166 protein-coding genes, 8 tRNA genes and 9 pseudogenes (1 of these 183 cut by a window edge) are annotated in these 174,903 nt (G+C 72.3%); 104 read left to right on the top strand and 79 right to left on the bottom strand.

The genetic code is table 11. The features are described from left to right. Window positions 1-684 precede the first annotated feature (684 nt). The 3 genes from DRB89_RS23555 (at window position 685) to DRB89_RS23545 (ending at window position 6,396) form a co-directional block, all read left to right on the top strand. Window positions 685-948, top strand: coding sequence for a WhiB family transcriptional regulator (locus DRB89_RS23555; protein WP_112450237.1), 264 nt, complete (start codon window positions 685-687; stop codon window positions 946-948). 277 nt (window positions 949-1,225) lie between these two features. Then, a complete protein-coding gene (locus DRB89_RS23550; protein ID WP_112450238.1) occupies window positions 1,226-4,909 on the top strand; it encodes a glycosyltransferase family 2 protein in 3,684 nt (1,227 codons plus the stop codon). Further along, window positions 4,906-6,396, top strand: a complete 1,491-nt coding sequence (locus DRB89_RS23545) for a DUF5719 family protein (RefSeq protein WP_112450239.1) — start codon at window positions 4,906-4,908, stop codon at window positions 6,394-6,396. The genes DRB89_RS23550 and DRB89_RS23545 overlap by 4 nt, the downstream gene beginning before the upstream one ends. A 33-nt stretch (window positions 6,397-6,429) precedes the next feature. Here DRB89_RS23545 and DRB89_RS23540 read toward each other — a convergent pair whose 3' ends face one another. Continuing rightward, window positions 6,430-6,813: a metallopeptidase family protein gene (locus tag DRB89_RS23540; protein WP_112463405.1), complete on the bottom strand. Its 384-nt coding sequence runs from the start codon at window positions 6,811-6,813 to the stop codon at window positions 6,430-6,432. A gap of 223 nt (window positions 6,814-7,036) precedes the next feature. On the opposite strand from DRB89_RS23540, the gene DRB89_RS23535 reads away from it, so the two are divergent. The 6 genes from DRB89_RS23535 (at window position 7,037) to DRB89_RS23510 (ending at window position 12,671) form a co-directional block, all read left to right on the top strand. Then, window positions 7,037-7,414: a DUF3499 domain-containing protein gene (locus DRB89_RS23535; protein WP_112450241.1), complete on the top strand. Its 378-nt coding sequence runs from the start codon at window positions 7,037-7,039 to the stop codon at window positions 7,412-7,414. Between the two features lie 78 nt (window positions 7,415-7,492). Continuing rightward, complete coding sequence (locus tag DRB89_RS23530) at window positions 7,493-8,863, top strand: phosphomannomutase/phosphoglucomutase (protein WP_112450242.1); 1,371 nt, start codon at window positions 7,493-7,495, stop codon at window positions 8,861-8,863. A gap of 122 nt (window positions 8,864-8,985) precedes the next feature. Then, window positions 8,986-9,174 (top strand): Trm112 family protein, encoded by a 189-nt coding sequence (locus DRB89_RS23525; RefSeq protein WP_112450243.1) that lies wholly within the window; start codon window positions 8,986-8,988, stop codon window positions 9,172-9,174. 92 nt (window positions 9,175-9,266) lie between these two features. Further along, window positions 9,267-10,400: an SIS domain-containing protein gene (locus tag DRB89_RS23520; protein WP_112450244.1), complete on the top strand. Its 1,134-nt coding sequence runs from the start codon at window positions 9,267-9,269 to the stop codon at window positions 10,398-10,400. 39 nt (window positions 10,401-10,439) lie between these two features. Next, window positions 10,440-11,612 (top strand): mannose-6-phosphate isomerase, class I, encoded by a 1,173-nt coding sequence (gene manA, locus DRB89_RS23515; protein ID WP_112450245.1) that lies wholly within the window; start codon window positions 10,440-10,442, stop codon window positions 11,610-11,612. A gap of 93 nt (window positions 11,613-11,705) precedes the next feature. Further along, window positions 11,706-12,671 (top strand): cation transporter, encoded by a 966-nt coding sequence (locus tag DRB89_RS23510; protein ID WP_112450246.1) that lies wholly within the window; start codon window positions 11,706-11,708, stop codon window positions 12,669-12,671. A gap of 77 nt (window positions 12,672-12,748) precedes the next feature. Here the strand turns inward: DRB89_RS23510 and lepB are convergent, their stop codons facing one another. Together lepB and DRB89_RS23500 are read right to left on the bottom strand one after the other, a co-directional pair. Then, window positions 12,749-13,444: a signal peptidase I gene (gene lepB / locus DRB89_RS44810; protein WP_239516298.1), complete on the bottom strand. Its 696-nt coding sequence runs from the start codon at window positions 13,442-13,444 to the stop codon at window positions 12,749-12,751. A gap of 120 nt (window positions 13,445-13,564) precedes the next feature. After that, window positions 13,565-15,655, bottom strand: a complete 2,091-nt coding sequence (locus DRB89_RS23500; protein WP_112450247.1) for a fructose-specific PTS transporter subunit EIIC — start codon at window positions 15,653-15,655, stop codon at window positions 13,565-13,567. Between the two features lie 351 nt (window positions 15,656-16,006). Here DRB89_RS23500 and ahcY point away from each other — a divergent pair, with 351 nt between their 5' ends. Both ahcY and DRB89_RS23490 read left to right on the top strand, forming a co-directional pair. Then, complete coding sequence (gene ahcY, locus DRB89_RS23495) at window positions 16,007-17,458, top strand: adenosylhomocysteinase (RefSeq protein ID WP_112450248.1); 1,452 nt, start codon at window positions 16,007-16,009, stop codon at window positions 17,456-17,458. A 104-nt stretch (window positions 17,459-17,562) separates the two neighbouring features. Further along, window positions 17,563-18,186, top strand: coding sequence for a hypothetical protein (locus DRB89_RS23490; protein ID WP_112450249.1), 624 nt, complete (start codon window positions 17,563-17,565; stop codon window positions 18,184-18,186). Here DRB89_RS23490 and DRB89_RS23485 read toward each other — a convergent pair. Further along, window positions 18,183-19,106, bottom strand: a complete 924-nt coding sequence (locus DRB89_RS23485) for an RDD family protein (protein WP_112450250.1) — start codon at window positions 19,104-19,106, stop codon at window positions 18,183-18,185. The two genes, DRB89_RS23490 and DRB89_RS23485, sit on opposite strands and share 4 nt — an antisense overlap. Before the next feature lie 125 nt (window positions 19,107-19,231). On the opposite strand from DRB89_RS23485, the gene DRB89_RS23480 reads away from it, so the two are divergent. The 4 genes from DRB89_RS23480 to DRB89_RS23460 all read left to right on the top strand — a co-directional run bounded on the left by DRB89_RS23480 (window position 19,232) and on the right by DRB89_RS23460 (window position 23,939). Continuing rightward, on the top strand, window positions 19,232-20,239 hold the full coding sequence (locus DRB89_RS23480) for a stage II sporulation protein M (protein WP_112450251.1): 1,008 nt from the start codon (window positions 19,232-19,234) through the stop codon (window positions 20,237-20,239). 522 nt (window positions 20,240-20,761) lie between these two features. Then, window positions 20,762-21,814 carry an alpha/beta hydrolase-fold protein gene (locus DRB89_RS23470; RefSeq protein WP_112463404.1) on the top strand — a complete coding sequence of 351 codons (1,053 nt, stop codon included), beginning with the start codon at window positions 20,762-20,764 and terminating at the stop codon, window positions 21,812-21,814. 173 nt (window positions 21,815-21,987) lie between these two features. Next, window positions 21,988-23,145: an alpha/beta hydrolase-fold protein gene (locus DRB89_RS23465; protein ID WP_112446866.1), complete on the top strand. Its 1,158-nt coding sequence runs from the start codon at window positions 21,988-21,990 to the stop codon at window positions 23,143-23,145. Beyond that, window positions 23,142-23,939, top strand: coding sequence for a trypsin-like peptidase domain-containing protein (locus DRB89_RS23460; RefSeq protein WP_112446868.1), 798 nt, complete (start codon window positions 23,142-23,144; stop codon window positions 23,937-23,939). The genes DRB89_RS23465 and DRB89_RS23460 overlap by 4 nt, the downstream gene beginning before the upstream one ends. A gap of 63 nt (window positions 23,940-24,002) precedes the next feature. Here DRB89_RS23460 and DRB89_RS23455 read toward each other — a convergent pair whose 3' ends face one another. Together DRB89_RS23455 and DRB89_RS23450 are read right to left on the bottom strand one after the other, a co-directional pair. Further along, window positions 24,003-24,896 carry an EamA family transporter gene (locus tag DRB89_RS23455; RefSeq protein WP_112446871.1) on the bottom strand — a complete coding sequence of 298 codons (894 nt, stop codon included), beginning with the start codon at window positions 24,894-24,896 and terminating at the stop codon, window positions 24,003-24,005. Window positions 24,897-25,004: 108 nt separating this feature from the next. Continuing rightward, window positions 25,005-26,126 (bottom strand): pyridoxal-phosphate dependent enzyme, encoded by a 1,122-nt coding sequence (locus DRB89_RS23450; RefSeq protein WP_112446879.1) that lies wholly within the window; start codon window positions 26,124-26,126, stop codon window positions 25,005-25,007. Between the two features lie 232 nt (window positions 26,127-26,358). Here DRB89_RS23450 and DRB89_RS23445 point away from each other — a divergent pair, with 232 nt between their 5' ends. The 9 genes and pseudogenes from DRB89_RS23445 (at window position 26,359) to DRB89_RS23405 (ending at window position 36,223) form a co-directional block, all read left to right on the top strand. Continuing rightward, window positions 26,359-27,933, top strand: coding sequence for a S8 family peptidase (locus tag DRB89_RS23445; RefSeq protein WP_112446881.1), 1,575 nt, complete (start codon window positions 26,359-26,361; stop codon window positions 27,931-27,933). A gap of 147 nt (window positions 27,934-28,080) precedes the next feature. After that, a complete protein-coding gene (locus DRB89_RS23440; RefSeq protein ID WP_112463403.1) occupies window positions 28,081-29,274 on the top strand; it encodes a DUF4190 domain-containing protein in 1,194 nt (397 codons plus the stop codon). 163 nt (window positions 29,275-29,437) lie between these two features. Then, window positions 29,438-30,190 carry a GntR family transcriptional regulator gene (locus DRB89_RS23435; RefSeq protein WP_112446886.1) on the top strand — a complete coding sequence of 251 codons (753 nt, stop codon included), beginning with the start codon at window positions 29,438-29,440 and terminating at the stop codon, window positions 30,188-30,190. A gap of 79 nt (window positions 30,191-30,269) precedes the next feature. After that, window positions 30,270-31,427 carry an RNA-guided endonuclease TnpB family protein gene (locus DRB89_RS23430; RefSeq protein ID WP_112446888.1) on the top strand — a complete coding sequence of 386 codons (1,158 nt, stop codon included), beginning with the start codon at window positions 30,270-30,272 and terminating at the stop codon, window positions 31,425-31,427. An 80-nt stretch (window positions 31,428-31,507) separates the two neighbouring features. Continuing rightward, window positions 31,508-31,933: pseudogene (locus DRB89_RS23425) on the top strand (hypothetical protein); the annotation flags it as partial. Between the two features lie 160 nt (window positions 31,934-32,093). Then, window positions 32,094-32,297 carry an SPOR domain-containing protein gene (locus tag DRB89_RS23420; RefSeq protein ID WP_112446890.1) on the top strand — a complete coding sequence of 68 codons (204 nt, stop codon included), beginning with the start codon at window positions 32,094-32,096 and terminating at the stop codon, window positions 32,295-32,297. 41 nt (window positions 32,298-32,338) lie between these two features. Then, the gene (locus DRB89_RS23415) at window positions 32,339-32,836 is read left to right on the top strand and encodes a (deoxy)nucleoside triphosphate pyrophosphohydrolase (protein ID WP_239516297.1); all 498 of its coding nucleotides are present in this window, start codon (window positions 32,339-32,341) and stop codon (window positions 32,834-32,836) included. A 166-nt stretch (window positions 32,837-33,002) separates the two neighbouring features. Further along, entirely contained in the window at window positions 33,003-33,431 is a 429-nt protein-coding gene (locus DRB89_RS23410) for an ATP-binding protein (protein ID WP_112446892.1), read from the top strand. A 194-nt stretch (window positions 33,432-33,625) separates the two neighbouring features. Continuing rightward, window positions 33,626-36,223, top strand: coding sequence for a SpoIIE family protein phosphatase (locus DRB89_RS23405; protein WP_239516296.1), 2,598 nt, complete (start codon window positions 33,626-33,628; stop codon window positions 36,221-36,223). Between the two features lie 67 nt (window positions 36,224-36,290). Here the strand turns inward: DRB89_RS23405 and DRB89_RS23400 are convergent, their stop codons facing one another. From DRB89_RS23400 to DRB89_RS23390, 3 genes are all read right to left on the bottom strand, one after another. Then, the gene (locus DRB89_RS23400; protein WP_112446896.1) at window positions 36,291-37,019 is read right to left on the bottom strand and encodes a PspA/IM30 family protein; all 729 of its coding nucleotides are present in this window, start codon (window positions 37,017-37,019) and stop codon (window positions 36,291-36,293) included. Between the two features lie 45 nt (window positions 37,020-37,064). Then, window positions 37,065-39,074: a TPM domain-containing protein gene (locus DRB89_RS23395; protein WP_239516841.1), complete on the bottom strand. Its 2,010-nt coding sequence runs from the start codon at window positions 39,072-39,074 to the stop codon at window positions 37,065-37,067. Window positions 39,075-39,252: 178 nt separating this feature from the next. Then, window positions 39,253-41,511 (bottom strand): PQQ-binding-like beta-propeller repeat protein, encoded by a 2,259-nt coding sequence (locus tag DRB89_RS23390; protein WP_162688694.1) that lies wholly within the window; start codon window positions 41,509-41,511, stop codon window positions 39,253-39,255. Between the two features lie 61 nt (window positions 41,512-41,572). Here DRB89_RS23390 and DRB89_RS23385 point away from each other — a divergent pair, with 61 nt between their 5' ends. Continuing rightward, the gene (locus tag DRB89_RS23385; protein WP_112450221.1) at window positions 41,573-42,535 is read left to right on the top strand and encodes a GlxA family transcriptional regulator; all 963 of its coding nucleotides are present in this window, start codon (window positions 41,573-41,575) and stop codon (window positions 42,533-42,535) included. 38 nt (window positions 42,536-42,573) lie between these two features. After that, window positions 42,574-43,212: a DJ-1/PfpI family protein gene (locus DRB89_RS23380; protein WP_112450222.1), complete on the top strand. Its 639-nt coding sequence runs from the start codon at window positions 42,574-42,576 to the stop codon at window positions 43,210-43,212. On the opposite strand, the gene DRB89_RS23375 is transcribed toward DRB89_RS23380, so the two are convergent. Further along, window positions 43,187-43,936 (bottom strand): enoyl-CoA hydratase-related protein, encoded by a 750-nt coding sequence (locus DRB89_RS23375; protein WP_112450223.1) that lies wholly within the window; start codon window positions 43,934-43,936, stop codon window positions 43,187-43,189. The genes DRB89_RS23380 and DRB89_RS23375 overlap by 26 nt on opposite strands. Before the next feature lie 234 nt (window positions 43,937-44,170). Between DRB89_RS23375 and DRB89_RS23370 the strand changes: the two genes are divergently transcribed. Beyond that, window positions 44,171-44,782, top strand: a complete 612-nt coding sequence (locus DRB89_RS23370) for a DUF308 domain-containing protein (protein WP_239516840.1) — start codon at window positions 44,171-44,173, stop codon at window positions 44,780-44,782. Between the two features lie 130 nt (window positions 44,783-44,912). Beyond that, complete coding sequence (locus tag DRB89_RS23365; protein WP_112453658.1) at window positions 44,913-45,431, top strand: ATP-binding protein; 519 nt, start codon at window positions 44,913-44,915, stop codon at window positions 45,429-45,431. A gap of 97 nt (window positions 45,432-45,528) precedes the next feature. On the opposite strand, the gene idi is transcribed toward DRB89_RS23365, so the two are convergent. Both idi and DRB89_RS23355 read right to left on the bottom strand, forming a co-directional pair. After that, a complete protein-coding gene (gene idi / locus DRB89_RS23360; protein WP_112450225.1) occupies window positions 45,529-46,128 on the bottom strand; it encodes an isopentenyl-diphosphate Delta-isomerase in 600 nt (199 codons plus the stop codon). A gap of 157 nt (window positions 46,129-46,285) precedes the next feature. Next, window positions 46,286-47,518 carry a bifunctional class I SAM-dependent methyltransferase/N-acetyltransferase gene (locus DRB89_RS23355; protein WP_239516839.1) on the bottom strand — a complete coding sequence of 411 codons (1,233 nt, stop codon included), beginning with the start codon at window positions 47,516-47,518 and terminating at the stop codon, window positions 46,286-46,288. A 496-nt stretch (window positions 47,519-48,014) separates the two neighbouring features. On the opposite strand from DRB89_RS23355, the gene DRB89_RS23350 reads away from it, so the two are divergent. The 14 genes and pseudogenes from DRB89_RS23350 (at window position 48,015) to rpmB (ending at window position 62,816) form a co-directional block, all read left to right on the top strand. Then, window positions 48,015-49,802, top strand: a complete 1,788-nt coding sequence (locus tag DRB89_RS23350) for a DUF5941 domain-containing protein (protein WP_112450227.1) — start codon at window positions 48,015-48,017, stop codon at window positions 49,800-49,802. After that, entirely contained in the window at window positions 49,799-50,551 is a 753-nt protein-coding gene (locus tag DRB89_RS23345) for a phosphocholine cytidylyltransferase family protein (RefSeq protein WP_112450228.1), read from the top strand. Before DRB89_RS23350 ends, DRB89_RS23345 begins: the two co-directional genes overlap by 4 nt. Then, window positions 50,539-51,600, top strand: coding sequence for an iron-containing alcohol dehydrogenase family protein (locus DRB89_RS23340; RefSeq protein ID WP_112450229.1), 1,062 nt, complete (start codon window positions 50,539-50,541; stop codon window positions 51,598-51,600). The genes DRB89_RS23345 and DRB89_RS23340 overlap by 13 nt, the downstream gene beginning before the upstream one ends. Then, window positions 51,578-52,357 (top strand): CDP-alcohol phosphatidyltransferase family protein, encoded by a 780-nt coding sequence (locus DRB89_RS23335; protein WP_112450230.1) that lies wholly within the window; start codon window positions 51,578-51,580, stop codon window positions 52,355-52,357. The genes DRB89_RS23340 and DRB89_RS23335 overlap by 23 nt, the downstream gene beginning before the upstream one ends. Then, window positions 52,354-53,247, top strand: coding sequence for a glycosyltransferase (locus tag DRB89_RS23330; RefSeq protein WP_112450231.1), 894 nt, complete (start codon window positions 52,354-52,356; stop codon window positions 53,245-53,247). Before DRB89_RS23335 ends, DRB89_RS23330 begins: the two co-directional genes overlap by 4 nt. A gap of 96 nt (window positions 53,248-53,343) precedes the next feature. Beyond that, window positions 53,344-54,273 (top strand): ABC transporter permease, encoded by a 930-nt coding sequence (locus DRB89_RS23325; RefSeq protein ID WP_112450232.1) that lies wholly within the window; start codon window positions 53,344-53,346, stop codon window positions 54,271-54,273. Further along, complete coding sequence (locus tag DRB89_RS23320; protein WP_112450233.1) at window positions 54,266-55,045, top strand: ABC transporter ATP-binding protein; 780 nt, start codon at window positions 54,266-54,268, stop codon at window positions 55,043-55,045. Before DRB89_RS23325 ends, DRB89_RS23320 begins: the two co-directional genes overlap by 8 nt. Window positions 55,046-55,385: 340 nt before the next feature. Next, a complete protein-coding gene (hpnC, locus tag DRB89_RS23315; RefSeq protein ID WP_275432015.1) occupies window positions 55,386-56,366 on the top strand; it encodes a squalene synthase HpnC in 981 nt (326 codons plus the stop codon). A gap of 62 nt (window positions 56,367-56,428) precedes the next feature. Further along, window positions 56,429-57,352 carry a presqualene diphosphate synthase HpnD gene (hpnD, locus tag DRB89_RS23310; RefSeq protein WP_112453660.1) on the top strand — a complete coding sequence of 308 codons (924 nt, stop codon included), beginning with the start codon at window positions 56,429-56,431 and terminating at the stop codon, window positions 57,350-57,352. 91 nt (window positions 57,353-57,443) lie between these two features. Further along, window positions 57,444-58,817, top strand: coding sequence for a hydroxysqualene dehydroxylase HpnE (gene hpnE / locus DRB89_RS23305; RefSeq protein WP_112450234.1), 1,374 nt, complete (start codon window positions 57,444-57,446; stop codon window positions 58,815-58,817). 185 nt (window positions 58,818-59,002) lie between these two features. Further along, complete coding sequence (locus DRB89_RS23300) at window positions 59,003-60,013, top strand: polyprenyl synthetase family protein (RefSeq protein ID WP_112453661.1); 1,011 nt, start codon at window positions 59,003-59,005, stop codon at window positions 60,011-60,013. 115 nt (window positions 60,014-60,128) lie between these two features. Continuing rightward, entirely contained in the window at window positions 60,129-62,210 is a 2,082-nt protein-coding gene (gene shc, locus DRB89_RS23295; protein ID WP_112450235.1) for a squalene--hopene cyclase, read from the top strand. A gap of 24 nt (window positions 62,211-62,234) precedes the next feature. Next, window positions 62,235-62,426, top strand: a pseudogene (locus DRB89_RS44805) (alpha/beta hydrolase); the annotation flags it as partial. A 204-nt stretch (window positions 62,427-62,630) separates the two neighbouring features. Continuing rightward, on the top strand, window positions 62,631-62,816 hold the full coding sequence (gene rpmB / locus DRB89_RS23285) for a 50S ribosomal protein L28 (protein ID WP_073911113.1): 186 nt from the start codon (window positions 62,631-62,633) through the stop codon (window positions 62,814-62,816). 143 nt (window positions 62,817-62,959) lie between these two features. Here the strand turns inward: rpmB and thiD are convergent, their stop codons facing one another. Both thiD and DRB89_RS23275 read right to left on the bottom strand, forming a co-directional pair. Further along, window positions 62,960-63,778, bottom strand: a complete 819-nt coding sequence (thiD, locus tag DRB89_RS23280) for a bifunctional hydroxymethylpyrimidine kinase/phosphomethylpyrimidine kinase (protein ID WP_112450220.1) — start codon at window positions 63,776-63,778, stop codon at window positions 62,960-62,962. Beyond that, complete coding sequence (locus DRB89_RS23275) at window positions 63,775-64,758, bottom strand: thiamine-phosphate kinase (protein ID WP_112450219.1); 984 nt, start codon at window positions 64,756-64,758, stop codon at window positions 63,775-63,777. The genes thiD and DRB89_RS23275 overlap by 4 nt, the downstream gene beginning before the upstream one ends. Window positions 64,759-65,003: 245 nt before the next feature. Between DRB89_RS23275 and DRB89_RS23270 the strand changes: the two genes are divergently transcribed. Together DRB89_RS23270 and DRB89_RS23265 are read left to right on the top strand one after the other, a co-directional pair. Continuing rightward, window positions 65,004-65,237 carry an Lrp/AsnC ligand binding domain-containing protein gene (locus DRB89_RS23270; RefSeq protein WP_112450218.1) on the top strand — a complete coding sequence of 78 codons (234 nt, stop codon included), beginning with the start codon at window positions 65,004-65,006 and terminating at the stop codon, window positions 65,235-65,237. A 23-nt stretch (window positions 65,238-65,260) separates the two neighbouring features. Next, window positions 65,261-65,755, top strand: a complete 495-nt coding sequence (locus DRB89_RS23265) for a DUF3515 domain-containing protein (protein WP_112450217.1) — start codon at window positions 65,261-65,263, stop codon at window positions 65,753-65,755. A gap of 115 nt (window positions 65,756-65,870) precedes the next feature. Here the strand turns inward: DRB89_RS23265 and DRB89_RS23260 are convergent, their stop codons facing one another. The 3 genes from DRB89_RS23260 to DRB89_RS23250 are packed head-to-tail and all read right to left on the bottom strand — an operon-like array spanning window position 65,871 to window position 68,827. Further along, complete coding sequence (locus DRB89_RS23260; RefSeq protein ID WP_112450216.1) at window positions 65,871-67,028, bottom strand: D-alanine--D-alanine ligase family protein; 1,158 nt, start codon at window positions 67,026-67,028, stop codon at window positions 65,871-65,873. A 39-nt stretch (window positions 67,029-67,067) separates the two neighbouring features. Continuing rightward, window positions 67,068-68,078 (bottom strand): NAD(P)H-dependent glycerol-3-phosphate dehydrogenase, encoded by a 1,011-nt coding sequence (locus DRB89_RS23255; protein ID WP_112450215.1) that lies wholly within the window; start codon window positions 68,076-68,078, stop codon window positions 67,068-67,070. Then, window positions 68,075-68,827, bottom strand: a complete 753-nt coding sequence (locus DRB89_RS23250; protein ID WP_112450214.1) for a lysophospholipid acyltransferase family protein — start codon at window positions 68,825-68,827, stop codon at window positions 68,075-68,077. Before DRB89_RS23250 ends, DRB89_RS23255 begins: the two co-directional genes overlap by 4 nt. A 241-nt stretch (window positions 68,828-69,068) precedes the next feature. Here DRB89_RS23250 and cofC point away from each other — a divergent pair. Continuing rightward, window positions 69,069-69,668: pseudogene (gene cofC / locus DRB89_RS23245) on the top strand (2-phospho-L-lactate guanylyltransferase); the annotation flags it as partial. Window positions 69,669-69,975: 307 nt separating this feature from the next. On the opposite strand, the gene DRB89_RS23240 reads toward cofC, so the two are convergent. From DRB89_RS23240 to leuC, 4 genes are all read right to left on the bottom strand, one after another. Continuing rightward, window positions 69,976-70,659, bottom strand: a complete 684-nt coding sequence (locus DRB89_RS23240) for an HU family DNA-binding protein (protein ID WP_112450212.1) — start codon at window positions 70,657-70,659, stop codon at window positions 69,976-69,978. A gap of 145 nt (window positions 70,660-70,804) precedes the next feature. Beyond that, window positions 70,805-71,032 carry a hypothetical protein gene (locus DRB89_RS23235; RefSeq protein WP_112450211.1) on the bottom strand — a complete coding sequence of 76 codons (228 nt, stop codon included), beginning with the start codon at window positions 71,030-71,032 and terminating at the stop codon, window positions 70,805-70,807. Between the two features lie 137 nt (window positions 71,033-71,169). Further along, the gene (gene leuD, locus DRB89_RS23230; protein WP_112450210.1) at window positions 71,170-71,763 is read right to left on the bottom strand and encodes a 3-isopropylmalate dehydratase small subunit; all 594 of its coding nucleotides are present in this window, start codon (window positions 71,761-71,763) and stop codon (window positions 71,170-71,172) included. A 5-nt stretch (window positions 71,764-71,768) separates the two neighbouring features. Beyond that, window positions 71,769-73,202 (bottom strand): 3-isopropylmalate dehydratase large subunit, encoded by a 1,434-nt coding sequence (gene leuC / locus DRB89_RS23225; RefSeq protein ID WP_112450209.1) that lies wholly within the window; start codon window positions 73,200-73,202, stop codon window positions 71,769-71,771. A 184-nt stretch (window positions 73,203-73,386) separates the two neighbouring features. On the opposite strand from leuC, the gene ndgR reads away from it, so the two are divergent. Continuing rightward, entirely contained in the window at window positions 73,387-74,103 is a 717-nt protein-coding gene (gene ndgR / locus DRB89_RS23220; RefSeq protein ID WP_112450208.1) for an IclR family transcriptional regulator NdgR, read from the top strand. Window positions 74,104-74,253: 150 nt separating this feature from the next. Here the strand turns inward: ndgR and DRB89_RS23215 are convergent. The 9 genes from DRB89_RS23215 to DRB89_RS23175 form a co-directional block, all read right to left on the bottom strand. Next, window positions 74,254-74,326 (bottom strand) — tRNA-Glu (locus DRB89_RS23215). Between the two features lie 22 nt (window positions 74,327-74,348). Then, window positions 74,349-74,420 (bottom strand) — tRNA-Gln (locus DRB89_RS23210). 24 nt (window positions 74,421-74,444) lie between these two features. Beyond that, window positions 74,445-74,517, bottom strand: a tRNA-Glu gene (locus DRB89_RS23205). Window positions 74,518-74,578: 61 nt separating this feature from the next. Next, window positions 74,579-74,651, bottom strand: a tRNA-Glu gene (locus DRB89_RS23200). Between the two features lie 27 nt (window positions 74,652-74,678). After that, window positions 74,679-74,750 (bottom strand) — tRNA-Gln (locus tag DRB89_RS23195). 86 nt (window positions 74,751-74,836) lie between these two features. Beyond that, a complete protein-coding gene (locus DRB89_RS23190; RefSeq protein WP_112450207.1) occupies window positions 74,837-75,565 on the bottom strand; it encodes an HAD family hydrolase in 729 nt (242 codons plus the stop codon). A 128-nt stretch (window positions 75,566-75,693) separates the two neighbouring features. Then, complete coding sequence (gltX, locus tag DRB89_RS23185; protein ID WP_112450206.1) at window positions 75,694-77,169, bottom strand: glutamate--tRNA ligase; 1,476 nt, start codon at window positions 77,167-77,169, stop codon at window positions 75,694-75,696. Then, window positions 77,162-77,968 carry a fumarylacetoacetate hydrolase family protein gene (locus tag DRB89_RS23180; RefSeq protein WP_112450205.1) on the bottom strand — a complete coding sequence of 269 codons (807 nt, stop codon included), beginning with the start codon at window positions 77,966-77,968 and terminating at the stop codon, window positions 77,162-77,164. The genes gltX and DRB89_RS23180 overlap by 8 nt, the downstream gene beginning before the upstream one ends. A gap of 103 nt (window positions 77,969-78,071) precedes the next feature. Next, window positions 78,072-78,257, bottom strand: a complete 186-nt coding sequence (locus DRB89_RS23175) for a hypothetical protein (protein ID WP_112450204.1) — start codon at window positions 78,255-78,257, stop codon at window positions 78,072-78,074. Between the two features lie 602 nt (window positions 78,258-78,859). On the opposite strand from DRB89_RS23175, the gene DRB89_RS23170 reads away from it, so the two are divergent. The 5 genes from DRB89_RS23170 to DRB89_RS23150 all read left to right on the top strand — a co-directional run bounded on the left by DRB89_RS23170 (window position 78,860) and on the right by DRB89_RS23150 (window position 84,913). Next, the gene (locus DRB89_RS23170; RefSeq protein WP_112450203.1) at window positions 78,860-82,627 is read left to right on the top strand and encodes a nitrate- and nitrite sensing domain-containing protein; all 3,768 of its coding nucleotides are present in this window, start codon (window positions 78,860-78,862) and stop codon (window positions 82,625-82,627) included. 9 nt (window positions 82,628-82,636) lie between these two features. After that, window positions 82,637-83,050: a roadblock/LC7 domain-containing protein gene (locus DRB89_RS23165; RefSeq protein WP_008739864.1), complete on the top strand. Its 414-nt coding sequence runs from the start codon at window positions 82,637-82,639 to the stop codon at window positions 83,048-83,050. Between the two features lie 201 nt (window positions 83,051-83,251). Then, window positions 83,252-83,755, top strand: a complete 504-nt coding sequence (locus DRB89_RS23160) for a hypothetical protein (RefSeq protein WP_112450183.1) — start codon at window positions 83,252-83,254, stop codon at window positions 83,753-83,755. An 80-nt stretch (window positions 83,756-83,835) separates the two neighbouring features. Then, window positions 83,836-84,183: a S26 family signal peptidase gene (locus DRB89_RS23155; protein WP_112450184.1), complete on the top strand. Its 348-nt coding sequence runs from the start codon at window positions 83,836-83,838 to the stop codon at window positions 84,181-84,183. 112 nt (window positions 84,184-84,295) lie between these two features. After that, entirely contained in the window at window positions 84,296-84,913 is a 618-nt protein-coding gene (locus DRB89_RS23150; RefSeq protein ID WP_112450185.1) for a hypothetical protein, read from the top strand. A gap of 73 nt (window positions 84,914-84,986) precedes the next feature. Here the strand turns inward: DRB89_RS23150 and DRB89_RS23145 are convergent, their stop codons facing one another. The 3 genes from DRB89_RS23145 to DRB89_RS23135 all read right to left on the bottom strand — a co-directional run bounded on the left by DRB89_RS23145 (window position 84,987) and on the right by DRB89_RS23135 (window position 87,660). Continuing rightward, the gene (locus DRB89_RS23145; RefSeq protein ID WP_204357799.1) at window positions 84,987-86,210 is read right to left on the bottom strand and encodes a helix-turn-helix transcriptional regulator; all 1,224 of its coding nucleotides are present in this window, start codon (window positions 86,208-86,210) and stop codon (window positions 84,987-84,989) included. Continuing rightward, entirely contained in the window at window positions 86,203-86,421 is a 219-nt protein-coding gene (locus DRB89_RS23140; RefSeq protein WP_112450186.1) for a hypothetical protein, read from the bottom strand. The genes DRB89_RS23145 and DRB89_RS23140 overlap by 8 nt, the downstream gene beginning before the upstream one ends. Window positions 86,422-86,604: 183 nt before the next feature. Then, window positions 86,605-87,660 carry a WYL domain-containing protein gene (locus tag DRB89_RS23135; protein ID WP_112450187.1) on the bottom strand — a complete coding sequence of 352 codons (1,056 nt, stop codon included), beginning with the start codon at window positions 87,658-87,660 and terminating at the stop codon, window positions 86,605-86,607. 147 nt (window positions 87,661-87,807) lie between these two features. Here DRB89_RS23135 and DRB89_RS23130 point away from each other — a divergent pair, with 147 nt between their 5' ends. After that, window positions 87,808-88,239 carry a DUF3224 domain-containing protein gene (locus DRB89_RS23130; protein ID WP_112450188.1) on the top strand — a complete coding sequence of 144 codons (432 nt, stop codon included), beginning with the start codon at window positions 87,808-87,810 and terminating at the stop codon, window positions 88,237-88,239. Between the two features lie 18 nt (window positions 88,240-88,257). Here DRB89_RS23130 and DRB89_RS23125 read toward each other — a convergent pair whose 3' ends face one another. Continuing rightward, window positions 88,258-88,761 carry an HAD-IC family P-type ATPase gene (locus tag DRB89_RS23125; RefSeq protein ID WP_239516837.1) on the bottom strand — a complete coding sequence of 168 codons (504 nt, stop codon included), beginning with the start codon at window positions 88,759-88,761 and terminating at the stop codon, window positions 88,258-88,260. A 7-nt stretch (window positions 88,762-88,768) separates the two neighbouring features. Here DRB89_RS23125 and DRB89_RS23120 point away from each other — a divergent pair, with 7 nt between their 5' ends. Further along, the gene (locus DRB89_RS23120) at window positions 88,769-88,927 is read left to right on the top strand and encodes a hypothetical protein (protein ID WP_204357800.1); all 159 of its coding nucleotides are present in this window, start codon (window positions 88,769-88,771) and stop codon (window positions 88,925-88,927) included. A gap of 13 nt (window positions 88,928-88,940) precedes the next feature. Here the strand turns inward: DRB89_RS23120 and DRB89_RS23115 are convergent, their stop codons facing one another. Next, window positions 88,941-91,673, bottom strand: coding sequence for a DNRLRE domain-containing protein (locus tag DRB89_RS23115; RefSeq protein ID WP_112450189.1), 2,733 nt, complete (start codon window positions 91,671-91,673; stop codon window positions 88,941-88,943). Between the two features lie 356 nt (window positions 91,674-92,029). On the opposite strand from DRB89_RS23115, the gene DRB89_RS23110 reads away from it, so the two are divergent. The 3 genes from DRB89_RS23110 (at window position 92,030) to DRB89_RS23100 (ending at window position 93,593) form a co-directional block, all read left to right on the top strand. Beyond that, on the top strand, window positions 92,030-92,332 hold the full coding sequence (locus DRB89_RS23110; protein ID WP_112450190.1) for a hypothetical protein: 303 nt from the start codon (window positions 92,030-92,032) through the stop codon (window positions 92,330-92,332). Between the two features lie 161 nt (window positions 92,333-92,493). After that, entirely contained in the window at window positions 92,494-92,952 is a 459-nt protein-coding gene (locus DRB89_RS23105; RefSeq protein ID WP_204357801.1) for a cyclic nucleotide-binding domain-containing protein, read from the top strand. Window positions 92,953-93,137: 185 nt separating this feature from the next. Next, on the top strand, window positions 93,138-93,593 hold the full coding sequence (locus tag DRB89_RS23100; RefSeq protein WP_112450192.1) for a subtilase-type protease inhibitor: 456 nt from the start codon (window positions 93,138-93,140) through the stop codon (window positions 93,591-93,593). 172 nt (window positions 93,594-93,765) lie between these two features. Here DRB89_RS23100 and DRB89_RS23095 read toward each other — a convergent pair whose 3' ends face one another. Beyond that, window positions 93,766-94,638 (bottom strand): GNAT family N-acetyltransferase, encoded by an 873-nt coding sequence (locus DRB89_RS23095; protein ID WP_112450193.1) that lies wholly within the window; start codon window positions 94,636-94,638, stop codon window positions 93,766-93,768. A gap of 80 nt (window positions 94,639-94,718) precedes the next feature. Between DRB89_RS23095 and DRB89_RS23090 the strand changes: the two genes are divergently transcribed. Then, window positions 94,719-95,447 (top strand): Sir2 family NAD-dependent protein deacetylase, encoded by a 729-nt coding sequence (locus DRB89_RS23090; protein ID WP_112450194.1) that lies wholly within the window; start codon window positions 94,719-94,721, stop codon window positions 95,445-95,447. Between the two features lie 63 nt (window positions 95,448-95,510). Here the strand turns inward: DRB89_RS23090 and DRB89_RS23085 are convergent, their stop codons facing one another. The 10 genes and pseudogenes from DRB89_RS23085 to DRB89_RS23040 form a co-directional block, all read right to left on the bottom strand. After that, a complete protein-coding gene (locus DRB89_RS23085; RefSeq protein ID WP_112463402.1) occupies window positions 95,511-95,993 on the bottom strand; it encodes a VOC family protein in 483 nt (160 codons plus the stop codon). Window positions 95,994-96,123: 130 nt separating this feature from the next. Beyond that, entirely contained in the window at window positions 96,124-99,681 is a 3,558-nt protein-coding gene (locus DRB89_RS46030) for a bifunctional glycosyltransferase family 2 protein/CDP-glycerol:glycerophosphate glycerophosphotransferase (RefSeq protein ID WP_112450196.1), read from the bottom strand. A gap of 163 nt (window positions 99,682-99,844) precedes the next feature. After that, window positions 99,845-100,219, bottom strand: a complete 375-nt coding sequence (locus DRB89_RS23075; RefSeq protein ID WP_112450197.1) for a hypothetical protein — start codon at window positions 100,217-100,219, stop codon at window positions 99,845-99,847. Between the two features lie 110 nt (window positions 100,220-100,329). Further along, window positions 100,330-100,746 carry a roadblock/LC7 domain-containing protein gene (locus DRB89_RS23070; protein ID WP_112450198.1) on the bottom strand — a complete coding sequence of 139 codons (417 nt, stop codon included), beginning with the start codon at window positions 100,744-100,746 and terminating at the stop codon, window positions 100,330-100,332. A 71-nt stretch (window positions 100,747-100,817) separates the two neighbouring features. Continuing rightward, window positions 100,818-101,594 (bottom strand): transcriptional regulator, encoded by a 777-nt coding sequence (locus tag DRB89_RS23065; RefSeq protein WP_112450199.1) that lies wholly within the window; start codon window positions 101,592-101,594, stop codon window positions 100,818-100,820. Then, window positions 101,591-101,989 carry a hypothetical protein gene (locus DRB89_RS23060; RefSeq protein WP_112450200.1) on the bottom strand — a complete coding sequence of 133 codons (399 nt, stop codon included), beginning with the start codon at window positions 101,987-101,989 and terminating at the stop codon, window positions 101,591-101,593. Before DRB89_RS23060 ends, DRB89_RS23065 begins: the two co-directional genes overlap by 4 nt. 243 nt (window positions 101,990-102,232) lie before the next feature. Further along, window positions 102,233-102,475, bottom strand: a pseudogene (locus tag DRB89_RS23055) (helix-turn-helix domain-containing protein); the annotation flags it as partial. Between the two features lie 121 nt (window positions 102,476-102,596). Then, window positions 102,597-103,286: a hypothetical protein gene (locus tag DRB89_RS23050; protein ID WP_239516295.1), complete on the bottom strand. Its 690-nt coding sequence runs from the start codon at window positions 103,284-103,286 to the stop codon at window positions 102,597-102,599. 11 nt (window positions 103,287-103,297) lie between these two features. Then, window positions 103,298-103,861: a TetR/AcrR family transcriptional regulator gene (locus tag DRB89_RS23045; protein WP_112450202.1), complete on the bottom strand. Its 564-nt coding sequence runs from the start codon at window positions 103,859-103,861 to the stop codon at window positions 103,298-103,300. Window positions 103,862-104,113: 252 nt separating this feature from the next. Further along, window positions 104,114-104,689: a CGNR zinc finger domain-containing protein gene (locus tag DRB89_RS23040; RefSeq protein WP_112450162.1), complete on the bottom strand. Its 576-nt coding sequence runs from the start codon at window positions 104,687-104,689 to the stop codon at window positions 104,114-104,116. Window positions 104,690-104,767: 78 nt separating this feature from the next. On the opposite strand from DRB89_RS23040, the gene DRB89_RS23035 reads away from it, so the two are divergent. Then, window positions 104,768-106,039, top strand: coding sequence for an MFS transporter (locus tag DRB89_RS23035; RefSeq protein ID WP_112463401.1), 1,272 nt, complete (start codon window positions 104,768-104,770; stop codon window positions 106,037-106,039). Here the strand turns inward: DRB89_RS23035 and DRB89_RS23030 are convergent. The 5 genes from DRB89_RS23030 to DRB89_RS23010 form a co-directional block, all read right to left on the bottom strand. Next, entirely contained in the window at window positions 105,975-106,574 is a 600-nt protein-coding gene (locus DRB89_RS23030; protein ID WP_112450160.1) for a transglutaminase family protein, read from the bottom strand. The genes DRB89_RS23035 and DRB89_RS23030 overlap by 65 nt on opposite strands. Window positions 106,575-106,639: 65 nt before the next feature. Next, window positions 106,640-107,728, bottom strand: coding sequence for a low specificity L-threonine aldolase (locus tag DRB89_RS23025; protein ID WP_239516294.1), 1,089 nt, complete (start codon window positions 107,726-107,728; stop codon window positions 106,640-106,642). Between the two features lie 11 nt (window positions 107,729-107,739). After that, window positions 107,740-108,501, bottom strand: coding sequence for an SDR family oxidoreductase (locus DRB89_RS23020; protein ID WP_112450159.1), 762 nt, complete (start codon window positions 108,499-108,501; stop codon window positions 107,740-107,742). Between the two features lie 26 nt (window positions 108,502-108,527). Further along, window positions 108,528-109,934 carry a DUF6421 family protein gene (locus tag DRB89_RS23015; protein WP_112450158.1) on the bottom strand — a complete coding sequence of 469 codons (1,407 nt, stop codon included), beginning with the start codon at window positions 109,932-109,934 and terminating at the stop codon, window positions 108,528-108,530. A 203-nt stretch (window positions 109,935-110,137) separates the two neighbouring features. Further along, entirely contained in the window at window positions 110,138-111,274 is a 1,137-nt protein-coding gene (locus tag DRB89_RS23010; RefSeq protein ID WP_112450157.1) for an LLM class flavin-dependent oxidoreductase, read from the bottom strand. A gap of 50 nt (window positions 111,275-111,324) precedes the next feature. On the opposite strand from DRB89_RS23010, the gene DRB89_RS23005 reads away from it, so the two are divergent. Further along, complete coding sequence (locus DRB89_RS23005; RefSeq protein ID WP_204357798.1) at window positions 111,325-111,972, top strand: PadR family transcriptional regulator; 648 nt, start codon at window positions 111,325-111,327, stop codon at window positions 111,970-111,972. Between the two features lie 190 nt (window positions 111,973-112,162). Next, window positions 112,163-112,855, top strand: a complete 693-nt coding sequence (locus tag DRB89_RS23000) for a glycerophosphodiester phosphodiesterase family protein (protein WP_112450155.1) — start codon at window positions 112,163-112,165, stop codon at window positions 112,853-112,855. A gap of 70 nt (window positions 112,856-112,925) precedes the next feature. Here DRB89_RS23000 and DRB89_RS22995 read toward each other — a convergent pair whose 3' ends face one another. Next, window positions 112,926-113,465: a GNAT family N-acetyltransferase gene (locus DRB89_RS22995; protein WP_112450154.1), complete on the bottom strand. Its 540-nt coding sequence runs from the start codon at window positions 113,463-113,465 to the stop codon at window positions 112,926-112,928. 170 nt (window positions 113,466-113,635) lie between these two features. Between DRB89_RS22995 and DRB89_RS22990 the strand changes: the two genes are divergently transcribed. Then, window positions 113,636-114,190 (top strand): DUF5134 domain-containing protein, encoded by a 555-nt coding sequence (locus tag DRB89_RS22990; protein WP_112450153.1) that lies wholly within the window; start codon window positions 113,636-113,638, stop codon window positions 114,188-114,190. A 95-nt stretch (window positions 114,191-114,285) separates the two neighbouring features. After that, on the top strand, window positions 114,286-115,224 hold the full coding sequence (locus DRB89_RS22985; RefSeq protein WP_112450152.1) for a M56 family metallopeptidase: 939 nt from the start codon (window positions 114,286-114,288) through the stop codon (window positions 115,222-115,224). A 161-nt stretch (window positions 115,225-115,385) separates the two neighbouring features. On the opposite strand, the gene DRB89_RS43110 is transcribed toward DRB89_RS22985, so the two are convergent. Then, window positions 115,386-115,562 carry a hypothetical protein gene (locus DRB89_RS43110; RefSeq protein ID WP_162688693.1) on the bottom strand — a complete coding sequence of 59 codons (177 nt, stop codon included), beginning with the start codon at window positions 115,560-115,562 and terminating at the stop codon, window positions 115,386-115,388. A gap of 58 nt (window positions 115,563-115,620) precedes the next feature. On the opposite strand from DRB89_RS43110, the gene DRB89_RS22980 reads away from it, so the two are divergent. Next, window positions 115,621-116,313, top strand: a complete 693-nt coding sequence (locus DRB89_RS22980) for a phosphatase PAP2 family protein (RefSeq protein ID WP_112450151.1) — start codon at window positions 115,621-115,623, stop codon at window positions 116,311-116,313. Between the two features lie 37 nt (window positions 116,314-116,350). Beyond that, the gene (locus DRB89_RS22975; protein ID WP_112450150.1) at window positions 116,351-116,995 is read left to right on the top strand and encodes a TetR/AcrR family transcriptional regulator; all 645 of its coding nucleotides are present in this window, start codon (window positions 116,351-116,353) and stop codon (window positions 116,993-116,995) included. Here the strand turns inward: DRB89_RS22975 and DRB89_RS22970 are convergent. Further along, window positions 116,986-118,476 carry a hypothetical protein gene (locus DRB89_RS22970; RefSeq protein ID WP_112450149.1) on the bottom strand — a complete coding sequence of 497 codons (1,491 nt, stop codon included), beginning with the start codon at window positions 118,474-118,476 and terminating at the stop codon, window positions 116,986-116,988. The two genes, DRB89_RS22975 and DRB89_RS22970, sit on opposite strands and share 10 nt — an antisense overlap. An 85-nt stretch (window positions 118,477-118,561) precedes the next feature. Between DRB89_RS22970 and DRB89_RS22965 the strand changes: the two genes are divergently transcribed. Both DRB89_RS22965 and DRB89_RS22960 read left to right on the top strand, forming a co-directional pair. After that, entirely contained in the window at window positions 118,562-119,227 is a 666-nt protein-coding gene (locus DRB89_RS22965; RefSeq protein WP_204357797.1) for a DUF305 domain-containing protein, read from the top strand. A 53-nt stretch (window positions 119,228-119,280) separates the two neighbouring features. Beyond that, window positions 119,281-120,657, top strand: coding sequence for an FAD-dependent oxidoreductase (locus DRB89_RS22960; RefSeq protein WP_112450148.1), 1,377 nt, complete (start codon window positions 119,281-119,283; stop codon window positions 120,655-120,657). Here DRB89_RS22960 and DRB89_RS22955 read toward each other — a convergent pair. Then, entirely contained in the window at window positions 120,654-121,001 is a 348-nt protein-coding gene (locus DRB89_RS22955) for a helix-turn-helix domain-containing protein (protein WP_112450147.1), read from the bottom strand. The genes DRB89_RS22960 and DRB89_RS22955 overlap by 4 nt on opposite strands. Before the next feature lie 143 nt (window positions 121,002-121,144). Continuing rightward, window positions 121,145-122,254, bottom strand: coding sequence for an NADH:flavin oxidoreductase/NADH oxidase (locus tag DRB89_RS22950; protein WP_112450146.1), 1,110 nt, complete (start codon window positions 122,252-122,254; stop codon window positions 121,145-121,147). Window positions 122,255-122,491: 237 nt separating this feature from the next. Between DRB89_RS22950 and DRB89_RS22945 the strand changes: the two genes are divergently transcribed. Beyond that, window positions 122,492-123,580, top strand: coding sequence for a sialidase family protein (locus tag DRB89_RS22945; protein ID WP_112450145.1), 1,089 nt, complete (start codon window positions 122,492-122,494; stop codon window positions 123,578-123,580). 33 nt (window positions 123,581-123,613) lie between these two features. Here DRB89_RS22945 and DRB89_RS22940 read toward each other — a convergent pair. The 3 genes and pseudogenes from DRB89_RS22940 to DRB89_RS22930 form a co-directional block, all read right to left on the bottom strand. Beyond that, window positions 123,614-124,966, bottom strand: a pseudogene (locus DRB89_RS22940) (von Willebrand factor type A domain-containing protein); the annotation flags it as partial. A 130-nt stretch (window positions 124,967-125,096) separates the two neighbouring features. Beyond that, a complete protein-coding gene (locus DRB89_RS22935) occupies window positions 125,097-125,492 on the bottom strand; it encodes a DUF2267 domain-containing protein (RefSeq protein ID WP_112450182.1) in 396 nt (131 codons plus the stop codon). Between the two features lie 110 nt (window positions 125,493-125,602). Further along, entirely contained in the window at window positions 125,603-126,037 is a 435-nt protein-coding gene (locus DRB89_RS22930; RefSeq protein WP_112450181.1) for an Hsp20/alpha crystallin family protein, read from the bottom strand. A 130-nt stretch (window positions 126,038-126,167) separates the two neighbouring features. On the opposite strand from DRB89_RS22930, the gene DRB89_RS22925 reads away from it, so the two are divergent. Continuing rightward, entirely contained in the window at window positions 126,168-126,845 is a 678-nt protein-coding gene (locus DRB89_RS22925) for an HSP18 transcriptional regulator (protein ID WP_112450180.1), read from the top strand. Window positions 126,846-126,923: 78 nt separating this feature from the next. On the opposite strand, the gene DRB89_RS22920 is transcribed toward DRB89_RS22925, so the two are convergent. The 4 genes from DRB89_RS22920 to DRB89_RS22905 all read right to left on the bottom strand — a co-directional run bounded on the left by DRB89_RS22920 (window position 126,924) and on the right by DRB89_RS22905 (window position 129,288). Next, window positions 126,924-127,145 carry a hypothetical protein gene (locus DRB89_RS22920; RefSeq protein ID WP_112450179.1) on the bottom strand — a complete coding sequence of 74 codons (222 nt, stop codon included), beginning with the start codon at window positions 127,143-127,145 and terminating at the stop codon, window positions 126,924-126,926. Between the two features lie 184 nt (window positions 127,146-127,329). After that, complete coding sequence (locus DRB89_RS22915) at window positions 127,330-128,361, bottom strand: iron-containing redox enzyme family protein (protein ID WP_112450178.1); 1,032 nt, start codon at window positions 128,359-128,361, stop codon at window positions 127,330-127,332. Further along, window positions 128,358-128,618, bottom strand: a complete 261-nt coding sequence (locus DRB89_RS22910; RefSeq protein ID WP_239516293.1) for a CDGSH iron-sulfur domain-containing protein — start codon at window positions 128,616-128,618, stop codon at window positions 128,358-128,360. The genes DRB89_RS22915 and DRB89_RS22910 overlap by 4 nt, the downstream gene beginning before the upstream one ends. Continuing rightward, window positions 128,602-129,288: a HemK2/MTQ2 family protein methyltransferase gene (locus DRB89_RS22905; RefSeq protein ID WP_239516292.1), complete on the bottom strand. Its 687-nt coding sequence runs from the start codon at window positions 129,286-129,288 to the stop codon at window positions 128,602-128,604. Before DRB89_RS22905 ends, DRB89_RS22910 begins: the two co-directional genes overlap by 17 nt. A gap of 429 nt (window positions 129,289-129,717) precedes the next feature. On the opposite strand from DRB89_RS22905, the gene DRB89_RS22900 reads away from it, so the two are divergent. The 7 genes and pseudogenes from DRB89_RS22900 (at window position 129,718) to DRB89_RS43105 (ending at window position 134,457) form a co-directional block, all read left to right on the top strand. Further along, window positions 129,718-130,446 carry a VOC family protein gene (locus DRB89_RS22900; RefSeq protein WP_112450177.1) on the top strand — a complete coding sequence of 243 codons (729 nt, stop codon included), beginning with the start codon at window positions 129,718-129,720 and terminating at the stop codon, window positions 130,444-130,446. Window positions 130,447-130,593: 147 nt separating this feature from the next. Then, the gene (locus DRB89_RS22895; RefSeq protein WP_239516291.1) at window positions 130,594-131,793 is read left to right on the top strand and encodes an aromatic acid exporter family protein; all 1,200 of its coding nucleotides are present in this window, start codon (window positions 130,594-130,596) and stop codon (window positions 131,791-131,793) included. A gap of 128 nt (window positions 131,794-131,921) precedes the next feature. Continuing rightward, window positions 131,922-132,545 (top strand): NAD(P)H-dependent oxidoreductase, encoded by a 624-nt coding sequence (locus tag DRB89_RS22890; RefSeq protein ID WP_112450175.1) that lies wholly within the window; start codon window positions 131,922-131,924, stop codon window positions 132,543-132,545. A gap of 396 nt (window positions 132,546-132,941) precedes the next feature. Beyond that, entirely contained in the window at window positions 132,942-133,286 is a 345-nt protein-coding gene (locus DRB89_RS22885; RefSeq protein WP_162688691.1) for a hypothetical protein, read from the top strand. An 87-nt stretch (window positions 133,287-133,373) separates the two neighbouring features. Then, window positions 133,374-133,817, top strand: a pseudogene (locus DRB89_RS22880) (SDR family oxidoreductase); the annotation flags it as partial. A 199-nt stretch (window positions 133,818-134,016) separates the two neighbouring features. Then, the gene (locus DRB89_RS22875) at window positions 134,017-134,250 is read left to right on the top strand and encodes a DUF6479 family protein (protein WP_112450173.1); all 234 of its coding nucleotides are present in this window, start codon (window positions 134,017-134,019) and stop codon (window positions 134,248-134,250) included. A gap of 42 nt (window positions 134,251-134,292) precedes the next feature. Then, window positions 134,293-134,457, top strand: a complete 165-nt coding sequence (locus DRB89_RS43105) for a hypothetical protein (protein WP_162688690.1) — start codon at window positions 134,293-134,295, stop codon at window positions 134,455-134,457. Between the two features lie 193 nt (window positions 134,458-134,650). Here the strand turns inward: DRB89_RS43105 and DRB89_RS46365 are convergent. The 3 genes and pseudogenes from DRB89_RS46365 to DRB89_RS22865 all read right to left on the bottom strand — a co-directional run. After that, a pseudogene (locus DRB89_RS46365) lies at window positions 134,651-134,755 on the bottom strand (DUF4235 domain-containing protein); the annotation flags it as partial. 8 nt (window positions 134,756-134,763) lie between these two features. After that, on the bottom strand, window positions 134,764-135,243 hold the full coding sequence (locus tag DRB89_RS22870; protein WP_112450172.1) for a DUF3618 domain-containing protein: 480 nt from the start codon (window positions 135,241-135,243) through the stop codon (window positions 134,764-134,766). After that, complete coding sequence (locus DRB89_RS22865; RefSeq protein WP_112450171.1) at window positions 135,240-135,653, bottom strand: phage holin family protein; 414 nt, start codon at window positions 135,651-135,653, stop codon at window positions 135,240-135,242. The genes DRB89_RS22870 and DRB89_RS22865 overlap by 4 nt, the downstream gene beginning before the upstream one ends. Before the next feature lie 286 nt (window positions 135,654-135,939). On the opposite strand from DRB89_RS22865, the gene DRB89_RS22860 reads away from it, so the two are divergent. Next, a complete protein-coding gene (locus tag DRB89_RS22860; protein ID WP_112450170.1) occupies window positions 135,940-136,521 on the top strand; it encodes a DUF2231 domain-containing protein in 582 nt (193 codons plus the stop codon). On the opposite strand, the gene DRB89_RS22855 is transcribed toward DRB89_RS22860, so the two are convergent. Beyond that, the gene (locus DRB89_RS22855) at window positions 136,485-136,640 is read right to left on the bottom strand and encodes a hypothetical protein (protein WP_162688408.1); all 156 of its coding nucleotides are present in this window, start codon (window positions 136,638-136,640) and stop codon (window positions 136,485-136,487) included. The genes DRB89_RS22860 and DRB89_RS22855 overlap by 37 nt on opposite strands. Before the next feature lie 92 nt (window positions 136,641-136,732). Between DRB89_RS22855 and DRB89_RS22850 the strand changes: the two genes are divergently transcribed. Further along, window positions 136,733-136,894, top strand: coding sequence for a hydrophobic protein (locus DRB89_RS22850; protein WP_112453653.1), 162 nt, complete (start codon window positions 136,733-136,735; stop codon window positions 136,892-136,894). Window positions 136,895-137,262: 368 nt separating this feature from the next. Continuing rightward, a complete protein-coding gene (locus DRB89_RS22845; RefSeq protein ID WP_112450168.1) occupies window positions 137,263-137,631 on the top strand; it encodes a PRC-barrel domain-containing protein in 369 nt (122 codons plus the stop codon). A 69-nt stretch (window positions 137,632-137,700) separates the two neighbouring features. On the opposite strand, the gene DRB89_RS22840 is transcribed toward DRB89_RS22845, so the two are convergent. The 5 genes from DRB89_RS22840 to DRB89_RS22815 form a co-directional block, all read right to left on the bottom strand. Next, window positions 137,701-138,546 carry a peptide ligase PGM1-related protein gene (locus tag DRB89_RS22840; protein WP_112450167.1) on the bottom strand — a complete coding sequence of 282 codons (846 nt, stop codon included), beginning with the start codon at window positions 138,544-138,546 and terminating at the stop codon, window positions 137,701-137,703. Window positions 138,547-138,990: 444 nt separating this feature from the next. Beyond that, entirely contained in the window at window positions 138,991-140,655 is a 1,665-nt protein-coding gene (tal, locus tag DRB89_RS22830; protein ID WP_112450166.1) for a transaldolase, read from the bottom strand. Between the two features lie 239 nt (window positions 140,656-140,894). Further along, window positions 140,895-141,179: a hypothetical protein gene (locus DRB89_RS44785; RefSeq protein WP_112450165.1), complete on the bottom strand. Its 285-nt coding sequence runs from the start codon at window positions 141,177-141,179 to the stop codon at window positions 140,895-140,897. A gap of 109 nt (window positions 141,180-141,288) precedes the next feature. Then, complete coding sequence (locus DRB89_RS22820; protein WP_112450164.1) at window positions 141,289-142,446, bottom strand: cellulose binding domain-containing protein; 1,158 nt, start codon at window positions 142,444-142,446, stop codon at window positions 141,289-141,291. Between the two features lie 97 nt (window positions 142,447-142,543). Continuing rightward, complete coding sequence (locus DRB89_RS22815; protein WP_112450163.1) at window positions 142,544-145,465, bottom strand: glycoside hydrolase family 48 protein; 2,922 nt, start codon at window positions 145,463-145,465, stop codon at window positions 142,544-142,546. A 705-nt stretch (window positions 145,466-146,170) separates the two neighbouring features. Between DRB89_RS22815 and DRB89_RS46025 the strand changes: the two genes are divergently transcribed. From DRB89_RS46025 to DRB89_RS22765, 10 genes are all read left to right on the top strand, one after another. After that, on the top strand, window positions 146,171-146,305 hold the full coding sequence (locus tag DRB89_RS46025) for a hypothetical protein (RefSeq protein WP_275435584.1): 135 nt from the start codon (window positions 146,171-146,173) through the stop codon (window positions 146,303-146,305). Then, window positions 146,302-146,889, top strand: coding sequence for an NADH-quinone oxidoreductase subunit J (locus DRB89_RS22805; RefSeq protein ID WP_112452131.1), 588 nt, complete (start codon window positions 146,302-146,304; stop codon window positions 146,887-146,889). The genes DRB89_RS46025 and DRB89_RS22805 overlap by 4 nt, the downstream gene beginning before the upstream one ends. After that, window positions 146,889-147,239: an NADH-quinone oxidoreductase subunit NuoK gene (gene nuoK, locus DRB89_RS22800; protein ID WP_112452130.1), complete on the top strand. Its 351-nt coding sequence runs from the start codon at window positions 146,889-146,891 to the stop codon at window positions 147,237-147,239. The genes DRB89_RS22805 and nuoK overlap by 1 nt, the downstream gene beginning before the upstream one ends. Then, complete coding sequence (locus tag DRB89_RS22795) at window positions 147,236-149,254, top strand: NADH-quinone oxidoreductase subunit L (RefSeq protein ID WP_112452129.1); 2,019 nt, start codon at window positions 147,236-147,238, stop codon at window positions 149,252-149,254. The genes nuoK and DRB89_RS22795 overlap by 4 nt, the downstream gene beginning before the upstream one ends. Before the next feature lie 38 nt (window positions 149,255-149,292). Next, the gene (locus tag DRB89_RS22790; RefSeq protein WP_112452128.1) at window positions 149,293-150,861 is read left to right on the top strand and encodes an NADH-quinone oxidoreductase subunit M; all 1,569 of its coding nucleotides are present in this window, start codon (window positions 149,293-149,295) and stop codon (window positions 150,859-150,861) included. Further along, complete coding sequence (locus DRB89_RS22785; RefSeq protein WP_112452127.1) at window positions 150,858-152,471, top strand: NADH-quinone oxidoreductase subunit N; 1,614 nt, start codon at window positions 150,858-150,860, stop codon at window positions 152,469-152,471. The genes DRB89_RS22790 and DRB89_RS22785 overlap by 4 nt, the downstream gene beginning before the upstream one ends. A gap of 259 nt (window positions 152,472-152,730) precedes the next feature. Beyond that, complete coding sequence (gene htpX, locus DRB89_RS22780) at window positions 152,731-153,594, top strand: zinc metalloprotease HtpX (RefSeq protein WP_112451066.1); 864 nt, start codon at window positions 152,731-152,733, stop codon at window positions 153,592-153,594. Continuing rightward, window positions 153,591-153,983 (top strand): YccF domain-containing protein, encoded by a 393-nt coding sequence (locus DRB89_RS22775; RefSeq protein WP_112451067.1) that lies wholly within the window; start codon window positions 153,591-153,593, stop codon window positions 153,981-153,983. The genes htpX and DRB89_RS22775 overlap by 4 nt, the downstream gene beginning before the upstream one ends. Before the next feature lie 112 nt (window positions 153,984-154,095). After that, complete coding sequence (locus DRB89_RS22770) at window positions 154,096-155,145, top strand: glycosyltransferase family 2 protein (protein ID WP_112451068.1); 1,050 nt, start codon at window positions 154,096-154,098, stop codon at window positions 155,143-155,145. A 47-nt stretch (window positions 155,146-155,192) separates the two neighbouring features. Next, the gene (locus DRB89_RS22765; protein WP_112451069.1) at window positions 155,193-155,738 is read left to right on the top strand and encodes an SMI1/KNR4 family protein; all 546 of its coding nucleotides are present in this window, start codon (window positions 155,193-155,195) and stop codon (window positions 155,736-155,738) included. Window positions 155,739-155,982: 244 nt separating this feature from the next. Here DRB89_RS22765 and DRB89_RS22760 read toward each other — a convergent pair whose 3' ends face one another. Continuing rightward, the gene (locus tag DRB89_RS22760) at window positions 155,983-157,410 is read right to left on the bottom strand and encodes a SulP family inorganic anion transporter (RefSeq protein ID WP_112451070.1); all 1,428 of its coding nucleotides are present in this window, start codon (window positions 157,408-157,410) and stop codon (window positions 155,983-155,985) included. 297 nt (window positions 157,411-157,707) lie between these two features. Between DRB89_RS22760 and DRB89_RS22755 the strand changes: the two genes are divergently transcribed. Then, the gene (locus tag DRB89_RS22755) at window positions 157,708-158,469 is read left to right on the top strand and encodes a DUF6585 family protein (RefSeq protein ID WP_112451071.1); all 762 of its coding nucleotides are present in this window, start codon (window positions 157,708-157,710) and stop codon (window positions 158,467-158,469) included. 100 nt (window positions 158,470-158,569) lie between these two features. On the opposite strand, the gene DRB89_RS22750 is transcribed toward DRB89_RS22755, so the two are convergent. After that, a complete protein-coding gene (locus tag DRB89_RS22750; RefSeq protein WP_112451072.1) occupies window positions 158,570-159,058 on the bottom strand; it encodes a YajQ family cyclic di-GMP-binding protein in 489 nt (162 codons plus the stop codon). A 199-nt stretch (window positions 159,059-159,257) separates the two neighbouring features. Between DRB89_RS22750 and DRB89_RS22745 the strand changes: the two genes are divergently transcribed. The 3 genes from DRB89_RS22745 to DRB89_RS22735 all read left to right on the top strand — a co-directional run bounded on the left by DRB89_RS22745 (window position 159,258) and on the right by DRB89_RS22735 (window position 160,427). After that, window positions 159,258-159,339, top strand: a tRNA-Tyr gene (locus DRB89_RS22745). 238 nt (window positions 159,340-159,577) lie between these two features. Beyond that, window positions 159,578-159,928: a hypothetical protein gene (locus DRB89_RS22740; protein WP_112451073.1), complete on the top strand. Its 351-nt coding sequence runs from the start codon at window positions 159,578-159,580 to the stop codon at window positions 159,926-159,928. A gap of 61 nt (window positions 159,929-159,989) precedes the next feature. Continuing rightward, complete coding sequence (locus DRB89_RS22735) at window positions 159,990-160,427, top strand: DUF3574 domain-containing protein (RefSeq protein WP_239516290.1); 438 nt, start codon at window positions 159,990-159,992, stop codon at window positions 160,425-160,427. 78 nt (window positions 160,428-160,505) lie between these two features. Here DRB89_RS22735 and DRB89_RS22730 read toward each other — a convergent pair whose 3' ends face one another. Together DRB89_RS22730 and DRB89_RS22725 are read right to left on the bottom strand one after the other, a co-directional pair. Beyond that, a complete protein-coding gene (locus DRB89_RS22730) occupies window positions 160,506-161,162 on the bottom strand; it encodes an SDR family oxidoreductase (protein ID WP_112451075.1) in 657 nt (218 codons plus the stop codon). A gap of 54 nt (window positions 161,163-161,216) precedes the next feature. After that, window positions 161,217-162,701: an amidohydrolase family protein gene (locus DRB89_RS22725; RefSeq protein ID WP_239516289.1), complete on the bottom strand. Its 1,485-nt coding sequence runs from the start codon at window positions 162,699-162,701 to the stop codon at window positions 161,217-161,219. Window positions 162,702-162,987: 286 nt separating this feature from the next. On the opposite strand from DRB89_RS22725, the gene DRB89_RS22720 reads away from it, so the two are divergent. From DRB89_RS22720 to DRB89_RS22675, 10 genes and pseudogenes are all read left to right on the top strand, one after another. Then, a tRNA-Thr gene (locus tag DRB89_RS22720) sits at window positions 162,988-163,060 on the top strand. Window positions 163,061-163,108: 48 nt separating this feature from the next. Beyond that, a tRNA-Met gene (locus DRB89_RS22715) sits at window positions 163,109-163,181 on the top strand. Window positions 163,182-163,269: 88 nt separating this feature from the next. After that, window positions 163,270-163,434, top strand: a complete 165-nt coding sequence (rpmG, locus tag DRB89_RS22710) for a 50S ribosomal protein L33 (protein ID WP_003956487.1) — start codon at window positions 163,270-163,272, stop codon at window positions 163,432-163,434. Between the two features lie 159 nt (window positions 163,435-163,593). Beyond that, complete coding sequence (locus DRB89_RS22705) at window positions 163,594-164,118, top strand: MaoC family dehydratase N-terminal domain-containing protein (protein WP_239516288.1); 525 nt, start codon at window positions 163,594-163,596, stop codon at window positions 164,116-164,118. A gap of 1 nt (window position 164,119) precedes the next feature. Then, window positions 164,120-164,548, top strand: a complete 429-nt coding sequence (locus tag DRB89_RS22700; protein ID WP_112451076.1) for a MaoC family dehydratase — start codon at window positions 164,120-164,122, stop codon at window positions 164,546-164,548. A gap of 122 nt (window positions 164,549-164,670) precedes the next feature. Continuing rightward, window positions 164,671-165,219: pseudogene (locus DRB89_RS22695) on the top strand (helix-turn-helix domain-containing protein); the annotation flags it as partial. Between the two features lie 260 nt (window positions 165,220-165,479). Further along, the gene (locus DRB89_RS22690; RefSeq protein ID WP_112451078.1) at window positions 165,480-167,015 is read left to right on the top strand and encodes a DHA2 family efflux MFS transporter permease subunit; all 1,536 of its coding nucleotides are present in this window, start codon (window positions 165,480-165,482) and stop codon (window positions 167,013-167,015) included. Window positions 167,016-167,153: 138 nt separating this feature from the next. Then, window positions 167,154-167,357, top strand: a pseudogene (locus DRB89_RS22685) (ABC transporter ATP-binding protein); the annotation flags it as partial. Window positions 167,358-167,640: 283 nt separating this feature from the next. Beyond that, a complete protein-coding gene (locus DRB89_RS22680) occupies window positions 167,641-168,912 on the top strand; it encodes a streptophobe family protein (protein WP_112449803.1) in 1,272 nt (423 codons plus the stop codon). 92 nt (window positions 168,913-169,004) lie between these two features. Further along, a complete protein-coding gene (locus tag DRB89_RS22675; RefSeq protein ID WP_162688689.1) occupies window positions 169,005-169,391 on the top strand; it encodes a hypothetical protein in 387 nt (128 codons plus the stop codon). Window positions 169,392-169,446: 55 nt separating this feature from the next. Here DRB89_RS22675 and DRB89_RS22670 read toward each other — a convergent pair whose 3' ends face one another. The 3 genes from DRB89_RS22670 to DRB89_RS22660 are packed head-to-tail and all read right to left on the bottom strand — an operon-like array spanning window position 169,447 to window position 173,413. Further along, complete coding sequence (locus DRB89_RS22670) at window positions 169,447-170,421, bottom strand: serine/threonine-protein kinase (protein ID WP_239516287.1); 975 nt, start codon at window positions 170,419-170,421, stop codon at window positions 169,447-169,449. Then, entirely contained in the window at window positions 170,418-171,056 is a 639-nt protein-coding gene (locus tag DRB89_RS22665) for a hypothetical protein (RefSeq protein ID WP_112449801.1), read from the bottom strand. The genes DRB89_RS22670 and DRB89_RS22665 overlap by 4 nt, the downstream gene beginning before the upstream one ends. A 5-nt stretch (window positions 171,057-171,061) precedes the next feature. Further along, window positions 171,062-173,413, bottom strand: coding sequence for an FHA domain-containing protein (locus DRB89_RS22660; protein ID WP_112449800.1), 2,352 nt, complete (start codon window positions 173,411-173,413; stop codon window positions 171,062-171,064). Between the two features lie 182 nt (window positions 173,414-173,595). Here DRB89_RS22660 and DRB89_RS22655 point away from each other — a divergent pair, with 182 nt between their 5' ends. Next, entirely contained in the window at window positions 173,596-174,639 is a 1,044-nt protein-coding gene (locus tag DRB89_RS22655) for a cation diffusion facilitator family transporter (protein ID WP_112449799.1), read from the top strand. 30 nt (window positions 174,640-174,669) lie between these two features. Beyond that, on the top strand, window positions 174,670-174,903 hold the 5' end (the start) of the coding sequence (locus DRB89_RS22650; protein WP_112453595.1) for an NUDIX domain-containing protein. Its footprint extends 243 nt past the window's final position; the window shows 234 of its 477 coding nt (coding positions 1-234); it begins with the start codon at window positions 174,670-174,672; its stop codon lies off the right edge, out of view.

Raw genomic sequence — 174,903 nt, 5'->3', positions numbered from 1 at the left:
GTGGTGTTCAGGGTGCTGGTGCTGTTCATCGGGGGGTTCCTCGACGGATGTCAGTCGTGCAGGCGGTCGCTGTGGGGGCTGGAGCTCAGCGGAGCCGAAGCTCCGGGGGCATCAACAGCTGCAACAGCAACAGCGAACCTGGGCAGCGCGCAGGAACCCACGAATGGGGGTCCAGGTGGCGGCTGCGGGCGCTGACATGGCAACTAGGAGACCGGTTGGGGGGCCGGACTGTCAACCCAATGTCCGTTTTGGTGGAAAAGTTTCACCTCATCCGGTTACCGTGCCCGGAGAAAGGTTTGTGCAGTCGGTACCAGGGGATGTGGCGCTGCAAGTCGCGCCGCACTCCTCGTGGCCGCTCTCAAACCCGGCAAGCCGCCCGATGTCACCCTGTGGCCGAAATGTGATCTGCGCCGCTTCTCCGGCCGGATCGGAACCCCACCACAGAGTGACGCGTCGACTACGGGGGAGGGAGTGTCCTGTGAGGTACCTGTGGCATGTGTCACGATTTTTGGCGATATGAACACTTTCTGCATAGGCTTGGTTCCGCAGAGTGAATAAGGGGCCCAATAGCAGATCTCGGCTTGACTGCGCCGGAGCCCCGCACTTGTAATTTCACTCGTGTCGTTACGTAGCGATGAGTAACGGCATCACCACGGGGACGCACAGACAGAGCGAGGGGCGCACATGACCGAGCTGGTTCAGGAACTGCTGGTCGAGGAGGCGGACGAAGAGCTCGGATGGCAGGAGCGAGCTCTCTGCGCCCAGACCGACCCCGAATCCTTCTTTCCCGAGAAGGGCGGCTCGACCCGCGAGGCCAAGAAGGTCTGCCTCGCCTGCGAAGTCCGCTCCGAATGCCTTGAGTACGCCCTCGCCAACGACGAGCGATTCGGCATCTGGGGCGGCCTGTCCGAACGCGAGCGCCGACGCCTGAAGAAGGCCGCCGTCTGAAGCGCCTCCGGCGCGCACCGACCGGCGCCCGCGGCACGACCCACGACATATCGAGCGGCATAGCCGACGGCATACCCGCCCGTGCACCCCGCAGTGCACACAGCGGTACAAATCGCAGTACAACGAACAGCACGACGAGCAGAGCAAACGGTCCGCCTCCCGCACCTTCCCCGCAGGAGGCGGACCGCTGTGTTCCCAGCCGTTAGTGTGGGGCGCTGTCCAGCAGCCTCCGAGGGCACACCACCCCCGGACCCCCGGCCGGAGGGCCCGTACCGCGATGTCCCTGCACAGCCAGTCGAGCGCCTCCCACCAGGCTGCCGCCGCACCAGAGTTCCCCCGGCACGTCGTCACCGCGGTCCTCGTCGCCCATGACGGCTCCCGCTGGCTGCCCCGGACCCTCGCCGGTCTCCTCGGCCAGGAACGCCCCGCCCAGAGCCACATCGCCGCCGACACCGGCAGCGCCGACGACTCCGCGCGCCTGCTCGGCGAAGCCCTGGGCGAAGACCGGGTCCTGCACCTGGCCCGCCGCACCGGCTTCGGCGCCGCCGTCGAGGAGGCCGCCCGCACCGCCGGCACCCTGACCCCCGAAGAACTCCCGTACCTCAAGCGCCCCTCCGGCTGGGACCCCGTCAGCCGCACCTGGCGCGACGACACGTACGACCTCCCCGACCTGCCCCACGGCGAACCCGTCCAGTGGCTCTGGCTGCTCCACGACGACTGCGCCCCCGAGCCCGACGCCCTCGCCGAACTGCTGCGCGTCGCCGACGAGAACCCCGACGCCGCCGTCATCGGCCCCAAGCTGCGCGGCTGGTACGACAAGAAGCAGCTCCTCGAGGTCGGCGTCACCATCGCCCGCAGCGGCCGCCGCTGGACCGGCCTCGACCGCCGCGAACAGGACCAGGGCCAGCACGACCAGGTCCAGCCCGTCCTGTCCGTCTCCACCGCCGGCATGCTGATCCGCCGCGACGTCTACGACGCCCTCGGCGGCTTCGACCGGCGCCTTCCCCTCATGCGCGACGACGTCGACCTGTGCTGGCGCGCCCAGAGCGCCGGCCACGCCGTCCTCATCGCCCCCGACGCCGTCCTGCGGCACGCCGAGGCCTCCGCCCGCGAACGCCGCACCGTCGACTGCGCCGGCCGGACGAGCGCCAGCCCGCACCGCGTCGACAAGGCCGCGGCCGTCTACACGATGCTGGCCAACAGCTCCGGCCGCGCCCTGCCCTACGTCCTGCTGCGCGTCCTCGTCGGCACCGTCCTGCGCGCCCTCGCCTACCTCGTCGGCAAGGCCCCCGGACAAGCCGTCGACGAGGTCACCGGCCTCCTCGCCACCCTGCTCCGCCCCGGCCGCCTCCTCGCCGCCCGCAAGGCGCGGCGCCGCCCGGCCGTCCCCGCCAAGGAGCTGCGCCCGCTCTTCCCGCCGTCCGGCGCCACCCTGCGCGCCAACGCCGAACACCTCGCCGGCTACTTCGGCTCCGCGGGCGACACCGAGAACGCCAACGCGGGCCGGCACGGCGGAGCCGTCGAATCGGGCCCCGGCGGAGACGACGCCGAATACCTGCACGTCGAGCAGTTCGCGCGGATCAAGCGGATCGCCCGCAAGCCCGCGCCCGTCCTGTTCGCCCTCCTCCTGCTCGTCTCCGTCATCGCCTGCCGCTCCCTGCTCGGCGGCGGCTCCCTCATGGGCGGCGCCCTGCTGCCCGCCCCCGACGGCGGACTCGACCTCTGGCGCTCCTACACCGGCGACTGGCAGCCCGTCGGCACCGGCTCCACCGCCGGCGCACCGCCCTACCTCGCCGTCCTCGGAGCCCTCTCCACCCTGCTCCTCGGCTCCACCAACGCCGCCCTGACCCTGCTGCTCGTCTGCTCGGTCCCGCTCGCCGGACTCACCGCCTACTTCGCCTCCCGGCCGCTGGTCAGGTCCCGGCTGCTGCGCGCCTGGGCCGCCGTCGCCTACGCCTTCCTCCCCGCCGTCACCGGAGCCCTCGCCGGCGGCCGCCTCGGCACCGCCGTCCTCGCGGTCCTGCTCCCGCTCATCGCCCGCTCCGCGGTCGCCGCCTTCGGCTTCGGCGGCCAGAGCGGCCAGGGCAGCCCGGCAGGCACCGAGGGCAGCTGGCGCGCCACCTGGACCCACACCCTCCTGCTCACCCTGGCCACCGCCTTCACCCCCGTCGTCTGGCCGCTCGCCGCCGTCCTCGGAGCCGCCGCGCTCGCCTGGCGCCGCGCGCACTGGAAGACGTACGGCCCCCGGCTCCTCGCGACGCTCGCCGTCCCCCTCCTCGTCCTCGCCCCCTGGTCGCTCGGACTGCTCACGCACCCCGGCCGCTTCCTGCGCGAGGCCGGACTGGACTACGGAGCCGGCTCGGCCACCGCCCTGGACCTGCTCGGCATCAGCCCCGGCGGACCCCGGACCGCGGGCGGCCTGATCCTCATCGGCATCGTCCTCGCCGCCCTGGCCGCGCTGCTGCGCACCGACCGGACGTTCGCCGTCCGCACCGCCTGGGCCGCCGCGCTCGCCGCGCTCGTCCTCGCCGTCCTCGTCAACCGCACCGCCTGGGCCGGCCCCGCCACCCTCGTCTACGGAATCGCCCTGCTGGCCGCCGCCGCCATCGGCGCCGACGGGGCCAAGGAACGCGTCGCCGCCCGCAGCTTCGGCTGGCGCCAGCCGCTCGCCGCCCTGATCGCGCTCGCCGCGGCCATCGGCCCGGTCATCGGCGCCGTCGCCTGGATGCTCACCGGAGCCGCCGGCCCGCTGGAGCGCCGCGACCCCGTCCAGGTCCCCGCCTTCGTCGCCGAGGAGAGCGGCACCCGCGACCAGGCCCGCACCCTCGTCATCGGCGCCACCACACCGGCCGCCCTCTCGTACAGCCTCGTACGCGGCTCCGGCGGCCGCCTGGGCGACGCCGAACTCGCCGCCCAGGCCGGCAGCGACACCCGCCTCGACAAGGTCGTCTCCAGCCTCGTCGCCGGCTCCGGCGCCGACCAGACCGACCAGCTCGGCGGCTTCGCCATCCGCTACGTCCTGGTCCGCGACGGGGCCCCCGCGGAGATCGGCCGCGTCCTCGACGCCACCCCGGGCCTCAGCCGCCTCAGCAAGCTCGAAGGCAGCGCCCTGTGGCGCGTCGACCGGCAGGTCGCCCGCGCCGTCATCGTCCCCGCCAAGCCCGGCGAGGCCCCCATCCCCGTCGCCTCCGGCCCCGTCGAGGCCCACACCAAGATCCCGGCGGGCGAAGCGGGCCGCGTGCTGCGCATCGCGGACCAGACCTCCCCCGGCTGGCAGGCCACCCTCGACGGCAAGCCCCTCAAGGCCAAGACGCTGGACGGCTGGGCCCAGGGCTTCGAGCTCCCCGCCGACGGCGGCCGCCTCGACCTCGTCCACCAGGACGCCCTCACCCGGACCGCCTGGCACTGGGCGCAGGGCCTGCTCGCGCTGGTCCTGCTCGTGATGGCCCTGCCGGGCCGCCGCACCAGCCTCGACGACGACCTCCCCGAGGAGGAGGCCGCGCCCGCCGAGGAGGCCGGGGAGGGCCGCCGCGCCCGCCGGCTGCGCGACCAGGCCGAGGCGGAGGCCGCGGCCCCCGCCGAGGCGGCCGTCGCCGCCGACCCGTACGCCCAGATCCCGGCGCAGCAGCCGTACGGGCAGGACGCCTACGGCGAGGACGCCTACGCCTACCAGCAGGCCTACGGGGACCAGGGCGGCTACGCCTACGGGCAGCAGGAAGCCCAGCCCCAGCAGCCCCAGCAGCCCGGCTACCCGTACGAGCAGCCGCAGCAGTACGACCGGCAGCCGTACCAGGAGCAGCAGCAGTACCCCTACCCGTACCCGCCGTACGAGGCGCAGCCGCAGCCGCATCCGTCGCACGAGCCGTACGAGTCCTACGAGCCATACGACCCCTACGGACAGCACGACGGACAGCAGGACGGGCAGCACGCCCCGCGTCCGGACGGGAGCCCCCAGCAGTGAAGCAGCGCGTACCCCTGACGCTCGCCGCCGTCACGGCGGCGCTGGCCGCCGTCACCGGCCTCGCCGCGCTCACCGCGCCCGCCGCGGGCCGGGCGGCCGCGGCCGCCCCGGCCGGCGGGGAAGCGGCCCGGATGCCGGTCGAGCGGTCCCTGCTGGTGTGCCCCGCGCCCAGCACCTCCGACATCGCCGAGACCGTGTACACGGCGTTCACCCCGGGCGCGGCCGCCGCCGGCGGCAAGGGCTCCGCCCGGCTGCTCGGCGCGACCAAGGACGCCAAGCCCGTACTGGAGCTCAAGGAGCCCGGGAAGCCGCTGGGCGCCAAGGCCTCGGGCGCCGAAGCCCCCGCGCTCACCGGCACCGCCGACGGATTCCTCGCTCCCGGCTGGAGCGCGCAGCAGACCACGGTCGTCTCCGTCGGCCGCACCCGCGGCGTGCTCGGCGTCGGCTGCACCGCGCCCGGCACCGACTTCTGGTTCCCCGGCGTGAGCACCGCCAAGGGGCGCGAGGACTACGTCCACGTCACCAACCCCGACGACACGGCCGCCGTGGTCGACATCAAGCTGTTCGGCCCCGACGGCGCGGTCAAGACCGAAGCGGGCACCAGCGAGAACATCCGGATCGACCCCAAGTCCAGCAAGGCGATCGCCCTGTCCTCCCTGGCCCCCGGCGCCCAGATCGCGGACGTCACGGCCCACGTGACGACCCGCGCGGGCCGGGTCGGAGCCACCGCCCAGGCGGGCGAGGAGGGCGTCGGCGCCGACTGGCTGCCCGCCTCCGTCGACCCGTCGGGCACGCTCGTCCTGCCCGGCATCCCGGCGGACGCCACCTCCGTACGGCTGGTCGCCTTCGCGCCCGGCGAGGAGGACGCGGACCTGAAGGTCAGGCTGGCCGGGCCGGGCGGCTCGATCAGCCCGGCGGGCAACGAGCAGCTGCACGTCAAGGCGGGCATGACCGCCAGCGCCGACCTCAAGGACGTCACCCGGGGCGAGGCGGGCTCGCTCGTGCTGTCCCCGGCCGACGGCAAGCAGGCCGTGCCGGTGGTCGCGGCGGTACGGATCGTCCGCGGCAGCGGAGCCAAGCAGGACATCGGCTTCGTCCAGGCGGCCGCCCCGGTGGGCACCCGGGCGACCGTCCCCGACAACCGCGCCGACGAGAACGCGACGGTGCTCTCGCTGACGGCCGCGTCCGGAGCCGACGCCAAGGTCAAGGTGACGGCCTCACCGGGCACGGAGGGCGGCGAGCCGGCCTCCCAGGAGGTCACGGTCAAGGCGGGCACCACGCAGAACATCACCCTCGCCCCGGCGGGCGGCAAGGGCGCCTACGCCCTGACGGTGGAGACCCTCTCCGGCGGCCCGGTCCACGCGGCCCGCACCCTGACCCTGCCGCGCGACGGCATCCCGATGTTCACGGTCCAGACCCTCTCGGACGACCGCTCGACGGTCTCGGTCCCCCGTGCCACCCAGGACCTCTCGGTCCTGACGGACTGAACCGGCGGGATCCGAGAGAGCGGCCGGTCCGGCCTAGTCCTGTCCGTACCGCGGATCCACCGTCTCGGGTGACAGCCCCAGCAGCTCCGCCACCTGCTCCACCACGATCTCGTGGACGAGCAGCGCCTTCTCGTCCCGCGACTTCGTCCGGATCTCCACCGGCCGGCGGAACACCACGATCCGGGCCGCCCGCCCGCCCGCCGCCTCGACCAGCGCGCCCAGCGGCACCGCCTCGTCGTTCCACCCCGCGTCCGCCCCGCCCGGCGGACCGGGCACGTCGCCGACCAGGAACTCCACCTCCGCCAGCTGCGGCCAGCGCCGCTCCAGGCGCTCCACGGAGTCCCGTACGAGGTCGCCGAAGAGCTCCGACCGGCTCGCGGACAGCGGCACCTGCGGCGGGGCCACGGGCCCGCGCATCCCCCGTCCGTGGCGGTCGCGCCGGCGCGCCCGCGGTTCACCGCCCCCGGAGCCGCCGGGCAGCGAAGGGGAAGGCAGGGAAGGGGGAGGCAGGGTGCTGTCCGTCACCCCCGCAGCGTAGCCCGCACGTCCCCCACCGGGCGGGGGCGATCGGCCGACACGGGAGAGTGCCCGGCGGGGGAGTCGTCGCGGCCCGGTCAAGAGTGCGGTAGCGTCCAACGTCGTGAGCCTTGTACGTCGCTGTTCGCGCACCGCGTGCGGCCGCCCTGCCGTCGCGACACTGACGTACGTCTACGCCGATTCGACCGCAGTTCTCGGCCCGCTCGCCACCTACGCCGAACCCCACTGCTACGACCTGTGCGCCGAGCACTCGGAGCGCCTGACCGCCCCGCGCGGCTGGGACGTCGTACGCCTCACCGACGGGTCCGCACCCTCCCGGCCCACCGGCGACGACCTCGAAGCCCTCGCCAACGCCGTACGGGAGGCCGCCAGGCCCCCGGAACGCGCGGCCGGCGCGGGAGGCGGCGCAGGTCAGGGCGGTCACACCGGCGGAGAGACACGCCGCGGACACCTGCGCGTCCTGCGCTCGCCGGACTCCTGACACTCAGATCGTCCGAAAAGAGACTCGGCGCCCACGGTAGGTTTGCCCCACCGCACATCACCTTCAGGAGGGCAGGCAGTGGCCACCGATCTTTCGAACATCGTCAAGGCTTACGACGTACGAGGTGTCGTACCGGACGAGTGGGACGAGCCGCTGGCCGAACTGTTCGGTGCCGCGTTCGTCGAGGTGACCGGAGCGACCGCGATCGTCATCGGTCACGACATGCGCCCCTCCTCGCCCGGCCTGTCCACCGCCTTCGCCCGCGGCGCGGCCGCCCGCGGCGTCGACGTCACCCTGATCGGGCTGTGCTCCACCGACCAGCTCTACTACGCCTCCGGCAAGCTGGACCTGCCCGGCGCCATGTTCACGGCCTCGCACAACCCGGCCCGGTACAACGGCATCAAGCTCTGCCGGGCCGGCGCCGCCCCCGTGGGCCAGGACACCGGCCTCTCCGCCGTCCGCGAGCTCGTCGAGCGCTGGAGCGACGAGGGCGCCCCCGAGATCCCCGCCGGCACCGTCCCGGGCACCGTCACCGAGCAGGACAGCCTCCCCGGCTACGCCGCCCACCTCAAGGGCCTGGTGGACCTCGCCGCCATCCGCCCCCTCAAGGTCGTCGTCGACGCGGGCAACGGCATGGGCGGCCACACCGTCCCCACCGTCTTCGAGGGCCTCCCGCTCGACCTCGTCTCCATGTACTTCGAACTGGACGGGACCTTCCCCAACCACGAGGCCAACCCCCTCGACCCGAAGAACATCGTCGACCTCCAGGCCCGCGTGAAGGCCGAGGGCGCCGACCTCGGCATCGCCTTCGACGGCGACGCCGACCGCTGCTTCATCGTGGACGAGCGCGGCGAGGGCGTCTCCCCGTCCGCCATCACCGCCCTCGTCGCCGCCCGCGAGCTGGCCCGCAACGGCGGCACCGGCACCGTGATCCACAACCTGATCACCTCCTGGTCCGTACCCGAGGTCGTCCGCGAGAACGGCGGCACCCCCGTCCGCACCCGCGTCGGTCACTCCTTCATCAAGGAGGAGATGGCCAAGTCCGGCGCCATCTTCGGCGGCGAGCACTCGGCGCACTACTACTTCAAGGACTTCTGGAACGCGGACACCGGCATGCTCGCCGCGCTCCACGTCCTCGCGGCCCTCGGCGGCCAGGACGGCCCCCTCTCCGAGCTGGTCTCCTCCTACGACCGCTACGCGGGCTCGGGCGAGATCAACTCCACGGTCGCCGACCAGGCCGGCCGCCTGGCCGCCGTCAAGGCCGCATACGGCTCCGCCCCCGGCGTCACCCTCGACGAGCTCGACGGCCTGACCGCCACGGCCGCCGACTGGTGGTTCAACCTGCGCGCCTCCAACACCGAGCCGCTCCTGCGCCTCAACGTCGAGGCCCGCGACACCGCGACCCTCGAAAAGGTCCGCGACGAGGTCCTCGCGCTCGTCCGCGCCTAGTGCTGTGACCAGACCCGCACCGTCCGAGATCCCGGGCCCAAGATGATCCGCCGGGCCGCGTACAGCGCGGCCCGGCGGTACGCTGACCTGGCCCAATCCGCATGTTCGAAGGGAAGCCCCCCATGCCGCTCGAAGCCGGCCTTCTGGAGATCCTCGCCTGCCCCGCCTGCCACTCGCCCCTCGAGGACAAGTCGGCCGACGAGCAGACCCCCGAGCTGATCTGCACCGGAGGCAAGGACTGCGGTCTCGCCTACCCGGTCCGCGACGGCATCCCGGTGCTCCTCGTCGACGAGGCGCGCCGTCCCGCCTGAGCTGCCACCGCCACCCCGCGCAAAGGCTGAGACTGGTACCGACACAGGTTCCGACACCACTGGACACGTCACAGACATAGCCGGAGGCCGCCATGCTCGACGAGTCGCTCCTCGACGCACCTGACGATCTGGCCCGCGCCGACCGGCGCGGCCTGCTCCGCGGCGCCGCCGAGGCCGGGGCCCGGGTGCGCACCGCGGCCCGGCACGCGCTCGAGGCGGGCCTCGGGGACCTGCGCCCCGACGGCCGCCCCCGCGCCGTCCTCATCGCCGGGCCCGGCACCGCCGCCACCGGAGTCGCCGACCTGCTCGGAGCGCTCGCCGGAGCCTCCGCGCCCGTCATCCGGCTGCACCCCACCGGCGTCGCACACGCCTCCGGCGCGCTGCGCTGGACCCTGCCCGGCTGGGCCGGCCCCGTCGACCTGCTGCTCATCGCCACCACCGACGGCACCGAGCCCGGCCTCGCCCTGCTCGCCGAGCAGGCCTACCGGCGCGGCTCCACCGTCGTCGCCGTCGCCCCCGAACGCTCACCGCTGAGCGAGGCGATCGAAGGCGCGCACGGGCTCCTCGTACCGATGGCCAAGGCCCCGTACCAGGAGTACGACGAATCCGCCGCGGCCGGACCCGGCGCCCTGTGGGCCCTGCTCACCCCGCTGCTGGTGCTCCTCGACAAGGTCGGCCTGATCACCGCCGCCCCCGACACCCTCCAGCTCGTCGCCGACCGGCTCGACCGCACCGCCGCGCGCTGCGGCCCCGCCATCGCCACCTACTCCAACCCGGCCAAGACCCTCGCCTCCGAGCTCGCCGACTCCCTCCCGCTCATCTGGAGCGAGGGAGCCGCCGCCGGACCCGCCGGCCGCCGCTTCGCCGCCACCCTCGCTGAGCTCGCCGGCCGGCCCGCACTGGCCGCCGACCTCCCCGAGGCACTCCCGGCCCACGGAGTCCTGCTCGCCGGCGCCTTCGCCGCCGGCGCCGACCCCGACGACTTCTTCCGCGACCGAGTGGAAGAACCGCAGGCCCTCCGCGCACGCGTCGTACTGCTGCGCGACCGGCCCGCAGGCGGACTGACAGCCGCCCCTGCCGCACGCGAGCTCGCCCACAGCCACGACACGGCCATCAGCGAACTCGAACCTGAGGAGGGAACCGAGCTGGAACAGCTCGCCGAACTCCTCGCCGTCACGGATTTCGCCACCGCCTACCTGGCGCTGGCCTCCGGGGGACACAGCTGAGACGCATACCCGCATCTCTCTCACCCAGGAAGACCACCGATGGACCGCCTCTCTAACACGATCCGCCCCTACGCCTGGGGATCCACCACCGCGATCCCCGAGCTCCTCGGAGTCGCCCCCACCGGTGAGCCCCAGGCCGAGATGTGGATGGGCGCCCACCCCGGCGCCCCCTCCCGGCTCGATCGCGGGGCCGGCGAGACCGCCCTGTCGGACGTCATCGACGCCGATCCCGAGGCCGAACTCGGCCTCGCCGTCGTCGCCAAGTTCGGCCCCAGGCTCCCCTTCCTCTTCAAGGTCCTCGCCGCCGGCGCCCCGCTCTCCCTCCAGGTCCACCCCGACCTCACCCAGGCCAAAGCCGGGTTCGAGGACGAGGAGCGGCGCGGCGTCCCGATCGACGCACCGCAGCGCAACTACAAGGACGCCAACCACAAGCCCGAACTGGTCTGCGCCCTGACCCCCTTCGACGGCCTGTGCGGATTCCGTCCGCCGCTGGAGGCCGCCGAACTCCTCGAAGGCCTCGGCGTCGACTCCCTCAAGCCCTACGCGGACCTCCTGCGGGCCCACCCCGAGGAGGAGGCCCTGCGCGAGGTGCTCACCGCCGTCCTGACCGCCGACCGCGCCGAGATGGCCCGTACGGTCACCGAGGCCGCGGCGGCCGCCCAGCGGCTCGGGGGCCCGTACGCCCCGTACGCCGGGCTCGTCCACCACTACCCGGGCGACCCGGGCGTCATCGCCGCCATGCTCCTCAACCACGTGCGGCTCCAGCCCGGCGAGGCCATGTTCCTGGGAGCGGGCATCCCGCACGCCTACATCGACGGGCTCGGCGTCGAGCTCATGGCCAACTCCGACAACGTCCTGCGCTGCGGGCTCACCCCCAAGCACGTGGATGTCCCGGAGCTGTTGAAGGTCACCCTCTTCGAGCCGGCCGACCCGGGCGTCCTGCGCCCCGAGGGCAACGGCGAGGAGGTCTACGAGACCCCCATCGACGAATTCCGGCTCTCCCGCTTCGTCCTGGCCCCCGGCGCCACCCCCCGGGTCCTGCCGGACACCACCCCGCAGATCCTGCTGTGCACGGCCGGCTCCCCGCGGGCGTCCTCCCCGAAGTCCGGCGAACTGGCCCTGGCCCCCGGAGAGTCGGTGTTCGTCCCGGCCGGCGAGAAGGCCGAACTGTCCGGTACCGGCACCGTCTTCCGTGCCACCGTGGTGGTCTGACGTACCGTCCCTACCGGTGGCTGTGAGAATCTGCGGCCGTAGAGCGGCGCCCCGGACAGGGGCGCCGCACCGAGGAAGGGACACATCGCAACCATGAGCGCGTCGGGCGGTACCAAGGCGATCGTGGCGGCACTCGCCGCCAATCTGGCCATCGCGGTGGCCAAGTTCGTGGCCTTCGTCTTCAGCGGATCCTCGTCGATGCTCGCGGAAAGCGTCCACTCGCTGGCCGACTCGGGCAACCAGGGCCTGCTGCTGCTCGGCGGCAAGAAGGCCCAGCGCGAGGCGACCCCGCAACACCCCTTCGGGTACGGGCGCGAGCGCTACATCTACGCGTTCCTCGTCTCCATCGTGCTCTTCACCGTCGGCGGCATGTTCGCCATCTACGAGGGCTTCGAGAAGATCCAGCACCCGCACGCCATCGAGCACTGGTACTGGCCGATCGGCGTGCTCATCTTCGCGATCATCGCGGAGTCCTTCTCCTTCCGCACCGCGATCAAGGAGTCGAACGAGATCCGCGGGAACCTCTCGTGGGGCCAGTTCATCAAGCGGGCCAAGGCCCCCGAACTCCCCGTGGTCCTCCTGGAGGACCTGGGCGCCCTCATCGGCCTGGTCCTCGCCCTCGCGGGCGTCGGCATCGCGCTGGCGACCGGCAACGGCATCTGGGACGGCATCGGCACCCTGTGCATCGGCATCCTGCTGATCATCATCGCCATCGTGCTCGCCGCCGAGACCAAGTCCCTGCTGCTCGGCGAGGCCGCCGGCACCGAGGACGTCGAGAAGATCAAGGCCGCCGTCGTCGACGGCGACGTCGTGACCGGCGTCATCCACATGCGGACCCTGCACCTGGGCCCCGAGGAACTGCTGGTCGCCGCGAAGATCTCCGTCCAGAGCGACGACACGGCGAGCGAGGTGGCGGCCGCCATCAACGCCGCCGAGGCCCGCATCCGCGCGGCCGTCCCGATCGCCCGGGTGATCTACCTGGAGCCGGACATCTACAACGCCGCGGCCGCGGCCGCGGGCACCAACCCGGCCAAGTCCCCGGGCGGCGACGGCCACTGACCGCGCCGTGAGGTGAGGAGGCCCCCGCTCAGCCGCTCCCACGGCCGTACGGGGGCCTTCGCCGTACCCGGACTCCCTCAGACGCCCGGCGGCACGTGCCATGCGTGCACGGACGCCGCGGCGGAGGCCGCCGCCCGGCGGCGCTGCCGCGCGGCGACCACTCCGCACCACACGCCCGCGAGCAGCACGGGGATCCCGCAGAGCACCAGGGACCGCAGGCCGACGAGCAGCGGATCGCCGTCGTCGATCACCGCACCCTTCACGTCCGACTCGGGAACCGTCCCGTGCGGCGCCGTCTGGTACCGGTAGCGGGAGTCCGCCGAGTTGCCGCGGGTGTCGCCCATCAGGAACATCCGGCCCTCGGGCACCGTCACGCTGAACGCGCCGGGCGTGCCCGCCACGGGGTCGCCGTCCAGGACGTACGGCTCGGCCAGGGGCTTCCCGTTGAGCGTGAAGGTCCGGTCACCGGGCGCGTAGGCGAGGTGGTCGCCGCCCACGGCCACCACCCGTTCCACGGACAGGTGCCGCTCACCCCAGGCCGCGGCGTCGAAGAGCACGACGTCGCCGCGCTCCACCTTGGTGATCAGCAGGTTGAAGACCATCGAGGAGCCCGCCGGGTGGGACGGCCCCATGTGGCCCGACGTCATGACCTTCGTGGGCATGAAGAAGTACCCGCCGATGCCGCCGGCGCAGCTCAGCACCGCGCCCAGCACCAGCAGCACCACCGCTGCCACCCCGGTCCGGCGCCCCGGCGCCCCGCCCCGCACGTCCACGATCCCGCCCCTTGTGTTCTCCGCGATCAGACTCGCGGCCGCACTGTACGGGCCGGTCGCGGCGCGAACGCGCCCGGCCCCCCACCAGCAGGTGGGGGGCCGGGCGAGGGAGCCGCGCGGCTACTGGATCTCGCGCAGCACTTCCAGGATCGAGGCCTTGTCCGGCGCGGCCTGCAGCCGCTCCCGGAAGCCGGCGTCCATCAGCTTGCGCGACAGCAGCGCCAGGATCCGCAGGTGCTCGTCCCCGGCCGCGGCCTCGGGTACGGAGATCATGAAGACCAGCCGGGCCTTCGTGCCGTCCAGCGCGCCCCACTCGATGCCCTCGTCGGACCGGGCGAAGCCCACCGTCGGGCGGGTCACGGCGTCCGTCTTGGCGTGCGGGATCGCGATGGACTCGCCGAGACCCGTCGTGCCCTGCGCCTCCCGGGCCAGGGCGACCCGTACGAGCTCGTCCACGTCGCGGACGTTGCCGGTGGTGGCCAGCATCTGCGCCATCTCGCGGATCGCGGCCTCCTTGGAGTCCGAGGCCAGCTCGGTCTTCACGGTCTGCTCGGTCAGGTACCCCGACAGCACCTCGGGCCGGTCGCCCGAGTCGCCCTCGCCGCCCGCACCGCCCGCACCGCCCGCGCCGCCGGGAGCCGTGGCCTGCGCCCGTACGGCCGTCCCGCCACCCGCACCCGCACCCGCACCCACACCGGCCCCGACCAGGACCGGCTCCGGCGAGAGCACCGGCGACCCGGGGCTCACGCCGTCGCGGCGCAGCTTGAACTCGATCAGCGCGTTCGTCGTCAGCGCCGTCACGACCGCACCGGCCGCGATGGCCACGAAGAACATCGCGACACCGCTGATGGCGCCGAACAGCGAGACGATCGGACCGCCGTGCGGCACCGAGTCCTGGACCCCGGCCACACCGGCGATCGCACCGGCCACCGCGCCGCCGAGCATGTTCGCGGGGATGACCTGCGCGGGCCTGGCGGCGGCGAAGGGGATCGCTCCCTCGGAGATGCCGAAGAAGCCCATGAACAGGGCGGCGAGGCCCGTCTCCTTCTCCTCGTCGCTGTAGAGCTTGCGGCGCAGCAGGGTGGCCAGGCCCTGGCCGAGCGGCATGACCGGGATGGCCGCGGCGGCCATGCCCATGACGTGGTTGTTGGTGCCGATGAGGCCGACGGCGACGAGGAACGCGGTCTTGTTGACCGGACCGCCCATGTCGAAGGCGATCATCAGGCCGATGATGGTGCCCAGCACGATCGCGCTGGAGCCGGTCATCCCGTTCAGCCAGCTGGTCAGGTTCGTGAAGACCCAGGAGATGGGCTTCCCGATCACGTAGATGTAGAAGAGCCCCAGGGCCACCGTCGACACGATCGGGATCACGATGATCGGCATGATCGGCTGGATGACCTTGGGGACCTTGACCTTCTTGATCCACACGACCAGATAGCCCGCGATGAAGCCCGTCGCGATGGCGCCCAGGAAGCCTGCGTTCGCGTCGGCCCCGTAGATGTGCACGGCGTCGGCGGCGAGGAAACCGCCGATCATGCCGGGTACGAGGGCCGGCCGGTCACCGAGGGCGTAGGCGATGTAGCCGGAGAAGATCGGCAGCATCAGGCTGAAGCCGGTCACGCCGAGCTTGTTGACGTAGAACCAGAAGGTCCCGTCGGGAATGACCAGCCCGCCCTTGGCGTCCGCGTGACCGCCCAGGGACAGCGACACGGCGAGCAGCAGACCGCCCACGACCACGAACGGGATCATGTGCGAGACGCCGTTCATCAGCGCCTTGTACGCCTGACTGCGCTGATGGCCGCCGCCGGCCGCGCCGGCCCCGCCGGCGCCCGGTCCCGCGGCCGTTCCGGACTGCACCGGCGCGCTCTGCGCGCGCTGGATCAGCTCCTCCGGCCGGTGGATGCCGTCCGCGACGCCGGTGGACAGCACCTTCTTGCCGGCGAAGCGCTCGAGGTCCACCTCCTTGTCGGCGGCGATGATGACGGCGTCCGCGTCTCTGACATCGTTGTCAGAGAGTACGTTCTCCGCTCCGATCGAGCCTTGGGTCTCCACCTTCATCTGCACACCGAGCCGGTCGGCGGCCTGCTGGAGCTTCTCCGCGGCCATGTAGGTGTGCGCGATACCCGTCGGGCACGCGGTGACGGCCACCAATTTCACGGGCTTCCGCCCGCTCGTGCCTCCGCTGCCAGGAGGGACTGCCGGACTGGTCACTGGAATCTCCTCACGCCTTCGTCCTGCGGGATCGCGCAAAAGACCCGACCCACCGGCATCCTCCAACATGTAGGGGGTGCATCAAAAGTCCGAAAGGCCCTGAACTGTTCCGCCGGATGGCCCGAACCCGAGGCGTGACTTGCCCCGCAGCCGTCCGAGCCGCGCTCCGCCGATCGGTGTAGATTCGTCATCAGTGTCAGGCGTCGCTGCTGATGGCGGTCGGGCGGTCCCCAGGACCGGCCGAGGGGAGAGAGGACCCCCGACGGACTGAGCGCCATGTGCGCCACCCCCGCGGGCGGTGCGCGGCTCAGCCGTACCCAACCTCTCGATCCCACGAGGAGCAGCATCCACATGACTGCCGCATTCACCGACTTCAAGGTCGCGGACCTTTCGCTGGCCGCCTTCGGGCGCAAGGAGATCACCCTCGCCGAGCACGAGATGCCCGGCCTGATGTCGATCCGCCGCGAGTACGCCGCCACCCAGCCGCTGGCCGGCGCCCGCGTCACCGGCTCCCTGCACATGACCGTGCAGACCGCCGTCCTCATCGAGACGCTCGTCGCCCTCGGTGCCGACGTCCGCTGGGCCTCCTGCAACATCTTCTCCACGCAGGACCACGCGGCCGCCGCCATCGCGGTCGGCCCGACCGGCACCCCGGAAGACCCGCAGGGCGTCCCCGTCTTCGCCTGGAAGGGCGAGACGCTGGAAGAGTACTGGTGGTGCACCGAGCAGGCGCTGACCTGGCCGAACACCCCCACCGGCGGCCCGAACATGATCCTCGACGACGGTGGCGACGCCACCCTCCTCGTCCACAAGGGCGTCGAGTTCGAGAAGGCCGGCGCGGCCCCGGACCCGTCGACGGCGGACTCCGAGGAGTACGCGTACATCCTCACTCTGCTCAACCGCACCCTGGGCGAGGCCCCGCAGAAGTGGACGCAGCTCGCGTCCGAGATCCGCGGCGTCACCGAGGAGACCACCACCGGCGTCCACCGCCTCTACGAGATGATGGCCGAGGGCACCCTGCTCTTCCCGGCGATCAACGTGAACGACGCCGTCACCAAGTCGAAGTTCGACAACAAGTACGGCTGCCGGCACTCCCTGATCGACGGCATCAACCGCGCCACCGACGTGCTCATCGGCGGCAAGGTCGCGGTCGTCTGCGGTTACGGCGACGTCGGCAAGGGCTGCGCCGAGTCCCTGCGCGGCCAGGGCGCCCGCGTCATCGTCACCGAGATCGACCCGATCTGCGCGCTCCAGGCGGCCATGGACGGCTACCAGGTCGCCACCCTCGACGACGTCGTGGAGATCGCCGACATCTTCATCACGACCACGGGCAACAAGGACATCATCATGGCCGCCGACATGGCCAAGATGAAGCACCAGGCGATCGTGGGCAACATCGGCCACTTCGACAACGAGATCGACATGGCCGGCCTCGCGAAGATCGAGGGCATCGTCAAGGACGAGGTCAAGCCCCAGGTCCACACCTGGAAGTTCCCCGACGGCAAGGTCCTCATCGTCCTGTCCGAGGGCCGCCTCCTGAACCTGGGCAACGCGACCGGCCACCCCTCGTTCGTCATGTCCAACTCCTTCGCGGACCAGACCCTGGCCCAGATCGAGCTGTTCACGAAGCCGTCCGAGTACCCCACCGACGTCTACGTCCTGCCGAAGGCCCTGGACGAGAAGGTGGCCCGCCTGCACCTCGACGCCCTCGGCGTCCGGCTGACCACCCTCCGCAAGGAGCAGGCCGACTACATCGGCGTCAAGGTCGAGGGCCCGTACAAGCCGGACCACTACCGCTACTGATCCCCGAGGATCCGCGGCACCCACGAGAGCACCCACGCGTCAGGCCCCCGGCATCCGTGCCGGGGGCCTGCCCCGTACCCGCCAGAGACCCAGGAAGACGCCCCATGCCCCGCGGCCGCTACTCGCTCCACGACCCGCACGACCACACCGCCCTCGGCGAGGAGCACTTCCACTGCGCCCCGGGCCCCTCGGGCTGGCGCTACGTCTCCCAGCTCACCGCCCCCGACGGCGGGCACCGCGGCTCCGTCGACCTGGCCGTCGACGAGCTGGGCCGCCCCATCCGCCTCGAGGTCAACGCCTCCAGCTGGCAGGTCCGCGGCGCCGCCATCGACGGCGTCACCTGGGTCCGCACCGACCCGGCCGGAGCCGAGGCGACCGAGGGCAACGTCCCGGGGGCGTCCGGCTTCACCGGCACCTCCCCGGCCTTCCTCGTCGCCACCGCCCGGCTGCTCCGCCTGACCCCCGGCGCCCCCGCGACCCGCGTCCGCCTCGTCGCCCTGACCGACCCCGTCCTGGCGGCCCGTACGGTCGACCAGGCCTGGGCCCTCCTGCGCCGCGCCGAGCACCCCACCGACAGCGGCCCGCTCCTGGTCGACGAATACCAGGTCAGCGCCCTGGACACCGGCGAGGTCCACACGGTCCACCTCGCCGGCGACGTGGTCCTCGCGGCCCCCGGCATCGAACTCGAACACCTGGAAACCCCGCCGTCGTCCTTCGAGACGGCCTAGGCCGGCGGCGCGAACCCGGTCGTACGAGGCGGCCGGTCCGCCACGGGCGCCGGTACGGGCACGTGCGCCACGGGCGCGGGTGCCGCCGGTGCGAGGGCCGGCATCACCACGGGAGCGGGCTGCCCGTACGGCACGGGAACGGGTACGGGCACGGGCACCGCTCCGGGAGCGGGCTGCCGGAAGGCCCGGGCGGCGTCCCGCGACTGGCGCTCGTGCACCACGGCCATCAGGAACGCGGCGGCCGGCACCCCGACCGGCGGCGGAGCACCGGTCCGCGCCACCAGATCGTCCGCGAGCCGCACCGCCATCGAGGCGCCCACCTGCGGATCCAGCTGGTCCATCCGGGTCAGGTACTGCCGTATCGCGAGCCACAGTCCGTCCGGCACCGCCGACAGGTCCAGCCCCCCGAACCGCCCGGCCAGCCACGGCGGCGGCGGAGGCACCGGCATCACCCGCGCCCCCGGCACCCGCTCCCGGATGACGAGCGTCCCCGCGAACACGTCGCCGAGGCGCCGCCCCCGCTCCGAGAACAGCGAGGCGATGCACGCGATGGACCCGAAGAGCATCAGCAGCTCGAACACCCCGAAGGCCCCGCGCACCATCGCGTGCCGGAAGCGGATCGGACCGCCGTCATCGCGGACCACCCGCAGCCCGCAGGCGAGCTTGCCCAGCGACCGCCCGTGCGTCAGCGTCTCCACCGCGATCGGCACGCCGACCATGATCAGGACGAACGACGCCACCGACACGGCCGCCTGCGCCGCCCCGTCCATCGAGGCGATGGCGAAGGTCAGCCCGAGGGTGATGAGCAGATACCCGACGATGTACACGAGATAGTCCAGCAGGATCGCCAGCGCCCGGCTCGGCAGCCTCGCCGGCCGCAGCCCCAAGACGACCGCGTCCCCCGTCACCAGATCGCTCACCGCTGCACTCACCCTTCACGTGACCTGCCCCGCCCCTTTGGCAACCAGTCTGCCAAGCTGACCACAGAAGAAGCAGAAAAAATCAGGGGACCAGCAGGAACCAGGGGCAGGGGAGCGCCAACCACATGGATCTCGACGTCTTCGTGGCAGCCCACCAGGCGGAGTGGGCCCGCCTGGAACAGCTCCTGGGCCGGGGCCGGCGCCTCACGGGAGCGGAGGCCGACGAGCTCGTCGCGCTCTACCAGCGCACGGCCACCCACCTCTCGCTGATCCAGTCCACCACCCCCGACCCGATGCTCACGGGCCGCCTGACCCAGCTCGTCGCCCGGGCCCGCGCCACGGTGACGGGAGCCCGCAAGGGCGGCTGGCGCGACGCGGTCCGGTTCTTCACGACCGGCTTCCCGGCCGCTGTCTACGTCAGCCGCCGCTGGTGGATACCGACGGCGCTGCTCTCCACCGCCGTCGGCGTGCTCGTCGGCTGGTGGATAGCGACCCATCCCGAGATCCAGGGCGCCATCGGGGCGCCGGCGGACCTCAAGGAGATGACGAAGCCGGGCGGCGGGTACGAGGCGTACTACTCCAGCCACCCCGCGGCCTCCTTCGCGGCCCAGGTCTGGACGAACAACGCCCAGGCGGCCGCGATCTGCCTGGTCCTGGGCGCCTTCCTGGGCCTGCCGGTGCTCTACATCCTGTGGCAGAACATGCTGAACCTCGGAGTCGGCATCGGCCTGATGTCCTCCGCCGACCGACTCGACGTCTTCCTCGGCCTGATCCTCCCGCACGGCCTGCTCGAACTGACGGCGGTCTTCGTCGCCGCCGGCACGGGCCTGCGCCTGGGCTGGACGGTCATCGACCCCGGCCCGCGCACCCGCCGGGTGGCCCTGGCCGAACAGGGCCGCGCGGCCATCGGCATGGCCATCGGCCTGGCCGTGGTCCTCTTCATCTCGGGCCTGATCGAAGGCTTCGTCACCCCCTCCGGCCTGCCCACTTGGGCCCGCATCACCATCGGCGTGGCCGCCGAGGCCCTCTTCCTGGTCTACGTCTACGTCCTCGGCGGCCGTGCCGCCCGCGCGGGCGAGGTCGGCGACGTGGAGGTCGCGGACCGCACGGCGACGCTCCCCACCGCGGCCTGATGTGCGTGCGGGCACGCTGAGCTGCTAGTCTCCTCGTCGTCCCGCAAACACCGTTGACACGGTGGCTGTGGGGAGGTAGATTCGAACGGTTGCCTCGAACTGGACAAGTTCGGCAGCGATGGTTTAAAGTCTTTCTCGCCCCCCGGAATTGAATTCCAAGTGGGCACTCGACTCTTCATTCAGGAAACTGAAGCCGGGAAATCCGGTGGAAATCTTCTGATAGAGTCGGAATCGCCGGAAAGGGAAACGCGAAAGCGAAGAACCGGAAGGCGGAAAACAAGCGAGACTGACTCTGATAGAGTCGGAAACGCAAGAACGAAGGAAGCGCCCGGAGGAAAGCCCGAGAGGGTGAGTACAAAGGAAGCGTCCGTTCCTTGAGAACTCAACAGCGTGCCAAAAATCAACGCCAAAAAGTTGATACCCCGTCCATTTCGGTGGATGAGGTTCCTTTGAAAAAGACCTGCGAGGTCGCGGTTCTGCCCCCCGCAGCCGCCCCGCCGCTCCGGGCGCTCCCGCCGTACGGTGTGGACCGCCGCGGCCGTCGCCTTCGCGCTCCTCCTCGGCGGCGGCTCCTTCGCCGCCTGGAAGCTGGACTGGTTCTCCGGCAACGGCTCCGCGGTGAGCTTCGGCAAGACCCCGCCGCCCGCCGACGCGGGCACCGGGAAGAAGACCCCGGACGAGGCCCCGAAGACCGCGCCCACGCCGAGCGGCGACCCCGACGTACAGCAGGCGACGGGCCCGGCGGCCGCCTTCAAGCAGACCGCCAAGCTCGACGACGGCACGATCATCGCCAAGACCCGCCTCGTCGGCGCCAAGTCCGGCTTCGAGGGTGACGTCTGGGTGTGGACGCCCAAGGAGTACGAGGACCCGAAGTACGCCAAGAGCGGCTTCCCGGTCCTCATCGCGCTCCCCGGCGGCAACGGCTACCCGGCCAACTACTGGTCCGACCGCAGCCTCGGCCTCCAGAAGGCCATCAGCGAGGGCGTCCAGGCCGGTACGAGCCTGCCGTTCATCGTGATCATGCCCGTGCTGAACCCGGACGCGAAGTACTACTACGACGGCTCCGACATCCCCGGCCAGCCCAAGATGGGCACCTGGATCGCCGAGGACATCCCGGACTTCACCCGCGCCAACTTCCGTACGTACAAGTCCCGCGACGGCTGGGCCTTCATGGGCTCCTCCTCCGGTGCCTTCGTCGGGATGAAGCAGCTCCTCCAGCACCCGGACAAGTTCAAGGCCGTGATCGCCAGCGGCGGCGAGATCGTTCCCGACTCCCCGCTCTGGAAGGGCCACCAGGCGGAGATGGACGCGAACAACCCCGAGACGCTGGCGCAGAAGCTGATCGACGCGGGCGGCCCCGAGGTCCACATCAACTTCCAGATCGGGACCAAGGAGAGCGGCAAGCAGCGGATGACGCAGTTCCAGGAGAAGTACGGCAAGGGCCCGGTCAAGATGACCATCCGCGACATCCAGAACGGCGAGCACAACGGCTGGCACTACGTGCGCGGCATGAAGGAAGGCTCGCTGGAGTGGATCAGCAAGGTCCTGAAGGGCCCGAAGCCCGAAGCCGGCTGACCGGGGTCCCGCTCCCGGAGCGCTCCGGGGCGTTCACCCGCGTGGCCCTCGCCACGTCCGTCCGTCCCAGGCAACCCGGCCGGTCGTTCATACCTCTGTTAAGGATGTAAGGGCGACCAATCGGTCGGCCCCGCGCTTCCGCGGGGGCGCCGGAGAGGGAACGGGAACATTCCGTGCACCAAGACCAGCAGGGTGACGGCAGCGCCACGACCGGCGGCGGCACGACCGACGGCGCCAGTGCCACGACCGGCGCCGGCCGCCGTCCCGCGCGCCGCCGGCGCCGGATCCTGATCAGCGGCGGGCTCGGCCTCGTCCTCGTGGCCGGCGGCGGGGCGGCCGGCTACCACTACGGCCTCTTCTCGGACATAGGCGATCCCGTCTCCTTCGGGAAGTCCCGGACCGCGGCCTCCACCGCCTCCGACGCCCGGTCCGGCGTGAGCATGCCGACCGGGCCGAAGGCCGAGTTCGTCCGCACCTCCCGGCTGCCGGACGGCACGCAGATCGCCAGGACGACCCTGACCGGCGCGAAGTCCGGCTTCACGGGTGACGTGTGGGTGTGGGTGCCGAAGGAGTACGACGACCCGGCGTACGCCGACAGCGCCTTCCCCGTCCTGATCTCGCTGCCCGGCGGCCGCGGCTACCCCACGAACTACTGGGGGACGGGCCCCGGCCTCGGCCTCCAGCAGGCGGTGAGCGACGGGGCGAAGGCCGGTACGAGCCTGCCCTTCATCCTGGTCATGCCCGTGCACAACGCCGACACCAAGCACCACTTCGACGCCTCCGACATCCCCGGAGAGCCCAAGATGGGCACCTGGATGGTCGAAGACGTCCCGGATTTCACGAAGGCCAATTTCCGGACCTTCACCTCCCGCGACGGCTGGGCCTTCATGGGCTCCTCGGCGGGCGGATTCGGCGCCTTCAAGCACGTCCTGAAGTACCCCGACCGCTTCAAGGCGGCCATCGCGAGCGGGGTCGACATCGTCCCCGATTCCCCGCTGTGGAAGGGGAACACGCAGGCCATGGACGAGAACAACCCCGAGAAGCTCGCCGCGAAGCTGATCAAGGCGGGCGGCCCGGACGTCTACGTCAATTTCCAGATCGGCACCGCGGAGACCGGCCGGGAGAAGGCCGAGCAGTTCATCAAGGACTACGGCAAGGGTCCCGTGCACACCACGCTGCAAGTGATCCAGGATGGTGAGCACAACGGGAAGTCGTACGTACGCGGGATGCGGGAGGGCGCATTGGAGTGGATCAGCAAGGTGATGTCCGCACCCACCCCCAAGCCGCGGCCGGCCGGAAGCGGCAGCGCAAGCGGCGCCGCCCCCCGATGAGCCCCGGGGCCAAGGCGATCGCCTCGGCGGCCGTCGCCGGCCTCGCCGCGGTGCTCGCCGTGGTGTTCGTCGACACCGCCGGCGGCTACGAGGACCGCAACGTGCTGCCCTTCCCCACCGTCGGGGTGCTCATGGCGGGCGGCGAGCACTGGTGCACCGCCAGCGTCGTCGACAGCCCGCAGGGCAACGTCGTCGCCACGGCCGCGCACTGCGTGGCCCCCGCCGGGGAGGACGGGCAGCCGGGCGAGGTCGCGCACGACGGGCTGGCCATCGGCGAGCTCGCCTTCGCCCCCGCCTTCTCCGGCGAGGGCTCCGGGAAGCAGCCGCTCGGCGTGTGGAAGGTGCGCTCCGTCCAGGTCGACGAGCGCTGGACGAAGTGGGGCGAGGACACCGCCGACTTCGCCTTCCTCTCCGTCGAACCGGACGGGGACGGGCGGAGCCTGCAGGAGGTCGTCGGGCACGACGAGGCCGCCAAGCCCGTCTGGACCTCCGGCTACGACCGGGAGGTGACCGTCGTCGGCTACCCGGAATCGCAGCACAACCCCGAGAACAAGCCCGTCGCCTGTACGACGCAGAGCCGGCACGACGAGGACGACCCCGCCATGCTCTACATCAACTGCTCCGGCTTCTGGACGGGGACCAGCGGCAGCCCGTGGATCGCCGACCGGGGCGGGCCCGGGCACCCGGGGCAGCTGATCGGGGTGCTGAGCGGCGGGGACACGGACGTGGACTCGACGGCCGCGCTGTTCGACGGCCGGGCGAAGGCGCTGTACGAACGGGCCGCGAACAGCTGACGGCCACCCACGGCCGGCGCCGGTCAGACGGTCAGACGGCCGGATGGTCAGACGGCCGGATGGTCAGACGGTACGGCGTTCCGTGCTCACGATCACGCACACCGCCGCCACGACGATCGCGCCACCGAGCAGGATCGGCCAGGTCAGGGCCTCGTCGAGGATGAGCCAGCCCAGGGCGACGGCCACGACCGGATTCACGTAGGCGTACGTGGCCACCAGCGAGAGCGGTGCCGCCCGCAGGAGCCACACGTACGCGGTGAAACCGACGAGCGAGCCGAACAGCACGAGGTAGCCGAGGGCCAGCCAGGACGCGGTGGAGTACGAGGCCGGGTCCAGCCCGTGCTGCTCGCCGCGGCACAGGCCCACGAGGATCCCGGCGGCCCCGCCCGCGAGCATCTGGTACGCGCTGCCGGCGAAGGGGTCGGCGGGCAGGGTCAGCCTGGCCGCCGAGAACGAGCCGAGCGCCCAGAGCACCGAGGCGGTGAGCACCAGGAGCACCCCGCCGAGCCCGATCTCGCCGCCGAAGCCGGGGCTGGTCAGGACGGCGAGCCCGCCCAGGCCCAGCAGCACCCCGGCCAGGGTGCGGGGCGAGGGGCGGTCGCCGGAGCCGGCGCGCAGGACGACCAGCCACATCGGTACGGCGGCCACCAGGAGGGCGGCGAGCCCGGAGGGGACCGTGGTCTCGGCGAGGACGACGAGGCCGTTGCCGCCGAGGACCAGGAGCAGGCCGACGAGGACGGCGGAGCCCGCCTGGGCGCGGGTGGCCTTGAGGGCGGCCGGGCCGCGGCGCCAGGCGACGATGCCGGCGAGGAGGGCGCCCGCGGTGAGGAAGCGGGCGCCGGCGGAGAGGAAGGGCGGCATGGTCTCGACGACGATCCGGATGCCGAGGTAGGTCGAACCCCAGACCACGTAGACGAGGGCGAGGGCGATCCAGACGCGGGTCGTTGAGGTGCGCATGACCCGGAGCCTATGTCGTTGGGCAGTGCACCCATCGGGCGCCTCAGCGGGTGCCTCAGCGGGTGGATCGCCCGTGGGGGCGGCCCGCTCGCGAAGCCGATCCGCCCGTCAGGCCCGCGCCGGGGCCAGGCCCGACTTCGCGCCCGCGCCGCAGAGGGGGACCACGGCGGTGCGCTCGTGGAGGGGGTTGCCGGGCGCGCCGGGGCCGACCGCGGCCCAGCAGGCGGCGGCGGTCGGTTCCACGAAGAGCCCGCGCCCGGCCAGGTCGAGCTGGGCCGCGCGGACGCGGTCGTCCGGGACGGTCAGGAAGGTGCCGCCGGACTTACGGACGGCCGCCAGGATCTGGCGGGCCCGGGGCGGGGCCGGGATCGCGATGCCCTCGGCCACCGTGGGGAGCTGCGGGACCGGTTCGGCGTCCTCGGCGCCCGCGTGGAAGGCCGAGGCCAGCGGGGCGACCGCCGCCGACTGGACGGCGATCAACACCGGCGGGCGGACCCCGCGGCGGCCCAGCTCCTCGATCGCCAGCGCGGCCCCGAGCAGCAGCGTGCCGTTGCCGACGGGGACCACCAGCACCTCGGGGAGGTGGCCGCCGAGCGCCTCCCACACCTCGTAGACGTAGGTCTTGGTGCCGTGCAGGAAGTAGGGGTTGAAGACGTGGCTGGCGTAGAAGACCCCGGGGAGGTCGGCCGCCTCGCGCGCCGCCACCGCCGCCGCCTCGCGGCCGCCCGGCACCACCCGGACCGTCGCGCCGTGCGCGCGCATCTGCTCCGTCTTCTTCGCCGAGGTGCCCTCCGGCACGAAGACCTCACAGGCGAGCCCGGCCCGCGCGCAGTACGCCGCGAACGCCGTCCCGGCGTTGCCGCTGCTGTCCGCGACCACCCGCTCGGGGCCCAGCCGGCGCGCGAGCTCCGCGAGCATCACGGCGCCCCGGTCCTTGAACGACAGCGTGGGCATCAGGAAGTCGAGCTTGGCGTGCACCCGTTCCGCCAGCGGCACCAGCGGGGTGTTCCCCTCCGCCAGGGTCACGCCGTACGCCCCGGTCAGCGGCAGTGCGGGGCCGTACCGCCAGAGCGAGCCGGGGCCCGCCGCCGGGTCCAGCGGGACGCCGGGATCGGGGGTGAAGTCGAGGTCCCACGGCCCGCCGCAGAGGGGGCAGCACCAGGGCGCGGTCCGGGCGTCCGCCCGCGCGCCGTCTTCGGGGCAGACGTAGCCGGGGAGTGCGTGCGTCATGTGCGGAGCGCCTTTGCTCGTTCATGGCTTGCGTATGGCACGGATGTTACGCGTCCGTTGTCCTCTTGTGGGGAGCCGAGTCGGTGGGTCAACCTTTCAGGAGCGGCGGCCCGTTGGGCCGAATGCCGCATGGTCGAACCTGCCATGCGCATTGTCATGGCCATGCCCAAACCCGGGGCCGGGACAGCCGCGCACCCCCCGCAGCGCACCACCTATGAGGAGGAACCCTCACATGTCCGTGATGCGTCACACCCGCCGGAAGATCGCCGGCATCGGCGCGACCGCCACCTTGGCCCTCGCGCTCGGCGCCGCCGGCGCCTTACCCGCCTTCGCGGCCTCGGACGCCCCGCAGGGCGTCATCGAGAACGCCGGTGCCGAGGGCACCGTCTCCGGCAGCTACATCGTGACCCTGAACGACTCCGCCGCCCGCTCCACCGCCGACAGCGGGAAGGCCGTCGCCAAGCGGTACGGCGCGAGGATCGACCGGACCTACAGCGCCGCCCTCAACGGCTACTCCGTCGAGGTCTCCGAGGCGCAGGCCAGGGAGCTCGCCGCCGACCCCGCCGTCAAGTCGGTCGTGCAGAACCGGGTGTTCACCGTCGACACCACCCAGCCGAACCCGCCCTCCTGGGGCCTGGACCGGATCGACCAGGCGGCGCTCCCGCTGAACCAGAGCTACACCTACCCGGACAAGGCCGGCGAGGGCGTCACGGCCTACATCATCGACACCGGCGTCCGCAAGACGCACCAGGACTTCGGCGGCCGCGCCTCCGACGGCTACGACGCCATCGACAACGACAACACCGCGCAGGACGGCCACGGCCACGGCACGCACGTGGCCGGCACCGTCGCGGGCACCTCGTACGGCGTGGCCAAGAAGGCCAAGATCGTCGGCGTCCGTGTGCTCGACAACAACGGCTCCGGTACGACCGCCCAGGTCGTCGCCGGCATCGACTGGGTGACCCGGAACGCCGTCAAGCCGGCCGTGGCGAACATGTCGCTCGGCGGCGGCGCGGACTCCGCGCTCGACACCGCCGTACGCAACTCCATAGCCTCCGGCATCACCTACGCCGTCGCGGCGGGCAACGAGACGGCCAACGCCTCCACCAAGTCCCCGGCGCGCGTCGCCGAGGCGATCACGGTCGGCGCCACCACCAACACGGACGCCAAGGCCAGCTACTCCAACTTCGGCGCGGTCCTGGACCTCTTCGCGCCGGGCTCCTCGATCACCTCCACGTGGGGCACGGGCGACACGGCCACCAACACCATCTCGGGCACGTCGATGGCCTCTCCGCACGTCGCGGGCGCGGCCGCCCTCTACCTCGCGGACAACCCGGGCAGCACCCCGGCCCAGATCTCCGCGGGCCTCGTCGCCGCCGCGACCCCGAACGTCGTGACCAGCCCCGGCACCGGCTCCCCGAACCGCCTGCTCCGCGTCGGCACCGGTACCACCCCGCCCAACCCGGGCACCCGCTTCGAGAACCTGAACGACTACGCGATCGCCGACAACTCCACCGTCGACTCGCCGGTCACCGTCAGCGGGATCTCCGGCAACGCCCCGGCCACGCTGAGCGTCTCGGTCGACATCAAGCACACGTACATCGGTGACCTGAAGGTCGACCTGGTCGCCCCCGACGGCACCCTGTACAACCTGCACAACCGCACCGGTGGCAGCGCGGACAACATCATCAAGTCCGTGACGGTCAACGCCTCCTCCGAGGTCGCCAACGGAGTGTGGAAGCTCCGGGTCAACGACAACGCGAACATCGACACCGGCAAGATCGACTCCTGGGCGCTCCAGTTCTGAGCGGAGCGTGAGCGGGTGACGCGGTGAAGTGCGGGGGCGACCGTTCAGGCGGTCGCCCCCGCTGCGTACGATTCGCGCATTCGTTCGCACGCGGATCCGGGCGGACGCTCCCCGTCGCCGCCATGCCCTGATGGAGCACCCCACCCCGTGAGCAGCCAGCCCCCGCACCAGTGGCCCGCACCGCCTCCGTCCCCGACGCCGCCGCCGTACGGAGGCCCGTACGGAGGCCCGTACGGGCCTGCGGACCGGCAGCCGCCCGCGCTCAACGGCTTCGCGCTCGCCTCGCTGCTCGTGGGGCTGCTGTGCTTCCCGCCGCTGGGCATCGTCTTCGCGGTCGTGGCCCTCGTACAGATCGCGAAGAAGGGCGAGCGGGGCAAGGCGCTCGCCGTGGTCGGGCTGGTGGTGTCCGTGGTGATGAGCGCGGCCGTCGTCCTCGCGGTCCCCGTCGTGGAGCGGGCCGCGGACGAGCTCGGCGAACGGGCGCGCGCGGCGCGGCCGTCCGGGGACGTCGCGGGCGTGCTCACGGACGCCGCCGAACTGCGCGTCGGGCACTGCTTCAACGTTCCCGGCGGGGACCTGTACGCCGCCGCGCCGCTGGTGTACCGGATCGACTGCGCCGAGATCCACGACGCGGAGGTCACCTCCGCGACGTCGCTGGGCGGGCGGCGGTTCCCGGGCGCGGAGGAGCTGAGGGACACCGCGGCGCGCGACTGCCTGAGCGCGCAGGACGCGTACGCGATGGACACGTGGGCGCTGCCCGCGTACGCGGAGTCGTTCTACTTCGCCCCCACGCGCGGGAGCTGGAGCGACGGCGACCGGCGGATCGTCTGCGTGATCGGGACGGCGGAGCAGGACCACCGGGGCAGCCTGCGCAAGGACGCCGGCACGCTGACGCCCGACCAGGTGGCCTTCCTGCGGACGATGAACGGGGTCGACGCGGTGCTGAGCCGCGCGCCGGAGGGGGACGTGGACGACGAGCTGCCGGCGTACCGGGACTGGGCGCGGGAGGTGGACCTGGCGCTGGGGGACGAGGCCCGGCTGCTCGACGGGGCGAAGGCGCGGCCGGAGCTGTCCGGGCCGGCGGGCGTGCAGCGGGAGCGGCTGGACGTCGCGCGGCGCGAGTGGCAGCGGGCGGCGCTGGCGAAGACCCCGGACGGGTTCCTGGACGCGTGGGACCGGGCGGCCGCCGCGCTGCCCGTCGAGGTGGAGAAGGTGCTGCGCGGGGCCTACGGGCTGTCCACGACGGTTCCGCCGTGGCTGGAGGAGCCCGCGGGGGACGGACCGGGTGCGCCCGGCACGCCGCCGGGGCCGGGCCGCAGCCCGTCCGTGGAGTCCGCGTGACCGTAACGAGGGGTAACGCGCGGTAACGTGCGGCGGTGTCCGTGAACGCGCGGGTTTGAGTGACCTGGCTTCATCACTTCGGGTGAAACTCTGGCCCTTGCTTGCGATGTACAACCGTCGGTTGCCAGGGTGTAGCTGTCTGTCAACCTGATGGGAGTGGCCAGTGACATTCGGCGAGCAGCCGGCCTATCTGCGGGTCGCCGGGGATCTGCGACGGAAGATCGTCGACGGGTCCCTGCCACCGCACGCCCGGCTGCCTTCACAGGCCCGGATCCGCGAGGAGTACGGGGTCTCCGACACCGTGGCCCTGGAGGCGCGCAAGGTCCTCATGGCGGAGGGGCTGGTCGAGGGCCGCTCCGGATCCGGGACGTACGTGCGCGAGCAGCCCGTGCCGCGGCGCGTCGCCCGCTCCGGCTACCGCACGGGCGGGGTGTCGACGCCCTTCCGCCAGGAGCAGGCGGAGGCGGGCGCCCGCGGCACGTGGGACTCCAACAGCGAACAGGTCGAGGCCCCGGCGGACATCGCCGAGCGGCTCGGCATCGAGGCGGGCGCCCGCGTGATGCGCACGCGGTACGTCTACCGCGACGCGGGGGAGGCGATGATGCTGTCGACCTCGTGGGAGCCGCTGGCCGTGACCGGCCGGAGTCCGGTGATGCTTCCGGAGGAGGGGCCGCTGGGCGGGTCCGGTGTGGTGGACCGGATGGCCGCGATCGACGTGGTCGTGGACAACGTGGTGGAGGAGGTCGGCGCGCGGCCGGGCCTGGCGGCGGAGAGCCTGCTCCTCGGCGGGGTGCCGGGGCACGTGGTGCTGGTGATCGGGCGCACGTACTTCGCGTCCGGCCGGGCCGTGGAGACCGCGGACGTCGTGGTCCCGGCGGACCGCTACCGCCTGGCCTACCACCTGCCGGTGCGGTAGCCGGTGGTCTGCGGGGCGGTCGCTCGTGCGTGGGATCGTCGGAGAATCTGAGCGGGGAAGCGAAAGGTGCGGCGCTGCGGTGAAGATCGTCGTGCAGGTGAAGCTCATGCCTACGCCCGAGGTGGCGTCGGCACTTGAGTGCACCCTGCGCACGGCGAACGAGGCGGCGAACTGGCTCTCCGCGCAGGCATACGAGCGGGGCGAGACCTCGCGTAGGGCGTTGCAGGGCTTCGCCTATCACGATCTGAAGGCCCGGGGCTTGTCGGCGCAGCCCGCGCTGCATGTGCTGCGGAAGGTTGCCGACGCCTACACCACCCTGCGCGCGAACATCCGTGCCGGGAACCTGGGCAAGCCCGGATCCAAGCGTCGGGCCAAGGCCGAGTCGAAGCCGATCGTCTTCCGGGAGGATGCGGCGCAGCCGTACGACGACCGTTGCCTGTCTTGGCAGGTGGACGAGCAGATCGTCTCCATCTGGACGACCACCGGTCGCCTGCGCGGGGTGCAGTTCGTCTGCTCCGAGCAGGCCCGCAAGCTGCTGGTCGAACACCGCAAGGGCGAATCGGACCTGGTACACCGTGACGGAATGTGGTTCCTGATCGCCACGTGCGAGGTTCCCGAGGCCGAGCCCATCGAGCCGACCGATTTCCTCGGCGTGGACCTGGGCATCGTCAACATCGCCACCACCTCGGACGGGAAGATCCACGCCGGACACAGGCTGAACCGATACCGCAAGTGTCAGCTTGCCCTGCGGGCCAAGCTCCAGAAGAAGGGCACGAAGTCCGCCAAGCGCGTACTCAAGCGGCAGTCCCGCAAGGAGCAGCGCAAGGCGACCGAGGCCAACCACATCATCTCGAAAAACATCGTGACCGAGGCTGAACGCACCGGACGCGGGATCGGCATGGAAGACCTTGCCGGTATCCGCCAGCGGGTACGGCTTCGCAAGCCCCAACGGGTCGCGCTGCACTCCTGGGCCTTCGCCCAGCTCGGCCAGTTCGTGGAATACAAGGCGCGTCGTGCCGGTGTCCCCGTGCTGTTCGTCGACCCCGCCTACACCTCCCGCATGTGCGCGGAGTGCGGGCACACAGACAAGCTGAACCGTGTCTCTCAGGGACGGTTCGCGTGCCGGTCGTGCGGATTCGTTGATCACGCAGACCGCAATGCCTCCCGCAACATCCGCGCACGTGCGTGGGATTTGTGGCGAAGCGGGGCGGAGTCACACGCCCCTGCGCCCGCTTAGGGTGCTGGACGGAGGGGACTACCCAGCAGCCAGTTGGGCTCTACCTCCAAGCCCGGCCCTTTAGGGCCGGGTAGCTGATGCGCGCCTACCTGTACTCGGTCAATCCGGCCGGTTTCGGCGCGATGGTGATCGCCTCCACGGTCTCGATCCTCGCCTTCTTCGGCCTTTTCGGGACATACGCCGAGGCCTTCTCCACCTTCATCGCGGCCGGACTCGCGCTCGTCCTCTGCCCGTTGATCGCGTGGGCGACGAAGGGGAAGTACTACCTGGCCAGGACGAACACCGTCAACGGCCCCGGGGTCGAGATCGCGGACGTCACCGCGACGCACCTCTGTTCCGTCTGCGAGACCGCGTACGAACTCCCCGACATCGCCGACTGCCCAGTACAGTCCGGCCCGATCTGCTCGCTCTGTTGTTCACTCGACGCGACCTGCGGGGACGTCTGCCGCACGGCCTCCCCGGGCGGGGCGGTGATTCTGCCGCTGCCGACCGTGCGCGGGGTCTGAACCGGCGCGCACGGCCCACTCGTACGCATGGCCGGATGCGTACGCCCGGGAGGTACCTCTTCGTGAAAAACCGTATCCGCTGAGTAAAGGTCGGGCGTAGGCTCGGGCATATGCGCAATGCGGTTTCCCGGGCAGGTACGTCGGCGGAGGGTGAAACGCGATGAACGACAGCGGTGCCCTGCTCCCGTGGCTGGTCATACGGCAGGACGACAACGGCAACCGCTACCGGGTGGGCCGGTACTCCACCCGGGCCGAGGCCCAGAAGGTCGCCGACAGCCTCGAGGACAGAGGGCACAAGCAGCTCTACTGGATCGAGCGGCTCGTCCAGGGCAGCACCGCCGGCCGGACCGCCACGACGAACTGAGCGGGTCGCCGCTCCCGCCGCCGCTGCCATAGGCTCCGCCCATGACTGTACGAGTGGTCGTGGGCGGAGCCCTTTGTCATGAGGGCCGCCTGCTGGCGGCCCGCCGCAGCGCGCCCCCGGAGCTCGCCGGCCGCTGGGAGCTGCCGGGCGGCAAGACCGAGCCCGGCGAGTCGGTGCCCGAGGCGCTCGTACGGGAACTGCGCGAGGAACTCGGAGTCGAGACCGAGGCGCTGGAGCGGATCCCGGGGGAGTGGCCGCTGAAGCCCGGCCTCGTCCTGCACGTGTGGACGGCCCGGCTGCTCTCCGGCGACCCGGTCGCGCTGGAGGACCACGACGAGCTGCGCTGGCTCGCGCCCGGCGAGCTGGACTCGGTGGACTGGCTCGACCAGGACCGGCCGGCGGTCGCCGAGGCCGGCCGCAGACTGGCGGCGGAGGCCGGGTCGCGAGCGGACCCGGACGCCGGGGCGGGGTCTCCAGCGGACCCGGACGCCGGGGCGCGGGCCGCCGGCGCCGCGGGGGTGGCTCGCGGGGGCGCGTGACGCGCACGCGGCTAGGCCGTCTGCGCCACAGTGCGCCGGTCCGTGGGGGAGCGAGTGGTACGACGCCGCGAATATCGGGTATGTCGCTATTAATCCCTATCTCGTACTTGTCCCCCGTGGTTCTGTCCCTGTCGAACCGGACTGGGGTCGCCAGCCGGCCCGGGAAGTGATCGGCGTGATCGACACAGACGGTGAATGCGCCGAGTGGGCCTTCCCCGCCGAACCGGGTGCCGTCCGCACCGCGCGCCACGCGGTGCGCGGCACCCTTCGCGACTGGGGTCTGGACTCCGTCGGCGATGTCACCGTCCTGCTGGTCAGCGAGCTGGTCACCAATTCCCTGCGCTACGCCTCCGGCCCCATCGGGGTGCGCCTGGTACGGCGCAATCCGGCCGCCGCGGGGGTGCCCGCGGGTCCGGCACTTCTCGTGGAGGTTTCGGATCCGCTTCCGGATCCGCCCCGCGAACGGATCGCCAAGCCCGATGACGAGGGGGGTCGCGGGCTGCATCTGGTGGCGGTCTCGGCACAGCGCTGGGGGACCCGGCACGGGAAGTCGGGCAAGACCGTGTGGTTCGAGTTGGCTCTTCCTGGTGAGTAACAAGGTGAAGGGCAGCCGACGATCACACGGCTTGGCTGAAAAACAACGGGATCCTTTTGTGATCGCGAAGGCCGTGTCGTACGGGGCCATGGTGCTGAATACTTCGGTCATGGCCGGTCCGGTTGCGGTGAGCTGGAGGGGACGGTCGCGTGAGCGAGATACCTGTACAGGCACATCAGGCGCGTGAGGCCCGTGTGTCCCGTGAGGTTGTGCCCGGGGAGACCTGGCACGACTCCCTGTGGCACAGCAGCCCGCCTGGCTCGATATATGACTACATAAAGGTCGCCTCGTTCTCGATCGGGCCCGATGGCCTGATCGACCAGTGGAGTCTGCGCGCGGAGGAGCTCTTCGGGCTGACCCCGGCGCAGGCCGTCGGCCAGGACCCGGTCGACGCCTTCATGCCGCCCGAGCTCCGCGCCGACGGGCACCGCCGGGTCGCCGGAATTCTCGATGGCAAGGAATGGACGGGTCTGATCCCCTTCCGGATCCCCGGCGGCGACGGCAGGCACGGCGTGGCCGAGATCTACGTGATGCCCACCCGGACCGAATCCGACGAGCGGGCCGCGCTCTGCGTGGTGGTCGACGTACGGGCGCTGCGCCGGATCGAATCCGATCTGGCCGCCTCACAGGCGATATTCGGCCAATCTCCTTTCGGTTTCCTGCTCTTCGGTACGGACCTCACCGTGCAGCGCGCCAACCGCCGCTTCGCGACCGTCTTCGGCGGTGCCGCCGAGGAGCACCGCGGCCGCACCGTCCACGACTACCTGCCCCCGCACGAGGCCGACCGGATGGCCGAGGCCCTGCGCAGGGTCCTGGAGACCGGCGACTCCGTCACCGACCTCCAGATCACCGGCGCGGCCCCCGGCAGCCGCGAGCACCGCCACTGGTCCATCAACCTCTACCGCGTCCACGGCGGCACCGGCCGCCCCATCGGCGTCGCCGGCCTCGGCACCGACGTCACCCGCCGCCACCTCGCCGCCCGCGAGGCCGCCGGGGTCCGGCGCAACCTGGCCCTCCTGAACGAGGCCGGACACCGCATCGGCAACTCCCTCGACCTGGAGACCACCGCCCGCGAGCTCCTCGACGTCACCGTCCCCGGCTTCTGCGACCTGGCCGCCGTCGACCTCTACCAGGGGCTGCTGCTCGGCGACGACGACCGCCCCGCCCGCCCGCAGGGGCCCGGCGTACCCAGCCTGCCCGGTCCCGGCCGGGCGCCCTCGGCGCCGCTGCGGCGGGTCGCCTTCGCCTCGGCGGTCTCCGACGCGCCGCTGTCGGGTCCGGGCGCGCTGGTCTCCGTAGGGGAGATCCACCGCTACCCGGCCGGGTCGCCCGGCGCGCTCGCGCTGCGGACGGCGCGGCCGCGGCTGGTCGAGGGCGGCGGACCGGAATCGGGGGACCTCGTCCAGTCCACGCTCGTCGTGCCGCTCGTCGCGCACGACACGGTGGTCGGGCTCGCCCAGTTCTCCCGCACCAAGGGCAGCGAGCCCTTCGGCGAACGCGACCGGGCGGTCGCCGTCGAGCTCGCCGCACGGGCCGCCGTCTGCATCGACAACGCGCGGCTCTACCGCCGCGAGCACGAGCGCGCGCTCATGCTGCAGCGAAGCCTGCTGCCCCCCGGCGACCCGGAGGCGGCCGGACTCGACATCGCCTGCCGCTACCTGCCCGGAAACGCGGCCACCGAGGTCGGCGGCGACTGGTTCGACGTCATCGAGCTGCCCGGGCACCGCACCGCGCTGGTCGTCGGCGACGTCATGGGCCGCGGGCTGCGGGCGGCCGTCGCGATGGGTGAACTGCGCACCGCGGTCCGCACGCTCGCGCTGCTCGACCTGGAACCGGCGGAGGTGCTGACCGCGCTGGACGAGGTCGCGCGCGGGCTCGGCGCGCCCGGCGGCTCCCAGCAGGCGTCCCGGGCGGCACTGCACTCGCGCGACGCCGACCGCTCGGAGGTCTACCTCGCGACGTGCGTCTACGCCGTCTACGACCCGGTGACGCGGCGCTGCACGATCGCCAACGCGGGCCACATGCCGCCCGTGCTGGTGGAACCGGTGGAGGAGGGCGGCGAGCCGCGGCCCGGCCTGCTGCTGGAGATCCCGCCGGGCATGCCGCTGGGCGTGGGCGGGGAGCCGTTCGAGGAGGTCGAGGTCGAACTGCCCGAGGGCGCGCTGCTCGCGCTGTACACGGACGGCCTGGTCGAATCGCGCGACCACCCGCTCGAGGAGGGCCTGCGGGGCCTGCGGGACGCGCTGGCCGACCCCGCGCGACCGCTGGAGGAGGTCTGCGACCACGTCCTCAACACCCTGGACACCCGGCACGGGGAGGACGACATCGCGCTGCTGATGGCCCGCGTCCAGGGCCTGCCGGTGGACGCGGTCGGGGACTGGCAGCTGCCGCGCGAGGCGCGCTCGGTGGGCCGGGCCCGCGAACTTGCCCGGGCCAAGCTGCCGGCGTGGGGCCTGGAAGGCCTGCTCGACACCACGGAACTGCTGGTGAGCGAGCTCGTCACGAACGCCCTGCGGTACGGCGAGGGTGAGATCCGCCTGCGCCTCCTGCTGGACCGGACCCTCGTGTGCGAGGTCTGGGACGCGAACCTGGCCCAGCCCCGGCGGCGCCGGGCGCGCGACACGGACGAGGGCGGCCGCGGCCTCCAGCTGGTGGGCCTGCTCTCGGCGGGCTGGGGCACCCGCCGCACCCACCGGGGCAAGACGGTCTGGTTCGAACTCCCGCTCCCGGGCGCGGTGGCGGAGTCCGTGACGGAGCTCTCGGCGGAGCAGCTGCTGAGCATGTACGGGTGAGCGCGGCCGGGTAGTGCGCCACCCGGGCCTGGCCGCGGCCAGGCCCGGGAAGGTGCGGGGGAAGGCTCTAGTAGGGCTTGTTCAGGCTGCCGGTCTTCAGGGCGGCCAGCCGGGCTTCGATCTCCGAGGTCTTGCCGAGGTCGTCCAGGGACTCGAACTGGGCGTCCAGCGAGGAGGCGGCCAGCTCCTGCTTGCCCAGGGCCATGGCCTCCTCGCGGCGGACCTTCTCCTCGAAGCGGTTGAGGTCGCTCGTCGGGTCCAGCACGTCGATGTTCTTGACCGCGTCCATCATCGTGTTCTGGGCCTGTGCGGTCTTGGCCCGCGACACCAGTTCGTCGCGCTTCGCCGCCAGTTCCGTCAGCTTGGTCCTCATCGAGTCCAGGCCGGACTTCAGCTTGTCGACCACCTCGGTCTGGGCGGCGATCGTCGGCTCGGCCGTCTTCGCCTCCTTCTCCGACTGCATCTGGCGGCCGAGGGCGACCTTCGCGAGGTTGTCGAACTTGTCCGCGTCCGCGGCCGCCCCGGACATCCGCAGCTCGTCGGCCTTCTTGCTCGCCGCCAGGGCCTTGCCGCCCCACTCCGCGGCCGCCTCCACGTCCTCCGTGTGGTCCGCCTCCAGCATCCGCAGGTTGCCGATGGTGGTGGCGACGGCCTGCTCCGCCTCGGAGATGTTGTTCGTGTAGTCGCGGATCAGCTGGTCGAGCAGCTTCTGCGGGTCCTCCGCCTGGTCCAGCAGGGAGTTGATGTTGGCCTTGGCGAGCTGGGTGACGCGGCCGAGGATGGTCTGCTTGCTCATGTGCTCTGTCTCCTTGGGAACGAGGGTGAAAGGGAAGTGCCTGCGTTAGAAGCGGCCGCCGCCGCCCATGCGGCCGCGGGTCCCGCCGCCGCCGAAGGAGCCGGGGCCGCGGCCGCCGCCCAGGATCTCGCCGAGGATGATCCCGCCGAGCACCGCGCCGCCCATGCCGCCGCCCTGCCGCCGGCCACCGCCGCCACCACCGCCACCGCCGTACGGGTCCTGGTAGCCCCGTACGTCCTGCTCTGCCAGCTGCTGCGCCTGGCGCGCGAGCGAGTCCGCCTGCTGGGCCTCGGCCAGCGCGCCCGCCGGATCCGACCCCGCCAGGGACGTGGACCGCTCCAGGTGGCGCTGCGCCTCCGCCAGCCGGGTGCGGGCCTGGCTGCCGACCGCGCCCCGGCTGGTGGTGATGTAGTCCGCGGCCGCGCCGATCGCGCTGCGGGCCGTGAGCAGGGCCTGGTCGAGCAGGGCCGCCGCCCGCTGTCGGCCCGACTCGCGCTCGCGCGCCCCGGCCAGCGCCTCGTCGAGGGCCGCGTCGGCCTCCTCCACGCGGCGCAGGGCGTCCAACGGGTCGTACCGGCCCGCGGCCTGCTCCTGGCGTACGCCGGCCAGTACGGCCTCCGCCCGGCCGATCCGGCCGCGCAGATCGGCGGTCGAGGTGCCCTCGGCGGTGCCGGTCAGCAGCCCGCGCGCGTCGGCGAGGTCCGTGTCCGTCTCGCCCAGGGCGCCCGGCAGCTTCCCGGCGGCCTCCGCCAGCTCCTGCGCGCGCCGCTCCACGGCGTCGACGAGGGTCGTGGCCTGGTCGACGGCGCCCTCGGCGGCGCGGACGTGCACGGCGGCCTTGCCGTTGTCGCCCGCGACGATCGCGGCGCGCGCCTCGCCCAGGCTGGTCGTCGCGAACAGCAGCCGGTCCTTGGCCTGTTCGGGGTTGGACGACACGGGGGCGGCCGCCGAGTCCGCGTACTGCCGGCCGAGCGCGACGAGGGTCGCCTCCGCCGTCGTGGTGCGGCCCGTCAGCGTGCGGAAGTGGACCTCCACGGTGGCGAGGGCCTCCGGGGCGTTCTTCTCCAGATCCCGCAGCCGGTCGAAGTCCGCGGTCTCGGCGTCCAGCCGGCGGCTCGCCTCGGTGCAGCGCGCCACGATCTCGTCCAGCATCCGGCGCCGGGTGGCGTCGTCCTCCGGGTAGGCGTCGTCGAGCTGCTGGCGCAGCCGGAACGCGGCGGTCAGCTCGCCCTTCCCGTACTCCACGGCCTCGGTGAAGGCCGATACGGCCTCCTCGCCGAACTGGGCCGTCGCGAAGCCGAGTTCCTCGGTGCTGGTGCGGATCGCGTCATCGGTCTCCACCAGCAGGGCCTTGGCCTTCGCGTCCAGCTCGGGGAGGGGGAGCGGGGCCGGCGGGGTGTCCTGCCCGGACCAGCCGGTGGTCTTCGGGCCACCGCCTCCACCGGCGTTCCGGCGCTTGCGGCGGGAGTACGCGTACGCCCCGAGGGCGCCGGCCGCGCCGACCGCGACCACCGGGAGGACGAAGTCCCCGGTGCCGCTCTCGCCGCTCGCGGCGGAGCCGCCCGGGTCGGCCACGCCGGGGGTGATCGCGGGCACCGGTACGGGCTTCCCGGCCAGGACCGCGCCGTAGCCGTTCGCGGCGCCGATCGCGGCTCCCGCCCAGTCGTTCTCGCGCAGGGCGGGCTCGATCGCGGTCCGCGCGACGGCCGCGAGCTGCTCCTCGGTGAAACCGGATGCGGCATCGGCCGAATAGGCGTACTGCCGGGCCCCGGTGCCGACGGCCAGCAGGACGTCGTTCTGGCCGAGGCCGTTCTTCTCGGCGGTGGCGTCGGCCCAGCTCTGCGCGGAGCGGCCGGAGAAATCGCGCACGTACGTGACGAACAGCTGGACCCTCTGGTCGGCGTACAGCTTGTCCAGCGCGGCCGTGACGGCGGCCTTGCGGTCGCCCAGGGCGCCCACGCGGTCGGTGATCTGGCCCTGCGCGGACAGGGTGACCGGGTCGTCGGCCCGGGCGGGCGGCGCGGCGGCCGCCGCCCAGCCGGAGAGCGCGAGCAGCGCGGCGGCGAGGGCGAGGCCGGTCCGGACGGGTATGCCGGCGGTGGGGCGTCTCTTCGTCCTGCTTCTCGGCGGAGTCACATTTGGGAGAGTATGGGCCGTTCCACACCCCCGCACCCGGAGCCGGCCACACCCCCGCACCCGGAGCCGGCCGAGCCCCGGCCGGCCCCCGCGGTGGTTACGGCAGCCCGTACGCCGCGAGCTCCGGCCGGGACAGGACGAGGTGGCCGCCGACGAGCACGGCGTCCCCCTCGGCGAGCGCCGGGTGCACCCACTGGCGCAACTGCCGGCCCGTCGCCGGGTCCAGGACGGCGACGAAGGGACCCGCCTCCCGGCCCAGCAGTCCGCGCCGGCCGCCGGACCGGGCCCGCACGTACAGGCCGCCCGGCCGCAGGCCCAGCAGTTCGAGCGTGCACTCGGCGGCGTCGTGCCGGACCACGGTCCGCTGCCAGCGCAGCGCCCCGGTCTCCGCGTCCAGCGCGAAGACCAGGTCACCGCCCTGCGCGCGGTGCGCGGCCGCGTACACCGTGCCGCGCTCGACGAGCGGCCCCCGCGCCCGGACCCCCAGGGCGAACTGCCACAGCTCCCGGCCGGTCCCGCCGTCCAGGGCGCGCAGGACCTCGCCGTCCAGCACGTGCACGGGCCGCTGGGCGTGCGTGCGCTCGAAGGCCTCCCGGCCCCGCAGCTGCGACCAGGTCCGGCGCCCGCTCATCAGGTCCAGCGCCTGGAACTGTCTCTCGTCGCCGAGGAGCAGGCAGTCGCCGACCGCCGCGGCGGAGCGGGTGGACGGGTCGGTCACCGCGCGCCGCCACAGGATCTCGCCCGTCGCCGAGTGCAGGGCGGTCAGATCGCCCGGCGCCCCGTGGAGCAGCACCGGACCGATGCTGCGCAGCGCCCCCGCCGACGGCAGGTCCCGCCACCACCGCACCCGCCCGTCGCGCGGCTCCCGCGCGAGCAGCCGCACCCCTTCCTCGCCGCCGCGCCCCACTTCGACGTACACCGTGGCGGCGTCCGCCGCGCTCCGCGCCCACACCTGCCCGGTTCCGGGCAGCGCCGGCGCGGCCGCGCCCGCGTCGGCGTGGGCCGTCCACCGGGTCGTGCCCGCCTCGGCCCGTACGCAGCCCACCTCGGTGCCCGCCCGCCACACCACGTGGGCTCCGGCCGCGTGCAGTTCGTCCGGGCGGGCGTCGCCGCGCCACGCCTGCTTCCCGGGGGCCGCGGTCGGGGTCCCGGAGCGCCGCCCCGCGTCCGGGCCGCCCAGGTCCGTCCTCTCGGCCGGTGCGCTCCCCGCGGCGGCGGCCTCCGCCGGCCAGGGGGCCCGGCCCGCCGCCACGCACTCCCGCGCGGTACGGGCCAGCGCGCGGGCCCGGTCGGCCGCTTCGGGCAGGTTGCGGGCCCGGCCCGCGCGCTCCCGCGCGGCCGCCGGGTCCAGCGGCGGCCGTGCACCCCGCTCGACGCTCTCGCGGGCGCGGGCCAGCGAGTCCAGGCCGTGGCCGGCCTTCTCGTCGGCGGCCTCCTCGGGGTGGCGGCGCAGCAGGCCTGCGGCCTGGTTGCGCAGCCGCTCCGCCCGGACGAGCCGCCCCTGCTCGGCGTGGTGCGCGGCCTCCTCGCGCAGCCAGGCCGCCCGCTCCTCCAGGAACAGCGGCAGCTCCTGTTCGGCCTGCTCCAACGCCCGGGCCCCGCCCGCCGGGTCCCCGGCTTCGGCCAGATCGCGCGCCACCTGGCACAGCGCCAGCAGCCGGCCCCCGGCGGAGCCGATCCGCTCGCTCAGGCGCAGGGCCGCCGACAGGTCGCGCGGGGCGACGGCCAGCACCATGTCGTAGGTGGCGGCCCCGCGCAGCCCGGCGTCCGCGATCGACGCCAGCCGGAGCTCGGCCTCCCCGGGGTCGGCCGCGTTGACGGCGGTGCCGATGCGGGCGCGGAGCCGGTTGTCGGCCGGGCTGCCCTCGAAGTGGTACTCGGCGATCAGGGCGGCCTGCTCGGGGGCGACCCGGGCCAGCTCCTCCGCCACCGCGCGCAGCGGGCCCCGCCGCTCCGCGCCGGACACCGTGAACAGTGCCTGCTGGGCATCGGTCAGCAGCCGCCGGGCCCGCGCCGGGGCGTGCGCCGCGGTGGCCTTGGCCAGAGCCGTCAGCAGCCGGGCCACCCGCGCCCCGTCGCCATCGCCGCCGGTCCACGCCGCGCTCTCGGCGTCGGCCAGCAGCCGGGCCGCGAGCTCCGCGTCGAAGCGGGCCGCGGCGTCGGCGCCGACCGCCAGCACCTCGATCCGCGTCACGCTGTCCGCCGGCAGCGCGCGCAGCGCGTCCTCGGCCTCCAGCAGCAGCTCCCGTACGAACTCCCGCACCCCGACGGGCACCACCCCGGCCCCGGCCCCGGTCCCGGCCCCGGTCGGGGGAAGGGGGAAGGGGGGCGCGGTACGACGAAAGGATCGCACCATGGCCGGATAGGTGGGATCCACGTCATTGCGGCCATGGGACGCGGTGTCACACCATGAGGTCATGTCGCTCCGAAACGTGCTCGTCGTCCTCTACGACGGTGTGCAGAGCCTGGACGTCACCGGGCCGGTCGAGGTCTTCGCCGGCGCCGACCGGCACCCCGGCCCGGCCCGCTATGCCCTGCGGACCGTCTCGCTCGGCGGCGCCCCCGTCCGGACGGGCAGCGGGCTGACCCTCGTCCCCGACGGGGAGCTGGAGGGCGAGTGCCCGGCCGCCGGAACCACGCTGCTCGTGCCGGGCGGGCGGTACACCGGGGACTTCGAACCCCGGCTCACCGACTGGCTGCGCGCGCACGGGAGGCACGCCGAGCGGCTGGTGTCCGTGTGCACCGGGGGACTGCTGCTGGCCGAGGCCGGGCTGCTGGACGGCCGGCGCGCGACGACCCACTGGTACGTGTGCGAGCAGATGGCCCGGGACTACCCCGCCGTGGCCGTCGAACGGGACCCGATCTACGTCCGGGACGGGCCGGTGGCCACCTCGGCCGGGGTGACGGCGGGCATCGACCTGGCGCTGGCCCTCGTGGAGGAGGACCACGGGCCGGAGCTGGCCCTCTCGATCGCCCGGCACCTGGTGGTCTTCCTGCGGCGGCCCGGGAACCAGGCGCAGTTCAGCGCGCAGCTCGCGGCGCAGACGGCCCGGCGGGAGCCGCTGAAGGAGGTGCAGCACTGGATCACGGAGCACCCGGGGGAGGACCTCAGCGTGGAGGCGCTCGCGGCGCGCGCCGCGCTGTCGCCCCGGCACTTCGCGCGGGCCTTCCAGGCGGAGACGGGGGTGCCGCCGGGGCGGTACGTGGAGCGCGTACGGGTGGAGCACGCCCGGCGGCTCCTCGAAGAGGGCGGCGAGGGCGTCGCCCAGATCTCCCGGGCCTGCGGCTACGGCACCCCCGAAGCCCTCCGCCGCGCCTTCGTGAAGACCCTGGGCCAGTCCCCGGCCGAGTACCGCCGGCGCTTCGGCACACCCGGCTGATCCCGACCCGTCCGTCCGACAACCGCTCCGGAGGAGCCATGCAGATCGCCGTACTGCTCTACGACCAGTTCACCGCCCTCGACGCCGTCGGGCCCTTCGACACCCTCGGCCGCCTCCAGGGCGCGGAGACCGTCTTCGTCTCCGAGCACCCCGGGCCCGTGCGGACCGACAACGGCTCGCTCGAGCTCGTCGCGGACAAGGGGCTCGGCGAGGTGACGCGGCCGGACATCGTCATCGTGCCCGGAGGGCCGTCCTCCGACGGGCAGATGAAGAACCCCGTCGTCCTCGACTGGCTGCGGGCCGTCGACGCCACCACGACCTGGACCACCTCGGTCTGCACCGGTTCGACGCTGCTCGCCGCCGCCGGCCTGCTCGACGGGCGGCGGGCCACCAGCCACTGGCTGTACCTGGACCGGCTGCCCCCGTACGGGGCGCTGCCCGCCGAGGAGCGGGTGGTCTTCGACGGGAAGTACGTGACCGCGGCCGGGGTCTCCGCGGGGATCGACATGGGGCTCGCACTCCTCGGCCGCATCGCGGGCGACGAGTACGCGCAGACCGTGCAGCTGATGACCGAGTACGACCCGCAGCCGCCCTACGACGCGGGTTCCCCGCGGAAGGCGCCCGCCGACATCGTCGCGCGGCTGCGCGCGTTCAGCCCTGCGGCGGAGTCCAGGTGAAGGCGGGCGGCCGCCGCTCCAGGAACGCGGCGACGCCTTCCGCGACGTCGCCGCTTCCGGCGGCCTGCGCCGCCCAGTGCCCGTCGCGGTCGGTGCGGCCGTCCGCGAACTCCTTCGCGGCGGCCTGGGTGAGCTGCGAGCGCGAGGCGAGGATCCGGGTGAACTCGGCGACCCGCTTGTCGAGTTGGCCGGCGGGCAGCAGCTCGTCCAGGAAGCCGGTCCGCAGCGCCCGGTCCGCGTCGGTCAACTCCGCTGAGAACAGCAGGTACTTGGCGGCCGACGGGCCGACCAGCGCCGTCAGCCGCCGCGTCGAGGAGGCCGGGTACACGATGCCCAGCTTCGCCGGCGTGACGCCGAAGGAGGAGCCCTCCTCGGCGAAGCGCAGGTCGCAGGCGGCCGCCAGCTGGCTGCCGCCGCCCACGCAGAACCCGCGGATCGCGGCGAGCGTGGGCTTGGGGAAGGCGGCCAGCGCCTCCTCCGCCGCCACGGCCAGGGCCTGCGGGTCGTCGTCGCCGGTCAGGGAGGAGATGTCGGCGCCCGCGCAGAAGGTCCCGCCGGCTCCCGTCAGGACCAGCACCCGTACGGCGGAGTCGGCCGCGAGTCCGGCCAGCAGCCCGGGCAGGGCGCGCCACATGGCCGCCGTCATGGCGTTGCGCTTGGCGGGGTGCGAGATCACGACGGTGGCGACCCCGTCGGAGACCGAGGGGAGGAGGGCTGCGTCCATGCGCCGGATGCTATCCCGGACGGTCAAACCTATGATCAAAAGACCGGTCCCCGGCAGCTCGGTGGACCGGCCGTCAGGGAGTCCGTCCGGGGGGTGCTGAAAGGTGGCGCGTCCATGGGCGCAGACCGTACCGAGCGTGCAGAGGGCAACAAGGACGGCAAGGGCGTCACGGGCAGCAAGGGCAGCAAGGGCGGCAAGGACGACAAGAAGCACGTCAGCCGCAGCTTCGGGGTGATGGCCCTGCTCGGGGTGCTGCTGGTGCTGGCAGGGCTGGTGGGCCTCGTCTACACCGCTGCCGCCACCCTGACCACGATGTTCCTCTTCGGCTGGCTGCTGCTGGCCGGCGGTGCGGTCGGTCTGCTGCAGGCGGTGCAGTCCCGCAAGAGCAACTACTTCTGGCTCGCCGTCATCGTCGCCGCGATCAACATCGCGGCCGGTTTCGTGATCCTGCGCCGCCCGGAGGCGAGCGCGGAGGCGCTGACCATGTTCGCCGCGCTGCTGTTCCTCACCGGCGGCGTGTTCCGGCTGGCGGGCGCCGTGGTGGTGCGCGGGGCGCACTTCGGGCTGACGCTGGTCCAGGGGGCCTTCGGCATCCTGCTGGGCCTGCTGATCCTGTCGAACTGGCCCGGCAACAGTCTGTACGTGATCGGAGCGTTCTTCTCCCTGGCGCTGTTGTTCGACGGCCTGAGCCTGATCGCCCTGGGCATGGGCGCGCGCCGCATCCTGGGTTTGGTCAGGGACGACGAGGAGCGGGCGGCGCCGGCGGCGGTCCCGGGCGCGACGGCCGAGCCCGGCGGGGCCGCCGGGAAGTGGCCCGCAGAAGATCAGGAACAGTCGAACAACTGACTCTGTCATACGCCAGTGGTCAGAAAGTGTCCGATTGACGCTGACTTCTGGTCAGTGGTCCGGCCCGGACCGCTCCGGTCCCCACTCTTGACGCGTGGAGACGATCGAGCGTGAAGACGGGGGCCGGGAGATGGATGGCAGCGGGAGCGTCCCGCCAGTCGAGGGGGGCGAGCCGGAGGTAGCGGCTGCCCCCCTCGCATATGAGGGAGTGTGGCGTTTCACGGCTCCCGCAGTAGAAGAATCCGTTCCGCAGGCCCGCCGCGCGGTGCGCGACCTGCTCGGCCGCCAGGAGGTGCCGGCCGATCGGGACCTGGTGTACTCCCTGCTGCTGATCGTCTCCGAACTGGTGACGAACTCGGTCCGGCACGCGGCCCTGCTCTCGCCGGAGGTCGCGGTCGAAGTCGCCATCGGCCGGGAGTGGGTACGGGTGGCCGTCGAGGACAACCACCCCTACCGCCCCAAGGCGCTGGAGGCCGACTTCGGCCAGACCGGCGGCCGGGGCCTGCTCCTCGTCAGGGAGATCACGCTGGAGGCCGGCGGGGTCTGCGACGTGGAGCACACCTCCACGGGCGGGAAGGTGATCTGGGCGGCCCTGCCGCTCAGCACGCCCGCCGCCTCGCCGGCCGCCACCCCGACCTCGGCGGTCTGAGCGGCGTACGGCGTGCAAGGCATACAAGGCGTGCACGGCGTGCACGGCGTGCAAGGCGCGTACGGCAGCACGGCCCCGGCCGTACGGCGGCCAGGGGCTACCAGCCCGCCGCGTCACCCGTCAGTTCGCGGATCGCGGGCCGGGCCGCGTCCAGCACGGTCATGAACCAGGCCGAGAACGGAACCTCGGCGTGCCGCTTGGCCAGTTCCCCGGCCGTCACGAAAGCGGTGTCCGCGATCTCCTCCGGATCCGGTCGCACCGAGGCCTGCGCGAGTCCCACGAACAGGTGGTTGTACTCCTGCTCCACGAGGCCCGACGCCGGGTCCGGGTGGTTGTAGCGCACGGTCCCGGCCTGGGCGAGCAGCGAGGGCGACAATCCCAGCTCCTCGTAGGTCCGCCGGGCCGCGGCCGCGAAGGGCGACTCCCCGGGGTAGGGGTGACCGCAGCACGTGTTCGACCAGACGCCGGGGGAGTGGTACTTCCCGAGGGCGCGCTGCTGGAGCAGCATGCGGCCCTGCTCGTCGAAGAGGAACACGGAGAACGCGCGGTGCAGCAGACCGGGGGCCTGGTGGGCGGAGAGCTTCTCCGCCGTGCCGATGGTGCTGCCGGACTCGTCGACCAGTTCGAGCATGATCGGTTCTTGAGTGCCGGTGCCGGTGGACGCGCTGTTCGCGGCGGTGGCTGGTGTGGTCGGCATACCCATCCTTCGCTTCGGACTTCGGCCTTCAGTCTGCCGTACAAAAGCCACTACCCCTGACTTCGGGGATCCGCGCATGTCCGCCCCCCGCCGCGTGATATGCGGCGGGGGGCGGACCGGTTCAGCCCGTCGGTTCGTCAGCCCGGCGGGCCGTGCGTCAGAGCCCGAACGGGGCCGGATAGCGGATCGTGCCCGCGGGCACCGCCGCGCCGTCGTCGAGCACCAGCGCCATCATCACCTCGTCGGGGACCTCGAAGGGCGCCCGGATCCCGAAGCGCGAAGCCGGCACGAAACCGAAGCGCGGGTAGTACTCGGGATGCCCGAGGACCAGGACCAGCGCCTCGCCCCGCTCGCGGGCCGCCGCGAGCAGCGCCCGTACGACCGCGCTGCCCGCGCCCGAGCGCTGGAGCGCGGGATCGGCGGCCACCGGCGCGAGCGCGAGCGCGGGGACCCCGTCCACCTCGCACCGGGTCAGCAGGGCGTGCGCCGCGACCGACCCGTCCGGGCCCTCGGCCACGTAGGACAGGCCGGGCAGCCAGGAGGCGTCCGTGCGCAGCGCGTCCACGAGGTCCGCCTCGGCGGGGGTCTCGAAGGCGGCCGAGTTCAGCGCGTGGACCGCGGCCGTGTCGGCCCCGGTCTCCGGGCGGGTGGGCCAGGCGTCGCCGTCGCCGGCCGTGACCGGGCGCAGGACGTAGGCCGTGTACCCGTACTCGTGCCCGTGCCGCTCCCGTACGCCGATCTCCTCGCGCACGAAGTCCAGCGCGGCCGCGGCCTGCGGCCCGGCCGGCTCCGGGGCCGCGGCGGCCCGCTCGCCGAGCGGGCCGTAGTACGCGGCCCAGTCGGAGTCGGGCTGGTGGTGGACGCCGAGCACCCGGTACCCGGCGGCCTGGACGGCGGACAGGTTCCGGGCGGTGGAGCGCAGCGCGTAGTGCGGGTCCCAGAAGGCGCGGACCCCGGCGGAGGGCTCCTCGACGGTCCACTCGCACTCGCTCAGCACGAGGGTGCCGCCGGGTGCCAGGAGCCGCTTCCACCGCGCGAGCGCGGTGGCGAAGCCGATGTTGTAGGCGGAGCCCTCGGCCCACAGGAGGTCGAAGGAACCGTCCGGACAGGGGAGGTCGCCCATGTCCGCCTTGACGGCGTGGACGCGGTCGGTGAGCCCGCGGGCCGCGGCGGCCGTACGGAGTTCGTCGAGGAAGCCGTCGTTCAGATCGACGGCGGTGACCTCGGCGCCCCGGCTTCCCGCCTCGGCGGCGAGCAGCAGGGCGCCGGCACCCGGACCGCAGCCCAGATCGAGGACGCGCGGCCGCTCGGGCAGCGGTCCGCACAGGGACAGCAGGTGGCGGGTGGTCGCCTCGGAGCCGGGGGACTGCCGGGGCAGGCCGCGGTGCAGCTCGAAGAACGCCTCGAAGAACGGGTCGCCCTGCGTGCTGAAGTCGGTGGTGCGGGAGTTGCCGGTGTCGGTGGTGCCGGCGGTGTGGTCTGTGAGGTCGGTCAACGTGAACCCTTGAACGAGGGCTCCGGCCGACGAGGCCGAGAAGGTCAGGCCTGGCCGGATGCCCGGAAGGAAGAGGGGATGTACCGGAGTGCGTCGCTGCCCATGGCCGCGACCTCTGCGACGGTCATCAACCCACCTCTTTCTCGATCAGTTCCGTTTGAGACGTATGCACGCTTTTCGTACATGTCTGCGATCAACCTAGCACCGAGGCGGTTTGAGTCCCCCGGAGTTCTCGTCAATGATGATCGCCTCAGGGCGCACAGCCCCGGAATCTTCGGCTTATCGGGGCGTAAACGGGTGGTGAACCCCTCCTTCCGTTCATCCGATAGCCTCTGCCGACGTGCCGCCGCCCCCGGCGCACGTCCCGTGTTCGTGCAAGGAGTGAGTTCGTCTGCCGACCGTCATCCTTACCGGCCTGCCGGTGCCCGGATCACCGCTCGCCGACGAGCTGCGCTCCCTCGGCTTCGACGTCCGCCCCGCCGCCACCCCGCGCGACACCGCCGCCGCCCTGGCCCTCGTACCCGCCGATCAGCGGGTGGCCGTCGTGGACAGCGGGTTCGTCGGGCACACGCACGCGCTGCGGCTCGCGCTGACCGACCCGCGGTTCGACGCCTGCGCCGTGACCGGCGCCTTCGCCGTCCAGCCGGGCGCCCGTGCGGCCCTGGACCGGGCCGCCGCCCCGGCCGCGGCCGACGCGGGGACCGGCCCGTACCCCGACCGGCTGGCCGCCGCGGTCGAGGCCGCCGGCACCGCCGTCCAGCGCCCCGAACTGGGCACGCTCGTCGCCACCGTCCCGGCGGGCGCCGCCGAGCGCGACGCGGCCGCCGCGAGGGTGGCCGCCGTCGACGACGAGGCCGTCCGGCTGCGCACCGCCGTGAAGTCCCGGGACGGGTTCTTCACCACCTTCTTCATCAGCCCGTACTCGCGCTACATCGCCCGCTGGTGCGCGCGCCGCGGCCTGACCCCGAACCAGGTCACCACCGCCTCCCTGGTCACCGCGCTGATCGCGGCCGGCTGCGCCGCCACCGGCGACCGCTGGGGCTACGTCGCGGCCGGCGTACTGCTCCTCTTCTCCTTCGTCCTGGACTGCACGGACGGGCAGCTCGCCCGCTACTCGCTCCAGTACTCGACGATGGGCGCCTGGCTCGACGCGACCTTCGACCGCGCCAAGGAGTACTCCTTCTACGCGGGCCTCGCGCTCGGTGCCGCCAGGAACGGGGACGACGTCTGGGCCCTGGCGCTCGGCGCCATGATCCTGATGACCTGCCGCCACGTCGTGGACTTCTCCTTCAACGAGGCCAACCACGACGCGACCGCCAACACCAGCCCCACCGCCGCCCTCTCCGACAAGCTCGACAGCGTCGGCTGGACGGTCTGGGTCCGGCGGATGATCATCCTCCCGATCGGCGAGCGCTGGGCCATGATCGCGGCGCTGACCGCCGTGACCACCCCCCGGATCGTCTTCTACGCGCTGCTCGTCGGCTGCGCCTTCGGCGCGCTCTACACCACCGCCGGCCGGGTCCTGCGCTCGCTGACCCGCAGGGCGAAGCGGACCGACCGGGCCGCCCAGGCCCTCGCGGACCTCGCGGACTCGGGCCCGATCGCCGAGCTCGCGGGCCGTGCGTTCGGCCGGCTGGCCCCCGGCGCCGGCATCGCCGCGGCCGTGATCGGCTCGGTGGCGCTGCTGTGGACGGCCTGGGCCCACGAGTTCGGCGCCCGCCAGGTGGTCGTCGCCGCCGTGTTCTACGCCGTGCTCGCCGGAGCGGCCGTCGCCCGGCCCCTCAAGGGCGCCCTCGACTGGCTCGTGCCGCCCGTCTTCCGGGCCGCCGAGTACACCACCGTGCTGATCCTCGCCGCCAAGGCGGACGTCCCCGGGGCCCTTCCCGCGGCATTCGGACTGGTCGCGGCGGTCGCCTACCATCACTACGACACGGTGTACCGCATCCGCGGTGGCACCGGCGCGCCCCCGCACTGGCTGGTGCGGACGACCGGCGGACACGAGGGCCGGGTGCTGCTGACCGCGGTGCTGGCCTCCGCCCTGGCCTCGCGCGCCGCAGACTTCCCCGTCGCGCTCACGGCCATGGCCGGGTTCGTGGCACTGGTGGTGCTCGTGGAGAGCATCCGCTTCTGGGTTTCCTCCGGGGCACCCGCCGTACATGACGAAGGAGAACCAGCATGATCGGCCTCGTCCTCGCTGCCGGTGCCGGACGCCGCCTGCGTCCCTACACCGACACCCTGCCCAAGGCCCTCGTGCCCGTCGGCCCCGAAGGCGACGAGGAGAGCATCACGGTCCTCGACCTGACGCTCGGCAACTTCGCCGAGGTCGGCCTCACCGAGGTCGCCGTCGTCGTCGGCTACCGCAAGGAAGCCGTGTACGAGCGCCGGGAGGCCCTGGAGGCCAAGTACGGCGTCAAGATCACGCTGATCGACAACGACAAGGCCGAGGAGTGGAACAACGCCTACTCCCTGTGGTGCGCGCGTGAGGTCCTGAAGCAGGGCGTGATCCTCGCCAACGGCGACACCGTCCACCCGGTCTCCGTCGAGAAGACCCTGCTCGCCGCCCGCGGCGAGGGCCGGAAGATCATCCTCGCCCTCGACACGGTCAAGCACCTGGCCGACGAGGAGATGAAGGTCATCACCGACGGTGAGAAGGGCGTCCGGCGGATCACCAAGCTGATGGACCCGGCCACCGCGACCGGCGAGTACATCGGCGTCACCCTCATCGAGCCGGAGGCCGCCGAGGAGCTGGCCGAGGCCCTGAAGACCACCTTCGAGCGCGACCCCGACCTCTACTACGAGGACGGCTACCAGCAGCTCGTCAACGACGGCTTCACGATCGACGTGGCCCCCATCGGCGACGTCAAGTGGGTCGAGATCGACAACCACGACGACCTCGCCAAGGGCCGGACGATCGCATGCCAGTACTGACGAGGCTCATCCCCTCGCCCGTCGTCGTCGACATCAGCCGCGGCGCGATGGACGACCTGGCCGGCCTCCTCGCCGACCAGCGCGTCTCCACGTCCGGCAAGCTCGCGATCGCGATCAGCGGCGGCTCCGGCGCGGTGCTGCGCGCCAAGCTGGAGCCCGTGCTGCCGCACGCCGACTGGTACCCCGTCGTCGACGGGACCATCGACTCCGCGGTCAAGCTCGCCGACGACATAAAGGGTCGCCGCTACGACGCCGTCGTGGGCCTGGGCGGCGGCAAGATCATCGACGTGGCGAAGTACGCCGCGGCGCGGGTCGGCCTGCCCATGGTGGCCGTCGCCACGAACCTCTCCCACGACGGCATCTGCTCGCCGGTGTCCATCCTGGACAACGACAACGGCAGGGGCTCCTACGGAGTCCCCATGCCGATCGCGATGGTCGTGGACCTCGACGTCATCAAGGAGGCCCCGGCGCGGTTCGTCCGAGCCGGCATCGGCGACGCGATCTCCAACATCTCGGCCATCGCCGACTGGGAGCTCTCGCACCGCCTCAACGGCGAGCCCGTCGACGGCCTGGCCGCCGCCATGGCCCGTACCGCCGGTGAGTCCGTGCTGCGCCACCCCGGCGGCGTCGGCGACGACGAGTTCCTCACCGTGCTCTCCGAAGCGCTCGTCCTCTCCGGCATCGCCATGTCGATCAGCGGGGACACCCGCCCCTCGTCCGGCGCCTGCCACGAGATCAGCCACGCCTTCGACCTGCTCTACCCCGGGCGCTCCGCGCTCCACGGCGAGCAGGTCGGCCTCGGCGCCGCCTTCGCCATGCACCTGCGCGGCGCCGCCGAGAAGTCCGGGCTCTTCGTCCAGGTGCTGCGCGGCCACGGCCTGCCCGTCCTCCCCGAGGAGATCGGCTTCAGCGTCGACGAGTTCGTCGCGGCCGTCGAGTACGCCCCCCAGACCCGTCCGGGACGCTTCACGATCCTGGAGCACCTCAACTTGTCCGCAGCCGAGATCAGGGACGCTTACGCCGACTATGCCAAGACCATCCGTAGCTGAACTCCGGCCCGTCGTTCACCCGGCGGGCGTCAAGGACCGGGTCAGCGGCGAGCACTGGGGCGGGCGCCTCTACATGCGCGAGATCTCCCTGCGCATCACCCGCCTCCTGGTCACCACCAAGGTCACGCCCAACCAGCTGACCTACGTGATGACCATCGCCGGCGTGCTCGCGGCCCCGGCCCTGCTGGTGCCGGGCGTCTGGGGCGCCGTCCTCGGCGTGGTCGCGGTCCAGATGTACCTGCTGCTCGACTGCGTCGACGGCGAGGTCGCCCGCTGGAAGAAGCAGTTCTCGCTGTCCGGGGTCTACCTGGACCGGGTCGGCGCCTACCTGTGCGACGCGGCGGTGCTGGTCGGCTTCGGCCTGCGCGCCTCGGACCTGTGGGGCAGCGGGCGCATCGACTGGCTGTGGGCCTTCCTGGGCACCCTCGCGGCGCTCGGCGCGATCCTGATCAAGGCCGAGACTGACCTGGTCGGCGTCGCCCGCCACCAGGCCGGAAAGCCCGTGGTCCAGGACGCGGCGGCCACGCCGCGCTCGTCCGGCATGGCGCTCGCCCGCCGGGCCGCGGCCGCGCTCAAGTTCCACCGCCTGGTCCTCGGCATCGAGGCCTCCCTGCTCATCCTGGTGCTGGCCGTCGTGGACCAGATCCGCGGCGACCTGTACTTCACCCGCCTCGGCGTCGCGGTCCTGGCCGGCATCGCGCTGCTGCAGACCGTGCTGCACCTGGTGTCGGTCCTCGCCTCCAGCAGGCTCAAGTGACGGCCCCGATGCGGCTGGGCGCCGTCATCATCACGATGGGCAACCGCCCCGACGAGCTCAAGGCGCTCCTGGACTCGGTGGCCCAGCAGGACGGCGCCCCCGTCGAGACGGTCGTCGTCGGCCAGGGCGTGCGCCTGACCGGGCTTCCCGAGGACGTGCGCACCGTCGAGCTGCCCGAGAACCTCGGCATCCCGGGCGGCCGCAACGTCGGCATCGAGGCCTTCCGCTCCGGCGACGGCGCGGGCTTCGAGGTGGACGGCCTGCTCTTCCTCGACGACGACGGGCTGCTGGAGCGCACCGACACCGCCGAGCTGTGCCGACAGGCCTTCTCCGAGGACCCGGAGCTCGGCATCGTCAGCTTCCGGATCGCCGATCCCGAGACCGGCGAGACCCAGCGCCGCCACGTGCCCCGGCTGCGTGCCTCCGACCCGATGCGCTCCTCGCGCGTGACCACCTTCCTGGGCGGCGCCAACGCCGTCCGTACGAAGGTGTTCGAGCAGGTCGGAGACCTGCCGGGGGAGTTCTTCTACGCCCACGAGGAGACGGATCTGGCCTGGCGGGCGCTCGACGCGGGGTGGCTGATCGACTACCGCGCGGACATGGTGCTGCTGCACCCCACCACGGCCCCCTCCCGGCACGCGGTCTACCACCGTATGGTGGCTCGAAACCGGGTGTGGCTCGCCCGCCGCAACCTGCCCGCCCCGTTGGTCCCGGTCTACGTGGGCGTCTGGCTCCTGCTGACGCTCCTGCGCAGGCCCTCCCCGCCGGCGCTCAAGGCCTGGTTCGCCGGGTTCAAGGAGGGATGGACCACCTCCTGCGGTCCCCGGCGCCCCATGAAATGGCGCACGGTCTGGCGGCTGACCCGGCTGGGTCGACCGCCTGTCATCTGACACGCTCGCGTCTGAGAACATGGCGCGATCACGATCCGAGTGCCTCAGGACCGATGCCACCTTCTGCCGCATCATGAAGACGGAAAGTTTCATCTTGTGAGTGACACAACCCAGGACGGCGCCCTCGCCACGAGCAAGCCGCCGTCCGAAGACGCGGGCCTGAGCCCCGCGGAGCTGGCCGGGAAGTACGGGCTGTCCGTCAGCGGCGCCCGGCCGGGTCTGGCCGAATACGTGCGGCAGCTGTGGGACCGCCGCCACTTCATCGTGGCGTTCTCCCGGGCCAAGCTGATGGCCCAGTACAGCCAGGCGAAGCTCGGCCAGATCTGGCAGGTGGCGACCCCACTGCTGAACGCCCTGGTCTATTACTTGATCTTCGGTCTGATCCTGGACGCCGGCAAGGGCATCGAGAAGGAGGACTACATCCCCTTCTTGGTGATCGGGGTCTTCGTCTTCACCTTCACGCAGAGCTCGCTGATGGCCGGCGTCAGAGCGATCCCGGGCAACATCGGCCTGGTCCGCGCCCTGCACTTCCCGCGCGCCTCGCTGCCGATCTCGTTCTCGCTGCAGCAGCTCCAGCAGCTGATGTTCTCGATGATCGTCGTGTTCGTCGTCGCGGTCGGCTTCGGCAACTACCCCCAGCTGTCCTGGCTGCTGGTCATCCCGGCGCTGGTGCTCCAGTTCGCCTTCAACACCGGCCTCGCGCTGATCTTCGGCCGGATGGGCTCCAAGACCCCCGACCTCGCGCAGCTCATGCCGTTCGTCACGCGCACGTGGATGTACGCCTCCGGCGTCATGTTCTCGATCAGCGAGATGCTCAAGGGCAAGCCCGCGTGGATCGCGGACGTGCTCCAGTGGAACCCGGCCGCGATCTACATGGACCTGGTCCGCTTCGCGCTGATCGACGGGTACGGCCGCGAGAACCTGCCGCCGCACGTCTGGGCCTTCGCCATCGGCTGGGCCGTCCTGATCGGCCTCGGCGGTTTCGTGTACTTCTGGAAGGCTGAGGAGCGTTACGGCCGTGGCTGAGAACAACCGGGGGCACGTCCCCACCGTCATCGCCGACGACGTGCACATCGTCTACCGGGTCAACACCGGCAGCTCCGGCAGGGGCAGTGCCACCGCGGCGCTGAGCAAGATAGTCCGCCGGGGCAAGGGCGACGCGCCGGGCGTGCGCCGGGTCCACGCCGTGCGCGGGGTCTCCTTCACGGCGTACCGCGGCGAGGCCATCGGCGTCATCGGATCCAACGGCTCCGGCAAGTCGACGCTGCTGCGCGCCATCGCGGGCCTGCTGCCCTGCGAGGCGGGCAAGGTCTACACGGACGGCCAGCCCTCGCTGCTGGGTGTCAACGCGGCGCTGATGAACGACCTCACCGGTGAGCGCAACGTGGTCCTCGGCGGTCTCGCGATGGGCATGACCCGCGAGCAGATCAAGGAGCGCTACGCGGGCATCGTCGATTTCTCGGGCATCAACGAGAAGGGGGACTTCATCTCCCTGCCGATGCGCACGTACTCCTCCGGCATGGCCGCGCGACTGCGCTTCTCCATCGCCGCGGCCAAGGACCACGACGTGCTGATGATTGACGAGGCGCTGGCCACCGGTGACCGGAAGTTCCAGGTGCGTTCCGAGGAGCGCATCCGCGAACTGCGCAAGAGCGCGGGCACGGTGTTCCTGGTGAGCCACAACAACAAGTCCATCCGCGACACCTGTGACCGGGTGCTGTGGCTGGAACGGGGAGAACTCCTGATGGACGGCCCCACGGAGGAAGTCGTCTCGGCATACGAGAAGGCGACCAGCTGACGGGACCACGGACGGCCCCCGCCGCACCAAGCGGCGGGGGCCGCCGCATGCCCGAGGCGCTGTGAAAAGCCATTTGCGCGGGCGACATTCGGTAGTGGACCGAATACCCGTCGAGCCTCCGCGCCGTTGTACAGCGTAAGCTGGGCCAGTCCTCAATCGCGGGCAAGAGGGACGATTCCCTACAGGTGAATAGCCTGGGGCGCTCCGGGAAATGCCCGGCGGCGTGTCCGAAATGGGATGTATTGGGTTCGCAGTGTAGAACGGGAGATGTGACGGCAATGGCTACGGGAATTCTCCGGCCCCCAGGCACGACGGCCGTTCCCGCCACGGGCGGCGGGCGGTGACCCCGGGGCACGGCATCAGCCCCCGGCCGCACACGGTCCCCGGCACCACCGGCACCTCCGGCGTTCACGGCACCTCCGAGGCCCTTTCCGCCGCCACCGGTGCGACCCTCGACAAGGCCCGCACCGAGAACTTCCCCGTCGCCCCCGCCTTCCTGCCCCGCGCCTGGCGCGAGGGCCTGATGGCGGTCTACGGGTATGCCCGCCTGGTCGACGACATCGGCGACGGAGACCTCGCCCCGGGCGGCCGCGACGCCGTCCTCCTCGGCCTCGACCCCGCCGCCGCGGACGACCGGCCCGCCATGCTCGACGCCTTCGAGGCCGACCTGCACCGGGTCTTCGGGACCGGCGGCCCGCCCCGCCACCCCCTCATGCTGGCCCTGCAGCCCGTCGTACGCGATCACGGGCTCACCCCCGAGCCGTTCCTCGGGCTCATCGAGGCCAACCGCCAGGACCAGCGGGTCGCGCGCTACGAGACGTACGGCGACCTCGTCGCCTACTGCGAGCTCTCCGCCAACCCGGTGGGCCGCCTCGTGCTCCAGCTCACCGGCACCGCCACCCCCGAGCGGATCCGCCGCTCCGACGCCGTCTGCACCGCCCTGCAGATCGCCGAACACCTCCAGGACGTCGCCGAGGACCTCGGCCGCGACCGGATCTACCTCCCGGGCGAGGACATGCGCCGCTTCCACGTGGCCGAGGCCGACCTGAAGGCCCCGTCCGCCGGCGCCTCCGTACGCTCGCTGATCGCCTTCGAAACCGAACGGGCGCGGGACCTCCTGAACGAGGGCACACCGCTCGTGGGCAGCGTCGACGGAAGGCTCCGACTGCTGCTCGCGGGCTTCGTGGGAGGGGGCAGGGCCGCCCTGCGAGCCGTCACCGCCGCCGGCTTCGACGTCCTGCCCGGTCCGCCCAAGCCCACCAAGAGCGGCCTGCTCCGCGAGGTGGCCGCCGTCCTGCGCACAGCGCCGAGAAAGGGGTGAGCCCGACCGTGGAGGGCCCCACACACGCGTCCGCACCGGGCGCCCCGTCCGCACCGGCTCCGATGTCCGCACCGATTTCGGCCGCCTACAGCTACTGCGAGGCGGTCACCGGCGCGCAGGCGCGCAACTTCGCCTACGGCATCCGGCTGCTCCCGCTCGACAAGCGGCAGGCGATGTCCGCGCTGTACGCCTTCTCCCGGCGGGTCGACGACATCGGCGACGGCACACTGCCGCCCGAGGTCAAGCTGGCCCGGCTGGAGGAGACCCGCGCCCTGCTCGGCCGGATCCGCGCCGAGGGGATCGACGAGGACGACACCGACCCGGTCGCGGTCGCCCTCGCGCACGCCGCCCGCCGCTTCCCGATCCCGCTCGAAGGGCTCGACGAGCTCATCGACGGCGTCCTGATGGACGTGCGCGGCGAGACGTACGAGACCTGGGACGACCTCAAGGTCTACTGCCGCTGCGTCGCCGGCGCCATCGGCCGGCTCTCGCTCGGCGTGTTCGGCACGGCCCCGGCCGGCAGCCGCGACGCGGCACTGGCCGGCGAGTACGCCGACACCCTCGGCCTCGCGCTGCAACTCACCAACATCCTGCGCGACGTCCGGGAGGACGCGGGCAACGGACGCACCTACCTGCCCGCCGAGGACCTGGCCAAATTCGGCTGCTCCGAGGGCTTCCACAGTGACCGGATGCCCGCCGGCTCCGACTTCGCCGGCCTGGTCCACCACGAAGTGCGGCGCGCCCGCGCCCTGTTCGTCGAGGGCTACAAGCTGCTGCCCATGCTCGACCGGCGCAGCGGCGCCTGCGTCGCCGCCATGGCCGGCATCTACCGGCGCCTCCTGGACCGCATCGAGCGCGAGCCCGAGGCCGTGCTCCGCGGCCGGGTCTCGCTGCCGACGCACGAGAAGGCGTACGTGGCCGTCCGCGGACTCTCCGGCCTCGACGCGCGGACCATCTCGCGCCAGAGCAACCGGAGGCGGCTCTGATGGCCGCGGGCCGCCCGGCCGCACCCGCGAACGGGGCGGGAGCAACCCCGCCGCGCCCGGCGGCGTCTGTCGCAGTGACGGAGGAGGACGTATGACCGCGCACCACGCCGTGGTCGTCGGCGGCGGCCTCGCCGGCGTCACCACCGCGCTGGAACTCGCCGACGCCGGTCTGCGGGTGACGCTGCTGGAGGGCCGGCCCAGGCTCGGCGGCCTCGCGTTCTCCTTCAAGCGCGGGGACCTGACCGTCGACAACGGCCAGCACGTCTACCTGCGCTGCTGCACCGCCTACCGGTGGTTCCTCGACCGCGTCGGCGGCGCCGATCTGGCGCCCCTCCAGGACCGGCTCGACGTCCCCGTCCTCGACGCCGCCCACCCCGGCGGCCCCCGGCTCGGCAGGCTGCGCCGCAGCGCCCTGCCCGTGCCGCTGCACCTGGCCGGCTCCCTCGCCCGCTACCCCCACCTCTCGCTCGCGGAGCGCGTGAGCGTGGGGCGCGCCGCCCTCGCGCTGCGCCGCCTCGACCCCGCCGACCCGGCGCTCGACGGCCTGGACTTCGCCACCTGGCTCGCCCGCTACGGCCAGAGCCCGCGCACCATCGAGGCGTTGTGGGACCTCGTCGGCATCGCCACCCTCAACGCGACCGCCGAGCAGTCCTCGCTGGGCCTGGCCGCGATGGTCTTCAAGACCGGCCTGCTCTCCGAGAACGGCGCGGCCGACATCGGCTGGGCCCGCGTACCGCTGGGCGACCTGCACGACACGCTCGCCCGCGAGGCCCTGGACGCGGCCGGGGTGCGCACCGCGCTGCGCACCCGGGTCACCGGCATCTCCCGTACGGTGGAAGGCGGTTGGCGGGTCGACACGGAGCAGGAGTCGCTCGACGCCGACACCGTCGTGCTCGCCGTCCCGCAGCGCGAGGCACACGGGCTGCTCCCGGCCGGCGCGCTCGCCGACCCGGACAAGCTCCTCGACATCGCCACCGCTCCGATCCTCAACGTGCACGTCGTCTACGACCGCAAGGTGCTCAAGCAGCCGTTCTTCGCGGCCCTCGGCTCCCCGGTCCAATGGGTCTTCGACCGCACCGACTCCTCCGGGCTGCCCGACGGCGGCCAGTACCTGGCCCTGTCCCAGTCGGTCGCCCACGAGGACATCGACGAGCCCGTCTCGGTCCTGCGCGCCAAGTACCTGCCCGAGCTGGAACGGCTGCTGCCCGCCGCGCGCGGCGCCAAGGTGCGGGACTTCTTCGTCACCCGGGAGCGGACCGCGACCTTCGCCCCCACCCCCGGCGTCGGGCGGCTGCGGCCCGGCGCGCGGACCGACACGCCGGGGCTCTACCTCGCCGGTGCGTGGACCGCGACGGGTTGGCCCGCGACCATGGAGAGCGCCGTCCGCAGCGGACTGAGCGCGGCTCATGCCGCGCTCGGCATGCTGGGCCGCCACCGCGAACATCCCTTGCAGGAGGCGGCATGACGACCACCGGCACCACCGGCACCATCGGTACCGGCACCACAGGCACCACCGGTACCGCAGCAGCACGCACCGCAGTACGTACAGGAACCAGAGGAGAGCCAGTGAACCCGGGGAATCCGGCCGTCGAGAACACGGACGCCAGTACGGGCCCGGCCGGCGGGGAGAAGGCGGACACGCTCGCCCTCCTGGAGCGCGGCCGTACGCTCTCGACGCCCGCGCTCCGCTCCGCCGTGGACCGGCTCGCCGCGCCCATGGACACCGTCGCCGCCTACCACTTCGGCTGGATCGACGCCCAGGGCAACCCGGCGGACGGCGACGGCGGCAAAGCCGTGCGCCCCGCCCTCGCCCTGCTCTCCGCCGAGGCCGCGGGCGCCGCGGCCGAGGTCGGGATCCCGGGCGCGGTCGCCGTGGAGCTCGTCCACAACTTCTCGCTGCTGCACGACGACCTGATGGACGGGGACGAGCAGCGCCGCCACCGCGACACGGTGTGGAAGGTCCACGGACCGGCCCTCGCGATCCTGGTCGGCGACGCGCTGTTCGCCCTGGCCAACGAGGTCCTGCTGGAACTCGGCACCGTCGAGGCCGGCCGCGCCGCCATGCGCCTGACCACCGCGAGCCGCAAGCTCATCGACGGCCAGGCGCAGGACATCTCCTACGAGCACCGCGAGAGCGTCAGCGTCGCGGAGTGCCTGGAGATGGAGGGCAACAAGACCGGCGCCCTGCTCGCCTGCGCGGTCTCCATCGGCGCCGTGCTCGGCGGCGCGGACGACCGTACGGCCGACAAGCTGGAGGAGTACGGCTACCACCTCGGCCTCGCCTTCCAGGCCGTCGACGATCTCCTCGGCATCTGGGGAGACCCGGAGTCCACGGGCAAGCAGACCTGGAGCGACCTGCGCCAGCGCAAGAAGTCGCTGCCCGTCGTCGCCGCCCTCGCGGCCGGCGGACCGGCCTGCGAGGAGCTCGCGGAACTGCTCGCCGCCGATGCCAAGAGCAACGACTTCGAGAACTTCTCCGAGGAGGAGTTCGCGGCCCGCGCCGCGCTCATCGAGGCGGCCGGCGGCCGGCAGTGGACCGCCGACGAGGCACGGCGCCAGCACGCGGTGGCGATCAAGGCCCTCGACGACGTGGACATGGACCGGCGCGTGCGCGACCAGCTCGTGGCGCTCGCCGACTTCGTCGTCGTGCGCAAGAGGTGATCGCCACCCGATCGCGCATATGAATCGCGAGTCGCCGACCGGTACTGCCTGCCCGTAGTACCGGCCGACGGCGAACCCCAGGACAGCAGAGGACACTGCACACAAAGGGGAAGCCATGACAGCGACGACCGACGGCGGAGCCGGCGCGGACGCCTGCGACGCCGGACCCGGTGACGGCGTGGCCGCGGGCCCGCCGGGCCGGGGCCACGCCACCCGCCCCGCCGTGCGGACGGAGCCGGCCGCGGCGCCCGGCCCGGACGACCGGGCAGTCCGCGAAGCCACCCTCAGGGCCGTGCGCAACCTCCTCGACCGGCAGGACGAGGCCGGCTGGTGGAAGGGCGACCTGGAGACCAACGTCACCATGGACGCCGAGGACCTGCTGCTGCGCCAGTTCCTCGGGATCCGGGACGAGGCCACCACCCAGGCCGCCGCCCTGTTCATCCGCGGCGAGCAGGGGGCCGACGGCACCTGGGCCACGTTCCACAAGGGCCCCAGCGACCTGTCCGCCACCATCGAGGCCTACGTGGCCCTGCGCCTCGCCGGTGACGACCCGGGCGCCCCGCACATGGCCCGCGCCTCGGCGTGGATCCGCGGCCACGGGGGGATCGCCGGCGCCCGCGTGTTCACCCGCATCTGGCTCGCGCTCTTCGGCTGGTGGAACTGGGACCACCTGCCCGAACTCCCGCCCGAACTGCTCTTCCTGCCGCCCTGGGTGCCGCTGAACATCTACGACTTCGGCTGCTGGGCCCGGCAGACCATCGTCCCCCTCACCGTCGTCTCGGCGCTGCGCCCGGTCCGCCCGGCCCCCTTCGCGCTGGACGAGCTGCACACCGACGCGCGGAACCCGTACCCCGTCAAGCGGCTGGACCCGCTGGCCAGTTGGGGCGGCGCCTTCCAGCGGATGGACAAGGCCCTGCACCTCTACCGCCGGTTCGCGCCGCGCCGGCTGCGCGAGGCGGCCATGGCCAGCGCCGGCCGCTGGATCGTGGAGCGCCAGGAGGACGACGGCTGCTGGGGCGGGATCCAGCCGCCCGCCGTGTACTCCGTGATCGCCCTGCACCTGCTCGGCTACGACCTCGGGCACCCGGTGATGCGGGCCGGACTGGAGTCCCTGGACCGCTTCGCGGTGTGGCGCGAGGACGGCGCCCGCATGATCGAGGCCTGCCAGTCCCCGGTCTGGGACACCTGCCTGGCCGCCATCGCGCTGGCCGACGCGGGCGTGCGCCCCGACCACCCGGCCCTGGTCAAGGCCGCCGACTGGATGCTGGGCGAGGAGATCAGGCGCAGCGGCGACTGGGCCGTGCGCCGGCCCCGACTGGCCCCGGGCGGCTGGGCGTTCGAGTTCCACAACGACACCTACCCGGACATCGACGACACCGCCGAGGTCGTCCTGGCGCTGCGCCGCGTCAAGCACCCCGATCCGGCGCGGGTCGAGGCGGCCATCGCCCGCGGGGTGTCCTGGAACCTCGGCATGCAGTCGAAGAACGGCGCCTGGGGCGCCTTCGACGCCGACAACACCAGCCCGCTGCCCAACAAGCTGCCCTTCTGCGACTTCGGCGAGGTCATCGACCCGCCCTCGGCCGACGTCACCGCCCACGTCGTCGAGATGCTCGCCGTCGAGGGCAAGGCGGGCGACGCGCGGACCCGGCGCGGCATCGCCTGGCTCCTCGCCGAACAGGAGCCGGAGGGCGGCTGGTTCGGCCGCTGGGGCACCAACTACGTCTACGGGACCGGCTCGGTGGTGCCGGCCCTGACGGCCGCCGGCTTCGCCCTCTCGCACCCCGCGATCCGGCGGGCCGTGGGCTGGCTGGAATCCGTACAGAACGAGGACGGCGGGTGGGGCGAGGACCAGCGCTCCTACAAGGACCCGTCCTGGGCCGGGAAGGGCGCCTCGACCGCCTCCCAGACGGCTTGGGCGCTGATGGCCATGCTGTCGGCGGGGGAGCGGGACGGCGAGAGCGTCCGGCGGGGCATCGCGTACCTCGTCTCCACCCAGGGCGAGGACGGCGGCTGGGACGAGCCGTACTTCACCGGGACCGGCTTCCCCTGGGACTTCTCCATCAACTACCACCTGTACCGGCAGGTCTTCCCGGTCACCGCGCTCGGCCGCTACCTGTACGGAGAACCGTTCGGCCCGGAGGGCCGCTACCCGGACCCGGGTGCCGCGCAGGCGGTTCAGGCCGCCGAGGAGGCCTGATGAGCCCCGGCCCCGGCCCCGGCCCTGCCGATCCGCCCCGGGCGCGCGAGGACCCGTATCACCGGGGCGGTCCTGGGATCCCGGGCACCGCTGGGTCCCGTCACCCCCGTCGGCAAGGCGGTGCTGAAGTACGCCACGATGGGCCCGGGCCCCGCGCCCGACAAGGTCGAGGCCTGCGCCCGGATCGTCCACCCCCGCCCCACGGCCGCTCGCCACGCGTGCTCCGCGGTGCCGGCGGGGCTCGACCCCGGGGCGGGGGCGGCGGCGGCCGTGGTAGTTTTCTCGGACCGAGGCAGGCGTTGTATGCTGCTCCGGTTGCCCGATGAGAGTCGGGCCATCCTCCGGCAAACCACTTCAGACTTCCTGATTCCGGTGCGCCGGAATTCACTGTAAGTGCATCTGAAGTCTTTGGAGTGACCTGTGGCTGCCAACTGCGACGTTTGCGCCAAGGGGCCGAGCTTCGGCAACAGCATTTCCCACTCGCACCGCCGCACCTCGCGTCGCTGGAACCCGAACATCCAGCGTGTCCGTGCCGTGGTCAATGGGACGCCGAAGCGCCTCAACGCCTGCACCTCGTGCATCAAGGCCGGCAAGGTCTCGCGCTGACGCCTTCCGTCGTAGCGCAGTCCTTTCCGGTTGCTGAGAAGGCCGGTCCACCTGGTGGACCGGCCTCTTGCTTTGCCTGATCGAACCCGCAGGGCCTGCCCCATCCCGTGAAGTCGCGGGGTGGAGCAGGCCCTGCGGGCGTTTCAGCGCCGGCGCCAGGCGTGGTCCACCGGTCCGATGCCCGCGCCCAGCGCGAAGCCGGCCGCGATGGCGCCCGTGACGTACTCCTTGGCCTCCGTGACGGCCTCGGGGACCTCCCGGCCCATGGCCAGGCCCGCCGCGATCGCGCTGGCGAGCGTGCAGCCGGTGCCGTGCGTGTGCCGGTTGTCGTGGCGGGGGGCGCGGAGCCAGAGCTCGGTCGAGCCGTCCGTCAGCAGGTCCACGGCCTCGTCCCCGTGCACGGCGAGGTGGCCGCCCTTGACCAGCGCCCACGCCGGCCCGTAGGCGAGGACCGCGTCGGCGGCGCGGCGCATGTCGTCCTCGGTCCGCACGACAACGCCGGTGAGCTGGGTCACCTCGTCGAGGTTGGGGGTCGCCACGGTGGCCCGGGGCAGCAGTTCCTTGCGCACGGCGTCCAGCGCCGTGGCGGCGAGCAGCGGGTCCCCGTGCTTGGAGACCCCGACCGGGTCCACGACGGCCGGGGCGCGGGTCCCGGCGAGGAGCTCGGCGACGGTTTCCACGAGCACGGCGCTGGCGAGCATGCCCGTCTTGACGGCCTGCACGCCGATGTCGTCCACCACGGCCCTGTACTGGCCCTTGACGGCTTCGACGGGCAGTTCCCAGACGCCTTTGACACCGCGGGAGTTCTGCGCGGTCACAGCGGTCACCACGCTCATCCCGTGGACCCCGAGCGCCATCATCGTCTTGAGGTCGGCCTGGATGCCCGCGCCGCCGCCGGAGTCGGATCCGGCGACGGTCAGGCACAGCGGCGGGTGCGGGCGGCCCTGGGGGGACCCGCTCATCGCGGGACCTCCTCGGGGGCCTGGTCGCCGCCGAAGTGGTCCCAGCCGCCGGTGCTGGTCCAGGGGGCGCCGTCGACGGTCACCTGGGGCAGTGCGGAGCGGTTCTGCACCTCCCCGATGACCTTCCAGCGGGCGGGGAGCTTCACGTCGGGCGGGAAGGTGGCCACGATGGCGTGGTCCTCTCCCCCGGTCAGGACCCACTGGAGCGGGTCCACGCCGACGGCCTGGCCGATGTCGTGCATCTGCGTCGGGATGTCGACGGCCGCCGAGCGCAGGTCGATCCGTACCTTGCTGGCCTCGGCGATGTGCCCGAGGTCGGCGATCAGGCCGTCGCTGACGTCGGTCATGGCGGTGGCGCCGAGTCCGGCGGCCGCGGGGCCCGCGTGGTACGGCGGCTCGGGGCGCCGGTGGGCCTCGACGAAGGCCCGCGGCGAGCGGAAGCCGCGCGAGAGCACCGCGAAGCCGGCCGCGGACCAGCCGAGCCAGCCGGTGACGGCCACGACATCGCCGGGCTGGGCGCCGGAGCGCAGCACGGGCTCGTGGTTGCGCAGGTCGCCGAGCGCGGTGATGGCGACGGTGATGAGGTCGCCGCGGACCACGTCGCCGCCGACGACGGCCGCGCCGGCGACCTGGCATTCGTCGCGGATGCCGTCCATCAGCTCGGTGGGCCAGGTGACCGGCAGCTCGGCCGGGACGACGAGGCCGAGCAGGAGCGCGGTCGGCACCGCGCCCATGGCGGCGATGTCGGCGAGGTTCTGCGCGGCGGCCTTGCGGCCGACGTCGTAGGCCGTGGACCAGTCGCGCCGGAAGTGCCTGCCCTCCAGCAGGATGTCGGTGCTCGCCACGACCCGCCGGTCGGGGGCCGAGACCACCGCGGCGTCGTCGCCCGGTCCGACCCGGACCGCCGGGGTGGTGGTGAGCCGTGAGGTGAGCTCTCGAATGAGCCCGAACTCCCCCAGCTCGCCCACAGTGCCCTTCATCGCTGTGCCCCTTCTTGCCCAGTCCGCTTGCGGTCGCGAGCCGTCACAGCTCTGGGTACCGTCAACAGATACGTCAACTTCTGCTCTCCGTACGCCCCGCTCTGCGCGCCGCCGGACCCGCGGGTCTCCCCGCGGCGCTCGGCGACGCGGTACCGTGGCGTCCCTTCTTCCCTGGGCCCACCCGTCATCCCCGGGCCCACCCGAAGGGTAGGGGAAATGATCCTCGTGGCCGCCCTGGAGGTTCCGTGGTACAGGCGTACATCCTCATCCAGACCGAGGTGGGCAAGGCGTCGTTCGTCGCCGAGTCCATCGCGCAGATCGCGGGGGTGATCCAGGCCGAGGACGTGACGGGCCCGTACGACGTGATCGTGCGCGCCCAGGCCGACACCGTGGACGACCTCGGTCGCATGGTCGTGGCCAAGGTCCAGCAGGTGGAGGGGATCACCCGCACCTTGACCTGCCCGGTGGTCCATCTGTAGCCCCCGTCTACTCTTGGCCGGTGATGTCACGACACCGCCGGCCCTTCTCTCTGCTCGCCGCACTGACCGCGCTGGCCGCTCCGGCGGCCCTCGCGGGCTGTTCGCCGGGTGACTCCGAGGCTCGCGTGAGCCTTCCGTCCGCCCCGCCCGCCGATGTCGCGGGCTTCTGTGCGGCGTTGCACAAGGAGCTCCCCGGGACGGTGTCCGGCAAGGACCGGACTCCGGCGGTTCCGGCGTCCGATCTGACCGCCGCGTGGGGCGGCTCCGCGATCGTACTGCGGTGCGGTATCCCCAGGCCCGGGAAGATGCTGGATCCGAAGCAGGACGGCGTCGAGGTGAACGGTGTCGGCTGGCTCCTGGAGAAGCTGGACGACGGCGGCTACCGGTTCACCACCGGGATGCGGCTGGCGTACACGGAGGTCCTGGTCGACAAGGAGCATGCCACGGATGCGGGCATGCTGGTGGGCCTGTCCGCCGCGATCGCCAAGACCGTGCCGGAGGGCATCTCCTCGTACTGACCCGCGCGCCCGCCCGCCGGGCGGCGCGCCGCCCGGCGCCCGCACCTCACGAAGGACCGCCCGCCGGCCACCCCTCTCGGGCGGCCGGCGGGCGGTCCTTCGTGTGCGGCGGGGCCTAGCGCAGTCCGGTGGAGCGGCGCAGGGCGGCCTGGATCAGGCGGTCCACCAGCTCCGGGTACTCGATGCCCGACTCCTGCCACATCCGCGGGTACATGGAGATGGGGGTGAAGCCCGGCATCGTGTTGATCTCGTTGATGACGAAGGTGCCGTCCTCGGTCAGGAAGAAGTCGGCGCGCACCAGTCCCTCGCAGGACGCGGCGTCGAAGGCCTCGATCGCGAGCCTCTGGACCTCGGCGGTCTGCTCCGGGGTGAGCGGGGCGGGCACGATCCCGGAGGCGGCGTCGATGTACTTCGCCTCGAAGTCGTAGAAGTCGTGGCTGGAGACCGGCGGGATCTCGGCGGGCACGCTCGCGCGCGGCCCGTCCTCGAACTCCAGGACCCCGCACTCGATCTCGCGGCCGTGCAGCAGTGCCTCCACGATGATCTTCGGGTCGTGGCGGCGGGCCTCGCGGATCGCCGCGTCCAGCCCGGAGGCGTCGTCGACCTTGGTGATGCCGATCGAGGAGCCGGCCCGCGCGGGCTTGATGAACAGCGGCCAGCCGTGCTCGCCGGCGAAGTCCGCGATGCGGGCGAGGGCGCCCTCGCGGTCGTTCTCCCACTCGCGGGGGCGGATGGTCACGTACGGGCCGACGCGCAGCCCGAAGGACGTGAAGACCCGCTTCATGTAGTCCTTGTCCTGGCCGACGGCCGAGGCGAGGACGCCCGAGCCGACGTACGGGATGCCGGAGAGCTCCAGGAGGCCCTGGAGCGTGCCGTCCTCACCGTACGGGCCGTGCAGGACGGGGAAGACGACGTCGACCTCGCCCAGGGCCTTGGGGACGGCGCCCGGCTCGGTGTAGACGACCTCGCGGCTGGCCGGGTCGACGGAGAGCACCACGGCGCCGTCCTCGGACTCGGCGAGCTGCCCCACATTGGGGAGCCGGCCGCCGGAGATGGCCATCCGGGCGGGCTCGTCGGCGGTCAGCGCCCATCGGCCGTCCGTGGTGATGCCGATGGGCAGCACCTCGTACTTGGAGCGGTCGATGGAGCGCAGGACGGCGCCCGCGGTGACGACCGAGATGGCGTGTTCCGAGCTGCGGCCGCCGAACACGACGGCCACGCGGGGCTTGCGGCCCTGCTGCTCAGGGGTCTGGGGGAGGTTCTCGCTGCTCATATCGCCACGAGAGTACCCGCTCACGCGTCCGGAAAGCAGTCAGCGCCGTTCCGGTTTGGCGCTGCGCCCCATGAGCTCCTTGAGCGCGACCAGGGTGGGCTTGCCGTGGTGGACGATGTCGACGACGGTGTCGGTGATCGGCATGTCGACCCCGTGGCGGCGGGCCAGATCGGCCACGGACTGGCAGGACTTGACGCCCTCGGCGGTCTGCTTGGTGACCGCGATGGTCTCTTCCAGGGTCATCCCGCGGCCGAGGTTGGTGCCGAAGGTGTGGTTCCGGGAGAGCGGCGAGGAGCAGGTGGCGACGAGGTCGCCGAGGCCCGCGAGGCCGGAGAAGGTGAGCGGGTCGGCGCCCATCGCCAGGCCCAGGCGGGTGGCTTCGGCGAGACCGCGGGTGATGAGCGAGCCCTTGGTGTTGTCGCCGAGGCCCATCCCGTCCGCGATGCCGACGGCGAGGCCGATGACGTTCTTGACGGCGCCGCCGAGCTCGCAGCCGACGACGTCGGTGCTCGTGTACGGGCGGAAGTACGGGGTGTGGCAGGCGGCCTGGAGGCGCTGCGCCACGGCTTCGTCGACGCAGGCGACGACGGAGGCGGCGGGCTGCCGGGCGGCGATCTCGCGGGCCAGGTTGGGGCCGGTGACGACGGCGACGCGCCCGGCGGGGACCTTGGCCACCTCTTCGATGACCTCGCTCATCCGCTTGGCGGTGCCGAGTTCGACGCCCTTCATCAGGGAGACGAGCACGGTCTCGCGGGCCAGCAGCGGGGCCCAGTCGGCGAGGTTGCCGCGCAGGGTCTGCGAGGGGACCGCGAGGACAGTGAAGTCGGCGCCGGCCGCGGCCTCGGCCGGGTCGGTGGTGGCGCGGATGTTCGCGGGGAGTTCGATGCCGGGGAGATAGTCCGGGTTGGTCCGGCTGTCGTTGACGGCGTCGACGAGCTCTTGGCGGCGGCCCCACAGGACCACCTCGCACCCGGCGTCGGCGAGGACCATGGCGAAAGCCGTGCCCCAGGAGCCGGTTCCGAATACGGCTGCCTTCACGGGACGTGTCACTTGTTGCCCTCCCCCGCGGCCTTGCGCCGCTGTTCCGCCCTGGCCTTGCGATGGTCGTACGGCTGCGTGGGCGCCTGCTCCCCCCGCAGCTCCTCCAGCAGCCCGGTGACGGCCGCCATGATGACTTCGGTGACCTCCTTGAGGATCTCCGGAGTGGGTTCCCGGTCGTAGTACTCGGAGAGGTCCACCGGCGGTCCGGCGAGCACCTGGAGGGTCTTGCGCGGGAACAGGCTGAGCTTGTTCTCCTTGGCGTAGGGCGGCATCGCGAGGTTCGCGCCCCACTGGGCCACCGGAATGACGGGGGCCCTGGTCATGAGTGCCACGCGGGCGGCGCCGGTCTTGCCGGCCATCGGCCACATGTCGGGATCCCGGGTCAGGGTGCCTTCCGGGTAGAAAGCGACGCATTCGCCGCTCTCGATCGCGTCCACGGCGGCCCGGAATGCGTCCAGGGCGTTCGTGGACTCCCGGTAGACGGGGATCTGTCCGGAGCCGCGCAGGATCGCGCCGACAATGGGGACGTCGAAGAGGGCCGCCTTGCCGAGCAATCGGGGCACCCGGCCGGTGTTGTACTGGAAGTGCGCGTACGACAGCGGGTCCAGATACGAGTTGTGATTGACGGCGGTGATGAATCCGCCGTCGGCCGGAATATGTTCCATTCCCCGCCAGTCCCGCTTGAACAGCACTACCAGCGGCGGTTTCGCGATGGCCGCCGCAAGGCGGTACCAGAAGCCGATTCTGCGGCGGGACACTCGGACACCTTCCTCTAGGACCGGTGCGCGGCGTGGGCGCCTCGGGGCCGGACAAGTGTCGCCCCGGGTCCGGTCTCTGTCGAGAACACCGTACGCCCCGTCCACCCGGGTCAGGCCCCGGGTCGCCCGGCATGAGGTGACAATGGGCCGACGCATGACCAGGTCATGACCTGGTCATGGTCCGCGCGGCCGCGCGGGCACAACCGGAGGGAAGGGGTCCGTCACGAACGCCGTCTGGAGCCTGGTGGTCCCGCTGAAGCCCTTGGCGGTGGCCAAGAGCCGTCTCGCGGAAGCCGTCGGCGCGTCCCGGCCGGGCCTGGCCCTGGCCTTCGCGCTGGACACCGTCGCAGGGGCGCTGGCCTGCGCGGCCGTCGCCGATGTGGTGGTCGTCACGGACGACTCCGCGGCCGGGGCGGAACTGGCGCGACTGGGGGCGCGGATCGTCCCGGATTCCCCGGCCGCGGGGCTCAACGCGGCGCTGGCCCACGGGGCGCGGGAGATACGCACGGGCAGGCCCGGGGCGGCGGTGGCGGCGATGAACGCCGATCTGCCGGCGCTGCGGCCGCTCGAATTGCTACGCGTGCTCGAAACCGCATCGGCATTTCCCCGGGCATTTCTGGCGGATGCGGCGGGAATCGGGACGACCTTGCTTTCCGCTGCTCCGGACGTGGAATTGGCACCCTCGTTCGGCGGCCCGTCGCGAGCCCGGCATTCGGCCTCGGGGGCGGTGGAAATGGCCTTGGAAGGAGTCGACAGCCTGCGCCGGGACGTGGACACGGCGGCGGATCTGCGGACGGCCCTCACCCTCGGTGTGGGGCGCCATACGGCCCGATACAGTGCCCGTATGCAGGCGACCGCGTACACGTACGACTCCCAGACCCGCAGCGGCAGTGTGCTGCTGGACGACGGCACCCCGGTGCCCTTCGAGGCCCCGGCCTTCGACGCGGGCGGCCTGCGGCTGCTGCGCCCCGGGCAGCGGGTCCGGATCGAGACGGACGGCGAGGGCGCCGGCCTGCGGATCACGCTGGTCACGCTGCAGACGTTCTGAACTCCCCCGCCGCGGCCTTTGCGTCCGCGACCTGCGCGAACGCACCGCGGGCCGGCTTCCCCCCGATGGGGAAGCCGGCCCGGCGCGTGTGACCCGTGCCCTACTTGGTCTTGCGGGCGGTGGTCTTCTTCGCGGTGGCCTTGCGCGTCGCCGTCTTCTTGGCGGGCGCCTTCGTCGCCGCGGTGGCCTTCTTGGCCGCCGGCGCGGTCTTCTTCGCGGTGGCGGTGGTCTTCTTGGCCGCCGGGGCGGCCTTCTTGGCGACCGGCGCGGCCTTCTTCGCCGTGGCCGTGGCCTTCTTCGTGGTGGCCTTGACCGCCGTCTTCTTGACGGTGACGGTCTTCTTGGCCGTTGCCTTCTTCGCGACCGTGGTCTTCGCGGCCGCCTTCTTGGCGGTGGTGGCCTTCTTCGCCACGGCCTTCTTCACCGTGGCGGAGGCGGCGGAGGATCCGCCCGTGAGGCTGCCCTTCGGCGCCTTCTTCACCGACACCTCGCCGCCCTTGGGCAGCTTCTTGGTGCCGGCGACCAGGTCCTTGAACCCCTGGCCCGCACGGAAGCGGGGAACCGAGGTCTTCTTGACCCGGACGCGCTCACCCGTCTGCGGGTTGCGTGCGTAGCGGGCCGGGCGGTCGACCTTCTCGAACGAGCCGAAGCCCGTGACCGAGACCCGGTCGCCCGCGACGGTCGCGCGGACGATGGCGTCCAGTACCGCGTCGACAGCGTCCGCGGCCTGCTGACGGCCGCCCAGCTTGTCGGCAATCGCTTCTACGAGCTGCGCCTTGTTCAACGTCTTCCCCTTCGGAGACTTCGCCAGAACGAATGTGTTCAAGCTTATTTCGCACGTTAGGCGGATATATACCGCAAATCAAACACGAAACGGGCTTATCACCCTAGTGCCGCAACGCTGTAGGCCGTTACGGAGTTCCTTCGCATCAGTCGCCTTCAGGGAATCGACCCTCGTCGAGGTCCTTCATCAACCTGTCCAGGCGCCTTGCCGCATCGGCGAGATCATGCTTCGCCGCAGCCGTGACGACCAACAGCTTCCGGGACAGCGCCATCCTTACGCCCTCCGGGACTTGCAGTTCGCGCACCCTTGTGTGTGCTTCTTTCAATCGGTCCGCGACGAGTTCGTAGAGCTCAAGTTGACTGTCGCGTTCCATGCACAGATTGTGCCATCTGGGGCGAGTTGTCGCCTCACGGGGCCTCAACACACAGCTGTGCCCCCTGCCGGAAGGCAGGGGGCACAGTGTTGTCGATGTGATCGCCCTGGGGCGAATAAGCCCTGATCAGGCCGGAATCACGCCTGAATCGTGCGCGGCTTGTGGGTGGGCCGGCCGCTTTCGTAGGTGGCGATGTCCCCTTCGTTCTGAAGGGTGAGCGAGATGTCGTCCAGCCCCTCCAGCAGCCGCCAGCGGGCGTTGTCGTCGAGTTCGAACTCCGCCACGACGCCTTCGGCTCGGACCTGGCGGTCGACGAGGTCGACCGTGATCTCGGCGGTGGGGTCCGCCTCGGTCAGCTTCCACAGCCGGTCGACGGTCTCCTGCGGCAGGACGACGGTCAGCAGACCGTTCTTCAGCGAGTTGCCGCGGAAGATGTCGGCGAAGCGGGAGGAGATGACCGTCTTGAAGCCGAAGTTCTGCAGGGCCCAGACGGCGTGCTCGCGGGAGGAGCCGGTGCCGAAGTCGGGGCCGGCGACCAGGACGGTCGCGCCGGCGCGCTCCGGGCGGTTCGTGATGAACTCCGGGTCCTTGCGCCAGGCCTCGAAGAGCCCGTCCTCGAAGCCGTCGCGGGTGATCTTCTTCAGCCAGTGGGCCGGGATGATCTGGTCGGTGTCGACGTTGCTGCGGCGCAGCGGGACGGCCCGGCCGGTGTGGGTGGTGAAGGCTTCCATCGCTCTCAGACTCCTGCGGGGGCGGTCGCGGCCGACGAGCCGGCCAGGTCGGCGGGCGAGGCCAGGTGGCCCAGTACGGCGGTGGCGGCTGCCACCTGCGGGGAGACCAGGTGGGTGCGCCCGCCCTTGCCCTGCCGGCCCTCGAAGTTGCGGTTGGAGGTGGACGCGGAGCGCTCACCGGGCGCCAGTTGGTCGGGGTTCATGCCCAGGCACATCGAACAGCCCGCGTGCCGCCATTCGGCGCCGGCCTCCTTGAAGACCTTGTCCAGGCCCTCCGCCACGGCCTGCAGGGCGACCCGGACGGAGCCCGGGACGACCAGCATCCGTACGCCGTTGGCGACTTTGCGGCCCTCGATGATGCCGGCGACGGCGCGCAGGTCCTCGATGCGGCCGTTGGTGCAGGAACCTACGAAGACGGTGTCGACCTTGATGTCGCGCAGCGGCTGTCCGGCCGTCAACCCCATGTACTCCAGGGCCTTTTCGGCGGCGTGGCGCTCCGAAGCGTCTTCGTACGAAGCAGGGTCGGGGACGTTGGCCGACAGCGGCGAGCCCTGGCCCGGGTTGGTGCCCCAGGTGACGAACGGGGCCAGCGTGGTGCCGTCGACGACGACCTCGGCGTCGAAGACCGCGTCCTCGTCGGTGCGCAGGGTCTTCCAGTACGCGACCGCCGCGTCCCAGTCCTCGCCCACCGGGGCGTGGTCGCGGCCCTCGAGGTAGTCGAAGGTGGTCTGGTCGGGGGCGATCATGCCCGCGCGGGCGCCGGCCTCGATCGACATGTTGCAGATGGTCATGCGGGCTTCCATCGACAGCTGCTCGACGGCCTCGCCGCGGTACTCCAGGATGTAGCCCTGGCCGCCGCCGGTGCCGATCTTGGCGATGATGGCCAGGATCAGGTCCTTGGCGGTGACGCCCTCGGCCAGCGCGCCGGTGACGGTGATCGCCATCGTCTTGGGGCGGGCCAGCGGCAGCGTCTGGGTCGCCAGCACGTGCTCGACCTGGCTGGTGCCGATGCCGAAGGCCAGCGCGCCGAAGGCGCCGTGCGTGGAGGTGTGCGAGTCACCGCAGACCACGGTGGTGCCCGGCTGGGTCAGGCCCAGCTGCGGCCCCACGACGTGGACGACACCCTGCTCGACGTCGCCCAGCGAGTGCAGGCGCACGCCGAACTCGGCGCAGTTCTTGCGCAGCGTCTCCAGCTGGGTCCGGGAGACCGGATCGGCGATCGGCTTGTCGATGTCGATCGTGGGGGTGTTGTGGTCCTCGGTCGCGATGGTGAGGTCGAGACGGCGGACCTTGCGGCCGGCCTGGCGCAGCCCTTCGAAGGCCTGCGGGCTGGTCACCTCGTGCAGCAGGTGCAGATCGATGAAGAGGAGATCGGGCTCGCCCTCCGCGCGCCGGACGACATGGTCGTCCCAGACCTTCTCCGCGAGTGTCCTACCCATCGCTTTCCCTCCGGCCGGCCGGTTGTGCCGGCGCTTCATAGAGATCTTGTGTGCCTGACCGCCCGTACCCCACGTCCCGGACGACGGCTCGGACCCAGTGGTTCGTGGACCCGCACATACAGACTCGCTCGTTCTTGGAAAAATTGAACTTGCGTTTCACAGTGTGAGACGCGAATATCGTTTCATGGACAACTCTAGCGGCGTCGGCGTTCTCGACAAGGCAGCTCTGGTATTGAGCGCACTGGAGTCCGGTCCGGCCACCCTCGCCGGGCTGGTCGCGGCGACAGGGCTCGCACGACCCACGGCACATCGCCTTGCCGTGGCACTGGAACACCACCGGATGGTGGCGAGGGACATGCAGGGCCGGTTCATCCTCGGACCGCGGCTGGCGGAGCTCGCCGCCGCGGCCGGCGAGGACCGCCTGCTGGCCACGGCCGGACCGGTGCTCACCCACCTCCGGGACGTGACGGGCGAGAGCGCGCAGCTCTACCGGCGTCAGGGCGACATGCGGATCTGCGTGGCGGCCGCCGAGCGGCTGTCGGGCCTGCGGGACACCGTCCCGGTGGGCTCCACCCTCCCGATGAAGGCCGGCTCGGCCGCGCAGATCCTGATGGCCTGGGAGGAGCCCGAGCGGCTCCACCGCGGCCTGCAGGGCGCGCGCTTCACCGCGACGGCCCTCTCGGGCGTACGGCGCCGCGGCTGGGCACAGTCGATCGGCGAGCGGGAGCCCGGCGTGGCCTCCGTCTCCGCGCCGGTGCGCGGCCCCTCGAACCGGGTCGTGGCCTCCGTGTCGGTCTCCGGGCCGATCGAGCGCCTGACCCGGCACCCGGGGCGCATGCACGCCCAGGCCGTCATCGACGCGGCAGCGCGTCTGACCGAGGCCCTGCGCCGCTCCAGCTGACCTTCCGACCATCCACCAGTCCCCCGGGCCCGGGGGCGCGCACGACGCCGCACACGTCCGAACGCGCGCCTCCGGGCCCACACTTGTGTGCCGTGCCCGGGAACGAAGAAGAGGCCCTCCGCGATGAACGCGGAAGGCCTCTCCTGTGCGTACCCCCGACCGGATTCGAACCGGCGCTACCGCCTTGAGAGGGCGGCGTGCTAGGCCGCTACACAACGGGGGCTAGCTGTTACTGCGGTACTGCGCTGGGCTACCAGGACTCGAACCTAGAATAAGAGAACCAGAAACTCTCGTGTTGCCAATTACACTATAGCCCACAGGTCTAGACCAGCTAGACACCGTACCCCCGACCGGATTCGAACCGGCGCTACCGCCTTGAGAGGGCGGCGTGCTAGGCCGCTACACAACGGGGGCCCTAGCGATCCTGCATCAAAACATCCGGGTGCGACCCTGGAGATCTCGCGGGAAGGATCTGTACCCCCGACCGGATTCGAACCGGCGCTACCGCCTTGAGAGGGCGGCGTGCTAGGCCGCTACACAACGGGGGCAAGCACTGCGTTTACTACTGAACTGCGCTGGGCTACCAGGACTCGAACCTAGAATAAGAGAACCAGAAACTCTCGTGTTGCCAATTACACTATAGCCCACCAAAAGTCAAGCACCTGAGGTACTTTCCTTCGGTTAGCGCCTCCGGCCCGGCCTTTCGGCCCGCTCGGGCGGCGCAGAAAGAACATTACCGGATGGCTGACCGTGCTCCAAAACGGGTATCCCCGGCCAGCACCTGCGGGAGCCGGTCGAGTCCGGCGATCCGGTGCACGCCCTCGGGTCCGGGGCCGCGCGATCCGTCGCGGTCGAGCCACACGGCCGTCAGCCCGGCGTCACGGGCGCCGCGCGCGTCGATCTCCGGCTGGTCCCCCACGTAGACCACTTCCCCGGGTTCCAGCCCGAGCTCGTCGCACGCCGCGAGGAAGGCGGCGGCCTCGGGCTTGCTGACGCCCAGCTCGACGGCACACACCAGGACCTCGAAGCGGTCGCGCAGGCCGAGGTGGCGCAGCTTGGGGTCCTGGTTGGCCACGGAGGAGTTGGAGAGCACCCCGTGCCGGTAGCCGCCGGCGAGGGCGTCCAGTACGGGCACCACGTCGGGGAACAGCTCCCAGGCGGCCTGGTAGTGCTCGACGTACCGGCCGAACCAGTCGTCCGCCTGTACGTCGGTCATCGCGGGCGACCCGAGGAACTCCCGGACCCGGTCCCTGCGCTGCCCCTGGAAGGTCCCCTCCCCGGCGGCGAAGCGCTCCCAGTGCCGGTCGGTGATCCGCCGCCACAGGGCGAGCGCCTCGTGCGCGGTCCCGTACCGCTCGGCCAGCCCCTCGTCGGCGAGGTGCGCCACGAGCCCGGCCCGGTCGGCCCCGGTGTAGTCGAACAGGGTGTCGTCGATGTCCCACAGCACCGCGCGGATCGCCATGCGGCCGACCCTACGCCGGGGCCGACGCCCGCGGGGCCCGTTCCGGCTTCGTGGCCGAGCTCACACAACACCGCAGGGGGCGGCGGCCGGAGATCCGGCCGCCGCCCCCTGCGGGAACGCGGGAACCGCTACGCGGTGAGCTTCGCCAGGGTCGCGTCGACGCGGGCCAGGGCGCGGTCCTTGCCCAGGATCTCCAGGGACTCGAAGAGCGGGAGGCCGACCGTGCGGCCGGTGACCGCGACGCGGACCGGGGCCTGCGCCTTGCCGAGCTTGAGGCCGTGGGCCTCGCCGGCGGTGAGGACCGCCTGCTTGAGGGACTCGGGGTCCGACCAGTCCGCGGCGGCCAGGTTCTCGCGGGCCGTCGCCAGCAGGGCCGCCGGGTCGCCCTTCATCGCCTTGTCCCACGAGGCCTGGTCCTCGACCGGCTCCTTCAGGAACAGGAAGTCGACGTTGGCCGTGATGTCGGACAGGACCGTGACGCGGGTCTGGGCGTGGGGCGCGATGCGCTCCCAGGCCTCGGCGTCGAAGTCCTCGGGCGCCCAGTTGGCGTGCGGGGCCGTGAGCCACGGGGCGCAGGCGTCCGCGAAGGCCTTGGGGTCCAGCTGCCGGATGTGGTCGGCGTTGATCGCCTCGGCCTTCTTGAGGTCGAAGCGGGCCGGGTTGGCGTTGACGTCCGGGATGTCGAACTTCGCCACCATCTCCTCGATCGAGAAGATGTCCTGGTCCTTGGAGAAGGACCAGCCGAGGAGCGAGAGGTAGTTCAGCAGGCCCTCGGGCAGGAAGCCGCGCTCGCGGTAGAGGTTGAGCGAGGACTCCGGGTCGCGCTTGGAAAGCTTCTTGTTGCCCTCGCCCATGACGTACGGCAGGTGGCCGAACTCGGGGACGCCCTTGGCGATGCCCAGCTCGATCAGCGCCCTGTAGAGCGCGATCTGGCGGGGGGTGGAGGAGAGCAGGTCCTCGCCGCGCAGGACGTGGGTGATCTCCATCAGCGCGTCGTCGACCGGGTTGACGAGCGTGTAGAGCGGGGCGCCGTTGGCCCGGACGATGCCGAAGTCCGGCACGTTCTCCGGGGTGACGGAGATCTCGCCGCGGACCAGGTCCGTGAAGGTGATGGTCTCGTCGGGCATCCGGAAGCGGACGATCGAGGCGCGGCCCTCGGTCTCGTACGCGGTCTTCTGCTCGGCGGTGAGGTCGCGGCAGTGGCCGTCGTAGCCGGAGGGCTTGCCGGCGGCGCGGGCGGCGTCGCGGCGGGCGTCCAGCTCCTCGGTGGTGCAGTAGCAGCTGTAGGCGTAGCCGCCGTCCTGGAGCTTCTTCGCGACGTCCGCGTAGATGTCCATGCGCTCGGACTGGCGGTACGGGGCGTGCGGGCCGCCCACCTCGGGGCCCTCGTCCCAGGTGAAGCCGAGCCAGCGCAGCGAGTCGAGCAGCTGCCCGTACGACTCCTCGGAGTCGCGGGCCGCGTCGGTGTCCTCGATGCGGAAGACGAACGTACCGCCGTGGTGGCGGGCGAACGCCCAGTTGAAGAGGGCCGTGCGGACCAGGCCCACGTGGGGGTTGCCGGTCGGGGAGGGACAGAAACGTACGCGGACGTTCGCGTTAGCCACGCTTGATCACCTTGTTGGTGAGAGTGCCGATGCCTTCGATGGTGACGGCGACCTCGTCGCCGACGTTGAGGGGGCCGACTCCGGCCGGGGTCCCCGTGAGGATGACGTCGCCCGGGAGCAGCGTCATGGCCTCGGTGATGTGCACGATCAGGTCCTCGACGGAGCGGACCATGTCACTGGTGCGGCCGAGCTGGCGCTGTTCGCCGTTGACGGTGCACTGGACGGCCAGGTCGCTCGGGTCCAGATCGGTCTCGATCCAGGGGCCGAGGGGGCAGGCGCTGTCGAAGCCCTTGGCCCGGGCCCACTGCTTCTCGCGCTGCTGGACGTCGCGCGCGGTGACGTCGTTGGCGCAGGTGTAGCCGAGGATGACGTCCTTGACCCGCTCGCGCGGGACCTCGCGGCACATGCGGCCGATGACCACGGCGAGCTCGGCCTCGTGGTGGAGGTCCTGGGAGAAGGAGGGGTACGTGATCGGGTCGCCCGAGCCGACCACCGAGGTGGAGGGCTTGAAGAAGGTGATCGGGGCGTCCGGACGGCCTTCACTGTCGAAGATGGCGTTGCCCAGCTCCGCCGCGTGCTCCGCGTAGTTGCGGCCGATGGCCACGATCTTGCTCGGGAGCACGGGCGGCAGCAGCCGGACCTTGCTCAGCGGGACCTTCGTGCCGGAGAGCTCGAAGTCCGCGAACGGGATGCCCTTGATGATGTCGAGGACGAGCTCACCTTCGGCGCCGGGGGCAGTGCTGCCCTCGACCGCGCCGAACGCGACATTGCCGTCGATCGAGAACCTGGCGATGCGCACGTGTTGCGTCTGCCCCTCTGTATTTCCGCTGGCTGGAGTCTGCGGACTCCAGGCTAACGCGGAGGGGGCCGACGCTTCGCGCGGCTTTCGCCGGACACCCCCGCTACTGCGCGGCGGCGGCGACCGGCGCGTCCATCAGGATGGTGCGGAGCGGGTTCGCGGTCTGGGCCGGCAGCTCGACGGTGTGCTCCGGGACCGGTACGGCCTGCAGCTCCTCGGCGTCCTTGAGGTGCGCGAGGGTGGTGCGGCGCGGGTTGGCTATGTTGCGGAACATCATCGTCGTCTTCATCGGAGTCTGGGGCCCTCGGCTCGCTCGGTCGGATGTGGCGGCGGCTGCCGCCGGTGATGCCTCCGGGATGCCGCTTGTCGCACGCGTCAACCCTGTAAAGCTCAAGGCTAAACATCTGGATCCCCCGCCGAACCGGGAAGTAATGGCCACGGCTGTGTGAGTTTGCTCACCCGTGACCGGTTATTAGGGGCATATCGGGCAGTCAATTACACGCGGAAAAACGGACATTGCGCCACTGAATGAGCCATTCCGCTCCCGATCATCGCGACTTGGGCACCTTGACAGGCGTGGAGTTTGGGCGGCGTAAGTCCGATTCCAGATGAATTCGCCCCCACGCCCAGTAGTGCGTGCGTCACAAGCCGTGACCGACTCACCGGGCCGACACTCGCACCTTGTTGGAGATCCGCCTCTGTGCTGGAATTCGCGGGACCGCCGCGGGAATCAGCCGGCGCGCAGGTGGCGCGAGACAGCGCCGAGCGCGGCGGCAACGGAGAGGGAGACGCGCCGGTCACCGACGACCACCATGGGGCGCATTGCCCCACGACTCGACACCGTCCCACCGGTCGCCCGGCGGGACGCCTGGTCCAGAGGTTGCGACGCTAGTGCAGGGACGATTCAAGAGGGATGGCAGCGCTGCGGCGGAGCAGGAGCCGCGCGGCGGGACCGACCGTGGCTCCTCGCCCCAGCACGCCCAAAACCGCGGGCCGGCTGTCGAAGGCGGGGGCCCCGATGCCTCCGCCGCGGTGAAGGCGAAGGGACGCGCCAAGCCCAAGGGCGCGCCCCGGGACAACGACGAGTCGGCCGAGCGCGACACGGCGATACCCCAGGCCCCCCGTGGGTCCGGTTCCCGTCTCGCCATGCAGAACTGGCGCATCAGCACGCGACTCGTGTCGCTGCTGACCCTGCCGGTCGTCGCCGCCACCACGCTCGGTGGCTTCCGCATCAACGACTCGCTCACCGACATCGAGCAGCTCGAGCACATGCAGCTGCTGACGACCATGACCCGGCAGGCCACCAACCTGGCCGCCATGCTGCAGGCCGAGCGTGACAACTCCGCCGGCCCGCTGTCCGTCCCCGGCGCCGCGGGCAAGCCCAACAGCCTCGTCCTGGGCGTCCGCGACCAGACCGACTCCGCCGCCAAGGCCTTCGCCGCCGCGACCGACAAGGTCGACAACGCGGAGGACAAGGACGAGACGCTCAAGTCGATCCGCAACAACATCCTGCAGATCGGCCGCCAGCTCGCCAACCTCCAGCTCATCCGCGACAAGGCGTACCTGAACAGCGCCCAGCAGACCGTCACCGAGTACAACTCGCTGATCGTCTCGCTGCTCTCGCTCTCGCAGGACATGGCCCAGGCCACCTCGAACCCCGAGATGATCAAGCGCACCCGCGCGCTGGCGGCGTTCTCCTCCGCCAAGGAGTACGCCTCCATCCAGCGCGCGATCATCGCGGCCGCGCTCCCCGAGGACCCCGCCAAGGGCGGAAACCTCAGCGAGAACGACCGGCTGTACGCCCTCTCCGCGCTGCACGGCGAGGAGCAGTCGAAGAAGACCTTCGAGCTCGTCTACCAGGGCAAGCCCGAGGAACTCCTCTCGGTGCTCGGCGACGGCAACCAGGAGATCGGCACCGCCGACCACTACGCCCGCCGCGTCCTGAACGCCAAGGACCAGTTCGCCAAGGAGAAGAACCGGTCCTGGATGGACTGGTACGACGCGGACGACACCAAGCTCCAGGCCATGAAGGTCATCGAGCTCACCCTGCTCGAGGACATGGAGCAGAAGGCCCGCGAGCTCAAGAACGAGTCCCAGCGCGACGCCATCATCAACGGTGTCCTGATCCTCCTCGTCCTCGGCGTCTCCCTCGTCGGCGCCTTCGTCATGGCCCGCTCGATGATCCGCTCGCTGCGCCGCCTGCAGGACACCGCGACCCGCGTCGCCCAGGACCGGCTGCCCGAGCTCGTCAAGCAGCTGTCCGAGTCCGACCCGCAGGACGTGGACACCACGGTGGAGTCCGTCGGCCTGCACACCCGCGACGAGATCGGCCAGGTGGCCGCGGCCTTCGACGACGTGCACCGCGAGGCCGTCCGCCTCGCCGCCGAGCAGGCCCTCCTGCGAGGCAACGTCAACGCGATGTTCACCAACCTCTCGCGCCGCTCGCAGGGCCTCATCCAGCGCCAGCTCTCGCTCATCTCCGAGCTGGAGTCCCGCGAGGCCGACCCGGACCAGCTCTCCTCGCTCTTCAAGCTCGACCACCTCGCGACCCGCATGCGCCGTAACGGCGAAAACCTCCTCGTCCTCGCGGGCGAGGAGCCGGGCCGCCGGTGGACCCGCCCCGTCCCGCTCGTCGACGTGCTCCGCGCCGCGGCGTCCGAGGTGGAGCAGTACGAGCGCATCGAACTCTCCTCGGTGCCCGGCACCGAGGTCGCCGGCCGCGTCGTCAACGACCTCGTGCACCTGCTCGCCGAGCTGCTGGAGAACGCGACCTCGTTCTCCTCCCCGCAGACCAAGGTCAAGGTCACCGGTCACGCGCTGCCCGACGGCCGCGTGCTCGTCGAGATCCACGACACCGGCATCGGCCTCTCCCCCGAGGACCTCGCCGCGATCAACGAGCGGCTCGCGTCGCCGCCGACCGTGGACGTCTCCGTCTCCCGCCGCATGGGCCTGTTCGTGGTCGGCCGCCTGTCCCTGCGACACGGCATCCGCATCCAGCTGCGCCCCTCCGACTCGGGCGGTACGACGGCCCTCGTCATGCTCCCGGTGGACGTCGCCCAGGGCGGCAAGAAGCCGGCTCCGATGCCCGGCCAGGGCGGTCCCGGCGGCGCCGGCGCCCAGGGCGGTCCCGGTCAGGGCCTTCCCGGCGCGCAGCCGCAGGGCTCGCTCCCCGGTCCCGGTGCACGGCCCCCCGTGGGCGCCGGCGCGCAGCGCGGCCAGGTCGCCGGCGGCGCCCAGCGCGCGGCCCTGCCCGGCCAGAACGGAGCCCCCGGCGGGCAGCGTCCCCAGGGTCCCGGCCAGCAGGGCGGTCCGCAGGGTCCGCAGGCCGGCCGTCCCCCGCAGCAGCAGGGTGCTCCCGGCGGGCAGACGCAGAGCGCCTTCGGCTCCGGCGCCCCGCTGCCGGGCCGCGGTCCGGTCTCCGGTCCCGGTCCCGGCGCTCCCGGTGGCTTCGGCGGTCCGCAGGCCCGCCCGGTCGGTGGCCCCGCGGCTTCCGGCCCCGGCGGCTTCCCGCAGGGCAACGGCTTCGAACGTCCGCAGCCGCCCCAGCAGCAGCCGCAGCAGATGCCGATGCAGCCCCAGCAAGCGCAGCAGGCGCAGCAGGCGCAGCAGCAGACCGGCGCTCCCGCGGCTCCGGCCGCGCGCGGTCCCCGGCCGCAGCTGCCGCCGCGCGGTGGCGCTCCCCGTCCGGAACTCCCGGGTGCGGGCACCGGCCCCGCCGCGGTCCCGCAGGCCACCAGCTGGGGCTCGGCCCAGCGCGGGCACGACGTGCCGCGCGGCCACGACGAGCTGTCGGGCCCCGGTTCGACCTCCGAGTTCCCGCGTCCCGACTTCAACGCCCCGGCCCCCCAGGGCGGCGGCGTACGGGCCGACTACACCGACAACAGCGGTACGGGCCAGTTCCCCCGCCCGGACTTCGCGGACCCCGCCTCCACCGGCCAGTTCCCCCGCCCGGACTTCCAGGGCCAGCGGCCCGGCGGTCCCGGTGTCGGCGGCTACGGCCAGCCGGGCCAGGTCCCGCAGCCCCAGGGCGAGTACGCCCCCGTACCGCCCGCGCGCCCGGAGGCTCCGCGGCTTCCGCAGGCGCCCCGCCAGCCGGAGGCGCTGCCCCCGGCCGGACCGAGCGCCGGCGGCCGCAGCCCGATCTTCGACACGCTGGAGTCGAACTGGTTCCGCCAGGAGGGCAACCAGCCCCCCGCGCAGGCGCCGGCGGTACCTCAGCAGCCCGCTCCCGCGGCTCCGGCCGTGGCCTCCCCCCAGCGCCCGCAGCAGCCTTCGCTGCCGCAGCGCGGCCTGGAGCAGGCGCCTGTCGAGCCGGCCGAGCCGGCGCAGGCTCAGACCGGCGCGATGCCGACCGTGAGCTGGCGCTCCTCGCCGAACGACGAGCTGATGCGGCAGGCCGAGCGCGTGCGCCAGCCCGCCGCGGGCGGCATCACCACCTCGGGGCTGCCCCGCCGGGTACCGCGGGCGAACCTCGTGGCCGGCACCGCGCAGCAGCAGGCCGAGGCACAGGCCGGTCCGCAGGTCTCGCGCGCACCGGACGACGTCCGCGGCCGCCTGACCAACCTGCGACGCGGTATCCAGCAGGGGCGCCAGGCCGGCAACAACGGCCCGGCCACCGGCAGCCACCACATCGACCCCACTTACCAGCAGGAGCGATAGTTGAGTTCGATGAGCCAGGCGGCACAGAACCTGAACTGGTTGATCACCAACTTCGTGGACAACACCCCCGGGGTGTCCCACACGGTGGTGGTCTCCGCCGACGGCCTCCTGCTGGCGATGTCCGAGGGTTTTCCCCGTGACCGCGCCGACCAGCTGGCGGCCGTCGCCTCCGGCCTGACCTCGCTGACCGCGGGAGCCTCCCGCATCTTCGAGGGCGGCGCCGTAAATCAGACCGTGGTCGAGATGGACCGCGGCTTCCTCTTCCTCATGTCCGTCTCCGACGGATCCTCGCTGGCCGTGCTCGCCCACCCCGAGTGCGACATCGGCCTCGTGGGCTACGAGATGGCCCTCCTCGTGGACCGCGCCGGCAGTGTCCTCACCCCGGACCTGCGCGCGGAACTGCAGGGAAGCCTGCTCATCTGACTGCACACCTCCCGGCCGGACGGTACTTCCGGCCGGGAGCCCGGGGCACCCGCCCCGGAACCCAGTACCCCCGCCAGGCCGTCATACCGGTCATGCCCCCATTCGATCAGCGGGGGCCGTCCGGGGAATCGGGGCGGATACTCAGGCCGTTGGGTGTGAGGTACTCAGACGCGGAGTCGGACGGATGAAGGGCGGCGGCCAGTGACGACACCCGGGCAGGGGTTCGAGCCGGCGAGCGGGGACGGCCCGGCGCCACCCGCGGCGGGACGGGCGGCGGAGCTCCGTACCGCCTACGAGGGCATGGTGCAGATCCGCCGCCTGGTCAACGGACCGGCGGGGGCCGGGGTTCCCGCGCCCTGGGAGCTGCGCCTGATGCCGCGCGCGGTGGCCCTCGCACTGGAGGCGGCCGGCATCCCCCCGTCGGCACAGGACCCGCAGGACCCTCTGGCCGCGCAGGATCCTCTGGCCGCGCAGGACCAGTCGGCCCCGCGCACGCGGACCGGCTACCGGGTGGGCCCGGCCGCCTCCGGAGCCGGCCGGGTGGAGGTCACCTGGCTCGGCCCGCCGGGCAGCGGCGCCGCCGAGGAGGAACAGGAACGCCTGACCGCCTGTGCGGCGGCGCTCGAACCGCTCGGCTGGGTCTGCCTGTTGTACCGGGGTCCGCGCCGCCGCCGGTTCCTGGAGGTGGAAGCGCCGACCCCCTGACCCGGCCCCCTGACCGACCCCCTGACCCGGCGGCCGAAAACCGGTACCCCTGCACGGCGGTACCGAGGCACACTCGCCCGATGGGAATGCTCGACGTACAGGCGGACCGCGTCCGCGCCGGCGCGACGGTGGAGTTCCGGCCCACGGGCACCTCGATGGTCCCGCTCGTCCGCAGCCGCCAGCGGGTCCGCGTCGCCCCGGCCGAACCCGCCCTGGTGGAGCCCGGTGACATCGTCCTGGCCCGGGTGTCCGGCACGGTGTACCTCCACCTGGTGACGGCGGTGGACGCCCCGCGCCACCGGGTCCAGATCGGCAACAACCGGGGCCACGTCAACGGCTGGACGAGCCGCGACCGCGTCTTCGGCATCTGCGTCGAGGTGGAGGGCGTTGCCCGCCCCGGCGCGGCGGCCAAGGTACGCGCAACCTGAACTTCCGTGAACGGCGGCCCACGTCCTACGAGTTGGACGCCTGATTTGCCGTGAACATGGCGGTCGCTCTAGAGTCGCCGCCGTTCAAGGTCATTTACGGAGACACGGTCACATGCGCATGAAATCACTGCTGGCATCGTCGGCAGCCGTCGCTGCTCTGCTCACGCTCACCGCTTGCGACGACGGAGGCGGCACCGGCAACCCGAGTCTCGGCGGCATCGGCGCACCCAACGGGTCCAACGGATCCGCCTCTTCGAAGGGGACCGGCTTCAAGGGCCTGCCCAAGGCCGGCAACATGGCCGGCGCCGCCCGCATCGTCGGCATGTACACCGACTGCAAACAGGTCAGACCCCTGCTCGACAGCTACAACGGCTCCAAGGCGGACCCCGACGCCGAGTACGACAAGTCCTACTCCGTCACCGAGCGCGGCTACTGCGACAGCCGGGGCAGGACCAGCATCTTCATGATCAAGGATGCCAAGGCCTTCCAGACCGCCTACAAGGCGGAGGTCGACAAGGAGAAGGGGAGCGGAAACCGCGACACCGGACCCGTCATCGGCCAGGACTTCGCCACCGGGTCCGAAGACGCGGACGTCATGATCGCCATGGTCGCTCCGCACACCGGCCTGATGGTCCTCAACTGCCACGCCGACTTCAGCCCTCCGAGCGGCTACCGCAAGGAACCGGCCCTGGTGAAGGGCTGCGTCCTCACCGACTACTTCAAGGACTGACCGGCTCGCCCGGCAGGGACGCCGTGCCGGACCCGGGCCCGGGGCGTGCCGGGCGCGGCAACGGCTTCGGGACTCAGACGATCGACCTGATGGTCTTGTCCGCGTACCGCAACGTCTCGTCGATGGCCTTGTCCATCTCGCGCACCTCATCGGGCCCTGCCGTGAGGAGGGCAGGGACGTTGATGATGCTCGCGGCGAGGAAGCATCCCCCCACGGTGAGGAACTCCTTGTACCGTTCCCGCCCCTCGCGCCCGAGCGATTCCCAGTCCCGGGGCTCCGGCGGCAGACTCGCCCTCCATTTCTCGAGGGCGTGGGTGCCGTGGACTTCGACGTACTCCATGATGTCCGTGGCGCGCGACAGTACGTCGACCATCGTGTCGAAGCCCTTCTGCGACTGGTCCAGAGCCGCCTCCGCGGCCTCGACCTCGGCTCGGAGGCGTTCCTCCTCCTTCTTGGTCCGGCGCTTCCTCAAGACGTAGAAGCCGGCGGCCGCCAGCGCCGCCGCCGGGGCGGCGACCATGCCGGTGAGCAGGAGGATTCCCCCCGCCATGCCCGCACCGCCCGCGGCCAGCGTGCCTCCTCCGAGGAGGGCCAGCGTCGCGTTGGTCGCGGCGACGCCCGCCAGGGACGAGATGGCCGCTCCCGTGGAGGCGCTCCCGAACAGCGCGGCCGCGGTGAAAGCACCGTAGGCCGCGGCTCCGCCGGCCGCCGCCCCGGCCGCACCTCCGGCGGCGGCACCGCGGATCGCGTTGGCGATCCCGGCGGACATGGCCTCGACGCGTATCGCCGTAGGGGTCTCCTCCGCGCTCTCCGCCTCCTCCTCACCCGGCCCCTCCGGCTCGGGCGCCCCGCTGATGCCCTTGGCCAGCTCCACGAACCTCATGAAGAACTCGTCGCGGACGACGTCATGGACGCGGTTGAAGGCTTCCCCGTGTTCTTGGGTGATCTTCGACCGCTGGGCCGCCTTCTCGTTGATCTCGGCATGACGTCTCTTCGTGTCCGCGACCTGGTCGCGCAACTTCACCGGCCGCTGGCCCCGCTCGCGGGTGAGGGACCTGGTCCGGTCCTCCGCCTCCTGCTTGAGTTGCGCGGGTGTCAGTTGGAGGGCGAGGGCGAGGGCGGCCAGCCGGTGCTCCCCGGGGCTCACGAGCCCGCGCTCGATCCGGGAGATCGAGACCGCGCCGCCCTTCCCGTAGTCGGCCCGCTCGGCCAACTCCTCCTGGGTCATCAAGGGTCCCTGGGCCTGGCGGTGTTCGCGGATCACCAGGCCCATCGCCTCCGCGCTGAAATCACTCACCGGTTCCGGTCCCCTTGGTCAGCGGGCTGTGGCGACGCCAGGAGGACCGGGCCTCACGTGCCAGCGCACTGCCGGAGCGGAAGGTCTGGAGGCTGTCCTCCGCGAACTGCTTGGCCGCCTTGATGACGGCCGGGTCACGACGGACGTCGTCGGCGGTCTGGATGTTCTGGGCGGCGATCAGGGTCAGTTGGACGAGGTTGAGGCGAGGCATGGCAGTGGACCTTTCGTCGCTGGGAGCACCTACGCGTGTGCAACATAGCGTCACTTAGTGCGCGGCGTCCGCACTATGGCGGAATCGACCGCACCAACGACACGCCCGTCGAGGGCGGTCCGGCTGTCGGGGCTCAAGGCCCCGGGCGCGGTACTCCCTTCCGCACCGTCAGGCCGTGGATCATCACCGCGCGGCCGGGGCCGGCGCGACCCGATCGCCGGCGGCCTCCCCGCCGTAGCGTTCGGCGAGTTCGGCGACCGACCGCGCGAGGGCCCGGCGCAGTTCCGGCGGGGCGAGCACCTCGGCCTCCGCACCGAGGCGGAGCAGGTCGCCGACGGCGATGGACTCGGACTCGACGTCGAGTTCGGCCCGTACCCAGCCGTCCGCGTCGGGCGGTCCGGCGGCGGCGAGGGCGCGGACACCGGCCGCGCCGAACCACATCGGCAGCAGGCGGCGGGCGCGCGGGGAGAGCCGGACGAGGGCGGTCTGGCGGAGCGCGGCCGCCTCCATCCGGCGGGCGGACTCCTCCCAGTACGCGGCGAGTTCGAAGCCGGCGGGCCGCTCGAACTGCCCCGGCAGGGTGTCGACGGCGAGGAACCGCCCCACCCGGTAGGTCCGCACGGCACTCCGGGCACCCTCGGCGGCGGGACCCTCGGCGGCGACCTCGGCACCGGAGGCGGCCCGTGCCACGAGGTACCAGATGCCACCCTTGAGGACGAGGCCGAGCGGCCACAGGTCGCGCTGGACCTCGCCGTCCCAGCGGCGGTAGTGCGCGCGCAGGATCCGCTGGTCCCACACCGCCCGGGCGATCGCCCCGAGGTGCGGCACCGGGTCGGCGTCGCGGAACCACGCGGGGGCGTCGAGGTGGAAGCGCTGCTGGATCTGCCGGGCCCGGCCCGCGAGTTCGGCGGGGAGGGCGGCCTGGAGCTTCAGCTGGGCGGCGGCGAGGTCGGCGCCGAGCCCGAGGTCCCGGGCCGGACCGGGGGCGCCGGCCAGGAACAGGGAGCCCGCCTGCGCGTCCGTCATGCCGGTGAGTCGGGTGCGGTAGCCGTCCATGAGGCGGAATCCGCCCGCCGGCCCGCGGTCCGCCCGGACGGGCACTCCCGAGGCCCCGAGGTGCTCGATGTCGCGGTAGACGGTCCGGACGGAGACCTCCAGCTCGGCGGCGAGTTCGGGGGCGGTCATCCGGCCGCGGTTCTGGAGCAGCAGGAGGAGGGAGAGGAGCCGGTCTGCGCGCATGCCGCCATTGTCAGGCATACCTGACAGGAGATGTCAGGTACACCGGCCAGGCTGTCGAGGTACCGGCGGGCCGCCGGGCGCGGACGGGCCGACCGACCGCACCGGCCCGCACCTGCCCGCACCGACCACCCCGAACCAGGAGCTCCCATGTCCACACCCACACCCGCCTCCACCACCCCCGCCGGCGGCTTCACGTTCAAGAACTGGGAGGAGCACCCGGTCGGCACCGCCGACGCCCCCTTCCCCCGGCTGGCCCGCGCGGTGGTCACGAACGCCTTCACGGGCGTCGTCACCGCCCCGGAGACGGCGTGCGCGTACACGATCGCCTATACCGGGGAGAACACGGGCGCCTTCGCCGGCATGGAGCTGGTCACCGGTACCGTCGGCGGCCGCAAGGGCAGCTTCGTCCTGGAGGAGCGGGGCACCTTCGACGCCACCGGGACCACCCGCTGCGCGTTCGAGGTGGTTCCCGGATCGGCGACGGCCGACCTGGCCGGGCTCACCGGCTCCGGCTCCTTCGTCCACCGCCACGGCGAGACCTCGGTGGACTACGCCTTCACCTACGACCTGCCCCGCTAGACCGCCGGACCGCGCCCGTCAGTCCCGGTGGCGCAGCAGGCGCAGCGCGTCGGAGACGACCACGAGGGTGGAGCCCTCGTGGACCAGGACCGCCGGGCCGATCCCGAGGCCCGCCACGCCGACGGTGGCGCCGGCCATGGCGGGTGCGTCGTTCACGCCGTCGCCGATCATCGCGGTACGGGCCGTGCGGCGCAGCCGGGCCACCTCGGCGACCTTGTCCTCGGGCAGCAGGCCGCCCCGGACCTCGTCCATGCCGATCGCGCGGCCCACCGCGTCGGCCACCCGCTGGCCGTCGCCGGACAGCATCACGGTGCGCTCCACCCCGAGTGCGCGCAGGGCCGCCACGGTTCCGGCGGCTTCGGGGCGCGGCGCGTCCATCAGGCCCAGGGTGCCGAGCCGGCGTTCGCCCCGGCGGACCAGCACGGTGGTGCGGCCGGTGCGCGCGAGTTCCTCCGTACGGTCGCGCAGCGCGGGCGGGACGGGCGGTCCCGCGAGGCCGTCGGCGTAGGCGAGGCTGCCGATGTGGACCGTGTCCCCCTCGAACTCGGCGACGACCCCGCGGCCGATGACGGCCCGCAGGTCCGGTCGGCGCGACGGGCGCAGCGTGGTCTACGAGCTCCACGACGCGCACGTCGCCGCCCTGCTCCGGCAGGTCCTGGCGCACGTGCACCACGGCGGCCGGGCGTAGGACCCGCCCCCGGCTACGGCGCGCCGAAGGTGAGGGTCAGCCGCGGCGTCCCCTCGTTGGCCTGGGCCTCGGAGGACCACAGCCACAGGGCGTCCGTGCCGGTGCTGCTCAGCGCCAGGCCGTAGGCCCCGCCGAGCGCCCCGGCGACGGCGGCCGTGTCCAGTCCGGTGGTGTGGACCGCCGAGCCGTCCGGGATGCCCGCGAAGGAACCGAGCGCCGGGCCGCCGAGCGCGGGCCGGTTGGCGTACGTGGTCCCCGCCTCGGTCCACGAGCCGGTGATCGGGAGCACCGAGACGGTGTCCGCCGTACCGGCGCCGCTCATGGTGCTGGTCTTGACGCCCAGCGCGGCCGACTTCAGGACCGTGCCCGCGGGTGCGGCGGGCAGGTTGAAGCGCAGGTAGCTCGCGTAGAAGGAGCTTCCGCGCACCGCGAGCGAGCCGGAGGCGCCGTAGTTGGTGCCCGGGGCGCCCGCGTTGGCGTACGTGTCCTCCGCGGCCGCGACCTCGACGACCGAGTCGGCCGGGGCGGAGGCCAGGGTGTGGTGGCTCTGCACCTGGGCCGCGCTCAGGACGTTCGGGTAGACGGCGGTCTCGTCGAGCTCGCCCGCCCAGTAGTCGCTCGTCGGGCGGTCGGGCCAGCCGTTCAGGTTGTCGCCGCCGGCGTGCCAGTAGCCGGTGAAGTTCTCGTTCGTGGTGACGTTGAGCGTGCCCTTCTGGACGCCGTCGACGTACAGGGCCATGCCGCCGGCGCCCTGGGTCGCGACGACGTGGTGCCACTGGTCGTCGTTGTACGCGGCGGCGGTCGTGATCGTGCGGGTGGCTCCCGTGTAGACGCCGTAGACCAGCCGCCCGTCGTTGGTCATGTAGACGTGCTTGTCGTACTGGTTGCTGGTGCGCGACTGGTTGCTGCCGAACCCGACGAGCTTGCCGCCCCGGTTCGTGTCCGTCTTGAACCAGGTCTCGATGCTGTAGGTGTTGCCGACGCTCTGGCGGCGGTCCCCGTACACCTGGGTGTCCGTGCCGTTGAAGCCGATGGCCGTGCTCGCGCCCGAGACCGCGCCGGGCGTCCGGCGCAGGGCCGGGGCGCCGAGGTGGACGCCGCTCTGGTTGCCGTCGGAGGAGTCCGTGACGAAGGGCGTGGCCGACTCGTCGTAGCGCCAGAACAGCTGGGCGCCGTCCGAGCGGACCGCGTTCGGGTAGGCGTCGACGGAGCCCGCCGCCGTCACGCTCGCCGTGGCGGAGAGCGGGCTGGTGTTGCCGGCCGCGTCGGTCGCCGTCACGCGGTAGGTGTAGCTCTGGCCCGCGGTGACCGTGGTGTCGGTCCACGAGGCCTGCGGCCGGCGGAAGAACAGCGAGTCGGCGGCGACCGTGGCGATCGGCGTGGCCGAGCCGCCCCGGTAGACCTTGTAGGTGAGCGTGCCGTCGTCCAGGTCGAGGCTGGTGCGCCAGCGCACCTGGACCTGACCGGGCGCGAAGCTCACGGCGCTCGCGAGCGGGACGGTGGGCGCGCCGGTGTCCCCGCTGGAGGCGAAGCGCGTCAGGCTCTGCTGCGCCGCTCCGTTGACGGTGGTGAACTCCCCGCCGACCCAGAGGTATTGGACGCCCGCCTTGGCGCCGACCGCCATCACGCGCGGGCCGATGCTCTCCGCGATCCCGTCGTTGGTGTCGGGAGCCCAGCCCAGTTTGCCGACGCTCGTGGTCGGCTGGGCCAGCAGGTGGTGGCGCTGCCCGTCGGGGAACTCGCCGACGCTGGAGCAGTCGTGCGCGTGCGAGGCGCTGTAGAGCACGTTCTGGTACGGGAGGACGGCCTGCGTCGCGCCGAGGCAGGTGTCGCGCCAGCGCTGGCCGAAGCCTGCGAGGTCGAGGGCGATCCGGCCGTCGAAGACGCCGCCGCCCGTGCCCTCGTTCGCGGTGTAGAAGCCGGTCGCGTCGGTGGCGATGTCCTTGACCACCGAGTTGGTCTCGATGAATCCCGGGTAGGCCTTGGTCAGGGCGCCGCTCGTCGCGTCGACGACGGCCAGGGCGTGGGTGTTGACCCCGCCCACGGTGAAGAAGTCCCCGCCGAGCAGGACGTGCGCGCCGTCCGGGGTGACCTCTACGGCGCGGCCCGGCTCGTCGGCGTTGGCGGTGAAGGGCCTCAGCGTGCCGTCGGTCGCGTCCACGGCGGCGAAGCGCTCGCGCTGCCGGCCGGAGACGGTGAGGAAGTCGCCGCCGGCGTAGACGGTGTCCCCGGTGACCGCGAGGGCCCGTACGGTGGCGGCGAAGGCCGGACGGAAGCCGGTCTTGACCGTGCAGGTGTCCACGTCGACGGCGGCGAGGCTGGAGACGGGGGTTCCGTTGACGGCCCCGAAGTAGCCGCCCGCGTAAAGGGTCTTCTTGTCCGGGGAGAGGACCAGCGCGCGGACGGTCGCCGTGCCGGTGCCCACGGTGAAGGACAGTTCGCAGGAGCCCGGGGCGCCGGTCGCGGCGTCGAGCGCCGCGAAGTTCACCGCCGGCCGTTCGCTGCCGCCTCCGCCTTCCGGCGGGCGGAGGGCGGAGAAGGTGCCGCCGACGAAGACCTGGCCGCCCGCCTCCGCGAGGGCCCACACGACCCCGTTGGCCTGCCACGTGGGCAGCGCGTCCGCGGTGAAGGCCACCGGCGGGGTGACGGCGGCGGCCTCCCCGGTGAGGCCGAGGCCGACGGCGGCGCCGGTGCCGGCCAGGGACAGGGCGAGAGCGGCCGCCACCAGCCCTCTTGATCTGCGCATGAACCCCCCAGTTCGGTGCGCGCCCACCGCGCTCGTACTGCGCGGGGCCGCGCACGGATCGCGGTGTGGCCGAGAACAGGCGTACAGCCGTCCGCGGCCGTGACTACGGGCGCACCCTAAGGGGAATCGCCGATCCGTTCATCACACTTGGCGTATCGGATGCGAAACTGCACCGGAAGCGGAGGCGGGGGCGCGGGGGCGCGCCCCGGGGTGCGGGACGCGTGGCCCGCCCCGCCGGATCGCGCCGGTTCTGCCGATTGCCGCCCCGCCCGGGGCCGCGCGCCTCTACGGTGCCTGTGGGAGCGGGCACGGAGACGGCGTGCGGGCACGGGCACGGACCGGAGGGTGGGGGCGCGATGGACGACGAAGAAGACCTGCGGCTGGCGGGGATGACGCCGGAGATATCCCGCCGCACCTTGACCCTGCTGCGCGGCCTCACCGGCCTCGAGCCGCCCGAGCGGGTCCCCGAGGAGGCGATGCTCACCGCCGACGCGATCCTCGCCGAGTTCGGCACCGACGGACTGCGCGTGCTCGTGATGACCCTGGCGTCCTGGGCGACGGCGCAGATCGAGAACGTCTCCGAGCTGAGCCGGCGCAGCCACGAGGCGGTGCTCGACGCGATGGAGCTGGCCTGCCTGGAGGCCAACGCGGAGGACTGACGCACACCGGTCCGGGGCGCCCCGACCTCCGCCAGTACCGCCCCGTACCGGCCGGAGGGGTTTGTTCCGCCCGGAATCGGCCGATCCTTCCCACACCGTGACCCGGAAAGGTTCGGGTGTCGGCGACACTGGGGTGTGGGGGGTCCCGATCGGAGGCCGTCGTGAGCACACCTTCCCCCATCCGGATCGCTGCCGTCCTGTCCACCGACCATCGTGGGCGCCTGATGTCCCACGCCCGTGAGGTCAATTTCCGCGAGGGTGCGCGGATCTTCGACGAGGGCAACCGGGCGGAATCCTTCTGGATCGTGCGCTCCGGCACGGTGATCCTTGAGGTCCCGATGCCCGGCCGCCGCCCCGCGCCCATAGAGAGCCTGGGCCCCGGCGAGCTGGTCGGCTGGTCATGGCTGTTCCCGCCGTACGTGTGGCAGCTGGGCGCCGAGGCGATGACCCCGGTCCGCGCCTACGAGTTCGACGCCACGACCGTGCGGATGCTCATGGACGCCGACCCGGCCTTCGGGTCCGCCGTCGGACACTGGGTCGGCCGGGTGCTCGCGCTGCGGCTGCACCAGACCCGCACCCGCCTCCTCGACCAGTTCGCCCCGCGCGCTGCGGCGAGCTGAAACCGGGTGTGTTCAGCCGATTCCGCGGAGTGCTCCCCCACAGGTCAGCCGCCGGGCACCGCTGCGGTCTGCGGTCATGCGTGTGCGTTCGGTGACGAGAAGTAGAGGTGCGAACGGGCGTTCCGGTTCGGCATGGGCAAGACTCGCGTCCGTTATCCGACGCAACGACGCGAGGAGTGTTCGCCATGCGATCCATCACCAGGGGTCCCGCAGGTCTTTCGCTGGCCGCCGCGGGGCTGGCCGCCCTCAGCGTGCTGGCCGTGTCCGGCGCGGCCGGCCGGGCCGATGCCGCACCGGCCGGCACGGAAGGCCTGTACGCACCGTCCGCGCTCGTGCTGAGCGTCACGGACGGGGACGACGCCGCGAGCGGTACGGTGCTGCGCGCGGTCACCCTCGTCTGCGCCCCCCGGCCCGGCGGAACGCACCCGGCTCCGGCGGCGGCCTGCGCCGAATTACGGGCCAACGGGACCGAGTTGGACGCGCTGGCCGAGCCCCGCTCGGACGCGGCGTGTACCCGGGAGTGGGACCCGGTCACCGTGACGGCCGACGGGGTGTGGCAGGGCCGGCGCCTGAGCTACTCGTACACGTACGCCAACCACTGCGGGCTGCGCAACAGCGTCGGCGTGCTGTTCGGCCACTGAGCGGGCCCGCCCCGAAGGACCGGCCCCCGCCCGGCGGCGTCGTGCGACCGCCGTCCGTACCGGGTCCCGGTCCGCCCCCCGGAACACCGGCCCGGCGCCCTCCCCGGCGCCGGGCCGGTCGCGCGGCGGCCCGGTCAGCCCGGGTGGAGCCCGGTCGGCCCGGCCGTTCCGGTCAGCCCAGCTCCAGGCTGGTGACTCCGTACAGGCCGGCCAGGTCCACGTCCGGCTCCCGACCCGTGTACATCCGGGCGGTCTCGAAGGTCGGGGACAGGCCCATGCCGGCCAGCAGGGCGGCGGCGCGCGGGTGGGCGTCCGGCACGTCGACGGCGACCGCGCCGTCCGGGGAGTGCTCCGCGAGCCCGAGCAGCAGGGACGCGGCGACGGCCGGGGTGGCGGCGTAGAGCGGGCCGACGCGCGAGGCGCCGCTGCAGGGCCGGACGACGCCGAGCCCCTCGATCCGGCCGTCCCGGACGGCGGCGAGGGCGGTGCGGCCCGGCAGCCCGACCCAGGCGGCGAGGAAGGCATCGCGCGGAGCGGGGAAGAACCGCCGGTCGTAGGCGGCGAGTTGCCCGAAGGGCAGGCCGGCCGCGTCCACGATCTCCACGCCGGGCTCCGGCCCGTCCTGCGAGCCCGGGGCCGCGGCGTGCGGCACCCCCTCGTGGCGGACGTTGTTCCAGGCGGCCCGGAAACCGGACTTGCGGTAGTTGTCCTGCTGTTCTACCACCCCGTCCAGCCCGACGAGCCGCCCGTCGAGCCGCTCCATGGCGGCCTGCCACATCCGGATGCCGTAGCCCCGGCCGCGCACGGCCGGGCGCGCGATGTAGAAGCCGAGGAAGCCGAAGCCCGCGCCGTAGCGCACGGCCGACACGCAGGCCACGGGCTCCCCGCCGAGCCGGCCGACGAGGAAGCCGTCCGGATCGGCGACGGCGAACGCGAACCGGTCGGAGTCCCCCGGGTTCCAGCCCTCCTCGTCGGCCCAGTCCCGGATCATCGCCATGTCGGCGGCGCTCGCGCCGTTGATCTCGAATGCAGTCGGTCCCGTCATGTCCGGTGTTGTACCAGAGGCGCCGTCGGCACGGATCAATTCGATCGCGGCGGAGCGGGCCCGGTCCTTAAGGTCGGCGCATGGGAAAGCCGCTCGTCGCAGTGTTCAGTGGGGCCGGGATGTCCACCGATTCGGGGATCCCCGACTATCGGGGGCCGCAGGGGCTGTGGCGGCGGGAGCCGGACGCCGAGAAGCTCGTGACCTACGAGTACTACATGTCCGATCCCGAGATCCGGCGCCGGTCCTGGCTGATGCGGGCCGAGATCGGGGCCCTGGGGGCGCGGCCGAACGCCGCGCACCTCGCCGTGGCCGCGCTGGAGCGCGGCGGGACCCCGGTCCGGGTGCTCACGCAGAACGTGGACGGGCTGCACCAGCTCGCGGGGATGCCCGCGCGCAAGGTGTTCGAGCTGCACGGAACGGCGCGGGCCGTGGTCTGTACGGCCTGCCGGGCCCGGTCGGAGATGGACGGGGCGCTGGCCCGGGTCGCCGCCGGCGAGCCGGATCCCGCCTGCCTCGCGTGCGGCGGGATCCTCAAGGCGGCGACCGTGATGTTCGGCCAGGGGCTGGACCCCGAGGTGCTGGCACGGGCCGTCGCCGTCGCCAAGGGGTGCCAGGTCTTCGTGGCCGTCGGGTCCACGCTCCAGGTGCAGCCCGCGGCCTCGCTGGCCGGGATGGCGGCGGAGGCCGGGGCCCGTCTGATCATCGTGAACGCGCAGGAGACCCCGTACGACCCCCTCGCGGACGAGGTGATCCGCGAGCCGATCGGCACGGCCCTGCCGGCGCTCCTGGCCCGGATCGGCGCGTCCTGACAGAGGTCGGCTCGGTCGGCCGGGTCGGCGGGGAAAGCGGGGTCGGCGGGGTCCGCCGGCCCGCTATCCCGCGTCCGCCGCGCGCCTCATCTCCGCCACGTCCAGCTTCTTCATCCGCAGCATGGCGGCGGTGGCCCGGGCGGCGCGCTTGGCGTCCGGGTCGCTGATCAGGTCGATGGCGCCCGGCGGGATGACCTGCCAGGACAGCCCGAACTTGTCCTTGACCCAGCCGCAGGCGGATTCCTGGCCGCCGTCACCCGTCAGCGCGGCGTAGTAGTAGTCCGCCTCCGCCTCGTCGGCGCAGTGGATCTGGAAGGAGACGGCCTCGGTGAAGGGGAACTGCGGGCCGCCGTTGAGGCCGACGAACTTCTGTCCGTTGACCTCGAACTCGACGACCAGCACCTCGCCCTCCGGGCCGGGGCCCGCCTCGGTGTAGCGGCCGACGCGGCCCACCTTGCCGTCCTTGAAGACCGACAGGTAGTAGTCGGCGGCGGCCTCCGCCTGACCGTCGAACCACAGACACGTGGTGAAACCGTTGTTCGCCATGACTGCCTCCGGAGTGCGTGCGTACGTACGTGCGGGACACCGTCCCGTACATACAGACCGGTCCCGGCCCCGAAACTCATCGGCGGGGCCGGGACCTGTCCGCGTCCGTCGCGGATCGCACTCCTGTGGGCTACGCCCCGAGCATGCGGTCGACGATGCGCTCGGCGGCGTGGCCGTCGTCCAGGTCGCAGAACTCCTCGCGGAACTGCGTCCGCGCCCGCGCGTACTCCTCGCCCAGCGCGTCCGCGTTCCGCACGGCCTCGATCAGGCTCGCCGAGTCCGCGAGCAGCGGGCCCGGGGCCTTCTTCTCCAGGTCGAAGGTGAATCCGCGCAGCGTGTCCCGGTAGTGCTCGAGGTCGTACGTGAAGAGCAGGATCGGCCGGTCGGTGTGCACGAAGTCGAAGATCGCGGAGGAGTAGTCCGAGATCAGGACGTCGGCGACGAGCAGCAGGTCGGTCGGGTCGGGCCAGCGCGACACGTCCTTGACGAAGCCGTCGCGGACGCCGTCGCGGACCTGCTCGGTGACCTTGTGGTGGCCGCGGACGAGCAGGACGTGGTCCTCGCCGAGCTCGCGGCGGGCTGCGTCGAGGTCGATCCGCAGGTCGAGCCGGTAGCCGGAGGTGACCGACCAGCCCAGGCGGTTCTCCCGCCAGGTGGGCATGTACAGGACGACCTTCTTGCCCTCCGGCAGGCCGAGGCGCGAGCGGATCTCCGCGATCCGCTCGGGGTCGGGCCGCAGCAGCGCGTCGGTGCGCGGGCTGCCGGACTCGATGACCTCGCCCTCGTAGCCGAGCGCCCGCTTGAGGACCGGCGTGGCGTACGAACCCGGGGAGGCGAGCAGCGACCACTGGGCGCTGTCGTGCTCCAGCGCCTCCAGCACCTCGGGGCTGGTGTAGTAGTCGTGCATGAAGTCGTGGCCGATCTGCTTCAGCGGCGTACCGTGCCACGTCTGCACGACCGTCTGGCCGGGGCGGCGCCGGAAGGCGAGCGGAACGCTGTCGTTGACCACGTAGTAGCGGGCCCGCGCGAGCACGTCCCACGATTCGAGGCTGTCGTACTGGACCGCGCGGGCGGTCGCCGGGACCTCGGTGTGGCCGTCGCGCACCAGCCAGACGTGGTCCAGCTTCTCGCCGCGGCGCACCAGCTCCTCGTGGATGGCGCGGGGCGAGTCGCCGGCGCCGAGGCCGCGGAAGGAGTCGTAGACCACGAGGTCCTTGACCGGAAGGGCGCTCTGCGCCGGGTACGTCACGTCGCGCGCGACCCGCTGCGCGTAGCGCGAGCGGTCGTGCGGGCTGATCAGCGGGTCGGCGATCAGTGCCAGGCGGTCGTAGAAGCGGGCCTCGACCCGCATCCGGCGGCCCCGCGCCGTGATGGCGTGCGGTCCGGAGTGCAGGGCGGTGGGGGCGAACTGCAGCGGGGCGCCGCGGTCGACGCCGAGCAGGCCGGCCGTGACCCCGCCCTGGGAGACCGGGCGCATCGTGGGCCACCAGCGGCCCATCGGCAGCGGGGTGAGGCCGGCGTACTCCTCGGGGAGGACGGGCTCGAAGGTGGCCTCGAAGCGGTCGCCGTCGCGGGTGACCGGGTAGCTGTACTCGGCTCCGTAGGAGTCGTGCAGGACCAGCTCGTGCGGCTCGTCGGTGGGGGCGACGAACCGGCCCCGGAGCGTCAGGGTGCCGTCCTCGACCTCGACGGTGTCGACGAGCGGCGGGGAGGGCTGCGCGGAGAGGGTGAGGTGTCCGGTGTTGCCGCGCTTGGCGAACAGGGTGCGGCCGGCGTCGCCGGGCAGCGGGACGACCAGGCCGGCGAACCCGGCGCGCTCGTCGTGCGCGAGGCGGTGGTCGGTGCCGTCGGCGCCGGTCACGGACAGGCTCCACGGCTCGGGGGTCCACTCGCCGGGCTCGCACGGGGCGTCCGGGACGGCGGCCAGGTCGGCCAGCGGGACGCGCGCGGTGAAGGGGATCCGGCCGCCGGAGGCGGCGGCGGTCTCCAGCGGGAAGGTGAGCACGGTTCCCGTGGAGACGTGCTCCGCGCGCAGGGTGGCGCCGGCGCCGATCTCGGCGGCGAGCTCGCCCGCCAGCTCGACGGCGTCGTCGCCGGCCGGGCGGACGTCCAGGGCCCGGGCGCGGACGATCTCGACCTGGATGGTCAGGGCGCCGTTGGTGTTCGGCACGACGCGCACGTCCGGGGCGACCCAGTGCGCGGGCGGGTTCTGCCCGCTGTCGTGCTCACCGCCGCGGAGCCGGGCGCGGTGCAGGCCGCCGGCGCCGGTGACGGCCACGGAGGTGCTCCATATGCCCTCGTTCCACTTGCCGCCGGTCTGGAAGACCGTGGGGTCGACGACGGCGGTGAAGCCGGCCCAGTCGGCGTGGCGCAGGGCGAGGTGCGGGGCGTTGACGGTGGCCATCGGGGAGGCGACCGTGCGGGTGCCGACGACGGTGCGGCGGCGCTTGCCGCTCTCGCGGAAGATCAGCACCTTGCGCGAGCCGAGGCGGCTCTCGGCGCCCAGGTGTCCGGGCAGCGCGTAGCCGCGCAGCAGCAGCTTGCCGTCGGTCCAGAGGGCCTGCTCCAGGCGGCTGACGACGCGGCGCTCGCGCGGTCCGAGGGTGAGGACCTTGGCGGGTACGGGCGCCTTGAGGAAGGGGTAGTCCGCCTGCGGGCGGGCCAGTCCCTTGGCGGGCACGCTGTAGGTGAAGTCGCGCTGGTGGCGGAGGAGCTCGATGAACTCCTCGATCCGGCCCTCCCCCGCGAGGTAGGCCTTGAGCCGGTCGGCGACGGTGAGGTCGGACCAGGGTGCGGTGCCGATCTCGCGGACGAGACCGCCGACCTCCTTGGTGAAGGCCGCGCGGAAGTCGGGGCCGGCCTCGGCGACGTACTTGTAGATGAGCGGGAGTTCCTCGCTCAGCACGTTGCGGTCGTAGTCGCGCAGGTAGCGCTCGTACGTGGCGCCCTGCTTGGCCGCCAGCGCCTCGCGGACCAGGCGTACGGAGGCCACCCGGTCGATGACGGAGACGGGGTCGGTGGAGCGCTGGGTGATGGACCGCTCGCCGGTCTCGCGCACGCGCCAGTGGTAGACGCAGTCGGCGATGATGTCGACGCTGGAGGCGAAGTAGTGCGCGGGGATGCTGACGGGGGCGTCTTCGTAGAGGATGCCCTCCGGGTACTGGAAGCCGTGCTCGTCCCAGAAGGTGCGCCGGTAGACCTTGTTCCACGCGGTGCGGTCGGTGACCAGCGCCGGGAACTTGGAGATGTGGGTCTTCAGCTTGGTCGTGGCGAACGCGGCGCGGTGGCCCCAGGACTGCGACATGCCGACGGAGCGGAAGCGCTTGACGTTGCCGGCGGCGAAGTCGGAGCCGGTCTCGTCGAGGGCGTCGATCAGCTTCTGGTACGCGTACGTGGGCATGGTGTCGTCGCTGTCGACGAAGGCCAGGTACTCGGTGCCCGGGGTGATGTGGCGGGCGCCGACGTTGCGGGCGGCCCCGAGGCCCGCGTTCTTCTGGAGGACCAGCCGGAAGCGGTCGTCGCGGTCGACGAACGCCTGGGCCAATGCCGCGCTGCCGTCGGTGGAACCGTCGTCGACGAGCACTACTTCGAAGTCGTCGAATGTCTGCGCTGCGATGGACTCCAGGCATTCGTCGAGATAGAGCTCGACGTTGTAGACGGGGACGACGATACTCAGGCGCGGGGGCATGGGTGGCGAATTCTCCAGCGTATTTACATTGTGATGATCAGCTGATTACAGCATCCTACTCTGTAACGAGATGATAAAATCCGGTCGTATCGGACATATGGAAGAAGCCGCCGGGGCGGACGGCAATGAGTTCAGCCGTCCGCCACCTCGCCGTCATCGGGGGTCACACTTCCAGTTCCGTCTCGATCTTCTTCAGCTGGTGCCGGGCCATCGCGAGGTTCGCGCGCCCCTTGTCGAGCGCCAGGTAGAGGAAGAGGCCCGAGGAGCCCCGGCCCCTCATGAGCCGGATCAGGTGGTACTGCGTTCCGAGGGTGATGAGGATGTCCTCGATCTCGTCCTTCAGCCCGAGCAGCTCCATGGTGCGCACCTTGGAGCGCACCACGTCGGTGTTGCCCGCGGCGGCGACCGCGAGGTCGAGGTCCTTGCCGCCGCCGACGGTGCCCAGCGCCATGCCGCTGCCGTAGTCGACCAGGGCGACGCCGAGCACGCCGTCGATGGTGGTGGCGGCTTCCTTGAGTGCGGCTTCCACAGTGGCCATGGGTGTCTCCTCTTTCGTTCGGGTGTCGTGTCGGGTGTCGTGGATTTCGGTCGGTGCGTACGTGGCGTACGTATCGGACGCCACGTTCGCGGCGGACGTACGCGGCCCGGCTACGTGATGGTGCCGAGGCCCCGTCGGCCGAGGCTGCGGTCGATCAGCTCCGCTATGCGCAGGCTGGAGCGCCGGGCTTCGAGGTGGAGCCGGCCGACGTTGACGCGCGGCTCGGCGATCAGGGTCAGGACCGCGGCCTCGCCCGCCGCGTAGGTGGCGACGTAGCCGTCCTCGCCGCGCACGAGGAGCTCGCGGAAGGCGCCCTGGCCGGTGCAGTCGCTGAGCCGCTGGGCCACCCCGAGGGCGGCCGCCGTCAGCGCGGCGACGGACTCGGCTTCGGTGGCGGCGCTGTCGTGGGCCAGGACCAGGCCGTCGGCGCTGGCGGCGAGGGCGCCGGTGAGCTGGGGGACGCGGGCCCGCAGCCGCGCCAGCTCGGCGAGTATCTCGGCCTCCGCTTCGGCGGGCACCGTGCTCATGTCGGCCTTCCTCCCTTCGGGCTGCCTCCGCTCGGAGCGGTCGCCGCGCTGGGCCGGTCGCAGCGGGAGCCTCACAGGCTTGCCTCCAGTGCGTCGCGTAACCGGCGCAGCAACGCCACGTCCGGGGACTGCGCCTGCGTCATCCAGTCGGGCAGGGGTGTTTCGGGAGCGGCGGCCGGGGCCGCCGACGCGTACGGGGTCTCGACCAGTCCGGCCGCCGCCAGGCGCCGTACGTCGAGCAGGGTGTGGAAGGCCGGCCGGCCCAGCACCCAGGCCAGGTCCGCCGGTGTCCGTACGCCGTCCGCCCGGTCCAGCAGGATCCGCTGCCGGGCGGTGACGGTCTGGCCGGGGGCGGCGGCCCGGGGCACGACCGGGGAGGTGTCCAGCAGCGGGTAGGGCCAGACCGCGTCGAGCAGCTCCCGGCGGCGCCGGGTCTCCCGCTCGACGGCGGCGGCCGGAACGGAGCGGACGGAGCCGATCCAGTGCGTGGCGCCGCGGCGGAAGCGGGAGGGGCCGCTGCCCGGGGAGAGGGCGAAGAAGGCGGCGTCGAATATCGCGGCGAGGTGGCAGATCTCCAGCTCTCCGCCGGCCATGCCGCCGCTGTCGACGAGGAAGCGGGCGACCTGGCGGCGGGCGCCGGCCTGGTTGACGGCGTCGGTCCAGCGCTCGGGGGTGAGGCCGCCGCCGGTGGTGAGCAGGACGTCGAGCCCGGGGGTGGCCGGGCTCTCGGCGTGGACGACGCGGCCGTCCTCCAGGAAGAGGGTGCCGCGCTCGCGCAGCAGTGCGCCGGTGGCGCGCTCCGCGGCGAGCCGGGTGAGCAGGGGCGAGACGGCAACCGTGGCGTTCACTTGAGCACCAGCCCCTCGGCCAGGGCCCTGAGTCTGTGCCGGGCGAGGGCGAGGTTGCCTTCGGCCCGGTCGAGCCACAGGTGCAGGAAGACGCTGCTGTCGAAGCTGGTCTCGACGAAGCGGAGCACGTGGTAGCCGGTCCGGGTGGTGACGATCAGGTCCTCGACGGGCGGTCCGGCGGCCTCGCCCGCGCCGGGTTCCGCCAGGGCGAAGGACTCGTACTCGGCGGCCGCCCTCGCCAGCTCGGCGGTCTCGGCGGCGGTGGTCTCGTGGTCCCCCACCGGTGAGTCCCCTGCGGTGCCGAGGGCCAGTCCGCTGCTCCAGTCGACCAGCGCGGCCCCCCTCGCACCAGGCAGGGCCATGGCTTCGAGCAGGCATTCGTCGATCCCGGGCACGCGGGCTCCCCTCCCGGCCGGACCGTACGTGGTGCACGGTCGTACGGCGCGACAGGAGGGAACTTACTCAACTTCCACAGTGCGGAAGGGGGTTCTGGCATTTTCCGCTGGAACATGCGCGGTAGCACGTGACAGCTTGGCCGGAACCCATCGGAATTTGATCATTGCCGGTAAATCACCCGCCCCACACGGGCCGCACCGCCCCCCAATTCACGAGGCGAGCGGCAGCGGCAGATCGTCCGCGAGCCGGAAAGTGCCGCCCTCGCGCCGTACGTAGCCCTCGTGGCTGAGGGTGCGCAGCAGGTGGTAGACGGTGGGCAGCGGAATGCCGGTGACGCGCGCGAGCCGCTTGGCGGTCGCACCGCCCTCCGCGTTCATCGCCTCCACGAGGCGCAGCGCCCGCTGCACGGAACCGATGAGGGTGGGTGCGGCGGCGGTTGCGGTACTGCTGTCCGAACTGTCCTTCTGGCTGCGGTCGGTGCCCATGAGTGGTCCCCCTGCTCCGGTACGAGGCCTGGCAATCCCATCAAAGTCCCTCACCGGCCGCAAAACCAGCGGACGCGCGTAAACCTGAGCATAAGATCAACAACTGCCGTGGAGCCGGGCCCTACTGCGTGCAGGTCACGAAGGCCGGGAGCGGGGTCTCCTCGACGAGGCGGCGCGGGAGGGACAGGGCGAACCGGTGCTCCAGGACGGAGAGGGTGAGGCGGTCGCGCTCCCCGGACGGCTCCTCCTCGGGGCGGGCGTAGCAGCCGTCCGGGGTGAGGATCTTGGCCGCGACCAGCTCCGGCAGGAGGAAGTCGGGCCGGTGCCCGCCGCGCCAGAACTCCTCCCCCAGCCCGAAGCAGCAGACCAGCTCGCCGTCGCGGGCGTACGCGAACTGCTTGGGCGGATGGTCCGGCTGCGGGTCGAGGTGAACCGCCTCGACGCCGCCGAGGGAGATCTCGGCGAGGCGCTGCGCCCCGGCCGGCATGCCGTGCTCCACGGCGAAGGACCAGCCGCCCCAGCTGCCGACCCGCGCCACCCCGTCGCCGTCCACGGTCTCGGTGACCATGCTCCACGCGTCGATGGCGCCCAGCGGCCCCGGGTGGAGGCCGGGCAGCGCGCCCAGCCGTGACGCCAGCTCCTCGGGGCCGATGCCCCGGGCGAAGGTCAGGCTGACGTACCAGGCGTCCCAGTCCGCCAGCCACTGGATCCCGGCGTCGCCGCCCGTGCCACCGCCCGCGTTCCCGCCGCTGCCGGTGATGTCCGTCATCTCCACGGTGCCCTCCCGCGCTTCGTGCCGGTGCTCCCCCACGGGCACGATAGTCAGTCGGCGGGGCGCTCCGGGAGGAGGCGCTCGACCATCGCTTCGATGAGCCCCTCCACCGGATGGGGATCCAGCAGCCCGGGCGCGGTCAGGTCGTCCACGATCAGGCCGAGCATGGCCAGGTACATCAGGACCACTCCCTGCCGGTCCCCCGGCAGACCGGCCTCCAGGTGCCAGGCGATGTTCGCCTCCAGCTCGGCGCCCTGGAATCCGGCCAGCTCGCTCTGGAGCTCGGGCCGCCGGGTGGCTTCGAGCCGCAGTTCCAGCATCGCGGTGTGGACGCTGCGCTCGCGGCGCATGCGCTCGAGGAGCCGCAGGAGGAGCACCTTCGTGTCGAAGGGGCCGGCCAGGTCCTCGGGGCCGGGGGTCAGCCGCACCCGGGTGCGGTGCAGGATCTGCACGAGCAGCTGGGCCCGGTTGGCGAAGTAGTTGGAGGAGGTGCCGGTCGGGACCCCGGCCTCCGCGTCCACCGCGCGCAGGGTCAGCCCCCGGGAGCCCTCGCGGGCGAGGACTTCGATGGCGGCGTCGAGCAGCGCGGCGCGGCGCTCCGGGTTCTGGCGCATGGGCGGATCCCTGACGGTGTGGACGCGGGGCCGTGCCGAGCGGCACGAGGCGAGTCGTGCGGGGTGCGCGGCACGGGGTGAGCGGTGCGGGGTGAGCGGTGCGGGGTGAGCGGTGCGGGGTGAGCGGTGCGGGGTGAGCGGTGCGGTGGCGCGCCGGTGCGTTCGGCATCCACGGACCGCTGCTATGACCACCGCATATGCACTGCACGTGCAGTGCTCCGGACCCGTCACACCACCCCCGGGCCCGCTCGGCTAAGACCGATCGGCCCGCCCGGCCTGCTCCGCGCGCTTGCGGCGCCGGTGCGCGGCGACCCGGGCCCGCGTGGCGCACGTGGAGGAGCAGAAGCGGCGGGCACTGCCGGGCCCGGTGCCGAGGAAGTAGCCGCCGCAGCCCTCGGCGGCGCAGGCGCCCCAGGCGACCCGTCCGTACTCGCTGAGCAGTCCGGCCAGCACCAGCGCGCCCGAGGCCAGGAACCAGCCGTCCCAGCCGGCCTGCTCCCCCCGGTCCACGTGCAGGTGCCAGGGGTGGCCGTCGTGCCGGGTGAGGCGGGGGCGGGTGCCGTACTCCTCGAACAGCGCGTTGAGGGCCCGTACCGCGCGGTCCTCGTCACCCTCCCCGAGCACCTCTCCCATCCGCCGGGCGGCGGCGCGCAGCGCGGCCGCGTCCTCCTCGGTGAACGCCTGCCCGGTGAGGTCTCCGGGGTGCTCCCCGTGCCGTTCGAGCAGCGACGCGAGCTCGGCGCGGGGAAGTTCCGGCGCGACGCGGACCGCTTCGGCGAGATCGACCAGCCGCCGGGCCGCCTGGAATCCCGACCCGGAATCAGCCATGCCCGATCCTTTCGCCCTACACCCGAATGACGTAACGTCTTGCTTCTCCATCACGTTACACGGCGAAAGGAGCCCGGGATGCGGGGGCTCGGACGGTACCTGGCCGCCGCGCTGGCCGCGCGGTTCGCCTCCGAGGGGATGGGCATGGCGGTGGTGCTGCTCGCCCTGCAGCGCACCGGGAGCGCGGCGCACGGTGCGTTCGTGCTGACCGCCTGGCTGGCTCCGCACGTGCTGGCGGCTCCGCTCGCGGGCGCCGCCGCGGCCCGGTCGCGCCGGCCCCGGCTCTTCCACGTGGGCGCCCTGGCGGGGTTCACCACGGCCGTGGCGGGCCTGGCCGTGCTGCTCGGGCGGGCGCCGACGCCCGTGGTGCTCGCCGTGGCAGTGCTCGGCGGCACCTGCGGGCCGATGGTGACGGGCGGGCTGTCGAGCCTGGTGGCGGGGCTGGTGCCGGCCGGTCCCGCGCGCGACCGGGCGTACGGCTGGGACGCCTCGCCCTACAACGGCGCCGCGGTCACCGCCCCGGCGGCCGTGAGCCTGGTCGCGGGCTTCGGCTCGGCCGGACCCGCGATGGCGCTCCTGGCGGCTTCCGGCGTCCTGGCGGCGGTGCCCGCGGCGACCCTTCCGTACGGGAACCCGGGCCCCGGCGCCGGTGCGCCCCGGGCGGGCCTGGGCGCGGGCCTGGCCGCCCTGTGGCGGGTGCGGGAGCTGCGGGCCGTCCCCTCGGCCACGACCCTGGCCTTCGTGGGCCTCGGGGCGCTCACCACCACCCCGGTCCTGCTGGCCGCCTCGCTCGGCAGCCCGGGCGGCGGCGGGGTGCTGATGACGGCGTTCGCCCTGGGCGCCCTGACCGGCTCCCTGACGCTGGGCCGGATCACGGCCGTACCGCCCGGCCGGCTGGCCCGCTGGGCCATGGCGGCGACCGGGGTGGCACTGACGGCGGCCGCGTTCGCCCCGTCCCTGACCCTCACGGCCGCGGCGTTCGCGGCCGCCGGGGTGTGCGACGGGCCGCTGCTGACGGCCACCTTGCGGATCCGCTCGGACTACGCGCCCGCCGGGGCGCGGACCCAGGTGTTCACCCTCGGCGCGGGGCTCAAGCTGACGGCCGCGGCGGTCGGCGCCGCCCTCGTGGGGCTCGCCGCGAAGGCACCGCCCTGGACGCTGCTGCTGGCGATCGCGGCCCTGCAGCTGGCCGCCGCGCTGCTGCACGCGCTGGTGGCAGCGCGCGGCCCCGTACGGACCGGGAAGGCCGGGGCGGATACCGGGGTGACGACCACCGCCCCGACCGCTACAGCGCCGTCGGCAGGTTCCGCCACAGCTCCGGCCGGTCCGCGGACTCCTGGAGCGCCTTGAGCGTGGCCGGGTGCGCAGCCGCGTACAGCTCCGGGTAGTCGATCTCGCCGAGCTCCGGGCGGACCGGGAAGGCCAGCTGTTCGCGGTCGAGGGTGAACTGGGCGTCCACACCGGGCTTGTTGCCCCGCGGGTCCACCCGGGCCCAGTCGGCACTGCCGGGCAGGCGCAGCGCGACGAGCCCGTGGATGGCCAGGTTCGACCCGTCGTCGTCGCCGAGGAGCTGGTAGCAGAGGCCGGCCGGGATGCCCCGGGCGCGCAGCAGGGCGGTCAGCGCGTGGGCTTTGGCGTAGCAGATGCCGTTGCGCGTGCCGATGACGTCGGAGGCGCGCCACGCGACCCGGTCATCTCCGGAGTCGGCGGAGTGCGGGATGGTGTCGCGGACGAACTCGAAGGCCGTCTTGGCGTATGAATATGCATCGCCCGTGGCCGTCCACAGGGCGTCGGCGGTCTCTTGTACCAGCGGATGCCCGTGATCGACCGCTTCGTCGGCCGCCAAGTAGACGGCAAGGTCAGTATGCTCCTGGATCAATTCCATGATCCAGGAGCATACTCATGCAGAGCTCTGCATGCCTATAGATTTTTGCGCTCGAATGAGACGGCCTAGCGGGCCAGCTCTTCCTTGAGGGCCTGGAGGAAGCCGTCCACGTCCTCCTCCTGGGTGTCGAAGCTGCACATCCACCGGACGTCGCCCGCGATCTCGTCCCAGAAGTAGAAGCGGTAGCGCTCCTGCAGCCGCCGCGTGACCTCGTGCGGCAGCCGCGCGAACACCGCGTTCGCCTGCACCGGGTAGAGGATCTCCACCCCGTCGGTCGCGCGCACCCCGGCTTCCAGCCGACGCGCCATCGCGTTGGCGTGGCGGGCGTTGCGCAGCCACAGGTCCTTCGCGAGGAGCGCTTCGAGCTGCACCGACACGAAGCGCATCTTGGAGGCGAGCTGCATGGACATCTTGCGGATGTGCTTCATCTGCCGGACGGAGTCCGGGTTCAGCACGACGACGGCCTCGCCGGCCATCATCCCGTTCTTGGTGCCGCCGTAGGACAGCACGTCCACACCGACCGCGTTCGTGAAGGTGCGCAGCGGCACGTCGAGCGAGGCCGCGGCGTTGGATATCCGGGCGCCGTCGAGGTGCACCTTCATGCCCTTGCCGTGCGCGTGCTCGCAGATCGCCCGGATCTCGTCCGCGGTGTAGACCGTGCCGAGCTCGGTGTTCTGGGTGATCGAGACGACCTGCGGCATCGCGCGGTGCTCGTCCTCCCAGCCCCAGGCCTGCCGGTCGATGAGCTCGGGGGTGAGCTTGCCGTCCGGGGTGGGGACGGTGAGCAGCTTGAGCCCGGCCATCCGCTCGGGCGCACCGCCCTCGTCGACGTTGATGTGCGCCGACTCGGCGCAGATCACCGCGCCCCAGCGGTCGGTGAGGGCCTGCAGGGCCGTCACGTTGGCGCCGGTGCCGTTGAAGACCGGGTAGGTCTGCGCGTCCGGGCCGAAGTGGCCGCGGAAGATCTGCTGCAGGTGCTCCGTGTACTCGTCGTCGCCGTAGGAGACCTGGTGGCCCCCGTTGGCCAGCGCGACGGCCGCCAGGATCTCCGGGTGCACCCCGGCGTAGTTGTCGCTGGCGAAGCCGCGCACCGCCGGGTCGTGGTGCCGGCGGGCGTCGGTCTTCGCCTGGGACTTCCTGATCGCGGTCCTCACGGCAGCGGTCTTCACGGTTGGGGAGTGAGCCACAGACGCTGTCCGTTCACATCGGGTGCGGGCCGCTCCCATACGCCGGCGATGGCCTCGGCCAGCTCCTTGACGTCGGTGAAGCCCGCGAACTTCGCAGTGGGACGCTCGGCGCGCATCGCGTCGTGCACCAGTGCCTTGATGACCAGGATCGCAGCCGCGGCCCCCGGGCCGTCCTCGCCCCCCGCCTTGCGGAAGGAGTCGGCCATCGCCAGGGTCCACGCTTCGGCGGCCGCCTTGCCCGCGTTGTACGCGGCGTTGTTGGCGACCGGCTTGTGCGCACCGGACTGGCTCACCAGGACGTAGCGGCCGCGGTCGCTGCGCAGCAGTCCGTCGTGGAAGGCGAGCGAGGTGTGCTGGACGGTGCGGATGAGGAGCTTCTCCAGGAAGTCCCAGTCCGCGAGGTCGGTGTCGGTGAAGGTGGTGCTGCCGCGCCAGCCGCCGACGAGGTGGACGAGGCCGTCGAGGCGGCCGTACTCCTTCTCGGTCTGCTCGGCCCAGGCCTTGGTGGCGGCCAGGTCGAGCAGGTCCACGGTGTCGCCGGTGATGGTGGCGCCGCCGTGGGCGTAGCGCGCGGCGTCCACGGCCTCGGCGAGGCGCGCCGGATCCGCGTCGGACGCCACGACCACCGCACCCGCCTCGGCGAGGCGGAGCAGGGTGGCGCGGCCGGCGGGCCCGCCGGCCCCGGCCACCGCGACCACCGCTCCATGGAGCTTTCCGTTGCCGTTCCCGGAGCCGTTCATCGGTGCAGCCTCCTGAGGGCGAGTGCTCACGCGGCCACTCGCGGTGCGTCGTCGGACTTCGGGGCGGTGATGCCCTTCGTCGAGGCGATCACTCCCTTGAGCTTCTTGGCGAGCGCCTCATAGAACATGCTGAGCGGAAACTCGTCCGGAAGCACGTCGTCCACGAGCTTGCGCGGAGGCTGCGTCAGGTCCAGGGCGTCGGGGCCCTTGGCCCACTTGGATCCCGGGTGCGGGGCGAGGTAGGTGGCGACCAGCTCGTAGGCCTTGAACCAGTGGACGAGCTTCGGGCGGTCGATCCCGGCCCGGTAGAGGTCCTCGATCTCGGCGCACAGCTGGTTGGTGACCTGCGGGGCCCGCATCCAGTCGATCTTCAGCTTGTTGTCCGTCCAGCGCACCACGTCGTGCTTGTGGAGGTACGCGAAGAGGAGCTGGCCGCCGAGGCCGTCGTAGTTGCGGTTGCGGTCGCCGGACACCGGGAAGCGGAACATCCGGTCGAAGAGGACGGCGTACTGCACGTCACGGCCGTGCTCGTTGCCCTCGGACTCCAGCTTCACGGCCTCCTTGAAGGCGGTGAGGTCGCAGCGCAGCTCTTCGAGGCCGTACATCCAGAACGGCTGGCGCTGCTTGATCATGAAGGGGTCGAAGGGCAGGTCGCCGTGGCTGTGGGTGCGGTCGTGGACCATGTCCCACAGGACGAAGGCCTTCTCGCAGCGCTCCTGGTCCTCGACCATGCGGGCGATGTCCTCGGGCAGCTCGATGCCGAGGATGTCGACGGCGGCCTCGGTGACCTTGCGGTAGCGGGCGGCCTCGCGGTCGCAGAAGATCCCGCCCCAGGTGAAGCGCTCCGGGGCCTCGCGCACGGCGATGGTCTCGGGGAAGAGCACGGCGGAGTGCGTGTCGTAGCCCGGGGTGAAGTCCTCCAGGGTGATGCCGAGGAAGAGCGGGTTGTCGTACCGGGTGCGCTCCAGCTCGGCGAGCCACTCGGGCCACACCATCTTCAGCACGACGGCCTCGAGGTTGCGGTCCGGGTTGCCGTTCTGGGTGTACATCGGGAAGACCACGAGGTGCTGGAGCCCGTCGGCACGGTGGGCCGCCGGGTGGAAGGCCAGCAGGGAGTCGAGGAAGTCCGGCACTCCGAAGCCGCCGTCGGCCCACTTGCGCAGGTCGGCGACGAGGGCCTGGTGGTACGTCCGCCCGTGCGGCAGCAGCGGCGACAGCGCCTCGACGGCCGCGATCACGCGCTCGACCACGGTCGGGGCGGCGGTGCGGGCGTGCGCGCCCTGGGACTCGAAGTCGATGGAGCCGTCGGCCGACTGCCAGGACCGGATCTCCTCCACGGCGGCCTTGAGCTCGGGCCACGCCGGGTGGTCCACCACCCGTCCACCGGCGGTTATCACGGCACCGCCGATACCCGGCACAAGAGTTTCCGTCATGTCACTTCCTCCACAGGAGAACCTCACGTCAGGGCAGCGTAAGCATGCGAGGCTCTCCTGTTCAAGAGGAGATGCGGGAAATTATCCTGCGTCACCCCCAGGTCCACCGAAATTCTTCCCGTCCTCGCGCGTGGAGCCGACCACTTCGCCCCGTCGCGCCATGGCACGGCGGGGCGATGGCGGTACGCCGACCGGCGTACCGCCTACGCGCTGCGGCCCGGCTCGTCCGCGAAGTGCGGGATGACCTTCTCGCCCCACTGCCGCAAGGTCTCCATACAGGCCTCCTGCGGCACCGTCCCCATCTGGATCAGGCACATGACCTCGTCGGCCCCCGCCTCCCGCAGCCGCTCGACGTACGCGATCGCCTCGTCCGCGCTCCCGTAGGCGTGGTCCGCGTTGAAGGTGGCCGTGGACGTGGGCCGCACCGGGATGTCCAGCTCGTGCAGCCGGGCGACCACCTGCTCGGCGGCCCTGCGCATCTCCCCCTCCTCGTCGGCGCCCGCCACCACCGCCTCGTCCGGGACGCCCGCCCCGCCGTACCAGTGGCCGATGGACTGCGCGAAGAACCGCTGCCCCCGGACGCCGATCCGGTGCGCCTCCCGCGGATCGTCGAGCACGATCGTCGGGCAGAGCACCGCGAAGTGGTCGTTGACGACCGTGGAGACGAAGCGGCCGCCGTCCCGGCCCGCGATCGCGGCGTCGTAGACGGCGCGCATCCCCGCGACGGACTCCGGCCCGGCGAATCCCATCACCAGCGCCCCGATGCCGAGCTCGGCGGCCTGCACCAGGGTCTCGGCCCGGCTGCACGCGAGGAACAGCGGCGGGTGCGGGGTCTGGCTCGGACGCGGCAGGATCGGGTGCGGGTCGATGTCGATGAGTTCCCCGTGGTACTCCAGCTCCTCCTCCTGCCAGGCCTTCCCGATGATCCGCAGCGCCTCCTCCACCTCCGCCGTGGTGCGGTCCTTGTCGACCCCGCACAGCGAGGTCTCCTGCGCGGTCCCGCCGCGCCCCGCCCCGAGGTCGACGCGCCCGCCGGACAGCAGGTCGAGCATCGCGGCCCGCTCGGCGACCCGGACGGGGTGGTTGAAGCCGAAGGGCATGCAAACGACTCCGTGTCCGATGCGTATGGTGTTCGTCCGGGCCGCGACGAAGCTCAGAAAGATTTCCGGGGCGGACATGTGGGCGTACCACTTCAGGGAGTGGTGCTCGACGGCCCAGATCCGGTCGAATCCCATCTGTTCGGCGAGCACCGCCTGCTCCACACAGTCACGGATGACCTGGTGCTCGCGCTCCACGGTCGGGTCGGCCAGCTGTGCCTCGAAGATGACGGAGAACTTCACTTATGCCTCCAGGGTTGCGTCCCGTGCCCGGTCTCACTTCAATTCGAAATATGACTAGTAGTCAGACCTCGAAGAAGCAAGACCTTCCACCGACCGCGTGGGCCGTCCTCGGCCTCCTCTCCTTCCCCGGGGAGCGGACGGGCTACGAGCTGAAGAAGTGGGCCGACTCCTCCCTGCGCTTCTTCTACTGGTCCCCGGCCATCAGCCAGATCTACGCCGAACTGCGCCGCCTGGAGGAACTCGGCTACGCGGCCTCCGTGCGCTCGGGGCCCGAGGAGGTACGGGCCAAGCGGCGCTACGCCATCACCGGCGCCGGGCGCGAGGCGCTGGCCGGCTGGGCCTCCGACACCGCCGAGGCCGGCCCCCCGGTGCTCAAGCACGGGCTGCTGCTGCGGGTCTGGCTCGGGCACCTGGCCGAGCCCGAGCGGCTGCGCGCGATGGTCGGGGAGCACCTGGAGCGGACCACGGAGGAGCTGGCGGCCGTACGGGAGGCCATGGAGCACGCGGCCGCCGAGCCGGACTGGGCGTTCCCGACCCTCGCCCTGCGCTGGAGCGAACGCCAGCACCTGGCCGAACTGGAGCTGGCCCGGGCGCTCTTGGCGGACCTGGAGGGCCTGGCGGACCCCGCACCGGGCGGGCCGGCGCCGGGGTCCGGGCCGGAGCGTCAAGGCGATGGGGGCGCGCCCACGCCCGGGTGACACGACGGGCCCCCTCCGGGGCGCCCGAGCCCCGCCGCGCCCGGCGGGAAGCGGCCGGCCGGCACCCGGGCGTCCCGCAGCGACGGTCCCATCGGCCGCGCGGCGCACTAGCATTCGTCTTCGACCACGCGCGGCCGGCCGGGACACCGCGACCGCGCGGGGAGCCGCCGTCGACGGAAGCGAGAGAACCTTGACTTTCCTCACCATCGGTCACCGCGGGGTCATGGGTGTCGAACCCGAGAACACCTTGCGGTCGTTCGTCCGCGCGGAGCGTTCCGGCATGGACGTCGTCGCCCTGGACCTGCGGCTCAGCAAGGACGGCGCCCTCGTCGTCCTGCACGATGCCGAGGTCGACCGAACCACAGACGGCTCCGGAGCCGTCGCCGACCTGACCCTGGCCGAACTGCGCGGGCTGGACGCCGGGGACGGCCAGCAGGTGCCGCTCCTGGAGGAGGTCCTGGACGCGGTCCGGGCCCCGCTCCGCGTGCAGGTCCACGACCTCTCCGCCGTCGGGGCGTTCTCGGAGCTGCTGCTGCGCCGCGATCTGACCGGGCGGGTGGAGGTGGCCTCCTTCAGCGACGAGGTGCTCGCGGAGGCGGCCCGGCTGGTGCCGGGCGTCCGCACCGTGCTCTACGCGAACCAGGGCACGGCGGACGCCGAAGCGGCCGTCGCCCGGGCCGTCGCCGCGGGCGCGGAAACGATCGCCCTGAACATCCAGCACCTCACCCTGCACACCGTGGAGGCGGCGCACGCGGCCGGGCTGCTCGTGACGGGCTGGACGGTCAACTCGCTGGAGCGGCTGCGCCTCGCGCGGGCCCTCGAACTCGACGGCGTGCTCACCGACTTCCCGGAGATCCGCTCCACGGGCCGGTTCACCGCCTGAGGTCCGGGGCCGCGGGACACCCCGCGGCCCGCACCGGACCGAACCGAACGGAACCCGAACAGGCCCTGACCTAGAGCGACTTGACCAGCAGCTCGAAGGCCAGGTCGTCACGGAGCGGGACACCGAAGCGCTCGTCCCCATAAGGGAAGGGGCTCATCTCACCAGTGCGTTCGTACCCGCGGCGCACGTAGTAGGCGATGAGCTCCTCCCGTACGTTGATCACGGTCATCCGCATCTCCTTGGCCGCCCACTGCTCGCGGGCCAGCCGCTCCGCCTCGGCCATGACCTCCTTGCCGAGGCCGCCGCCCTGCATGCCGGGGCGGACCGCGAACATCCCGAAGTAGACGTGGTCCTCCCGGTGTTCGAGGTGGCAGCAGGACACGATCTCCCCGCCGCGCTCCACCACGAGGAGCATCCCGTGGGGATGGTCGACGATCCCGGCCACGCCCTCGGCGTCGGTGCGCTGCCCGTCCAGGTAGTCCGCCTCGGTGGTCCAGCCCGCGCGGCTCGCATCACCGCGGTACGCCGATTCGACGAGCTCCACGAGCGCCGGGATGTCCGCCTCCACGGCACTGCGGAAGGTCAAGGCCCGGGGGTCGGCGCTCTGCATCGGGGAATCCGTTCTGTGGTGTGACGGCTGGCACTGCGGCGGGCCGGCGCACGAGGTGCGGGGCGCCCGCACACAGAGCCTAGCCTCGGGCCGCGTGTGGCCCGCACAACAGGGGCATCTCTTCCGGTGAAGCCGACGAACCGGGAGGTTCCGCCGTGCACGGTCCCGCCATGTCCCTCTCCACCTCCGTCTCCGCCTGGCTCCTCGTCCTGCTCTGCGCGGTGAGCGGCGCGTACTGCCTGTGGCGGGCGGGCAGATCCGGCGGCGGGAGCGCGGCCGCCGGGGAGGCCGCGATGGGCTTCGGCATGGCCCTGATGGCGGTGCCCCTGGGAACCGGCGGCGGCTGGCAGGGGCCGGCGCTCGGCACGGTCTTCTGCGGCGCGGCGCTGCACGCGCTGTGGCTGCTGCGCACCGGGCCCCACCACGCGCACCACCTCGTGGGCTCGCTGACCATGGTCTACATGGCCCTGGCGCCGGGAGCCGGCCCGGGGCACGGCCACGGCCAGGGGGCCGGGCTGCCGCTGCTGACCGGGCTGCTGCTGCTCTACTTCGCCGGCTACGTGGTCCTGGGCGGGGCCCGGCTCGTCACGGTGGGCGGCGCGGGCGTCCCGGCCGGGGCGGCCGGGCCGGCCGGGTCTGCCGGGTCTGCCGGGGCCGCCGAGGTGGTCCGGGCCTGCCGACTGACCATGGGGATGGGGATGTTGGCGATGCTGCTCACGATGTGAGGCCGGGCGCGGGCGCCGGGCGGGGCGGACGTGTGCTCCGTCACCCTTCTCCCGGACCATACCCGCAGGTAGCCGCGCGCTCATAGGCTGGACCCATGATGGTCCCCGCCGTTCTCCTGCTGCTCGGCGCCCTGACCGCGGTGCTCGCGCCCCGGCTGCTGGCCCGGGCCGAATGGCCCGAGCACGAGCCCGTCGTCGCCCTGTGGGCGTGGCAGTGCGTGGTGGGCGCGGTGCTCCTGTGCTTCGCCCTGTCGATGCTGCTGAGCGCGGCCGGCGCCTGGCCTGCGGTACAGAAGCGGCTGTTCGCCCCCGCCCCCAGCGGGGTGGTCGACGCGTACGCGCTCGGCGCCGCGGGCGGCCCGTGGGCCACCGGGACCGCCCTGGCACTGGCGGGCGGCGGGCTGTGGACGGGCGCGATGCTGGCCCGCGAGATCCTGCGGGCCCGCTCCCGGCGCCGCGCGCAGGACGCCGAACTGCTGCTGCGGGCGCCGCTGCTGCCCGGGGAGGAGGCCGCCGGGGCGCGCCTCGTCGTACTGGAGGCGGAGCGGCCCGACAGCTGGTGGCTGCCCGGGCCGACCCCTCAGCTGGTGGTCACGACGGCGGCGCTGGGCCGGCTCAAGGGCAGCCAGCTGGACGCCGTGCTGGCGCACGAACAGGGGCACGCGGCCGCCCGGCACGACTGGCTCCTGCACTGCTCGCGGGCGCTGTCCGGGGGGTTCCCGCGGATCCCGGTGTTCGCCGCGTTCGAGGCGGAGATGCACCGGCTGGTGGAACTGGCGGCCGACGACGTGGCCTCGCGGCGGTACGGGCGGCTCACCATCGCCCTGGCCCTGATCGGCCTGAACGAGGACCGCGGGGTCTTCGGCCCCTGTCCGGCCCCGGAGGCGCACGTACCGCGGCGGGTCCGGCGGCTGCTGGCGGCCGCGCCCCGGCTCCCGGCGGTCCGGCGGATGCGGCTGACCGCGCTGGCCACCCTGGCCCCGGCGATCCCCCTGCTGGTGGCGTTCGGGCCGGGTCTGAGCACGCTGGCCTAGGCCGTCTCTTTTGGATCTTGTCGGCCGAGCCCGCGGCGTCTGGTGCCGTGCATGGCAAGGCGGAGGGGCGTTGCGTGTACTGGACGTACTCGGGCGTCCCGACAACGCGGCCAGGCGCGGTGCCGGGCGTCGCGGGCCCGGCAAGATCCGAAAGAGCCGGCCTAACGCGTGCGACGCGGTACGCGCGCCGGCCGCTCGCGGTTGCGCGGGGCCGCGTCGATGCCGAGCCGGGCCCGGCGCTCCAGCCGGTGTGCGACCACCTCGCCGAGGGGCGTGTCCGCGGACTTGCGCCACTGGCCGGTCCCCCGGCGGGCGAACCGCACCTCCGAGTCGTCCACCGTCCCGCCCGCGCGGCGGTCGCCGGGGACGGCGTGCCCCGGGTGCGAGGATCACCGTATGCGGAGCGATCGGTCACGGCTGCGGCGTACCCGGCTCGGCTGGGCGCTGCTCGCGGCCGTCGCCGTTCTGACGGCCCTGGTGGCGGCCGGTTGGCAACCGCTCGCGTCCTGGGACGAGCGGATCGCGCGGAGCCTGCACTCCCACGCCGTCTCCCACCGCGGGGTCACCCACCTGATGCGGGTGCTCAGCGACTGGATCTGGGATCCGTGGACGATGCGGGCCCTGGCCGCCGCCGCCTGCCTCTGGCTGTGGCGCGGGGGCGAGGGCCGGTGCGCGCTGCGGATCGCCCTGGTCGTGCTCGGCGCCTCGGTGGTTCAGCAGGGGCTGAAGGCGTGGGTGGGGCGGGAGCGTCCGGTGTGGCCGGATCCGGTCGACTCGGCGCATTTCTCCGCCTATCCGTCCGGCCACGCCATGACGGCGAGCGTGGTCTGCGGCCTGTTCCTGTGGCTGGTCCCCCGCGGGGCCCCGGGCCGCCGCTCGGCTCGCGCCGCCCGGGTGCTGGTGCCGGTCCTGGCCGCGGTCTCGGTCCTCGGGGTCGGTTTCACCCGGCTGTACCTCGGCGTCCACTGGTTCTCGGACGTCCTGGCGGGCTGGCTGCTGGGCGCGGCCCTCGTCCTGCTCGCGGCGGCGGATGGTGTCTGTCCGGGGCGATCCCCCGTGTCGCCCCGGACAGACGCTCCAGCGCGCTGAGTATACTGGCTCCGAGCCAGTCAACGCAGGAGCAAGCATGTCCCCGCGCAGCGCATCGGTCAATGAAGAATTGCGCAGGCGTTCCCGGGAGCGGCTGCTGCAGGCCACGGTCGAGCTCGTGGCCGAGCGTGGCTACGAGGCCACCAAGCTCGGCGACATCGCCGACCGGGCGGGCGCCGCCCGGGGCCTGGTCTCGTACTACTTCCCCGGCAAGCGGCAGCTGCTGCAGTCCGCCGTGCACCGCCTGATGCACCTGACCTTGGAAGCCGCGCTGGAGCGCGAGCCGCGGCCCGATGGGCCGGACGCCGGGCGGGAGCGCCTGGCGCGCGCCATCGACGCGATCCTCGGGCTGGCCCGTGACCAGCCCCGGCTGATGCGGACCCACATGGCGGGCATCCTGCAGGCGGAGGGCTTCGTCCGGTGCGTGGAGCAGCAGCGGCTCGCGGAGCTCCTGCGGGACACCGTCGTACGGTACGGCTCGGCGGACGCGGACACCGACTACCCGATGCTGCGGGCCCTGTTGATGGGGGCGGTGGTGGCGGTGCTGCTGCCGGGTGCGCCGATGCCGGCGGCGCGGCTGCGGGCGGAACTGTTCCAGCGGTACGGGCTGGACTGGGAGCTGGGTGTCCCGCCGGACGGCGGACCGCCCGGCGGAACGTTTCCCTCGCCGCGTCAGCGGTAGTCGGGCTGGGTCTGCACGTTGAGCCGGTCCATCCGCACCCACTTGGCGCTCTCGGTGCGCCAGTCGTCGAGCCTGAGCACGTCGAGGCCCTTGGCGATGTCGTTCGAGTAGATGTGCCCGTTGTAGTAGTACGCGGACCAGGATCCCCCGAGGCCGAGCTTGTCGGTGCTCAGCGGCCCCCGCTCGAAGTAGGCGATCTCCTTGGGACGGGTGGAGTCGGTGAAGTCCCAGACGGAGATGCCGCCCTGGTACCAGGCCTGGACCATGATGTCGCGGCCGCCGCCGACGGGGATCAGCGAGCCGTTGTGGGCCACGCAGTTCTCGGTGTCGGCCTGGTGGCGCGGGATCTTGAAGTAGCCCTTGAAGGCGAGCTTGCGGTGGTCGCCGCGGCCGGTGATGTCATAGATGCCGTCCGCGCCCCGGGTGGGGCCGGTGGCCTCGTTGCAGGTGGCGCCGACGCCGCCGCCCAGCTCGTCGGTGAACACCACCTTGTCGGCCCGCTCGTTGAAGGTGGCCGAGTGCCAGAACGCGAAGTTGACGTTGTCCTGGACCCGGTCGATGACGCGCGGCTGCTCGGGCCTGCTGATGTCGAAGAGGATGCCGTCGCCCATGCAGGCGCCGGCGGCGAGGTTCTTGGAGGGCAGCACGGTGATGTCGTGGCAGCCCGTGGTCTTGGAGACGCCCGGGTTGGTGGGCGCGCCCGGGTTGCCGCCGTCCGGGAAGAGGACGGGGAAGGCGACGACCGACGCGCCGGTCGGGTTCTTCTTGGGCACCTTCACGATCGAGATGCCGTCGTGCGGCGGCTTGCAGTCCGGGAACGCGTCGTTCGGGGAATACGAGGAGACGTAGAGGTAGACGTCCCGGTTTCCCGGCACCAGCGTGTGGGTGTGTGAACCGCACGCTGTCTCGACGGACTTGATGTACTTGGGGTTCTTCTTGTCCTTGATGTCGAAGATCTTGATGCCCTCCCACGAGGACTTCTCGGTGGCGGGCTGCGAGACGCTGCTGCAGGAGTCGTCGCTGCGCGAGGAGTCGGTGGAGAGGAAGAGCAGGTCCCCGTGGACCGAGATGTCGTTCTGCCCGCCGGGGCAGAGCACTTCGGTGACGGTCTTCGGCGCCTTCGGGTTGCCGATGTCGTAGATGGTGAAGCCGTTGTAGCTGCCCGCGTAGGCGTACTTGCCCTGGAACGCCAGGTCGGAGTTGATGCCGGCCGGGTCGGTGCTGGGTATGTTCGCCAGGTGCTTGATGTTCCTGCTGTGGACGATCTCGTCCTGGCCCGGGATCTCTCCGGGCGCGAGTTCCCGGCTCTCGCCGGCCGCGGTGCCGGTGGTGCCGGCGCCCTGCCGCGCGCCCGCACCCGGGAGTAAGTCGCCCGGGTCGGGCGTGGCGGCCGCGGGTCCGGCCGCCAGGAGCGTGGCGAGGAGGCCGGCCGCCGCCGCGGCCACCCCCAGGGATCCGCGCCGCGCTCTGCTGGTCTGCATCGAGGTCACTGTGCCCTCCCATGAGTCCGGTCGGTTCCGCCCGTGGTGGGAACGGAACGCGGACCCCGGCAGTATGGTCCTTTGCATGGACATGGCGAAAGTGTTACTCGGGCGAATCGTCGGAGCGGCCCTGGCCGTCGGACTCCTGCTCCCGCTCACCGGCTGCCGCGACTCCGCCGGGGCGGCGGCCGGGGCGGACGCGGCGGCGCAGGGCGAGGCGGGGGTGATCGCCCCCGGCAAGCCCGGCGAGAAGGCGCGCACGATCTCCCCGGAGCAGGCGGCCCGGGAGCTGCCCGACGACAGTCCCAACGCGGTGGACCGAGCCTACGTGCGGCGCATGACCGAGCACCACAGGCAGGCCCTGGCCATGAGTGCCCTCGCCCCGTCCCGGGCCTCGGCCGACGGGGTCAAACGGCTCGCCGAGCGGATCACGGCCGCGCAGCAGCCCGAGATCGGGGCGATGGAGAAGTGGGCGGCCCTGCATCCCTCGCCCGCCACCGGGGCGGACGGCCACGACCACGCGGCCATGCCCGGCATGGCCACCGAGCAGCAGCTGGCGGAGCTGACCGCGGCGACCGGGGCCGACTTCGACCGGCTCTTCCTCACCCTGATGACCGCCCACCACGAGGGCGCGCTGAAGATGGCCGGCGAGGCGCTGGCCTCGGGCAACAACGTCGCCGTCGAGGAGATGGCCACCGAGGTGGTGGCCGTTCAGAGCACCGAGATCCACCGGATGCGCTCGATGGGCTGACGGCCCGGGCACCCGGTGTCATGCTGGGGAACACCTGCGGGAGGAGCTCCGCCGTGCTTCGTATCGCCGTCGTCGGATCGGGCCCCAGCGGGGTCTACGCCGCTCAGGCACTCGTACAGCAGCGCGAGGTCCCGGGGGTGCGGGTCGATGTGCTCGACCGGCTGCCCGCCCCCTACGGGCTCGTGCGGTACGGGGTGGCCCCCGACCACGAGAAGATCAAATCGCTGCAGGGCAGCCTGCGGACGGTGCTGGAGGACGAGCGGATCCGCTTCCTCGGGAACGTCGAGGTCGGCGGGCCCGAACTGTCCACCGGCAGGCTCCTCGAGCTGTACCACGCGGTGGTCTACTGCGTGGGCGCCGCCCGGGACCGGCTGCTCGGCATCCCCGGCGAGGACCTGCCCGGCGTGCACTCCGCCACGGCCTTCGTGGCCTGGTACAGCGGGCATCCGGACGCGGCGGCCGAGGCCTTCGGACTGTCCGGGGTGGATTCGGCGGTCGTGGTCGGGGCGGGGAACGTCGCGGTCGACGTGACGCGGATCCTGGCCCGGGGCGTACCGGAGCTGTCGCCCACCGACATGCCGCAGCCGGCGCTGGCCACGCTCGGGGAGAGCGCGGTGCGCGAGGTCCACATGGTGGCCCGACGCGGGCCCTCGCAGGGGAAGTTCACCACGAAGGAGCTGCGCGAGCTCGGCACGCTGCCGGGCGTGGACGTGCGCGTGGACCCGGTGGAGATGGCCCTGGACCCGGCGTACGCGGACCCGGGCGCGGCCCTGCCCGCGGCGAACCGGCGCAACGTGGAGGCGCTGCGCGGCTGGGCGGCGGCCCCGGCGGACGGCGGCGGGCGCCGCATCGCGCTGCGGTTCTTCCTGCGCCCGGTGGAGGTGCTCGGCGGCGAGCAGGGCCGGGTCACCGGGATGCGCTTCGAGCGGACGGTTCCCGACGGCCGGGGCGGGGTCACCGGGACGGGCGTCTTCGAGGACGTCCCGGCGCAGCTGGTGCTGCGCTCGGTGGGCTACCAGGGCGTCCCGCTGCCCGGCCTGCCCTTCGCCGAGCGCACCGGTACGGTCCCGCACGCGGCGGGCCGGGTGCTACGGGCCGGCCGCGCCTCGCTCGGCGAGTACGTGGCGGGCTGGATCAAGCGCGGCCCGACCGGGGTGATCGGCACGAACCGGCCCTGCGCGAAGGAGACGGCGTCCTCCCTGCTCCAGGACGCGGGGGCGCTGGCCCGCCGCGTACGGGACGGGGACCCCCTGGACGCGATGCGGGCGGCGGGGCTGCGGCCGGTCGCGTGGCCGGGGTGGCTGGCCATCGAGACGGCGGAGGCCGACCTCGGGCGCTCCCTCGGCCGCCGCTCCGTCAAGATCCCGGACTGGCCGGGCCTGCTGTCGGCCGCGGACCGGGCGGACCCCACCCCGAAAGAGACGGCCTAGACCCGGTCGCGCGCCTCTTCGGCGGCGGCCGCGGTGAGGACGCTGTCGAGGAGTCCGGGGAACAGCTCCGCCAGCTCGGTGCGGCGCAGTCCGTTGAGTTTGGCGGTGCCGCGGTAGCACTGGCGCACGACACCGCTCTCGCGCAGGACCCGGAAGTGGTGCGTGGTCGTGGACTTGGTGACCGGGAGATCGAAGTACGAGCAGGCCAGCTCGGCGTCCGTGGCCGCGAGGTCGCGGACGATGGACAGCCTGACCGGGTCGGAGAGGGCGTGCAGGACGCCTTCGAGCCGGATCTCGGCGGCCTCGGGGTGGGCGAGGACACGGGCCGCGTCACGTACCGTCATGTCCGTACTCCACTCGCTCGGGTGATCCTGGGTCGAGGCCCATCGTACGAGAACCGTCGTAGGACCGGAGGCGATCCGGAGGGGATCCGGAGGCGATCCGGTGGGAATGCGGCGCGGGGGGCCGGTGCCCGCGCCGCACCGGTTCACCAGGAGCGGTGGTACTGGTCGGGCGTACGGGCCTCCGCGCCGAGCTCGGCGGCCGCACGGCGGGCCCAGAACGGGTCGCGCAGCAGCTCCCGGCCCAGCAGGACGGCGTCGGCCTCGCCGTTGGCCAGGATCTTCTCGGCCTGCTCCGGTTCGGTGATCAGGCCCACCGCGGCGACCGGGAGGGCGGTCTCGGCCTTGACCCGGGCCGCGAAGGGCACCTGGTAGCCGGGGCCGACGGGGATCGTCCCGCCCGGGGCGAGGCCCCCGGTGGAGACGTCGAGCAGGTCCACGCCGTGCTCCCGGAGCAGCGCGGCCAGCCGGACGGTCTCGTCCGCGGTCCAGCCGTCCTCCTCCAGCCAGTCGGTGGCGGAGATCCGGAAGAACAGCGGCAGTTCCTCGGGCCACACCGCGCGTACGGCGTCGACGACTTCGAGGGCGAGACGGGTGCGGTTCTCGAAGGAGCCGCCGTACGCGTCGGTGCGCTTGTTGCTGTGCGGGGAGAGGAACTGGCCGATCAGGTATCCGTGGGCGCCGTGGATCTCGACGACCTGGTAGCCGGCGGCGAGCGAGCGCCGGGCGGCGGCCGCGAACTGCTCCACGACCTCCCGGATCTCCCCGTCCGTCAGCGCGTGCGGGACCGGGTGGCCCTCGGCGAAGGGCACGGCGCTCGGGGCGCTGGGCTGCCAGCCGTGGGCGTCGGGGCCGACGGGGCGCCCGCCCTTCCAGGTGCGGTCGGTGGAGGCCTTGCGGCCGGCGTGGGCGAGCTGGATGCCCGGGACCGTACCGCTGGCCTTGAGGAAGGAGGTGATCCGGCGCAGGGCCTCGACCTGGGTGTCGTTCCAGATCCCGAGGTCGTACGGCGAGATCCGCCCCTCCGGGGAGACGGCCGTGGCCTCCTGGACGATCAGGCCCGTGCCGCCGGTGGCGCGGGCCGCGTAGTGCGCGAAGTGCCAGTCGTGGGCCACTCCGGCCTCCGGCCCGAAGGCCTCGGCGCTGTACTGGCACATCGGGGCCATCCACACGCGGTTCGGGATGGTGACCGAGCGGATGGTCCACGGCTGGAACAGGGCGGCGAAGGCAGCGGGGGCAACGGGGGCAGCACTCATGAGGGCTCTCCAGAGGTGACCGGACGCGCACCGGGGATCGGCGGCTAAGTACGAGATTCACCGTACTACGAAATCTCTCGTAGTACGAGACTTGCCGTAGTACGAGACCTGCCGTAGTACGAGAGTGGCCGTACGACTGGACCCGCCCCGCGCGCGGCGACCGGCCGCTGTCAGTGGCCGGGTGCAGACTGGCCCAAAGGCTGCCGTGCAGGACAACGACGTCCGGAGGTGTCGGCCATGACCGACGTGGTATTGCTCGCGGGAACCCGCAAGGGGCTCTTCATCGGCCGCCGGAGCTCCGGCGGCACCTGGGAGTTCGGCGAGCCGCATTTCAACGCCCAGGCGGTCTCCGCCGTCGCCATCGACCGGCGCGGTGCGGCGCCCCGCCTCCTGGTCGGCGGGGACAGCGCGCACTGGGGCCCCTCCGTCTTCAGTTCCGACGACCTGGGCGCGACCTGGCGGGAGCCCGCCGCAGCCGCCGTGAAGTTCCCCCAGGACACCGGCGCCTCCCTGGAGCGGGTCTGGCAGCTGCATCCGGCCGGCCCCGAGGCCCCGGGCGTGGTCTACGCGGGGACCGAGCCGGCCGCCCTGTTCCGCTCGGCCGACGGCGGCGATTCCTTCGAGCTGGTCCGGCCGCTGTGGGAGCACCCGACCCGGGACAAGTGGGTGCCGGGCGGCGGCGGCGAGGGCCTGCACACCGTGGTCACGGACCCGCGCGACGCGGATCTGGTCACCGTCGCAGTCTCCACGGCCGGCGTGTTCCGCACCACGGACGGCGGGGCGAGCTGGGCCCCGTCCAACGACGGGGTCTCGGCGGTCTTCCTGCCCGATCCGCATCCCGAGTTCGGGCAGTGCGTGCACAAGATCGCCCAGGACCCCGGGAACACGGACCGGCTGTACCTGCAGAACCACTGGGGCGTCTACCGCAGCGACGACGCCGGGGGCCGCTGGACCGACATCGGCGCCGGGCTGCCCTCGGACTTCGGCTTCGCGGTGGCCGCCCACCCGCACCGGCCGGACACCGCCTACGTCTTCCCGCTCAACGCCGACTCCGACCGGGTCCCGGCGGAGCACCGCTGCCGGGTCTTCCGGACCCGGGACGCGGGCGCCTCCTGGGAGCCCCTGACGAAGGGGCTCCCGGCCGGCGACCACTACGGAACGGTGCTGCGCGACGCGCTCTGCACGGACGACGCGGACCCGGCCGGGATCTACTTCGGCAACCGCAACGGCGAGCTGTATGCCAGCCAGGACGACGGGGACAGCTGGCAGCTGTTGGCCGAGCACCTCCCCGACGTCCTGTGCGTACGGGCCGCCGTGCTGGACTAGCCGGTCCGAGCCGGTCCGAGCCAGGTCCGGCCGTCAGCCGGTGAGGCGGCCGGCCTGGCTCACGGCCTGCGCCAGCCGGCGCACGTCGGGGTCCTCGGTGCGTCCGGCCACCCGGTCCGCGTGCCCGGCCAGGGTGCCCAGCGGCAGCGCACCCGGCAGCCGCTCCCAGCCGCCGTCCCGTTCGCGCAGCGCGGAGGCGAAGTAGGCGGCCACCGCGGTGACCTGGAGGCGCGGCGGCGCCTCGGTCCACAGGTCGCGCCACAGCGCCGCCGCTTCCACCCGGCCGGACTCCTCGTGCGCCACCCGGGTGCGCGGGTCCAGCCAGCGCACCGTCGCCGTCGCCAGGTGCCCGGCCGCGCCGGGGCGCAGCCGCACCGCGTACAGGGCGGTCACGGTGTGCCCGGAGCCGACCTCGCCGCCGTCCACGCTGTCGTCGCGGAAGTCCTCGTCGGCGACGCGGCGGTTGTCGTAGCCGATCAGCCGGAACCGCTCGACGGCCTGCGGGTCGAAGGCGACCTGCGCCTTGGCGTCGCGCGCCCGCAGCTGCACCTGTGCCGGGAGATCGTCGCAGAAGACCTTGCGCGCGCCCTCGACGTCGGAGACGTCGGCGGTGTGGCCGTCGCCTCGGTCGGCGAGCCGCTCCATGAAGGCGTCGTTGTACTCGCTTCCCACGCCCACGCCGAACAGGGTGATCCCGTGCTCCGTGCGGGCCGAGGAGATCCGCTTCAAGATGGCGTCGGCGGAGGTGGCGCCGGTGTTGGCCAGGGCGTCGGAGAGCAGGACGACCCGGTTGGTGGCGCCGGGCCGCACCGCCTTGACCGCGACGTCGTACCCGCGGGTGACGCCGGCCTCCACGTTGGTGGAATCGGCGGTGGTCAGCGCGTCGACGACCTCGTGGATCCGCTCGCGGTTGCCTTCGACGCGGGTCATCGGCAGCCGGGTCCGGGCCTTGCCGCTGAAGGTGACGACGGCGACCGAGTCGTCTCCGCGCAGCCGCTCGGTCATCAGGTTCATGGAGCTGCGGACGAGGTCGAGCCGGCCGGGCTCGGCCATGGAGCCGGAGACGTCCACGACGAAGGTGAGGGCCGCGGGCGGCCGCCCGGCCTCGCCGCCCCCGGTGTCCGCCCCCTGGTTCGCGGAGCGGGTGGCGAGTCCGACGCGGACCAGCGCCCAGTCGGGGTCGGAGGTACGGGCTCCGTCGACCGTGACCGAGAAGCCGTCCCCGGCGGGCTCCCGGTAGTGCTGCCGGAAGCTGTTGACGAACTCCTCGGGCCGCACGGTGGCGGGGTCGGGCAGTTCGCCGTCGGCGAGGGTGCGCCGGGCGTACCCGTAGCTGGCCGTGTCCACGTCGAGCGCGAAGGTGGAGAGGTAGTCGGCGGGCGGTGCGGTGGAGAGCCTCCCGTCGCTCTCGCCCTCCGTGTAGCCCCCTCCGGCGGAAGGGGCGGCGGGCCCCGGCCGGGCCTCGCCGCCCTGCCACCCCCGGTCGGCGTTCGCCTTCTGATGGGGTCGTGTGCGGTCAGCTGGGCTGGGGGTGGCCGAAGAGGAGGTCGTAGCCCGGGGGCAGCTGGAGCAGGACCTCGCGGATGAGGACATCGCCCGCGGCGGTGGCCGCGGTGGACAGGACCGCGCCGATGTCCCACAGGGCCGTCTTCTCGGAGGCTCCCTCGATCCAGGCCGCGGCCGCCCGTACGAAGCGCTCAGGCGAGAGGGGTTCGGCGGCCTGCAGGGGGTTGAGGAGGATCAGGGCGTAGGTCTCGGGCAGCCGGGCCGCGAGCTCGGCCCGCACGCTGCCGACCAGATGAGCGCCCAGCAGAGCCAGGACGACGCGAGCGACTCGGTCTGCTTCTTCCGTTGTTTCGTACTCGCCGCGTTCCTGGACGTGGGCCAGGAACGACTCCCTGCGCATCGACATCACGGCACCTCCGAGAAGGCGTGAAGGGGCGAAAAAGGGGGTGCGGAGGGCGGGGTGCCGGAGGGGGATCGGCTCTTCCCGCCCTCCGCTGCCGGCTGGTGCGGGCGGGCTCAGCCGGAGATCTGCTTGCGGCCGGACTCGCCGCCGATGCTGATCTTGCGGGGCTTGGCGCGCTCGGCGATCGGGATCCGCAGGGTCAGGACACCCGCGTCGCAATCGGCCTGGATGCGCTCGGTGTCCAGGGTGTCGGCCAGGACGATCTGGCGGGAGAAGACACCCAGGGGCCGCTCGGAGAGCTCCACCTTCACGGAGTCGGCCTTCGCGACCGGGCGGCGCTCCGCCTTCACGGTCAGCATGTTCCGCTCCACGTCGATGTCGATCGCCTCGGTGCTCACGCCGGGGAGGTCGAAGGCGATCACGTACTCGTCGCCCTCACGGTAGGCGTCCATCGGCATGACCGACGGCTTCGACCACGTACCCGAACTACCCGACAGCTGCTGGACGATCCGGTCCATCTCGCGGAACGGGTCAGTGCGCATCAACATCGCGAAACACCTCCAGTTGGTTCAGGCAGAAACTGCCAATGCGCTTCAACGTGCATCCGTTGTAACATGTCATCGAAACGATGACAAGCAGGATGTCACCTGGAGGGTGACAGAGCCGTGGAGAGTGCCCATGAACGAGTACGCCGAGTCGCTCTCACCCCTCTCACCCCTCCCCTTCGTGGCCGCCGCCGCGGCCCTGGAAGCCATCAACCAGGCCGTACGAGGCGCCCAGGATCCGCGCGCGGGCACGCCCAGGGACCGGCTGGAGCCCGCATCGGACACCGGCCCGGACTCGGCGCTGGCCGCGCTGGTCATGCTGCGCGAAATCCGCGAGGAGCTCGCCGGCTGGGAGAGCGGACTGATCGAAACCGCCCGCGAACACGGTGCGAGCTGGGCCGACCTCGCAAACCCCCTCGGGGTCGCCAGCCGTCAGGCCGCCGAACGCCGCTACCTGCGCCTGCGCCCCGGCACCGCCGGGAGCACCGGCGACCAGCGCGTCCAGGCCACCCGCGACACCCGCGCCGCCGACCGCACCGTCACCGCCTGGGCCCGCGAGAACGCCGCCGACCTGCGCCGCCTCGCCGGCCAGATCACCTCCCTCAGCGGCCTCCCCGCCGACGCCGAGAGCGCGGTCGGCGACCTGAACCGGGCCCTCGCCGACAACGACGCCTCACACCTCGTCCGCCCACTGGCCGACACCCGGCCCCACCTGCGGCCCCAAGACGCCGAACTCGCCGAACGCATCGACACCCTGACCCGACACACCGACCAGCTCCGCCAGGACACCCACGACCAGCGCAACACCTGACCCTCACCCTCCCGTACGCATTCGGGTCATCGTCCCAGCGTCCACTGAAGCGGTCGGTCGACCGGACGAGTCGCCCGATCAGGCTGCGGCTGTGGTGCGCGCCAGTTCGCTCACCACATCGGTCAGGTGCCCTCTCCGTAGATGGGCGGCGCGCTGCCGCGCGGCTCCGCCGCCGGAGCGCCGCAGCCGGTCGAACAGCTCGGCCGCGAGGTCCAGGTCCCCGGACGCAGCCAGCCCGGGAGCCGCGCGTTCCAGCAGTCGCTCCGCCAGCAGCAGGGCCGGTACGTGCTCTCCGCGCACGGGATCGAGGCCCTCGCCGGTCAGCCCGCGGTGGGCTGCCAGGGCGTGGGCTCGACTCGCCCTGCCACCCCCGCTCCGTCGGCTCCTGGAGCTCAGCGGAGTGGCGGCGACGCTTCGCACCACGGCGGACGTGGAAGCGGCGCGACGGGCCCGAGGCCGTCGCGCCGCTCCGTGACGGCACCCTCTACTGCTCGGGCAGGGGCGTGCGCAGTGCACTTCGTCCGTGGTCCCAGGCTTCGCGGATGTGGCTCGCGAGCCGGTCTTCGAGCAGGGCGGTTGCCGCGCATCCGAACGCGATGTCCTCTTCGAGGTCCGGTTCGTCGGCGAGGAGGCCACCGATGACTTCGTGGCGTACGACCTGTTCGTGGACGGCGTCGGCCTCGACGTGCTCGGCGTAGAAGTGCTCGGCGGCGGGGCCCGCGCCGCAGCGCCGCATGGCCTTGGCCAGGCGGCGGGAGCCGGGTGAGGAGGTGACCTCGACGCAGGCGAAGTGGCCGACGAGCGCTCCGCGCAGGGCCCGGTGCAGGCCGAAGAGGGACATCAGGTTCACGGTGGCGAGCAGCGGCGCCGGGCCTTGCTCGAGGTAGCGGCCGTAGGCGGGATCCAGGTCGAGGTCGGCCATGAGGTCGGCGAAGAGCCGTGCGTGAATGCGGTCGGCGTGGCCGGCGCCGAACTCGTCGTACTCGATGGCCACCATCGCGGCCTTGGCCCGCCCGGTGAGCCGCGGGATCACCCACGCGTGCGGGTCGGCCTCCTTGAGGTGGTAGAGGGAACGCAGGGCCGCGTATTCGCGCAACTGCCAGAGCTCGCCGTCGGTTTCGAGGTGGTGGCTGAGGCTGTCGGAGAGGTCCACGGGCTCGACGAGGAGCGGGGCGAAGGCTTCCTCGACGGACCGGGGCGCGTCGGACAGCTCGGTGCGCAGGGCGTGCAGGAAGCGGTCTTCCATGGCCTGGCGCAGGCGCAGCAGGTCCGGGTCCCATTCGCGTGCGTCCTCCACCTCCGCGAAGCCGCGGTAGTGCAGTTCGTACAGCACGTAGAGGGCGAGCTGGAGGTCTTCGCCCCACGGGTCGGCCTTGAGCACGTCGCCGGGGGCGTACACCGGCGGGGTTCCCGTCCGCAGGGCCCGGGTGACGGCGTCGGAGAGTTCGCCCCGCCCTTCGACGAGCCGGGGGCCGCGGGCGGTCACGGTGCTGGTCGGGCTCGGAGGACGGGTCATTCCGGGTTCCTGTTCTCGGGCGGTGGCGCGGCTCGTTCGCGGCGCCGGTGGCTGGTGTCGCACCACGGGTACGTACGGCTGCGGCGGCACGTGCAGAGGGCGACCATGAACCGGTCGGACCGGGCTACCGTCCCGTCGTCCAGGACGAACTCGACCGGGCCCTCCACCAGGACCGGGCCTCCGGGCTCCAAGGCCACCCGCCGGGCATCCGCTGCGCCGGGGACCGGGCACGGCCTGGGATCAGGGTCGTTGGGCACGGATGACCACCAGCTCCTCCCATTCGTCGGCTTCCGCCGCGAGGCCCTGCTGTTCCAGCCAGGATCGCCGCGACCGCAGGACGGGGCCCCAGGGTACGGATGCCGTCGCCGTGACCTCAGGGTCCAGCCCTGCCCCCGCCAGCCGATCGAGGGTCTCTCCGGCACCGCACAACCCCGAGTGCACCATGAGCAGGATTCCGCCGGGCCGCAGCAGTGTCGAGGCGTCCGCGCAGATCCGGTCGATGACCGCCCGCCCGTCGAGTCCGGCGTCCCAGGCCCGTTCCGGGCCGTGCGAGGGCGGTCGACTGTCCGGGGCGGGGACGTACGGGGGGTTCGAGAAGACGAGGTCGAAGCGTCGTCCCGTGGTGCGTGCTTCGAAATCCCCGTGCAGGACGCGCAGGGGAAGGCGGTGGATCCAGGCGTTCAGTCGCGCTGTGGCCACCGCGGGCCAGGACACGTCGACCGCCGTGACCTGGGCGCCCCTGGTCGCGGCGTGCAGGGCCAGGGCGCCGGTGCCCGTACCGATCTCGAGGACCTGGGTATGCGGCCCGACGTCCTCGTGCGTGAGGGCCGCGGCGAGGAGCCGGGTGTCCGCCTGGGGCTGGTACACGCCTGGCAGGGCCACCAGGCCGCCGGGCAGCGAGGCCGAGGAGAGAGCAGTACTGGGCACCCGTACCTCCGATTTCGCTGTAGGTCGCCGAGCGAGTCACAGCGATTGATGAGGTATTGCGCCTGCCCCGTCCCGGTCGCCCCATCCGAAGGCGCGTCGATCTTCGGAGGATCAGACCAAAAATGGACCGCCGTTCCTCGATTCCCACAAGCCGTCGCGTCGCGCACGAACGTACGAGAGAGCGATTGGGGCTTGATAATTTGGACGGCAGGATTCGGAAGCGGCACATCCCGAGATCGGCATACGCACGGCTGCCAAGGCGGCGCGCGGACGAAAGCGCTCGCCGGGCGGGCGCCCCGCTTGACCGACCTCACCGACCGACCGGGGCTACCGTGGAAAATCTCGAACGAGGTGAGCACAATGAGGCGGCCCATAACCGTGTCCACATCAAGCCACGAAGCCACCGGCGCACCCTGTTGGGTGAGTCTGATGACCGGGGACCTCGTTTCCGCTCAGCGGTTCTACGGTGCCGTGCTGGGCTGGACGTTCCGACGGACCCGGCTCGGCGAGCGGTTCTCTTTCGCTTTTCGCGACGGCGCTCCCGTCGCCGGTTTCGGGGCTCTCGCCGACGATCCCCCGCTGCCTACCGCCTGGACACCGTACTTCGCCGTCGATGACGCCGACATGACCGCGGCGCGCATCCGCGAGCGCGGCGCCACCGTGGCCGTCGGCCCGCTGTGCTTCGGTACGGGCCGGGCCGTCCTGGCGGCTGATCCCGACGGGGTCGTCTTCGGGCTCTGGCAGGGCGAGATCCTCAGGGACTGGCGGGTGGGCCGCGGTACCGCCCCCGCCTGGCTCGAACTTCGTACCCGTGATGCCTTCGCCGCCGCCATCTTCTACGGGGAGGTCCTGGACTGGGCCGGCTCATCACCCCAGTCCTGTGTGGTGGCCTACGAACACGACCACGTCGTGTTGCGCCACGGCAACGACACCGTGGCACGGATCAGTGGCGGAGCGGTGGACGCGGATCCCGACCCACACGTTCGCCCTCGGTGGCACGTCTATTTCCGGGTGCCCGACTTGGAGGCCGCTGTCGAAGCGGCCGGCATCGCGGGCGGCAGGATCGTCTCCCCCGTGGAGACTTCCAGCGCCAGCCGATGGGTCACCCTCCGCGACCCGGAGGGCGCCCTGTTCACCGTCCTGGCACCACAGGGGTGAGCCGGAGTCGTGCAGTTGGCAGCCATGGCCGCAAGGTGCCCGAGCCTCAGCTCGCAACTCCCCGAAGGCTTTGTGACGTTGATCCGAGCGTCGGGCGCGGTCGGCGGGGCAGGCGCGCACCGGAGGTGGTCGATCTTGCCCGGACGGGTGGATGCGGCGCGAAAGATCCGGTCGGCGGCCACGGAGCGGGTCGCCTATCCGCGCCGCGCGGTGCGGGGAGCCGGGAGCGAGCGGGACGAGGTCGTGCTCGGGGCCAAGACCGTGGTCGCTGCGATGGCGGCCTGGGTCCTGGCGCGCTACCTGCTACCGCCGGCGGTTTCGACGTTCGCGCCGTTCACCGCGCTGGTGGCACTGCAGGCCACCGTGTACCGGTCCGTCCGCGACTGCCTGCAGTACGTGCTGGCGATGGCGGCGGGAGCCACGCTCGCCGCCACCCTGGCGGCCGTGGCCGGCATCCACGGATGGACCTTCGGCGTGCTCACCCTGATCGCACTCTGCATCGGCAGGACCCGGCGCCTGGGGCAGCAGGGCACCCAGGTCACCATCGTCGGCTTCTTCGCGTTCTCCTCAGGCCAGGGACAGATCGGCTACATCGGCCACCTGGTCGCGTCCGTCGGCATCGGCGCGCTCTGCGGCCTCGCCGCCCACCTCGTCCTCGCGCCCGCCCGGCACACCGACCACAGGCAGCAAGCCGTCACCGCCCTCTACACCACCATGGCCCAGCGCCTCAACGACCTCGCCGAGACCTTCGAAGCGAACGATCCCGACCGGGACCACCTGCGCCAGTGGCGCCGCGACTGGCGCAGGCTCTCCGCCGAATCCGAGCGCATTCGCCACGGCATCGAAGCCGAGATCGAGAACGGCCGCATGAACCCGCGCCGGACCGTCAGCGGCGCCGGCCAAGCCCTCCCCCGCGCTCGGGAAGCGATCACCGTCGCCGAACGCAGCATGGACCATCTGCGCTCCATGACGCGAACCTTGGACTACGCCATCGACAGCGGGGAATTCGGGAATCTCCCGGCCGCTTTCCGGCCCGGGTTCAGCGCAGTCCTGCGTGCCGTGGCCACCGCCGTGGAGGAGATCGGGCGGGTGTCCCCCACCGATCCGGACCTCCTCGACACGAGGATCGACGAAGCAGCCGCAGCGCTCGACCTGGTGCAACAGCACGAACGGACCGCCCCGGAAGCCTCCCCAGCCGTACACGCCCTGCAGGGCACGCTCCTCACGGATGCCGGGCGCCTCCTGGCCGATCTCCGCTCGGGCCGGCAAAGCCTCGCCAGGACCTGGGATCCTCGATTCGACGTGGCCCCGCGTGCCGTGTCGGCGGGGACGGGGCAGGCGGAATGAGGGAGACGTCAGCCGCTGAGGCAAACGAGGGCCCTGAAGCCTTGAGCGCCGACACACCCCCGGACAGCAAAAGGGATGAATGGGACCGCTTGCCACATCAAAGCGGGGTGCGGGGGTAGCCGAGCACCATGGACCCCCAGAAGAACACTCCGCTCCGTGCTGTCGCGCTCGTCTGCACCCTCTCGCCCTCCCCCGCCCCGTCCAGCTCCCAGCTGCTGGCCGAACAAACCATGGCCGCCCTCTCCGAGCACGGCGTCACGGGCAAGACGATCCGGATCGCCGACCACGACGTGAAGCCCGGTGTGAAGACCGACATGGGCGACGGGGACGCGTGGCCGGAGATCCGGGACACGATCCTGGGCTGCGACATCCTGATCCTGTCGACGCCGATCTGGCTCGGCCACGCCTCCAGCATCGCCCAGCGGGTCCTGGAGCGCCTGGACGCCGAGATCTCCGAGACGGACGACGAGGGCCGCATGCTCACCTACGGCAAGGTCGCCGCGGTCTGCGTGGTCGGCAACGAGGACGGCGCGCACAAGGTCAGCGCCGATCTCTTCCAGGGCCTCAACGACGTCGGCTTCTCACTCGCGCCGAACGCCGTCACCTACTGGGTCGGAGAGGCGATGCAGGGCACCGACTACCAGGACCTCGAGAAGACACCGGAGAAGACGGCCGGCACGACGGCCACTCTCGCCGCGAACACCGCCCACCTCGCCCGCTGCCTCAAGGCGGCCCCCTACCCGGCGAGCTGACCCACGGCCCGCCCTCGCCTGCCCCCGGAGACCGGAGACACCTCACGAAGCTGTGCGTCAAGTTGACGTTGCGAAGCACGCTTGGGCTGCCCGAAGAGGGATGTTGACATGGCAAGATACGAGGCATGACCATCCGAAAGGCCCATGCCTCGTAAGCCCCCTGGCCGACTCCGACACGAGTCGTCTCATCACGGCCAACAGTCCCGCTCCCGGGCAGTGGCTGCGCCCTTCCGGGACTCCCCGGCCTTCGCACCTGAATCTGCATGCGGACAGGTGCACCGTGACGCGCTGATCTCGGCGGACCTGTATGAAGCCTGGGGGCCCCTGGCCTCCTTGCTCTACGGGCACCCGCCTAGCAGTCGAAGATCGTCGATGTTTGTCAACTGCACTCGACTGATGTGGGCGAGCCCGTTCAGCCCGTGGGCACGTCTACGAGAGCTACTCGGCGAGCGCGGGCTGACCATCTCCACCGCAGTCCTCGTCTACCTCTTTCCTGACGGCCCCGAGTCGGAGACTGGTGTCGTTCTGTCAGACGGGGGTCGTGTCTACGAGTTCGACCTCGTCTACAACCGGATGAGGGAGGGAAGCGACCGCGACGCCGTGATCGAGCACTGGCAGGACATCACGGGCCACTGGCAGGTCCACCCTCTTCGCTCCGAGATCGCAGACGCGTTCATTTGGCGCCCCCCAGCACGGCGTACGTGCCTTGACTTCGCTGAGGAGACAACTCAGGCCAGCTGATCACCGCCTCACGCTGCCTGCGGCGCCTGCTCCGCGGTGGTTGAGAAGGCCGTGTGTTCATCGAAGACTTTGCGGTGCTGGAGGCAGATCGAGGCGATCACCACGGAGCAGTTCGACCGGGTGATGAAGACCAACCTGTACGGGATGTTCTGGCTCTCCCGCGCGGCCCTCGCCCACATTCCGCGGGGCGGATCGATCATCAACACCGCTTCGGTGCAGGGCTACCAGCCCAGCCCCCACCTGCTCGACTACGCGATGACGAAGTCCGCCATCATCTCCTTCACCCACGGGCTGGCGCAGATGCTCGCCGAGCGCGGCATCCGCGTCAACGCCGTCGCCCCGGGGCCGGTCTGGACGCCGTTGATCCCGGCGACCATGCCCGACGTCACGGAGTTCGGCAAGCAGTCGCCCCTGGGCCGAGCGGCCCAGCCGGCGGAGATGGCACCCGCCTACGTCTTCCTGGCCTCACCCCAAGCCAGTTACATCACCGGGGAGATCGTCAACGCCACCGGTGGCACACCCCTCCCCTAACCTGCCGCGCTCGAGTGCGCAGGTCGCCTTGTCGGCGATGTTCCGCTTCTCCGCATGAGCGATTCACCGGCCTTCTCGAACTGCTTGAACAGATGCGCGACCGCCTTGCCGCCCGCTGGAATACGCCGCGCACGCACACCGTCAGAGATAAACCCGCCCTACGCCTGCTATGGCCGCGGATCGCGGGTAGGCGCCGCTCATGACTGCTATCGAAACACTCGCGGCCGAAGGCCAGGCCTCGCTCTTCCTCATGTTTGCCGGAGTGGTCCTGGTCGTCCTTCTGATCGGTGCGTTCTGGTACGGGAGCCGACGCAGACGCCGGGATTCACCGCCGGCCGAGCAGCCTCCCGCCGCGCAGCGCCGCGAGGACTCCTGGCAGACCCCGGAAGAGCATGCACGCGATGAAAAGGACCAGGAGTATCCCCGACCGTGACGCGGATGCAAGCCGCGTCACGACGGCTTCACCGGAGGCAATGTGTTGCACACGGAGAACGACCGCATCAGCTATCACGATGGACGGCCTGACCTGCAGAAGGGGCGGATAGAGGAAGTCCGCGACGAGGGCCCCCATGCCGTGTACCGGGTACGTAACGAGGAGACCAACGAGATACAGGTCATCACCCAGGGCCAGATCGACTGAAGCATGCGCCTCCACTGACCGTCATGAGCCGTGAGTTCCGGCGCCCTTGAGCGCCGGCCGGACGATCGGCCCGCCCCCAGGCTCGAGCGGGCCGATACCAGGTCATTCGCCTCGCGGCCATACGGTCAGCGGGGTGCGGACGGTCAGGGCGGCGCCGGCCGGATCGCGGAAGAGGGCCGGCGCCGCCGGTGACTCAGCCCGGCCACGTGCCCGTCAGTCCGCGTACCACCACGGCGCCCGACCGGTCGACCGGGGCCTTGACCACAGCGAAGATCGCTCCCTGGATCGCTGCCTGGATCGCTGCCTTCACCGACGACGAGCGCGGCTACGGCGCACCAGGACGAACACGATGATCACAGCGCCGCCGATCAGGAGCGGAGTGCGGTTCACCCGGGCAACCGTCGCGGCCTGGCCGGCCTTCTCCAACAGCGGGTGGGGGGTCTTGTCCGCCGCGTACTGTCCGGCTCGGCTCGCGCTGCCCCACACCTGGGCAGCTGCCTGGGCAGTCTTGTCCAGGACGGGGTCGGGGGTCTTGTCCTTCACCATCTGGGCGGCCTGCCCCGCCTTCTCGCGGATCTGGTCGACGATCAGGGAGGCCTTCTCGGCAGTCTGCTGCTTCATGGCGGCGGTCTTCTCCTTGGTTCGGGCCTTGACGTCGGCCTTGGCGGCCAGCGCCTCCACGGTCTGTCCGAGTTCGTCGCGAGTGCGCTCGACCTTCTCGCGCAACTCCGCGGGGGTGAGCGTCTCGGAATGCGTGCCGGGTGCGGATCGAGAGTGGTCGTTCATCGGTGTGCCTTCTCCTTGACCTCGGCCAGGTCGGCCTTGACGCTGTTCAGGGTCTGTTCGGGAATCGGGGCGCCGGCCTGTGTGATCCAGCGCTTCCCGACCAGCGCGGTCGCCGTGGCCACCGCCGCGAGCACGCCGGAGATGGCGAGGGCTGCCACCCATACCGGCAGGACCAAGGCGAGGGCGGCAATGCACGTGGCCAGCAGGGCCTGGGCGGCAAAGAGGCCCAGGACGCCCGCCGCGGCGAAGAGACCGCCGCCCGTCCCGTAGCGCTTGCCCTTCTCCGTCATCTCCGCACGGGCCAGCTGCATCTCTTCACGGACCAGCTCCGCGATCTGCCGGGAAGCGCGCGAGACCAATGCTCCCGCCGAGTCCTCTGCCACTGGGCTCTGCTGCTGCGTCGGGCTCATGGCCGAGAGCCCTGGGCGGGCTGGTGCCGGGCTGCGTAGCGAGCCGTCATCGCGGATCCTCTCGTTGAGATGTGCATGCCGTGGTCGAGGCGCGCTTACCCCGCCATCGCCGCAACACCCACCCCATGAGCAGGAGCTCTGTGCGCGTCAGCGCAGCAGCGGGCAGAAGCCGGCCCGGATCAGGTCGGCGCCCGGGTGAGCAGCTCTCCGCCGTGGGTGGGCCTGTCGTTCGGGTGCACTCGGGGCCGGCGCGGGATCGCGGCGTGGCAGCGGGTAGGCGTGGTGTATGAACTCACGCACCCTCGACACCTCGCCCACGGCTGGGCAGACCGCGGCCCTCGACACCGCCTCGGCGTGCTGGCTGAAGACCCTGGACCGGCTCGAGCGGACGACGGTGGCCGATCCGGCCATCAGGGTGCTGCAGCGGGGGATCCGCTCGCTCCCCCTGGGTGGCATGCGCGATCTGTTGCGTGGCAGGCCATTGGGCCATCCCCTGCACCCCGTGCTCGTGCAGGTGCCCATCGGCTGCTGGCTGTCGGCTTCGGTACTGGACTTCGTGCCCGGGGCGCAGCGCGCGACGACCACCCTGACCGCCGTCGGGCTGGCGGGCGTCGCCCCGGCAGCGGTCGCCGGCTGGGCGGACTGGGCGGATCTGCCGCCGAAGCAGGCCCGGGTCGGTCTGGCCCACGCGGCCTCCAACGTGGCTGCGGTGGCCTGCTACACCGCGTCCCTGGCGGCGCGGCTCCGCGGCCGCTCCGCGAAGGGCCGGCTGTGGGCCCTGGGTGGGATGGCTGCCGTGGCCGTCAGCGGTGCGCTGGGTGGGCACGTGGCCTACCGGCAGGCCGTCGGAGCGCACGCCGCGACATGAGGGAGCGCGTCGCCGAGTTCGAAGTCCGCGGTCCCGGTCAGCTGGTGGAACCCGTAGAGGTGGCCACGGGCCCGCTCCGTGGTCTCCAGCGCCTTCGAAAGCGCGTCCAGAGCGCGCATTTCTTTCCCGGCCACCAGGACCGGAAACACATGGGAATCGAATACATGTCTTGGGTGCGGTCGGGCACACGGTGTTTCGGAGGTTGATAACTATGGTTCCCCTGCTTCTCGTTCTTCTGCTGGTCCTGATCCTCTTCGGCGCGGGTTTCGCGGTGAAGATTCTCTGGTGGGTGGCTATCGCGGTCCTGGTCCTTTGGCTGATCGGATTCGTCGCCCGCCCCAAGACCGGTAGTGGCCGCTGGTATCGCTGGTAGCCGTACGACAAAGCGCAGTTCCGACACTGCATGGCGGTGGCCGGTCACCCCTTCCCGGGTGACCGGCCACCGCCATGTCGTCGTCGGCGGGCCTTCACCAAAACGGAGTAATGAAGCCGTACATCGGGGGCACCCCGATTTCAGTCGGGACGGTCGCCGTGACGCGGCAGGGGACCTGCTCACCTCCCATGACCGACGGCCGCCCCCGGTCCCGCATGTGGATCCGGGTGCGTGAAGTCGAAGAGACAGGGCAGGCGAAGACCAGGCGGAACGCAGTACGACCGCCGAGCACGACGTACGGAACAAGGAGGATCGGCGGAGAATCCACTTTGCGCCGTCCCCCGTTGACCGGAGGAGTTGTTTTTCGCGTGACTGAGCATGTGTGGAGTTACCAGCCGACCTCGGGCCACCTGGCCGGCACCGATCTGACCGGATACAAGGTCGAGGCGACCGACGGCAGCATCGGCAAGGTCGACAAGCACTCCGACGAGGTCGGTGACGCCTACCTGGTGGTCGACACCGGCATCTGGATCTTCGGCAAGGAGGTCCTGCTCCCGGCGAGCACCGTGGTCCGGGTCGACCCCGAGGACAAGAAGGTCTTCGTCGACCGCACCAAGGAACAGATCAAGAACGCCCCCGAGTTCCACCGCGACAAGCACCTCGGCGACGCCGGATACCGGGAGGAGCTGGGCACGTACTACGGCACCGGCGCCCCCTTCGGCGGCCGCCCCGCCTGATCGCTTCCCCCTCACGACGACGCCGGTCCCGGCACCCTCTTGGGTGCCGGGACCGGCGTCGTCGTGAGGTCAGCCGCCCTCGAATTCGAAGGCCTCAGCCAATGCGGCTTCCTGCTCGACCACGTCGCCGGCGCTCCCGGCGATCACCGCGTACCGCCAGGAACGGCCGTCGGGCGGCTCGTCCGCGTAGAGAACCACGCCCTCGCCCCGCTCCGGGTCGAACGCCAGGCGGGAAGCACGCAGCCGGGCGAGCGCCTCGTCGAAGTCCATGGGACTCGGGGTCCAGCCCTTGGACACCGCCCACGCCGGGCGTGCGTTGGTCGATCCCCCAGTCAGCCGGACGACCATGCTGTGGGGTGTGGTGGTGGCCGTACGGCGGATGTTGCTCTCGCTCGCGTACGCGACGCCGTCGGTGTCCACCAGCGCGTCGAGCCCGAAGGGCCCGGCATAGCCGTGGTCGGCCAGATGGCGGCCCAGGGCCGTCCCCCACTCCTCCAGCTCGCGGGCCACATGCGCGCAGGACGGCGGCAGCGGGGAGACGTACCCCGTGAAGGAGCCCCGCACCGTACGCATCGCACCGCTGAAGACCACGCGTGGCCCGGCGCTGGTGACCTCCAGCTGGACACTGGCCGACGCGGCCACGTCGAGGCACTCCTCCACCACCCACAGGCCCTCGGGCCCGCCGACCGGATCGAGCCGCAGGACCGCCCCGCCCCTCAGGTCCTCGCGGGACACGAAGCGCAGCCCGTGCCCTCCCGCCGACCGGTCGGGCTTCACCACGACACGCCCGTGGTCGCGCAGGAGCTCGCGTACCAGGCCTTCGACCTCCGGGCGCCGGCACGTCCGCCCCGCCGGCAACCGCATGCCCAGCCGTCCGGCCGTCTCGCGGAAGCCGATCTTCGTGTTGAGCAGCATGGTCGTCGTCAGGGCGGCCTCGGCCGCCTCGACCGTGGGGTACGGATGGACCGCGCCTCCGTACGCACCTGATGGCGGCCCGGCGTGCCGTCGGCGCCGCCCTACGGGCACACGACGAGGAGGCAGAACGCGAAGCCAGGCGCCGCGTGCACACGGCAAAGGTCGCCGTCGGGGAACGCGGCATCCCGTGGTGGGACCAGACCAGTGCGGAACGCCGGGCTCGCTGGCTGGAGGGACTCGCGACGCTGGACGGGGAACCGGGTCAGGGGTGAGCCGAAGCGAGCGCGACACGTGCGGAGGGACTCGGTCGTTGACAGCACAGGACCGACGCAACGTCCGAGCCGACTCTCACCAGAATGGCTCTGGACGCCCTCGTCACGGCCCCTGGCTACGGCCGGGTTCAGGGGTTCGCAGCCCTCCGGCGAACGACCTCGTCCGTTCCCATCACCGCGTGTGGGAAGGCTGCGCGTGGAGCGAGCGGGTCGCTGCGGCGACTCGCAGCTCCTCCAAGAGGCGGCCCTGCTGGTCGGCGCGCTCCAGCAGGACGTCCAGTTCCTTGACGGAGAGACGGTCATCGGTTTCGGCCAAAGCGCGCAAGGACCGCCAGCCGGCTGCCTTGCCGTGAACCGCCAAGAGCATGGACTCGGCTTCCACGACGTCACTGAGCGGGGAGCGGGAGAGGACATGGCCGTTGGGCTTGAGGCGACCCGCCTTCTCCGCGAGCCAGCCCATGGCCGCCTTGGACTGGCTGGTGGATATCGCCAGAGCAGTCATGATCTGGGCCAATGAGTCCCGATCCTCCTCGACCCTGCGGGCCAGCCCGGACAGCACTTCGCCGTCCTCCTTGCCCGCGTGCGCCTTCGCCGCCCGCCGGAAAAGCTCCAGGCCGCCGGTGGCGGCGGCGTAGTGGTCGTTGAGGTAGATGCCCAGCAGATCGGCACGGTCGGAGCCGCCGTCCCCACTCCCGCTTGCGTCGCCGGCCCGGATGCCCTCGCAGTGCATCTCGCGCGCCACCGACGCTCCGAGCTCCTTCCAGCTGGCCTCGAACGTGGCCAGTCCTTCCCGCTCCAGCGTGTCGGTGACGTCCGCGAAGTCGACGCCGGCCCGCTCCAGTGCTTCGAAGTGGGCGGCCGCGGCCGCGAAGTCGTCCGCCACCGGCGGGGGCCCGGGAAGGGCGCCGTGGTCGGCGAACGCGGCCAGCGTGGCGCCCGGCATGGTGTTCACGGTGCCCGCGACGACGAGTTCACTGACGTACATCGTGTCGGGATAGGCCGGGTCCTTGACCCCCGTGGACGCCCACAGCGGCCGCTGCATGCGCGCTCCGGCCGCGGCGAGGACCTGCCAGCGCGGCGCCAGGAGCATCTGCTCGTACGCCTGGAACGCCAGGCGGGCGTTGGCGATCGCGGTCTTGCCCCGAAGCGCCCGGGCCCCGGGGGTGTCGAGGGCTTGGAGACGGCGGTCGACTTCGGTGTCGACGCGGGAGACGAAGAACGAAGCGACCGAGTGGATGTCCGCGATCTCGCGCCCCGCGGCGTGCGCCTGCTCCAGGCCGGTCTGGTAGGCGTCCATCACCTCGCGGTAGCGATCCAAGGAGAAGATCAGCGTGACATTGACGCTGATGCCCTGGGCGACGACGTCGGTGATCGCCTCCAGCCCCTTGCGAGTGGCCGGGATCTTCACGAACACATTCGGCCGCCCGACCGCCTCCCACAGTTTCCGAGCCTGGTCGGCCGTCGTGGCCGCGTCCTGAGCCAGCCGCGGGTCGACCTCGATGGACACGCGGCCGTCGACGCCGCCGGTGCGCTCGTAGACCGGCCCGAAGACCTCGCAGGCGTCACGCACGTCGTCGGTGGTGAGGGCAAAGACCGCGTCGTCGACGCTGGTGCCTGCGCTGCCGAGACGGCGCAGCTGCTGGTCGTAGCGGTCCCCCTTGGACAGTGCGGAGGCGAAGATCGTCGGGTTCGTCGTCACCCCCACCACGTGCTTGTCCGCGATCAGCACCTTCAGCTCACCATCGGCCAGAAGCTCACGGGACAGGTCATCGAGCCAGACCGACACGCCTGCGGCGGACAGGGCGGCAAGCCGGTCGGGGACATCGGAACCGGACATGTGAAACCTCCAGAGGGGTGCGGGGCCGCCGATGCTGACGCTGATGACGCAGTTCGCACGAGGGGCGAACGTGTCAGCGGCGGCCTTCGGCACCGTGCTTCTGCGCGTCTGCCCGCCACACTCGTCATCACGCACCGACTGCCACCGCAGCATCCGCCCTCCCCTGCGAAGGCTCCCCGTGGTTCCGCCGGCCGGGAGCTGGTCGATGTCGTCAGTCGTCAGGGGTCGGCTCGGCCGCGTCAGCCTTGCCCCGCGCCACCGTGATCTCCGTGTCCGTCCCCGCCGGCTTCGGGGCCGTGCTGGAGCGGGCTGTCGGGCCGCGAGCTGCGGTCGGGGTGACCGGCTGTGCGGCGGGCTTCCTTCATCTCCGCTACGTATGGGACGGCGCGGTCGAGCTCCAGGTCGGCGGTGCCGGTCAGCAGCGCCTCTACCGTCGCATCGCCCAGACCCGCCGGACACCGGTGAGCTCGATCAGCACCGTCCACCTTCCGCGGGAACGGCGCGAGCGGGTCCGAAGGCCGCATCCGTGGCGACGGCACCAGCCCCGGAGCAGTACCGCCGCCAGCACGAGCGTGGTCGGCCAGACGACGGCGAAGGCCACGCTCAGCAATCCCAGGAGACGGGTGCCGGGTGTCACGCGAGGGTGCAGGCGCTCCCGTTCAGGCTGAAGGCGGAGGGCTTGGCGAAGGTGCCGCTGTAGGTGCCCTGGAATCCGAAGGATGCCTGGCCACCGGCGGCGATCTCCGCGTTGTACCCCACGTTGCCGGCCGTGACCGCCCCTCGCGACGGGGAGACGTTCGCGTTCCAGGCATGGGTGACCTGCTGCCCGGAGGGCAGGGTGAACGCGAGTGTCCAGTTGCTCACCTTGGAGGAGCCGGTGTTGATGACGGTGACGTCGCTGGTGAAGCCGCCCTGCCAGACGTTCGTGGCGTACGCCACCTTGCAGGTCGAAGAACCACCCGGACCGCCCGGACCGCCCGGGTCACCGGGGCCGCCCGGGTCACCGGGAGAGCCCAGGTTGACCGTCGAGGAGAACGAAGTCACGGCGAGACCCGTGCCGTTCTGCCAGGGTTCGAATCCTGCCTGAACGCTCGTCAGGTACCAGCTGCTCTGCGCCAGCCCGCGGGAGACGGCTTGCTGGACGAAGTCCATGACGTCGAAGGTCCAGCTGGTGATCGCCGAAGGTGCGACGAACGACAGCACGTCGTTGGAGCCGTTGTTGCCGGACCACACCTCCCACTGGCGCCCGGCCACGGTGGTGGTGCCGGCCGGGGAGCCGATGGGCTGGACAGATCCGACCTTGTTGAACCAGAGCATGATCTCGGTCCGGCTCACGCCGTCCTTACGGGGGGTGGGGTCGAGCCAGATGTCGTACGAGGCGTTGTACGCCGCGTCGTTCACGTAGGTGTACGAGATGCTGGAGGGCGCGGTGGAGATGCCGCCGAGTTGGGCGGGGAGGTTGGTGCCGGGCGAACAGTTGGTGTAGTGGCAGCCGTTGTACACGGACGGGTAGGACTTCGGGGCGCCGTTGGTCGGCACCGACCCGTCGGCCCGGGTGACTTTGAATCCTGAGTCGGTGACGGCGATGCACTGACTCTCGCTGGTGCCCCACCGGTTGTTCTGGACGGTGTAGCGCCCCTGGATCGTCGCCGTTCCGAACGTCTCGCAGATCGTGGTGTCGGCCTGCACCACCGACGCAGCAGTGAACAGGGCGGCCATCGAAACGAGTGCGGTGAGCAGCGCGCCCAGCAGGCTTCGCGCACTGCGGGAATAGTGCGGTGAAGATCGCATGCGGATTCCTCTTCGGATGGGGGAGGGAGGCCGGGCAGGCCCTTGCGGGCTGCCCGGCCTCGTCGTACGCGGAGCTGTCTCCGGGCGGGGCGGGCTGTTACTCGAGCAGCTCCGCGTACGAGCCCATGGCCAGGGCGATGTCCGCCTGGGCCCAGAACCGGTGGTAGGTGAAGGCGGGCGCGGCGCCGCCCGCGAGGTAGGCCTCGATCTTCGGCCAGGCCGGGTCGTCCTGGTAGAAGGTGCGGATCGAGGCGAAGGTGGACGAGGAGTTCACCGTGTCGCCGTTCGGCATCTTGCCGGTCCACGTGCCGGGCACGTACACCGGGTTGCTGAAGCGGCTGTAGTCGGTGCGGGTCTCCTGGACGGCGACGCCCAGGGGGTCCTGGTGGTGGGCCCACATGCCGTCGAGCAGGGCCTTGGCGACGCGCTTGGCCTCGGCGTTGCCGGACTTCGCGGCGTAGTGGGTCAGGGTATTGGCGTAGGAGGCTGCCACGCCCACGTCGTCGGTGTAGTCGGCGACGGTGACGTGCAGGCCCGCGTTGGCGCCGGGAGCGGACGCGTTCCAAGTGTCGGGAGCACCGGACCACTTGAGGGTGGAGGGGATTCGGTAGGTGCCGTCGGGGTTGATCGTGGTCTTCGACAGGGCCCAGCCGACCCACTTGTCGAGCACGGTCTTGGCGGCGGCGTCACCTGTCTGCTGGTAGAGCTCGGCGACCCGCTGCATGGACCAGGCCTGGAAGCCGAACCATTGGTTGGACGCCGGGTCCTGGTAGACGGGCTTCTCGTCGTAGAAGAGGCCGTGGAAGGTGGGGGTCCCGGCCGGGGGCTGTGCGTAGCGCCCCTGCCAGCTGTTGGTCGCGCCGCCCGCGATGGCGCCTTCGTCGGACTGGAGCCAGCGGTAGAACTCCAGTTGCCGGTCGAGGCTGGTCGCCCAGTCCGCCGAGCCGGTCGCCGACTTGGGCTTCAGCGGGGCGTACTCGCTGAGCGCGTAGGCGGCGAGGGGGTTCTGGTAGCCGCCATGGGCGTGGCTGGAGCCGATCCGCCAGGACCAGGCGGCCGAGGTGTCGGTGGCTCCGCCCCAGGCGTAGTACCAGGACATCAGGTAGTGCGCGCTGTCCTTGCCGGTGCCGGCGGGGCAGACGGTCGGGCCGACACAGTTCCCGGCCTTCTTGAAGTACTTGTCGAACATGGAGTACCGCAGGTAGTCGCCCATCTTGGCCGCCTTGGAGACGGTCCCGGTGACCTGGGTCCCCTTGCCTTGTTCCTTGGCCCAGATGTCGGCCCAGTAGGCGGCCTGGATGGCGCGGGCGTCGGCGTCCGGGGCGTTGGTGAACTTCCACTGCTTGGCGTAGGAGGCGTCCCCGGTGAAGAGGTCGAGGTAGCCGTTCTTGCCGCCGTAGGCGAACTTGTCGCAGGTGGGGTGCGGAACGGTCTCCCAGACCGATTCCTCGGGTCCGCGCTGGAAGGTGTTGATGTACGAGGGTCCGGTCGCGGTCGGTCCGGCGGAGCACTTTCCGGGCTCGTTGCCGAAGCCGTAGACGTTGTCGACGTCCTGGAGCCAGTGCATGCCGTAGATGTCGTCCGTGCCGTACGTGCTCTTCAGCTCGCCGGCGATCGGGTCCACGCCGGAGGTGACCGTCCCGTCGAGCTTGGCCGGGTACTGCGAGGGGAGGTCGTGCTCGGGGGCGTAGGTGGCGGGCTTGGCGGCGTTGTAGGAGCCGGTCGTCGGCTGGTCGGCGTGGGTGGGGATCATGAACTTCTCCATGATGTCCCACGCGCCGTTGAACTTGGTCCAGTCCCCGGTGATCTTCCCGTACATCGCCTGCAGCCAGATCAGGTAGCTGTAGGCCTCCGAGGTCGTTTCGTGCCCGTGGTCCGGGGCCTCGACGATCAGCGTCTCGACGGAGTGGTACGGGATTCCCTCGGGCGAGAAGTAGCCGTTGGCCGGGTTGGTGATCTTCCCGTGGAGGTCGAGGAAGCGGGCGTCGTACGTGGAGTCGGCGCCCAGCTGGGCCACCGTCACCTCGGTTTCCGCATGGCCGGGGGCGGTCGCGGTGAAGACGGCGGAGCCGCTGCCGGTGGCGCCGGCGGTGACGGTCACTTTCTGGGCGGTGTTCCAGTTCGCCGGGGTGAAGGTCAGCCCGGCGGGGGTCGCGGTGAGGTCGGTGTTGCCCGAGGTACGGGCAACGCCCACCGTGACGTTCGCGGACGGCTGCTTGGAGAGCTTCAGGTCGAAGGCTGCCGTCTCCCCGCGGCGTACGGAGAGCTGCGCGGGGGTGGCTACGAGGGCTGCGCCCGCGGCGACGGTGATGCCGACGGGCGCCGACTCGGCCGAGGCGCCGAGGCTGTCGTAGGCCTTGGCGTAGAGGGAGTGGGAACCGGCTGCGAGGCTGGTGGCGGCGAAGGTGAAGGGCGCCGTGGTGTCCGTGCCCAGGAGCGTGGTGTCGCTGTAGAACTCCACCTTGCCCACGGTGGCGCCGTCGGCCGCGGCGGCGGTGGCGGCGAGTGGGACGGCGGTGCCCACCGTGTAGACCGCGCCCGCGGTGGGGCTGGTCAGGACGGCGACCGGAGGCTGGTGGGCTCCGGTGCACGGGGTGCCGTTGACGGCGAAGGTGGTGGGCGGGGCGTTGGTCCCGCTGTAGGCGAACTGGGCGCCGGTCGTGGCGGCCGCGCCCGCGGCGATGGTCTTGTTCCAGTCCGGGGCCGCGACTCTGACGGTCTTGCCGGTCTGGGTCCAGGTGCCGTTCCAGCCGTTGGTGAGCTGCTGGTTGCCCGTGTAGTCGTAGGTCAGCGTCCACCCGTCGAGCGCGGTGGCGGACCGGTTGGTGAGGGTGAGCTCGGCGGTGAAGCCCGAGCCCCAGTCGTTGGTCTTGTAGTCGACGCTGCACTGCACCGCGGCGGCCGCGGCGGTGGTGGCGCCGACGGCCGTGAGGGGGAGGGAGAGGGACAGGGCCGTGGCCGACGCGGTCAGCAGTCTGCTGCGTCGGACGCGTGGTCTGGGTGGGGGATGTGCCGACATGCGGATGGTTCTCCTCGCGGCTCGGGGAGACGGGGATGGGAAGAACGACTGCGCACAAGCTCTGAACCAATGGGAGCGCTCCCACTGTGCAGAGGAGGCGAGGTGCCGTCAAGACGCGTGAAGAGTCGAAAGAGTTGCGTGAGGAATTTACTCAACCCCTCTTTTGCTTGGCGGCAGTTGCCGCTACCGTCTGGCCCAAGCAAGTGGGAGCGCTTCCACGGTTGGTGTGCCGTCACAGCGCGACCTTGCTACGAGGGCTCGCCCATGTGACGGCCCCGCGTCTGTCAGTGCTGCTCGGCGGAGCAGCGCTGACCTTGCACGACGGCGTCACCTGCCGGGCAGTGACCAGAAGGTCGCCGGCACACAGAACCCGGCGAACGCACTTCATGTGACCGGCGTCCGCAATCCCCACCGGCCCGCGGCATTGCCTACAACGACCTGCGCCGGTGGCTCACCTGCTTACCCACCTGCCCGACGGGCCATCCGGCCACGGCCCTGACCCCTCTGCACCCTCAACATGCCCGCGTAGAAGGCGTGTCGAGGCTCCCTCCTCGCCCCCGGCCACAGCCCGGTCCCACCCGGCCGCGGGTGAGATCGGCGCTCGGCGATCGCGCCATGGTGTGGCCGGGACGCCCGCACTAAAAGGAAGAGGCCCTGGACCCGGCCGCCGAGGAGCCCAAGGAACTCGCCGCCGCCCGCAAGGCCGTGGAGAAGGCGGAGGCCGCCGCAGCCACGGCGGCCGCGGCTGCCGCCGCCGAAGCGGAGGCCGAGCAGACCCCCGACACCCCGGCCCAGGACCCGGACACGGCCCCGGCCCAGGACCCGGAAGGAGACGCGTGATCACCGCAGCCGCCCAAGGCAACGGCTTCCTCTCCCCGACCGGCGTCGAGATCGCCTTCGTCCTCGTCGGCCTCGCCACCCTCGGCGCGGCCGCCGTCACGGTCACCACCAAGCAGCTCGTGCACGCCGCCCTGTGGCTGGTCGTCGCGCTCGGCGGGATCGCCGTCGAGTACCTGCTGCTGACCGCGGAGTTCATCGCCTGGGTCCAGGTGCTGATCTACCTCGGTTCCGTGGTCGTCCTCCTCCTCTTCGGGCTGATGCTCACCAAGGCGCCCATCGGCCGCTCGCCCGACGCCGACTCGGGCAACCGCCCCGTCGCCCTCGGCGTCGCCCTCGTCGCGGCCGCCGCACTCGTCTGGGTGGTCGTCGACGCCTTCCGCACCACCTGGATCGACCTCGACGGGCCCGCCCAGGGATCCACCGAGGCCACCGGCGCGTTCCTCTTCCGGCACTGGGTGCTGCCGTTCGAGGCGCTCTCCGTCCTCCTCCTCGCGGCCCTGATCGGCGCCATCGTGCTGTCCCGCAAGGACGCCCCGACCACCGGCGCGCCCGCGCCCGCCGCGGACGAGAAGGGGCAGAGCTGATGCACCTCGCCTACCCCGCCGTGCTGGCGGCGCTCCTCTTCTGCACGGGCCTGTACGGAGTGCTAGCCCGCCGCAACGCCATCCTGGTCCTGATGTCCGTCGAGCTGATGCTCAACGCCGTCAACCTCAACCTGGTGGCCTTCGACGTCTGGCTGCGCGACACCCTGCACGCCGGCCAGGCCCTCACCCTCTTCACCATCGCCATCGCCGCCGCCGAGATCGGCATCGGCCTCGCGATCGTGCTGATGGTGTACCGCAACCGGGGCACCTCGGACGTCGACCGACTGCGCGACACCGCCGAGGGCCACGAGCCGGACGGCGCGAACAGCGCGACTGGAGCCGCCGCGTGAGCACCCCGACCCTCGCCGTACTCGTCCCCCTCCTGCCCTTCCTGGGCGCGCTGGCGGGCCTGCTGCTCGGCCGCACCGCCCCCGGCTTCGTCAGGCCGCTCGCCATCCTGCCGACACTGGGCGCGGCCGTACTGGCCGTGCTGGTCGCCTTCCGCCAAGGCGGCGGCAAGGCGATCGACACGGCGACCGAGCTGACCCCGACCGGCTCGGTGCCGATCGAGCTCTCGCTCCACCTGGACGGCTTCGCCGTGCTGGTGGCCGTGCTGGTCGGCCTCGTCGCCACCTGCGTACAGGTCTACTCGACGGCCTACCTGCGCGATGACCCGCGCTACCCGTCCTACGCCGGCCTGGTCTCACTGTTCACCTCCGCCATGCTGCTCGTCGTCTACTCCGGCGACCTGATGGTGCTGCTGGTGGGCTGGGAAGTCATGGGCATCTGCTCCTACTTCCTGGTCGGGCACTACTGGGAGACCGCGGCGGCCCGCTCCGCCTCCCTGAAGGCCTTCCTCGTCACCAAGCTCGGTGACGTCCCCTTCCTGATCGGCCTGTTCGCGCTCGCCACCGACGCCGGCTCCTTCCGGATCACGAAGATCCTGGGCACCGTCGCCGCCGGCGGCCTCGACCACCCGACGCTGATCGCGCTGCTCCTGCTGGCCGGAGTCGCCGGCAAGTCCGCGCAGTTCCCGCTGCACACCTGGCTTCCGGACGCCATGGCGGGCCCCACCCCGGTCTCCGCGCTGATCCACGCCGCGACGATGGTCGCCGCCGGCGTCTACTTCGTCGCCCGGCTCCTCCCGGTCTTCGCGGCCTCGCGGGCCGCACTGGTGGTCATGGCCGTCATGGCGGCCGTCACGATGGTCGGCTCCGCCCTCGCCGCCCTGGCCCAGGACGACATCAAGCGGGTGCTGGCCTACTCCACGATCGGCCAGCTCGGCTACATGACCGGGGCCCTGGCCGTCGGCGACCGCTCGGCCGCCGTCTTCCACCTCCTGTCCCACGGCGCCTTCAAGGCGCTCCTGTTCCTCGGCGCCGGCGTGATCATCCACGCCGCCGGCACGAACTCCCTCTCCGCCATGTCCCGCATGCGGGGCCTGTCGGGCCGCATCCCCGACGTCTTCTGGACGATGACGATCGCGCTGCTCGCGCTCGCCGCCATCCCGCCCTTCGCCGGCTTCTTCTCCAAGGAAGCCGTCCTCGTCGCCGCCGAGCACACCGCCGGCGGCCACTCGGAGTTCGCCCCGAGCGCGGCCGGCTGGCTCGTCCTCGTCGCCGGCGTGCTCACCGCCCTGCTCACCGCCGCCTACGCCACCCGGCTGTGGCTGATGGCCTTCCGCGGCCGGGGCGCGGCCGCCCCCGACCACGGCAAGGAGCCCGTGGCCATGACCGGCGTGCTGTGGCTGCTGGCGATCCCGTCCGTCGGCTTCGGACTGCTGGCCGGCCCGCTCGCCGACTTCTTCGACGGCCGAGAGCTCACCCCCTCGCTGACGACCTCGGTCCTCGGCACGGGCGCCGCCGTCGTCGGCGGCGTCCTCACCTACGCCCTGTGGCAGCGCGCCGAGGCCAAGGCCGTCCTGGCCCCCGCCGGAGCCACCGCCACCCGCGCCGAGGTGTCCCAGGCGGTCGCCGCCGCCGCCGAATCCGCCGCCGAGACCCCCGAGGTCGGCGAACTCACCCACGACCACCCCGCCGTCCCGGTCGGCCCCGCCGCCGATCCCGGCCGCGCGCTGCTCGGCCCGCTGCACCGGCACGCCGCCGCCGGCTTCCACCTCGACGCCGTCTACGACCGCCTCTTCGTCCGCCCCGTCCGAGCCGCCGCAGGCCTCGTACGCTTCCTCGACCGCGAGGTGGTGGACTCCTACGTCCGTGGCGCGGGCCTCGCACCCCGGCTGCTCGGAGGCCTCGTACGCCGTGCCCAGACCGGCAACGTGCAGAGCTACCTGAGCGCCCTGCTCGCCGGCGCCGTGGTCCTGGCGATCGCCACCGCCGTCCTCGCCAACGTCAACGCCGGATCGTGAGCCGTGAGTCAGCCGTGATTGATATCAGCCCGTCCGTGATGCAGTTCCTTCTGGCGTTCATCGTGGCCGCACCGCTCCTCGGCGCGGCCGCGGCCCTCCTGCCCGCCCCGCCCGGACTGAAGGGCAAGAGCCCCGAACAAGCCGTACTGCGCCACGGCGTGACCGTCACCGGCGTCATCCTCGCCGCGGCGATCGCCCTCGCCGCGGGCTTCGACCACGACGCCCCGTCCCGCTTCCAGGCGACGACGGACATCAGCTGGATCCAGGCGCTGAACGTCCGCATCCACCTCGGCATCGACGGCATCTCGCTCCCCCTCCTCCTGATGACCGCACTGCTGTTCTTCCTGTGCGCGCTCTACAGCTACTTCAAGCTCCCCGCGGGCCCCTCCGCGAAGGGCTTCGTCGCCCTGCTCCTGGTCCTGGAGTCCGGCACCCTCGCCACCTTCGCCGTCCTCGACCTGCTGCTGTTCTTCCTCGCCTTCGAGATGGTCCTCATCCCGATGTACTTCCTCATCGCCCGCTGGGGCGGCGCCCAGCGTCAGGCCGCGGCCTGGAAGTTCATCCTCTACACGCTCCTCGGCTCCGTCGTCATGCTGCTCGGTCTGCTCCTGATCGGCCTGAAAAGCGGCACTTTCGACATGGTGGCACTCGCCTCTGACAACGGCCGCGGACTGTCCCGCACCACCCAGATCCTGGCCGTCCTCGCCATCGGCATCGGCCTCGCCGTGAAGACCCCGATGTGGCCGCTGCACAGCTGGCTGCCCGACGCCCACACCGCCGCCCCCACCGTCGGCTCCGTCCTCCTCGCGGGCGTGCTGCTGAAGATGGGCACGTACGGGTTCGTGCGCATCCTGCTGCCCGTCACCCCCGACGGCATGGCCACCTTCGCCCCGTACCTCGGCGCCTTCGCCGCCGTCGGCATCGTCTACGGCTCCCTGGCCTGCCTCGCGCTCGCCCGCAAGGGCGGCAAGGGCGACCTCAAGCGCCTGATCGCCTACTCCTCCGTGGGCCACATGGGCTTCGTCCTCCTCGGCATCGCCTCGATGACCCCGACGGGCGTCAACGGCGCGCTCTTCGCCAACATCGCCCACGGCCTGATCACCGGCCTGCTCTTCTTCCTGGTCGGCGCCCTCAAGGACCGCTACGGCACCGCCGACCTCGACACCCTCGCCGGAGCCACCGGCGCGGCCCTCTACGGCCGCGCCCCCCGCTTCGGCGCGCTCCTGGCCTTCGCCGCCGTCGCCTCCCTGGGCCTGCCCGGCCTGGCCGGCTTCTGGGGCGAGATGCTGGCCCTCTTCGGCGCGTTCGACCCCGCCGAAGGCCTGTCGCGGCCCGCGTTCCTCACCTACACGGCCGTCGGCGCGTTCGGCACCCTGCTCACCGCCGCCTATCTTCTGATCGTCGTACGGCGGGTGTGCATGGGCGATCCGAAGACGGCGGCCGGCGAGAGCGCCGCCCCGGCGGCCCTCACGGACATCCAGCACTACGAGTTCGCCGCCTGGACCCCGCTCGCCGCCCTCACCGTCCTCGCCGGCCTGTGGCCCGCGGTCCTCCTCGGCCTCACCGACCCGGCCGTCCAGAAGCTCCTCGCGGGAGGGAACTCATGACGGTCCTTCACTCCATCACCAGCGCCGCCACCGCCGCGGCGGACGCCCCCAGCCTCGTCCAGTCCGTCGACTGGCTCGCCATCGCGCCCGTCGTCGTCACCGCCGCCGTCGCCCTGGCCGTCCTGGTCGCGGACCTCTTCGTGCCCGAGGGGCGCAAGCCGCTGCTCGGCTGGATCTCCGTGGCCGGACTGGCCGCCGCGACCGCCACCCTGCTCCCGCTGCGCGCCGGCGACCGGGCCACCTTCTGCCTCACGGGCGAGGGCACCGGAATCGGCATCGGCGCGGGCACGGGCATCGCCGACCCCGGCGCGTGCAGCTACGCCGCCGACCACTTCGCGCTCGTCGTCCAGTTCCTCGTACTGGGCGGCGCCCTGGTCACCGCCCTGCTGTCGGTCACCACCGTCCGCGAGGCACGCATGCCGGCCGGCGAGTACTGGTTCCTGCTGCTCTCCTCCGCGGCCGGCGCCGCCCTGCTGCCCGCCTCCCGGGACCTCGCGACCCTGATCGTCGCCCTCGAAGTCGCCTCGCTGCCCGCCTTCGCCCTCGTCGGCATGCGCCGCGGCGACCGGCTCTCCTCCGAGGCCGCCCTCAAGTTCTTCCTGTCCTCCGTCACCGCCACCGCCGTGTCGCTGATGGGCGTCAGCTTCGTCTACGCCGCCACCGGCTCCCTGCACCTCGCGCGGATCGCCGAGGGGCTCGAGCACGTCCCCGGGCAGCTCGACACCCTCGCCATGGCCGGCGTCGCGCTCACCCTCGTCGGCTTCGCCTTCAAGACGGCCGCCGTCCCCTTCCACTTCTGGGTCCCCGACACTTACGTCGGCGCGCCCCTGCCCGTCGCCGGATACCTGTCGGTCATCGGCAAGGCGGTCGGCTTCACCGGCCTCATCCTCGTCACGGTGATCGCGTTCCCCGCGTACTCCGACGTCTGGGGCCCCGCCCTCGCCGTCCTCGCCGCGCTCACCATGACGCTCGGCAACGCCGCTGCCCTGCGGCAGTCCGCCGACCGCCCGAACGGCGCCGTACGGCTGCTCGCCTGGTCCTCGGTGGGCCAGGCCGGCTACCTGCTGGTCCCGATCGCCGCCGCCGCGTACGCCGGCCGCGACCAGATCGGCTCCACCGTCGCCTACGCCCTCATGTACGCCGCGGTGAACCTCGGCGCCTTCTCCGTGGCCGCCCTGGTGGCCCGCAAGAAGCCGCTGCACCGGCTCGCCGACTACCGGGGGCTGTACGCCGAGCGCCCGATCGCCGCCCTCGCGCTGGCCTTCTTCCTGCTCTGCCTGGCCGGTCTGCCGCCGGGCATCATCGGGCTCTTCGCGAAGGTCACCGTCTTCCGGTCGGCGGTCGACGCCGGGCTCGGCTGGCTCGCCGTGGTCATGGCGGTCAACGTCGTCGTCGCCCTGTACTACTACCTGCGCTGGACGGCCCTGCTCTTCCGCACCCCCGAGGGGGACGCCGGGGCAGAGGGCGCGGAGGAGGGCGCGGAGACCCGTACGAAGGCCCCCTGGCCGGTCACCGCGGCCATCGTGCTCACCGCCGGTACCGCCCTGGTCCTCTCGGGCGCCCCGCAGCTGGTCCTGCGCTTCGCCACGGGCAGCCTGTTCCCGCTGTAGGCCGTACGCGCACCCTGCGCCCCGCCCCCCGGCGCCCCCCGGGGTCCGTACGCCCCCACCCGTACGCCCTCACCCGTACGGCCCAACGGCCGCGGCCGCCCCACGGCCCGGGCCGGCGGGGCGGCCGGGCGGGCGCGCGCCGGGAACCTGCCGTCCCCACCTGGCGTTGACCAGGAAGGGAGGGTCCACTGGACCGTAGGCCCCTGCGATCCACAGATCCTGGACGGGTCCCCCTGCCGCACCACTTGGAGGGCGTACCGTGCACCGCCGGCACAACGGGCTGAAGACCGCCGTACTCCTCGGCGGCCTGTCGGCACTCATCATCGTCATCGGCAGCTTCTTCGGCCGGGGCGGCCTGATCGTCGCCGTCTTCGTCGCCCTGGGCACCAACGCGTACGCGTACTGGAACAGCGACAAGCTGGCTCTACGCGCGATGCGCGCCCGGCCCGTGAGCGAGTTCGAGGCCCCCGAGCTCTACCGCATGGTGCGCGAGCTCTCCACGTCCGCGCGCCAGCCCATGCCACGGCTCTACATCTCTCCGACGGAGGCCCCCAACGCCTTCGCCACCGGCCGCAATCCGCGCAACGCCGCGGTCTGCTGCACCGAGGGGATCCTGCGCATCCTCGACGAGCGCGAGCTGCGCGGGGTCATCGGCCACGAGCTGAGCCACGTCTACAACCGCGACATCCTCATTTCCTCCGTCGCCGGCGCCCTCGCCTCCGTGATCATGTTCCTGGTGAACTTCGCCTGGCTGATCCCGATAGGCCGGTCCAACGACGACGAGGGCCCGGGCCTCTTCGGCATGCTGCTGATCATGATCCTGGGCCCGCTGGCGGCCTCCGTGATCCAGCTCGCCATCAGCCGCTCGCGCGAGTACGAGGCGGACGCCTCCGGGGCCCAGCTCACCGGGGACCCGCTCGCCCTCGCGAGCGCCCTGCGCAAGCTGGACGCCGGAACCAAGCAGCTGCCGCTCCCGGCCGAACCCCGGCTGGAGACGGCGAGCCACATGATGATCGCCAATCCCTTCCGTCCCGGTGAGGGACTGTCCAAGATGTTCTCAACGCACCCTCCGATGGCCGAGCGCATCGCCCGGCTCGAACAGATGGCAGGCCGCAGTCAGTGAAGACCATCCTCAACCTCATTTGGCTCGTGCTCAGCGGGATCTGGCTGTTCCTGGGCTACTGCCTGGCCGGCGTGATCCTCTGCATCACCATCATCGGGATCCCCTTCGGCATAGCCGCCTTCCGGATCGCCGTCTACGCCCTGTGGCCCTTCGGCTACACCGCCGTGGAGCGGCGTGACGCGGGCGCCGCGTCCTGCGTGGGCAACGTGCTGTGGCTGGTCCTCGCGGGCTGGTGGCTGGCCCTCGGCCACATCGTCACCGGCATCGCGCTGTGCATCACGATCATCGGCATCCCGTTCGGCATCGCGAACTTCAAGATGGTCCCGCTCTCCCTGCTCCCGCTGGGCCGCGAGATCGTCCCGACGGACGCGCCGTTCGCCTCGCGCTAAGGTGCCGGTTCGCGGCCGGGTGACGCGGCGGGAAACCGTCGTGCCGCCACCCGGCCGACGCGGGCGAGCGCCCGCGCACGGGTGGACACGAGCGACGGGCAGGGAAGAACCGATGCCGACCGATCCCCCCACTCCTCCCACGCCCTCCATTCCCCCCACGCCGCCGTCGGACGCACCCCTCTCGGACGCACCCCTCTCGGACGCGACCCTCGCGGCCACGACCCTCTCCGTCGTCGTGCCGATGTACAACGAGGAGGACGCCCTCCCGGCCCTGGTGGCCAGGCTGCGCCCGGCACTCGACGGCCTGGGCCTCGGGTACGAGGTCGTCGCCGTCGACGACGGCAGCCAGGACCGCACCCCGGAGCTGCTGGCCCGGTTCCGCACCGAGTGGCCCGAGTTGCGGATCCTGCGGCTGCGCGGCAACTCCGGCCACCAGGCCGCCCTCACCGCCGGCCTGCACGGCGCGGTGGGGTCCTACGTCGCCAGCATCGACGCGGACCTCCAGGACCCGCCGGAGAAGATCCCGGAGATGCTCGCCCTGGCCCGCGGGCAGGGCCTCGACATCGTCTACGGGGTCCGGGACGACCGGAGCACCGACACCGGGTTCAAGCGGCGCACGGCAGGCGCCTACTACTGGCTGGTGCGCCGCCTCGTCGGCAAGCAGGTGCCCGCGCAGGCGGGCGACTTCCGCGTGCTCAGCCGCGCGGCGGTCGAGGCCGTCAAGTCCATGCCCGACCAGCACCAGGTCTACCGCCTGCTGGTGCCGTGGCTCGGCTTCCCGAGCGGCCGGGTCTCCTACCGCCGGGAAGAGCGGGTCGCGGGCCAGACCAAGTACCCGCTGGGCAGGATGATCCGGCTCGGCGTCGACAGCATCGTCAACTTCTCCGCCGCGCCGCTGCGCCTGGCCACCTGGCTCGGCGTGGCCAGCTTCTTCGGCTGCCTGGCGATGGCGGCCGCCACCCTGGTGGTCCACCTGCTGGGCAAGACCGTGCCCGGCTGGACCTCGCTGTTCATCGTGATGCTGTTCCTCGGCGGGGTGCAGCTGATCTGCGTCGGTCTGCTCGGTGAGTACATCGGCCGCATCTACACGGCCGTCCAGCGCCGGCCCACCTACTTCGTGGGGTACGACTCCGCGCGCGGGACGGACCGGGAAGGCGACTGAAAGCGCAGGTCAGGGTGATTGTCAGTGGGGGGTGTCACTCTGTGTGCATGGATGAGACCGAGCAGTTGCTGAAGCAAGTCGCCGGACGCGCGCGCAGCTCCCACCAGGGGCGGTACGCGGCGGCCGGGAAGCCGACCGAGCCCCTTCCGGCGCCCCTCGACAGCGCGGGTCCGCGCCGGGCGGAGGCCCGGCTGGGCTTCGCCCTGCCCCCGCTCCTCGCCGCCCTCTACACCCGCGTCGCGGACGGCGGCTTCGGCCCGGAGTACGGCCTGCTGCCGCTGGAGCGCGCCGTCGCCGAGTACGCCTCGATGCGCGGGTCGGCATGGCGGTGGCCCGAGGGCGTGCTGCCGATAGCCGACTTCGGCTGCGCCATGCGGGCCTGCGTGGACTGCCGCTCCGAGACCGCCCAAGTCCTGCTGTTCGAACCGAACTCGGGCGATCCCGGTCTCGCCTGGTTCCTCGAATCGCCCGGCCTCGCCGACTGGCTGCGCGGCTGGCTCGACGGCACCGCCTGGTTCAGCGAGGAATCGGGGGCGGGGGAGGAGTGGGACCTGGAGCTGACCACCTGGGCCGACTTCGGATCCCGGGTGTGAGCCGCCGGCGCGGGGTGTAGGCCACCGCCCCCCGAGCCGGCAGCGAGGCCCGGCGGCCCCGCGACCGTCGACGCGGCGGGCGGCGCGCAGGCCGAATTCACCCAGCCGGACAGCCCGGCGGCTGTCACGGCCCGGTCCTTGACACCTGAAGAGAGAGGCCACGCGCAGACGTTCGCGATCGCGTAGCCGGCTGGCAAGATCCGTAGGGGACGGCCAAGTGCGGTGGACCTTTCCGGTCACAGCACTAGCTGACACCCTCCCGGCCGGGGAGTGGTGTGCGGGTCCGCTCCCAGCCGTCGAGCGCCGTCAGACAGGCGTGATCGAGGTGGCGCAGCCCGGTCAGGTCGAGCCGTACGGCGTTCCCGTGCGGCAGCGCGTCCAGCTCGTCGAGCAGTTTGGGCAGCCGCAGGAAGCTGGCGTTGCCCAGGATCCGCACGCGCAGCTCCTCGCCCTCCCACACCTGCTCGACGTGCACGTGGGAGGTCTCCCACGCCGCCTTGGCGATCGCGATCCCCAATCCGGCGAGCACGCCCTCGAAGAGGTTCGTGGCCACGATGGCGCAGGCCGTCGCCACCAGCACGACCGCCTCGCCCCGGTGCGTGCGCCACAGGGCGGCCACCGCGCGGGCCGGCAGCAGCTTCCAGCCGGCATGCAGCAGCACCCCGGCGAGAGCGGCGAGCGGGACCGCCTCCAGCAGCCCGGGGACGGCCACGGCGAACAGCAGCAGCCAGCCGCCGTGCAGGATCCGGGCGGCCCGGGTGCGGGCCCCGGCCTCGACGTTGGCGGCGCTGCGGACGATGACGGCGGTCATCGGCAGCGCGCCGAGCAGCCCGCACAGGGTGTTCCCGACGCCCTGCGCGACCAGTTCGCGGTCGTAGTCGGTCGGCGCCCCGTCGTGCATCCGGTCCACGGCGGCCGCGCTGAACAGAGTCTCGGCGGAGGCGATCAGCGCGAGCGCGATCACGGTTCCGAGGGCCCCGACGGAGGCCAGCACGCCGAAGTCCTCCCAGCCGGGCGGAGTCACGGCCTCCAGGACGCCCGTCACGCTGACCCGCTCCACGGGCAGCCGCAGCACCATCGCGGCGGCGGTCGCCGCCGCCACCCCGACGAGCGCCCCCGGCACCAGCCGCAGCCGGTCCGGCATCCGCCGCCAGAGCACCAGGACCGCGACGGTCCCCGCCCCGAGCGCCACGGCCGTCCAGTCGGCCCGCGCGGCGAGCCCCACGACCCCGGCCAGTTTCTCCAGGGTCCCCGCGGGGGCCCGGACATCGGCCAGTGCGTACAACTGGCCCGCGATCAGCACCAGTCCGATTCCGGCGAGCATCCCGTGGACGACGGCGACGGAGATCGCCCGGAACCACCGCCCGAGCCGCAGCGCGCCCATGCACAGCTGCACCAGGCCCGCCACGAGGACGAGTACGCCGAGTGCGGGGAGACCGTACGTCCGCACGGCCTCGTAGACGAGCACGGTGAGCCCGGCGGCCGGCCCGCTCACCTGGAGCGAACTGCCCGGGAACCAGCCGGTGACCAGTCCGCCCACCACCCCGGTGACGATCCCCAGCTCGGCCGGCACCCCGGAGGCGACGGCCACCCCGACGCAGAGCGGCAGCGCCACCAGGGCGACGACCACCGACGCCCCGAAGTCCTCGCGAAACGTACCGGCCCCAGGCATGCGGGAACCCCCCTGTCACTGCGGTCATGGACACCCCTCAGCGTGGTGGGCGCACTCCCGCCGCCCAAGTGCCCACGGGAGGCGCCACAGGCGCGTACGCCCCTCACGCCCGGCACACGCGACCCGGGCGCCGGGTGCCGGGGGCCCGCCCCGGCGGCAGCCGAAGCGGCGGCCGAAGCGGCGGCCGGGGCCGTTCGGGGAGCCCGGCGGGGACGCTCCTCGGGCGGGCAGTAGGCTCCGCCTGCTCGCATAGCTCTCGCCCGTGGGAAACACCCCGGGCGTCATGAAAGAGGCACCATGGCGACAGCCCCCGCCCCCCTCGTCCAGGAGCCGATACCGGACTCCGTCGCGTCCCTCGCGGCGGCCCAGGGGCTCGGACTCCATCGGGAGACCTTCCTGCCCCAGCGGCTGCCCGCTTGGCGCGTGGCAGGGCTGTTCCTGTTCGCGATCTTCGGCCTGGCGTGCTTCGTCCTGCCCGGCCTGATGTTCGTCTGGCTCCTCGCACAGAGCCCCAACCTGTCCCGCAAGCAGGCGGCCAAGCGCATCCACCTGTTCGAGGACGGGCTGATCGTCGCCGACGGCACCGGTCCGGTCAGCGGCTTCCGCTGGGACTCGATGACGGTGCTCCAGCAGATCACCAGGCGCTACGCCAACGGCGTCTACGTCGGGACCAGCTACGTGTACACGCTGTTCCGGCAGGACGGTTCCCCGGTCAAGCTGACCAACTTCTATGCCGACCCCGACCGTTGGGGCACGGCCATCCAGAACGAGATCACCCGGGCCCAGCTGCCCGGCGCGATCACCGCGCTGGAACAGGGCGCCACCCTGCACTTCGGCGACATCTCCCTGACGCGGGACGGGATCGCCACCGCCAAGCGCGGCGGCCTGCACTGGGGCGAGATCCAGAAGATCGAGATCAAGGACGGGGCGGTCTTCGTGGCGAAGGCGGGCAAGCTGCTGTCGTGGTCGAACACCCCGGTCGCGAAGATCCCCAACTTCTTCCTGTTCCTCGCCGCCGTCGACCGCCTCGGCAGCGGCCGCCAGCACGCGGGCGACTGACCGGACCGGCGCGGCGGAACGAGAAGGGGGCACCCGCCGAGGTGCTCCCCGGCGACGTGCCCCCGTCGTCCCCCGCGCACGCGCGGGCCGCTGATCCGGATCAGCGGTAGTTCACGAACTGGATCGCGAAGTCCAGGTCCTTGCCCTTGAGGAGGGCCTGGACTTCCTGGAGGTCGTCACGGCTCTTGGAGCTGACGCGCAGTTCCTCGCCCTGGACCTGGGCCTTGACGGCCTTGGGGCCCTCGTCACGGATGATCTTCGCGACCTTCTTGGCGTTCTCCTGGGAGATGCCTTCCTCGATCGTGGCGAAGATCTTGTACTCCTTGCCGGACAGCTGGGGCTCACCGGCGTCGAGCGCCTTGAGGGAGATCCCGCGCTTGACCAGCTTGGTCTCGAAGACGTCCAGGACGGCCTTGACGCGCTCCTCGGAGTTCGCCTCCATCAGGATCTTCTCGCCGGACCAGGCGATCGTGGCGCCCGTGCCCTTGAAGTCGTAGCGCTGCGAGAGCTCCTTGGCGGACTGGTTGAGGGCGTTGTCGACCTCCTGCCGCTCGACCTTCGAGACGATGTCGAAACTGGAGTCGGCCATGTGCTGTGGCTCCTTGAAGTCGGTGGTGAATCGCCCCGGAGGGCGCGGCCGGACATGCCCGGACCGCTCCGCAAAGCCTAGCCACCGCGCCCGCGTGCGGCGCTGATCAATCCGGTGGCGAAGCACCCCCGGCCATCGGGTATTGTTTACGTCGTTGCCACGGAGCGCCGCCGCAAGGCGGAAAGACGGCAACGATCTTGGCGGTGTGCCCGAGTGGCCAAAGGGAGCAGACTGTAAATCTGCCGGCTCAGCCTACCCAGGTTCGAACCCTGGCGCCGCCACGCGAGTGAGACCCCCGTTCATTGCGGAAACGCAGTGAACGGGGGTTTTCTCGTATGTCGAAAAACCCGTGGGCACCGGCGGGGGCCGCGGGCCATGCTGTCCGCATGACCAGCACCAGCACCAGCACCAGCATCACCACCGGCATCAGCGGCCGAAAGGGCCATGGCGCGTAAGGCCCCCTCGCAGGTCAGGTCCGACCTGCCACGCCGGCCGTCCCCCAGGGACAGCCGGGCCGTCGTGCCGGGGGTCTCCTCCCGGACCCTCGCCGAGATCGCCCGCATCGAGCGCCACCGGTACGAACCCGGCGCGGCCCACGGGGCGCTGTCGGCTTGGCGCGCCCTGGTGTACCGGCGCGGACCGTGGGTGATCTACCCGAACTGGAACCGCGACTGCCCTTGCTGCGAACCCGCCTGGGGCAACGACCGGGAGGCCCTGGAGGTCTTCTGCCACCTGCTGAGCCGTCGGGCCGCGCGGGAACTGCGGGCCGTGCTCGGGCCGCTCGACGCGCGGTTCATGGCCCGCACGCTCAACGACCCGTACGCCCCGCCGGCGGACCCGTGGTGGAGCCGGCGGCTCGAACGGGCGTGACGGCGTGACGCCATCGGGGGGTTCCCGCGTGCCGATGGGGGCTTCCCGTCGTTCACCCGGCGTGAAATTGACTTCTGACACGCGCGGAAAGGTCGGCGGCGGGGTGCTCCTCGCCCTGCTCGGGGCCGGGATCCCGGCCTTGGTCGGGGCGGCGCTGCACACCCATGTGGGGGAGCCCCACCAGGAGACCCGGCTCTACTTCGGCACCGAACGGCCCGGCGGCCGGCCGCCCGTCGCCGAGCGGGAGTTCGAGGCCTTCGTCGACCGGGAGATCACCCCGGCCTTCCCCGAGGGCCTGACCGTCCAGGACGGGCACGGCCAGTGGCAGCGCGACGGGAAGGTCATCCGCGAGACCTCGTACGAGGTGGTGCTGCTGTACCCGGAGAAGGAGGCCGACGAGCGCGGAGCGCGCATCGAGCGGATCCGCGCGGCGTACGAGGCGCGGTTCCAGCAGGACTCGGTCGGGCGCTCCGACGACCAGGTGACCGCCGAATTCTGACCGGAGGGCCGGAGAGCCGGACGGCCGGACGGCCGGACGGGCCGTGGGGGCGGCGACCGTCCGCCGGGTGGCGGGCGGTCAGTTGCCCGCCACGTCCTTGACCGCCACCGGGACCGGAGTCGAGCCGGAGATCAGCTCCAGGGTGAGGCCGGCCGTCGCGGGCGTCTCGAGCAGCTCGGCGAGCACCGCCGCCACGTCGTCGCGCGGGACCGGCCCGCGGCCCGTCCGTGCCTCCAGCCGGACCAGGCCCGTACCCGCGTCGTCGAGCAGCGCTCCCGGGCGCAGGACCGTCCACTCCAGGCCCAGGCGGGTGCGGACGTGCTCGTCGGCCTCGCCCTTGGCGCGGAGGTAGGCGTCGAAGACCTCGTCGCCCTCGTGGCGGGCGTCCGCACCCATCGAGGAGACCATCAGGAAGCGGCGCACCCGGGCCCGTTCGGCCGCGTCCGCGAACAGCACCGCCGCGCCCCGGTCCACCGTGTCCTTGCGGCCCACACCGCTGCCGGGACCCGCGCCCGCCGCGAACACGGCGGCGTCCGCGCCCTGCAGGATGCCCGCCACGTGCTCGACCGACGCCGACTCCAGATCGCACAGCACCGGTTCGGCGCCCGCCTCCCTGAGGTCGTCGCCCTGTGCCGGATCGCGGATGATGCCCGCGACCTCGTACCCGCGCGCGGCGAGCAGGCGCTCCAGCCGCAGCGCGATCTGACCGTGTCCACCCGCGATGACGATGCGCATGCCCCGACCGTACGACGAGCCGGGCGCCCGCGCCCGGGAAAGCACGGTGAAGGTTCAGGGGCCGGGCTCCGTACGGCCCTGCCGGGGCAGGTCCAGGGCCACGGCGACGGCGGAGTCGCAGTACTCCCGTACGGCACTCGTCCGGGCTACCACCCGCCCGCGGTGGATCACGATCCGGCTGTACGCGAGGGACAGCACGCTCGCGATCCGGTCCCCGCGCACGGCGAGCAGCTCCGCCGGAAAGCCGGCCTCCACCCGCACCTCCGGCAGCCCCGTCGCCTCGCGGGCGGCGGCGCTGACCGAGTGGTAGGCCTCGGCGGCGCGGAGCCCGCCCTGGGAGGCCAGGAGGTACGCGGCTTCGAGCGGGTCGCCGCGCCCGACCGGATTGCCCGCGTCCCGCAGGGCCCCGCTGCCGGCCGCGACCCGGACCCCGGCGGCGCGCAGCAGCCGTACGGGGGCGGTGCGCAGACCCCGGCGCTCCAGGGCCGCGCAGTCGCCCTGGGGGAGGCAGGTGACCCGTACGCCGGCGGCCGCGAGCTGGTCGGCGGCCCGGGTGGCCACGTCCAGCGGGAGCCGGGACAGGCCGCCGCAGGGGCCGATGGAGACCCCCGGGCGCAGCCCGCCGGCCATGGCCGCGAGCCGGGACAGGCGGGCGGGGTCGTCCCCGTCGGTGTGCAGGTCGACGGGGCAGCCGTGCTCGGAGGCGAGCTCCAGCACGGCTTCGAGGAAGCCCGTCGGGTCGGGGTCGAGGTCGGGGCAGCCGCCGATGACGGAGGCGCCCATCTTCACGGCGTCCCGCAGCATGGCGAGCCCGTCCGCGCCGGCCACCCCGGTCAGCAGCCGGGGCACGGCGACGGCGGTGAGGTCGGTCAGCCCGCGCAGCGAGCGGCGGGCCTGGAGCACGGCCTCCAGGGGGCCGAGGCCGTGCACGTCGCCGATGCGGACGTGGGACCGCACGGCCGTGGCCCCGTGCCCGAGCTGGAGCAGCGCGGCCTCGGTGGACCGGCGCTGCACCTCCTCGGGGGCGTAGGAGACGGGCCCCTCGCTGTCGGCGGTCAGTGCGGTCTCCCCGTGGGAGTGGGGCTCGGCGGGCGCGGGGAGCAGCAGCCAGCCGCCGAGGTCCACCCGGGCGCCCGCGGCGGCGGGGAGGCTCCCGGCCTCGCCGACGGCCTGGATCCGGCCGCCGCCGAGGCGGACGTCGACGGTGCGGCCGTCGGTGAGGCGGGCGCCGGTGAGGAGCAGGGTGGCGGACTCGGCCGCGGCCGGCCCGGGGCTCCCGGGGGCGGAGCCGGGGCTGCCCCCGTGGCCGCCCCCGTGGCCGCGGTCAGGGCGGAGCTCAGGGCCGCGGTCAGGGCTGCGCTCAGGGTCGTGGGCGGGACCCTGGGCGGGACCCTGGGCGGGGCCGTCTGAGGAGCCGTGGGCGGGGCCGCCGTGCGCCTGGTCACGCGAAGGGCCGCGGGCGGGGCCCTTCGCGTGCCCGCCGCCGGCCGGGCGGTTGCGCGGGGAGGGGGACGGCTGCTGCGGCTGGCTGTCGGACATCGCGCTCCTGCGGTGGCTCGGGCGGTTCCTGGGCCCGTGGCCGCGGCCCAAGATCACGCAGCGTGCTCAGAGCCTAGGGGGCAGGGGTGCCCGCTTCGCGGAAGAGGCCAATAGTCGTACCGGTGCGTCTGGACGACCGGGATGTGACCCCTGACACATTTCGGGGTGAAAGGCGTCCTGAGGGGTGTTCGGAGATCATCGGGAAAGGCGGCGGCGCCGCTCCGAGGCCAGGCCCCGCAAAGGATTTGGGCGATCGGCGGGCGACCGTGTAATGTCTTCCTCGCTCGCCCCAATAGCTCAGTCGGTAGAGCGTCTCCATGGTAAGGAGAAGGTCTGCGGTTCGATTCCGCATTGGGGCTCTGGTGAGAGAGGTTCCCCACCCTCGGGTGGGGAGCGGATCTCATCAAAGCGGCGTAGCTCAGTCGGTAGAGCAAGCGGCTCATAATCGCTGTGTCACCGGTTCAAGTCCGGTCGCCGCTACACACAGTAGCCGATTGCGGGGTCGGTCTCCCGGTCGGCTACTCTTGTATGCGTTCATCCGTCCCAATTTCCGTCAAGGAGCACTCACGTGGCTGCCACCGACGTCCGCCCGAAGATCACGCTGGCCTGCGTGGAGTGCAAGGAGCGGAACTACATCACCAAGAAGAACCGGCGTAACAACCCGGACCGTCTTGAGATGAAGAAGCACTGCCCGCGTTGCAACTCGCACACCGCGCACCGCGAGACCCGCTGACAACTGGCGAAGTCTCGTTTAACAGGCACCGTCATGAGGTCGTCCCCGTCATTGGGGGGCGGCCTTGTGTCGTTTCAACAGGCCGTTTCGAGAAGCCGGTTCGACGGGCCGTTCCATCAGGCGTTCCATCAGATCGATTCAACAGGGAGGTAGGGAGCCATGGCGCTCGACCAGTCCTTCGTGGGGCGGAGCTACCCGCCCACCGATCCGTACGAGGTCGGCCGGGAGAAGATCCGCGAATTCGCGGTCGCTGTGGGTGACGACAATCCCGTCTATACCGACCCCGACGCCGCCAAGGCCTTCGGTCACCAAGACGTGATCGCCCCGCCGACCTTTGTGTTCGCCATCACTTTCGCGGCGGCCGGCCAGGTCGTCGAGGACCCGCAGCTGGGGCTGGACTACAGCCGCGTCGTGCACGGGGACCAGAAGTTCGCGTACTCGCGTCCCGTCCGGGCCGGTGACCGGCTGACGGTGACCTCGACGATCGAGGCCGTGAAGTCGCTCGCGGGCAACGACATCATCGACATCCGCGGCGAGGTCCACGACGAGACCGGCGAGCACGTGGTGACGGCATGGACGAAGCTCGTCTCGCGCGCGCCGGAACCCGCCGCCGAGCCCGCGGTCTCCGCCGAGCCCGAGCCCGAGCCCGCGTCCGCCGCCGCTTCCGCCACCGAGGAGGCCTGAGATGGCTGCCCAGATTCAGTACGACGCGGTCGAGGTCGGCACCGAGCTGCCGGCGGCGTCCTTCCCCGTCACGCGGGCGACGCTGGTCCGGTACGCGGGTGCGTCGGGCGACTTCAACCCGATCCACTGGAACGAGAAGTTCGCCACCGCGGTCGGGCTGCCGGACGTGATCGCGCACGGCATGTTCACCATGGCCGAGGCGGTCCGCGTGGTGACCGACTGGGTGGGCGACCCGGGCGCCGTCGTGGAGTACGGGGTGCGGTTCACGAAGCCGGTCATCGTCCCCAACGACGAGCGGGGCGCGCTGATCGAGGTCACGGCGAAGGTCGCGGCGAAGCTGGACGACAACCGCGTACGGGTCGACCTGACGGCGATGAGCGCCGGGCAGAAGGTGCTGGGGATGTCGCGCGCGGTGGTCGTCCTCGCGTAGCGCGGCCCCTCGCTGAAGGATCGAGGCCCTGACCGGCGGGTGAAACCGCCGGTCAGGGCCTTTTCTGTGGCCGTGTCCGGCGAAGGGTTGCCAAGTTAGTGATTGAGCACTAACTTCGAACCATGGCAAGGATGAGTGCGGACGAGCGGCGCGAGAGCGTCATCCGGGCGGCGATGAGCGAGTTCGCCCGGGGCGGGTACTACGGGACCTCCACCGAGGCGATCGCCAAGCGCGTCGGGGTGTCGCAGCCGTACCTGTTCCGGCTCTTCCCCAACAAGCAGGCGATCTTCCTCGCCGCCGCCGCCCGCTGCATGGAGGACATCCGGCTCGTCTTCGAGGAGGCGGCCGAGAGCTGCCAGGGCGAGGACATGGTCCAGTACATGGGCGCTGCCTACATGCGGCTGATCGCCGAGCAGCCCGACAAGCTGCAGATGCAGCTCCAGACGTACGTGACCGTCGCCGCCGCCGAAGCTGCCGGGGAACCGGAGTTCGGCGCGATGGTGCGGGCCGCCTGGATGGAGCTGTGGGACACGGTTCACATCCCCCTCGGCGCCGACGTGGGCGAGACGACCACGTTCCTCGCCTACGGAATGCTGATCAACACCTTGTCCGCCATGGGGTTCCCGGCCGGGCACCGGGTCTGGGAAGGCTGCTACCCGTCCGTCCAGCCCAGGCCGGTCCCCGGGTCGCCCCCCGAGCCGAAGTCCGAGGCGGAGTCCGAGGCGGAGTCCGAGGCGAAGTCCGAGCCGAAGTCCGAGGCGGAGTCCGGCCCGCAGTCCGCGTAGTACCCGGGCCGGGTACGGCCGGGCCGCACTCGGGAAGCGATCCGGCCGTGCCGTCCGCACCCGCCGCCGGTCCGTGCGCACGCTCCGGAAAGCGCGGAGTCCTGTCCGCGAAAGTTAGTGATCAATAACTAGTCTTGGGGGAAGCCATGCAAGACACAAAGCTTCGCGGGCCCGCGATCTGGGCCCTGGTCATCACCGGCGCCGCCAGCTTCATGGCCGCACTCGACAACCTCGTCGTCACCACCGCCCTCCCCTCCATCCGTGAGGACCTCGGCGGAAAGCTGGAGGACCTGGAGTGGACGGTGAACGCGTACACGCTCACCTTCGCCGTCCTGCTCATGTTCGGCGCGGCCCTCGGCGACCGGTTCGGACGCCGGCGGCTCTTCATCGCCGGGCTCGGCGTCTTCACCGTCGCCTCGGCCGCGGCCGCCCTGTCGCCGGGCATCAATGAACTCATCGCGGCCCGGGCAGTCCAGGGCGCCGGCGCGGCGATCATGATGCCGCTCTCGCTCACCCTGCTGACCGTCGCCGTCCCCGCCGCCCGACGGGGCATGGCCCTCGGCATCTACGGAGCCCTCACCGGCCTCGCCGTCGCCAGCGGCCCGCTCATCGGCGGCAGCCTGACCGAGCACATCTCCTGGCAGTGGATCTTCTGGCTGAACGTGCCCATAGGCCTCGCACTGATCCCGCTCGCCCGGCTGCGCCTCGGCGAGTCGACCGCCCCGCAGGCGAAGCTCGACATCCGCGGGACGCTGCTCATCAGCGGCGGGCTCTTCGGCATCGTCTACGGACTGGTCAACGCCAACGCGCACGGCTGGACCAGCTTCTCCGTCCTGACCGCGCTGATCGCCGGAGTCTCGCTGGTCGGCGGCTTCATCCACCACGGGTTCCGCGACGCCAACCCCGTGCTGCCCATGCGGCTCTTCCGTGACCGCGGCTTCTTCGGCATCAACATGGCCAGCCTGCTGATGTTCGTCGGGATGTTCGGCTCGATCTTCCTGCTGAGCCAGTTCCTCCAAGGCGTCCTCGGCTACTCGCCCACCGAGGCCGGGCTGCGCATGCTCCCCTGGACCGGCATGCCCATGATCGCCGCGCCGATCGCAGGCATCCTCTCCGACCGGATCGGCAGCCGCCCCGTGGTCGTCGCCGGGCTGGCGTTCCAGGCCCTCGGCCTCGGCTGGTTCGCCATGATCCTGGGTACGGACGTCACCTACGCGGCCCAGCTGCCGCCCCTGATCCTCAGCGGCATCGGCATGGGGCTGTTCTTCGCCCCCGCCTCCAACGCCCTCATGTCCACCGTTTCCCCCGCCGACCAGGGCAAGGCCTCCGGCGCCAACAGCGCCCTGCGCGAAGTCGGCGGAGCCCTCGGCGTCGCCGTCCTCGCCTCCGTCTTCTCCGCCCAGGGCGGCTACGAGTCCGCGCGGACCTTCACCGACGGCACCATCCCCGCCATCTGGATCGGCGCCGTGGTCGTCGCCGTGGCGGCCGCCCTGGCCCTGCTGCTCCCCGGCCGGGAGAAGGAGAAGGCGCAGGCCGCGCAGTCCTGGCAGCACGAGCAGGACGCGGCCCGCGAGCAGGCGGACCCGTCGGCGGCCGGCGCCTCCGACACCGGCACCGGCTCCGGCCCTGCCTCCGCCTCCGCCTCCGCCTCCGCGCTCGAGAAGGCGGCCGCCGGCAGGTGACCGGCCCCGCTCGCCGGCCGGGGGCCGCGCGGTGCGCGGCCCCCGGAGAACCGCAGCGGGAGAACAGCACGAAGATCCGTACGACTCGCGACGAAGGAGAAGCCCGCCGTGCCCGACATCCCCTGGACCACGCCCACCCTCCTCGTGGTGGGCTACTTCCTCCTTGAGACCGGCTCCGCCACCCTCGGCGCGGTGTCGGCCGCGCCGCTGGTGTTCCCCCGCCCGTTCACCCCGCTGGGCGCCAGCCTGTTCACCCCCGACGCAGCCCAGTAGTCGGGAGCCAGCCGGACCCGGCGCCGCGGAGTGTTGGCGGCCCCCGCGGAGGGGTGGCTGCTCGGCGACCCGCCCCCCGCGCCCCCCGGACAGCGGCCCGGAGGGCGGGCCCGTGGGGCGCTCGGACGGCGGCGGCTGCGACGGCGGCTGTGACGGCTTCGTCGGCCACGGCGGCTGCTGGCCGGAGGGTTGAGTGGTCACGGGCTCTTCTTCCCAGGCGGAGGGGTTCCGGTCCCCTACGGACGTTCCGCCGGTGTACGGGCGGAAATCTCCGGATTTATTGCACTCCTGGCGACCATTGTGTGCGCCGTCCGGGTGGTGGCCGCAAGCCGAGCGTGCCTACCGTTGCAGGGTGAGCCCCACATCGGCACCGGTCACGGCATCGAAATCGGCCCCGGCCGCGCGAGCCTGGCGCGACGCCCTCGTCGCGGTCGTCGCGGGTTTCCTCGTGATGGCCGCCGTGGCCGCCGCGGGTCTGTTCCTGGCGGGCGCCGGCAACCTCCCGGACGGGGCGTTCCCGCACGTGGTCGCCGCCGTCGTCGTGATGGCCGCCGGAGGCTCGGTCGAGGTGACGGGCGGGGCCGGCTTCCTCGCGGGGGCCGACGCCAGCCTGTCCGTCCTACCCCTCTCCGTCAGCCTGGCCGGCGCACTCACCACCGGCTGGCTCTTCCTGCGCCCCCTGCACAACCGGGCGGTGGCCGGTTCCCGCGAGCTCCTCGCCCGCGCCGCGCCGCTGGTGCTCCTGTGGCTCGCCGCGCTGACCGCCACGGCCCTCCTGGCCGGCCGGAACTTCGCGATCTCCACCGGCGACTCGCCCCTCGGGGAGATCGGCGAGATCCTCGACGCCGGCCCGACGGTGGGCTTCAAGGCGGCGGTCCCGGCCACGCTCCTCTTCGGACTGCTGTGGATCCTGGGCCTGTTGCTGGTCGCCCTGCTGGTCTCCCGCCGCGCGCCCCTCCCCAGCCGCCTGGTCCGCTTCCACGCGGCGGTGCGGCCGGCGGCCTTCGCCGTCGTCGCGCTGCTCCTCGTGTACGTCGTCATCGGCATCGGCGCGGGCGTGCTGGTGGCCGTGACCCAGGGGCACGCCGACCGGACCATGGCGGTGGTCCTGCTGGGCCTGCCGAACCTGGTCTGGCTCGCGCTCACGCTCGGCTTCGGCGGCGCCTGGGAGGGCAAGGCGGAGGGGCCGTTCGGGCTGCCGATGCCGCAGATCCTGGACCAGGTGCTGCGGGGCGGCGGATCCGGCTCCGACCTGTCCACCATCGACGTGGCCTCGCTCGCGGAGCGGGACGCGCGGGCCTGGTGGCTGGTGGCGCTCGCCGCGGTCCTGCTGCTCGGCGCGGGCGCGCTGGCGGCCGCCCGGTCACCCGCGTACGTACGCCCCTGGCAGCACGCCCTCCACCTGGCCGTGGCCCTGGCGCTGGCCACCCTGATGGTCTGTCTGCTGGTCCGGGTCCAGGCGCAGTTCGGCCTCTCCCTGCTGGGCCTCGGCGACGTCGACCAGTTCGGCGGCGACGTGGAACTGCGGCCGCTCCTCTGGCGCACCGTCGGCCTCGCCTTCGTCGCGGGCGCGGTGGCGGGATTCCTCGGCGCCCTGTTCCCCCGCCGTCGCCACCGCGCCTGACCCGGCAGCGGGGCCCGGCGACTACGCCGTCCGGGTGAAGGGGCGGATATCGGTTCATCGGGGGATCGTTTCCGCATGTCACGCTCGCTTCCGTGAACATGACCAAGGGCCTGTTCCGGCCGCTCCACGCCGCTGGCCTGCTCGCCCTCTCCGCGCTCGCCCTGACCCTCTCCACCGCCCTTCCCACCCAGGCGACCGGCGCCGGCGCCCGCCACCTCTCCGGCGACACCGGCCGCCGGGACGCGACCGCCGAAGCCGTGTCCGTCAGCCGGGTGTTCTGCCCGCGCGGCACGGTCGTCCAGGCCGGCGGGTACTCGACCGCCCACCGGGACCTCGCACGCGGCGGCTCGCCCGGGCACACGGTCCTGGCCAGCCACCCCGTCACGGACGCCGAGGGCCGCACCGGCTGGTACGCCTCCGCCTCGCACGCCGACGTGACCGCGCACGTCGTGTGCGCGTCCGCCCCCGACGGCGACTGACCCCAGGCAGCCGTCAGCCGCCGGGCTCCGCGCACCCCGGCTCCGCGCCCGGGCCTCAGAACACCGGCAGCGCCCACCTCGGCGGTGGCGGCGGGGGCCCGTCGGAGGCCGCGGCCACCCGGGTGGGCACGCGTACCGGCCCGACCGGGCCCGATCCCGCCCGCCGCAGCGCCCCCGTGAACTCCAGGCAGCTCTCCCACCGGTCCTCCGGCAGCTTGGCCAGCGCCCGTGCCAGCACCTCGTCCACCCCCGCCGGCAACCCGTCCCGCCTCGAGCTCACCGCCGGCGGGGGGTCGTACTGGTGGGCCCACAGCAGTGCCATGTCGTCGTCGCGCTGGAACGGCGGTCCCCCGGCCAGCATCTCGTAGACCACGCACCCCAGGCTGTAGACGTCGCACCGCCCGTCCACCGGCTTTCCGGCGATCTGCTCGGGCGCCACGTAGTCCAGGGTCCCGACGAACTGCCCGACGCTCGTGAACCCGGTCAGCGACAGCGACTTCTTGGTGAGCCCGAAGTCCGTCAGGTACACGTGCTCCGGGTGTTCGCTGTCCGTTCCCCCCGCGACCAGGATGTTGCCGGGCTTCACGTCCCGGTGCACCAGGTCGTGGTCGTGTGCCGCGTCCAGCGCCGAGGCGACCTGCCCGGCGATGCGGGCCGCCGCCTCCACGGGCAGCGGGCCCGTCCGGTCCAGCATCGCCCGCAGGTCCTGGCCGGGCACGTACCGCATGGCGATGTAGAGCAGGCCGTCCGTCTCCCCCGCCTCGAAGACGGGCACGATGTGCGGGTGGTCGATGGCGGCAGCGACCTTCGACTCGTGCGCGAACCGCTGCCGGAAGGTGTCGTTGCGCGCCAGCTCGGGCGCGAGCAGCTTCAGCGCGACCGTCCGGTCGAGCCGCACGTCGTGCGCCCGGTAGACGACGGCCATGCCGCCGCGGCCGATCTCGTCCTCCACCACGTAGCCGGCGATCCGCCGCCCCCGCAGGTCGGAAGCGCGCCCGCGCACCGGCTCCGGGTCGGGGCCCGCCGTCACCGCCCGTCCTCCGACCCGGGAAGATCGGCGATCCTGGTCGGTTCGTGCGCGGCCGAGGGGTCCCCCCGTACGTCTTGTACGTCGGCCGCCCGCGCGGTGTCCGCTTCCGGCGGCGGCGTCTCCCGCCCGGGCGGGGCACCCGGCCCCGCGACGACCGCGTAGGTCGCCAGGCGGGTCCCGTCCCCGTACATCCACCGTCCCGCCGCCTCGTCGTAGAGCCACACGGACTCCCCGTCGACGACGATCCCGGCGCGCAGTCCCCGCAGGGCGCGCCGGAAGGCCTCGGCGTCGATCCGGTCGGCGGCGAGGTCCGCCACCGCCCGCCGGTAGCGCTCCAGCTCCTCGGCGCAGCGTGCGAGCAGCGGCTGCGGGTCCTCCGTGCGCATCAGCGGGCGGCCGCCGGTCGGCGGGGGCTGCGGCACGGTGAGCAGCAGGCGGCCGTCCACCCAGGCGGACCAGCCGTTGGCGCACAGGATCTCCCCCCACTCGCCGCGCCGGGACAGCAGCCGTACGGGGAGGAAGGCGTCGAGCGCCACCGTGGGGCGGGACATGTCGGGGGTCTCCCACGCCGGCAGCCCCTCCTGCGGGACGATGTGGGTGGGCCTGAAGTCCGCGGCCGGGCCGGGGCTGGTCATGGCGGCTACTTCCGCATGATGGCCGGCTCGTGGCGGCGCAGCACCCTGATGACCAGCACGCCGAACAGCACGCACAGGGCGACCAGCATGCCCATCTCCGTGAGCCACAGGTCGGCCTCGTGGTCGAACATCGGGTCCTGGGTGATCTTGCCGGGCACGATGGCGCCGAGGTCGATGGTGTTCGACATCGCCCCCATGGCCCACCGGGCGGGCACGAACCACGCGAGCTGTTCGATGACGGGTACTCCGGTCAGTTTCAGCAGGGAGCCGCAGAAGACGACCTGCACGATGGTGAGCAGGACCAGCAGCGGCATGGTGACCTCCTCCTTGCTCACCAGGGCGGAGATCAGCAGGCCGAGCAGCATCGCGGTGACGGACAGCAGGGCGACGGCGAGGGTGATCTCGATCAGCGGTGGCAGGAAGACGCCCTTGCCCTTGGGGGCGTTGGTCTTGACCCCGGCCAGGCCGACCAGGGTGAGGACGACGGCCTGGGCGACGGTGACCGCGCCGAGGACGACCACCTTGGACATCAGGTAGGCCGATCTGGACAGGCCCACGGCGCGTTCGCGCTGGTAGATGACGCGTTCCTTGACGAGTTCGCGCACGGCGTTGGCCGCGCCGGTCAGGACTCCGCCCACGCAGAGGATGAACAGCGCGTTGAGCGCCGTCTCGGCCGTGAGCTCGCTGCCGGCCAGTGCGCGGGCCATGGCGCCCATGACGAACGGCAGCGCGACCATGATGATCAGGAAGGTGCGGTCGGCGCTGAGCACGGCCGCGTACCGGCGGATCAGGGTGGAGAGCTGGGAGCCCCAGCTCTGGGCCTTGGGCGGCGGCTTCGGCGCGACGCCGGCGGCCCGGTCGGCGGCGCCCGCGAGGGGGATCCGGCCGGTGACGTCCACGTAGCGGCGGTGCAGCGGTGAGCCGCGGTAGCCGCCGGCCCAGTCGCGGTCGCGCTCGTTCTCGAAGGCTTCGAAGGCCTCGGGCCACTGGTCGTAGCCGAAGAATCCGAGCGCCTCGTCGGGAGGGCCGTAGTAGGCGATGCGGCCGCCGGGCGCGAGGACCAGGAGGCGGTCGCAGACGCTCAGGTTGAGCACGCTGTGGGTGACGACGATGACCGTGCGGCCGTCGTCGGCGAGGCCGCGCAGCATGTGCATCACCGAGCGGTCCATGCCCGGGTCGAGCCCGGAGGTGGGCTCGTCCAGGAAGAGCAGGGAGGGCTTGGTCAGCAGTTCCAGGGCGACGGAGACGCGTTTGCGCTGGCCGCCGGAGAGGCTGTGGATGGGCTGGTCGGCGCGTTGTTGGAGGCCGAGTTCGCCGATCACCTCGTCGACCCGGGCCTGCCGTTCGGCTTTGGCGGTGTCCTGCGGGAAGCGCAGTTCGGCGGCGTAGACGAGGGCGCGGCGGACGGTGAGCTGCGCGTGCAGGATGTCGTCCTGCGGGACGAGGCCGATGCGGCTGCGCAGTTCGGCGTAGTCGCGGTAGAGGTCGCGGCCGTCGTACAGGACGGTGCCGTGGTCGGCGGGGCGCAGGCCGGTCAGTGCGCCGAGCAGGGTGGACTTGCCGGCGCCGCTGGGGCCCACCACGGCGAGCAGGGAAGTGGTGGCGACGGGGAAGGAGACGTGGTCGAGGAGGGTCTTGCGGCCGTGGTCGACGGTGACGGAGAGGTCCTGGACGTCGAGGGAGACCTCGCCGGTGTCGACGTACTCCTGCAGTTGGTTTCCGACGAGGCAGAAGGCGGAGTGTCCGATGCCGACGATGTCTCCTTCGCCGATGGCCGCGGCCCGGGCGAGGCGGGCACCGTTGAGGTAGGTGCCGTTGTGGCTGCCGAGGTCGTCGATCTCGTACGTGCCGTCGGCGCGGGCGCGCAGTTCGGCGTGGTGGCGGGAGACGACGAGGTCGTCGATGACCAGGTCGTTGTCCGGGGCACGGCCGATGCGGACGGCGGCCCGCGGGGCCAGCGGGCGGACCGAGGTCGGCTGCCGGAAGGTGCTGGTCATGGCCGGTTGGGAGACCGACGAGGGGCGGGGGGCGGCCGTGGCGGGTTCGGCGAAGCGCACGCGCGGGCCGTCGGCGGCGCTGCCGAAGCGCAGTTCGCTGCCGACGCCGACGGCCCACTCGCGGACGCGGTGGCCGTCGACCCACGTGCCGTTGGTGCTGTCCTCGTCCTCCAGCGTCCAGTGGTCGCCGTCGGGACGCAGGATCGCGTGGTGCCAGGAGACGCGGGCGTCGTCGAGGCAGATCTCGCAGAGGGGGTCCCGGCCGACGTGGTACGTCCGGCGCGGGCTCATCGCGGTGGAACCCCTGTCCGTTTCCAGAAGGAGCTCGGGCGCGGTCGGCACACCGGGGCGCTGGACCATGGAGCGATTTTCCCACGATCCGGACGGACCGGCATAACCGCAGGTCAGAACGGCGTTATGGGTAATGACAACGGTCCCCGTTGCAGCCTTTGCCCATATTCGTTCGGTGCGCTTCACTTCAGGCGACGCATCCTGCGGCATCACGAAACGACCGGGCGACCGGACGACCAACGGGGGACGCCATGAGCGGGCACGATCACCAGGCGGACGGCGCGCACGACCACGAGGCGGACGGCGCGCACGGCGGGCACGGCCACGCCGGGCACAGCCACGGGGTCGCCGCGGACGCCGACCGCCGCTGGCTCGGCATCGCGCTCGGCCTGATCACCGGATTCATGGCCATCGAGGTGGTCATCGGCGTCCTGGCGCACTCCCTGGCGCTGATCTCCGACGCCGCGCACATGCTGACGGACGCCGTGTCGATCGTCCTCGCGCTGATCGCGATGCGGCTGGCGGCCCGCCCCGCGCGCGGCGGTTTCACCTACGGGCTCAAGCGCGCGGAGATACTCTCCGCGCAGGCCAACGGCCTCACGCTGCTCCTGCTGGCGGTCTGGCTGGCGTACGAGGCGGTGCGCCGGCTGCTCGATCCGCCTCCCGTGGAGGGCGGGCTGGTCCTGGTGACGGCGCTGGCGGGCATCGTCGTCAACATCGCGGCGGCCTGGTGCATCTCGAAGGCGAACCGCACCTCCCTGGCCGTGGAGGGCGCCTACCAGCACATCCTCAACGACCTGTTCGCGTTCATCGGCACCGCCGTCGCCGGTCTGATCGTGCTCACCACCGGCTTCCGGCAGGCCGACTCGATCGCCTCGCTCGTCGTGGTCGTGCTGATGGTCAAGGCGGGCTACGGACTGGTCCGCGAGTCCGGCCGGATCCTCCTGGAGGCCGCCCCGGCCCATGTGGACCCGGACACGGTCGGCGACCGGCTCGTCGGGCACCCGCCGGTCACCGAGGTCCACGACCTGCACATCTGGACCATCACCTCGGGGCAGGCGGCGCTCTCCGCGCACGTGCTGGTGGCCCCGGAGGGCGACTGCCACGCCGTGCGCCGGGACCTGGAGGCCCTGCTGTCCAAGGAGTACGGGATCACGCACACCACCCTCCAGGTGGACCACGCCCACGACTCCCTCCTGACGGTCGGCCGGGCGGGCGACGACTTCGCGGACACGGACCCGCACTGCGCCGACTCCCACGGCCCGGTCCACCGCCAGGGCCCGCACGATCACTGAGCGGCCCCCGGACGGGGCATGCATGAGGTCATGACAGCGAAGCGCAGTGCCGGACTGCTCCTGTTCCGCCGTCCCCCCGGGGCCGGGCCGCAAATCCTGCTCGGCCACATGGGCGGCCCGCTCTGGGAGCGGCGCGACGCGGGCGCCTGGTCGATCCCGAAGGGCGAGTACGGGCCCGAGGAGACCCCGATCGACGCCGCCCGCCGGGAGTTCGAGGAGGAGATCGGGCTGCCGCCGCCCGAGGGTCCGTACCTGCCGCTGGGC

It is taken from the genome of Streptomyces sp. ICC4, assembly GCF_003287915.1.
Taxonomy (GTDB): Bacteria; Actinomycetota; Actinomycetes; order Streptomycetales; family Streptomycetaceae; genus Streptomyces; species Streptomyces tritrimontium.
This window is presented reverse-complemented; position numbering and strand designations above follow the sequence as displayed.

Bases quoted from the DNA above. Each gene is read 5' to 3' on its own strand.
- DRB89_RS23555 (WP_112450237.1), top strand. From the start codon at position 685: ATGACCGAGCTGGTTCAGGAACTGCTGGTCGAGGAGGCGGACGAAGAG.
- DRB89_RS23550 (WP_112450238.1), top strand. From the start codon at position 1,226: ATGTCCCTGCACAGCCAGTCGAGCGCCTCCCACCAGGCTGCCGCCGCA.
- DRB89_RS23540 (WP_112463405.1), bottom strand. From the start codon at position 6,813: ATGCGCGGGCCCGTGGCCCCGCCGCAGGTGCCGCTGTCCGCGAGCCGG.
- DRB89_RS23525 (WP_112450243.1), top strand. From the start codon at position 8,986: ATGCCGCTCGAAGCCGGCCTTCTGGAGATCCTCGCCTGCCCCGCCTGC.
- DRB89_RS23520 (WP_112450244.1), top strand. From the start codon at position 9,267: ATGCTCGACGAGTCGCTCCTCGACGCACCTGACGATCTGGCCCGCGCC.
- manA (WP_112450245.1), top strand. From the start codon at position 10,440: ATGGACCGCCTCTCTAACACGATCCGCCCCTACGCCTGGGGATCCACC.
- DRB89_RS23510 (WP_112450246.1), top strand. From the start codon at position 11,706: ATGAGCGCGTCGGGCGGTACCAAGGCGATCGTGGCGGCACTCGCCGCC.
- ahcY (WP_112450248.1), top strand. From the start codon at position 16,007: ATGACTGCCGCATTCACCGACTTCAAGGTCGCGGACCTTTCGCTGGCC.
- DRB89_RS23490 (WP_112450249.1), top strand. From the start codon at position 17,563: ATGCCCCGCGGCCGCTACTCGCTCCACGACCCGCACGACCACACCGCC.
- DRB89_RS23480 (WP_112450251.1), top strand. From the start codon at position 19,232: ATGGATCTCGACGTCTTCGTGGCAGCCCACCAGGCGGAGTGGGCCCGC.
- DRB89_RS23460 (WP_112446868.1), top strand. From the start codon at position 23,142: ATGAGCCCCGGGGCCAAGGCGATCGCCTCGGCGGCCGTCGCCGGCCTC.
- DRB89_RS23455 (WP_112446871.1), bottom strand. From the start codon at position 24,896: ATGCGCACCTCAACGACCCGCGTCTGGATCGCCCTCGCCCTCGTCTAC.
- DRB89_RS23450 (WP_112446879.1), bottom strand. From the start codon at position 26,126: ATGACGCACGCACTCCCCGGCTACGTCTGCCCCGAAGACGGCGCGCGG.
- DRB89_RS23445 (WP_112446881.1), top strand. From the start codon at position 26,359: ATGTCCGTGATGCGTCACACCCGCCGGAAGATCGCCGGCATCGGCGCG.
- DRB89_RS23420 (WP_112446890.1), top strand. From the start codon at position 32,094: ATGAACGACAGCGGTGCCCTGCTCCCGTGGCTGGTCATACGGCAGGAC.
- DRB89_RS23415 (WP_239516297.1), top strand. From the start codon at position 32,339: ATGACTGTACGAGTGGTCGTGGGCGGAGCCCTTTGTCATGAGGGCCGC.
- DRB89_RS23400 (WP_112446896.1), bottom strand. From the start codon at position 37,019: ATGAGCAAGCAGACCATCCTCGGCCGCGTCACCCAGCTCGCCAAGGCC.
- DRB89_RS23390 (WP_162688694.1), bottom strand. From the start codon at position 41,511: ATGGTGCGATCCTTTCGTCGTACCGCGCCCCCCTTCCCCCTTCCCCCG.
- DRB89_RS23385 (WP_112450221.1), top strand. From the start codon at position 41,573: ATGTCGCTCCGAAACGTGCTCGTCGTCCTCTACGACGGTGTGCAGAGC.
- DRB89_RS23380 (WP_112450222.1), top strand. From the start codon at position 42,574: ATGCAGATCGCCGTACTGCTCTACGACCAGTTCACCGCCCTCGACGCC.
- DRB89_RS23375 (WP_112450223.1), bottom strand. From the start codon at position 43,936: ATGGACGCAGCCCTCCTCCCCTCGGTCTCCGACGGGGTCGCCACCGTC.
- DRB89_RS23370 (WP_239516840.1), top strand. From the start codon at position 44,171: ATGGCCCTGCTCGGGGTGCTGCTGGTGCTGGCAGGGCTGGTGGGCCTC.
- DRB89_RS23365 (WP_112453658.1), top strand. From the start codon at position 44,913: ATGGATGGCAGCGGGAGCGTCCCGCCAGTCGAGGGGGGCGAGCCGGAG.
- idi (WP_112450225.1), bottom strand. From the start codon at position 46,128: ATGCCGACCACACCAGCCACCGCCGCGAACAGCGCGTCCACCGGCACC.
- DRB89_RS23345 (WP_112450228.1), top strand. From the start codon at position 49,799: ATGATCGGCCTCGTCCTCGCTGCCGGTGCCGGACGCCGCCTGCGTCCC.
- DRB89_RS23340 (WP_112450229.1), top strand. From the start codon at position 50,539: ATGCCAGTACTGACGAGGCTCATCCCCTCGCCCGTCGTCGTCGACATC.
- DRB89_RS23335 (WP_112450230.1), top strand. From the start codon at position 51,578: ATGCCAAGACCATCCGTAGCTGAACTCCGGCCCGTCGTTCACCCGGCG.
- hpnD (WP_112453660.1), top strand. From the start codon at position 56,429: ATGTCCGCACCGATTTCGGCCGCCTACAGCTACTGCGAGGCGGTCACC.
- hpnE (WP_112450234.1), top strand. From the start codon at position 57,444: ATGACCGCGCACCACGCCGTGGTCGTCGGCGGCGGCCTCGCCGGCGTC.
- shc (WP_112450235.1), top strand. From the start codon at position 60,129: ATGACAGCGACGACCGACGGCGGAGCCGGCGCGGACGCCTGCGACGCC.
- thiD (WP_112450220.1), bottom strand. From the start codon at position 63,778: ATGAGCGGGTCCCCCCAGGGCCGCCCGCACCCGCCGCTGTGCCTGACC.
- DRB89_RS23275 (WP_112450219.1), bottom strand. From the start codon at position 64,758: ATGAAGGGCACTGTGGGCGAGCTGGGGGAGTTCGGGCTCATTCGAGAG.
- DRB89_RS23265 (WP_112450217.1), top strand. From the start codon at position 65,261: ATGTCACGACACCGCCGGCCCTTCTCTCTGCTCGCCGCACTGACCGCG.
- DRB89_RS23260 (WP_112450216.1), bottom strand. From the start codon at position 67,028: ATGAGCAGCGAGAACCTCCCCCAGACCCCTGAGCAGCAGGGCCGCAAG.
- DRB89_RS23235 (WP_112450211.1), bottom strand. From the start codon at position 71,032: ATGGAACGCGACAGTCAACTTGAGCTCTACGAACTCGTCGCGGACCGA.
- leuD (WP_112450210.1), bottom strand. From the start codon at position 71,763: ATGGAAGCCTTCACCACCCACACCGGCCGGGCCGTCCCGCTGCGCCGC.
- leuC (WP_112450209.1), bottom strand. From the start codon at position 73,202: ATGGGTAGGACACTCGCGGAGAAGGTCTGGGACGACCATGTCGTCCGG.
- ndgR (WP_112450208.1), top strand. From the start codon at position 73,387: ATGGACAACTCTAGCGGCGTCGGCGTTCTCGACAAGGCAGCTCTGGTA.
- DRB89_RS23190 (WP_112450207.1), bottom strand. From the start codon at position 75,565: ATGGCGATCCGCGCGGTGCTGTGGGACATCGACGACACCCTGTTCGAC.
- DRB89_RS23175 (WP_112450204.1), bottom strand. From the start codon at position 78,257: ATGAAGACGACGATGATGTTCCGCAACATAGCCAACCCGCGCCGCACC.
- DRB89_RS23165 (WP_008739864.1), top strand. From the start codon at position 82,637: ATGAGCCAGGCGGCACAGAACCTGAACTGGTTGATCACCAACTTCGTG.
- DRB89_RS23155 (WP_112450184.1), top strand. From the start codon at position 83,836: ATGGGAATGCTCGACGTACAGGCGGACCGCGTCCGCGCCGGCGCGACG.
- DRB89_RS23150 (WP_112450185.1), top strand. From the start codon at position 84,296: ATGCGCATGAAATCACTGCTGGCATCGTCGGCAGCCGTCGCTGCTCTG.
- DRB89_RS23140 (WP_112450186.1), bottom strand. From the start codon at position 86,421: ATGCCTCGCCTCAACCTCGTCCAACTGACCCTGATCGCCGCCCAGAAC.
- DRB89_RS23135 (WP_112450187.1), bottom strand. From the start codon at position 87,660: ATGCGCGCAGACCGGCTCCTCTCCCTCCTCCTGCTGCTCCAGAACCGC.
- DRB89_RS23130 (WP_112450188.1), top strand. From the start codon at position 87,808: ATGTCCACACCCACACCCGCCTCCACCACCCCCGCCGGCGGCTTCACG.
- DRB89_RS23115 (WP_112450189.1), bottom strand. From the start codon at position 91,673: ATGCGCAGATCAAGAGGGCTGGTGGCGGCCGCTCTCGCCCTGTCCCTG.
- DRB89_RS23110 (WP_112450190.1), top strand. From the start codon at position 92,030: ATGGACGACGAAGAAGACCTGCGGCTGGCGGGGATGACGCCGGAGATA.
- DRB89_RS23100 (WP_112450192.1), top strand. From the start codon at position 93,138: ATGCGATCCATCACCAGGGGTCCCGCAGGTCTTTCGCTGGCCGCCGCG.
- DRB89_RS23095 (WP_112450193.1), bottom strand. From the start codon at position 94,638: ATGACGGGACCGACTGCATTCGAGATCAACGGCGCGAGCGCCGCCGAC.
- DRB89_RS23090 (WP_112450194.1), top strand. From the start codon at position 94,719: ATGGGAAAGCCGCTCGTCGCAGTGTTCAGTGGGGCCGGGATGTCCACC.
- DRB89_RS23085 (WP_112463402.1), bottom strand. From the start codon at position 95,993: ATGGCGAACAACGGTTTCACCACGTGTCTGTGGTTCGACGGTCAGGCG.
- DRB89_RS46030 (WP_112450196.1), bottom strand. From the start codon at position 99,681: ATGCCCCCGCGCCTGAGTATCGTCGTCCCCGTCTACAACGTCGAGCTC.
- DRB89_RS23075 (WP_112450197.1), bottom strand. From the start codon at position 100,219: ATGGCCACTGTGGAAGCCGCACTCAAGGAAGCCGCCACCACCATCGAC.
- DRB89_RS23070 (WP_112450198.1), bottom strand. From the start codon at position 100,746: ATGAGCACGGTGCCCGCCGAAGCGGAGGCCGAGATACTCGCCGAGCTG.
- DRB89_RS23045 (WP_112450202.1), bottom strand. From the start codon at position 103,861: ATGCGCCAGAACCCGGAGCGCCGCGCCGCGCTGCTCGACGCCGCCATC.
- DRB89_RS23040 (WP_112450162.1), bottom strand. From the start codon at position 104,689: ATGGCTGATTCCGGGTCGGGATTCCAGGCGGCCCGGCGGCTGGTCGAT.
- DRB89_RS23035 (WP_112463401.1), top strand. From the start codon at position 104,768: ATGCGGGGGCTCGGACGGTACCTGGCCGCCGCGCTGGCCGCGCGGTTC.
- DRB89_RS23030 (WP_112450160.1), bottom strand. From the start codon at position 106,574: ATGGAATTGATCCAGGAGCATACTGACCTTGCCGTCTACTTGGCGGCC.
- DRB89_RS23020 (WP_112450159.1), bottom strand. From the start codon at position 108,501: ATGAACGGCTCCGGGAACGGCAACGGAAAGCTCCATGGAGCGGTGGTC.
- DRB89_RS23015 (WP_112450158.1), bottom strand. From the start codon at position 109,934: ATGACGGAAACTCTTGTGCCGGGTATCGGCGGTGCCGTGATAACCGCC.
- DRB89_RS23005 (WP_204357798.1), top strand. From the start codon at position 111,325: ATGACTAGTAGTCAGACCTCGAAGAAGCAAGACCTTCCACCGACCGCG.
- DRB89_RS22995 (WP_112450154.1), bottom strand. From the start codon at position 113,465: ATGCAGAGCGCCGACCCCCGGGCCTTGACCTTCCGCAGTGCCGTGGAG.
- DRB89_RS22990 (WP_112450153.1), top strand. From the start codon at position 113,636: ATGTCCCTCTCCACCTCCGTCTCCGCCTGGCTCCTCGTCCTGCTCTGC.
- DRB89_RS22985 (WP_112450152.1), top strand. From the start codon at position 114,286: ATGATGGTCCCCGCCGTTCTCCTGCTGCTCGGCGCCCTGACCGCGGTG.
- DRB89_RS22980 (WP_112450151.1), top strand. From the start codon at position 115,621: ATGCGGAGCGATCGGTCACGGCTGCGGCGTACCCGGCTCGGCTGGGCG.
- DRB89_RS22975 (WP_112450150.1), top strand. From the start codon at position 116,351: ATGTCCCCGCGCAGCGCATCGGTCAATGAAGAATTGCGCAGGCGTTCC.
- DRB89_RS22970 (WP_112450149.1), bottom strand. From the start codon at position 118,476: ATGCAGACCAGCAGAGCGCGGCGCGGATCCCTGGGGGTGGCCGCGGCG.
- DRB89_RS22965 (WP_204357797.1), top strand. From the start codon at position 118,562: ATGGACATGGCGAAAGTGTTACTCGGGCGAATCGTCGGAGCGGCCCTG.
- DRB89_RS22955 (WP_112450147.1), bottom strand. From the start codon at position 121,001: ATGACGGTACGTGACGCGGCCCGTGTCCTCGCCCACCCCGAGGCCGCC.
- DRB89_RS22950 (WP_112450146.1), bottom strand. From the start codon at position 122,254: ATGAGTGCTGCCCCCGTTGCCCCCGCTGCCTTCGCCGCCCTGTTCCAG.
- DRB89_RS22945 (WP_112450145.1), top strand. From the start codon at position 122,492: ATGACCGACGTGGTATTGCTCGCGGGAACCCGCAAGGGGCTCTTCATC.
- DRB89_RS22935 (WP_112450182.1), bottom strand. From the start codon at position 125,492: ATGTCGATGCGCAGGGAGTCGTTCCTGGCCCACGTCCAGGAACGCGGC.
- DRB89_RS22930 (WP_112450181.1), bottom strand. From the start codon at position 126,037: ATGTTGATGCGCACTGACCCGTTCCGCGAGATGGACCGGATCGTCCAG.
- DRB89_RS22925 (WP_112450180.1), top strand. From the start codon at position 126,168: ATGAACGAGTACGCCGAGTCGCTCTCACCCCTCTCACCCCTCCCCTTC.
- DRB89_RS22915 (WP_112450178.1), bottom strand. From the start codon at position 128,361: ATGACCCGTCCTCCGAGCCCGACCAGCACCGTGACCGCCCGCGGCCCC.
- DRB89_RS22900 (WP_112450177.1), top strand. From the start codon at position 129,718: ATGACCGGGGACCTCGTTTCCGCTCAGCGGTTCTACGGTGCCGTGCTG.
- DRB89_RS22890 (WP_112450175.1), top strand. From the start codon at position 131,922: ATGGACCCCCAGAAGAACACTCCGCTCCGTGCTGTCGCGCTCGTCTGC.
- DRB89_RS22885 (WP_162688691.1), top strand. From the start codon at position 132,942: ATGTGGGCGAGCCCGTTCAGCCCGTGGGCACGTCTACGAGAGCTACTC.
- DRB89_RS22875 (WP_112450173.1), top strand. From the start codon at position 134,017: ATGACTGCTATCGAAACACTCGCGGCCGAAGGCCAGGCCTCGCTCTTC.
- DRB89_RS22870 (WP_112450172.1), bottom strand. From the start codon at position 135,243: ATGAACGACCACTCTCGATCCGCACCCGGCACGCATTCCGAGACGCTC.
- DRB89_RS22865 (WP_112450171.1), bottom strand. From the start codon at position 135,653: ATGAGCCCGACGCAGCAGCAGAGCCCAGTGGCAGAGGACTCGGCGGGA.
- DRB89_RS22860 (WP_112450170.1), top strand. From the start codon at position 135,940: ATGAACTCACGCACCCTCGACACCTCGCCCACGGCTGGGCAGACCGCG.
- DRB89_RS22855 (WP_162688408.1), bottom strand. From the start codon at position 136,640: ATGCGCGCTCTGGACGCGCTTTCGAAGGCGCTGGAGACCACGGAGCGG.
- DRB89_RS22850 (WP_112453653.1), top strand. From the start codon at position 136,733: ATGGTTCCCCTGCTTCTCGTTCTTCTGCTGGTCCTGATCCTCTTCGGC.
- DRB89_RS22840 (WP_112450167.1), bottom strand. From the start codon at position 138,546: ATGCTGCTCAACACGAAGATCGGCTTCCGCGAGACGGCCGGACGGCTG.
- tal (WP_112450166.1), bottom strand. From the start codon at position 140,655: ATGTCCGGTTCCGATGTCCCCGACCGGCTTGCCGCCCTGTCCGCCGCA.
- DRB89_RS44785 (WP_112450165.1), bottom strand. From the start codon at position 141,179: ATGCGGCCTTCGGACCCGCTCGCGCCGTTCCCGCGGAAGGTGGACGGT.
- DRB89_RS22820 (WP_112450164.1), bottom strand. From the start codon at position 142,446: ATGCGATCTTCACCGCACTATTCCCGCAGTGCGCGAAGCCTGCTGGGC.
- DRB89_RS22815 (WP_112450163.1), bottom strand. From the start codon at position 145,465: ATGTCGGCACATCCCCCACCCAGACCACGCGTCCGACGCAGCAGACTG.
- nuoK (WP_112452130.1), top strand. From the start codon at position 146,889: ATGCACCTCGCCTACCCCGCCGTGCTGGCGGCGCTCCTCTTCTGCACG.
- DRB89_RS22790 (WP_112452128.1), top strand. From the start codon at position 149,293: ATGCAGTTCCTTCTGGCGTTCATCGTGGCCGCACCGCTCCTCGGCGCG.
- DRB89_RS22785 (WP_112452127.1), top strand. From the start codon at position 150,858: ATGACGGTCCTTCACTCCATCACCAGCGCCGCCACCGCCGCGGCGGAC.
- DRB89_RS22770 (WP_112451068.1), top strand. From the start codon at position 154,096: ATGCCGACCGATCCCCCCACTCCTCCCACGCCCTCCATTCCCCCCACG.
- DRB89_RS22765 (WP_112451069.1), top strand. From the start codon at position 155,193: ATGGATGAGACCGAGCAGTTGCTGAAGCAAGTCGCCGGACGCGCGCGC.
- DRB89_RS22760 (WP_112451070.1), bottom strand. From the start codon at position 157,410: ATGCCTGGGGCCGGTACGTTTCGCGAGGACTTCGGGGCGTCGGTGGTC.
- DRB89_RS22755 (WP_112451071.1), top strand. From the start codon at position 157,708: ATGGCGACAGCCCCCGCCCCCCTCGTCCAGGAGCCGATACCGGACTCC.
- DRB89_RS22750 (WP_112451072.1), bottom strand. From the start codon at position 159,058: ATGGCCGACTCCAGTTTCGACATCGTCTCGAAGGTCGAGCGGCAGGAG.
- DRB89_RS22730 (WP_112451075.1), bottom strand. From the start codon at position 161,162: ATGCGCATCGTCATCGCGGGTGGACACGGTCAGATCGCGCTGCGGCTG.
- DRB89_RS22725 (WP_239516289.1), bottom strand. From the start codon at position 162,701: ATGTCCGACAGCCAGCCGCAGCAGCCGTCCCCCTCCCCGCGCAACCGC.
- DRB89_RS22705 (WP_239516288.1), top strand. From the start codon at position 163,594: ATGGCGCTCGACCAGTCCTTCGTGGGGCGGAGCTACCCGCCCACCGAT.
- DRB89_RS22700 (WP_112451076.1), top strand. From the start codon at position 164,120: ATGGCTGCCCAGATTCAGTACGACGCGGTCGAGGTCGGCACCGAGCTG.
- DRB89_RS22690 (WP_112451078.1), top strand. From the start codon at position 165,480: ATGCAAGACACAAAGCTTCGCGGGCCCGCGATCTGGGCCCTGGTCATC.
- DRB89_RS22665 (WP_112449801.1), bottom strand. From the start codon at position 171,056: ATGACCAGCCCCGGCCCGGCCGCGGACTTCAGGCCCACCCACATCGTC.
- DRB89_RS22660 (WP_112449800.1), bottom strand. From the start codon at position 173,413: ATGGTCCAGCGCCCCGGTGTGCCGACCGCGCCCGAGCTCCTTCTGGAA.
- DRB89_RS22655 (WP_112449799.1), top strand. From the start codon at position 173,596: ATGAGCGGGCACGATCACCAGGCGGACGGCGCGCACGACCACGAGGCG.